This is a genomic window from Natronomonas marina (assembly GCF_024298905.1).
In the GTDB taxonomy this organism is placed as follows: Archaea; Halobacteriota; Halobacteria; order Halobacteriales; family Haloarculaceae; genus Natronomonas; species Natronomonas marina.
In genome coordinates this window covers 3,139,968-3,368,230 of record NZ_CP101154.1, presented here as the reverse complement: position 1 = coordinate 3,368,230, position 228,263 = coordinate 3,139,968, and the positions used below count along the sequence as shown (strand labels likewise).

The 228,263-nt window shown below is 67.7% G+C and carries 210 protein-coding genes and 3 pseudogenes (2 of these 213 cut by a window edge); 97 read left to right on the top strand and 116 right to left on the bottom strand.

The annotated features are described in order from the left end of the window. The 4 genes from NLF94_RS17530 to larB form a co-directional block, all read right to left on the bottom strand. Nucleotides 1-210 carry the 5' portion of a peroxiredoxin gene (locus NLF94_RS17530; protein ID WP_254838931.1) on the bottom strand. 246 nt of this gene lie to the left of the window's left edge, so the window shows 210 of its 456 coding nt (coding positions 1-210); the start codon lies at nucleotides 208-210; its stop codon lies off the left edge, out of view. 59 nt (nucleotides 211-269) lie between these two features. Then, nucleotides 270-524 carry a GIY-YIG nuclease family protein gene (locus NLF94_RS17525; protein ID WP_254838930.1) on the bottom strand — a complete coding sequence of 85 codons (255 nt, stop codon included), beginning with the start codon at nucleotides 522-524 and terminating at the stop codon, nucleotides 270-272. A gap of 59 nt (nucleotides 525-583) precedes the next feature. Beyond that, nucleotides 584-730, bottom strand: a complete 147-nt coding sequence (locus NLF94_RS21090; RefSeq protein ID WP_434085371.1) for a DUF7563 family protein — start codon at nucleotides 728-730, stop codon at nucleotides 584-586. Between the two features lie 75 nt (nucleotides 731-805). Further along, nucleotides 806-1,573 (bottom strand): nickel pincer cofactor biosynthesis protein LarB, encoded by a 768-nt coding sequence (gene larB / locus NLF94_RS17520; RefSeq protein WP_254838929.1) that lies wholly within the window; start codon nucleotides 1,571-1,573, stop codon nucleotides 806-808. 259 nt (nucleotides 1,574-1,832) lie between these two features. On the opposite strand from larB, the gene NLF94_RS17515 reads away from it, so the two are divergent. Continuing rightward, entirely contained in the window at nucleotides 1,833-2,000 is a 168-nt protein-coding gene (locus NLF94_RS17515; RefSeq protein WP_254838928.1) for a DUF1931 domain-containing protein, read from the top strand. 59 nt (nucleotides 2,001-2,059) lie between these two features. On the opposite strand, the gene NLF94_RS17510 is transcribed toward NLF94_RS17515, so the two are convergent. After that, complete coding sequence (locus NLF94_RS17510; RefSeq protein WP_254838927.1) at nucleotides 2,060-2,728, bottom strand: TMEM198/TM7SF3 family protein; 669 nt, start codon at nucleotides 2,726-2,728, stop codon at nucleotides 2,060-2,062. Between the two features lie 70 nt (nucleotides 2,729-2,798). On the opposite strand from NLF94_RS17510, the gene NLF94_RS17505 reads away from it, so the two are divergent. Then, nucleotides 2,799-3,842 (top strand): lysylphosphatidylglycerol synthase transmembrane domain-containing protein, encoded by a 1,044-nt coding sequence (locus NLF94_RS17505; RefSeq protein WP_254838926.1) that lies wholly within the window; start codon nucleotides 2,799-2,801, stop codon nucleotides 3,840-3,842. 39 nt (nucleotides 3,843-3,881) lie between these two features. Here the strand turns inward: NLF94_RS17505 and uvrA are convergent, their stop codons facing one another. The 5 genes from uvrA to NLF94_RS17480 all read right to left on the bottom strand — a co-directional run bounded on the left by uvrA (nucleotide 3,882) and on the right by NLF94_RS17480 (nucleotide 10,078). Continuing rightward, complete coding sequence (gene uvrA, locus NLF94_RS17500) at nucleotides 3,882-6,821, bottom strand: excinuclease ABC subunit UvrA (RefSeq protein ID WP_254838925.1); 2,940 nt, start codon at nucleotides 6,819-6,821, stop codon at nucleotides 3,882-3,884. A 66-nt stretch (nucleotides 6,822-6,887) separates the two neighbouring features. Next, nucleotides 6,888-7,730, bottom strand: a complete 843-nt coding sequence (locus NLF94_RS17495) for a hypothetical protein (RefSeq protein WP_254838924.1) — start codon at nucleotides 7,728-7,730, stop codon at nucleotides 6,888-6,890. A gap of 104 nt (nucleotides 7,731-7,834) precedes the next feature. Next, complete coding sequence (locus tag NLF94_RS17490; RefSeq protein WP_254838923.1) at nucleotides 7,835-8,803, bottom strand: hypothetical protein; 969 nt, start codon at nucleotides 8,801-8,803, stop codon at nucleotides 7,835-7,837. A gap of 99 nt (nucleotides 8,804-8,902) precedes the next feature. Then, entirely contained in the window at nucleotides 8,903-9,640 is a 738-nt protein-coding gene (locus NLF94_RS17485) for an SDR family NAD(P)-dependent oxidoreductase (RefSeq protein ID WP_254838922.1), read from the bottom strand. Between the two features lie 24 nt (nucleotides 9,641-9,664). Then, the gene (locus NLF94_RS17480; RefSeq protein WP_254838921.1) at nucleotides 9,665-10,078 is read right to left on the bottom strand and encodes an FUSC family protein; all 414 of its coding nucleotides are present in this window, start codon (nucleotides 10,076-10,078) and stop codon (nucleotides 9,665-9,667) included. A 79-nt stretch (nucleotides 10,079-10,157) separates the two neighbouring features. On the opposite strand from NLF94_RS17480, the gene NLF94_RS17475 reads away from it, so the two are divergent. Next, nucleotides 10,158-11,531: an LVIVD repeat-containing protein gene (locus NLF94_RS17475; protein ID WP_254838920.1), complete on the top strand. Its 1,374-nt coding sequence runs from the start codon at nucleotides 10,158-10,160 to the stop codon at nucleotides 11,529-11,531. Nucleotides 11,532-11,583: 52 nt separating this feature from the next. Here the strand turns inward: NLF94_RS17475 and NLF94_RS17470 are convergent, their stop codons facing one another. The 4 genes from NLF94_RS17470 to NLF94_RS17455 all read right to left on the bottom strand — a co-directional run bounded on the left by NLF94_RS17470 (nucleotide 11,584) and on the right by NLF94_RS17455 (nucleotide 14,175). Then, nucleotides 11,584-12,018: a type II toxin-antitoxin system VapC family toxin gene (locus NLF94_RS17470; RefSeq protein ID WP_254838919.1), complete on the bottom strand. Its 435-nt coding sequence runs from the start codon at nucleotides 12,016-12,018 to the stop codon at nucleotides 11,584-11,586. Next, nucleotides 12,019-12,264 carry an AbrB/MazE/SpoVT family DNA-binding domain-containing protein gene (locus NLF94_RS17465; RefSeq protein ID WP_254838918.1) on the bottom strand — a complete coding sequence of 82 codons (246 nt, stop codon included), beginning with the start codon at nucleotides 12,262-12,264 and terminating at the stop codon, nucleotides 12,019-12,021. Nucleotides 12,265-12,341: 77 nt separating this feature from the next. Beyond that, nucleotides 12,342-13,754, bottom strand: a complete 1,413-nt coding sequence (locus tag NLF94_RS17460; protein ID WP_254838917.1) for a ribonuclease FAU-1 family protein — start codon at nucleotides 13,752-13,754, stop codon at nucleotides 12,342-12,344. A 46-nt stretch (nucleotides 13,755-13,800) separates the two neighbouring features. Next, nucleotides 13,801-14,175, bottom strand: coding sequence for a DUF7532 family protein (locus NLF94_RS17455; protein ID WP_254838916.1), 375 nt, complete (start codon nucleotides 14,173-14,175; stop codon nucleotides 13,801-13,803). A gap of 111 nt (nucleotides 14,176-14,286) precedes the next feature. Between NLF94_RS17455 and NLF94_RS17450 the strand changes: the two genes are divergently transcribed. Beyond that, nucleotides 14,287-15,330, top strand: a complete 1,044-nt coding sequence (locus NLF94_RS17450; RefSeq protein WP_254838915.1) for a PrsW family intramembrane metalloprotease — start codon at nucleotides 14,287-14,289, stop codon at nucleotides 15,328-15,330. A gap of 109 nt (nucleotides 15,331-15,439) precedes the next feature. On the opposite strand, the gene NLF94_RS17445 is transcribed toward NLF94_RS17450, so the two are convergent. Next, nucleotides 15,440-16,042: a riboflavin synthase gene (locus NLF94_RS17445; protein ID WP_254838914.1), complete on the bottom strand. Its 603-nt coding sequence runs from the start codon at nucleotides 16,040-16,042 to the stop codon at nucleotides 15,440-15,442. A gap of 244 nt (nucleotides 16,043-16,286) precedes the next feature. On the opposite strand from NLF94_RS17445, the gene NLF94_RS17440 reads away from it, so the two are divergent. Then, on the top strand, nucleotides 16,287-16,523 hold the full coding sequence (locus NLF94_RS17440) for a DUF7533 family protein (RefSeq protein ID WP_254838913.1): 237 nt from the start codon (nucleotides 16,287-16,289) through the stop codon (nucleotides 16,521-16,523). A gap of 3 nt (nucleotides 16,524-16,526) precedes the next feature. Further along, nucleotides 16,527-16,748, top strand: coding sequence for a DUF7533 family protein (locus tag NLF94_RS17435; RefSeq protein ID WP_254838912.1), 222 nt, complete (start codon nucleotides 16,527-16,529; stop codon nucleotides 16,746-16,748). Nucleotides 16,749-16,819: 71 nt separating this feature from the next. On the opposite strand, the gene NLF94_RS17430 is transcribed toward NLF94_RS17435, so the two are convergent. From NLF94_RS17430 to NLF94_RS17420, 3 genes are all read right to left on the bottom strand, one after another. Then, on the bottom strand, nucleotides 16,820-18,667 hold the full coding sequence (locus NLF94_RS17430) for a UvrD-helicase domain-containing protein (protein WP_254838911.1): 1,848 nt from the start codon (nucleotides 18,665-18,667) through the stop codon (nucleotides 16,820-16,822). Nucleotides 18,668-18,775: 108 nt separating this feature from the next. After that, nucleotides 18,776-18,946, bottom strand: coding sequence for an HVO_0416 family zinc finger protein (locus NLF94_RS17425; protein ID WP_254838910.1), 171 nt, complete (start codon nucleotides 18,944-18,946; stop codon nucleotides 18,776-18,778). A gap of 444 nt (nucleotides 18,947-19,390) precedes the next feature. Further along, a complete protein-coding gene (locus NLF94_RS17420; protein WP_254838909.1) occupies nucleotides 19,391-20,791 on the bottom strand; it encodes a M14 family zinc carboxypeptidase in 1,401 nt (466 codons plus the stop codon). Nucleotides 20,792-21,100: 309 nt separating this feature from the next. Between NLF94_RS17420 and NLF94_RS17415 the strand changes: the two genes are divergently transcribed. Continuing rightward, a complete protein-coding gene (locus tag NLF94_RS17415; RefSeq protein WP_254838908.1) occupies nucleotides 21,101-21,760 on the top strand; it encodes an alpha/beta hydrolase in 660 nt (219 codons plus the stop codon). 18 nt (nucleotides 21,761-21,778) lie between these two features. Here NLF94_RS17415 and NLF94_RS20820 read toward each other — a convergent pair whose 3' ends face one another. After that, nucleotides 21,779-21,913 (bottom strand): hypothetical protein, encoded by a 135-nt coding sequence (locus NLF94_RS20820; RefSeq protein ID WP_256558650.1) that lies wholly within the window; start codon nucleotides 21,911-21,913, stop codon nucleotides 21,779-21,781. A gap of 172 nt (nucleotides 21,914-22,085) precedes the next feature. Here NLF94_RS20820 and NLF94_RS17410 point away from each other — a divergent pair, with 172 nt between their 5' ends. From NLF94_RS17410 to NLF94_RS17380, 7 genes are all read left to right on the top strand, one after another. Beyond that, on the top strand, nucleotides 22,086-22,613 hold the full coding sequence (locus NLF94_RS17410) for a gluconate 2-dehydrogenase subunit 3 family protein (protein ID WP_254838907.1): 528 nt from the start codon (nucleotides 22,086-22,088) through the stop codon (nucleotides 22,611-22,613). Continuing rightward, complete coding sequence (locus NLF94_RS17405) at nucleotides 22,610-24,181, top strand: GMC family oxidoreductase (protein WP_254838906.1); 1,572 nt, start codon at nucleotides 22,610-22,612, stop codon at nucleotides 24,179-24,181. Before NLF94_RS17410 ends, NLF94_RS17405 begins: the two co-directional genes overlap by 4 nt. A 44-nt stretch (nucleotides 24,182-24,225) precedes the next feature. Beyond that, complete coding sequence (locus tag NLF94_RS17400) at nucleotides 24,226-24,972, top strand: dolichyl-phosphate hexose transferase (RefSeq protein WP_256558649.1); 747 nt, start codon at nucleotides 24,226-24,228, stop codon at nucleotides 24,970-24,972. Nucleotides 24,973-25,068: 96 nt separating this feature from the next. Further along, on the top strand, nucleotides 25,069-25,581 hold the full coding sequence (locus NLF94_RS17395; protein WP_254838905.1) for a halocyanin domain-containing protein: 513 nt from the start codon (nucleotides 25,069-25,071) through the stop codon (nucleotides 25,579-25,581). A 374-nt stretch (nucleotides 25,582-25,955) separates the two neighbouring features. Next, complete coding sequence (locus NLF94_RS17390; RefSeq protein WP_254838904.1) at nucleotides 25,956-26,783, top strand: ABC transporter permease; 828 nt, start codon at nucleotides 25,956-25,958, stop codon at nucleotides 26,781-26,783. Nucleotides 26,784-26,966: 183 nt separating this feature from the next. Beyond that, the gene (locus NLF94_RS17385; protein WP_254838903.1) at nucleotides 26,967-27,776 is read left to right on the top strand and encodes a CPBP family intramembrane glutamic endopeptidase; all 810 of its coding nucleotides are present in this window, start codon (nucleotides 26,967-26,969) and stop codon (nucleotides 27,774-27,776) included. A gap of 121 nt (nucleotides 27,777-27,897) precedes the next feature. Continuing rightward, nucleotides 27,898-28,053, top strand: a complete 156-nt coding sequence (locus NLF94_RS17380) for a hypothetical protein (protein ID WP_254838902.1) — start codon at nucleotides 27,898-27,900, stop codon at nucleotides 28,051-28,053. Nucleotides 28,054-28,342: 289 nt separating this feature from the next. On the opposite strand, the gene NLF94_RS17375 is transcribed toward NLF94_RS17380, so the two are convergent. Continuing rightward, nucleotides 28,343-29,431 carry a DUF3891 family protein gene (locus NLF94_RS17375; protein ID WP_256558648.1) on the bottom strand — a complete coding sequence of 363 codons (1,089 nt, stop codon included), beginning with the start codon at nucleotides 29,429-29,431 and terminating at the stop codon, nucleotides 28,343-28,345. Then, nucleotides 29,313-30,713, bottom strand: coding sequence for a dihydroorotase (locus NLF94_RS17370; protein ID WP_254838900.1), 1,401 nt, complete (start codon nucleotides 30,711-30,713; stop codon nucleotides 29,313-29,315). Before NLF94_RS17370 ends, NLF94_RS17375 begins: the two co-directional genes overlap by 119 nt. 265 nt (nucleotides 30,714-30,978) lie before the next feature. On the opposite strand from NLF94_RS17370, the gene NLF94_RS17365 reads away from it, so the two are divergent. Beyond that, nucleotides 30,979-31,353 carry a nuclear transport factor 2 family protein gene (locus tag NLF94_RS17365; protein WP_254838899.1) on the top strand — a complete coding sequence of 125 codons (375 nt, stop codon included), beginning with the start codon at nucleotides 30,979-30,981 and terminating at the stop codon, nucleotides 31,351-31,353. Between the two features lie 102 nt (nucleotides 31,354-31,455). Here the strand turns inward: NLF94_RS17365 and NLF94_RS17360 are convergent, their stop codons facing one another. The 4 genes from NLF94_RS17360 to NLF94_RS17345 all read right to left on the bottom strand — a co-directional run bounded on the left by NLF94_RS17360 (nucleotide 31,456) and on the right by NLF94_RS17345 (nucleotide 36,317). Further along, nucleotides 31,456-32,823 (bottom strand): MmgE/PrpD family protein, encoded by a 1,368-nt coding sequence (locus NLF94_RS17360; RefSeq protein WP_254838898.1) that lies wholly within the window; start codon nucleotides 32,821-32,823, stop codon nucleotides 31,456-31,458. A 330-nt stretch (nucleotides 32,824-33,153) separates the two neighbouring features. Continuing rightward, on the bottom strand, nucleotides 33,154-34,443 hold the full coding sequence (locus NLF94_RS17355) for a TRAP transporter large permease (RefSeq protein ID WP_254838897.1): 1,290 nt from the start codon (nucleotides 34,441-34,443) through the stop codon (nucleotides 33,154-33,156). Beyond that, a complete protein-coding gene (locus tag NLF94_RS17350; RefSeq protein ID WP_254838896.1) occupies nucleotides 34,444-34,983 on the bottom strand; it encodes a TRAP transporter small permease in 540 nt (179 codons plus the stop codon). Nucleotides 34,984-35,051: 68 nt separating this feature from the next. Then, nucleotides 35,052-36,317, bottom strand: a complete 1,266-nt coding sequence (locus tag NLF94_RS17345; protein ID WP_254838895.1) for a TRAP transporter substrate-binding protein — start codon at nucleotides 36,315-36,317, stop codon at nucleotides 35,052-35,054. A gap of 206 nt (nucleotides 36,318-36,523) precedes the next feature. On the opposite strand from NLF94_RS17345, the gene NLF94_RS17340 reads away from it, so the two are divergent. The 3 genes from NLF94_RS17340 to NLF94_RS17330 all read left to right on the top strand — a co-directional run bounded on the left by NLF94_RS17340 (nucleotide 36,524) and on the right by NLF94_RS17330 (nucleotide 39,297). Continuing rightward, the gene (locus NLF94_RS17340) at nucleotides 36,524-37,780 is read left to right on the top strand and encodes a 3-isopropylmalate dehydratase large subunit (RefSeq protein WP_254838894.1); all 1,257 of its coding nucleotides are present in this window, start codon (nucleotides 36,524-36,526) and stop codon (nucleotides 37,778-37,780) included. A 2-nt stretch (nucleotides 37,781-37,782) separates the two neighbouring features. After that, nucleotides 37,783-38,280 (top strand): LeuD/DmdB family oxidoreductase small subunit, encoded by a 498-nt coding sequence (locus NLF94_RS17335; RefSeq protein ID WP_254838893.1) that lies wholly within the window; start codon nucleotides 37,783-37,785, stop codon nucleotides 38,278-38,280. An 81-nt stretch (nucleotides 38,281-38,361) separates the two neighbouring features. Then, nucleotides 38,362-39,297, top strand: a complete 936-nt coding sequence (locus NLF94_RS17330; protein WP_254838892.1) for an isocitrate lyase/PEP mutase family protein — start codon at nucleotides 38,362-38,364, stop codon at nucleotides 39,295-39,297. A 16-nt stretch (nucleotides 39,298-39,313) separates the two neighbouring features. Here the strand turns inward: NLF94_RS17330 and NLF94_RS17325 are convergent, their stop codons facing one another. Next, nucleotides 39,314-40,759, bottom strand: a complete 1,446-nt coding sequence (locus tag NLF94_RS17325) for an FAD-dependent oxidoreductase (RefSeq protein WP_254838891.1) — start codon at nucleotides 40,757-40,759, stop codon at nucleotides 39,314-39,316. A 266-nt stretch (nucleotides 40,760-41,025) separates the two neighbouring features. On the opposite strand from NLF94_RS17325, the gene NLF94_RS17320 reads away from it, so the two are divergent. The 6 genes from NLF94_RS17320 to NLF94_RS17295 all read left to right on the top strand — a co-directional run bounded on the left by NLF94_RS17320 (nucleotide 41,026) and on the right by NLF94_RS17295 (nucleotide 46,146). Continuing rightward, entirely contained in the window at nucleotides 41,026-41,412 is a 387-nt protein-coding gene (locus NLF94_RS17320) for a nuclear transport factor 2 family protein (protein WP_254838890.1), read from the top strand. A gap of 1 nt (nucleotide 41,413) precedes the next feature. Further along, entirely contained in the window at nucleotides 41,414-42,418 is a 1,005-nt protein-coding gene (locus NLF94_RS17315) for an LLM class flavin-dependent oxidoreductase (RefSeq protein ID WP_254838889.1), read from the top strand. A gap of 83 nt (nucleotides 42,419-42,501) precedes the next feature. Beyond that, nucleotides 42,502-43,167 carry an isochorismatase family protein gene (locus NLF94_RS17310; RefSeq protein ID WP_254838888.1) on the top strand — a complete coding sequence of 222 codons (666 nt, stop codon included), beginning with the start codon at nucleotides 42,502-42,504 and terminating at the stop codon, nucleotides 43,165-43,167. Next, nucleotides 43,164-44,528 (top strand): dihydroorotase, encoded by a 1,365-nt coding sequence (locus NLF94_RS17305; RefSeq protein ID WP_254838887.1) that lies wholly within the window; start codon nucleotides 43,164-43,166, stop codon nucleotides 44,526-44,528. The genes NLF94_RS17310 and NLF94_RS17305 overlap by 4 nt, the downstream gene beginning before the upstream one ends. Nucleotides 44,529-44,726: 198 nt before the next feature. Then, entirely contained in the window at nucleotides 44,727-45,818 is a 1,092-nt protein-coding gene (locus NLF94_RS17300; protein ID WP_254838886.1) for an amidohydrolase family protein, read from the top strand. Between the two features lies 1 nt (nucleotide 45,819). Next, a complete protein-coding gene (locus NLF94_RS17295) occupies nucleotides 45,820-46,146 on the top strand; it encodes a Rieske (2Fe-2S) protein (RefSeq protein ID WP_254838885.1) in 327 nt (108 codons plus the stop codon). A 17-nt stretch (nucleotides 46,147-46,163) separates the two neighbouring features. Here NLF94_RS17295 and NLF94_RS17290 read toward each other — a convergent pair whose 3' ends face one another. Then, entirely contained in the window at nucleotides 46,164-47,522 is a 1,359-nt protein-coding gene (locus tag NLF94_RS17290; protein WP_254838884.1) for an NAD-dependent succinate-semialdehyde dehydrogenase, read from the bottom strand. Nucleotides 47,523-47,683: 161 nt separating this feature from the next. Between NLF94_RS17290 and NLF94_RS17285 the strand changes: the two genes are divergently transcribed. Then, on the top strand, nucleotides 47,684-48,553 hold the full coding sequence (locus NLF94_RS17285; protein WP_254838883.1) for an NmrA/HSCARG family protein: 870 nt from the start codon (nucleotides 47,684-47,686) through the stop codon (nucleotides 48,551-48,553). A gap of 94 nt (nucleotides 48,554-48,647) precedes the next feature. Here the strand turns inward: NLF94_RS17285 and NLF94_RS17280 are convergent, their stop codons facing one another. Further along, nucleotides 48,648-49,415 carry an IclR family transcriptional regulator gene (locus NLF94_RS17280; RefSeq protein ID WP_254838882.1) on the bottom strand — a complete coding sequence of 256 codons (768 nt, stop codon included), beginning with the start codon at nucleotides 49,413-49,415 and terminating at the stop codon, nucleotides 48,648-48,650. 265 nt (nucleotides 49,416-49,680) lie between these two features. Here NLF94_RS17280 and NLF94_RS17275 point away from each other — a divergent pair, with 265 nt between their 5' ends. Further along, complete coding sequence (locus NLF94_RS17275; protein ID WP_254838881.1) at nucleotides 49,681-50,679, top strand: YeiH family protein; 999 nt, start codon at nucleotides 49,681-49,683, stop codon at nucleotides 50,677-50,679. Between the two features lie 140 nt (nucleotides 50,680-50,819). Beyond that, complete coding sequence (locus NLF94_RS17270) at nucleotides 50,820-52,001, top strand: CaiB/BaiF CoA transferase family protein (protein WP_254838880.1); 1,182 nt, start codon at nucleotides 50,820-50,822, stop codon at nucleotides 51,999-52,001. A 59-nt stretch (nucleotides 52,002-52,060) separates the two neighbouring features. On the opposite strand, the gene NLF94_RS17265 is transcribed toward NLF94_RS17270, so the two are convergent. Further along, complete coding sequence (locus tag NLF94_RS17265; protein ID WP_254838879.1) at nucleotides 52,061-52,999, bottom strand: EamA family transporter; 939 nt, start codon at nucleotides 52,997-52,999, stop codon at nucleotides 52,061-52,063. Nucleotides 53,000-54,205: 1,206 nt separating this feature from the next. Here NLF94_RS17265 and NLF94_RS17260 point away from each other — a divergent pair. Further along, nucleotides 54,206-54,475: a hypothetical protein gene (locus tag NLF94_RS17260; RefSeq protein WP_254841462.1), complete on the top strand. Its 270-nt coding sequence runs from the start codon at nucleotides 54,206-54,208 to the stop codon at nucleotides 54,473-54,475. Here the strand turns inward: NLF94_RS17260 and NLF94_RS17255 are convergent. The 9 genes from NLF94_RS17255 to NLF94_RS17215 form a co-directional block, all read right to left on the bottom strand. Next, the gene (locus NLF94_RS17255) at nucleotides 54,444-55,499 is read right to left on the bottom strand and encodes a hypothetical protein (RefSeq protein WP_254838878.1); all 1,056 of its coding nucleotides are present in this window, start codon (nucleotides 55,497-55,499) and stop codon (nucleotides 54,444-54,446) included. The genes NLF94_RS17260 and NLF94_RS17255 overlap by 32 nt on opposite strands. Before the next feature lie 164 nt (nucleotides 55,500-55,663). After that, on the bottom strand, nucleotides 55,664-58,570 hold the full coding sequence (locus tag NLF94_RS17250; protein ID WP_254838877.1) for a DUF7286 family protein: 2,907 nt from the start codon (nucleotides 58,568-58,570) through the stop codon (nucleotides 55,664-55,666). Beyond that, nucleotides 58,567-59,352: a DUF7284 family protein gene (locus NLF94_RS17245; RefSeq protein WP_254838876.1), complete on the bottom strand. Its 786-nt coding sequence runs from the start codon at nucleotides 59,350-59,352 to the stop codon at nucleotides 58,567-58,569. Before NLF94_RS17245 ends, NLF94_RS17250 begins: the two co-directional genes overlap by 4 nt. Further along, entirely contained in the window at nucleotides 59,337-59,735 is a 399-nt protein-coding gene (locus NLF94_RS17240) for a DUF7285 family protein (RefSeq protein ID WP_254838875.1), read from the bottom strand. The genes NLF94_RS17245 and NLF94_RS17240 overlap by 16 nt, the downstream gene beginning before the upstream one ends. Next, a complete protein-coding gene (locus NLF94_RS17235) occupies nucleotides 59,716-60,183 on the bottom strand; it encodes a DUF7283 family protein (protein ID WP_254838874.1) in 468 nt (155 codons plus the stop codon). Before NLF94_RS17235 ends, NLF94_RS17240 begins: the two co-directional genes overlap by 20 nt. Before the next feature lie 24 nt (nucleotides 60,184-60,207). Next, complete coding sequence (locus tag NLF94_RS17230; protein ID WP_254838873.1) at nucleotides 60,208-61,890, bottom strand: type II secretion system protein; 1,683 nt, start codon at nucleotides 61,888-61,890, stop codon at nucleotides 60,208-60,210. Continuing rightward, a complete protein-coding gene (locus tag NLF94_RS17225; RefSeq protein ID WP_254838871.1) occupies nucleotides 61,878-63,665 on the bottom strand; it encodes an ATPase, T2SS/T4P/T4SS family in 1,788 nt (595 codons plus the stop codon). The genes NLF94_RS17230 and NLF94_RS17225 overlap by 13 nt, the downstream gene beginning before the upstream one ends. Next, entirely contained in the window at nucleotides 63,622-64,113 is a 492-nt protein-coding gene (locus tag NLF94_RS17220) for a DUF7311 family protein (RefSeq protein ID WP_254838870.1), read from the bottom strand. The genes NLF94_RS17225 and NLF94_RS17220 overlap by 44 nt, the downstream gene beginning before the upstream one ends. Before the next feature lie 6 nt (nucleotides 64,114-64,119). Then, nucleotides 64,120-64,521: a biogenesis of lysosome-related organelles complex 1 subunit 2 gene (locus NLF94_RS17215; protein ID WP_254838868.1), complete on the bottom strand. Its 402-nt coding sequence runs from the start codon at nucleotides 64,519-64,521 to the stop codon at nucleotides 64,120-64,122. A gap of 107 nt (nucleotides 64,522-64,628) precedes the next feature. Between NLF94_RS17215 and NLF94_RS17210 the strand changes: the two genes are divergently transcribed. Next, on the top strand, nucleotides 64,629-65,741 hold the full coding sequence (locus NLF94_RS17210) for an ArsA family ATPase (protein ID WP_254838866.1): 1,113 nt from the start codon (nucleotides 64,629-64,631) through the stop codon (nucleotides 65,739-65,741). 11 nt (nucleotides 65,742-65,752) lie between these two features. Here NLF94_RS17210 and NLF94_RS17205 read toward each other — a convergent pair whose 3' ends face one another. From NLF94_RS17205 to NLF94_RS17185, 5 genes are all read right to left on the bottom strand, one after another. Further along, nucleotides 65,753-65,923 carry a hypothetical protein gene (locus NLF94_RS17205; RefSeq protein WP_254838865.1) on the bottom strand — a complete coding sequence of 57 codons (171 nt, stop codon included), beginning with the start codon at nucleotides 65,921-65,923 and terminating at the stop codon, nucleotides 65,753-65,755. A 40-nt stretch (nucleotides 65,924-65,963) separates the two neighbouring features. Continuing rightward, the gene (locus NLF94_RS17200) at nucleotides 65,964-67,253 is read right to left on the bottom strand and encodes a glycerate kinase type-2 family protein (RefSeq protein ID WP_254838864.1); all 1,290 of its coding nucleotides are present in this window, start codon (nucleotides 67,251-67,253) and stop codon (nucleotides 65,964-65,966) included. Between the two features lies 1 nt (nucleotide 67,254). Next, entirely contained in the window at nucleotides 67,255-68,082 is an 828-nt protein-coding gene (locus NLF94_RS17195) for an SDR family oxidoreductase (protein WP_254838863.1), read from the bottom strand. Between the two features lie 101 nt (nucleotides 68,083-68,183). After that, nucleotides 68,184-68,435, bottom strand: a complete 252-nt coding sequence (locus NLF94_RS17190; RefSeq protein WP_254838861.1) for a type II toxin-antitoxin system RelE family toxin — start codon at nucleotides 68,433-68,435, stop codon at nucleotides 68,184-68,186. Then, on the bottom strand, nucleotides 68,432-68,653 hold the full coding sequence (locus tag NLF94_RS17185) for a ribbon-helix-helix domain-containing protein (protein WP_254838860.1): 222 nt from the start codon (nucleotides 68,651-68,653) through the stop codon (nucleotides 68,432-68,434). Before NLF94_RS17185 ends, NLF94_RS17190 begins: the two co-directional genes overlap by 4 nt. 231 nt (nucleotides 68,654-68,884) lie before the next feature. Between NLF94_RS17185 and NLF94_RS17180 the strand changes: the two genes are divergently transcribed. Continuing rightward, nucleotides 68,885-69,736 (top strand): winged helix-turn-helix transcriptional regulator, encoded by an 852-nt coding sequence (locus tag NLF94_RS17180; protein ID WP_254838859.1) that lies wholly within the window; start codon nucleotides 68,885-68,887, stop codon nucleotides 69,734-69,736. A gap of 10 nt (nucleotides 69,737-69,746) precedes the next feature. Here the strand turns inward: NLF94_RS17180 and NLF94_RS17175 are convergent, their stop codons facing one another. After that, a complete protein-coding gene (locus NLF94_RS17175) occupies nucleotides 69,747-71,468 on the bottom strand; it encodes a sensor histidine kinase (protein ID WP_254838858.1) in 1,722 nt (573 codons plus the stop codon). Nucleotides 71,469-71,833: 365 nt separating this feature from the next. Between NLF94_RS17175 and NLF94_RS17170 the strand changes: the two genes are divergently transcribed. The 4 genes from NLF94_RS17170 to NLF94_RS17155 all read left to right on the top strand — a co-directional run bounded on the left by NLF94_RS17170 (nucleotide 71,834) and on the right by NLF94_RS17155 (nucleotide 98,014). Further along, complete coding sequence (locus NLF94_RS17170) at nucleotides 71,834-95,419, top strand: hypothetical protein (protein WP_254838857.1); 23,586 nt, start codon at nucleotides 71,834-71,836, stop codon at nucleotides 95,417-95,419. Continuing rightward, nucleotides 95,412-95,762, top strand: coding sequence for a hypothetical protein (locus tag NLF94_RS17165; protein ID WP_254838855.1), 351 nt, complete (start codon nucleotides 95,412-95,414; stop codon nucleotides 95,760-95,762). The genes NLF94_RS17170 and NLF94_RS17165 overlap by 8 nt, the downstream gene beginning before the upstream one ends. Before the next feature lie 273 nt (nucleotides 95,763-96,035). Then, the gene (locus NLF94_RS17160; protein ID WP_254838854.1) at nucleotides 96,036-97,304 is read left to right on the top strand and encodes an RNA-guided endonuclease InsQ/TnpB family protein; all 1,269 of its coding nucleotides are present in this window, start codon (nucleotides 96,036-96,038) and stop codon (nucleotides 97,302-97,304) included. Between the two features lie 47 nt (nucleotides 97,305-97,351). Continuing rightward, a complete protein-coding gene (locus NLF94_RS17155) occupies nucleotides 97,352-98,014 on the top strand; it encodes an HAD family hydrolase (RefSeq protein ID WP_254838853.1) in 663 nt (220 codons plus the stop codon). Between the two features lie 95 nt (nucleotides 98,015-98,109). Here NLF94_RS17155 and NLF94_RS17150 read toward each other — a convergent pair whose 3' ends face one another. The 7 genes from NLF94_RS17150 to NLF94_RS17120 form a co-directional block, all read right to left on the bottom strand. Continuing rightward, entirely contained in the window at nucleotides 98,110-98,901 is a 792-nt protein-coding gene (locus NLF94_RS17150; RefSeq protein WP_350355886.1) for an energy-coupling factor ABC transporter ATP-binding protein, read from the bottom strand. Nucleotides 98,902-98,969: 68 nt separating this feature from the next. Further along, on the bottom strand, nucleotides 98,970-99,782 hold the full coding sequence (locus tag NLF94_RS17145) for an energy-coupling factor transporter transmembrane component T family protein (protein WP_254838851.1): 813 nt from the start codon (nucleotides 99,780-99,782) through the stop codon (nucleotides 98,970-98,972). Between the two features lie 2 nt (nucleotides 99,783-99,784). Next, entirely contained in the window at nucleotides 99,785-100,108 is a 324-nt protein-coding gene (locus NLF94_RS17140) for a cobalamin transport operon protein (RefSeq protein ID WP_254838850.1), read from the bottom strand. Beyond that, entirely contained in the window at nucleotides 100,108-100,788 is a 681-nt protein-coding gene (locus tag NLF94_RS17135; protein WP_254838849.1) for an energy-coupling factor ABC transporter permease, read from the bottom strand. The genes NLF94_RS17140 and NLF94_RS17135 overlap by 1 nt, the downstream gene beginning before the upstream one ends. A gap of 139 nt (nucleotides 100,789-100,927) precedes the next feature. Next, nucleotides 100,928-101,146, bottom strand: coding sequence for a hypothetical protein (locus NLF94_RS17130; protein WP_254838848.1), 219 nt, complete (start codon nucleotides 101,144-101,146; stop codon nucleotides 100,928-100,930). Nucleotides 101,147-101,161: 15 nt separating this feature from the next. Next, nucleotides 101,162-101,902 (bottom strand): endonuclease V, encoded by a 741-nt coding sequence (locus NLF94_RS17125; protein ID WP_254838847.1) that lies wholly within the window; start codon nucleotides 101,900-101,902, stop codon nucleotides 101,162-101,164. Then, the gene (locus NLF94_RS17120; RefSeq protein ID WP_254838846.1) at nucleotides 101,902-102,831 is read right to left on the bottom strand and encodes a rhomboid family intramembrane serine protease; all 930 of its coding nucleotides are present in this window, start codon (nucleotides 102,829-102,831) and stop codon (nucleotides 101,902-101,904) included. Before NLF94_RS17120 ends, NLF94_RS17125 begins: the two co-directional genes overlap by 1 nt. Nucleotides 102,832-103,504: 673 nt before the next feature. Here NLF94_RS17120 and NLF94_RS17115 point away from each other — a divergent pair. Next, on the top strand, nucleotides 103,505-104,335 hold the full coding sequence (locus NLF94_RS17115) for an IS5 family transposase (RefSeq protein WP_254838845.1): 831 nt from the start codon (nucleotides 103,505-103,507) through the stop codon (nucleotides 104,333-104,335). A gap of 33 nt (nucleotides 104,336-104,368) precedes the next feature. Here the strand turns inward: NLF94_RS17115 and NLF94_RS17110 are convergent. Beyond that, a pseudogene (locus tag NLF94_RS17110) lies at nucleotides 104,369-104,488 on the bottom strand (IS5/IS1182 family transposase); the annotation flags it as partial. 189 nt (nucleotides 104,489-104,677) lie between these two features. Here NLF94_RS17110 and NLF94_RS17105 point away from each other — a divergent pair. Next, a complete protein-coding gene (locus NLF94_RS17105; RefSeq protein ID WP_254838844.1) occupies nucleotides 104,678-105,055 on the top strand; it encodes a hypothetical protein in 378 nt (125 codons plus the stop codon). Nucleotides 105,056-105,119: 64 nt separating this feature from the next. On the opposite strand, the gene NLF94_RS17100 is transcribed toward NLF94_RS17105, so the two are convergent. Beyond that, entirely contained in the window at nucleotides 105,120-106,205 is a 1,086-nt protein-coding gene (locus NLF94_RS17100; protein WP_254838843.1) for a hypothetical protein, read from the bottom strand. Between the two features lie 674 nt (nucleotides 106,206-106,879). Between NLF94_RS17100 and NLF94_RS17095 the strand changes: the two genes are divergently transcribed. Next, entirely contained in the window at nucleotides 106,880-107,320 is a 441-nt protein-coding gene (locus NLF94_RS17095; protein WP_254838842.1) for a DUF5788 family protein, read from the top strand. Continuing rightward, nucleotides 107,317-109,083 (top strand): DNA polymerase/3'-5' exonuclease PolX, encoded by a 1,767-nt coding sequence (polX, locus tag NLF94_RS17090; RefSeq protein WP_254838841.1) that lies wholly within the window; start codon nucleotides 107,317-107,319, stop codon nucleotides 109,081-109,083. The genes NLF94_RS17095 and polX overlap by 4 nt, the downstream gene beginning before the upstream one ends. A 148-nt stretch (nucleotides 109,084-109,231) precedes the next feature. Here polX and NLF94_RS17085 read toward each other — a convergent pair whose 3' ends face one another. Together NLF94_RS17085 and NLF94_RS17080 are read right to left on the bottom strand one after the other, a co-directional pair. Then, complete coding sequence (locus NLF94_RS17085; RefSeq protein WP_254838840.1) at nucleotides 109,232-109,495, bottom strand: type II toxin-antitoxin system RelE family toxin; 264 nt, start codon at nucleotides 109,493-109,495, stop codon at nucleotides 109,232-109,234. Beyond that, nucleotides 109,492-109,785, bottom strand: coding sequence for a ribbon-helix-helix protein, CopG family (locus tag NLF94_RS17080; protein WP_254838839.1), 294 nt, complete (start codon nucleotides 109,783-109,785; stop codon nucleotides 109,492-109,494). Before NLF94_RS17080 ends, NLF94_RS17085 begins: the two co-directional genes overlap by 4 nt. A gap of 174 nt (nucleotides 109,786-109,959) precedes the next feature. Between NLF94_RS17080 and NLF94_RS17075 the strand changes: the two genes are divergently transcribed. The 5 genes and pseudogenes from NLF94_RS17075 to NLF94_RS21020 form a co-directional block, all read left to right on the top strand. Continuing rightward, nucleotides 109,960-110,112, top strand: coding sequence for a Mut7-C RNAse domain-containing protein (locus NLF94_RS17075; RefSeq protein WP_254838838.1), 153 nt, complete (start codon nucleotides 109,960-109,962; stop codon nucleotides 110,110-110,112). 243 nt (nucleotides 110,113-110,355) lie between these two features. Further along, nucleotides 110,356-111,612, top strand: coding sequence for an RNA-guided endonuclease InsQ/TnpB family protein (locus NLF94_RS17070; RefSeq protein WP_254838837.1), 1,257 nt, complete (start codon nucleotides 110,356-110,358; stop codon nucleotides 111,610-111,612). Nucleotides 111,613-111,747: 135 nt separating this feature from the next. After that, nucleotides 111,748-111,954 (top strand): annotated as a pseudogene (locus NLF94_RS17065) (amphi-Trp domain-containing protein); the annotation flags it as partial. Nucleotides 111,955-112,032: 78 nt separating this feature from the next. Beyond that, nucleotides 112,033-112,866 carry an IS5 family transposase gene (locus NLF94_RS17060; RefSeq protein WP_254838836.1) on the top strand — a complete coding sequence of 278 codons (834 nt, stop codon included), beginning with the start codon at nucleotides 112,033-112,035 and terminating at the stop codon, nucleotides 112,864-112,866. A gap of 29 nt (nucleotides 112,867-112,895) precedes the next feature. After that, a pseudogene (locus NLF94_RS21020) lies at nucleotides 112,896-112,985 on the top strand (amphi-Trp domain-containing protein); the annotation flags it as partial. 29 nt (nucleotides 112,986-113,014) lie between these two features. Here NLF94_RS21020 and NLF94_RS17055 read toward each other — a convergent pair. The 3 genes from NLF94_RS17055 to NLF94_RS17045 all read right to left on the bottom strand — a co-directional run bounded on the left by NLF94_RS17055 (nucleotide 113,015) and on the right by NLF94_RS17045 (nucleotide 117,689). Continuing rightward, the gene (locus NLF94_RS17055) at nucleotides 113,015-114,220 is read right to left on the bottom strand and encodes a CBS domain-containing protein (protein ID WP_254838835.1); all 1,206 of its coding nucleotides are present in this window, start codon (nucleotides 114,218-114,220) and stop codon (nucleotides 113,015-113,017) included. A gap of 789 nt (nucleotides 114,221-115,009) precedes the next feature. Next, the gene (locus NLF94_RS17050; RefSeq protein WP_254838834.1) at nucleotides 115,010-116,707 is read right to left on the bottom strand and encodes a sensor histidine kinase; all 1,698 of its coding nucleotides are present in this window, start codon (nucleotides 116,705-116,707) and stop codon (nucleotides 115,010-115,012) included. A gap of 790 nt (nucleotides 116,708-117,497) precedes the next feature. Continuing rightward, nucleotides 117,498-117,689, bottom strand: coding sequence for a hypothetical protein (locus NLF94_RS17045; protein WP_254838833.1), 192 nt, complete (start codon nucleotides 117,687-117,689; stop codon nucleotides 117,498-117,500). Between the two features lie 423 nt (nucleotides 117,690-118,112). Here NLF94_RS17045 and NLF94_RS17040 point away from each other — a divergent pair, with 423 nt between their 5' ends. After that, nucleotides 118,113-118,652 carry a hypothetical protein gene (locus tag NLF94_RS17040; RefSeq protein WP_254838832.1) on the top strand — a complete coding sequence of 180 codons (540 nt, stop codon included), beginning with the start codon at nucleotides 118,113-118,115 and terminating at the stop codon, nucleotides 118,650-118,652. A gap of 548 nt (nucleotides 118,653-119,200) precedes the next feature. On the opposite strand, the gene NLF94_RS17035 is transcribed toward NLF94_RS17040, so the two are convergent. The 6 genes from NLF94_RS17035 to NLF94_RS17010 form a co-directional block, all read right to left on the bottom strand. After that, the gene (locus NLF94_RS17035) at nucleotides 119,201-120,538 is read right to left on the bottom strand and encodes an RNA-guided endonuclease InsQ/TnpB family protein (protein ID WP_254838831.1); all 1,338 of its coding nucleotides are present in this window, start codon (nucleotides 120,536-120,538) and stop codon (nucleotides 119,201-119,203) included. Between the two features lie 201 nt (nucleotides 120,539-120,739). After that, a complete protein-coding gene (locus NLF94_RS17030; protein ID WP_254838830.1) occupies nucleotides 120,740-121,618 on the bottom strand; it encodes a cell division protein CdpA domain-containing protein in 879 nt (292 codons plus the stop codon). A gap of 96 nt (nucleotides 121,619-121,714) precedes the next feature. Further along, complete coding sequence (locus NLF94_RS17025; RefSeq protein WP_254838829.1) at nucleotides 121,715-122,461, bottom strand: 4-phosphopantoate--beta-alanine ligase; 747 nt, start codon at nucleotides 122,459-122,461, stop codon at nucleotides 121,715-121,717. 58 nt (nucleotides 122,462-122,519) lie between these two features. After that, complete coding sequence (locus NLF94_RS17020; protein WP_254838828.1) at nucleotides 122,520-123,110, bottom strand: hypothetical protein; 591 nt, start codon at nucleotides 123,108-123,110, stop codon at nucleotides 122,520-122,522. A 64-nt stretch (nucleotides 123,111-123,174) separates the two neighbouring features. After that, on the bottom strand, nucleotides 123,175-124,482 hold the full coding sequence (locus NLF94_RS17015; protein ID WP_254838827.1) for a hypothetical protein: 1,308 nt from the start codon (nucleotides 124,480-124,482) through the stop codon (nucleotides 123,175-123,177). Then, nucleotides 124,479-125,306, bottom strand: coding sequence for a pantoate kinase (locus tag NLF94_RS17010; RefSeq protein ID WP_254838826.1), 828 nt, complete (start codon nucleotides 125,304-125,306; stop codon nucleotides 124,479-124,481). The genes NLF94_RS17015 and NLF94_RS17010 overlap by 4 nt, the downstream gene beginning before the upstream one ends. 119 nt (nucleotides 125,307-125,425) lie before the next feature. Between NLF94_RS17010 and NLF94_RS17005 the strand changes: the two genes are divergently transcribed. Genes NLF94_RS17005 through NLF94_RS16965 form a run of 9 tightly spaced genes read left to right on the top strand, consistent with a single transcriptional unit; the run spans nucleotide 125,426 to nucleotide 133,758 of the window. Beyond that, nucleotides 125,426-126,484, top strand: a complete 1,059-nt coding sequence (locus tag NLF94_RS17005) for a monovalent cation/H+ antiporter subunit E (RefSeq protein ID WP_254838825.1) — start codon at nucleotides 125,426-125,428, stop codon at nucleotides 126,482-126,484. After that, nucleotides 126,481-126,753, top strand: coding sequence for a cation:proton antiporter (locus NLF94_RS17000; RefSeq protein WP_254838824.1), 273 nt, complete (start codon nucleotides 126,481-126,483; stop codon nucleotides 126,751-126,753). Before NLF94_RS17005 ends, NLF94_RS17000 begins: the two co-directional genes overlap by 4 nt. A 1-nt stretch (nucleotide 126,754) precedes the next feature. Beyond that, nucleotides 126,755-127,060, top strand: coding sequence for a monovalent cation/H(+) antiporter subunit G (mnhG, locus tag NLF94_RS16995; protein ID WP_254838823.1), 306 nt, complete (start codon nucleotides 126,755-126,757; stop codon nucleotides 127,058-127,060). Beyond that, on the top strand, nucleotides 127,060-127,596 hold the full coding sequence (locus NLF94_RS16990; RefSeq protein WP_434085402.1) for a DUF4040 domain-containing protein: 537 nt from the start codon (nucleotides 127,060-127,062) through the stop codon (nucleotides 127,594-127,596). The genes mnhG and NLF94_RS16990 overlap by 1 nt, the downstream gene beginning before the upstream one ends. Next, nucleotides 127,593-128,057, top strand: coding sequence for an MnhB domain-containing protein (locus NLF94_RS16985; RefSeq protein ID WP_254838821.1), 465 nt, complete (start codon nucleotides 127,593-127,595; stop codon nucleotides 128,055-128,057). Before NLF94_RS16990 ends, NLF94_RS16985 begins: the two co-directional genes overlap by 4 nt. Then, the gene (locus NLF94_RS16980; RefSeq protein WP_254838820.1) at nucleotides 128,054-128,416 is read left to right on the top strand and encodes a cation:proton antiporter subunit C; all 363 of its coding nucleotides are present in this window, start codon (nucleotides 128,054-128,056) and stop codon (nucleotides 128,414-128,416) included. Before NLF94_RS16985 ends, NLF94_RS16980 begins: the two co-directional genes overlap by 4 nt. Next, entirely contained in the window at nucleotides 128,409-129,938 is a 1,530-nt protein-coding gene (locus NLF94_RS16975; protein ID WP_254838819.1) for a proton-conducting transporter transmembrane domain-containing protein, read from the top strand. The genes NLF94_RS16980 and NLF94_RS16975 overlap by 8 nt, the downstream gene beginning before the upstream one ends. After that, on the top strand, nucleotides 129,935-131,944 hold the full coding sequence (locus NLF94_RS16970) for a proton-conducting transporter transmembrane domain-containing protein (RefSeq protein WP_254838818.1): 2,010 nt from the start codon (nucleotides 129,935-129,937) through the stop codon (nucleotides 131,942-131,944). The genes NLF94_RS16975 and NLF94_RS16970 overlap by 4 nt, the downstream gene beginning before the upstream one ends. Further along, nucleotides 131,944-133,758 (top strand): Na(+)/H(+) antiporter subunit D, encoded by a 1,815-nt coding sequence (locus NLF94_RS16965; protein ID WP_254838817.1) that lies wholly within the window; start codon nucleotides 131,944-131,946, stop codon nucleotides 133,756-133,758. The genes NLF94_RS16970 and NLF94_RS16965 overlap by 1 nt, the downstream gene beginning before the upstream one ends. A gap of 196 nt (nucleotides 133,759-133,954) precedes the next feature. Here the strand turns inward: NLF94_RS16965 and NLF94_RS16960 are convergent, their stop codons facing one another. The 3 genes from NLF94_RS16960 to aspS all read right to left on the bottom strand — a co-directional run bounded on the left by NLF94_RS16960 (nucleotide 133,955) and on the right by aspS (nucleotide 136,229). Continuing rightward, a complete protein-coding gene (locus tag NLF94_RS16960) occupies nucleotides 133,955-134,287 on the bottom strand; it encodes a DUF5615 family PIN-like protein (RefSeq protein WP_254838816.1) in 333 nt (110 codons plus the stop codon). Beyond that, a complete protein-coding gene (locus tag NLF94_RS16955; protein WP_254838815.1) occupies nucleotides 134,277-134,582 on the bottom strand; it encodes a DUF433 domain-containing protein in 306 nt (101 codons plus the stop codon). The genes NLF94_RS16960 and NLF94_RS16955 overlap by 11 nt, the downstream gene beginning before the upstream one ends. 345 nt (nucleotides 134,583-134,927) lie before the next feature. Next, nucleotides 134,928-136,229, bottom strand: coding sequence for an aspartate--tRNA(Asn) ligase (gene aspS / locus NLF94_RS16950; protein WP_254838814.1), 1,302 nt, complete (start codon nucleotides 136,227-136,229; stop codon nucleotides 134,928-134,930). A gap of 157 nt (nucleotides 136,230-136,386) precedes the next feature. Here aspS and NLF94_RS16945 point away from each other — a divergent pair, with 157 nt between their 5' ends. Further along, the gene (locus tag NLF94_RS16945; protein WP_256558755.1) at nucleotides 136,387-136,833 is read left to right on the top strand and encodes a universal stress protein; all 447 of its coding nucleotides are present in this window, start codon (nucleotides 136,387-136,389) and stop codon (nucleotides 136,831-136,833) included. Between the two features lie 394 nt (nucleotides 136,834-137,227). Here the strand turns inward: NLF94_RS16945 and NLF94_RS16940 are convergent, their stop codons facing one another. The 3 genes from NLF94_RS16940 to NLF94_RS16930 form a co-directional block, all read right to left on the bottom strand. Then, the gene (locus NLF94_RS16940; RefSeq protein WP_254838813.1) at nucleotides 137,228-137,950 is read right to left on the bottom strand and encodes a phosphoglycerol geranylgeranyltransferase; all 723 of its coding nucleotides are present in this window, start codon (nucleotides 137,948-137,950) and stop codon (nucleotides 137,228-137,230) included. Between the two features lie 40 nt (nucleotides 137,951-137,990). After that, on the bottom strand, nucleotides 137,991-139,160 hold the full coding sequence (locus NLF94_RS16935; RefSeq protein ID WP_254838812.1) for a hypothetical protein: 1,170 nt from the start codon (nucleotides 139,158-139,160) through the stop codon (nucleotides 137,991-137,993). 87 nt (nucleotides 139,161-139,247) lie between these two features. Continuing rightward, nucleotides 139,248-141,746: a DNA topoisomerase I gene (locus NLF94_RS16930; RefSeq protein WP_254838811.1), complete on the bottom strand. Its 2,499-nt coding sequence runs from the start codon at nucleotides 141,744-141,746 to the stop codon at nucleotides 139,248-139,250. Nucleotides 141,747-141,952: 206 nt separating this feature from the next. Between NLF94_RS16930 and NLF94_RS16925 the strand changes: the two genes are divergently transcribed. Then, nucleotides 141,953-142,531 carry a hypothetical protein gene (locus tag NLF94_RS16925; protein ID WP_254838810.1) on the top strand — a complete coding sequence of 193 codons (579 nt, stop codon included), beginning with the start codon at nucleotides 141,953-141,955 and terminating at the stop codon, nucleotides 142,529-142,531. Nucleotides 142,532-142,646: 115 nt separating this feature from the next. On the opposite strand, the gene NLF94_RS16920 is transcribed toward NLF94_RS16925, so the two are convergent. The 5 genes from NLF94_RS16920 to gatB all read right to left on the bottom strand — a co-directional run bounded on the left by NLF94_RS16920 (nucleotide 142,647) and on the right by gatB (nucleotide 145,869). Next, nucleotides 142,647-143,159, bottom strand: a complete 513-nt coding sequence (locus tag NLF94_RS16920; RefSeq protein WP_254838809.1) for a PIN domain-containing protein — start codon at nucleotides 143,157-143,159, stop codon at nucleotides 142,647-142,649. Further along, nucleotides 143,160-143,462 (bottom strand): hypothetical protein, encoded by a 303-nt coding sequence (locus NLF94_RS16915; protein WP_254838808.1) that lies wholly within the window; start codon nucleotides 143,460-143,462, stop codon nucleotides 143,160-143,162. Between the two features lie 107 nt (nucleotides 143,463-143,569). Beyond that, the gene (locus tag NLF94_RS16910) at nucleotides 143,570-143,956 is read right to left on the bottom strand and encodes a PIN domain-containing protein (RefSeq protein ID WP_254838807.1); all 387 of its coding nucleotides are present in this window, start codon (nucleotides 143,954-143,956) and stop codon (nucleotides 143,570-143,572) included. Continuing rightward, complete coding sequence (locus tag NLF94_RS16905; RefSeq protein ID WP_254838806.1) at nucleotides 143,953-144,228, bottom strand: AbrB/MazE/SpoVT family DNA-binding domain-containing protein; 276 nt, start codon at nucleotides 144,226-144,228, stop codon at nucleotides 143,953-143,955. The genes NLF94_RS16910 and NLF94_RS16905 overlap by 4 nt, the downstream gene beginning before the upstream one ends. Nucleotides 144,229-144,378: 150 nt before the next feature. Beyond that, the gene (gene gatB, locus NLF94_RS16900) at nucleotides 144,379-145,869 is read right to left on the bottom strand and encodes an Asp-tRNA(Asn)/Glu-tRNA(Gln) amidotransferase subunit GatB (protein ID WP_254838805.1); all 1,491 of its coding nucleotides are present in this window, start codon (nucleotides 145,867-145,869) and stop codon (nucleotides 144,379-144,381) included. Between the two features lie 275 nt (nucleotides 145,870-146,144). On the opposite strand from gatB, the gene NLF94_RS16895 reads away from it, so the two are divergent. From NLF94_RS16895 to NLF94_RS16885, 3 genes are read left to right on the top strand one after another with little or no spacing between them, the layout of a single operon-like run. Continuing rightward, a complete protein-coding gene (locus NLF94_RS16895; RefSeq protein WP_254838804.1) occupies nucleotides 146,145-146,465 on the top strand; it encodes a DUF7518 family protein in 321 nt (106 codons plus the stop codon). Nucleotides 146,466-146,488: 23 nt separating this feature from the next. After that, nucleotides 146,489-150,070 carry a chromosome segregation protein SMC gene (gene smc / locus NLF94_RS16890; protein ID WP_254838803.1) on the top strand — a complete coding sequence of 1,194 codons (3,582 nt, stop codon included), beginning with the start codon at nucleotides 146,489-146,491 and terminating at the stop codon, nucleotides 150,068-150,070. Next, on the top strand, nucleotides 150,063-151,166 hold the full coding sequence (locus NLF94_RS16885; protein ID WP_254838802.1) for a segregation and condensation protein A: 1,104 nt from the start codon (nucleotides 150,063-150,065) through the stop codon (nucleotides 151,164-151,166). Before smc ends, NLF94_RS16885 begins: the two co-directional genes overlap by 8 nt. Nucleotides 151,167-151,347: 181 nt before the next feature. Here NLF94_RS16885 and mtnP read toward each other — a convergent pair whose 3' ends face one another. The 4 genes from mtnP to NLF94_RS16865 all read right to left on the bottom strand — a co-directional run bounded on the left by mtnP (nucleotide 151,348) and on the right by NLF94_RS16865 (nucleotide 154,977). Continuing rightward, nucleotides 151,348-152,190 carry an S-methyl-5'-thioadenosine phosphorylase gene (gene mtnP, locus NLF94_RS16880; RefSeq protein ID WP_254838801.1) on the bottom strand — a complete coding sequence of 281 codons (843 nt, stop codon included), beginning with the start codon at nucleotides 152,188-152,190 and terminating at the stop codon, nucleotides 151,348-151,350. Between the two features lie 70 nt (nucleotides 152,191-152,260). Beyond that, a complete protein-coding gene (locus NLF94_RS16875) occupies nucleotides 152,261-153,199 on the bottom strand; it encodes a prenyltransferase (protein WP_254838800.1) in 939 nt (312 codons plus the stop codon). Between the two features lies 1 nt (nucleotide 153,200). Further along, nucleotides 153,201-153,893 (bottom strand): phosphoribosyltransferase, encoded by a 693-nt coding sequence (locus tag NLF94_RS16870; RefSeq protein ID WP_254838799.1) that lies wholly within the window; start codon nucleotides 153,891-153,893, stop codon nucleotides 153,201-153,203. 157 nt (nucleotides 153,894-154,050) lie between these two features. Next, a complete protein-coding gene (locus NLF94_RS16865; protein WP_254838798.1) occupies nucleotides 154,051-154,977 on the bottom strand; it encodes a hypothetical protein in 927 nt (308 codons plus the stop codon). 143 nt (nucleotides 154,978-155,120) lie between these two features. On the opposite strand from NLF94_RS16865, the gene NLF94_RS16860 reads away from it, so the two are divergent. Then, nucleotides 155,121-155,330, top strand: coding sequence for a hypothetical protein (locus tag NLF94_RS16860; RefSeq protein ID WP_254838797.1), 210 nt, complete (start codon nucleotides 155,121-155,123; stop codon nucleotides 155,328-155,330). 44 nt (nucleotides 155,331-155,374) lie between these two features. Here NLF94_RS16860 and NLF94_RS16855 read toward each other — a convergent pair whose 3' ends face one another. Further along, the gene (locus NLF94_RS16855) at nucleotides 155,375-155,677 is read right to left on the bottom strand and encodes a hypothetical protein (RefSeq protein WP_254838796.1); all 303 of its coding nucleotides are present in this window, start codon (nucleotides 155,675-155,677) and stop codon (nucleotides 155,375-155,377) included. A 110-nt stretch (nucleotides 155,678-155,787) separates the two neighbouring features. Here NLF94_RS16855 and NLF94_RS16850 point away from each other — a divergent pair, with 110 nt between their 5' ends. Continuing rightward, complete coding sequence (locus tag NLF94_RS16850) at nucleotides 155,788-156,702, top strand: PhzF family phenazine biosynthesis protein (protein WP_254838795.1); 915 nt, start codon at nucleotides 155,788-155,790, stop codon at nucleotides 156,700-156,702. Nucleotides 156,703-156,708: 6 nt separating this feature from the next. Here NLF94_RS16850 and NLF94_RS16845 read toward each other — a convergent pair whose 3' ends face one another. Genes NLF94_RS16845 through NLF94_RS16835 form a run of 3 tightly spaced genes read right to left on the bottom strand, consistent with a single transcriptional unit; the run spans nucleotide 156,709 to nucleotide 159,441 of the window. Further along, nucleotides 156,709-157,008 (bottom strand): hypothetical protein, encoded by a 300-nt coding sequence (locus NLF94_RS16845; RefSeq protein ID WP_254838794.1) that lies wholly within the window; start codon nucleotides 157,006-157,008, stop codon nucleotides 156,709-156,711. Then, nucleotides 157,008-158,006, bottom strand: a complete 999-nt coding sequence (locus NLF94_RS16840; protein WP_254838793.1) for a cytochrome d ubiquinol oxidase subunit II — start codon at nucleotides 158,004-158,006, stop codon at nucleotides 157,008-157,010. Before NLF94_RS16840 ends, NLF94_RS16845 begins: the two co-directional genes overlap by 1 nt. Next, entirely contained in the window at nucleotides 157,999-159,441 is a 1,443-nt protein-coding gene (locus tag NLF94_RS16835; protein ID WP_254838792.1) for a cytochrome ubiquinol oxidase subunit I, read from the bottom strand. Before NLF94_RS16835 ends, NLF94_RS16840 begins: the two co-directional genes overlap by 8 nt. Before the next feature lie 261 nt (nucleotides 159,442-159,702). Between NLF94_RS16835 and NLF94_RS16830 the strand changes: the two genes are divergently transcribed. Both NLF94_RS16830 and NLF94_RS16825 read left to right on the top strand, forming a co-directional pair. Beyond that, nucleotides 159,703-160,017 (top strand): hypothetical protein, encoded by a 315-nt coding sequence (locus NLF94_RS16830; RefSeq protein WP_254838791.1) that lies wholly within the window; start codon nucleotides 159,703-159,705, stop codon nucleotides 160,015-160,017. A 21-nt stretch (nucleotides 160,018-160,038) separates the two neighbouring features. Further along, a complete protein-coding gene (locus NLF94_RS16825) occupies nucleotides 160,039-160,188 on the top strand; it encodes a DUF7837 family putative zinc-binding protein (protein ID WP_254838790.1) in 150 nt (49 codons plus the stop codon). 27 nt (nucleotides 160,189-160,215) lie between these two features. Here NLF94_RS16825 and NLF94_RS16820 read toward each other — a convergent pair whose 3' ends face one another. Beyond that, nucleotides 160,216-161,127 carry a sensor histidine kinase gene (locus NLF94_RS16820; protein WP_254838789.1) on the bottom strand — a complete coding sequence of 304 codons (912 nt, stop codon included), beginning with the start codon at nucleotides 161,125-161,127 and terminating at the stop codon, nucleotides 160,216-160,218. After that, nucleotides 161,114-161,968, bottom strand: coding sequence for a hypothetical protein (locus tag NLF94_RS16815; protein ID WP_254838788.1), 855 nt, complete (start codon nucleotides 161,966-161,968; stop codon nucleotides 161,114-161,116). Before NLF94_RS16815 ends, NLF94_RS16820 begins: the two co-directional genes overlap by 14 nt. Between NLF94_RS16815 and NLF94_RS16810 the strand changes: the two genes are divergently transcribed. Beyond that, complete coding sequence (locus NLF94_RS16810; RefSeq protein ID WP_254838787.1) at nucleotides 161,955-162,467, top strand: hypothetical protein; 513 nt, start codon at nucleotides 161,955-161,957, stop codon at nucleotides 162,465-162,467. The two genes, NLF94_RS16815 and NLF94_RS16810, sit on opposite strands and share 14 nt — an antisense overlap. On the opposite strand, the gene NLF94_RS16805 is transcribed toward NLF94_RS16810, so the two are convergent. Beyond that, nucleotides 162,464-162,709 carry a hypothetical protein gene (locus NLF94_RS16805; RefSeq protein ID WP_254838786.1) on the bottom strand — a complete coding sequence of 82 codons (246 nt, stop codon included), beginning with the start codon at nucleotides 162,707-162,709 and terminating at the stop codon, nucleotides 162,464-162,466. The two genes, NLF94_RS16810 and NLF94_RS16805, sit on opposite strands and share 4 nt — an antisense overlap. Then, nucleotides 162,706-163,647: an NAD-dependent epimerase/dehydratase family protein gene (locus NLF94_RS16800; protein WP_254838785.1), complete on the bottom strand. Its 942-nt coding sequence runs from the start codon at nucleotides 163,645-163,647 to the stop codon at nucleotides 162,706-162,708. Before NLF94_RS16800 ends, NLF94_RS16805 begins: the two co-directional genes overlap by 4 nt. A gap of 311 nt (nucleotides 163,648-163,958) precedes the next feature. On the opposite strand from NLF94_RS16800, the gene NLF94_RS16795 reads away from it, so the two are divergent. Next, nucleotides 163,959-164,315: a HalOD1 output domain-containing protein gene (locus NLF94_RS16795; protein WP_254838784.1), complete on the top strand. Its 357-nt coding sequence runs from the start codon at nucleotides 163,959-163,961 to the stop codon at nucleotides 164,313-164,315. A 12-nt stretch (nucleotides 164,316-164,327) separates the two neighbouring features. Here the strand turns inward: NLF94_RS16795 and NLF94_RS16790 are convergent, their stop codons facing one another. The 4 genes from NLF94_RS16790 to wecB form a co-directional block, all read right to left on the bottom strand. Further along, entirely contained in the window at nucleotides 164,328-164,615 is a 288-nt protein-coding gene (locus tag NLF94_RS16790; RefSeq protein ID WP_254838783.1) for a PadR family transcriptional regulator, read from the bottom strand. A gap of 74 nt (nucleotides 164,616-164,689) precedes the next feature. Next, nucleotides 164,690-165,376, bottom strand: a complete 687-nt coding sequence (locus NLF94_RS16785; RefSeq protein WP_254838782.1) for a DUF7344 domain-containing protein — start codon at nucleotides 165,374-165,376, stop codon at nucleotides 164,690-164,692. 188 nt (nucleotides 165,377-165,564) lie between these two features. Beyond that, complete coding sequence (locus tag NLF94_RS16780) at nucleotides 165,565-166,857, bottom strand: nucleotide sugar dehydrogenase (RefSeq protein ID WP_254838781.1); 1,293 nt, start codon at nucleotides 166,855-166,857, stop codon at nucleotides 165,565-165,567. Beyond that, nucleotides 166,854-167,954, bottom strand: a complete 1,101-nt coding sequence (wecB, locus tag NLF94_RS16775; RefSeq protein ID WP_254838780.1) for a non-hydrolyzing UDP-N-acetylglucosamine 2-epimerase — start codon at nucleotides 167,952-167,954, stop codon at nucleotides 166,854-166,856. Before wecB ends, NLF94_RS16780 begins: the two co-directional genes overlap by 4 nt. Before the next feature lie 424 nt (nucleotides 167,955-168,378). Between wecB and NLF94_RS16770 the strand changes: the two genes are divergently transcribed. From NLF94_RS16770 to NLF94_RS16740, 7 genes are all read left to right on the top strand, one after another. Then, complete coding sequence (locus tag NLF94_RS16770) at nucleotides 168,379-169,467, top strand: glycosyltransferase family 2 protein (RefSeq protein WP_254838779.1); 1,089 nt, start codon at nucleotides 168,379-168,381, stop codon at nucleotides 169,465-169,467. Nucleotides 169,468-169,527: 60 nt separating this feature from the next. Further along, complete coding sequence (locus NLF94_RS16765; RefSeq protein ID WP_254838778.1) at nucleotides 169,528-170,703, top strand: glycosyltransferase; 1,176 nt, start codon at nucleotides 169,528-169,530, stop codon at nucleotides 170,701-170,703. Next, nucleotides 170,700-171,866 carry a glycosyltransferase family 4 protein gene (locus tag NLF94_RS16760; RefSeq protein WP_254838777.1) on the top strand — a complete coding sequence of 389 codons (1,167 nt, stop codon included), beginning with the start codon at nucleotides 170,700-170,702 and terminating at the stop codon, nucleotides 171,864-171,866. Before NLF94_RS16765 ends, NLF94_RS16760 begins: the two co-directional genes overlap by 4 nt. 62 nt (nucleotides 171,867-171,928) lie before the next feature. Then, complete coding sequence (locus tag NLF94_RS16755; RefSeq protein WP_254838776.1) at nucleotides 171,929-173,314, top strand: sulfatase family protein; 1,386 nt, start codon at nucleotides 171,929-171,931, stop codon at nucleotides 173,312-173,314. Then, on the top strand, nucleotides 173,304-174,257 hold the full coding sequence (locus tag NLF94_RS16750; protein ID WP_254838775.1) for a polysaccharide deacetylase family protein: 954 nt from the start codon (nucleotides 173,304-173,306) through the stop codon (nucleotides 174,255-174,257). The genes NLF94_RS16755 and NLF94_RS16750 overlap by 11 nt, the downstream gene beginning before the upstream one ends. After that, nucleotides 174,254-175,342, top strand: coding sequence for a GNAT family N-acetyltransferase (locus tag NLF94_RS16745; protein ID WP_254838774.1), 1,089 nt, complete (start codon nucleotides 174,254-174,256; stop codon nucleotides 175,340-175,342). Before NLF94_RS16750 ends, NLF94_RS16745 begins: the two co-directional genes overlap by 4 nt. A 113-nt stretch (nucleotides 175,343-175,455) precedes the next feature. Beyond that, nucleotides 175,456-176,181: a hypothetical protein gene (locus NLF94_RS16740; RefSeq protein WP_254838773.1), complete on the top strand. Its 726-nt coding sequence runs from the start codon at nucleotides 175,456-175,458 to the stop codon at nucleotides 176,179-176,181. 10 nt (nucleotides 176,182-176,191) lie between these two features. On the opposite strand, the gene NLF94_RS16735 is transcribed toward NLF94_RS16740, so the two are convergent. The 4 genes from NLF94_RS16735 to NLF94_RS16715 all read right to left on the bottom strand — a co-directional run bounded on the left by NLF94_RS16735 (nucleotide 176,192) and on the right by NLF94_RS16715 (nucleotide 182,802). Beyond that, the gene (locus NLF94_RS16735; RefSeq protein ID WP_254838772.1) at nucleotides 176,192-177,535 is read right to left on the bottom strand and encodes a glycoside hydrolase family 55 protein; all 1,344 of its coding nucleotides are present in this window, start codon (nucleotides 177,533-177,535) and stop codon (nucleotides 176,192-176,194) included. Between the two features lie 162 nt (nucleotides 177,536-177,697). Continuing rightward, nucleotides 177,698-180,154: a glycosyl hydrolase family 28-related protein gene (locus NLF94_RS20860; RefSeq protein WP_286670323.1), complete on the bottom strand. Its 2,457-nt coding sequence runs from the start codon at nucleotides 180,152-180,154 to the stop codon at nucleotides 177,698-177,700. Continuing rightward, a complete protein-coding gene (locus NLF94_RS16720) occupies nucleotides 180,151-180,357 on the bottom strand; it encodes a hypothetical protein (RefSeq protein WP_254838771.1) in 207 nt (68 codons plus the stop codon). The genes NLF94_RS20860 and NLF94_RS16720 overlap by 4 nt, the downstream gene beginning before the upstream one ends. A 621-nt stretch (nucleotides 180,358-180,978) precedes the next feature. After that, nucleotides 180,979-182,802 (bottom strand): hypothetical protein, encoded by a 1,824-nt coding sequence (locus NLF94_RS16715; protein WP_254838770.1) that lies wholly within the window; start codon nucleotides 182,800-182,802, stop codon nucleotides 180,979-180,981. Between the two features lie 196 nt (nucleotides 182,803-182,998). On the opposite strand from NLF94_RS16715, the gene NLF94_RS16710 reads away from it, so the two are divergent. Continuing rightward, nucleotides 182,999-183,259 carry a DUF8044 family membrane protein gene (locus NLF94_RS16710; protein ID WP_254838769.1) on the top strand — a complete coding sequence of 87 codons (261 nt, stop codon included), beginning with the start codon at nucleotides 182,999-183,001 and terminating at the stop codon, nucleotides 183,257-183,259. A gap of 235 nt (nucleotides 183,260-183,494) precedes the next feature. Here the strand turns inward: NLF94_RS16710 and NLF94_RS16705 are convergent, their stop codons facing one another. The 7 genes from NLF94_RS16705 to NLF94_RS16675 form a co-directional block, all read right to left on the bottom strand. Beyond that, nucleotides 183,495-184,424 carry a hypothetical protein gene (locus NLF94_RS16705; RefSeq protein ID WP_254838768.1) on the bottom strand — a complete coding sequence of 310 codons (930 nt, stop codon included), beginning with the start codon at nucleotides 184,422-184,424 and terminating at the stop codon, nucleotides 183,495-183,497. A gap of 112 nt (nucleotides 184,425-184,536) precedes the next feature. Continuing rightward, nucleotides 184,537-185,520 (bottom strand): DUF1616 domain-containing protein, encoded by a 984-nt coding sequence (locus NLF94_RS16700; protein WP_254838767.1) that lies wholly within the window; start codon nucleotides 185,518-185,520, stop codon nucleotides 184,537-184,539. 80 nt (nucleotides 185,521-185,600) lie between these two features. Then, nucleotides 185,601-187,508: an alginate lyase family protein gene (locus tag NLF94_RS16695; protein ID WP_254838766.1), complete on the bottom strand. Its 1,908-nt coding sequence runs from the start codon at nucleotides 187,506-187,508 to the stop codon at nucleotides 185,601-185,603. Beyond that, nucleotides 187,505-188,803 (bottom strand): glycosyltransferase family 4 protein, encoded by a 1,299-nt coding sequence (locus NLF94_RS16690; RefSeq protein ID WP_254838765.1) that lies wholly within the window; start codon nucleotides 188,801-188,803, stop codon nucleotides 187,505-187,507. The genes NLF94_RS16695 and NLF94_RS16690 overlap by 4 nt, the downstream gene beginning before the upstream one ends. A 41-nt stretch (nucleotides 188,804-188,844) precedes the next feature. Beyond that, nucleotides 188,845-189,891, bottom strand: coding sequence for a glycosyltransferase family 2 protein (locus NLF94_RS16685; protein ID WP_254838764.1), 1,047 nt, complete (start codon nucleotides 189,889-189,891; stop codon nucleotides 188,845-188,847). Beyond that, nucleotides 189,888-191,069: an FG-GAP repeat domain-containing protein gene (locus NLF94_RS16680; RefSeq protein WP_254838763.1), complete on the bottom strand. Its 1,182-nt coding sequence runs from the start codon at nucleotides 191,067-191,069 to the stop codon at nucleotides 189,888-189,890. The genes NLF94_RS16685 and NLF94_RS16680 overlap by 4 nt, the downstream gene beginning before the upstream one ends. A gap of 81 nt (nucleotides 191,070-191,150) precedes the next feature. Further along, the gene (locus NLF94_RS16675) at nucleotides 191,151-192,653 is read right to left on the bottom strand and encodes a lipopolysaccharide biosynthesis protein (RefSeq protein ID WP_254838762.1); all 1,503 of its coding nucleotides are present in this window, start codon (nucleotides 192,651-192,653) and stop codon (nucleotides 191,151-191,153) included. 317 nt (nucleotides 192,654-192,970) lie between these two features. Here NLF94_RS16675 and NLF94_RS16670 point away from each other — a divergent pair, with 317 nt between their 5' ends. Together NLF94_RS16670 and NLF94_RS16665 are read left to right on the top strand one after the other, a co-directional pair. Further along, the gene (locus NLF94_RS16670; RefSeq protein WP_254838761.1) at nucleotides 192,971-194,125 is read left to right on the top strand and encodes a glycosyltransferase; all 1,155 of its coding nucleotides are present in this window, start codon (nucleotides 192,971-192,973) and stop codon (nucleotides 194,123-194,125) included. 98 nt (nucleotides 194,126-194,223) lie between these two features. Then, entirely contained in the window at nucleotides 194,224-195,141 is a 918-nt protein-coding gene (locus tag NLF94_RS16665; RefSeq protein ID WP_254838760.1) for a sugar phosphate isomerase/epimerase family protein, read from the top strand. On the opposite strand, the gene NLF94_RS16660 is transcribed toward NLF94_RS16665, so the two are convergent. The 3 genes from NLF94_RS16660 to NLF94_RS16650 form a co-directional block, all read right to left on the bottom strand. Continuing rightward, nucleotides 195,123-195,743, bottom strand: coding sequence for a metal-dependent hydrolase (locus NLF94_RS16660; RefSeq protein WP_254838759.1), 621 nt, complete (start codon nucleotides 195,741-195,743; stop codon nucleotides 195,123-195,125). The two genes, NLF94_RS16665 and NLF94_RS16660, sit on opposite strands and share 19 nt — an antisense overlap. Nucleotides 195,744-195,816: 73 nt before the next feature. Then, nucleotides 195,817-196,227, bottom strand: a complete 411-nt coding sequence (locus NLF94_RS16655; protein WP_254838758.1) for a hypothetical protein — start codon at nucleotides 196,225-196,227, stop codon at nucleotides 195,817-195,819. Between the two features lie 83 nt (nucleotides 196,228-196,310). Further along, nucleotides 196,311-197,477: a Gfo/Idh/MocA family protein gene (locus NLF94_RS16650; RefSeq protein ID WP_254838757.1), complete on the bottom strand. Its 1,167-nt coding sequence runs from the start codon at nucleotides 197,475-197,477 to the stop codon at nucleotides 196,311-196,313. 271 nt (nucleotides 197,478-197,748) lie between these two features. Between NLF94_RS16650 and NLF94_RS16645 the strand changes: the two genes are divergently transcribed. After that, nucleotides 197,749-198,033, top strand: coding sequence for a HalOD1 output domain-containing protein (locus tag NLF94_RS16645; protein WP_254838756.1), 285 nt, complete (start codon nucleotides 197,749-197,751; stop codon nucleotides 198,031-198,033). 7 nt (nucleotides 198,034-198,040) lie between these two features. Here NLF94_RS16645 and NLF94_RS16640 read toward each other — a convergent pair whose 3' ends face one another. Then, complete coding sequence (locus NLF94_RS16640; protein ID WP_254838755.1) at nucleotides 198,041-198,583, bottom strand: DUF7344 domain-containing protein; 543 nt, start codon at nucleotides 198,581-198,583, stop codon at nucleotides 198,041-198,043. Nucleotides 198,584-198,822: 239 nt separating this feature from the next. On the opposite strand from NLF94_RS16640, the gene NLF94_RS16635 reads away from it, so the two are divergent. Continuing rightward, nucleotides 198,823-199,158: a DUF5658 family protein gene (locus NLF94_RS16635; RefSeq protein WP_254838754.1), complete on the top strand. Its 336-nt coding sequence runs from the start codon at nucleotides 198,823-198,825 to the stop codon at nucleotides 199,156-199,158. Between the two features lie 13 nt (nucleotides 199,159-199,171). Here NLF94_RS16635 and NLF94_RS16630 read toward each other — a convergent pair whose 3' ends face one another. Continuing rightward, nucleotides 199,172-199,489, bottom strand: coding sequence for a HalOD1 output domain-containing protein (locus NLF94_RS16630; protein ID WP_254838753.1), 318 nt, complete (start codon nucleotides 199,487-199,489; stop codon nucleotides 199,172-199,174). 152 nt (nucleotides 199,490-199,641) lie between these two features. After that, the gene (locus tag NLF94_RS16625; protein ID WP_254838752.1) at nucleotides 199,642-199,872 is read right to left on the bottom strand and encodes a hypothetical protein; all 231 of its coding nucleotides are present in this window, start codon (nucleotides 199,870-199,872) and stop codon (nucleotides 199,642-199,644) included. A 225-nt stretch (nucleotides 199,873-200,097) separates the two neighbouring features. On the opposite strand from NLF94_RS16625, the gene NLF94_RS16620 reads away from it, so the two are divergent. From NLF94_RS16620 to NLF94_RS16565, 12 genes are all read left to right on the top strand, one after another. Further along, complete coding sequence (locus NLF94_RS16620) at nucleotides 200,098-200,658, top strand: DUF7344 domain-containing protein (RefSeq protein WP_254838751.1); 561 nt, start codon at nucleotides 200,098-200,100, stop codon at nucleotides 200,656-200,658. Nucleotides 200,659-200,957: 299 nt separating this feature from the next. Continuing rightward, nucleotides 200,958-203,219, top strand: coding sequence for a phosphoenolpyruvate synthase (gene ppsA, locus NLF94_RS16615; protein WP_254838750.1), 2,262 nt, complete (start codon nucleotides 200,958-200,960; stop codon nucleotides 203,217-203,219). A 66-nt stretch (nucleotides 203,220-203,285) separates the two neighbouring features. Further along, a complete protein-coding gene (locus tag NLF94_RS16610; protein ID WP_254838749.1) occupies nucleotides 203,286-204,044 on the top strand; it encodes a hypothetical protein in 759 nt (252 codons plus the stop codon). Between the two features lie 226 nt (nucleotides 204,045-204,270). Beyond that, nucleotides 204,271-205,323 carry a tyrosine decarboxylase MfnA gene (mfnA, locus tag NLF94_RS16605; protein ID WP_254838748.1) on the top strand — a complete coding sequence of 351 codons (1,053 nt, stop codon included), beginning with the start codon at nucleotides 204,271-204,273 and terminating at the stop codon, nucleotides 205,321-205,323. A gap of 171 nt (nucleotides 205,324-205,494) precedes the next feature. Next, a complete protein-coding gene (locus NLF94_RS16600) occupies nucleotides 205,495-206,040 on the top strand; it encodes a hypothetical protein (RefSeq protein ID WP_254838747.1) in 546 nt (181 codons plus the stop codon). A 214-nt stretch (nucleotides 206,041-206,254) separates the two neighbouring features. After that, nucleotides 206,255-207,172 (top strand): WD40/YVTN/BNR-like repeat-containing protein, encoded by a 918-nt coding sequence (locus NLF94_RS16595; RefSeq protein ID WP_254838746.1) that lies wholly within the window; start codon nucleotides 206,255-206,257, stop codon nucleotides 207,170-207,172. Between the two features lie 240 nt (nucleotides 207,173-207,412). Further along, nucleotides 207,413-209,548, top strand: coding sequence for a methionine--tRNA ligase (gene metG, locus NLF94_RS16590; protein ID WP_254838745.1), 2,136 nt, complete (start codon nucleotides 207,413-207,415; stop codon nucleotides 209,546-209,548). A gap of 70 nt (nucleotides 209,549-209,618) precedes the next feature. Beyond that, the gene (locus tag NLF94_RS16585; RefSeq protein ID WP_254838744.1) at nucleotides 209,619-209,864 is read left to right on the top strand and encodes a DUF7312 domain-containing protein; all 246 of its coding nucleotides are present in this window, start codon (nucleotides 209,619-209,621) and stop codon (nucleotides 209,862-209,864) included. A gap of 67 nt (nucleotides 209,865-209,931) precedes the next feature. After that, nucleotides 209,932-210,537, top strand: coding sequence for an NfeD family protein (locus NLF94_RS16580; protein WP_254838743.1), 606 nt, complete (start codon nucleotides 209,932-209,934; stop codon nucleotides 210,535-210,537). A gap of 129 nt (nucleotides 210,538-210,666) precedes the next feature. Next, on the top strand, nucleotides 210,667-211,932 hold the full coding sequence (locus NLF94_RS16575; RefSeq protein ID WP_254838742.1) for an SPFH domain-containing protein: 1,266 nt from the start codon (nucleotides 210,667-210,669) through the stop codon (nucleotides 211,930-211,932). Between the two features lie 56 nt (nucleotides 211,933-211,988). After that, nucleotides 211,989-212,591, top strand: coding sequence for a winged helix-turn-helix transcriptional regulator (locus NLF94_RS16570; RefSeq protein WP_254838741.1), 603 nt, complete (start codon nucleotides 211,989-211,991; stop codon nucleotides 212,589-212,591). Between the two features lie 128 nt (nucleotides 212,592-212,719). Further along, nucleotides 212,720-213,256: a GNAT family N-acetyltransferase gene (locus tag NLF94_RS16565; protein WP_254838740.1), complete on the top strand. Its 537-nt coding sequence runs from the start codon at nucleotides 212,720-212,722 to the stop codon at nucleotides 213,254-213,256. A gap of 36 nt (nucleotides 213,257-213,292) precedes the next feature. Here NLF94_RS16565 and NLF94_RS16560 read toward each other — a convergent pair whose 3' ends face one another. The 5 genes from NLF94_RS16560 to NLF94_RS16540 form a co-directional block, all read right to left on the bottom strand. Further along, on the bottom strand, nucleotides 213,293-213,535 hold the full coding sequence (locus NLF94_RS16560) for a DUF7123 family protein (protein WP_254838739.1): 243 nt from the start codon (nucleotides 213,533-213,535) through the stop codon (nucleotides 213,293-213,295). 341 nt (nucleotides 213,536-213,876) lie between these two features. Continuing rightward, complete coding sequence (locus tag NLF94_RS16555; RefSeq protein WP_254838738.1) at nucleotides 213,877-214,263, bottom strand: TRAM domain-containing protein; 387 nt, start codon at nucleotides 214,261-214,263, stop codon at nucleotides 213,877-213,879. A gap of 39 nt (nucleotides 214,264-214,302) precedes the next feature. Next, nucleotides 214,303-215,013: a YkgJ family cysteine cluster protein gene (locus NLF94_RS16550; protein ID WP_254838737.1), complete on the bottom strand. Its 711-nt coding sequence runs from the start codon at nucleotides 215,011-215,013 to the stop codon at nucleotides 214,303-214,305. Between the two features lie 59 nt (nucleotides 215,014-215,072). Beyond that, entirely contained in the window at nucleotides 215,073-215,843 is a 771-nt protein-coding gene (locus tag NLF94_RS16545; protein WP_254838736.1) for an MBL fold metallo-hydrolase, read from the bottom strand. 127 nt (nucleotides 215,844-215,970) lie between these two features. Continuing rightward, nucleotides 215,971-216,249, bottom strand: a complete 279-nt coding sequence (locus NLF94_RS16540; protein WP_254838735.1) for a MarR family transcriptional regulator — start codon at nucleotides 216,247-216,249, stop codon at nucleotides 215,971-215,973. Between the two features lie 422 nt (nucleotides 216,250-216,671). Between NLF94_RS16540 and NLF94_RS16535 the strand changes: the two genes are divergently transcribed. The 7 genes from NLF94_RS16535 (at nucleotide 216,672) to NLF94_RS16505 (ending at nucleotide 223,210) form a co-directional block, all read left to right on the top strand. Beyond that, nucleotides 216,672-217,079, top strand: coding sequence for a PPOX class F420-dependent oxidoreductase (locus NLF94_RS16535; protein ID WP_254838734.1), 408 nt, complete (start codon nucleotides 216,672-216,674; stop codon nucleotides 217,077-217,079). A gap of 70 nt (nucleotides 217,080-217,149) precedes the next feature. Further along, nucleotides 217,150-217,860 (top strand): class I SAM-dependent methyltransferase, encoded by a 711-nt coding sequence (locus tag NLF94_RS16530; RefSeq protein WP_254838733.1) that lies wholly within the window; start codon nucleotides 217,150-217,152, stop codon nucleotides 217,858-217,860. Between the two features lie 49 nt (nucleotides 217,861-217,909). Continuing rightward, the gene (locus NLF94_RS16525; protein WP_254838732.1) at nucleotides 217,910-218,809 is read left to right on the top strand and encodes a glycosyltransferase family 2 protein; all 900 of its coding nucleotides are present in this window, start codon (nucleotides 217,910-217,912) and stop codon (nucleotides 218,807-218,809) included. A 140-nt stretch (nucleotides 218,810-218,949) separates the two neighbouring features. Then, nucleotides 218,950-220,530, top strand: a complete 1,581-nt coding sequence (gene thsA / locus NLF94_RS16520) for a thermosome subunit alpha (protein WP_254838731.1) — start codon at nucleotides 218,950-218,952, stop codon at nucleotides 220,528-220,530. Nucleotides 220,531-220,785: 255 nt separating this feature from the next. After that, nucleotides 220,786-221,163 carry a DUF7522 family protein gene (locus NLF94_RS16515; RefSeq protein ID WP_254838730.1) on the top strand — a complete coding sequence of 126 codons (378 nt, stop codon included), beginning with the start codon at nucleotides 220,786-220,788 and terminating at the stop codon, nucleotides 221,161-221,163. A 254-nt stretch (nucleotides 221,164-221,417) separates the two neighbouring features. Further along, nucleotides 221,418-222,788, top strand: a complete 1,371-nt coding sequence (locus NLF94_RS16510; RefSeq protein WP_254838729.1) for an APC family permease — start codon at nucleotides 221,418-221,420, stop codon at nucleotides 222,786-222,788. Between the two features lie 5 nt (nucleotides 222,789-222,793). After that, a complete protein-coding gene (locus NLF94_RS16505) occupies nucleotides 222,794-223,210 on the top strand; it encodes a hypothetical protein (RefSeq protein ID WP_254838728.1) in 417 nt (138 codons plus the stop codon). Nucleotides 223,211-223,245: 35 nt separating this feature from the next. Here NLF94_RS16505 and NLF94_RS16500 read toward each other — a convergent pair whose 3' ends face one another. Continuing rightward, nucleotides 223,246-224,004, bottom strand: coding sequence for an SAM hydrolase/SAM-dependent halogenase family protein (locus tag NLF94_RS16500; RefSeq protein WP_254838727.1), 759 nt, complete (start codon nucleotides 224,002-224,004; stop codon nucleotides 223,246-223,248). Beyond that, complete coding sequence (locus NLF94_RS16495) at nucleotides 224,004-224,546, bottom strand: nicotinamide-nucleotide adenylyltransferase (protein WP_254838726.1); 543 nt, start codon at nucleotides 224,544-224,546, stop codon at nucleotides 224,004-224,006. Before NLF94_RS16495 ends, NLF94_RS16500 begins: the two co-directional genes overlap by 1 nt. A gap of 170 nt (nucleotides 224,547-224,716) precedes the next feature. On the opposite strand from NLF94_RS16495, the gene lonB reads away from it, so the two are divergent. Both lonB and NLF94_RS16485 read left to right on the top strand, forming a co-directional pair. Continuing rightward, a complete protein-coding gene (gene lonB / locus NLF94_RS16490) occupies nucleotides 224,717-226,825 on the top strand; it encodes an ATP-dependent protease LonB (RefSeq protein ID WP_254838725.1) in 2,109 nt (702 codons plus the stop codon). 4 nt (nucleotides 226,826-226,829) lie between these two features. Further along, nucleotides 226,830-227,648, top strand: coding sequence for a CPBP family intramembrane glutamic endopeptidase (locus NLF94_RS16485; protein WP_254838724.1), 819 nt, complete (start codon nucleotides 226,830-226,832; stop codon nucleotides 227,646-227,648). Nucleotides 227,649-227,657: 9 nt separating this feature from the next. Here the strand turns inward: NLF94_RS16485 and NLF94_RS16480 are convergent, their stop codons facing one another. Continuing rightward, nucleotides 227,658-228,263 carry the 3' portion of a response regulator gene (locus tag NLF94_RS16480; RefSeq protein ID WP_254838723.1) on the bottom strand. It continues 450 nt past the right edge of the window, so only the last 606 of its 1,056 coding nucleotides appear in the window; the start codon falls outside the window, past its right edge; the stop codon is at nucleotides 227,658-227,660.

Here is a 228,263-nt window from a genome sequence, read left to right as displayed (position 1 = left end):
GGTGGAGACGCCGTAGACGGCCACGCCGGCGTCCTCGTAGGCGTCGGCCTCGCGGGCGAACTGGTCGGCCTCCATCGAACAGCCGGGCGTGTCGTCCTCGGGGTAGAAGTAAAGCACCGTCGGGACCTCGAAGTCGGGACTGACGGATTCGCCGTGCTGGTTCGGCGCCTCGACGTCGGGTGCGGGGTCGCCGGGATCGAGCGGAGCCATACCGGGAGGTCGGCGGGAGCGGGGATAAAACGGCCGGGAGGCGGCACGAACCGCCCCCCTCAGGAGCCGTCGACGAGTCGTTCCTTCTCGCCCCGCGAGAGCTGTTTTATCTCGTACTCGCGCTGCATGGCGGCCGATTGTGACTCGAAGGACTCGGTGTGGACGAGTTCGACGGGCGTCCGCCCGCGGGTGTACTTCGCGCCCTCTCCGGCGTCGTGCTCGGCGACGCGGCGCTCGACGTCGGACGTGTAGCCGGTGTACAGCGTGCCGTCGGCACACTCTACGACGTAGACGTAGTGGTCACTACCAGACATTGGACAGCGGACCGAAGGGCACCCTGTGATTGGAACACAGTTCCACGGCCGCACGGCCGTTACTCGTGTGCGCGGTTTCTCGAGACCTCGGCGATGCCGGCGTTCGCAGAGCAGTTCGGACACGCGTGAACCTGCCCGCCCTCGTCCGCGAACACCCGGGCAAACCGGTCCGAGACGTGCGCGTCACAGTGGTCACACCTGGGCATTCTGGCCGCCGACTACTGTCGGCACTCGTTAACAGGGCCTCTACGCACATATACCCCTCGGCCGGGGCACTCCCGTCACCCGGAGCGGGCCGCGGAGACCGCCCGCGCAACCAGGCCCGCCTGGGCGCCCGCGGTGAAGCCGGCGTCGACGTTGACGACGGTGATAGGGGTGCAGGACTGCAACATCCCGGCGAGGGCGGCCTCGCCCGCGCCGCCGTGGCCGTAGCCGGTCGACACCGGCAGGCCGACCAGCGGCACGTCGACGAGGCCGGCGACGACCGTCGGCAGGGCACCCTCCCGGCCGGCGGCGACGATCAGCACGTCGGCGGCCCGCAGTTCCTCGAGACGGTCCAGCACGCGGGCGATGCCGGCGACGCCGACGTCGTCGACGAACTCGACGGTCGCGCCCATCTCCCCCGCGACGACGGCTGCCTCCCCGGCGGCCGCGGCGTCGGAGGTGCCGGCCGTCACGACGGTCACCGTCGCCGAAAGCTCCGGCGGCTCGTAGTCGGGACCGTGGACGACGAGGGTTCGCGCCCGGCCGTTCCGGGTCAGTTCCGCGTCGGGGAACTCGTCGGCGAGGCGGGTCCGACAGGCGTCGACGTCGTCGTCGTCGACGCGGGTGACCAGGGCGTGACCCGTCGTCTCGACGGCGCCGGCCGTCATCGCGGCCACCTCCCGGGGCGTCTTGCCGGCGGCGAGTACCGCCTCGGGAATCCCGGTACGCGCCTCGCGTGCGGCGTCGAACCGCCCCGCCTCCGTCCGGGCGTAACCGCGGAGTTCGGCCTCCGCCTCGGCGGGCGACAGCTTCCCTTCCGCGACCGAATCGAGTATCTCGCGCATACCTCCGAGTTCGCGCCCGCGACCACCAACCTGTCGAATCAGGTGCCCGTCTTCGCCCCGAGCGCGCGCGAGCGACAGCCGCGCGGCGCGAGGCGAGGGTGCGCGACCGAACGGCCGAAAAATGTAAGTATCCAGACTGTACCGCGGCGAATACTGTGCGTTTTCCTCCCGGTATGTCACGGCTAAACGGCCGGTAGAAGCGACGATACCGGGATAGAACGAGAAATTATATAAGGGCCCCGAATCAACCGCAGCCTGTATGGCAGACCTGATCGTCAAAGCCGCTGTGAAGGAAGCGCTCGATGACATGAACGTCGCCTCCGACTTCTACGACGCCCTCGACGACGAGGTCGAGGAGCTCCTCGAGGACGCCGCACGGCGTGCCGAGGCCAACGACCGAAAGACCGTCCAGCCGCGCGACCTGTAAGGTCGAGCGGTCCCCGTTTCTTTTCGCGTGCCGACCGGCCAGCGGCGGCGCCCTCGTCGCTAACTGCGCTCGCCCTCGCCGAAGACGTCGCCGATGCCGGGCAGCACCGTCGCCAGCCGGGCCACCCAGCCGAGGCGGAACAGTCCCAGTTGTGCGAGGAGACCGAGTCCGAACAGCGCGCCGAACAGCGGGAGTTCGGCGCCGAGAACCGGCGTCGTCGAAAGCGGGTCGAAGAGCAGCGGTTCGAGGGTGGGTCCCTCGCGGGCCGTCCGCAACGCCGCAGCCGAGAGCGACCCCGAGGCCAGCGCCGCACCGACGAAGGAGGTGACGAACATCAGGGCGAACTTCGTCAGCGTGAACCCGACCACTGCGCCCGCGATGCCGCCGAGAACCGCCACCAGATACCGGATCGGGCCGCCGCCGGTGAAAAGCGGCGTCACGACGTAGAGACCGAGGTAGGCGCCGACGACGAAGGCGGGCACGGACGTCGCAACGGAGAGTGCGACGTATGCGAGCGCCGCGCCGAGGAGGCCGCCGACGGCGACTGCGACGGCGAGACTGACGAATCCGCTCGACCCGACCGCCCCGAGTACCGTCGGCGCGACGACGTAGGCGCCGCCAGCGCCGATGAGAAAGCCGACGAGCGCGACCGCGTACACGGAGAGTGCGGCGCCGAAGAACACCAACACGATCCCGGCGAGCACGAGTCCGGCGTCTGCCAGTACCATGGACCGAGCGTCGTCGACGGACGACATAAATCCGGTGAGGTTTATCTTTCCCCTGCCCCTCGGTAGCGCCATGGCCCGCACCATCCTCGGACTCCTCGCGGCGGCGGTCGTCCTCGGGGCGTTCCTGCTTGCGGTCGACCCACAGGAGGTCGCCCGCCTCGTCGTCGGTGCGGACCCGCTTCTGTTCGCCGTCGGCTTCCCCTCGGTGCTGGTGGCGCTCGTCTGCCGGAGCGAGGCGTATCGCCGACTGTTCGGCGCGGCGGGCGCGGACCTGTCGGTCGGCGAGGGCCTCGGTACCTACGGCACGAGCACCTTCGTCAAGCAGGTCGTGCCGCTGGGCCACGTCGGCGGGCCGGCCGTCGTCGCCTACGCCTACGACCGCGCGACCGCGCTGGGCTACGACCGCGCCATCGCGGTCAGCACCGTCGGGGAGGCCGTCTCGCTTTTCACGTCGGTCGGCCTGACCGTCCTCGGCGTCGCGCTCGTCGCCTCCCGGGCCGGCGGCGCCGACGGCGGCCTGCTGGTGACGCTCGCCGCCATCCTGGTCGCCGGCACGGTCGCCGTCGCCGCGATCGTCCTCTACCGCCGGGCGTTCGTCGGGCGACTCGCCCGCGGGACGGCGCGCGTCGTCGCGGCGAGCGTCGGGCGGCTCTCGGACCGCGTCCGCCGTGCGACGACGCCCGAGACCGTCGACGCGGGCGTGGCGCGGTACTACCGCACGGTGGACCACGTCGGTGCCGACCGTACGGCCGTCGCCACGGCCGTCGCGCTGACGTCGACGGCCTGGGTCCTCTACGCCGCGCCGCTGTACCTGTGTGCGCTGGCCGTCGGCGTCGACATCGGTGTCGGCGTCGCGTTCGTGCTCGTCCCGGCCGGCGGTCTGGCGACCGTCGTCCCGCTGCCGGGCGGCCTCGGCGGCTACGAGGTCGGGATGACAGGCGGCATGGTCCTGCTGGCGGGCGTCGACCCCGCCGCGGCGGCCGCGGCCGTCCTCCTGTACCGGCTGGCCGGCTACTGGCTGCTGGTGCTGTTCGGCGGCGTCGCGGCGACGATGACCGCGACCGTGCCGCGGGGCCCGGCGGGCGAGCCCGTGGTCGAGGCCCTCGATGAGTAGTCGCAGGTCCTCCACCGCCGCGGAGCGTTCGAGCCCCAATCAGTCGTCGCCCGCGGCCGGCCGTCGCGCCCGTCCGCTCCGCGGTCCCTCGAGGTCGACGCCCGGCAACAGGTCGCGCAGGTAGCGGCCGGTGTGGGAGTCGTCGACCGCCGCAATCGCCTCGGGCGTGCCCGCGGCGACCACCTCGCCGCCCCCCTCGCCGCCCTCCGGCCCGAGGTCGACGATGTGGTCGGCGTTCTTCACCAGGTCGAGTTCGTGCTCGACGACGACGACCGTGTTACCGTCGTCGACCAGCCGGTGCAGTACGTCGATGAGCTTCCGCTCGTCCTCGCTGTGCAGGCCGGTCGTCGGCTCGTCCAGCAGATACAGCGCGTCCCCGGAGTCCTGCTTGCCGAGTTCCTCGGCCAGTTTCACGCGCTGGGCCTCCCCGCCGGACAGCGTCGTCGACGGCTGGCCCAGCCGCATGTAGCCCAGGCCGACGTCCTTCAGCAGTTTCAGGCGCCGCCGGATGCCCGAGTGGCCCTCGAAGAACTCGTGGGCCTCGTCGACCTCCATATCGAGGACGTCCGAGATGGTGGCGTCCTTGTAGGTCACTTCGAGCGTCTCGTCGTTGTAGCGGGCGCCGTCGCACTCCTCGCAGGGGACGTAGACGTCGCTGAGGAAGTTCATGTCGATCTTGACGGTCCCCTGGCCGCCGCAGGACTCACACCGGCCGCCCTTGACATTGAACGAGAAGCGGCCCTTCTCGTAGCCGCGCCGCTTGGCCAGTTTCGTCTCGGCGAACAGCTCCCGGATGTGGTCGAAGACGCCGGTGTAGGTCGCCGGGTTCGAGCGGGGCGTCCGGCCGATGGGCGACTGGTCGATGAGCCGGACCGTCTCGACGTCGTCGACACCCTCGATGTCGTCGTGCTCCCCGGGGTAGACGTCGGTGTCGTTCATCCGCCGCACCAGCCCCTTGTAGAGGATCTCGTGCAACAGCGTCGACTTCCCCGATCCCGAGACACCCGTAATCGCCGTAAAGCAGCCCAGCGGGAACTCGACGTCGACGTCCTTCAGGTTGTGCTGGCGGGCGCCCCGGACGGTGAGGTGGCCGTCGCCCTCCCGACGCCTTTCGGGCACCGGAATCGCCCGCCTGCCCGCGAGGTAGTCGCCCGTCACGGAGCCGTCGGCGGCCATCACGTCCTCGACGTCGCCGTTGACGACGACCTCGCCGCCGCGCTTGCCGGGACCGGGACCCATGTCGATGACGTTGTCGGCCCGCCACATCGTCTCCTCGTCGTGTTCGACCACGAGGAGGGTGTTGCCCAGGTCGCGCAGTCCCTCCAGGGTGTCCAGCAGCTTGTCGTTGTCCCGCTGGTGGAGGCCGATGGAGGGCTCGTCCAGCACGTACAGCACGCCGACCAGCCCGGAGCCGACCTGCGTGGCGAGGCGGATGCGCTGGCTCTCGCCGCCCGACAGCGTCGAGGCCTCCCGGTCCAGCGTCAGGTACTCCAGGCCGACCTCCTCCATGAAGCCGAGGCGGGCGCGTATCTCCTTCAGTATCTCCTCGGCGATGGTCCGCTCGCGGTCGTCGAGGTCGGCGTCCAGCCCCTCGAAGTGCTCGAGCGCGTCGCCGATGGACATCCGGTTGACCTCGGTGATGGCGGTGTCGGCGACCAGCACCGCCCGCGACTCGGGCTTGAGGCGCGTCCCGTCGCAGGCCGGACAGGTCGTCGTCGCCATGTAGTTCTCGATGTGGTCCCGCGTCCCTTCGGAGTCCGTCTCGACGTACCGCCGCTCGAGGTTCGGGATGACTCCCTCGAACCGCTTCTCCTTGCGCCGGGTACCGTTCTTGGTCTGCCGCTCGAAGACGACCTGTCCGTCGGTACCGTAGAGGAACGCCTCCTGTACGTCGGCGTCCAGTTCCTCGAAGGGCGTCTCGACGCTCACGCCGAAGTGTTCGGCCACCGAGTCGAGCCGCGTCCGATAGTACGACCGGTTGTAGCTCCAGGCCTCGAAGACGTCCTTGATGGGCTTCGAGCGGTCTCTGACGACGAGGTCCTCGTCGACCTCCTTGGTCTCGCCGATACCCTCACACTCCGGGCAGGCGCCGTGCGGGGAGTTGAACGAGAACGACCGGGTCTCGATCTCCGGCAGGTCGATGCCGCAGTGGGTGCAGGCCAGTTCCTCGGAGAACTCGACGACCCCGCGGTCGTCCTCGTCGCCAGCCAGGTCGCCCGTCGAGCGTGCCTCGGTGCCGACCTCGGCGTCCGCCGGCGGGTCGGGGAGGACGACCTTCAGCACGCCGTCGGCCTCCCCGAGGGCGGTCTCGACGGAGTCGGTGATGCGCGAGCGGTCCGACTCCCGCAGTTTCACCCGGTCGACGACCACGTCGATAGTGTGGTCGTAGTTCTCGTCGAGGTCCGGCGTCTCGGTCGCCAGGTCGAACTCCTCGCCGTCGACCTCGACGCGGGCGTAGCCCTCGCCGAGGAGTTCCTCGAAGAGGTCCTCGAAGGCGCCCTTCTGGTCGCGGACGACGGGCGCACACAGCTTCGCCCGCGTTCCTTCCGGTAGCTCCAGCAGCCGTCGAACCATCTGCTGGGCGCTCTGCTCGCCGACCTCGCGGCCGCACTCCGGGCAGTGGGGGGTGCCGACTCGCGCGTACAGCAGGCGGAGGTAGTCGTGGAGTTCGGTGACGGTACCGACCGTCGAGCGGGGGTTGTTGGCGGCGTTCTTCTGGTCGATGGAGATGGCGGGTGACAGTCCCTCGACGTTCTCGACCTGCGGTTTGTCCATCTGGCCGAGGAAGTTCCGCGCGTAGGCGCTGAGCGACTCGATGTAGCGGCGCTGACCCTCGGCGTAGACGGTCTCGAAGGCCAGCGAGGACTTGCCCGACCCCGAGAGGCCGGTGACGACGGTGAACTCCTCGCGGGGGATGGACACGTCGATGTCCTCGAGGTTGTGCTCGGAGGCACCACGGACGACGATGTCGTCGGTCATTGAATCCGGGAACGGACCGGCGGAGTGAAACCCTGTCGGTTGCGGCCGTCGTCCCCGGCGACGGGGTCAGCCGACGGGGTCGCCGGTCCGCCAGTAGTCGACGACGTCCCGCAGGACGGCCGTGGTCGTCTCGCCGGTCCGCCAGTCGTCGACCGCCGCCCGGAGGCCCGACGAGCCGACGGTCCCGTCGGATTCGGCGTAGTGGGCGGCGTCGTGGCCCTCGACGGTCAGCGTCCGTCCCGGCCCGAGGCCGAGTATCTCGTTTTCGCCGTTCCCGAAGGTGTCGGCCCCGAAGACGACCCCGCGGGCGTCGTAGCTCCCGGCCGGCAGCCCGTCCAGGGGGAGAGTCGCCTCGTAGGTCGTCTCGCCGGTCGGTTCGGCGGGGACCCGAACGGTCTGCTCGCCGGCGAGGACGACCTCGACGCGCTCGACGGTCCCGCCGGCCGTCCGGTTCAACTCGACGGTCGCCCCGATTGCGTCGCCGGTCTCGGCGGCGTCGGGGGTCTGGAGGTCGACCTCGTAGCCGGCGACGACCACCGCGGCGAGGGCCTCTATGTCGCCGTCGTAGACCACGACCGCGTAGGTCCCCGGGGCGACGCCGAGGTCGAACGTCGTCGTCGTGTCGCCGCCGCTCTTCCGCGAGGATCGGCGCACGTCGCCCGCCGAATCGTAGAGGTTGACGTCGTATCCTTCACCCGGCGGGCCGGTGGCCTCGACGGAGACCGTGCCGTTGCGCTCGCGCAGGGCCACCCGGTCGACGGCGTAGGTCTCTCCGCCGATGGATACCGACTGCGTCGGGATTTCGGTCGTCGCGCCGTCGACGGCGACGGCGTAGCCGCCCGCTGGAGCCGCTGCTGCCGTCGCTGCGAGGAGCGCGACCGCCGCGAGGGTGGCTGCTGTCCTGTACATCGGTGGGTGTCGATCCGGCGTCGACGTTGGCGGTCCTTCCGGGCGCGGGTATAAACTGCTTTCGAGGGGCGGACGGGGCGACCGACTGCCGGCTCTCGGCGGTTCTAGCGCGCCTCCTCCCGGGGCGCGTACCGGCCCTCGCGGTCGTAGACGATGTCGTCACGCTCGTAGTGGGTGTCGTACTCGACGGCGTAGACGATCGCGGTCGCCGTCGGGGGTACCTTGCCGGCGACGTTGAACCGCTCCGGGTAGTTCGAGCCGTTCGTCTCGATGGCGCCGGTGCCGTTGACGACGAGCGTGTAGGTGCCGACGACGCGCTCGTCGCCGGCCGAACTCTGGACGTTCCCGTATCCGATCTCGACGGGACCCTCGATAGTTCCCGGAATCTCGAGCGCGTCGCAGTTCGTCCCGTCGAAGGTGTGGTTACGGAGGTCGACGACCGCACGGGCGGTCGTCCGTGCGCACTGCTCGGAGGCGGTCGCGGGATCGCCCTGCGAGACGACGATGTCGGACCCCGACTGGTGGATGTACAGCTCCCAGTCCGTCGTTCCGTCGGAGACGTATACGTGGAAGGCTGCAGTGTCGGCGCCCTCGTAGAGGTCGTCCCGCGTCACGCTCAACTCGAACGCCGAGACGTTGTGCGCGTCGTCGGCGACGGTCCAGTCAGTCGCGTCGGCGTCGTCGTCCGGCGCGAACGAGCCGTCGGCGTCCTGCCGGAGCCGCCAGCCGTCGTGGGTGGTCCAGTCGGCCTCGAAGACGGCCCCCCGTTCTGCCGCCGCGTCGGCCTGCGAGTCGACCCACGTCCGGAGGCTCTCGTCGAAGGTCGCCGTCGCGTGGACCGCCTTCCGGGTCGCGTTGTCGTTCGTCCGGTCGTAGGCGCCCTCGATGGCGGCTTCCATCCCCGAGGTGTAGGCGGTGGATCGTTCGGAGTCGGTCACTTCTCTGGTGGCGAAGTTCTCGGTGAAGATGGCCGCGTTGAGAACGAGCGCGAGTGCGACGAACGCCAGTCCCAGCAGCAGTCCGATGATGACGAGCAGCTGTCCGCGGTCGGCGCCGTCGTTCGTCGGCAACATTCGGGTGTGGGGGTAGTTCGCCCCCGGACACATGAAACTACGTGCGGTTACCACCCCGGACTGTCGGTTCTCGGTGCCGGCCGGCGATCCGTGGCCGCCTCAGACTGACTCGGGGAGCCACCCGCCGTCGATTTCGACGTTCTCGCCGCTGACGTATGCGGAGTCCTCGTCGACGAAGAACAGCAGTGCCTGCAGGAGGTCGGACGGCTCGGCCCACCGGCCACGCGGCGCCTCCTCGGGGAACTCGTCGCTCGTCTCGACGACGTACGGCGAGACGGCGTTGACCGTCACGCCGTCGTCCTGCGTCTCGGCGGCGAGCATCCGGGTGAACATGACGACGCCCGTCTTGGCGACGAAGTACGGGAAGTTCTTCGCGGAGACGTAGGCCCGTCCAGCCGAGGCGTAGCCGACGTTGACGATGCGGCCCCACCCGGCCTCGCGCATCGGTCCCAGCGCGCGCTTCGAGCACAGCATCGTCGTCGTCAGGTTCGTCTCGATGACGCGGTGCCAGGTTTCGAGGTCGATATCGCTCCAGTACTCCGGCGCGAAGTCGCCGACGTTGTTGACGAGGACGTCGACGGACCCCAGTTCGGCCTCGATTTCCTCGAAGCACGCCTCGACGGCCCCGGGGTCGGTCAGGTCCGCGCCGACGGTGACGGCGTCGACGCCCCGCTCGCGGGCCGTCTCGGCGGTCGCCTCGGCGGCCGCGTCGCTGGTATTGTAGTGGACGGCCACGTCGGCGCCGGCGTCGGCCAGCCCCAGCAGGAACGCCCGCCCGATGCCGCCCGCGCTCCCGGTCACGAGCGCGACCCGGCCCTCACAGTCCGGCTCGATCATACGCCGACTCCGGACGGGCGGGCCTTACCAGTTGGCCTCGCCATCGGCGGCGCGGGCCCGCCACTCGGCCTGCTGGCGGCGCTCGGCGGCGTGCCGTCGCCCGTCGGTCACGGCGTCGCGGGCCGCCGCCTCGAACGTCCGCGCGTCGGCGTAGAGGTCCGCCTCGAAGGCCTCCAGCAGTTCGTAGGTCCACCGGCCGGGCCCCTCCTCGCGGGGGACGACGCCCCGCGGCAACAGGTCGTCCCGGAGCCGGTCGGCGAGGCCGTCGTGGCCGCTCTCCCGGAACAGTTCCTCCGCCGCAGCCAGGTGGTCCATCGCGTGACCCGTCTCGTGGTGGAAGGCAACGAGTTGCCCGTGGGCCCGGTGGAGCCACTCGATGCCGAGTTCGACCCGGTGGATGGCTGACAGTTCCGTCTCCGTGAGGCTCGATTCATCCATGTGTTATGGTAACATTTACCGATACTTAGCCTCTCCGGCAGCCGAAACGGATAGGCGTCGCGGTGCCGTAGGCGGGGCAATGCGACGACGGGACCTCCTCCGTGCCGGTGGTGCGACGGTGCTGGCGCTCTCGGCCGGGCGAGCGGGCGCACAGACGGCGACCGACGCCGACGACTCGTTCGAACCGCTCGGTCGACTCACCCTGCCCGGCGCGAAGGAACTCGTCGCCGACGGCGACATCTCCTACGTGGCGACGACCGACGGCTTCGCGGTGGTCGACACCGCCGACCCGGCCGACCCGACGCTCCTGGCCGAGCGCCGTGACCTCCTGGCGGAGCATCCCGACGGGCCGCTGGTCGACGTCTTCGACGGCAAACTCGGCGGCGACTACTACGCGCTCGGCGCCCCCGGTGAACCGCTGGATGGCGTCCCCTACGCCGCCGTCGTCTTCGACGTCAGCGACCCGGCCGACCCCCAGCGGGTCCTCGCCCACGAGACCGACTTCTTCCACCACAACCTCGACACCGACGGCGAGACGCTGTACCTCTGCGGCAACGACGGCGACCGGAACCCGCTGGTCTGCGTTGACGTCGAGAGCGGCGAGGAACTGAGCCGGTGGTCCGTCCTCGACGCCGACGAGCGGTGGGCGGAGGTACACCCGAGCCTCCGGCAGATTCACGACGTCACCGTCGCCGACGGCGTCGCCTACTGCTCCTACTGGGAGGCGGGGACGTGGCTCGTCGACGTCTCCGACCCGTCGAACCCGACGCCGCTGGTCCAGCTCCGGGGACGCGACATCGAGACGCTGGCCGACATCGACTCGCAGTCGGAACGGCGGGCGGCGCTATACTCCTTGCCCGGCAACGACCACTTCGCCGTCCCGCGGGGGGGCGCCGACGGCCCGCTTCTCGCACTCAACGAGGAGGCGTGGGCGACCGAGGCCGACGCCACCTCAGCGGCCCTCGGCGGCGTCGAACTGTGGGACCGGGAGGCCGAAGAACGGCTCTCGCGCATCGAGGCGCCGCCCACCCCCGACCCGACGTTCGGCGGCGTCTGGACCACCTCCCACAACTTCGACTACGTCGGCGACCGCCTCTACACGGCCTGGTACCGCGGCGGCGTGAAGGTACACGACGTCTCCGACCCCCGCAAGCCGCGCGAGTTGGCCCACTGGCGGGACACGCCGACGACGGACTTCTGGACGGCCCAGGGCGCGGGCGACCACGTCGTCGCCAGTAGCTGGCGGGACTTCTCGACGGGGGACCCCGAGGAGGGCGCGGCCATCTACACGTTCCCGACGGTGGCATCGTCGACGCCGACGCCGTCCGCGACCGATCCACCCGCGACCGACGGGGGGACCGACACCACCGACGGGTCGGGCGCCGGGTTCGGCGCGCTGGCGGCCGGCGCGGGCCTCGGAGCGGCGGCGCTGTGGCGACGCTTGCAGGACTGATTCCCGGAGCGTCGAGCGTGCCCGGCGGGGACCGAACGCCGGTGTCCGTTCCTCACTCCGGCTGGTAGGGGTTGGTGGGTGTGTCGAGACGGTAGACGTCCTCGGCGGCGTCGAAATCGTCGTCCAGCGAGTAGAGGTACCCGAGCCCCTCCGCCTGCATGTACGCGACGATACAGGCGTCGACGAACGAGAACCGTTCGTACCGCCGGAACAGCGCCTTGGCCGTGGCGAACGCGTCGCTCGTCAGGCCGTCGACGTGGAACCGGGCGTTCTCCTCCACCCGGTCGAGGAAGTCGGCCGTGGCCTCGTGGCCCGCGTGTGTCGTCAGGCCGTTCAGCGTCTCCGCGAGTACGTAATCGAGAACGACCGCTTCCGGGAGCGCCGCGGTGTCGATGCCCCGGAGGATGGGGAGGGCCCGGTCGTGGGCGCCGTCGCGGCGGTACGCCGCCGCGAAGAGCACCGTCGTATCGACGACCGCTCGCGGCATCTACTCGACGCCCCACCCATCGTGTTCGTCCTCGACCGCCGTCGTCCGGTCCCCGTCGTAGCCGCCGAACTCGTCGAACGTGCCGCTGCGCTGCTGGAGGACCCGCACGCGGATCGTCCCGTCGTCCTCGACGTGCCAGCGGAGTCGGTCGCCGTCGTCGATGTCGAGTTCCCGACGGATGTGTGCCGGGATGTTCGCCTGGTTCCCCGACACCTTGCTCTCGGCGTCGACGCCCTCGCTGCTCATGGACGGGCGTAGGAACTGGCGCCACATAAACCGTAGTGTGCGGCAACACTACTCGTGTCGACGGAACGAAAGAGCCGTCACTGGAGCGCGTTCTCGATGGAGACGGCCACCTCGCGGGCGCGCTCGGCGAGCGGTTCGGTCACCAGTCCCTCGTCGACGGCGGCGTCGAGTTCGTCGTCGTCGACCCGCCGAATCTCGCCGTCGGGCAGTTTCACCACGTCGACGTGCAGGTCGACGTACTTCACGCGGTCGGGGAACACCTCCACGGGCGTACAGACGTTGACGTAGGTGCCGCGCCGCTGGCCCTCCTCGCCCTCGTAGACCGTCGCGTACCACCACCGGCCCTCGACGAACGTCGTCCGTGCGACGTCGCCCTCGCGCCGCTCGATGTCGAGGGCGTCGTAGGTGCCGCCCGCCGACATCTCCCGCTCGACGGTGACGGAGCCGTCCTCGTCGTCCCGCTCCACCACCTCGCCGCGCCCGAGCGTGATGGTCCGGCCGCTCGGCTTGCCGTGAGCGATGGCGACGGACCCGCCCTCTCGGGGTCCGAACTGCCCGGCGACGGCCCCGAAGGGGAACCCGTCGTCGGTCCACTCGGCGTCGCCGTCGGTGGGTCCGCGGACCGCCTCGGCGAAGTCGACGGCGGTGCTGGCGCCGTCGGCGCCCGCCTTGACCCGGTGGTGACCGGGCATCGTGGTCGTGACCCGCTCGCGGACGGCGTCGAGTTCGAAGCGGGACTCGCGGCCGAACCAGACCCAGGCGCCGGCCTGCGGTGCGACGACCCGCCCCGGCTCCTCGCCGTCGGCGTTGGCGACCGCGGCCATCAGTTCCTCGGCGCGGTCGCCGGCCCGTTCCAGCGCCGCCGCCATCGCGTCGAGGGAGGCGTCGTCGGCTGCCCGCGCCCACCGCGGCGCCCACCCCTCCGGCGGGTCGACGGGCAGGAGATCGGCCATCCGGGCCGTCTCCCCGCCCGCGCGGCCGTCGCCGCGGCGGAGTTCGACCAGGCCGCCCGGCACCCGGAGGTCCGTCGCCAGCGACGGCCGGGCGTCGCTCCACGGCGGTTCCGGCGAGGCGACCTGGACGCGGTAGTCGTCGCCCTCCTCGACGTAGCCCTCGACGCGGTCGTAGGGGAGAAATCCCTCGACGGAGCGGTCGTCGACGCGCCCCAGGTCGACCAGCGCGCCGGAACCGAGCGTCTCGGTGACGGTGCCGTAGAACACCGCCCCGCGCGGTGCGGGGTTCGGCCAGGCGAAGGCGTCCCGGCCGACCGCCCGGAGGCGCTCCCGGAGGGTTCCGACGGCCTCGGGGTCGCCCGCGACGCCGACGCCCTGCCGGTCGTCGGTCGTCCGAACGGTCGCGTCCGCCGGCGCGACCTCGAAGGCGCGGTCGAACCGCTCGCGGATGGGCGGCGACGCCTGGACCACCTCGTGGTCGGCGCCGAGCAACTCCGTCAGGGCCGTGGTGTAGATGCCCCGGACGCGGACGTTCATCGGCGCTCCCCCGGCCAGCGGCCGGTCGCGCGCGGTCGCGGACGGGTCATAGGTGCTGGCGGTCGGCGGCGAAGCGGACGCGGTCCCCGACGGTCGGTCCCAGCGTCAACTCGACGATGTCCCCGTCGAGGACGCGGCCGTCCTCGACGTAGGCGCCCCAGCCGTCGAACTTGACGTACCCGCGGAGGTCGGCGCCGTGGGTGTAGAGGTCGACGTACTCCAGGTCGTGTTCGGGGAACTCGGCGGCCGAGTGGGCCTTCTCCATGTCGGAGTAGACGGTCTCGCGGCCCTCGAAGAACGCCTCCAGTTCGGCGGCGGCCTCGGCGGTCGCCTCGACGACGGCCGCCGAAATCTCGCGTATTTCGGGCGTCGAGAGGCCGAACTCACGGAGGGCCCGCTGTGTTCGCTGGTCGAAGTGCATACCCGCCGTTGGAGGCGAGGGACCGAAAGCGTCCCGACTTCCGGGCGTCGCGTCGGTTCCGGCCGGCGCCCCTGTCACAACTGTTAGGGCGTTGCCGCGTCTGGTGACGGTATGGAAGACCCGGTCGAGGCCCGCGCGAACGAGTCCGAGGACCTCTACGACGTCGCCTCGTGGGAGCCCCGGACGGCGCTGGACAGGCTGGCGGTGAACATCCATCGCGGCGGAGTTCGGCTCCTGCGGTGGACCGTCTACGTCCTCGGGGCCGTCATCTTCCTCGCGTTCCTCGTGGGCGGCGCCGGCGCCATCATCATCGACAACCCGTTCGTCCTCGGGTTGGTCGTGCTGTCGGTGGTCCCGGCGGGCCTGCTGGCGCTGTACGTCTACCGGACCGACATCACGACCGACGAACCGGCGACGCTGATGGCGGCGACGTTCGTGCTCTCGATACTGTTCGCCGGCTTCGCCGCCGTCGTCAACACGAGGCTCAGCGGCCTCCAGGGTGCAGGCCTCCTCGGCGTCGTCCTCTACTACTACCTCGTCGTCGGCCCCGGCGAGGAGTTCGTGAAGATGCTCGCCGTCCGGCTGTACGCCTACCGCGACGACCGCTTCGACTCGGTCATCGACGGCGCGGTCTACGGCGCCGTCGCCGGACTCGGCTTTGCGACAATCGAGAACGTCCTCTACATCACCCAGAACCTCCAGGGATCCGGCGCGGTCATCACCACGATGGCCGTGGACTTCCTCGCGCAGTTCTCCGAGGCCGTCGAGGCCGGCGGTCAGATCACCGCCGTCCGCAGCCTCGCGGGACCGGGCCACGTCATCTACTCCGCCTTCGCGGGCTACTACCTCGGGCTGGCGAAGTTCAACCGCGACAACGCGGTTCCAATCATCATCAAGGGGCTCATCATCGCCGCCTTCATCCACGCCACCTACAACACCCTGGTCGGCATCGTCCCGGGGCTGGTCAGTCTCGTCGTCCCCGGCGTCCCGACGCTCGTGCTGTTCTTCGGGTTCGTCGTCGTCTACGCCGGCCTGTTCCTCTACATCCTCTACCGGAAGCTGCAGCGCTACCGCCGGACCTACAAGCGGGTCCACGACGACGTCGAGAATCCCGAGGAGATGGCCCCCGACCGGACCGAGTTCGACGCCGACTGATACTGCCGGCTGTAATTACGTGACGGCCGTTTCGTGACGTTCGACAGTAGCCGTTCTGTTGGGGTCTCGCCACCACTGGTTTAGATAGTTACAGCCGGCAGTATGTCCCTCAGCGGTAGCCCTCGGTGAGGCTCTCGACGTACTTTGCGACCACGTCGACCTCCAGGTGGACCGGGTCGCCGACCGACTTCTCCGACAGCGTCGTCAACTCGTAGGTCGCGGGGATGATGGCGACGGTGAACTCGCCCTCGTCGAGGTCTGCGACGGTCAGCGAGATGCCGTCGACGCCGACCGAACCCTTCTCGACGACGTAGCGGGCGAGGTCGTCGGGCAGCGAGAAGCCGAACACCCAGTCGTCGCCGAGGCGCTCGATTCCGGTCACCTCGGCGACGCCGTCGACGTGGCCCTGTACGAAGTGGCCGTCGAAGCGGCCGTCGGCGGGCAGCGCACGCTCGAGGTTGACCGCGTCGCCGGCCGTCACGCCGTCGAGGTAGGTACGTTCCAGCGTCTCCTCCGAGCAGAACAGCTCGAAGGTGCCGCCCCCGTCGCCGGTCTCGACCGCCTCGACGGTCAGGCAGGCGCCGCTGACCGAGATGCTCTGTCCGTGTTCGAGGTCGGGAGCGAACGACGCGGCGACCCCGATGCGGCGCCCCTCGGGTCCGTCCTCGACGAACGTGACCTCGCCGGTCTCCTCGACGATGCCGGTGAACATACCGCGTCTACGGCCGGGGGGGTCGAAAGGGTGTCGTGACGCGAGTCGCGAGTCGCCGAGGGGAGCGAGGCGACTCGATGGACGAGCGGAGAGGTATCGAGCCGCGAGTCGCCGAGGGGAGTGAGGGGACTCGGATGGACGAGCGGCGACGAGTGGAGCCGCGAGTCGCCGGGCGGACAGTACCCGCGCGAAGACGGGGACGAGCGAACGGCGGGCTTTTGGGCTCCGACGACGATGTCCGGGTATGAACGTCCTCGACACGCTGGCGCTGTTCGGCGCGGCGGCGCTGGCCGCGCCCATCGGTCTGCTGGGCGTCGAGTTCCTCGTCGGCGGGCGGACGCTGGCTGGCGTGGGCTTTCTGGCCGTCGCCGCCGGCCTGCTCGTCGGCATGGTCTACCGGCCGGACCCGGTGGACATCGTCGGCGGAAAGGCGCTGGGCTGGCTCCAGTCGGGCGCCGACGACGACCCGGAGGGCGAGTGAGCGGTGGCGCTCGGCATCGTCCGGTCGCTGCAACTGCTCGGGACGCTCGTCGTCGCCGCGCCGGTCGGACTCGTCGGCCTGTTCAACGCCCTGGAGGGGCGCTTTCTGCTGGGAGCCTTCTTCCTCGCGACGGCGCTCGGACTCGTCGGCGTCAGCGAGTACGTCTACACGCGGCTGACCGACCGGACGATAGGGCGGCTACGGCGGCTGCGGACCCTGCGGTAGCCGGGTCGCGTGGAACATTCCGTAGGAGCGCGGGCGCGTGACGCTGCCGGGACGCGTCGCGGCGGCCCGCCTCAGTCCGCGGTGGTCAGTTCGGCGCCGGTCGTCTGGGCCTGTTCGAGCACCTGCTCCAGCGGGACGTCGACCGGTTCGTTGTGCAGGAGCACGTCGATGGGAAGCGTCGGCGCGCCGCCGACGAGGTTCTCCAGCATGACGAGCCGTTCGCGGGCCCGCGACATCCCGACGTAGAAGACCCGGCGCTCGTTGTCCGTCAGCGTCGGGACGGGGTCGGAGTGCTTCGTGAACTCGGTGACGCCCTCGACGGCCTCGGGGTCCTCGACGGAGGCGGCCATCTGCTCGACGACCTTCTCGGTGAGGTCGGTGGCGACGAAGACGTGGTCGGCCTCCCGGCCCTTCGCGGAGTGGATGGTGCCGAGGCGGAGCCGGGAGGGGTCCATCCCCCGGTAGTCGCCCGCGAAGTACGCCTCGACGGAACGCTCCTGGAAGTTCGACACCTTCGTGAGCATGTCGCCGGCCGAGGCCGGGCCGGGCGCGAAGGGGGCGTGCTCGTCGACGAACGCCGCGGGCAGTTCCATCTCGGTGAGGTCCTCGACGCCGGCGGCCTCCTGGCGCTCGTCCAGCGCCTCGAAGTAGTCGTCCCGTTCGCCGGTGCCGAAGGCGCTGTCGGCGAGCATCTCGCCGAGGCGCTGGGCCTGCAGGCCGTCGATGGGGTCGCCCTCGTCGACGGCCTCGATGGCGTCGACGTAGCCCTGCAAGCGGTCGGTCCACATCCGCTGGTCGGTCAGCGACTTGAACGGGATGCCCTCGTCGATGAACTCGTCCATGAACTGGAACATCTGGTAGCGGGCGCGGAACAGACACATCACGCTGCCCTCCCCGTCCTCCTCGAGGGTACCGCGGACGTTCCGCACGAGGTCCAGCATCGAGGGGTTGCGGACGGCTTCGACGGAACCGCCCTGCTTGCGGGGCTTGAGGTCCTTGTCCTGGCGCTTCTCGATGTGGTCGATCTGGGTGTTGACGACGTTGAGGATCTTCGACGGTAGCCGGTAGGAGTTCGGCAGCACGACATCGTCGTCGACCTCCTCGTCGAGAAGGAGGTTCGGGTCGGCGCCCTGCCAGGCGTAGACGACCTGGTCGTCGTCGCCCGCGATGAGGACGGTGTCGACGTGGGGTTTCCACTCGTCGTAGACGCCGTACTGCAGCGTCGTGATGTCCTGGAACTCGTCGATGACGAGGTGGTCGACGTTGGGGACCAGCGAGCGCTGCTTGACCCGCTCGAGCATGTCGGCGAAGCCGACGACGCCGTTCTCGCCCTTGTAGGAGCGCCACGCGCGGATGGCCTCGGGGATGTCGACCCGGTCGTCCGAGGAGGGCCACGTCGGCGTGTACTTGTTGCCCGTCTGGGCCTCGTCGTCGATTTCTGGGGGGAGGCGTACCTCCTCGTCGTCCCACTGGAAGGGAACGTCGTACCAGTCGGCGACGTCGCGTTCGGTCCGCTGGAGCCACTGCGAGGTGGCGATGATCTTGTTACCGAGCGTCGTCGACCGCGCCGAGCGCCGCCGGGCGGACTTGTACTCGTCCTCGAACTCGATGCCGTACTCCTCGCAGAATGCCTCCTTGTCGTCCTCGCCGACGACGTCGCCCCGCGAGAGGTTCAGCAGTTCGTAGGCCTTCGCGTGCATCGTACAGACGTTGCCACGGAGCGACTTCGGACTGCGGTCGAGTCGTTCCGAGAGGCGTTCGCGGACCTCGGTGGCGGCCGCCCGGGTGTAGGAGACGACCAGGATGTCGTCGACGTCGACCCCCTCGTCGAGCATCTCGTCGACCCGGTCGAGCAGCGCGGTCGTCTTCCCGCTGCCCGGGCCGCCGAACAGTCGTGTCACATGGGTGGAATGGGTCATTACTCGTCTAACGCCACGCGGCCGTATAAAACGAGTGCTTGCGACCGACGGCGCCAGCGACCCACAGCGGCCGCTTTCGGGTGTCGCACGCCGAAAACGCGGGTCGGGTCAGTTGGGCTGCCAGCCGCAGACCGTACACGACGACGCCTCGAGCCCGTGGAGCCCGCCGCAGTCCGGGCACCGTTTCTTGTTGTAGTCGCGCTCCCAGGAGAGAGACTCGGTTTCGTGCCCTCGCTCGTCGAGGAACTCGTCGAAGATGTCGTCGTTTGCGGTCGCCATACAGGCCCCCGTTGGCGTACCACGGGCATAAACTCTGTGGTAGCTGTTCGCACGGTAGGTGGTGTCGTGGGGTGCGGGGGCGGTGTTCAAATAAGCGTGCGAACGTACCGCCGTAGATTCTGCCAGATTTCGTTGATGTCCACTGAGTGCTGCTGCATACAGGGCGCGTATCTTGCAGAGTGATGCGCCCTGAACCACCTGGGAAGTAGATATGCTTATTGACCGACGGGAATCCTATCAGTTCCAAGTGATGTTCTGAGTGGCGTGCAAGATACAGGGCGCGAGTCTTGCACGGGTTGAAGCTCGATGTTGAAGGCCAGTGATCGGTCGGTACAGTTGATGTATGAGTGAACCATACAGCCCAGTGGCCAGTCAATCATAGGGATTGTTGCAATTCCCTGCTTCCCGAGTCGTTCTTTTCCCTCAGGGATGATCGAAACAGTGTTAGCCTGAGTCCCCGTCCAGTTCGCGTTGCCGATAGTCCAGACAGAACAGGCCTGCTCTGGCCTGAATGGCGACGAGTTTCCAGATCGGGAGCGTCTCGTAATCGAGTTCGCCCCGAAGTTCTCCAATCCACTTGTGAAATACGTTTTCAAGTGCCTCTTTTGCGTCGAGCAGCCGGTTGCGTGCCTCATCCTCGGCACCCATTACCGCATGATCGATGGCACGGAGCAACATACCGACGTACGGAAGCAACTGGTAGTCCCTGACGTACCGAGCGTCCACCGCCTGAGCGGCCGTCGCCGGTTTGTCGGTCTCCGGAGACGCCGCCGCCCACTCGACTTTGTCGTCGTACTGGTCCTCGAAAAAGAAGGCCGTTCCCGTCGCTTCCTGGGCCATCGGCGTGTCGGGTAGAAACTTCTCGACCGCCATCGCCGCGGCCTGCCATTCCCGGAGCAGTTGACGTCGCCGTTCGGTCCCCTCGCGGATGACCGCCTCGCGGCTCAGATCCAGTTCGGTTTCGTCGCTAATCCGTGGCTCGTAGAAGTACGGCAGTTCGACGATTATCTCGACGACGTCCTCGTTGAACTGGTGGGCGTGGTCGTATGCATTCCCTCCGAGCAGCACCTCCTCCGGATCGGTGTGTTCGTCGCCGACTGCGTCCTTGTACTGGTCCTCGAACGTTTGCAAGCAGTAAAACGGCTCCTCGAACGCCTTCGAATCATACACCTCAGGTTCGCCGAGATCTAGTGGGATACCGTACTCATCGGGGAGGTCCCGTAACGGTTCCCACAGTGGCTCAAGCGGTTCGGTGAACAAGTAGTAACAGCCTCCGAAGCCGGTGTTGTGAAAGCTGTAGATCAGGTCGGGATGATGGGTTTCGATCAAGTCGGCTAACCCCTGCGTCGCCGGGATTGGGTCGTCGAAGACGTATTGTTCGTGCTCGACGGGGAAGGTCGCTTCGACCTGCCTGTGGGGTGGTGGTCGGTAGAAGTTCGTCGCGTAGTTGGCGAGCGTGAACGGTCCATCGAACCACCCCTCGTTCTTTTGTACACCGTCGGGATCAGCGACCGGCAGACAAACGAACTCGTAGTCCAAAGACGCCCGCAGTTCATCGTTGTCAGCGAGTTCGTGCAGCAAGAAGTCGATCGTCATCGAGCCGATCGGTTCGTTGGGGTGTGGCGCGCCGAACAGCAGCGCGGTCCGTGACCCATCGCCGACGGTTACCGCCCATAGCGGGTTTCCACCAGAGGAATCTCCAAGATCTTGGTAGGTGACGTGGTCGTGCTTGTCTGCAAGCGCCCGGTTGCGCTCACGGTGCTCTCTGACTGTAAAGAATGAGTCGTACCGAGGGATCGCATCGTCGAGCTCTGCGAACGAGCGCGGAGGGCCAGAGACGGGCATATTCGGCACTTCGGTCGCCGTGATTAAAAAATAACTATCCCCCCGGTCTGACAGTCAATTCACCACAGAACAGTCGAAACAAACAGAGTCAGTCTGCTGAACTCAGCCTCTGTATCTTGCACGGGTATCTTACCACCTGACGGATATATCGATATGTCTCGCGTTGGATTCCCCGCCTATATTCAGCAGCCGGACCCTGACAGATCTTAGGTAGCTACCGGGTCGGTCTGATATAATATTCCACTCATCTGAACACTACCGGACGCGGGTTACCGGCGGCTTTTGGTCGCCGGCGCCGTACGGCGAGGTATGACCGACCCCGAGGAGTTGTCGCTGGTACACGAGAGCCGCCCGGGCACCGTCTCGACGGACGCGCCCGCGGTCGTGTTGATCCACGGCCGCGGCACCAACGAGCGGGACCTCCTGCCGCTCGGCGCACAGTTGCCCGAGGAACTGCACGTCCTCAGCGTCCGCGCTCCCCAGGCGATGGGCGGGCCGAACAGTTACACCTGGTACGACCTGGACCTCTCGGCGGGCGGTCTCCACGAGAGCCAGCCGGACCCCGAGGGGTTCCGCCGGAGCCTCGAGTTGGTCCACGAGTTCGTCGACGGCGCCGTCGACGCCTACGACCTCGACCCCGACCGGGTGGGTTTGCTCGGCTTCAGCCAGGGGGCCATCACGAGCCTCTCGGCGCTCGTCGAGCGGCCCGACGCCTACCGGTGGGTGGTGGCGCTGAACGGCTACCTCGCCGCCGAACACGAGGACGCGGTCGACCACGCCGCCGGCAAGCCGGTGTTCGTCGGGTGCGGGACGATGGATCAGGTCATCCCGCCCGAGCGGGCCGAACGCGCCGCCGACCTGCTCGCCGAGGGGGGCGCCGAGGTCCGGTTCGAGCGCTACGGCGTCGGCCACGGCACGACACCCGAGGAGGTCACCGACGTCGTCGAGTGGCTCGAGGGCCGAATCTGACCGGGGCCTTCCGCCCGTTCAAATCCCGTCCATCACGCCGACGGAGACCCCGTGGTCGGTGTCCGCCTCGTGGCGCTCCGCCCGCGATTGGGCCGCGACGCGCGAAGGGTGAAAGCCGATCCGTCCGCACTCGGTGCAGCTTATCTCGTACATGCGACCGAGGGGTAGCAGTGTATATCATTAATTATAATCGTAATAACGCCCCGGCGCCGGCCGTCACCGCCGCCGCCCCCGACGTAAGCGGTGACTACTCGGGCCCGGTGTCTGCCCGCTTCGGACGACGCCGATCCACAACCCATTTGTTTAGGCTAACCTAGACCCGGGCATGGAGCTGTCCCGTCGGGACGCGCTCGGCGCGCTCGCGGCCATCGGTGTGGGGACGGGAACGGCCGCCTATGCCGTCCACGAGTCGCGCGAGTCGCCGGACGCCTCCGGTGGCCCCGCGCCGGACGTCGAGACGCTGGTCGCGGTCGCGGAGGTGGTGTACCCCAGCGAGGTGTCGGGCATCGAGGCGTTCGTCGGGGCCTACGCCGAGCGCCGCGCGGCGGCCGACGACGATCACGCCCGCGGGGTTCGCGCGGCCACCGAGGAGGTCGACGCCCACGCCAGCGAGTGGTACGACGCGCCGTTCGCCGACCTTCCGCCGGCCGACCGCGACTCGCTGCTGCGGGAGATGGGACTGGAGACCGCCGAGGAGGACCCGGAGGGGTCGACCGCCGAGCGGGTTCGCTACTATCTCGTCAACGACCTGCTGCTCGCGCTGTACGCCTCCCCGACCGGGGGCGAGTTGGTCGGCATCGAGAACCCCCAGGGCCACCCCGGGGGCACCGAGAGCTACCGGAGGGGACCGTGAGCGCCGACGTCTGCGTGATCGGCGCCGGGCCGGCCGGCGGCATCGTCGCCGCCGAACTCGCCGCCGACCACGACGTCGTGGTGCTCGAGGCCGGCCTCCGGTTCCCGGAGGACGACCGCGTGCGCCGGATGGAGCGGTCGATTCGACCGGCCTACGGACCACAGGATGTCTGGAACATGGGCGGTCCCCGCGACGCCTACACCACCGGGGGCCGCTTCTACCCGCTCAACGCCACCCGTGTGAAGGGCGTCGGCGGGTCGTCGCTGCACTGGCAGGGGATGGTGATGCGCCTCCACGAGGACGATTTCAATTCCGAGTCCCGCCACGGCGTCGGGCGGGACTGGCCCATCGACTACGAGGACCTGCGGCCCTACTACGCCCGCGCGGAGTCGGAACTGGGCGTGGCGGGCGCCTCGGACAACCCCTTCGCGCCGCCCCGCGAGCAGCCGCACCCGATGCCCGCGTTCCCGCCGTCGTACAGCGACTCGCTGTTCGCGGAGGCCTGCGAGGAACTCGAAATCACGACCCACTCGGTGCCGAACGCGCGCAACTCCGAACCGTACGACGGCGACGGCGCCTGCGTCGGCTACGGTAGCTGCCAGCCCGTCTGTCCGTCGGGCGCGAAGTACACCGCCGAACGCCACGTCGACCGCGCGGAGCGGGCGGGCGCCCGCGTCGTCGCCGAGGCCCCGGTCCAGCGGCTCGAACACGACGCCGCCGGCGAGCGCGTCACGGCCGCCGTCTACCGGAAGGACGGCGAGGAGCGCCGACAGGAGGCGCGGGCGTTCGTCGTCGCCTGTGGTGGCGTCGAGACGCCGCGACTCCTCCTGCTGTCCCGGAGCGAGGAGCACCCGGACGGTCTCGCCAACTCCAGCGGCGCCGTCGGCCGGTACTTCATGGACCACTGCTTCGCCGGGATGGGTGGCCGGTACGACGGCCCGACCCGCCAGAAGCACGTCGGCTTCAACACCACCGAGTCCCACCAGTTCTACGACGTGAGCGAGGCGGGCGGCCGGTTCAAACTGGAGTTCCTCAACTACGCCGGTCCGTCGCCGGTCGAGCAGGCGCTGACCGCAGAGGAGTGGGGCGACGACCTGCTGGCGCAACTCCGGGACGCCTACGGTACCTATCTCGGGCTGGGCGCGCTGGCCGAACAGCTCCCCCGCCCGGAGAACCGGGTCACGCTGGACCCCGAACGGACCGACGACCACGGCCGGCCCGTCCCCCGCATCGAGTGGCACGTCGACGACCACACCCGCCGGACGCTCGAACGCGCAAACGAGGTCCAGCGGTCCATCCTCGAGGAACTGGGCGTCGACCCCGAGTACGTCGTCGGTCCCGACAACACCGGTCCCGCCGCCCACCACATGGGCACCACCCGGATGGGCACGGACCCGACGGCCAGCGTCGTCGACCCCCGGCTCCGAACCCACGACCTCTCGAACTGCTGGATCGCCTCCTCGAGCGTCTTCGTCACCGGGGGCGCGATGAACCCGACGCTGACCATCGCCGCCCTGGCGCTTTTGGCCGCCGACCACCTCGACGAGGCGCTCTCGCAGTCGATTTAGGCAAACCTAAAAGTTCAAGTGCCGCCGTCGGATAGCTCTCCCCAATGAGTTCCCTCGAGACGGACGCGACGGACGAAAACGGGGCGGCCGCCGGAGACGAGCGCGACGACGAGTACACCTTCGACGACCTCAGCGTCGTGATGGGCACCTACAACGAGGAGGCGGCCATCGGGACGGTGCTCGAGGACATCGACGGGGTGACGGACGGCCGGGCCGAGGTGGTCTGCGTCGACGGCTCCGACGACCGGACGCCCGAGATCGCCGAGGAGCACGGCGCCCGCGTCATCCGCCAGGAGCCGCAGGGCTACGGCGTCGCCGTCGAGGCCGCACTCGATGCCGCCACCCGCGACGTGATCGTCACGACCGATTGCGACGACACCTACCCGATGGAGGCACTGCCCGAGTTCCTCGACGACATCAACGACGGCTACGACGTCGTCAGCGGCGACCGCCTCTACCACGGCGCCGAGGCGATGCCGGCGTTCAACCGGTTCGGCAACCACGCCTTCGCCGTCGTCGCCAGCGCCCTGCTCGGCGAGCGCGTCCACGACACCACCACGGGGATGCGCGCCTACAGAAGTGATGTGATCGAGGACATCGAGTGGACCGAGAACACCGGGCTCTCCGCGGAACTCCTCATGCGGCCGCTGGCCCGCGGCTACGATATCCGCGAGCGACCCATCACCTACGCCGAGCGCGCCGGCGAGACGAAACTCGACCCGCTGACCGGCGGCGCCGAGATAGCCAAGTCCATCCTCAAGGTCGGCGTCGAGGAGCGACTCGACGGCTGACCGCGGGCGGGCGAATCGCACGGAAGCGAGCGTATGTCCAGCATCTGAGAATCGGCGGGGCGGTTAAGCCCGGATGTCGCGTAGTTTCCCGAACCGATGGACATCAGTCGCCGGAACTTCGTTCGAATCGCGGGCGTTTCGACCGCCGTCGGGGTGGCCGGCTGTACCGGCAACGGGGGAAACGGCGGCGACGACACCGTCCCCGGCGAGGACTACCCGGCGATCGACGAGTGGCTCACCGAAACCGAGGTCGGCGACGCCGACGACACCTACGAGGGGACGCTTCTGGACCGCCGCGACAGCGACACCCTGACCATCGAGACGGGAGCGGCGGGCAACGGCGGCAACTTCGCGTACGCCCCCTCTGCCGTACTCGTCTCGACGGGCACCGAAATCGAGTGGTCCTGGACCGGGGAAGGCAACCCGCACAACGTCGAGGCCGAACCCGACGACCAGCTCGGGGAGTCCGATTACGAGTTCAGTTCGGGCGAGGCGGTCGGCGGCTCCGGCGTCCAGTTTACCTACACCATGGACACCGCGGGCATCGCTCTGTATCACTGCGAACCGCACCTCTCGCTCGGTATGAAGGGCGGTATCGCGGTCGAGTAGCCACCGCTGAGTGACCTGCCCCTGATCCGGGTACCACCCACCTCCTGCGTCGAAGCGCGTCCGTGCCTCGTCGAGCGACGCGACGAGGTTCGTCTCCGGCTTTTCGGTGTAGAGCGTCCGAAAGCGGTCCCCCGTCGTGGACGAGAACCCGGACGGTCAGGGGAGCGGATACAGCCGGACGGAGCCGTCGTCGACCGTATCCGGGAGGACGGCGCCGCCGTCCTCGATCTCTCCATCGAGGAGTCCTCGCTTGAGGACCTCTTCGCCGCCTACACGGGAGCGGCGCCGCCGGCCCTCGCCCCGGAGGCTGCCGGGGACCGGACCGACGCCGGGTCCGGGAAACCCGCGACCGACGACTCAGGAGAGGTAGCGCGATGACCTGGCCGACCATCGCACGCAAGGAGTTCGCCGACGCACTCGGGTCGCGGATGCTCTGGGGAATCGTCGCCGTCATCGCCGTGATGACGTCGCTGTCGGCGGGATTCTCGTTGCTGATCCCGGAGTTGGAGGGCAGCGCGGTGGCGGCCATCGGCGGCGCCTCGCAGTTCGCCGGCCTGCTCGTGCCGATCATGGCGCTGATCGCGGCGTATCTCGCCATCGCCGGCGAGCGCGAGTCGGGTAGCCTGAAGGTGCTGCTCGGACTGCCGCCGTCCCGTGGGGAGGTCCTGATGGGCAAGTTCCTCGGACGCGCCGGTGTCGTCACCATCGGACTCGTGCTCGGGTTCGCCGTCTCGGGGGTCGTCACCGCGGCCATCTACGGGACCCTCCCGCTGGTGGCGTTCGTCGGCACGACCGCCCTGACCGCGCTGCTCGGGGTCTCCTTCGTCGGCATCGCCATCGGCATCTCGGCGCTCACCGCGACCCGTGCCCGGGCGATGACGCTTGCGATCACCGCGTATCTGGGGCTGACGCTCCTGTGGGACCTCGTCCCGAACGCCGCCCACCTGCTGGTGACCGGCGAGATGCCCGGCGGGGTCGTCCCGGCGTGGCTCCTGCTCCTCCAGGGACTGAGTCCGACCGGCGCGTACAACGCGCTCACGCAGGCGCTGTTGCTCGGCGGGGGGACCGCAATCGAGGCGCGGATCGGCGGCCCGGCGCCCGTCTACCTCCATCCGGCCGTCTTTCTCGCCGTCCTCCTGGCCTGGACGCTCCTGCCGCTGGCCGTCGGCTATCTCGGCTTCCGGCGGGCCGACCTGAGCTAGCCGGTCCGACCCGTCGCTGCCCGGAGGCGTCGGCCGACCCGACCGGGACGAATCCGGCCCGCTAGGTCCCCGTCTGGAGTCACGCGGTCGGACGACCGTCGAACATCGAGGAAAGCGGCATCGTGGAGGCCGCGTGGCGTCGCTGCGGGAGTACTAATACCGGGGGCGTCGTACTCGACGGCGATGGCGACAGCGTCCTCGGGTTCCCGCTGGCGTGGCGGTGGACTCCTGTTCGGTCTCGGGATGGTCGGCGTCCTCGCCGTCGCCGTGAACGTCGCGCCGACGCTCCGGTCGACGCCGGGCCTGGAGTCGCTTTCCTTCCCTGCTCTCGTCGCCGTCGCCGCCGTGAACTCGACCCTCCTGCTCGTGGTGTTCGTCCTGCTGGGGACGCTCACCGCGCCGCGGGTGGGCCTCCGCTCGCACGTCTACGCCTGGGGGAGCGGCGGGACCCCCGACTGGGGCGAGCTACGCGAGGCGCTCCCCCTCGCTCTCGCCGTCGGCGCTGGGCTGTTCGTCGCCGCACTGCTGCTCGAACTCGCGTTCGCGCCCTTCGTGACGCTGCCGGCCGGCCCGCCGCTGACGGACGCCGAGACCCTGCAGGCGCTGGCCGCCTCGGCTCCGACGCGGCTCCTCTACGGCGGCATCACCGAGGAGTTGCTCCTCCGGTGGGGGCTGATGGCGCCGCTGGCCTGGCTGGGCTGGCGGGTGCGGTCGGCGCTGGGCGGCGCCGGCGACGAGCCGTCGCGGGCGACGATGTGGACCGCAATCGTCGTGTCGGCGGTCGCCTTCGGGGTCGGCCACCTGCCGGCGCTGGCGGCGACGCTCGAGTTGACGCCCGGTCTCGTCGTCCGGACCGTCACGATCAACGCCGTCGTCGGGGTCGGGTTCGGGTGGCTGTTCTGGCGTCGCTCCCTGGAGGCGGCGATGGTCGCACACGCCGGGTTCCACGTCACCCTCCTGGCCGTCTCGACCGGCATCGTCCTCGGGACCTGACTCCCCGAGGGGAACTCGACCGTCGGTCACACGGCGCTGCGACGCCGGCGGCACGGACGTCTCGTTCTCCATTTCCGGGAGTCAGGATAACGCATTCATCCGGGCGAGACCGATCTTCGATATGCACCGACGAACGGTCCTCGGTCTCGCCGGAACGACGGCAACCGCCTCGGTCGCCGGCCACTCGTCGTTCGACGGCTACGGTTCGAGGCCGACGGCCTCCCTGCCGGGAATCTCCCGGTCGGCGAGCCGACGACGTCGGCCGGTTCGGTTGTAACGATTCGTCCCCCACCGCATCCGTCTCCCTTCGACAGTCTCTCGAAAAGTGTCTTTAGCAGGATACACACAACGTAAAACGCCTGGAAACATAAGTGTATTCGAATACGAAACTATGGTATTCACGACGGTCCTGTTATCTACAGGCGGAGCAGGCCGAGTGCCTCGGGGTCGTACGGAAGACGAAGTCTTCCGGGATGACGAGAGAGCGAAGCTCTCTCGAACCACTTGACCCCGAGGCGGTTCACAGGAAACGCCGAAGTCAGGGACACTGAACGCGAACGGCGAGTTTACTCTTGTAGTGTGAAGTCGGTCGTCTGGAGGTCGGCCTCGTAGTAGGCGGTGCGGAGTTCGGCCGCGGTGGCGTACTCGCGGGCCGGGATCACTCGCTTTCGGACGGGGACAACGAGAGGGTCGACCGAGAACGGATACGGATCCAGCGTGACCGTCGTGTCGTCGACCGGTGTAACGCTGATGTCCACCTGATCGCCGTCAGTAGCTGGAACGGGTCCAAGCGTCGTCGATTCCAGTGCCGGATACAGACAGAACCGAAGGGAGAGCTGATCCCACGCCTGGAGCAGACAGTAGCTCCGCCACAGCGGGTTGTCTCCGTCGTAGGTCCCGGTACGGTGAAGCGTGTCGAGCATGTCGAGCGCTTCGTCCGTGACGTACGGGCCGTACCGGTCCGAACGACGGAGCTCCTTCCCGAGACGTAGCTGCCGGTTCTCCTCGCGGGTGACGAACTCCGCATACTGCTGCTGTCGGTCGGTCATTCCCGGAGCGGTCCCGTAGCGCTGGCGACGGATGCCGGCGCCGTGCATCGAAACCAACAGACCGACGTACGGATCCATCTCGACCGCGTTCTCGATGCCCCGTTCGTAGAACTGTATCCAGTTCTCGGTCGGGACCTCGAATAGGTCGACCGGTGCACCGTCCTCCCGGAGGTGCGGGTACAGATCCCAGGGCCACCAGCCGTTGTCGTGGGCGTACCCGGCCGCGCACATTGCCGCGTTCGGCTTCGGCGCTTCGACGCGGTCGGTGCCCCAGTTATCGGCGAACCGACCGGCCATGACTGCGTGTTCGTTCTGTGCGACGATATGGTATCCGTCCGCACGCTCCGGTGCTAACACTGTCGGGCCCTCTCGTTCGCTAACATGGTCACAGTTGCTCGGGGAGGTGCTTTGCTCTTGTGCCTCCGTCGCCAAAGGACGCGAACGACAACGGGCCTGGTATCCGAGCGTCGCGGCCGTTGGGGTCCGATCAGATCGGCCGGTCGATGTGGGTCCCGTGCCCCTTTTCACCGACGATTTCGCCGTCTTCGTAGACGACCTCGCCGCGGACGATCGTATGCGTCGGCCACCCTGTGACTTCGCGCCCATCGTAGATGGAGTAGTCGGCTGCACCCTGCAGCAGTTCCGGTGTGACGGTCTTGGTCTCGTCGAGGTCGACGACCGCGAGGTCGGCGTCGCTCCCGACGCGTATCGTCCCCTTCTTCGGGAAGAGGTTCCAGGCCTTCGCCGTGTTCGTGCTCGTCACTTCGACGGCGCGCTCCAGCGAGATGCGACCCTCGTTGACGCCCTCCGACAGGATCAACGGCAGCATCGTCGAACTCGACGGGAACCCGAGGGCACTATCCCGGATTCCCGACCCGATTTTGTCCGCCGAGACGTTTGCACAGTGATCCGTCCCTATACAGCTGATGGTGCCGTCGGCCACCCGGTCCCACAACGTTTCCCGGTCCGACTGCCCCCGAACCGGAGGGTTCACTTTCATCCGCTCGTCGCACTCTTCGGTCGTCAGTGTGAGGTAGTGTGTACAGGTCTCGCCTCGGAGATCGTATCCCGCCGTCTTGAGTGCCGCGAGTTCGTCGGCAGTTCGACCGGCGGAGATGTGGACCGCATAGAAGCTGTCGTCGTAGTCGTGGGCCTTCGCCAGCGCCGCACCCGCGACCATACTCTGCATCTCGGCGTAGTCGGGGAACTCCTCGACCATCACCTCGTACCCCTCGCCAGAGTCGCTCTCGTCGTCTTCGGTTTCCGACGTGATGTAGACGTTGCCACCCGAAAGCGCGTTCGTTATTTCGACGTTCTCCGAGTGGTAGCCGAGCGTCGTCGGGGCGTCCTGTGCAGCCAGTGTCTTGACGAGTGCGTCACCGAAGTCGTCGCGCATCTCGCAGTCGACGCCGAACTTCTCCGCCGCCGCATACTTGTAGTTCATATACCACTTGAACGAGGTGATACCGAGGTCGTCGATTATCAGCGGGATCTCGTCGATGTGCTCGAACGAGAGGAGTCCGAGCGAGAAGAAGTAGTCGTGATAGTAATTCGACTCGGCCTCGGCGAAGTAGCTCTCCATAATGTCCTCGTACGATCCAGCGCGCCGGAAAAAGTTCCCGATGGTGGTGACGCCGCCCACGAGGTCGGAACGGGACTCGCTTTCGGCATCCGCTTCGAGGCCCCGATAGATGCCGTGGTGCGTGTGGGGATCGATCGCACCCGGCAGGACGTACTTGTCGGATGCGTCGACGATCCTGGCACCCGACAGCGTGTTCGGTCGCGCGATGGCCGAGATGGTGCCATCATCGGCCGCAACGTCAGCACGTATCGTCCCGTCACCCGGGATGACGACAGTACCGTCGGCGATAACTAGATCGTGCCTCATCGCTCGCCCCCGTACGTTCGAACGGGAGAAACCCCACCCAACCCCGCGACGGATCGGTCGCTATCGATACGCCACCGCACCGTTCGGCGGACATCGTCGCTCGTGTCGGCACAGCGGTTCGGCGGCAGTTGTCGAGTCATGGGTTCGATCGAACAGTACTGGCGGGTGTAGCAACATAAAATTTCGTTCGCAGGCCCCGCTTCGGCATCGCCGGTGTCTCCTCCGCACAAAGTATTTGTTCTAACTCCCCGGAGACGTTCACCACATGGTATTCGAGCCGACGCCAAGAGAGATTGCCGAGGAGTTTCTGAACCGTCTGGAGGACGAACGACGGGACACCGTCGACGAACTGGTCGGAGACGACGCGGTGATAACGGTCCCCGGTGCGCGGTTCGAGGGGCCGGGCGCAACCGAGGCGTTTCTCGCACACTACGACCCACGATACGATTGGGCCGCGAAGGACTTCGACCGGTGGATCGAGACGGACCAGGCGGCGATAAGCATCGGAACCCTCTACGGGGAGGACAATGACGGCGAAGGCTTCTCCGGCGTCCGGTACGTCGACGTCTACGAGGTCGATGACGGGCTCATACGGCGGCTCGACATCTGGAACGATCTCATCGTCGATGGCGTCACCTGATCGACCCTGCCCCCGCCGTCGAATCGGTCGTTCCTGTCGGAGCGGTAGCGTCCATCACCCCGCTCGACCCGAACCCGGCCGCCGATACGATGCGTTCGGCGTCTACGCGGTTCGTAGCGCCGCCCCGACGTCCCGTACACTCCGGTGACGAACGTCGAGGAGTACTTCGAGGGCGTCCGTCGCTCCGGCGTCGAGACGGGTCTCGAGTAGGCGCTCGAACTTCCCCTCGAGCGCGTCGTTCCCCGGGAAGTTGCGGTGATCCCCGGGCGCGTCGACGCACTCCGCCTCGAGCGTGGTCCCGTCGGTGTGTGTCACCTCGACCCGTGCGCTCCGGTGGTCCGGGAACCGGTCTTCGTACTCGGGGTCCCGATGAAGGCCGACGCGGTCGGCGAGCGCTCGCGTTGCGGGGTCGGAGAGTGACGACTCGTCGAAGTCGTCCAACCAGAGGTCCGCACCGTCACCGATGAGCTTTCGGGCGAGAACGTACGGCGTCGAGAACTTCCCGCTCGTCGGTGTCGCACAGTCGGTGTGGTCGAGGGCACTGGCCCTGTTGTAGGTGAAGACGTCGATCGACTCGACCTCGTCGACTCGAACGTCGTCCACGACGGTATCGAGTGCCGCCAGCGGGGCGTGCGTGTACCAGCAGGACGGCGTGAATTTGTAGTAGTTCTCGGTGATCGACCAGGCCTCGCCCAACTCTCCGAACGACCGGTCGAACGACGTTTCGTCCATCTCGCGGAGCGGGTCGTACACCTCCCGAATCGCGGCCCGTGAGCCGGCGAGTCCGGCGTCGGCGAGAAGCGCAGCGTTCACCCCGACCTGCGTCGAGAGCCCCGACGTGACGTTCCTGGCTGGCGAGCCTTCCCGATAGGGGTCGTGCATCGAGAGCACCGCCAGGTTCGCACCCAGTCGGAACGCCTCGACGACTGTCTCGTCGTCACATCCCATCGCGATCGCCCCCGCGACCGCCGGCCCGACCGTCGTCCATGTGCCGTGGGGGTCGCGGAGATGCCAGGGCGTCACGTCGTCGAGACGGTCTTTCATCGACCAGATGGCGTGTTCGATGCGGGTACACAGTTCGTAGGCTTTCACGATCCCTTCGAGCAGTGACTCCCCGTCGGCGTCCGCAGCCTCACCGAGCGCGAAGCCACCGGCGACGATGCCCGCACCGACGTGTCCGCCTCTGTTGTGGCCCTCCTCGATCTCGGCCGAGATGGCCGTCGTCCCGTTCACCAGCGCAGCGTTCCCAGGTGACGCCGTCCGTCCGGTTCCGACAATCGACGCGTTCCCGGCCGCAACCTGCATCCCGGTCGCAACCCGCTCGTTTGCTGCGGTATCCGCGCCGGCGACTGCTGCCGATAGTACGTCCGCAAGCACGAGAACGCCCTCGTCGAGGACCGGTTCCGGGACTGGCGAGGAGAGAAACTCGATCGCCTGTGCCATCCACTCTCTTTCCGCTGAACTAGCCATGCACGAGCATCCGTGCCGGCGGACATAATGGTTGTGTCGGCAGCAGTGTCTATACGCCTCTCCATTACCGGCCGGGGAGTGACCGATATACGTCAGGTTCTGTCGGCCGCAGGCCGACGTGCGGTCGTACCGTGAAACGGTTCCGATCGACTTCGGGACGCCCTGCTACCCGACCACAGTTCCTTCGGCCGGCTCGTCGATGGGATTTCCCCGGAAACCGGTGCTGGGCAAACGAAATCGATTTTCCCGGACGGAGCGACCACCGGCTTCGAGACCGGGTGGACGAACAGCAAAGCGACCGGACCGCCACGGACGGTGGCGGTCACGTCCTCACACGGGCGAGAGGACGTTCAACTCCGGGAAGGCGAAGAAGAGGATCCAGACGATACACAGCGCGACCAGGTACGGAAGCGCCGCGTAGGCGACGTCGATGTAGTCCAGATCGACCATCCCGCTGATAATGTAGAGGTTCAGTCCGTAGGGCGGGGTGATGAAGCCGATCGCGTCGCTGATCATGAACACGACCGCCCAGGTCAGCGGATCCAGACCCAGCGAAAACGCCGCCGGCGCGAGCAGCGGTGCAGTGAGGATCATGTTCGGGACGGAGTCGAGTATGGAGCCGCTGATCAGCATCACGACGATCATACCGACGAATATCAGGGCAGGGTGGCCGAGCGACATGATCAGATCGGCGACGACCGTCTGGAGGTTGAAGAACGAGAGCCCCTGCTGGATCATCACCGAGGACACGAAGATCGGGATGATCATCCCCATGACCTGGATCGACGTGAGGAACGGCTCGACGAGTTCACGGAGGTTCTGAATCGAGCTACCGAAGAGCCCGACCCCCAGGATGTACGTGAACGCCACCGCCGCGGACTCGGACGGCGTGAACACGCCGAGGAATATTCCGCCGATCAACAACCCGATCGTGATGAACGCGTTCCTGGCGCCCCACGTACTCTGCAGGATGTTTCGGACACTGAACGAAAACTCGGACGTGCCGTAGCCCCGCCGGTACGCGATGATACTCGCGGTCGCCGACAGGCTGATCATCATCATGATCCCCGGGATCGTCCCGACGATGAACAGCTGTGAGACGGACACGCCGAACGTGATCCCGTAGATGATGAACAGGACGCTCGGTGGGATGATGATCCCGAGCGTGCCGCCCGAGGCGATCGTCGCCGCTGCGAAGTCCTCGTCGTATCCCTCGTCGACGAGATCGTCGTACAGCGCTTCACCGACGGAGGCGGTCGTCGCGGCGTTCGATCCCGTAATGGCGGAGAATACGCCCGCCGTGTAGATACAGGTGTTCCCGGTGCTTCCGGGGAGCCACCCGCCTATAGAGCGAGTGAAATCGATGATTCGAGTGGCCATCCCGACCTTGTTGATCAACGAGCCGACGACGATGAAGATCGGAATCGCCACGAACGGGAACGTGTTCAGTTCGTTGAACGCGACCAGCGACATATTGACGAACGGGAAGATCGGGGAGAAGTAAGTGAAACCGACGGCCCAGATGCCGAACACCAGTGCGATGGAGACGCCCGACACGAAAAGGATGACACTCAGTATCGTCAGCAGGATCATCACCTGCCCGATGGTTAACTCGAGCATCTATACGTCCTGAGCCTCGGGGTTTTCCGCGATTCCTATTTCTTTGCCCCTTCGGAACTGGTTCGTGACGATCACGGCCTGCTGTAGAACGCGGAGTAGGATCATCCCGAAACCGACCGGCACGGAGAGATACAGCAGATACGACGGGACGTCCGTCCCTGTAATCCTCCCGCCGGAATCGATACGCGTCTGAAGCACGTCGAGAGCGAACCAGAAGATGATCCCTGCAAACACCAGCCAGCAGATCCACTCGACGACGTAGACGACGTACGTTTTCCGTGCCGAGTAGTCCTTGCTGAAGTAGGTGAAACGCAGGTGACCGTCGGTCCGAATGACGTACGACACCGACAGCCACCCGAGCCAGATGAAACCCCCGATGACGACTTCCTGGATGTACAGCTGCTGTATCTGGATGCCCAGTGTCCGAAGGACTACCGTGTACAGGATGATCGCCGTGTACGATAGCATCAGCACCGTGCTTACGTACCCCTCGAGATTGCGTTCGACGTCGCGTGCGATGCGAGACACGTTCAGTTCCATGATTCACTCAGATTCATGTTGTACTCTCACTTATAACTTATAATCTGTACGACGAACGTTGAAAACGCTTACAGGATTTCGTCGAGGTAGTCGTGCCACCAGACGTCGTACGTGAAGTCGTCCGTCGTCGTCGGGGTGCTGCTGGAGCGGGCCTTCTCGTAGACCATGTTGATGAACGCCTGTCCATCGTCGATGGCGTCGAGTCGCTCCGTCTCCTCGTACACCTGCGAGTACTGGTCGGGGTTGTCCTTGAGATCGAGTTCGCCCTGCCAGGCCTGTAGCTCGTCGTCGTCGAGTATGTTGACCGTGACGTCGTTCTCGGCGTACTTCGAGCCGGACGGCGGCGGGTCCGAGACGCCGGCGCGCTGCTCGTTGAACTCGTCGGTTCCCCGCACCCACTCCTCGGAGAGCGCCTTGGTTTCCTCGCCCAGCATCTGGAGGTCTTCCTCCGAAAACTGCTGGAGGAAGTCCACTCGAATCCAGTTCGGCTCGATACCCATCGCCCAGTTGTTGATGACCGCCTGGGCGGTCGCCTCGGGGAATCCGAACGCGGCGTGCGCCGTCGGCCATATTTCCATCCCGTCGACGACACCGGTCTGCATTCCCTGCAGCGTGTCGGCGAAGGCGATTTCGACCGGGTTGGCACCCCACGAACTGATGGCCTGGGCGGACATCCGACTGAACGTTCTTCGGATGTCCATGTCCTCGATCTGTTCCGGAAGACGGATGCGCCCATCCACGCCCGATGCTGCGTCGGTCCCGATAAATACACAGCGGAACTGCCCCTCCTCGGGCAGAAACGGCAGGACGCCGTACTGCTGTGCGAACGGGACCCAGTACTCCTCCCAGAGCTGTTCGGAGAACATGGTCGCGTTTATCGATGCGATGTTGTCCCCCGGGAACAGGTACGGCATCACCCAGAAGTGCAGCGGCGGCCACTGCTTGTGGGAGTTAGCCGGCGACGAGGACGCCGAGTTTACGACGCCAGCCTGGAGTTTCTCCCCACAGTCCGCGAACCCACAGATCTCGCCCTGACCGATCACCTGCATACTGATTCGCCCGTCGGTCGACTCCTCGAGCCGGCGGCTCAGCTCCCAGAGATGCGATGGGTCGGTGGCGTCCTTGTTGTTCCCGGCCTCCGAGAACCCGGTTCCGTGGCGCCACTCGATGGATTGACCCCCGTTGCCGTTGCCATTGCCGTTGCCGTTCCCGTTGCCGTTGCCGTTTCCATTGCCGTTGCCGTTCCCGGTCCCGTTTCCATTGCCGTTGCCGGTACACCCCGCCATACCGATCAACGCGCCCGTGGTCAGTCCGGTACCGAGTCGCTTCAACATTACACGCCGGTTTGTAGTATCCTTAGGCATGGTCAAATGCTATGTGCAGACAATTGAGGGGGACATAATAAAACTATTGACGGGATACGGCTCGATGATCTCCGGGAAATCAATTTGTTGACGAAAATGGGTCATTCTTGTCGAACGGACGATCCGACGTCCCTCACAGTAACTATCTTTATGTGAGTCGACGTGCCCTATCCGCTATGGGATCGACAATAGCGGAAAAAATTCTGGCCGACGCGGCCGGGGTGGAAACTGCCGAACCGGGCGATCACCTCGTCTGCGATGTGGATATGGCGATGTCTCACGACCTCGGGACCGAGGGGGTCATCGGCCACCTCGAGGAGATGGGCGTCGAGGAGGTGTGGGACCCCTCCCGGATCGTCTGTCCGATGGACCACGTCGCCCCGTCGCACACCATCGAGGACGCAAACCAGAAATCCCGCATCCGGGAGTTCGTCGAGGAGCAGGGCATCGAGAACTTCTACGAGGTCGGGACGGGGATCTGTCACGAGGTGCTCGTCGAGAACGGCCATGTACGCCCGGGTGAACTCCTCGTGGGGACGGACTCACACACTACGAGTCACGGTGCGTTCGGCGCCGCCGGGACCGGTATCGGCCACACTGATATGGCGTACGTGTACGCGACCGGACAGACCTGGTTCCGGGTTCCCGAGACGATCAGGTTCGATGTGGACGGGGAGTTCGGCGACGCCGTCGACGCGAAAGACCTCATCCTCCACATCGCCGGCACGTACGGGACCGACGTGGCACGCTACAAGGCCATCGAGTACACCGGCCCGGCCATCGAGCGGCTGTCGCTCGACGACCGGTTCGTCCTCTCGAACATGTCCATCGAACTGGGCGCGAAGTTCGGGTTCACACCGATCGACGAGAAAGTGACCGAGTACGTCGACTCGCGCACCGACGAGCCGTACACACCCCGGCACGCGGATCCTGATGCCGAGTACCTGGAGACGTATCGTCTCGACGCGAGTGACCTCCAGCCGAAGGTCGCAACCCCCCATAAGGTCGCCAACGTCGTCGATGTCGACGACGTCGAGGGGACGGAACTCGATCAGGTGTTCGTCGGCTCCTGTACGAACGGCAAGTACGAGGACCTCCTCGCTGCTGCAGAGGTACTCGAAGGCAACGAGGTCGCCGACGGGACTCGGTTCATCATCACGCCCGCGTCTCGAGAGATCTACTCGCGCGCCGACGAGGCGGGACTCGTTCGCGTATTCAACGAGGCCGGGGCCGTGGTGACGAACTCGACGTGCGGTGCCTGTATCGGCATGGGGATGGGCGTTCTCGGTGACGACGAGGTGTGTCTGGCTGCACAGAACCGGAACTTCCAGGGCCGCATGGGGAGTGACTCCTCCGACATCTACCTCTCGAGTCCCCGAACCGCCGCGGCCTCGGCCATCACGGGTCGTATCACCGACCCGAGGGAGGTGTGAGCATGCGAGGCCGTGCCTTCGTCTTCGGTGACGAGATCAACACTGACCTCATCACGCCGAGCGACTACTTCGGGGAGTCGTTCGACGTGATGGCCGAACACGTCTTCGAGCCGATCCGTCCGGAGTTCACCGACGAGTTCGAACCCGGTGACATCGTCGTCGCCGGGAGCCACTTCGGCTCCGGCAGCAGCCGGGAGAGCGCTGCCGCTGCACTGCAGGCCGCAGGTGTCGGTGTCGTCGTCGCCGAGTCGTTCTCCCGCATCTTCTACCGGAACAGCATCGCCTGGGGACTGCCCGTCGTCTCCTGCCCTGGCGTCACCGACTTCGTCGCTGACGGCGACGAGATAGAGGTCGACCTCGACGAGGGTCGGGTCAGGAACTGCGACACCGGCGAAGAGGGCTCCTGTGAGTCCATCCCCGAGGAGATCCAGGAAGTGTTCGAGGTCGGTGGGCTGCGCGAACACTACCGGAGACATCCGGAGGGGCTCAAAACCGACTGAGTTCCACCCCACCCGAGGTGGTACCGAGCGGGGCGTCCAGTGGCGACATATTTATCATCGCCGTTTGCCACCTACGAGGCGATGGCTGATTCAACGAACCTGCGAGAACTGGTAGAGCGCGAGGAGATACTGGTCTGTCCCGGTGCCCACGACCCACTCACGGCCGCCGTCGAGGACCGCCTGGACTTCGAGGCGATCTACATGACCGGCTACGGGACGTCCCTGTCCCGGACGGGCTATCCCGACGCCGGGTTCATCACGATGCCGGAGATGGTGGACAACGCGGCCGCGATACAGGAACGCGTCGATGTCCCCGTCATCGCGGACGCCGACAACGGGTTCGGCAACGCGACGAACGTCATCCGCACGATGCGGGAGTTCATCAAAGCGGGTGTCGGTGCCGTACAGATAGAGGACCAAAGCTTTCCCAAGCGGTGTGGCCACGTCAAGGGGCGCCAGCTAGTTCCGACCGAGGAGGCCGCCGGGAAGTTCGCCGCCGCTGCGGACGTCCGCGACGAACGCGACGAGTCGGTGCTCGTCATCGGTCGAACCGACGCGCGCGGCGCGACCGACGGGTCCCTCGACGAGGCTATCGAGCGTGTCAATGCCTACTGTGAGGCCGGTGCCGACGTCGCGTTCGTCGAAGGACCGGTCGACGAAGCGGAGGTCCGGGAAATCGGCGAACGGGTCGACGCCCCGTTGCTGTACAACTGTACCGGCATCTCGCCCATGCTCGACGCCGAGACGCTGGAGGACTACGGGTTCGACGTCGTCATCTATCCCGGTGTCTCGACCCGGGCGACGATCCTCGGTCTCCACCAGTGGGTCGAACGGGTTCTGACGGAGGGCTCCAGCGCGGTCGAGGAACTGTACGCCGAGTTCGAGGAGCTCCCGATCGGTTCGTTCCACCAGTTCGCCGGGTTCCCGGAGGTCGTCGAGTGGGAGGAGCGGTACCTGCCCGCCGAAGAGGAGGAAAAGTACGACGATTCACTCGGCGAAGCACCGGGCGACCAGTAGCGAGCCTCCCGCTCGTTTACTCGTTCGACAACGCTTCGCGGGCGTGGTCGCCCGCTAACTTCCCGAACCCGAGGGCGGTCGTCAGACCGTTCCCGCTGAGATAGCCACCGGCGCCGTGGCCGCTGATCCCCACGGCCGTTCCACCCCCGGCGTAGAGGTTCTCGACCACACTGTCGTCCTCTCGAAGTACCTGTCCGTGTTCGTCCACGACCAGGCCGCCCTGCGTGTGAAAGAGCGCGCCGGTGACCTCCGCTCCGTAGAGTGGCGGTGACAGCGGCTTGAGGCCGTCCGTCCGTCCCGTCGTGTCGGGGCCGCCGCTGGCTGCCGCCTCGTTGTATGTCTCCAGGGTCTCCCTCGCCGTCTCCGCGTCGAACTCGAAGCGGTCCGCGAGCGCCTCGACGCTCTCACCTCGCTCGTAGCCGTCCAGTTCAACTGCCTCGTCGAAGTCGTCGAACTGCCCCGCCAGTTCGTCGAAGATCTCCTGATCGAACAGTTTGTACGCCACGCCGTTCGGCTGTCTGAGCACGTCGACGGCGAACGCCGAGTAGCCGCGTGATTCGTCACCGAACCGCTCGCCGTCGGCGTTGATCATTATTCCGCCCTTCATGATCGCGGCGTACGTCGAGTGGATACCGACCCCCTGGATTACGCTGGCGAACCCCTGGTAAGCGTCCATGCAGGCGAGGTCACCGCCGAGTTCGGCCCCCATCCTGATCCCGTCACCCGTGTTCCCGTCCGCGCCGAAGTACAGCGCGTCCTCGATTTCGGGACACCACTCGTCGATCATCCGCTTGTTCCCGGCGAAGCCGTTGGTCGCCAGGACGACCTTTCGAGCCTTGATCGCCTCTCTGTGACGCTTGCCGGCGATGACGCCAGTCACCGCTCCGTCCTCGGCCACGAGCTGTCTGATCGGCGTGTTGGTGAGCAGTTCCGCGTTCGGTTGTGCATCGACGCGGTCGACGAGTTCTCCGACCAGGTTGGCACCTTTTCGTCCCGGCGGTGCGTGCATGCGGAACTCGGACTGTTTCGGGTAGCGGAAGTCGTCCACGAAGTGGAGGGAGACGTCCCACTCGTCGACCAGCCAGTGGACGAGCGCGCGGCTCTCCTCACAGAGGTGCTGGACGATATCCTCGTCGGCCTCGTAGTCGTTCTTCTCGAGAATGTCCTGCGCCATGTCGTTCGGCGCTTCCGCTATCCCGGCCGCTCGCTGGAACCGTGTTCCGGCCGCTGGGATCATGCCGGTCGAAAGTTCGGTGTTGCCGCCGGGCTCGCCGGTCTTTTCCAGCAGCGTCACCCGGAGGTCCGGGTTCTCGGACGCTGCCAGCGTCGCGACGAGCCCACAACCGCCGGCCCCGGCGACCAGTACGTCGGTCTCTACGTCCCAGGATACCTCCGAGGCAGGAACGACCTCCGTCGTCTCGTCCTCCAGTGTCCGCTGGTCTACTCGTGTATCGGCACTCATGCGGTCGGCTATGGAACCGACTCGCATAAAATTACTGCGGCCACTCGGTGTACCCCCGAGACCGCCGCCGCGTGCAACGGAGTTGCCAGGATTCCTGCCGCGGATACCGGGTCGTCCCGATCACGTCGGGGACGTTGAACGTGAGCGACACGTCCAGTGTCCACTCCAGTTTGGAGTTTGAACGGGAGTCCACCGACAAGCCCACCGCTTCAGCGGTGGGTAGCTGACACAAACGCTTATGCCGTTTCCATCTCGAATCGATACCCATGACGGAGTCAGATCCGAGAGCCGTCGTCGAGGAGTTCTTCGAGCGGATGAGCGACCCCGAAACGCAGGCGACCGTCGGCGAACTGTTCGCGGACCGGGCGGTAATAACACGGCCGGGGCGGACGTTCGTCGGCGACACTGCGGCCGAAGAGTTCGTCGAGGCGGTCGGTCAGCGGCTCGAGTGGGTCGACAAGGAGTTCGACCGATGGATCCAGTCGGGGTCGGAGGTAGCAAGTATCGGGCGTCTTTACGGGGTAAATAACGACGGTGATGCGTTCTCCGACGTCCGCTACATCGACGTCTACTCGGTCAGCGATGGCGAGATAACGCGTCTCGACATCTGGAACGACCTCGCCTCCGAGGGAATCGTCGAACCGGGTGCCTGAGATGGTCGACGAATCCGACACCGGGGACGGCGAGGAGCGTTTGGGCGTTTCCATCGCGCTCGACGACGACATGAACCTGGTCCAGCGCGTCGAGGAGTTGGGCTACCACAGCGTCTGGGCGGCAGAGGGACAGGGAAAGACCGCGTTCGGCAAACTGGAACGGTGGGCGACCGTCACGGACCGGATCCGACTGGCGACGGGTATCGTCAACGTGTTCTCCCGCAGCCCCGCGGCGATCGCGCAGGGCATAGCGACGCTGGACGAGCATTCCGACGGCCGCGCCATCCTCGGCCTCGGCGTGGCCCATCCCGGCGTCGTCGAGGAGTTCCACGGAATGGAGTTCGACAGGCCGCTCCCACGCATGGTCGAATACATCACGCTGATACGAAAGTACCTCGCGGGGTCCGGCGAGGAGTTCGACGGGGAGTTCTACTCGCCCGGTCGAGCCAGCTTCTGGGAGTCCTTCGAGCCGACGCGCGGCGAGATACCGATCTACAATGCGGCTCTCGGTCCGGGTAACGTCCGTCTGACGGGAGAGTACGCGGACGGCTGGCTTCCGAACCTCTATCCCCGCGAGAAACTCGACGAAGCGCAGTCGTGGCTCGCGGAGGGAGCCGAACGTGCCGGTCGGGATATCGGTGATATCGACGTGGCGATGTACGTGCTCGGGGCGGTCTCCGAGGATCCGGCGCACGCCCGCCAGGTTGCCGCAAAGCACGTCGCTCGTTACTTCCGGTCCATTCCGGGCTACTACGATCGGGTGGCGGTGGAATCGGGGTTCGAAGACGACGTCGAGGCCGCCAGGAACGCCTCGAGTCTCGACGCCGCTGCGACCGCCATCTCCGAGGAGTATCTCGACATCGTCGCGGTCGTCGGCACGCCTCGGGAGGCGGCCGACAAACTCCAGACGCTCCGCGATGCCGGGGTGAACATGCCGATTATTCGGCCCGCCGGTGGTGATCCGGCGCTCGTCGAGGAAACGTACGAGGCACTCGCTCCCGAATAGGTCGGTTCAGGACCGGGGGAAACGTCCCGCACGCCAAGATTTAATATCCGACTGCGTGTCCGTACCGTTGGACCCGAACTACAATGACTACACGAATCTGGGAGGATCTGCTCACCGAGCGCGACCAACAGGTCATCACGAAGGGCGGCTACGACGAGGAAGGCGCGAAGGTCTGGGAGTCGCGGGGACTCGGCGACAACCCGATGGTGTTCGTCATCGACATGCAGCGATTCATCGTCGGTGACGACGTACCGATACTCGAGTCGATCCAGGAGTTCAACAGCTCCTCGATGGGTTCGGTCGCCCACGACGCTCTCGACGACATCGCCCCGTTCCTCGACAGTGCCCGCGAGAGCGACGTGCCGATCACCTACACGCGAGTCATCCCGGAGAGTTACGACGATCCGGACCACGACGACCTCCGTATCGTCGATCCCATCGCACCCGAGGAGGACGACCTCGTACTCGACAAGTCCTACGCGAGTGCGTTCTTCGGGACCGATCTGGTGTCGCGGCTCGTCCGGGACGGGATCGACACGATCATCGTCGTGGGTAACTCGACGAGCGGCTGTGTTCGGGCGACGGCGATCGACGGAAAACAGTACGGCTTCGACGTCGTCGTTCCGACCGAGTGCGTCTTCGACCGCATCGAGGCCTCTCACAAGATCGCGCTGCTGGACCTCTGGATGAAGTACGCCGAGGTCGTCGATCGAAGCGAGGCCGAAACGTACCTCGAGGAGGTCGCATGAGTCACGACCTCGTCGTCAGTAACGGGACCGTCGTCACCCCGGAACAGGGACGGTTCGAGGCCGACATCGCGGCCGACGACGGCGTCGTTTCGAACGTAGCCGCTCCCGGAACCCTCGGCGGTGACACCGAAGTCGACGCGACTGGAAAGTACGTCCTCCCGGGGGCGATCGATCCGCACACCCACCACGGCATCTACAGGGAGTTCACGACGGACGCTATCGCCGAGTCTCGCTCCGACCTCGTCGGTGGCGTCACGACTGTCGGGGTCATGCTCTCGTTCCAGCGCGGACTCTGGGACGAGTTCGTGCCCACGTACCTCGAGGAGGCCGAGGGCCGCTACTACCACGACTACTTCCTGACGCTCGACCCCACCTCGATACCCGATGTCTCGATGGTCGACCGCGCCATCGAGGAGTGGGGCGTCACGACCTTCAAGTGGTTCCCGGTCCGGAAGGACGGCGAGGGCCCGGAGGACGGCTCCATATTCGACGGCCGTATCGACGATTTCGTCGCCCGATTGGCGGCCAGAGAGGAATCGACGACCCTCGCGTACCACTCCGAGAACGCCGAGATCACGACCCCACTGAAAGAACACGAGAAGGCGTCGGGCCGCGACGAGTACGCGTCACTGGTCGATGCGTTCCCGGGGCGAGCGGAGGCCCAGAGCATGGTCGCCGGCAGCGCACTTACGCGCCAACACGACTACGACGACAGCTTCTATGCGGTCCACATTAGCTCGAAGGAGACGGCAAACGAGATCGCGGCGCTCCGGGAGGCCGGCTATCGCACGACCGGCGAGACGTGTCCGCACTACCTGGCGCTGACGACGAGCGAAGCCGACGACCGCGCGAAGGTCAACCCGCCGGTGCGGGACGAGCGCCACCAGGAGGTGCTCTGGGAACGGGTGGCCGACGGGACGATAAGCTGCATCGGGACCGACCACTGTCCGAACGACACCGACGAGAAGATCGGGGACGACATCTGGGACTCGCTGTGGGGGTTCCCCGGAACGACCACGATGCTGCCGTTGATCCTGTCGGAGGGCGTCAACGAGGGCCGCATCTCGCTGGAGCGCGCCGTCGAAGTGACGAGCACGAACACGGCAAAAGCCTGGAACGTGTTCCCCAAGAAGGGAACGATACGCGTCGGGAGCGACGCCGACCTCGCGGTCGTCGACCTCGACGAAACCAAGACCGTCACGACCGAACTGTTGCAGAGCGGCTGTGACTACACGCCCTACGAGGGGATGTCGGTCACGGGCTGGCCGACCCAGACGATCGTCCGCGGCGAGGTCGCCTACGAGGACGGCGAGGTCGTGGGCGAGGCGGGGCACGGAGAGTACATCCGCCGTCCGGTCTGAACGTGGCAGGTCGGTCGGGTTCTGCCGACCGCCCGGTCGGGTTCGAACTGGCGTCGCGGGAACTGCAGCTTCGCTCTCGTGTATGCTCGAGGAGGCGGCACCTCGGCGGTGACCGGGGGAGTCGACCACACCGCGTCGGGGTCCCAGCTTACACCGATACACAGAAATAAATACGGTCGCTACAAACGGAGTCACCGTATGGCCGACAGAGCAAGCAACGACGCCAGTAGTCAGGCGATCCTGAAGGGTGGCCCGGAAACGAAGATCGACATCGACGAGGAGGTGATCGACTGCGACGCACACATCCGTGAAACGGTCGACGATATGCTTCCGTACGTCGAAGACGGGGAAGCGAAAAGCTACATCGAAAGCGAGTACTTCGACTATCCGTGGGACGGCTGGGACCGGTCGGCCGGCGGCCGCGCGGGCTACGCGACGGTTCGCGGCCCCGAGGACGAGGCACAGGTCATGGAGGATCTCAGCCTCGACATGGCGATCCTCTCTCCGACCAAGAACCTCTATCACGGCCTGTTCGGTAACCGTGACGTCGCCAACGCCCTCGCCCGTGCCTACAACGAGTACATCATCGACGTCTGGCTCGACGAATCGGACGTGTTCAAGAGCGGGATCTTCGTCCCCGTCCAGGACCCACAGGTCGGTGCGGACCTGATCGACGATCACGCACACGAGGACGACATGGCGTGCGTGTTCCTCAATCCGGTCGGGCCGGAGAAGGCGCTCGGCGACGAACGCTACGACCCGATATACGAGGCCGCAGAACGGCACGACCTCCCGGTCGCGTTGCACGGTGCGGCGACGACGCACTCGAAGTTCCCGCTCCAGACGGACTATTTCCACAAGTTCCTCGAGGTGCACGCACTGAGCCACCCGTTCCAGCAGATGACCCAGATCACGAGCATCATCTGTCGGGGCGTCCCGGCGAAGTTCCCGGATCTCGACTTCATCACGATGGAAGCCGGACTGGGCTGGCTGCCGTACATCTACCGGCTCGACAAGGAGTTCCTGGCACGCCGTAACGAGGCACCACTGCTCGAGAAGCTCCCGTCCGAGTACTTCCAGGACCAGTTCTACGCCGTTTCCCAGCCCATCGAGGAGACGGCGAACGTCGAGTATCTCGCCGAACTGGCCGGCGGCTGGGATCGGCTCCTGTTCGCCACGGACTGGCCACACTGGGACTTCGACTCACCGACCATCGTTCAGGAGCTGTTCCCGAAAGAGCACTGGTCGAAGGTCTATCACGAGAACGCACGTCGCGCATTCAGACTGTGACATGGCCCGGGAAAAACACCTCGCCACCTCCGTCCGAGACCTCGCGGAGGGCCCACAGCGCGTGACGGTCGACGACAAGAAACTACTCCTGTACCGATCGGAGGACGACGAGACGGTGTACGCCTTTCGCAACGTCTGTCCACACCAGCTCGGTCCGGTTGTCGAGGGGAAACTCGACGTCGAGAACAAGAAGGTGATCTGTCCGTGGCACGGGTGGGAGTTCGACCTCGAGGGCGGGACGAACCCGTTCGGTGGCGACCTCGCAAAGCGGCTGCCGCAGGTCGAAACCGTCGTCGAGGACGAGGACGTTTACGTCCTGATGCAGTAATCAGTCGCGGTCAGTCATCACTCGATCCAGACGGTTTTGCGATTGACGAACTCCAGAATACCGTCCCTGGAGAGCTCTCGTCCGAACCCGGAGTCCTTGACGCCGCCGAACGGCAACCGGGGATCGGACTTGACCATCTCGTTGACGAATACGCAGCCGGCGTCGATGCGTCGCGCGAGTCTCTCGCCCCGCTCACGATCCGCCGTCCACACGCTCGCCCCGAGACCGAACCTCGTGTCGTTCGCCAGCTCGACGGCCGCCTCCGCGTCGGCGACTTCGAAGACGGCAGCGACGGGTCCGAACAGCTCCTCGTTCCGCGCAGGACACGCCTCCGGAACGTCCGCGAGTATCGTCGGCGGGTAGAACGCGCCCTCGCCTTCGAGCGGTTCGCCGCCGGTCACGACGGTCGCTCCCGCGTCCACGCTCGCCTCGACCTGCTGGTGGAGCTCCTGCAGTAACGCCTCGCTCGCCTGCGGCCCGACGTCGGTCGCCTCGTCGGTCGGGTCCCCGACCTGGAGTGACTCCACCTCCGCCGCGAGCGCGTCCAGGAATTCGTCGTACACCTCTTCGACGACGATGAACCGCTTCGCGGCGATACACGACTGCCCGGAGTTCTGGTTGCGAGCCATCGCACCGGTCGCCGCCGCGTCGGCTACGTCCGCGTCGTCGAGGACGACGTACGGATCGCTCCCCCCGAGTTCGAGCACACACTTTTTGAGGTTCCGGCCGGCCGTCTCGGCGACGGACCGCCCGGCGTACTCGCTGCCGGTGAGCGTGACTGCCGGGACACGGTCGTTCTCGACGATTTCCGACACGCTGGCCGAGTCTACGAGCAGCGTCGAGAAGCATCCCTCCGGGAACCCGGCCTCTTCGAACACCTCCTCGATAGCGAGCGCACACCCCGGCACGTTCGACGAGTGTTTCAGCAACGCGGTGTTGCCGGCCGCAAGGGCAGGCGCCGCGAAGCGAAACACCTGCCAGAACGGGAAGTTCCACGGCATTACCGCGAGGACCGGGCCGAGCGGTTCGTGGGCGACGTAGGTCTTCGCGTCGGGGACCGTCCCGACGTGGCGGTCCTGCAGGAACTCGCCGGCCCGTTCGGCGTAGAACTCACACCCCCACGCGCACTTCTGCACCTCCGCTCGCGCCTGCGTGATCGGCTTGCCCATCTCGGCCGTCATCAACTCCGCGTAGCGGGTCTCGTTGTCCCGCAGGATGTCGGCGAGCGACCCGACCAACCGCCGTCGGTCGCTGATGTCCCTGTTGCGCCACTCGAGAAAGCGGTCCTCTGCACCTTTCAGGATTTCCGCGACAGTGTCCTCGTGGGTGTCGTACTCCTCCAGGAGTTCTCCTGTCGCTGGGTTCCGGCTTTTCATACGTATCGGCCGTTTCCGACGAGGTAGCCTCACGACTTATACTATTTGATGTTCGCAGTACACGATCACCGAATCGACACTCGTACGCCTTCCCGCGGGCTGGTCGGGGCCCCCCGGTCAAACCCGTGCAGTTATACATCGCCACCACGCACAGCAAGCCGATGAGTGTTGAACGCGTACTCGTCGTTGGCGCCACCGGCAAGCAGGGCGGGGCGACCGCCCGCCACCTGCTCGCGGGGACGGGTGGCCGGACGTTCGAGGTCGACGCATTGACCCGGTCGCCGGAGTCGGACGCCGCAACCGCCCTCGCCGAGGCGGGTGCCAACGTCGTCGAGGGCGACCTACTGCGTCGGTCGTCGCTTCGAGCGGCGCTCGAACCCGTCGATGCCGTCTTCTGTGTCACGGTGTTCCGGGCCGGGGGCCACGACGTCGAGGTCGAACAGGGTGTAAACGTCGCCGAAGTCGCAGCCGAGGTGGGCGTCGAGCAGTTCGTGTATAGCTCGGTCGCGAGCGTGGAGACCGACACCGGGCTGGCCAACTTCGAGTCCAAGCGGGCCGTCGAGGACCGCATCCGGGACCTCGGCCTTCCGGCGACGTTCCTCCGGCCGACCTACTTCATGCAGAACTTCGAGGGACTGCGACCGGAGATAGAGAACGGACGGCTCCCGTTACCTATCCAGCCGGACGTCCGACTACAGCTGATCGACGTGGCGGACATCGGTGCGTTCGCGGCGACCGCGTTCGCCGACCCGGACCGCTACGTGGACACCGCAATCGAACTCGCCGGTGACGAGCGGACGCTCGAGAGCGCCGCCCGGGTCTTCGGGTCGGTCCTCGGGCACCGCGTCGAACCGGTGAGCCTCCCGATCGAGGCGGCACGAACCGAGGTCGACGACGTCCACGCCGACATGCACGTCTGGTTCAACGAACACGGCTACGACGTGGATATTGCGGCACTCGAGCGGGAACACCCCGTCTCACTCACCGATCTCGAGGGGTGTCTCCGGCGACGGGGATGGGGAGAGCGCTGAATCCGGCGCGCCGAACGCCGAGTACCAGCGCGGTGGGGTTCCGGCAGGGGGCCGTCGGCAAGTCGCCGTCACGGCCCGATGGCCGGTGGTGCGCTCAGGCGTAGGTGACGTTCATCCCGAGTTCCTTTGCGACACCGTTCAGCAGTCTGGGTAGCTCCTCCCTGTAGTAGTCGCCCTGGATACGATGTTCCGGGCCAGCCACACTGATCGATCCGAGGAGCGTCCGGTCCTGGTCGAATACCGGGACGCCGACGGCTCGCAGGCCATTGATACGCTCGCTTTCGTTGAAGGCGAATCCGCGTTCTCGTATCCGGGACAGTTCCTCGAATAGCGACGCGCGGTCCGTGGTGGTCGACCCGGTGAGCTGCGGGAGCCCGGTCTCCTCGATGATCGACTCGACGTCCTCGCGGGGCATGAACGAGAGGAGGCACTTGCCGGCCGCCGTCGCGTGCAGGAAGACCCGATGACTGTCGTCGGCGTCCGTCGCAACGGCCTGGTCGCCCGCGCTGCGGTGGATGTACACGGCTCGTCCGTGCTCTGCGATGGCGAACTGCACGAGTTCGCCCGTTTGCTCGGCCAGTGATTCGACCTGGGGGCCAGCGAGTTCGTACACCCGTTTTCGGCCCTGCACGTAGCGGCCCAGGTCGATGAACCGGGAGCTGAGATAGTAGATGTCGCCCTCCTGCACCAGATACCCGAGCGACTTCATCGTCGCGAGGTGGCTGTGAACGGTGCTTCTGGCGACTCCGAGCCGCTCGGCTATCTCCGAGACGCGACCGCCGTCGAGTTCGTGGAGACATTCGACGATCTCGAAGGATTTCACCGTCGATTGGACGGTTTTCGATGAGGTTTTCGAGTCCATACCGACAAAATACGGCGATTACATATAAAGTTCACGCAGAGTGAATCGGGCTCGGGTGGCGGTCGGTGCGGGGAGCGGTGGGGAAGCCACACGGCAGAAACGAGCAACAAGCACCGATATCGAAGACGTATTTACCGCACTGGATGAACGCTACTCCGATGGAGGTAGCTGCTCTATATGAGGTGATCGAGGAGTTGGACCGGGGCTGGAAAGCGTGTCTGCTGGCGGCATTTATTGCGAGCTGTATTCTGACTCTCTCAGCCGTATGAAGCGATCGATCATCGGTCGCTTCGGAGGGATCCTCGTTCTCGTGATCGTCGCAGGCGCGGCCCTGGTCGTCGGATCGAAACTCCCGGTTTTGACACCGCTCGTCCTCGCCATCGCTGGTGGGGCGGTCGTCTCGAACACCGTCTCGATTCCCGAGGGAATCGAACGCGGAATCGCCGTACACCCGTTGTTTCTGGAGACGGCGATCGTCCTGCTCGGTGCGAGTCTCCCGCTGAGTGCGCTCGTCGCGGCGGGTCCGCTCCTCATCGGTCTCGTCGTCGGGACCGTCGCGCTCGGGGTCGTCGTCGTCACGGGCCTCTCCCGGTTCGCCCACCTGAACGACCGACTGGAGTCCCTCCTGGCCGCCGGGTCGAGCATCTGCGGCGTCTCCGCGATCGCCGCCGTCGCACCGGTCGTCGAGGCTGACGACACCCAGATCGCCCACGCCGCTGCAACGATCCTCCTGTTCGACGTGTTGACGCTCGTGCTCTTCCCCCCGATCGGCCGACTCCTCGGGGTCGAGGCCAAACTGTACGGCATCTGGATCGGCCTCGCGATGTTCTCTACTGGCCCCGTCGCCGCCGCGGGGTTTGCCCATTCGACGGTTGCGGGTCAGTGGGCAATGCTGACGAAACTCTCGCGGAACGCCCTGATCGGCATCCTGGTAGTTCTCTACTCGCTACTGTACGCGAACCGCGAGCGAACGCAGTCCCGATCCGTCGGGACGACCGGACGACTGTGGGCCGAATTCCCGAAGTTCCTGGTCGGGTTCGTGTTGCTCGCGGTGCTGGCCAACAGCGGATTGCTGTCCGATCGCGTGATCGATACGATCGGGCTGGCGTCCGACGCACTGTTTCTGTTGGCCTTTGCGGGCCTCGGATTCGAAATCCGACTCCGGAAGATACGGCAGTCCGGCGTTGCACCGATCGCGGTCGTCGGGCTCTATCTCGTCTTCGTCAGTTCGGTCACGTATCTCGCGGTCGGTCTGTTCTTCTGACGAGGGTCCGTCGCCCGGCGATCCAGTCCGACGTCGAACCCACCTCACCGCCGAACGACGCGAGAATTCCGGGGTCGGTACCGCGACAGCCACCCGCATCCACCAAAGCAGTTATCTCCCAGAGGTCTGTGCTCTTCTCCATGACTGATCCCGGCTCACGACCCCTCGATGGCGTTCGCGTTATCGACTGTACACAGATGCTCTCGGGTCCGTTCGCCACCCAGATGCTCGCCGACATGGGTGCGACGGTGATCAAGATCGAACGCCCGGAAACCGGGGACATCACGCGCGCGATCGAGCCGACGGTTGGCGATTCGGGGATGACCAGCTACTTCGCGTCCCTGAACCGTGGAAAACGCAGCGTCGTCCTCGACCTCTCGTCCCCTCAGGGTGCCGACGCCCTCGCGCGACTCGCGGCGGATGCGGACGTGATCGTCGAAAACTATCGAGCGGGCCTGATGGAGGAGTGGGGACTCGGCTACGATTCGCTCTCGGAACTGTCGGACGACCTGATCTACTGTTCCATCTCCGGGTTCGGACCGGGACCGTACGAGGACGTTCCGGCATTCGACATGGTCGTCCAGGCCCTCGGCGGGAGCATGAGTATCACGGGCGAGTCGGACGGTCAGCCGCTCCGCTCCGGGCTCCCGATAGGTGACATATGCGCGGGAATGTACGCCGTCATCGGAATCGTCACGGCCCTGCACTCGGTAGACCGACACGGTGGCCAGCGGATCGACGTCCCGATGTTCGAGGGACTCGTCTCGTGGTTGTCCGAGCGCGCCGGGTGGACGTTCGCCACCGGGGAGCCGTACCAGCGCAGGGGGAACGTCCACCCGTCGCTCGCCCCGTACCGTGTTTTCGACACCGAGGACGGCTGGCTGGCGCTCGCCATCGGTAGCCAGGGTACCTGGCTGTCGCTGTGTGAGGCACTGGACAGGCCGGATCTCGCTGCGGATCCACGGTTCGAAACGAATTCGGATCGAGTCGCCAACCGGGCGGCCCTCGCGTCGGAACTGGCCGACGTGTTCGTGCAGGACGATGCCGAGTCGTGGTTCGAACGCCTCCGCGAGGCGTCGGTCCCTGCCGCGCCCGTCAACGATACGGCAGAGGTTTTCGAAACACCCCAAATCCGGGCGAGCGAGGCGACGAGCGACCTCACCCTCGGCGGTGTCGATATGCCGTTCGTCGAGTTTCCGGTCGGGTTCTCGGAGCTACGATCCGGTGACGTGAGCGAACCGCCGGTCCACGGTGAGCACACCCGGACCGTGCTGTCCGAGGTCATGGACGAGGCCGCGGTCGACGATTTGATGGGCGAGTGAAGCACCCGTTCGGGCCGGCACCGATCTATTTTCGAGTGAATCCCGAATCGAGAGACGGGTCAGAACCCCTGCAGGAGTGCTGCGCCGGCGACGATGGTCCCGACGGCGACCAACAGTCGCGGCGAGCGAGGAACCTGACGGGCAGCGACGTAGGTGACTGCCAGGACCAGAACGGGGTAGACGTTCACCAGCGGTGCGACCACGGCGACCGTCCCGAACTGCAACGCCACGAACTGGCCGACCCAGGCCATCGCGGCGAACCCCCCCGAGACCATCAGCAGGGCCATGATACGCCAGCCGTCGATCATCGAGCTTTTGCGGGCACGGGGCGAAACCACCAGCCCCAGGCCGAGCAGGGTCACCGCTACCGTCTGGCTGATCGCGCTCGCGGTGACGGCGTCGGGAAAGTCCCGGAGGCCGAAGTCGATGAGAACGTATGCGGCACCGACTATGGCTGCGGCCAGCGCCGGAAACAGTACGTCTCGCCAGGTCGCGCCGGCCACAGCCTCGACGATCGGATCCGTCTTCGATGGGCTGGGTTGCGCCGTTCCACCCACCGACTGGAGGAGGGCACACCCGCCGACGATGGCAACGAGCCCTGCGCCACCGACCACCGAAACGTCGTCGCCCAGTATCGGGACTGCAAGCACTGCGGCTACGGCTGGGGCCGTGGCCAGGATCGCGGTTGCGAGGCTCGATCCGACGCGGTCGATACCCTCGTAGTACAGCAGACGGGAGCCGGCCGGAAACGCGGCACCGGCGACGGCGAACGGGGCGACGTTCCACACTGTCAGCGCTTCGACCGGGATTCCCCGGAGGAGAGCGATGCTCCAGAGGATGGGAACCGTGACGAGAAAGCTCACCAGTGTTGCGCCGAAGACCGGACTGACGCCGTCTCGGTCGGCGGATTTCGTTATTGCCCGTTCGACCGTCAACGCTTGCCCGGCTATCGCGGCCGCGGACAGTATCGCCACGACCGCTGCGAAATCAGAATTCACCATACGATACCTGTGATCGGATCCAAAACGGGTCGGTCGGCGTCCGTCGGTACGGTAGGCGTCCTGTCATGTTATTCGGGGTCTGTGAACCGTTCGGTCGTACTGGTAGTCCTGCCACTACCATATAGTGCCACCGGGTACGGCGTTCGCCACGACCCGGCCCGCTGGTACAGGACGATACAGCAGTTCCGAGCGTAGCACTCCCCGACGACCCAGGTGGCTAGTGACGCCTACACCTTCGACACCCGCCGAGTAAGGCTCTGTGTAATAGAACCGCCGGGCGGCCCAGTACTGCAATCGGTCACGGCGAAGGGTGATGGAAACTGAAAGCCGTCGAGACGCCGGCCCCCGTGGATGGGCCGGTCGCCCTCGGTGGGAGTGCCCAGCTATTCGGAAACGGCCCTCCGATTCGGAAACACCGAACACGTCCGGGCGACCGACCTCACCCCCACCTCTTGATTCCGGTTGAAGAAGCATCTCCATCGACAGGACGGTATAAAATCCCCTCCTGCAGAACGGACCGGCGACATCGAGCGACCGACCCCCGGAACGTTCGCTCGACCGATCCCGGAATTCGGATACGAGAGATCGTGGAAACGAACCCCAAACACCTGGGGTCGCCCATCCGTCGTGGATCTTTGATTCCCCTCCGGTGGTTGTGAGTGGCTCCCCCCGAATAGTAGACGCAGTGCTGGTTTGATTTGTCGATACTGCCCGACACGTTCTGCCGTTCAGTGCGTAGGGGCGTTCACTCCTCGGAAACGAACGGTACGAGATTAACTCCGACACCGTATCCAAATAACAAATATAATGTTGTTATATCCGTGTGTCGCGTCCTATCATATTCTTCTCGAATCACAGGTTTGTTCGGCATCATTGAATCGATAGCTCCGCGTAACGGTATCCTCGGCGTTCCGTCTCGTCACACATCACCCCGGTTGGACCGCTACGACGGACTGCCGGGTGTCGATATTGACGAGCTGCCGCTTTCACGACCCACCGGAAAATATCTAAGGGGCTACAGCTAACTGTTACCGCTTGTGTACGCATGCAGTATTGGCTGTTAATCTCTTATAATATTGATAGGGGATACTATACGGCGAATCGTACTCGTGCCGCCGGTTCGAGGATGGCCGTCGTCACTCCTCATCGTGCCCGACCGCCCGAGATCGGGGCCGAACAGCGGCCCGGCGAGACAAAAGAGTCGTGGCTGCGGAGGACGCCATCGACCACCTCGGGGAGAGCGAACGGGCGGTGACGGCCCTCGTCTTCGCCTTCGTGGGTTCTCTCGCTCACGAGGTCTACGAGACGGTCCCGTTCGTGTTACTCGACTCCGGCGAGGCTATCGACGACGAAATCGAGCCGGCGGTGGCGCCCGTGAACGGGGAGCGACCGTCGAAGACAGGGGTGGTGCGAACGGCGCCGAGATTGGCCCCGCCGTCGGTCAGCAGCGACTGTAGTCGGTGGAGGTGTTGATACCGAGGTCGTCGGAGGTGGGTTCCCGTCCGTCCGTCGGCACCGCCACGGTCCCGGTCCCGAGGGTGTCGACCTCGTCGCAGGGGGCCGTGTAGTCGGCTTCCGCAGAGAGCGACAGCGACCCACTCTCGTCGTCGTCGACGGTCACCTCGATGGGCACGGCGAAGTTGACGTAGGAGGCCCTACCGTTCCACTCGAACTGGTACTTGTCACGGGTCGCGTTGTCCTTTTGCTGGACGAGTTCCTGTCCGCTCTCTTGATTGATGAGGTCGTAGACGAGTGGAACCCCACCCACGGCCTGGCCTGCAACCGTGTACGCTAGCGTGGGGCCACTTCCGATGACTCCACCAGCAACCGCGCACACACCGGCAGCCCACAGGGGAAACGTGTCGGGATCGTAGTCGCCCTTGTCGAACTCGTCTTGGAGGTCGCAGATGTCCTGGCTGGTATCCCCCCAGTTGTCCCGAATCGCCTGCGTTACCTCGCCACCCTCCAGCAGTCCGGCGTGGATGGCGTCCCTGTAGGCGTCGACCTGCGTGGCCGGCTCGGTCTTGCCGAGGATGCTCACGTCGATCGTCAGATCCTGAATCCGGTTCCGACCCACGATGTCGCCTTCGTTCCGGTAGTCGCTGTTGCAGAACGTGTCGTAGTCGGCGTACTCGTAGTAGAGTGCGGACCCCGAGAGGGCGAACTTGTAGACGGTGTCGTCGCCACCTTCCCTCCCGAGATAGGAGATTCCGAACCGGGAATCCGATATCGATGCGGTCTGGAGGGACTCGTTGTTGTTCCCGCAGTCGGTGAAACAGTCGTTGTCCGTCTTGTAGATGATCGAGTCGAGGTCGCTCTGGCCGCAGGACGCGTCCGGATCGACGTTGGTACACGGCGAGGCCGCGGTCGCGGGCGCGGTACCTAGGATCGCCGCTCCCCCGCTGACGGCAGCAGTCTTCTTCAGGACGCTCCGACGGCTGATGCTGTCGACAATGTCGCTACTCGGAGTTCCGTGTCGGTCTTTTTCTCTCGACATAGTAGGCATAATATTACTTTCTATATATGTTCTTTTTGCTTTAACGCGCAAAATAAATACAGTGATAGACTCTTACAGTTCGTCGCGGTCGAGTGGCAGGACGGTCCATCCGCCGCGTGTCCCGGGTCGGACTGGACCCGACAGCCGCGGTCGTCGCCTCCAGTTCAACCGCCGCCTTCGCCGGGCGGCCACCCGGGCGAGCGCTCGTCCATCGTGCCGTCGGTGTCGCCGACGCCTCTCGGGCCGGACGGGACGACGACCACTACCACCGTCTCGGTACTGACGGTGATTTTGGGCCCCCGACCGAGTTCGAGACGCCGGCCGTCGTGGGAGAGACGTGCCGTCCGTCCCTCCCGCACGTAGGCGGTCGATGCCCGGCTGTCGCCGCGGTTCGCCCGGACGACGAACCGCTCGTAGGTACCCTCGACCTCGACGTACCAGACGTTGCCGGTGGCGTACCAGTAGCCGGGGACGAGCGGCATCCCGGCCGGTAGCGAGCCCATCTTCTTGCCGAGCTTCTGCCGTCGCTTCTTCTCCATGGCGTCCTCGAGTCGCTTTTCTGCCTTCGCCTGCAGTTCGCGTCGGAACTCCCGCTTCACCGTTTCGACTGCCTCGTTGGTCGACGAACGGGAGGGGCGGGCGGCGTCGTCCCGCAGGGCGTCCGCGAGGGTGACCCGGAGGCGAACCCGGAGCCGGTCGCGGTCGACGCCGTTACCACCGGCCGAAGATGCGGCCCGTTCGGCCGTCGAACCGTTGGCGAGCGCCTTCGCCGCCTCGGCCGTCGAGGCGTTCGTCGTCACGGCGCCCCGGGCCTCGGAAGCGGGGACGCCTTCGGCGGTCATCGCCGCGACCAACTCGTCACGAACGTAGCGACTCGCGGCCGTCACCTCGGACCGCAGCGAGTCGTATCCCTCGTCGGTACCGTTCATGGCGTCCAACGCCTGGGCGGCGGTCGAAAGCGAGACGCTGTCGTCGCCGATTATCGGGAGCCGCCCGAGTATCCCTTCGACGACCTGCCCGTGCGGAGAGGTGAAGACGTTCAGGTTCCGCGTCGCAAGCGGGTGGACCGTCCCGTTCTCACCGGCGTGGATCCGTTCCCGGCTGACCGGCCCGGTCGGGAGGTAGGACGGGCCGGTCTCGACGGCGAGAGACAGGTTCCCGACCGGATCCTCGTAGGTCCTGGTCGGCGGCCGGACTGCCCGACGGTGAGCGGCGAGGGCGCCGTCGAGTCGACTCGGGTCGAGGTGTTCGGTAATCTCGTCTTTCAGGCCGTCGTTGACCGTCCCGTGGTGCTCCGAGCGGGTCCGGAGGTCGCGTTCGAGCGCGGCCAGGTACGCCTCGCGCGCCGCGACCCGGGTCCGCTCGGCGACCGACCGGTCGGCTCGGCCGCGCAGCCGGCCGTGTCGCGCCGAGAGGTTCTCCGAGAGCCGTCGGGCCGGGTTGACCCGACCCGTGGCGAGGTCGGTCCCCGGCACGGTGGTCGAGACGTTCCGGGTCCGGTCCCGGAGGGTCCGCACGTCGGCGAGGACGGTCTCCCGGTCGACGGTGGAATCGGCGGTCGCGTTCGCCCTCGTCGGGCCGGTGTCGCCGTCGACCGCGGCCCTGGCGACGGCCTCGAACCCACCGGCCTCGTCGATGGCTGCGGCGACGGCCCGGTCGGTCGCCGAAGCCAGCGGGCCGTCGAGCGATCCTGGCGGCGCGCCCGGTACCGGTGCGGTACGGGCCTGGACCGCGATTCGGACGCGGTACTCCCGCTCGACGACGGTGCTGGTCGTCTTCCGCCGGCTTCCGCGTCGCCAGGTCCGAGACCGAACCCGCGTCTCGTGGACTCGAAACGCCGCGCCGTCCCGTGTCTCCCAGCCGTCCGCACTCGGCGGCGTCCCGTCGATCCGCTCCAGGCTGACCGAGTCGTCGGTGTGTTCCTCGACCAGATTCCACGACCCGGAGACGGAGCCGGTCCGTTCCCGGTCGACGACGCGGCCCGAGGCCTCGGCCCGGACGCGGGCCTGGACCGTGTGGGCCCGCTCTATGGCCTTCCGGAGGGCGTCGTCGCCCTCGATACCGACGGTCTCCGCGAACGCACGGTCCGCGGAGCCGTTGACCCCGACGGTCACCGAGGTGTCGTCGGGTGGCTCCTCGTCGGTCCCGACCGGCGGAGACCGCGAGGAGTCCGACCCGTGTGTCTCCGCCGCGGTGAGGACGGCGTCGCTCCAGCGACCGTCGACGCCGGTCGCAGCCAGGAGGTCACGGCCCCCGATCTGGCGGCCGGCGGCGACGACGCCGCGGTCGCCCCCGGGGTCCGAGGCGCCGAAGACTGCTCGTTGTTCGGTCAATAGCGCGTCGTTGGTCGCCAACTCGACGTGTCTCGTCCCGACGACGTTCGCTATCGGTGCGCCACTGTACTGGGCGTAGCCCCTGGCCCAGGCGATGGGATACAGCCGGGCCGTGAGACGCCGTCCGAGGCCCGGGCGGGTGACGGGCGCGTTCACCCGGCGCTCGTACCGCTCGGTCCTGTCGTGCAGGAACAGCGCCGGGTTCGGGACGACGAAGGTCGGCGACAGTTCCTCGGTGGCGACTCGGCGGTCCCGGTGGGTACCCGCTATCCGGACATCCCGTATCTCGACCCGCAACGCGGTACCGTTCTCGCCGGCCCGCTCCACCCGGACGCGCTCTATCGCTTCGCGGTACCCGGCGGTCGTCGGTTCGACGGGCGGCAACGACGCGTTTGCGACGACGCCACCGCGACGGACCCGGACCGATTCGAGGCGCTCGCGCGCCAGCAGGTAGATTCGGAGGCGCAATGCGTCGCGGAACGGCCGGTCGGCGTCGAGCGCTCGGCCGGCGGTCGTGTTCGCCGGTTCGGTGACCGGCCGAGCGGCGGTCTCGGTCGCCGCCTCGTCCGCGACAACGCGGAGCGTCGTCACCGTCTCCGCCTCGGCGCCGGCCATGGCCCGGTCGACCGTCGGCGTCGATGCCGGGTCGTTCGTCACGACCGTCGCCGCGAGCGTCGTGCTCGACACCAGGACGAGCACGCCGACGAGCGCGAACGGCACGCGGGCACGGTCGTTCACGGATCCCACCGCCTGACGACGACCGTGACCTCGCCGGCCGATGTCTCCGCGGCGGCCGCATCCGCCGTGGCGTACCGACCCCGTAGCTCCGTCTCGAAGCGGTCGGCGAGAGCGGCGGTCAGCGTCTCGTTTGCGGCCGCGACGTCGACGTCAGCCTCGACGGAGTCGAGGGGGGCGTCGAGCGCATCGCCCACGGTCCGATACCGGTCGACGGTCCGGGGAGCGGTCCGGGGGTCGGCCAGCGCCGCCCGGGTCCGCGTCGACGGGAAGAGCCACTCGACGACAGCCTCGGCGAGCGCCCCACCGAGGGTACGGAACGTCGTCGAATCGTCGACCGGCGCCCGGTCGATACCGCTCTCGACGGTCATCACCGTCGCGGCGACGTCGGCGCTCGCGGGGGGTTTCGGTCCGGCCGTCACGCGCCCGTCAACGGTGGCGTTCGGGTACGGTTCCCAGGTCGCCGTGACGTAGACCCGGTCGCCGGTCGCCTCCCCGGTCGCCTCGACGACTGCGGCCGGGTACGAACTCCCCACGAGTCGCTGTCCGTCGACCGTCGCGGCGTGCACGGCGGCGCTCCCCAGGTGGGCAGCGAGCGTCGTGTGGCGCGTGCTGTTCCCGCCCGGGACGCCCGTCGTCGCCGTCGCGACGGTTCGTGCGGCGGCGTCGGCGTCGGGGGCCTCCGGCGTCGGCGTCGGGGGCGCCGCCGCAAGCGTGGCGAGAGCGGTCCCGACGAGCAGCAGACAGACCGCGACGTCCAGAACGGTGCTCACGCCGCGGGCCACACGCACACCTCCAGGAGACCGGGGATGACGCGAGCGGGCGCCACGCGGACGGCGACCCGGCGGTCGACGCACTCCGGGTCCGGTGCCCGCGGACGACCCTCCGTCCACGTCCCCTCGTCGGTTCGCAGCGAGGCGTTCAGGCGATACCCACGGGGGCTCGCCGCGTCGGTGTGCTCCGCCAGCGGCGGGACCACTGCGCCGAAGGTAGTGGTCTCGGCCACGAGACGGTCGGCCGCGTGCGGTGCCATCTCCCGGTCGGTCACCAGTTCGGCCGCCGTCGCGTCGAAGGCGCCCGCGTACAGCGACAGGCCGACGCCGAGCGCGAACACCGCCGCCAGCGCTGCGATGGGTTCCGTCTGTGCCCTACCCCACGAGGACGACATCGGTCCCCTCCCAGGTGACGCGCCGGACGACGAGGCGGTCGGTGTCGGTCCACTGCGGTCGGTCTCGCCGCGCCGCCGACGCCGCGCGCTCGAACGCTTTCGGCGACGCGAAGACGCGCTCCGGGGGCGTCCCGAGGAGGACGGCCTCGAGTCGCTCGTCGGCGGTGGCTGGCGTCACCGGCCCGTACCCGAACCGTGCGTGTGCGGTGCCACCCGGCCCCCGGAGGGACAGCGAATCCGCGCCGACCCGGACTGCTTCGGCGTTCGGCAGGGGCCGTTCGTCGATGGTAGCGTGCTCGCTGACGGCGACGGCGTCGACCGTCTCGGCGGCGCCCGTCGCGTCCGGCGGCGGTGCGGCGGGTATCGCGGTCACGACGCCCGCGGCCGTGGCGCTGACGGCCGCGAGACCGAGCCAGACGTACCACGCGTCGAGCGGAGCCTCGAACATGGGGGGGCCTGGTCCCGTTCTCCATTATAAACCTCCGGCCACGGTGGCGGTGGCGCGGAAGGCGACGACGTAGGTCACGGTGGCGGCCACGAGCGCCGCCCCGGCGCGGTAGCCGACGGTCGCGCGGTCGAGACCGCGAGACAACCCCGTCGAGAGAGCCGTCAGAATCACGGCGAGCAGGAGGACGTAGGCGCCGACGGCCAGGCCGAGACCGGCCGTCTCCGGGGCGCCGCCCTCGAGAGCCGCGGTGGTGCCAACGCTGTCGGCGAGGGCGACCGTCGCGCCGCCGACGAGCGGCCCGAAGAATGCCGCCGTGTTCCCGAGCGTCGACGTGACGCGGGCCAGGTCGCGGCGGGCGTCCCGCTCGACGCGGCGGAGGTCGTCGAGGTGGTCGGCCGTCTCGACGAGTGCCCGGCCAGCGGGCGGCCCCTCTCGCGTCGCCGCTCCGAGCAGGCGGGCGGCACCGCGGGCCCGCTGGCTCGGGACTGCCTCGAGGGCGCCGTACTCGCCGTCGAAGGCGGTCTCGACGCCGACGCGGAGCTGTGACTGTCGTCTCGCGGCGGCCCCGAAGACATCTCGGGCGACCCCGTCGAGTTCGTCGGCTGCGTCGGCGACGGCGCGCTCGACGGCGATGCCGTCCGCGACGCGTCGGCCGACGAGGTACAGCGCGTCCGGCAGCGCCTCGTCGAGGCGGTCGGCGCGCTCCCTGACCCGAACGACGGGTCGGTAGAGGGCGATAAGCGCCGTCCCCGTACCGAGACCGACGGTCGCAAGCGGCGCACTCCAGGGCGTCAGAACGCGACCGGCGAACACCCAGGCGGCGACGCCGACGGCGCCTCCGGCCGCGAGTGCGGGCCACCGCCGGGTCGGAACGTCGCGGTGGTCCCGACCGACGGCCGCCGGCGGGAAGGCGACGGGTCGGCCGGCGAGCAGCCAGGCGCTGGCACAAATCAAGACGACGGGCAAGGCCAGGTCGTACAGGACGACGACGGCCGGGAGCGTCGCCTCGAGGCCCGCCGCACCGGCCGCCGGCAGGACGCCGACGAGCGCCAGCGGCAGGAGGACGCCGAAGGCGTACAGCGCCGTCGCCGGGCCACGGATGGCGTCGGCGGCGTCGGACGCCCGGTCCCGGGTCCCGTCGAGGATCGCAGCCATCGCCCGGTCGAGCGCGCGGTCGCGTTCCTCGTCCGGAGCGCCGGCCGCGGCATCGACGAGCGTCAGCGACCGGTGGAGCGCCGGGAACGAGTCCCGCCAGGCGTCGGCGAAGCTCCCGAGTCCCGACCGTGGGGTCCCCCTCGCCCGGCGGACGTGCTCGGCGAGGCGGTCCCCGAGACGGCCCTCCGTCTCGGCGGCGAAGGCCGCCGCCCCCTCCGCGGTCGGCGCGACGCGGGTCTGTAGCACGGCACGGCTGACCAGTTCCGGCGCCGAACCCAGCGTCCGGCTCCGGCGGGCGTTCGCGGCGGCGATTGCCCCGCCACGGACGAGCGCGACGGTGCCGTAGGCGCCGCCGAGTGCGACCAACAGGAGCAGCGGCTGCCCGACGACGAGCGCCGCGACGAGGAGCAACGCTCCGACGAACAGCCCCGCCGCGTCCGCGGCCACCGCGTACTCGAGCGGTTCGCGGCCAAGGAACGGCGCCACCTCTCCGAGTTCCGACGGGGCCGTCTCGCGCGGCGAGCGCGAGGCGAGACGGCTCAGCAGCGACATGTCCCCGACAGTTCCTCGGCCGCTCGGTCGATTTCGCTCCGGACATCGGCCGCCGTCTCCGTCGGGTCCGCGAGCGCCGACAGCGTCCGGCAGTCCTCGAGGGCGAGCGACCCCTCGGTTGCGACCGTTGCGAAGCCGACGCCGTCGCCCGTGCGTCGCACCTCCTCGACGGCACGGAGCCGTCGCCGACGGCCACCCCCGTCGTCGTAGGCCTCCATCGTCACGACGAGGTCGGTGTCGGCGAAGGCCGTCTCGGGGACCCCGAGGTCGGTGACGACCCGTTCGCGGACGGACTCGCCGCCACCGCCGTGGATGGTCCCGAGCACCGCGCCGTCGGCGGCTCCGACCCGCATCGCCTCGTAGAGGACCTTCGCCTCCTCGCCGCGAACCTCGCCGACGACGATGGCGCCGTCGCCGAGCCTGAGTGCGGTCCGGAGCGCCTCGGTCGGCTCGATTGACGCCCCGTCCCCCGTGGCGACCCGGAGCGGCTGGACGTCCCGGCCCTCGGCCTGGAGTTCGCCGACGGGAAGCTCGGGCGTGTCCTCGATGAGGACCGTCCGGACGTCGACCGGGAGCTCCCACAGCAGCGCGCCGAGCAGCGTCGTCTTGCCGGCTCCGCGGGCGCCGGCGAGCAGCGTCGCGGCCCCTCGGCGGACCGCGACCGAAAGGAACGCGGCGGTTTCGGGCGCTAGCGTCCCGTTCTCGACGAGGTCGGAGACACGAAACGCCGACTCGTCGTGGGCACGGAACGTGAACCCAACGCCGTCGCTGACCGGCGCGGTGACGCCGGCGACGCGGACGCGCCGGTCGCCGGCGTCGGTCGTCGCTGCGAGCGTCGGGCTGGCCCGGGAGAACGCGCGACCGCTGGAGCGGCGGAACCGGGAGGCCAGCGCGTCGGCGCCCTCGGTCGTCAGCCGGACGTTCGTGCGGAGCGTCTCGCCGTCGTGGCGGACGCGAATCCGGTTCTCGTCGACGGGTGCCGAGAGGAACGCGTCCGTGACCGACGGGTCGGCGAAGCAGTCCTCGACGACGCCGAGCCCGAGCGTGTGTTTCTCCAGGGCGGCCACGAGCGTCTCGACTGGCTGGTCACCCTCGGCGACCGATCGGACGGCGCGTGCGGGGGCACGCTCGCCGCCCGTGACGGTGCCGCGAGCGAGCCGCTCGTAGGCCCGGGCCAGCGTCGCGGTCGCTTCGGCGTCCAGCCGGTGTTCGGCGGGCGTCAGGTGGTATGTGTCCAGGCCGTCGCCCTCGTACCGGCGGACGACGGCCCCGGTGTCGAGTTCGTAGCGGTCCCGGAGCGTCGCGGTCGGTGGCGGCTGCGTCGCCACTCGGGATCGGGCGATCGTCGGACCGACGCTCGGGCGGAGCACGGTGCCGTAGTCGGCCTCCAGAAAGGCCGCGAGACCGGTCTCGGCGGCCGCCCGGGCGAGCGTCTCGCCGCGACCGCTGGCGACGCGGGCCGCACCCAGCGGGTCCTCGCGGGCGCGTTCGGCTAGCGCCTCGTCGTGGAACGCGACGGCGTCGGCGAACCGGCCCGCGGCAACGAGCATCGCCGCGGCGTCGTCCTCGTAGGCCCGTTCGAACCCGGCGGCACGGGTGCAGACGGACTCGACGTCGCGCGCCTCGAGGGCCTCGACGACCGTCGCCCGACACGCCGCCGACTCGGCGAGACGGCCGTCGCCCGGGCAGTCGTCGCTGTCGACCCGCAGACAGTCTCCCTCGAAGCCGACCTCACACAGGCAGTCGTCTTCCGATGACAGCAGGCGTCCGAGCACGGGGCGTCTGGTCGCGGCTTCGCCCTTCAACCCTCGCCCGCTCGACGACGACGACCGGCCCGCCGGCGTCGCGGACCAGCGAGAGCCGAAGCCGGGTGTCGTCGGCGAGCACGAGCGTTCCTTCTACCCGGAGGTCGGCGCTGGCCTCGACGGTCCGGTTGTCGCCAGTCGCCGGCGCCCAGACTAGCCGGTCGTCGCCGACGACGATTCGCCCGCCGTCGGTGACCGTCGGGGTCGGCGGCGCGACGACGACGACGGTCTCGGCGGGCGGCCGCGAGGGAACGACGGGGTCGTTGTCGGCGACGAGACGGTCGGCGGCCCGGGTGAGTTCCTGGAGTTCGGTCGTCGCCAGCGCGGCGTTGCGGTCCCGTTCGACCCGCTCGGCGACCGGGAGGCTCGCCCCGAGCAGCGCGGCCGCCAGCGCGACGGCCAGCACGACCCGAATCACGCCGACTCACCCCCACCGGAGGATGCCGTCGGTGTCGTCGTCGTCCTTCGGTGCCGCGGCGTCGTCGTCACGCGTCGCCGCGTCGTCTCGCCGCGCCGCCCCCCCGTCCCGCGGCGGCGTCCCGTCGTCTCGCGGTGATGTCCCCCTGTCCCCGGGACCGACGGTGCGCTCGACGGCCTCGGCCTTCCGGAGCGCACGGTCGGCGCGGCGCTCGACGTCCTCGTTGATGGCGCGAATCTCGCCGACGTAGCCGCGAATCGCCTGGACGGCCGCCTCGAGTTCGGCCACGCGGTCTTCGAGGTCGTCGAGGCGGTCGGTCCGTTCGAGTGGTTCCTCGGCCGACAGCGCGCGCTCGACGGCCTCGAGTCGGCGCTCGACGGAGTCGCGGTCGGGGTTGCTGGGGGACACGCACCGGGATGGTCCCGGCCTGGTATATAGGTCCTCGCGTCGACGGCCGCTCGTACCCGCGTCCGCCCATCGACGGGTACACAAGCGCGGAACGCCCAGCGGTGCGTATGAGCGACCTCACCGTCGAGCCGGTCGAATCCGTCGAGGACGCCGAGGTGCCGGCGGGCGTCGACGCTCCGGAGTACGTCCTCTACGGCGGGAAGGGCGGCGTCGGCAAGACGACGTGTGCGGCGGCGACGGCGCTGGCCAGCGCCCGCGACGGCACCACGACGCTGGTGCTCTCGACGGACCCGGCCCACTCGCTGTCGGACACCCTGGAGACGGAGATACCGGCCGAACCGAGCCGAATCCGCGAGGACGTCCCGCTGTGGGCCGCCGAAATCGACCCCGAGGCGGCCACCGGCGGGCCGTTCGCCGCGGAGGAGGGCGGGCCGGCCGGGGCCGATGCCGGCGGTGCTGACGGCGCCGGCGGGTCGGGCGGTACTGGCGGCCCGGGCGACGCCGCCGGCATGGGAATGGGCGGGATGGGCGAGTTGCTCGGCGGCGGCGACCACCCGCTCGCTGGCGGCGCGATGCCCGGCGCCGACGAGGCGGCGGCCGTCCAGTTGCTGCTGGAGTACCTCGACGACCCACGCTTCGACCGGGTGGTCGTCGACACGGCGCCGACCGGCCACACGCTGCGGTTGCTGGAGTTGCCGGACGTGATGGACTCGATGGTGGGCCGCATGCTCGCCTTCCGCGAGAAACTCTCCGGGATGGCCGGCAGCCTCGCCGGTCTCTTCGGGGGCGGCGACGACGACGTCGAGGAGGGTGTCGACGACCTGCGCGAACTGTCGACGAAGATAGAGCGGTTGCGGGACGCCCTGCAGGACCCGACCCGGACCGACTTCCGGGTCGTGATGGTGCCCGAGGAGATGAGCGTCGTCGAGAGTGAGCGCCTCCTCGACCGTCTCGAGGAGTTCTCGATTCCGGTCGACACGCTGGTGGTCAACCGCGTCAGCGAGGACCTCGCGGACGTCGCGGGCTTCGACGAGGCGTGGTTCGTCGCGCCGGACACCGAACACTGCGAGTTCTGCCGGCGGCGCTGGGAGGTCCAGCGGACCGCGCTGGCGCGGGCCCAGGACCTCTTCCGGGGCCGCGACGTCAAGCGCGTTCCGCTGTTCGCCGAACCGGTCCACGGGGAGGCGATGCTGGGCGTCGTCGCGGCCTGTCTCGACTAGGAGACCACGTGTCAGGCGGCGCGCGCAAGGCCGATGCCGAGCATGAGGATGAGGACCCCGATGACGCTCTGCATGACGGCGTTGACGGTGTCGCCCCGGTGGAGGTTGTAGGCCGCCACGCCGACGAACAGCAGGGCGACGACCAGATGGAACCCGACGATGGCGAGGGTTCGGGGCCTCACGACCGTAGCCCCGTCCCCCGGGGTCAAAACGGTTTGCCTGTTAGGCGTCCGAAACGACGAGGACGCGGAGGTCGTTGACGTTCGTGCCCGTCGCGCCCGACCGCAAGAGTGCGTCGCGGTCGTCGAGGAACCGGTAGCTGTCGTTGTCGGCCAGCGCCGCCCGCGCGGCCGCGGCGTCGTCGATACGGTCGACCAGCGCGCCGGCGGCGTCGGTACCGCCGTCGCTGCCGTCCGTGTCGACCGCGGCCAGCACCGCCGACGGCGGGAGGTCGAGACCGCCGGCGACGGCGAACTCAAGGTTCGGGCCGCCGACGCCGTCGCCCTCGACGGAGACCGTCGTCTCGCCGCCCGAAAGCAGCACTGCCGGCGGTTCGACCGGCGAACCCGTCTCGGCGACCTCGGCCGCGACGGCGGCGTGGAACCGCCCCACTTCGCGGGCCTCTCCCTCGAATCGGGTCGAGAGACGACAGGGCTCGTAGCCCCGCTCGGCCGCCACCTCGCCCGCGGCCGCGAGGGCGTCGTGAGCCGACGCGAGGACGTGCGTGTCGACCGCGACGTCGGGCGCCGGCGTCGGGGCTGCGTCCTCGAGGAACGCCCGTACTGCGGCGGCCTCGACGCCGTAGCGGTCCAGCACGGCAAGGGCGGCCGCCGGGTCGCTCACCTGCGGCACAGTCGGCCCGCTGCCGACCACCGCGGGGTCGTCGCCGACCACGTCGCTGACGACGAGTCCGACGACGGTCGCCGGCCGGGCGGCCGCCGCGAGGCCGCCACCCTTGACCTCCGAACAGGCCCGCCGGACGACGTTCAACGCGTCGACGGGCGCGCCGGCCGCGAGCAGGTCCCCGGTGACCGCGGCGATGTCGGCCGCCGAGAGGTCGCCCGCTGGCGCACAGAGGAGCGCGCTCGCGCCGCCGGTGACCGCCGCGAGGACGAGCGTCCCGTCGTCGGCCGCGCTCGCCCGCTTGAGGACGGCGGCGGCACCGGCGACGCTTCCCTCGCCGGGCGTCGGGTGCTCGCCGACCCGGACCGTCACCCCATCGGGGTCGGCGGTCCGTTCGTCCGTGACGACGACGCCGCTCGCCCGTCCGTCGAGTAACTCGGCGAGGCCCGCCGCGAGTTCGTCGGCACCCTTCCCGCCGCCGAGAACGAGCACGTCGTCGTAGGCCGCGAGGTCGTAGGCGGCGTCTCGGATCCGGAGCGTCCCGTCCTCGACCGAGCAGTGCCGGTCGACGGCCCGCCTCGGGCGGGCCGCCTCGATGCCGGCCGCCAGGCAGTCGACGGCGAGTTCGCCGGGGGGCGAGTCCGCGAGGGCGGCGCGGTCGACGAACACGCTACGTCGTGAACTTTCGGACCAGTCCGAAGACCTGGTCGCGGATGGGGTCCGGCAGGTAGCGGGCGTACAGCATCACCTGTGCGACCCGGCCGACGACGTAGCGGGGCTCGGGGTCCGGCGTGACCGACGCCTCGACGATGGCCTCGGCGACCTCGGCGGGGTGGACGGCGACGGGGCTGTCGGCGCCGAACAGCGAGGCGTCCTCCTGGAACTGGTAGAGGTCCTCGTAGGCCTCGGTCCGGCCGAGGCGACCGATTTCGTCGTCGACGCGCTCGCGGAAGCTCGTCTCGACGGGACCGGGCTGGACGACGCTGACGTCGACGCCGAACGGCTCGACCTCCAGGCGGAGCGCGTCGCTGTACCCCTCGATGGCGTGCTTCGAGGCCGAGTAGGCGCCCATCCCCGGCGCCGCCAGCCGCCCGGCGACCGAGGAGACGTTGACGATGGTCCCGTCCTCCCGTTCCCGCATGTGGGGCAGCACCGCCCGGACGAGCCGGTGGGGGCCGAAGACGTTGACGTCGAACTGCCGCTCGAAGAGGTCCTGCCGGACGTCCTCCAGCGGGCCGTGCTGGCCGTAGCCGGCGTTGTTGACCAGCGCGTCGATGCGGCCCTCCTCTTCGATGATGCGGTCGACGACGCGCTCGACGTCGTCGGGGTCGGTCACGTCCAGCGTCCCGATGTCGCAGCCGGCCTCGCCGAGTTGCTGGATGTCGGCGGGGTTGCGGGCCGTCGCGTAGACGCGCCACTCCTCGTCGAGGAAGGCGTACGCCGTCGCCCGGCCGATGCCGGACGAACAGCCGGTAATCAGCACCGTCCGATTGCTCATACGCTCCCGGTCGCGGGGCCGACAGTTAGGGGTATCGACCTGTCCGTTCGGGCGGGCGACAGCGAGGCGAACGCACGCCATTGCCGTGTGGCGGCGTCGAGCTACAAGTCCCGGTCGTAGATGTTCCGCCGGTGCCCCAGCGTCAACACGTACACCGTGTCGTCGTCGCGGACCCAATCGGTTATCACCCGGTAGTCACCGACCCGGAGCTTGTACGCGTCTTCGCCGGGGAGTCGCGAGAGGTCTCGATTCGGGTCGATATCTCGGAGGGCGTCCTTGATGCGGTCTCGAACGTCGGGGTCGAGCCCCGAGAGACGTTCTCGTGCCCGTTCGGACAGGAGCTCCTCCGTCATTCGAGGTCTTCGAGCGCGACCGTCTCACCCGCGGCGATCTGGTCGCGACTCACGCGAACGTCCGCACGGGCCCAGTCGGCGAGCTGCTGGGAGTCGATCAGATGCCGGAGTGCGTCCCGGACCAGTTCGCTCTTGTTCAGGTAGTGGGGGTGTTCCTCCAGGTACGCCTGCAGGTCGTCGTCCATCTCGTCCGGGATCTTCACGTTGAGTGTGCTCATTGTGTTACAGAGGTAGTACGCTCGAATGATTAAGTCTTCTCCCGTCCGTGGGGCACTCACCGGGTGTCAGGGACCGGAAGTCCACACTACGTCGGCTACGGCGCCCCCGACTTGCCACTATCGTCCCGGTCGAATACCGCAACTGCGGCGGGTACGGGACGAACAGCGGAGCTTTTACCACCCGTGCGTAACGTCGTGCCGCATGGTTTCGGCAATGGGGGGCGACGGAACGTGAAACGGATTCGCGCCGCGACGGAGATACTGACGTACAAGTGGCACCCGGCAATCCTCTACACGGTCCACGAACTGGACGGCGCGGGGTACTCCGAACTCGAAGCTGCTATCGACGACATCTCGTCGAAGATGCTGTCGGACGGCCTGTCCGACCTCTGTGAGCGGGACATTCTGGCGACGGCCGAACCAGTCGAGGACAGCGGCAGGACGATATACGTGCTGACGGACAAGGGCCGCGGCCTCGTTCCGGCCATCGAGGTGCTGGACGCGTGGAACCAGCGGTACGAGACACCCCGGTCGTCGGTGCTGATACTCGAGGACGAACGGATGGTCGCGGACATGCTCGCGGACTACTTTTCCGGTCGCTACGACGCACAGTACGTCCGATACGGCGAGGACGCACTCGATGCGTACGGCGACGACATCGACATCGTCATCATCGACCGGAATCTCGAGCGGATGTCCGGCGACGAGGTGGCAGCCCGAATCAGGGACGAGGACGGGCAGGCGCTGCTCCTCTGTGTCAGCGGCGTCGAACCCGCCGACGACATATACGAACTGGCGTACGACGACTACATCTACAAACCGGCCGGTGAGGACCAGATGAGGGCCCGCATCGAATTGCTTCTCAACCGGGCGGAACTGGAGGGGCCGGTCCGGGAGTACCTGGCCCTGCGGTCGAAACAGGCCGCACTGCGAGACGCCTACGGGGAGGCTGCCACGAGGATGGGCGGCTACCGGGACTGTGCGGACCGAATCGAGGCCCTCGACCTCTCGACGGACCGGAGACGGACGCTCGATCCACTCCTGCCGCCGGGGGCGAGCGAGCCGCTTCTGTCCGACGACTGACGGGCGTTCTCTACCGACGGCGTACCGGCCCGGCGTCGACGCCGGTGATTTCGAACCGGGCGCCACCGTCGGCTCCATCGGTGACGCCAATCGTCCAGCCGTGGGCGTCGACGATGTGTCTCACGATAGAGAGCCCGTACCCGTTGCCGCCCCGGCCCCTGGTGTACCCGTGGTCGAATACCTCATCCCGTTCGGGTTCGGGAATCCCCTTTCCGTCGTCCTCGACGTAAAACCCTGCGCATTCACCGGAATCGGGGTCGCCATCGATGAGGCCGACTCGGACGGTCAGTGGCGAGTCGTTGTGCACGATTGCGTTCCGGAGAAGGTTCTCGAGGACCTGGAACAGCCGAACCGGGTCCGCGTCGACGGCCGCGTCGCCGACGTGACACTCCAGTTCCGCGCCGTCGGTTCGCACGCTTGCCCAGACACCCTTGAGGAGTGGCTCCAGGGAACACGTCTCGGTCTCCTCGATGTCCGCCTGACTATGGGCGAGCGTCAGCATATTGTCGATTACCGACTCCATCCGGTCCAGCGCGGCCTCTACGGACTCGGTGCGCTCGTCGGGATACTCTCGAGCGAGGCGGTCCGTCCGAACCATCGCCTCGTTCAACGGCGTCCGCAACTCGTGAGACACCGTCGACGTGAACTGGTCGAGTCGCCGGTTCGTCCGCTCCAGTTTCGTGACGTCCCTGAGAGCGACGATGTGGCCACTGACATTCCCGTCGGGAGTCCGGACCGACGTCCGCTTCACGTCGAAGTACCGGTCCGACCCCTCGATTTCGAGCGTGCCGTCCTCTGTGGACTCGTCGGGATAGAACGGCTGGATGGCCCCGGCATGTGGCCCGAAGAACTCGGTCGCGTCCATACCACGCCAGTCGGTCTCGACGTCGAACACCTGCCGTGCCGTCGGGTTCGTGTAGACGACTTCGTCGTCGTCGTCGACGAACACGAACGGATCGTCAAACCCGCGAATCAACTGGTGACGACTGACGGGAGGCAGTTCGAACAGCTGATACCTGAAGATGGCGACCGCGAAGGCGGCCGCAGTCACCCCGAATCCGACGTCGGTGATGTTCGGTGACGGGGGAAGGACCCTGAGGAACACCAGTACGTTCACCACCATTGGGGTACCGATGCCGATGGCGATGAGGGCCGACTGTTCCGTGCGGAGTTCGTCCGCCTTCGTGAGCACGTATCGCAGGATGATGCCCCCGCTGGCGAGCGTGACGGCGTAGGCGTACAACGCGTACAGCCTGAACGACAGGTTGAGTTTCCGGTCGTGGAGCACGAACTCCTCGAAGGTGACGCCCAGAACCGTGACTGGCCCCCGGGTCACCAGTCCGCGGGATTCGTACAGGAACTCGGGGCGAACGAGGAGCAGGGCGCTGAGTCCAACCAGAACGGCAGCGGACACGGTCACGGCCCACTTTATCCACCGCTGCCTTTCGGCAAACGCCAGCGCGAAGAACAGGAGCGAAAACAGGTAGACGGGAATCGCGATGGCGTTCGTGATGTTGTAAGCGATCAGTTTGAACTCCCGAGAGACAACCATCTCTATGACGAAGCTCATGAGTTCCCAGAAGGAGAGCGAGAACATCAACACCGCAAAGGCGAGCACCGGTAAGCGGCGGTCTTCCCGTAGATACCGGCGCGTCGCGTACAGCCCCAGCACGACCGTCATGCCGAACACGGCGGCGTGCATGGGCATGAACGGCGTTAACTGATAACCCATCCCTCTGAGACCCCCTGGCGTCGTGAATATAGAGCACTGGAGTAAAATAAACACCGAATACACGTCGGTCTGGACCAGGAAGCGTTGTCCGGTTCACGCCCGCGCCGAACGGCGTGATCCCCTCACGGAGTGACGGCCGACACCGCCCTGAACGTGACTCGATTTCCCGAATGTAAGCCGAAGCTTTCGTCTAATTTACTGCCGGACTTTTACCACTGTGGTTTGAATGTGGTGGTACAGTAGTGAGCTCCCTCGAAATTCGTCGGATATTTGCCATTGTAATTACAATCCTGGTTGCTTTCACCTTATTTTCTTTTATCTTTACAGGTTCTGCGGTCGCCGCAACCGATTCCGACGGTGATGGGTTGACGGACTCGACCGAGAACAACCTTGGAACCGATCCGAACGACCCCGACTCCGACGGCGACGGCATCTCCGACGACGTGGAGACGACCCTGCCGGATGGGACAGGTCCGGGCGAGGGAGTCGACACGGACGGTGACGGCACCATCGACGCCCTCGACACCGATTCGGACGGCGACGGCATCGACGACAGCACAGAGGGTGCGGGGGACGTCGACGGCGACGGGACGGCGAACTACCGCGACACCGACTCCGACGGGGACGGAATCAGCGACGCGGACGAGGTAGCTCTCGGGACGGAGCCGCGTGACGCCGACTCGGACGACGACGGCATCGACGACGATGTCGAGACGACGCGGCCGGACGGAACGGGGCCGGGCGAGGCTGTCGATACCGATGGCGACGACACCATCGACGCCCTCGACACGGACAGCGACGGCGACGGGACGGACGACACGACCGAGGGGGCCGGCGACAACGACGGCGACGGCACGCCCGACTACCGCGACCCGAAGGATGAGGATGGTCCGGACGGCGACCTCGACGGTGACGGCATCACCAACAGTGAGGAACGGTCGCTGGGCACCTCCCCGGAAAAGAGCGACAGCGACGGCGACGGCATCGCCGACGACGTCGAGACGACGCGGTCGGACGGGACGGGACCGGGCGAATCGGTCGACACCGACGGCGACGGAACCATCGACGCGAAGGATACCGACAGTGACGGGGACAGTATCCCCGACAGCGAGGAGGGAACGGGCGACGCCGACGGCGATGAGGTTGCGAACTACCGAGACGACGATTCGGACGGCGACGGCATCCTCGACAGAACGGAGGGCACCGGCGACACGGACGGCGACGGGACCGCGAACTACCTGAGCACGGATTCTGACGGCGACGGCATCGCAGACAGCACCGAGGGCTCCGGGGATGCCGACAACGACGGCACGCCGAACTACGCCGACGTCGATAGCGACGGCGACTTCCGGAACGATAGCGAGGAGGGCACCGGGGACGCCGACGGTGACGGCACGCCGAACTACCTCGACACCGACAGCGATGGGAACGGCGTTCCGGACAGTAGGGACAGCGACTGGGATAACGACGGCGACGGTATTTTGGACTATCTCGACACCGACGACGAGGACGGTCCCGACGGGGACCTCGACGATGACGGCCTGACGAACAGCCAGGAGGACTCGCTGGGAACGGACAAGCAGGATAGCGACTCCGACGGCGATGGTGTCGACGACGGGACGGAGGCACCGGGAGGGTCCGCCGTCGACACGGACGGCGACGGGTCCATCGACGCCCTCGACACCGATTCGGACGGTGACAACCTGACGGACAGCCAGGAGAAATCGCTGGGAACGGACCGAACCGCGTCGGACTCGGACGGCGACGGTCTCGACGACGAGGTCGAAACCGACGGCGGCAACGCCGTCGACACGGACGGGGACGGCACCATCGACGCCCTCGACACCGACTCCGACGACGACGGCATCGCCGATAGCACCGAGGGGACGGGGGACCAGGACGGAGACGGCACGGCGAATTACCGGGATACTGACAGCGACGACGATGGCATATCGGACCGGCTCGAGGGAACGTTCGACACCGACGGCGACGGGGACCCGAACTACCTCGATGCCGATAGCGATGGTGACAGCATCGACGACGTCGACGAGTACACGAACGACGTCGGTCCGTCGAAGGGTGACCGCGACGAGGACGACGACGGGGAGCTAAATTACCTCGACACGGACAGCGACGGTGACGGCATCTCGGACGGGATGGAGGGAAGAGGCGATTTCGACGGCGACGGAATCCCGAACTACCTCGACACGGACGCGGACGATGACGGCGTTTCCGACAGCGTCGAGGGGACGGGTGATGCGGATAACGACGGTGACCCGAACTACCTCGATACGGACAGCCAGGTGACCGACGGCGGTGGAGGCGACGGAAACAACCCGGACCCGAACGGCGACGTGGACGGGGACGGTATACCGAACGGTGTCGAAGGGTTCGGTGACGCCGACGGTGACGGGACGCCGAACTACAAGGACACCGACAGCGACGGAAACGGCATCAGTGACTCCGTTGAGGGCATGGACGATACCGACGGCGATGGAACGGAGGACTTCGCCGACGCGGACAACGACGGTGACGGCATCGACGACGATGTCGAGACGACGGCGGACGAGGACGGCGACGGGACGCCGAACTATCTGGACACCGATTCGGACGGCGACGGCATCGTCGACGAGACCGAAGGGTCCGGTGACGCCGACGGTGACGGCACGCCGAACTACCTCGATACAGACGCGGACGGTGACGGTATCGACGACAGTACCGAAACCGCAAGCGACGCTGACGGCGACGGGACGGGCAACTTCCTGGACACCGACTCCGACGGCGGTGGCATCCCGGACAGTACCGAAGGGACGGGTGATCAGGACGGGGACGGTACCGCCGACTATCTCGACGCCGACACGGACGGTGACGGACTGTCCGACGGAACGGAGACCGACACCGATACGGACGGCGACGGCACGCCGAACTACCGGGATACGGACTCCGACGGCGACGGGGTGTCGGACAGCACGGAAGACTCGCTGGGGACGGACCCGGTGGATACGGACTCGGACGGTGACGGCATCGACGATGACGTCGAAACGGACGGCGGTAGCGCGGTCGACACGGACGGCGACGGGACCATCGACGCCATCGACACCGACTCCGACGACGACCAGATAGCGGATACCGACGAAGGGGCCGGTGATACGGACGGGGACGGAACCGCTGACTACCGGGATACTGACGCCGACGGCGACGGCATTTCGGACCTGATCGAGTCGGACGGCGGGCAGTCAATCGATACGGACGGTGACGGAACACCCGATTTCAAAGATACCGACAGCGACAACGACGGTATCTCAGACCGGAAGGAAAGTGACACCGACCTGTCCGCCTCTGGCGCCCCCGCGTATCTGGACAAGGACGCCGACAACGACGGCATCCCGAACTACCGTGACAGCGACTCGGACGGCGATGGGATTCCCGACAGTAGCGAGACGGACACCGACGCCGACACGGATAGTTTGCCGAACTATCTGGACCGGGATTCCGACGGCGATGGCATTATCGACCGTGAGGAGACGGCGACCGACACCGACGGCGACGGGACCGGTAACTATCTGGACACCGATTCCGACGGCGACGGCGTCGACGACGCGACCGAACAGACGCTCGGCACCGACTACCTGGACACCGACACGGACGGCGACGGCATCGACGACGGGACCGAGACGTCGAACAACGACGGGACGAACCCCGGACAGGCCATCGACACGGACGGCGACGGCACCATCGACGCCCTCGACACGGACAGCGACTCGGCTGGCCTGCCCGAGCTGACGCCGGACAGCGAGGAGAGCAGCAACGACGAGGACGGCGACGGCATTCCGAACTACCGGGACACCGACACCGATGGTGACGGCATCCCCGATTCGGAGGAGGGCAACGACGACGTCGACGGCGACGGCACACCGAACTACCTCGACGAGGATTCGGACGGCGACGGTATCAGCGACGCCGACGAGGACACGATAGGAACCGACCCGAACGACGCCGACTCCGACGGTGACGGTATCACCGACGATACCGAGGGCGCCGGCAGCGAGACGGACACGGACGGCGACGGCACTATCGACGCGCTCGACAGCGATTCGGACGACGACGGCATCCCCGATTCTGAAGAAGGCACCGGCGATGCCGACGGTGACGGCACCGCGAACTTCAGGGACGACGATTCGGACGGGGACGGCGTGCCGGATAGCACCGAGGGGGCAGTCGACACGGACGGTGACGGAACTGCCGACTACCGCGACACTGACTCCGACGGCGACGGCGTGACCGACAGCACCGAATCGTCGCTCGGCACCGACCGAACCGACACCGACACGGACGGCGACGGCATCGACGACGGGACCGAGACGACCCGGACAGATGGGACCGGCCCCGGGGAATCGGTCGACACGGACGGTGACGGCACCATCGACGCGCTCGATACGGATTCAGATGGGGACGGCATCGACGACAGTATCGAGGGAGCTGGCGACGCCGACAGCGATGGGACGGGGAACTACCGTGACGGCGACAGCGACGACCCGACCGATCAGGCTGGCGACGGCTCGCTCGACGACGGCTCGGCGACGGAGGGGACGACCGACACGGACGGGGACGGCACGGCGAACTACCTCGACGAGGACAACGATGGCGACGGCATCGACGACACCGACGAGGACGAGAACGGTGACGGCTCACTCGACAGCGGCGAGACGGACCCGAACGACGCCGACACCGACGGTGATGGCATCTCGGATAGCACCGAGGGGGCCGACAGCGAGACCGATACCGACAACGACGGCACCATCGACGCCCGTGACGACGACGCCGACGACGACGGCATCCTCGACAGCACCGAGAGCGCCGGCGATGCGGACGGCGACGGCACCGCGAACTACCGTGACCGGGACAGCGACGACCCCAACGACCAAGCGGGTGACGGCCAACTGGACGACGGGTCGGCGACGGAGGGGACGACCGACACGGACGGCGACGGGACCGCGAACTACCTCGACGACGACAACGACGGCGACGGCATCACCGACGGCAACGAGGACGAGGACGGCGATGGCTCACTCGACGGCGGCGAGACGGACCCGAACGACGCCGACACCGACGGCGACGGTATCTCCGACAGCACGGAGGACGCCGACAGCGAGACCGACACGGACGGCGACGGCACCATCGACGCCCGCGATACCGATTCGGACGACGACGGTATCCCGGACAGTATCGAGGGGGCCGACGACTCGGACATGGACGGAATCCCGGACTTCCGGGACACCGACTCGGACGGCGACGGCATCCTCGACGAGAACGAGGACGACGACGGCGATGGGTCACTCGACGCGGGAGAGACCGACCCGTACGACAAAGACACCGATGGCGACGGAATCGGCGACAACGTCGAGACGGCGAACAACGACGGGTCGAATCCAGGACAGGATATCGACACGGACGGTGACGGCACCATCGACGCGCAGGACACCGACTCGGACGGTGACGGCATCGAGGACAGCGTCGAGGACCTGACCGCAGACGACGGAACGGCAACCGACACCGACGGCGACGGAACCCCCGACTACCGCGACGCCGATTCGGACAACGACGGCATCGACGACAGTATCGAGGGGGACGACGACCCGGACGGTGACGGCGTCCCGAACTTCCAGGATACCGACTCGGACGATGACGGTATCCTCGACACCGACGAGGACGAGGACGGCGACGGCTCACTCGACACCGGCGAGACGGACCCGTACGACAAAGACACCGACGGCGACGGCCTCTCGGACAGCACAGAGGGCGCTGCCAGCGACACGAACACCGACGGTGATGGTGAGATCGACGCACGCGACGACGACTCCGACAACGACGGCATCGACGACAGTGTCGAGGGAGACGGTGACCCCGATGGCGATGGCGTCCCGAACTACCGTGACGGCGACAGCGACGATGCCGGTGACAGTACCTTCGACGGCGACGGCAAGCTGGACGACGGGTCGGCGACGGAGGGGACGACGGATACCGACGGCGACGGGACCGCGAACTTCATCGACGACGACAATGATGGCGACGGCATCACCGACGGCAACGAGGACGAGGACGGCGACGGCTCACTCGACACCGGCGAGACGGACCCGAACGACGCCGACACCGACGGCGACGGCCTCTCGGACAGTCTCGAGGGTGCTGCCAGCGAGACGAACACCGACGGTGATGGTGAGATCGATGCGCGTGACACCGACTCGGACGGTGACGGCATCGAGGACAGCGTCGAGGACCTGACCGCAGACGACGGAACGGCAACCGACACCGACGGCGACGGGACCCCCGACTACCGCGACGAGGATTCGGACGGCGACGGTATCGACGACAGCATCGAGGACCAGACCGCAGACGACGGTCAGGCCACCAGCAGCGACAACGACGGCGTCCCCGACTTCCAGGATACCGACTCGGACGACGACGGCATCCTCGACCAGAACGAAGACGACGACGGCGATGGGTCACTCGACGCGGGAGAGACCGACCCGTACGACGAAGACACCGACGACGACGGAGTCGGCGACAACGTCGAGACGGCGAACGACGACGGGACGAACCCCGGACAGGATATCGACACCGACGGGGACGGCACCATCGACGCCCGTGATACCGACTCCGACGACGACGGCATCGCCGACAGTATCGAAGGGACGACCGACACGGACGGCGATGGCATCTCGAACTATCGGGATACGGATTCGGACGGTGACGGCATCGACGACACCAACGAGGACACGAACGGGGACGGTGTGCTCCAAGCCAGCGAGACCGACCCGTACGCCGTCGACACGGACGGCGACGGAATCGGCGACGATATCGAGACGGCGAACGACGACGGGACGAACCCCGGACAGGATATCGACACGGACGGTGACGGCACCATCGACGCGCGTGACACCGACTCGGACGGTGACGGCATCGAGGACAGCGTCGAGGACCTGACCGCAGACGACGGAACGGCAACCGACACCGACGGCGACGGGACCCCCGACTACCGCGACGAGGATTCGGACGGCGACGGTATCGACGACAGCATCGAGGACCAGACCGCAGACGACGGTCAGGCCACCAGCAGCGACAACGACGGCATCCCCGACTTCCAGGATACCGACTCGGACGACGACGGCATCCTCGACCAGAACGAAGACGACGACGGCGACGGCGTGCTCGATGCGGGAGAGACCGACCCGTACGACGAAGACACCGACAGCGATGGGATCGGCGACAACGTCGAGACGGCGGACGACGACGGGACGAACCCCGGACAGGATACCGACACCGACGGGGACGGCACAATCGACGCACAGGATTCAGACTCGGACGGTGACGGCATTCCCGACAGCACGGAGGGTGCGGGCGACGCCGACGGCGACGACACCGCGAACTACCGGGACAGCGACAGCGACGACCCCAACGACCAGGCCGGCGACGGGGAGCTGGACGACGGCTCGGCGGTAGAGGGGACGACCGACACGGACGGCGACGGCACCGACAACTATCTCGATTCCGACAACGACGACGACGGCATCACCGACGGCAACGAGGACAAGGACGGCGACAGCAGCCTCGATTCGGGCGAAACCGACCCGAACGACGCCGACACGGACGGCGACGACATCACCGACGACGTCGAGACGACCCGGCCGGACGGGACCGGTCCCGGCGAACCGGTCGACACCGACGGCGACGGCATCATCGACGCGCGCGACGACGATTCGGACGGGGACGGCATCCCCGACAGCATCGAAGGGACGACGGACACCGACGGCGACGGGACAGCGAACTACCGGGACACGGATTCAGATGGCGATGGCATCGCTGACGGCGACGAGGACAGGAACGGGAATGGCGCCACCGACGCCGGCGAGACCGACCCGTACGCCGTCGACACGGATGGCGACGGCATCGACGACGACATCGAGACGACCCGCGTCGGCGGGGCGGGCCCGGGCGAAGCAGTCGACACGGACGGCGACGGGACCATCGACGCCCGCGATACCGATTCAGACGACGACGGCATCCTCGACAGCACCGAGGGCGCCGGCGATGCGGACGGCGACGGCACCGCGAACTACCGCGACGTCGACAGCGACGACCCGACCGACCGGAGCGGTGACGGCTCACTCGACGACGGGACGGCGACGGAGGGGACGACGGATACCGACGGCGACGGGACCGCGAACTACCTCGACGACGACAACGACGGCGACGGCATCACCGACGGCAACGAGGACGAGGACGGCGATGGCTCACTCGACGGCGGCGAGACCGATCCCAACGACGCCGACACCGACGGCGACGGTATCTCCGACAGCACGGAGGACGCCGACAGCGAGACCGACACGGACGGCGACGGGGCCATCGACGCCCGCGATACCGATTCGGACGACGACGGTATCGACGACGCCACCGAGGGCGCAGGCGACACCGACGGTGACGGCACGCCCAATTATCGAGATACCGACTCCGACGGCGACGGCATCACCGATTCGACAGAGGGAACGACGGACACCGACGGTGATGGAACGCCGAACTACCTCGACGAGGACAGCGACGGCGACGGCCTCCCCGATTCGACGGAAGGGACGGGCGACGCCGACGGCGATGGGACGCCGAACTACCTCGATCAGGACGCCGACGGCGACGGCCTCCCCGATTCGACGGAAGGGACCGGCGACGCCGACGGTGATGGAACGCCGAACTACCTCGATACCGACAGTGATGGTGACGGCATCGACGACAGCACCGAAGGGACGAGTGACTCGGACGGCGACGGGACCGCGAACTACCTTGACGACGACAGCGATGGCGACGGCGCGTCCGACAGCACCGAAGGGACGGGCGACGCCGACGGCGACGGCACGCCCAATTATCTGGACGCCAACGACGACGACGGGCCGGACGGCGACCTCGACGACGACGGCCTGACGAACGGCGAAGAGAACAGCCTCGGCACCGACCCGACAAGCGCTGACTCGGACGGCGACGGCATCGACGACCTCGCCGAGACCGACGGTGGAACCGCCATCGATACCGACGGCGACGGCACCATCGACGCCCTCGACGACGATGCCGACGGCGACGGCATCGACGACGCCACCGAGGGAACGACGGACACCGACGGCGACGGTGTTGCGGATTACCGCGACACCGACACGGACGGTGACGGCATCACCGATTCGACGGAAGGGACGGGCGACGCCGACGGCGACGGGACCGCCAACTACCGTGACCGTGACAGCGACGACCCGACCGACCAGGCTGGCGACGGCAATCTGGACGACGGGTCGGCCACCGAGGGCACGACCGACACGGACGGCGACGGCACGGCCAACTACCTTGATACCGACAACGACGGCGACGGCATCCCGGATGACGAGGAGGAGGAGGACGGCGACGGCTCACTCGATGTCGGCGAGACCGACCCGAACGCCGCGGATACGGACGGCGACGGCATCGACGACGATGTCGAAGGCGCCGACAGCGACACCGACACGGACGGCGACGGTACTATCGACGCGCGCGACCCCGACTCGGACGATGACGGCATCGACGACAGTACGGAGGGGACCGGCGATGCCGACGGCGACGCCGTCGCGAACTTCCGGGACGACGACGCCGACGGCGACGGCATCCCCGATTCGACGGAAGGAACCGGCGACGCCGACGGCGACGGGACACCGAACTACCTCGATACCGACAGCGACGGCGACGGGAAGTCCGACGCGACCGAGGGCACGGGCGACGCCGACGGCGACGGGACACCGAACTACCTGGACGCGAACGACGACGACGGGCCGGACGGCGACCCCGACGACGACGGCCTGACCAACGGCGAGGAGAACACCCTCGGGACCGACCCGAACGACGCCGACTCGGACGGTGACGGTATCGACGACAACGTCGAGACGGATGGCGGAAGCTCGGTCGACACCGACGGTGACGGCACCATCGACGCCCTCGACACCGATTCGGACGACGACAGTATCACCGATTCGACGGAGGGCACCACCGACACGGACGGCGACGGCACGCCGAACTACCGTGATTCCGACTCAGATGGCGACGGCATCCCCGACTCGACCGAGAGAACGACCGATACCGACGGCGACGGGACGCCGAACTACCTTGACGAGGACAGTGACGGCGACGGCATCGCCGACAGCACAGAGGGCACGGACGATGCGGACGGCGATGGGGACGGGAACTACCTGGATACGGACAGCGACGACGACGGCATCCCCGACAGCACGGAGGGGACCACCGATCTCGATGGAGACGAGACACCCGACTACCTGGACAGCGATACCGACGGTGACGGCATCCCCGATTCGACAGAAGGGACTGGCGACGCCGACGGCGACGGGACGCCGAACTATCGAGATACAGACTCGGACGGCGACGGCACGCCCGACAGCACGGAGGGGACGGGCGACGCCGACGGCGACGGCACGCCGAACTACCTCGACGGGAACGACAACGACGGTCCTGACGGCGATACCGACGGTGACGGCCTGACCAACAGCGAGGAGAACACGCTGGGCACCGACCCCAACGACCCCGACTCCGACGGCGACGGCATCGACGACCTCGCCGAGACCGACGGTGGAACCGCCATTGATACCGACGGCGACGGGACAATCGACGCCCGCGACACCGATTCGGACGACGACGGTATCCCCGACTCCGAAGAAGGGGCAGGTGATACCGACGGCGACGGCACGCCGGACTACCGCGACACCGACTCCGACGACGACGGCATCCCGGACAGCACGGAAGGAACGAATGACGCCGACGGTGACGGGACGCCGAACTACCTCGATCAGGACAGCGATGGCGACGGCGTGACCGACAGCACTGAGGGGTTGGACGACGCGGATGGCGACGGCACGCCGAACTACCTCGACCAGGACGCCGACGGCGACGGCATCGCCGACAGCACCGAGGGGGCGAGTGACTCCGACGGCGATGGGACGGCGAACTACCTCGACGAGGACAGCGACGGGGACGGCATCCCCGATTCGACAGAAGGGACGGGCGACGCCGACGGCGACGGGACGCCGAACTACCTCGACCAGGACGCCGACGGCGACGGGAGTCCCGATTCGACGGAAGGGACCGGCGATGCCGACGGCGACGGGACACCGAACTACCTGGACGCGAACGACAACGACGGTCCTGACGGCGATACCGACGGTGACGGCCTGACCAACAGCGAGGAGAACGCCCTCGGGACCGACCCGAACGACGCCGACTCGGACGGTGACGGTATCGACGACAACGTCGAGACGGATGGCGGAAGCTCGGTCGACACTGACGGCGACGGCACTATCGACGCTCGCGACGACGACGCGGACGGCGACGGCATCGGCGATAGCACCGAGGGAACCACGGACACCGACGGGGATGGTGTCGCTGACTACCGGGATACCGACGCGGATGGGGACGGCATCACCGACAGCATCGAGGGCACCGGGGACGTCGATGGGGACGGCACCTCGAACTACCGGGACACCGACTCGGATGGCGACGGGAAGCTGGATGCCGACGAGGGGACGGGTGACGCCGACGGTGACGGCACGCCGAACTACCTCGACGCGACCGACGACGACGGGCCGGATGGGGACCTCGACGGCGATGGCCTGACCAACAGCGAGGAGAACACGCTGGGCACCGACCCGACCAGCGCTGACTCGGACGGCGACGGCATCGATGACCTCGCCGAGACCGACGGTGGCAGTGCAGTCGACACGGACGGTGACGGCACCATCGATGCGCAGGACACCGACGCGGACGGTGACGGAATCTCCGATAGCACCGAGGGGACCACCGACACCGACGGCGACGGCACGCCCGACTACCGCGACACGGACGCGGATGGGGACGGCATCCCCGACTCAACCGAGGGAACAGACGACACGGACGGTGACGGCACCCCGGACTACCGCGACACGGACAGTGACGGCGACGGCATCCCCGATGGCACGGAGGGCGCCGGCGACGCTGACGGCGACGGGACACCGAACTACCTCGACCAGGACGCCGATGGCGACGGCATCCCGGACGCAACCGAGGGAACCGGTGACGCCGACGGCGACGGCACGCCGGACTACCAGGACGACGACAGCGACGGTGACGGCATCCCCGACAGTACCGAGGGGACCACCGACTCCGACGGGGACGGCATCCCAAACTACCGGGACACCGACAGCGACGGGGACGGAACCCCTGACAGCACGGAAGGGACGGGCGACGCCGACGGCGACGGCACACCGAACTACCTCGACGGGAACGACGACGATGGGCCGGACGGCGACCTCGACGACGATGGCCTGACCAACGGTGAAGAGAACAGCCTCGGCACCGACCCCAACGACGCCGACACCGACGGCGACGGCATCGACGACGAGGTCGAAACCGACGGCGGCAGCTCGGTCGACACTGACGGCGACGGCACCATCGACGCCCTCGACACGGACGCGGACGGTGACGGCATCGCCGACAGCACCGAGGGAACGACCGACACCGACGGGGATGGCGTCGCGGACTACCGGGACACCGATTCCGACGGGGACGGCATCGACGACAGCACCGAGGGCTCGGGCGATTCGGACGGTGATGGTGTCCCCGACTACCGGGACACCGATTCCGACGGGGACGGCATCGACGACAGCACCGAGGGCTCGGGCGATGCTGACGGCGACGGCACCCCGAACTACCTCGACACCGACAGTGACGGCGATGGGATTCCCGACAGCACAGAAGGGGCGAGCGACTCCGACGGCGACGGAACGCCCAACTACCTCGACGAGGACGCCGACGGCGACGGCATCCCGGACAGCGACGAGGGGACTGGCGATGCGGACGGCGACGGCACGCCCAACTACCTCGACGCCGACAGCGACGGTGATGGGAGTCCCGACAGCACCGAGGGGACTGGCGATGCGGACGGCGACGGCACGCCCAACTACCTCGACGGGAACGACGACGATGGGCCGGACGGCGACCTCGACGACGATGGCCTGACCAACGGTGAAGAGAACACCCTCGGAACCGACCCGACAAGCGCTGACTCGGACGGCGACGGCATCGACGACCTCGCCGAGACCGACGGCGGGAGCGCGGTCGATACCGACGGTGACAGCACCATCGATGCCCTGGACACCGACTCGGACGGCGATGGCATCCCCGACAGTACCGAGGGAACCGGTGACGCCGACGGCGACGGAACGCCGGACTACCGGGACGACGACAGCGACGGTGACGGCATCCCCGACAGCACCGAGGGAACGACCGATACCGACGGTGATGGCGTCGCGGACTACCGCGATACCGACAGCGACGGGGACGGAACCCCTGACAGCACGGAAGGGACGGGCGACGCCGACGGTGACGGCACACCGAACTACCTGGACGCGACCGACGACGATGGCCCGGACGGTGATCTCGACGACGACGGTCTGACCAACAGCGAGGAGAACACGCTGGGCACCGACCCGACAAGCGCTGACTCGGACGGCGACGGTATCGACGACCTCACGGAGACGGACGGCGGGAGTGCCGTCGACACGGACGGTGACGGCACCATCGACGCACTCGATACGGACGCCGACGACGACGGCATCCCCGACAGCACCGAGGGAACGACGGACACCGACGGCGACGGGGTCGCGGACTACCGGGACGAGGACAGCGACGACGACGGCATCACCGACAGCACGGAGGGCACCGGGGACGCCGACGGCGACGGGACCGCCAACTACCGTGACCGTGACAGCGACGACCCGACCGACCAGGCCGGTGACGGCCAGCTAGACGACGGGTCGACCACCGAGGGAACCACCGATACGGATGGCGACGGGACGCCCAATTTCCTCGATTCCGACAACGACGGGGACGGCATCCCCGACAGCGACGAGGATGCGGACGGCGACGGGACCCTCGACACCGGTGAGACCGACCCGAACGACGCCGACACCGACGGCGATGGGATCGACGACGATGTCGAGGGCGCCGACAGCGACACCGACACGGACGGTGACGGCACCATCGACGCTCGCGACGACGACGCGGACGGCGATGGCATCGACGACAGTACCGAGGGGACCACCGACACCGACGGCGACGGCACGCCCGACTACCGCGATACCGACAGCGACGACGATGGCATCCCCGATTCAACGGAAGGGATGGGTGATGCGGATGGCGATGGCACCCCGAACTACCTGGATACGGACAGTGATGGGGATGGCTCACCCGACTCGGAGGAGGGCACCGGTGACACCGACGGCGACGGAACACCCAACTATCTGGACGCGACCGACGACGACGGGCCGGACGGCGACCTCGACGACGATGGCCTGACCAACGCCGAGGAGAGCACGCTGGGCACCGACCCGAACGACGCCGACTCGGACGGGGACGGCATCGACGACGATGTCGAGACGGACGGCGGCAGCTCGGTCGACACTGACGCCGACGGCACCATCGACGCCCTCGACACGGACTCGGACGACGATGGCATCCCCGACACTACCGAGGGGACCACCGATACCGACGGCGACGGCACGCCCGACTACCGCGACACGGACGCGGACGACGACGGTATCTCGGATGCCACTGAGGGAGCGACCGACAGCGATGGCGACGGCACGCCCAACTACCTCGACGAGGATGCCGACGGCGACGGCATCCCTGACAGCACGGAGAGCGCCGGCGACACCGACGGCGACGGCACGCCGGACTTCCTCGACGAGGATGCCGACGGCGACGGGATCCCGGATGCAACCGAGGGATCGACCGACACGGATGGTGACGGCACCGCGGATTACCTGGACACCGACGCGGACGGCGACGGCATCAGCGACAGCACCGAGGGGACCGACGATCCGGACGGAGACAACATCCCGAACTTCCAGGACACGGATTCCGACGACGACGGGCTCGACGACGGGAACGAGGACGAGAACGGTGACGGCGTCCTCGACAGCGCCGAGACCGATCCCTACGACTCCGATACGGACAGCGACGGGCTCGACGACGACAGCGAGGCCGCTGCCAGCGACCGCGATACGGACGGCGACGGCTCGATCGACGCCCGCGACACCGACGCGGACGGCGACGGCATCCCGGACGGGACCGAGAGTGACAGCGACGCCGACGGGGACGGGACGCCCAACTACATCGACACCGACGCGGACGGCGACGGCGTCCCCGACAGCACCGAGGGCATCGGTGACGCCGACGGTGACGGCACATCCAACTACCTCGATACAGACAGCGACGGGGACGGGAGCCCGGACAGTACTGAGGGGACTGGGGACGCTGACGGAGATGGGACACCGAACTATCTGGACGCGACCGACGACGACGGGCCGGATGGGGACCTCGACGGCGACGGCCTGACCAACAGCGAGGAGCAGACGCTGGGCACCGACCCCGACGACCCCGACTCCGACGGTGACGGTATCGACGACAACGTTGAGACGGATGGCGGAAGCTCGGTCGACACCGACGGCGACGGCACCATCGACGCCCTCGACACCGATTCGGACGACGACAGCATCACCGATTCGACGGAGGGGACGACCGACACCGACGGAGATGGTGTCGCGGACTACCGCGATACCGACAGCGACGGCGACGGCATCACCGATAGCACGGAGGGCGCTGGCGACGCCGACGGTGACGGGACCGCCAACTACCGGGACGCCGACAGCGACGACCCGGCCGACCAGACCGGCGATGGTTCACTCGACGACGGTTCGGCCACCGACGGAACCACCGATACGGATGGCGACGGGACGCCGAACTACCTCGATTCCGACAACGACGGGGACGGCATCCCCGACAGCGACGAGGACACGGACGGCGACGGGACCCTCGACACCGGTGAGACCGACCCGAACGACGCCGACACCGACGACGATGGGATCGCCGACGATGTCGAAGGCGCCGACAGTGGGACCGACACGGACGGGGACGGCACCATCGACGCGCGTGACCCCGACTCCGACGACGATGGCATCCCGGACAGCACGGAAGGAACGACCGACACCGACGGCGACGGGGTCGCGGACTACCTAGATACGGACAGCGACGGGGATGGTATCGTGGACACCACCGAGGGTGCCGATGATGCGGATGGCGACGGGATGCCGAACTTCCAGGACACGGACAGTGACGGCGATGGGATCCCCGACAGCACCGAGGGGACCACCGACGCCGACGGCGACGGCACGCCCGACTACCTAGATACCGATAGCGACGGAGACGGCATCCCCGACAGCACCGAGGGGACCACCGACACCGATGGCGACGGCACGCCCGACTACCTTGACGAGGATGCCGACGGCGACGACATCCCCGACAGCACCGAAGGGACCGTCGACACGGATGCTGATGGCACGCCGGACTACCGCGACGAGGACGCCGACGGCGACGGCATTCCCGATAGCACCGAAGGGGCGACCGACACCGACGGCGATGGCGTCGCGGACTACCTGGACACCGATAGCGACGACGACGGGATTCCCGACAGCACCGAGGGTGCTGGCGACACCGACGGCGACGGGGTCGCGGACTACCGCGACACGGACGCCGACGACGACGGCATCGAGGACGGAACCGAAGGAGCGACTGACGCCGACGGTGACGGCACACCCAACTACCTCGATACGGACGCGGACGACGACGGCATCCCTGACAGCACCGAGGGCGCCGGCGATACGGACGGCGACGGCACGCTCGACTATCTCGACGAGGACACCGACGGCGACGGGATCTCCGACGCAGCGGAGGGGACCGGCGACGCCGATAGCGACGGGACCCCCAACTATCGCGACGAGGACAGTGACGGTGACGGCATCCCGGACAGCGAGGAGGGTTCCGGCGATGCCGATGGGGACGGCACGCCCAACTACCTCGATCAGGACGCCGATGGCGACGGCACGCCCGACGCGACCGAGGGAACGGGCGACGCTGACGGCGACGGCACACCGGACTACCTCGACCCGAACGACGAGGATGGCCCGGACGGCGACTCCGACGGCGACGGCCTGACCAACAGTGAGGAGAACACCCTGGGCACGGATCCGACCAGTGCTGACTCGGACGGCGACGGTATCGACGACTTCGCCGAGACGGACGGCGGGAGCGCGGTCGACACGGACGGTGACGGCACCATCGACGCGCGCGACACCGATTCGGACGGTGACGGCATCCCCGACGCCACCGAGGGGACGACCGACACCGACGGTGATGGCGTCGCGGACTACCGGGATGCCGACGCGGACGACGACGGAATCCCGGACAGCACCGAAGGGACCGCCGACACCGACGGCGATGGGTTCGCCGACTACCGTGATACGGACAGCGATGGCGACGGTATCGACGACAGCACGGAGGGCGCCGGCGACACCGACGGTGACGGCACCCCCAACTACCTGGACACGGACGCCGACGACGACGGCATCCCCGACGCTATCGAGGGGACCGGCGACGCCGACGGCGACGGGACGCCCAACTACCTCGACCAGGACGCCGACGGCGACGGCATCCCCGACGCAGCGGAGGGGGCCGACGACCCGGACGGCGACGGCACACCGAACTACCTCGATTCAGATGCGGATGGTGACGGAATCGAGGATGCGACCGAAGGGACCGATGACACGGACAGCGACGGCACGCCCAACTACCTCGACACGGATGCCGACGGTGACGGTGCCGCCGACGCGACCGAGGGGACGGGCGACGCCGACAGCGACGGCACCCCCAACTACCTCGACCCCGACGACGCCGATGGTCCGGATGGCGACCTCGACGACGATGGGCTAACGAACAGCGAGGAGAACGCCCTCGGCACCGACCCCAGCGATGCCGATTCGGACGGCGACGGCATCGACGACGACATCGAGACGAACGACGGGAACAGCGTCGATACCGATGGCGACGGCACCATCGACGCCCTCGACACCGACGCGGACGACGACGGCATCCCGGACAGCACCGAGGGAACCACCGATACCGACGGCGACGGGGTCGCGGACTACCGGGACGAGGACAGCGACGACGACGGCATCACCGACGCAGCGGAGGGGGCAGCTGACACCGATGGCGACGGCGTCGCGGACTACCGCGACACGGACAGCGACGGGGACGGCATCACCGACAGCACGGAAGGGACCACCGACACCGACGGTGATGGTGCCCCGAACTTCCAGGATACGGACAGCGACGACGACGGCATCGCCGACAGCACCGAGGGAACCACCGACACCGACGGGGATGGAACCGCCGACTACCTCGATACCGACAGCGACGGGGACGGCATCCCCGACGGCACCGAGGGGACGGCCGACATCGACGGGGACAGCACCTCGAACTACCGCGACACCGATTCGGACGGCGACGGGAAGCCGGATACTGACGAGGGAACGGGTGACAGCGACGGCGACGGCACGCCCAACTACCTCGACCCCGACGATGATGACGGCCCTGCCGGCGACCTCGACGACGACGGCCTGACCAACGGCGAGGAGCAGACGCTGGGCACCGACCCCGACGACCCCGACTCCGACGGTGACGGTATCGACGACAACGTTGAGACGGATGGCGGAAGCTCGGTCGACACCGACGGCGACGGCACCATCGACGCCCGCGACACCGATTCGGACGACGACAGCATCACCGATTCGACGGAGGGCACCACCGACACGGACGGCGACGGCACGCCGAACTACCGTGATTCCGACTCAGATGGCGACGGCATCCCTGACACCACGGAAGGGACGGGCGACACCGACGGCGATGGGGTCGCGAACTACCGCGACACCGACTCCGACGGCGACGGAATCACCGATTCGACGGAGGGGACGACTGACACTGACGGGGACGGCACGCCGAACTTCAAGGATACCGACTCGGACGACGACGGAATCACCGATTCGACGGAAGGAATGACTGACCTTGATGGCGACGGGACGCCCGATTACCTGGACAGCGATACGGACGGCGACGGCATCCCCGATTCGACAGAAGGGACTGGCGACGCCGACGGCGACGGGACGCCGAACTACCGCGACGAGGACAGTGACGGCGATGGTATCGACGACAGCACAGAGGGTGCCGGCGACGCCGACGGCGACGGCACGCCGAACTACCTCGACCAGGACGCCGACGGCGACGGCATCCTCGACGGCACTGAGGGGACCGACGACCCGGACGGCGACAACGTCCCGAACTTCCAGGATACCGACTCGGACGACGACGGTCTCGCCGACGGCGACGAGGACGAGGACGGCGACGGCGTCCTCGACGGTGGTGAGACCGATCCCTACGACTCCGATACCGACAGTGATGGCATCGACGACAACAGCGAAGACGCTGCCAGCGACCGGGATACCGACGGCGACGGCTCGATCGACGCCCGCGACACGGACGCCGACGGCGACGGCATCCCCGACGGCACCGAGGGAACAGGCGATGCCGACGGCGACGGCACACCCAACTACATCGACACCGACGCCGACGGCGACGGTATCACCGATTCCACCGAGGGGACCGGTGATGCCGACGGCGATGGCATCCCGAACTACCTCGACGAGGACAGCGACGGTGACGGCAAGCCAGATGCCGACGAGGGCACCGGCGACGCCGACGGCGATGGGACGCCGAACTACCTAGACGTCAACGACGACGACGGACCGGACGGCGACCTTGACGACGACGGCCTGACCAACGGCGAAGAGAACAGCCTCGGCACCGACCCCAACGACGCCGACACCGACGGCGACGGCATCGACGACGAGGTCGAAACCGACGGCGGCAACGCCGTCGACACGGACGGGGACGGCACCATCGACGCCCGCGATACCGATTCGGACGACGACGGAATCCCCGATTCGACGGAAGGGACGGGCGACGCCGATGGCGACGGCACGCCCGACTACCAGGACACGGACAGCGACGATGACGGTATCCCCGACAGTACCGAGGGAACAGCCGACACCGACGGCGATGGGACGGCGGACTACCTCGATACCGACTCCGATGGCGATGGAATCGACGACAGTACAGAGGACGCCGGTGACGCGGATGGCGACGGCACGCCGAACTTCCAGGACACCGATTCGGACGGCGACGGTATCTCCGATAGCACCGAGGGCACCGGCGACACCGACGGCGATGGCACGCCCGACTACCTCGACGATGACAGTGACGACGACGGCATCCCCGATTCGACGGAGGGGACGGCCGACACCGACGGTGACAGCACCGCGAACTACCGCGACGCCGACTCCGACGGTGACGGGAAGCTGGATAGCACCGAGGGCACCGGCGACGCCGACGGCGATGGGACGCCGAACTACCTGGACCCCGACGACGACGATGGGCCTGCCGGCGACCTCGACGATGACGGTCTGACAAACGGCGAAGAGCAGAACCTCGGCACCGACCCGAACGACGCCGACTCGGACGACGACGGCATCGACGACGACGTCGAGACCGACGAGGGAAGTCCCGTCGACACGGACGGCGACGGCACCATCGACGCCCTCGACGACGATTCGGACGACGACAGCATCCCCGATTCGACGGAGGGGACGGCCGACACCGACGGCGACGGGGTTGCGGACTACCGCGACACCGACTCGGATGGCGATGGTATCGCAGACAGCACGGAGGGAACGGCCGATACGGACGGCGACGGTGTTGCGGATTACCGCGATACCGACTCGGATGGCGACGGTATCGACGATAGCACCGAGAGCGCAGGCGATACCGACGGTGACGGCACGCCGAACTTCCAGGATACCGATTCGGACGGTGATGGCATCGACGACAGTACGGAGGGCACCACCGATACCGACGGCGATGGAACGCCCGACTACCTCGACGATGACAGTGACGGCGACGGGATCGACGACGCCACCGAGGGGACGGGGGACACGGACGGTGACGGCACGCCGGACTACCGTGATAGCGACTCCGACGACGACGGAATCCCCGATTCGACGGAAGGGACGGGCGACACCGACGGTGACGGCACGCCGGATTACCGCGACACCGATTCGGACGGTGACGGCATTGACGACGCTACCGAAGGAACGACGGACACGGACACCGACGGAACGCCGAACTACCTCGATAGCGACTCCGATGGGGACGGCATCTCAGATTCGGCGGAGGGCACCGGTGATGCCGACGGTGACGGGACGCCGAACTACCTCGACGAGGACGCGGACGACGACGGCATCCCGGACAGCACGGAAGGAACGACAGACACCGACGGTGACGGCACGCCGGACTACTTAGACGAGGACAGTGACGGCGATGGTATCGACGACAGTACAGAGGGTGCCGGCGACGCGGACGACGACGGCACACCGAACTACCTCGACGAGGACAGCGACGGCGACGGCATCGACGACACGACGGAAGGAACGACGGACACCGACGGCGACGGCACGCCTGACTACTTAGACGAGGATTCGGACGGCGACGGCAAGCCCGACAGCACGGAAGGAACGGGTGACGCCGACGGTGACGGGACGCCGAACTACCTGGACCCCGATGACGACGACGGACCGGACGGCGACCTCGACGACGACGGTCTGACCAATGGCGAGGAGCAGAACCTCGGCACCGACCCGACCGACCCCGACTCCGACGACGACGGCATCGACGACGACATCGAGACCGACGAGGGAAGTCCCATCGACACGGACGGCGACGGCACCATCGACGCCCTCGATTCGGACAGCGACGATGACGGTATCCCCGACTCCGAAGAAGGGGCAGGTGATACCGACGGCGACGGCACGCCGAACTACCGCGATACCGATTCGGATGGCGATGGTATCCCTGACACCACGGAAGGAACGAATGACGCCGACGGTGACGGGACGCCGAACTACCTCGACGACGACAGCGACGACGACGGTCTCGCCGACGGCGAGGAGGACGAAGACGGCGACGGCTCACTCGACGGCGGTGAGACCGACCCCTACGACTCCGACACGGATGGCGACGGCATCGACGACAGCACGGAAGGTGCAGACACCGACACCGACACGGACGGTGACGGCACCATCGACGCCCGCGATACCGACTCCGACGACGACGGTATTCCCGATTCGACGGAAGGAACGACCGACACGGACGGCGACGGCACGCCGAACTACCTCGACGAGGACGCCGACGGCGACGGCAAGCCAGATGCCGACGAGGGCACCGGCGACGCCGACGGCGATGGGACGCCGAACTACCTCGACGAGGACGACGACGACGGACCGGACGGCGACCTTGACGACGACGGTCTGACCAATGGCGAGGAGCAGAACCTGGGGACCGACCCGACCGACGCCGACTCGGACGACGACGGCATCGACGACGACGTCGAGACCGACGGCGGTAGCGCCGTCGACACGGACGGCGACGGCACCATCGACGCCCTCGACGACGATTCGGACGACGACGACATCCCGGACAGCACGGAGGGCACGGGCGACACCGATGGCGACGGCACACCGGATTACCGCGACACCGACTCCGACGACGACGGCATCCCGGACAGCACGGAAGGCTCCGGCGATGCGGACGGCGACGGCACCGCGAACTACCGCGACGTCGACAGCGACGACCCGACCGACCGGAGCGGTGACGGCTCACTCGACGACGGGTCGGCGACGGAGGGGACGACCGACACGGACGGCGACGGGACCGCGAACTACCTCGACGACGACAACGACGGCGACGGCATCACCGACGGCAACGAGGACGAGGACGGCGATGGCTCACTCGACGGCGGCGAGACCGACCCCAACGACGCCGACACCGACGGCGACGGTATCTCCGACAGCACGGAGGACGCCGACAGCGAGACCGACACGGACGGCGACGGGACCATCAACGCCCGCGATACCGATTCGGACGACGACGGTATCGACGACGCCACCGAGGGCGCAGGCGACACCGACGGTGACGGCACGCCGGACTACCGCGATACCGACAGCGATGGTGATGGCGTTACGGACGCCACCGAGGGTGCTGGTGACACGGATGGTGACGGAAGTTCGGACTTCGTCGATACCGACTCGGACGGTGACGGCATCCCTGACGAGGTGGAGGGGACGACGGACACGGATGGCGACGGCATCCCCAACTACAAGGACGCCGACTCGGACGGTGACGGCATCCCTGACGAGGTGGAGGGGACGACGGACACGGATGGCGACGGCGTTCCGGACTACATCGACGCAGTGAGCGATACCGATGACGGCGGTGATTCCGACGGCTCGGGGAGTGATTCGACGCCTCAGCCACCGACGCAAACGCCGACGCTTGAACCGTCCGACGAGGGTGACCTGCGCGTCCAATCGCTGACGGTCAACCGGACGCGTGTTCGGAAATCCGGGGGCGTGGAGTTCACAGTCACTGTCCGGAACCCGCCAGGAAACGCAACCAGCACAGCGACAACTGGCGGGACGAGTGGGGAACCCGAGACTGGCCTTGTCCGCCTCCGCGTCCGCGGTGATGTCGTTGCCGAGCGCAACACGACCGTTCCGGACGGCGAGACCCGAGAAGTTACCTTCGTGAGGCGGTTCGAGCGACTGGGTCGGTACAACGTCACTGCGTCGCTCGTTGACCGTCAGGGAGTGGACACGACCGAACGGGAATCGTTCACCAGAGAGGTCAGTGTCGATGTCGTCAGTGGGTCCGTGGAGCCGGAGTGTGCGGCGTACGGGGTTTCGCTCGGGGAGTTCCTCCTCTGCTGGTACTGGTGGTTCCTCGCTGCTGGCCTGGGGCTGGCATTGGTGGGGTACCGACTTCGTCGAGCGGACTCCCAGCACGGCCGTCTTATCCCGACCGTCGGGGACGGCGGAAACGGAGGTGATGGTGATGAGTGAGCTTACAGAGGGTGAAATCGCGACCATCCGCGCCGGGGCGCTCGGCGTCGGAATCGCCGTCCTCGGTATCATCGTCGTACTCGTCACCTCGATTACACTGCTGTACTGGATAGGGGTCTCCGTAGCGTTGCTGGGAGTCGTAGCCTCGGCGGTGCTCGGCGCACGCTCGCTGGAATGGACGTACGGATTCGGCATCATAGCCGCCGTCCTCGGTGTCCTGATTGCCGGTTACGCTGTCGAGACCGCCGGTCTAGCCGTCGCGCTCGTGGGCGTGCTGGTCACGATCGTGGGCGTGACGCTCGTTGTCTTCTCTGTTCGAGGGACTGGGCCCCAGCAGGAGTGACCGGCCCCCGAGACAGGAGCCCCCGGGACGCGTACAGGGCCTCGGGGTCGATGACGAGCAACAGACCGACCCCGGTAAGCACGCGCCGCTCGGCGAACCGAAACGCCCACCATCGACGGCCCGGTACCGTCTTACAGAATTTCAAGGCGAAAGCCCACGGCTTCAGCCGTGGGATGAAGCCGACACGATGGGAGACAACCCACGCTCGCACGCTCGGCTGGATATTCCACGCTGACACCAACCTTTATGTAAGTAAAGATACTATACTTACATATGGCGAATCGGGTCGTCACTCGGACACTCAAAGCGAGTATCCACAACCACTCGCAAGTCAGTGATGACCTCGATTCGCATGGCTTTGCCGCCAGTAAACTGTGGAACGTCGGCCGGTGGACAATCCAGCGCGTCTGGGACGCTATCGGCCACATTCCAGACACCGACGACCTCTGTTCGTACCTCAAAACACACGAACGGTATGCAGACTTGCACAGCCAATCTAGTCAGCGAGTTCTTCAGGAACTCGGTGAGGCGTTCGTCTCGTGGTACGAACAGGACGACCCGGACGCGAACCCGCCCGGCTACCGCAAACACGGCGACGACCACCCACGCTCGACGGTGACGTGGAAAAATCAGGGCTTCAAACTCGACACCCAGTACAACCGTGTCCGGCTCTCGAAAGGAACGAACCACAAAAAGTCGCGGTACGCCGCTGACTACATCCTCTGTGAATACACGCTCCAGACAGCCGAGCAGACACTCGACGCTGTTGAAAACGTCCAGACGGTGCGGGCTGTCTGGACTGGCGAGCAGTGGGACCTCCACTTCGTCTGCAAGATGCGAGTTGAGACAGCCGATGCTACCGGTGAGAACACGGCAGGAGTTGACCTCGGTATCTGCAATACGGCAGCTGTCTCTGTCGGTGACGAGACACTGCTGTATCCGGGTAACGCCCTGAAAGAGGACGCCCACTACTTCCGCCACGAAGAATACGGCACGGAAGGTGAAAACGGGCCGAGCAACCACGCAGCGTGGGCGCGGCGGAAGAAAGCACGCCGACAAAACCACTTCCTGCACGCCCTCTCCAAAGACATCGTGCAGCAGTGTGCCGACCGTGGCGTAGAGACAATCGCTGTCGGCCATCCGAAGAACATCCGTGACGATGAAGACTGGGGGCGGCACGGGAACAAACGCCTGCACGACTGGGCGTTCGAGACGCTCCTCAGTCACATTGAGTACAAGGCGGAAGAACGTGGCATCGACGTGGAGCGTGTTGACGAAGCAGGGGTGAAAACGTCGAAAACGTGCTGTGAGTGCGGCACTGAAGCCACCTCGAATCGTGTTGAGCGTGGGTTGTACGTCTGCGAGAACTGCGAACTGGTCGCCAATAGCGATTTGAACGCGGCGGAGAACATGCGAGCGACGGTAACTCCGAATCCTTCACAGGATAGGAGTAACGGCTGTTTGGCTCAGCCAGCAGTGCGCTTGTTCGACAAATCCACGGGCAGAGTACGCCCACAAGAACAAGTCGCCTGCAAACCTTAATATCCCAATGCGGGAATCCCACGGCTTCAGCCGTGGGAGGAAGTCAAGTGCCCTCCTACGACGCGGTACTGTTCGACAACGACGGCGTGCTCGTCGAACCGCCGGCGGCGGAGACCCAGCGGGCGGCCATCCGCGAGGCCTTCCGGTCGGTCGGCGTCGCCGACCCCGCCGACCGCCACGTCGACGACCTCACGTCGGGCGTGACCGTCGACGTCCTCGAAGAGATCGGCGCCGCCTACGGGGTCGACCCCGAACGACTGTGGCTGGCGCGCGAACGCCACGACGACCGGTCCCAGCGCGAGGCGTTCAGGGCGGGCAACCGCGAGTGCTACGACGACGTCGAGGCCGTCCTCGACGGCGCGCTCCCCAGCGGCGTCGTGAGCAACAACCACCACACGACAATCGAGTTCCTCCTCGATCACTTCGGGTGGGACGGGACCTTCGACACCTACTACGGCCGCGAGATGTCCGTCGAGAGCCTCGAACGCAAGAAACCGAACACCCACTACGTCGACCGGGCGCTCTCGGACCTCGACGCGGCCTCGGCGCTGTACGTCGGCGACAGCGCGACCGACGTCGTCGCCGCCGACCGCGCCGGACTGGACTCGGCGTTCGTCCGCCGGCCCCACACCCGCGAGGTCGACCTCCCGGTCGACGCGACCCACGAGGTCGAGTCGCTGCACGACGTGGCGGCGCTGCTCGACGGCTGACGGTTCGACGCTCGGGTCGATGCCTCCCCTTCGTCGCTCACCGCCAGCTATCGACGAAGACGATACCACGGAGCGAATCGCGGTCGGGGACCGTATCAACTACCCCGAGAGAGGGTCTGTTCGGTTTCCAGATCGTCGGCCTCCGTGAGGAGCGACACTAGGTCCGCTTCCGTCACCGGCCGTGCGGTCGCCCCCACCCCTGCATCGCGGGCCACACGAACCGCACTGGGAGGGTGAAGGTTCGCGTCCGCCAACAGCGCGTCGTCGTAGAACACCTCTCGGGGCGTCCCACTCCCGACGACGTTGCCGTCGGCCATCACGCAGACACGGTCCGCGATTTCGGCGGCAAATTCGAGGTCGTGCGTCGAGAGGACGACGCTGATACCGTCCTCGTGAATCTCCTCGATTCGCTCGGTGACCAGTTGGGATCGCTCGGGGTCGAGTCCCGCGAGCGGTTCGTCCAGCACGATCACACTCGGGTCGAGCACCAGCACGCCAGCGAGGCCGACGAGGCGTTTCTCGCCACCGCTCAGATAGTGGGGGATTCGGTCGTCGAGGTGGCTCGCGTCGACAGTTGCGAGCGCCTCACGAGCGCGCGTTCTCGCTTCGTCACCGGACACGCCGTAGTTCTGGAGACCGAACATCACGTCATCGAGGACCGTGGGCGCGACGAGTTGCGTATCGGCGTCCTGGAAGACGAACCCGACTTCGGTCCGTGCGTGGGCCTCGTTGTCTTCGGTGATCGGCGTGCCGTCGACGACGAGTTCGCCGTCGTCGGGGACGAGCGTCGCGTTCAGATGTTCGAGGAGCGTCGACTTCCCGGCACCGTTGCCACCGACGAGTGCGACGACCTCGTCGGGGTACACCGAGAGGTCGACGTCGTGCATGCCGACCGTCCCGTCGGGGTAGGTGTGAGCCTCACACTGGAGGTCGACCAGCGGTGAATCGTCTCGACTCACAGCCCCACCCCGTAGACCGCGACCGCTGCGTAGCCGACGACAGCAACGTACGAACCCACCACGATGAATAGTTCGTGGATCGGTGGCCGCGAGACGTCGCCGTACAGCGTGATGTCGCCAGTGTAGCCACGGGCTTCCATCGACTTGACGAGTCGTTCGGACTGCTCGATTGCCGACAGCATCGTCATCCCGAGGATTCTCGCGTACAGCCGTTTGTTCGACCAGAACTCCGAGAAGTTCGCACCCCGGGAGAGTGCGGCTTTCACCAGGTCCTCGAGCGTCTCGATCATGACGAACGTGAACCGGTAGGTGAGCAACGCTATCTGGTCGATGGGCCGCGGGAGTAGTCGTCCGAGCATGTACGCAACGTCGGTGTATTTGGTTGTCATCGACGCCGTCAAGGTGAACGTGACCACCGTGAGTGACCGACAGGTGAGTTCCCCGAAGAGCACGAGACCGGCCCGCGTGACCGAAATCTCGCCGAGTGGCGTCGAGAGCGCGCCGCCCATCGGCGTCCCCGGTTCGAGAAACGCCAGCGGCACGGCGACCGAGACGATGAACAGCATCGGGAGCGTGTACCAGCCGGCCAACCGTCGGAAGGGCAGCCCCGCGAGTCCGTAGACCGCCAGCACGGCTCCGTACAGTCCGGCCAGGAGCGCGAGGCGGTCGAACACCGTGACGGAGAGGACGAGTGCGCCGACGACGCCGACCTTCGTCCAGGGATTGACGCGGTGCAGCGGCCCGTCCCGCTGCTCGGCGAACGACGTGATGAGCCGCGGGTCGGGAACGTGGTTCGAGAGCGTCGTCACGGTTACTGTGCCGGGCGCTCTCCGTCCTCGAAGCCGCCGTAGCGGTCGACGTAGACGTACAGCCCGATACCGATAGCGGCCAGCAGGACGACGAGGCCGAGAAATTCGAGCATCAGCCCGCTCTTGCGGATGGGTCCGGCCACCACGATGCCCCGGCCGAAGTCGACGAGCGAACCGCCTCCCTCCTGCACACCGCGCTGGAGCGCTTTCGCGGAGCGTTTGGCCCACGGCAGTGCGCCGCCGGTTGCGGTGAAGCCCCCGTACCCAGCGGCGAGAAAGGCAGCGAAGAGGGCGGCCAGGCCACCATACTGCTTCCAGCGCTGCATCAGGCGGTCACCCCGGTCGTTTCGTCGCGGCTGTTACGGTCGGTGAGACCGACGAGGTCGGGGCGGACGGACGCGAGGAACTGCACGATGAAGCCCGTCAGGATGCCCTCGATGACGGCGACGCCGAGGTTGAGCCCGACGAGACCAGCGACGGCAATCGTCAGGTCACCGCGCGGCAGCGCGCTCCCGTTGACGCCACTGATGACGATGATCGCTCCCATCAGGAAGGCCCCCGCCGAGAGACCGAGCGTGGCGGCACTCGCGCTTGCGGGGAAGACGTCCCAGTCCATCCCTATCAGCGTCTTGAACGCGTAGTAGGCGACGATAGCTTCGCTCGCGTTGACGAGCGTATTTGCGCCCAGCAGGCCGACCGCACCATGTCCGAGCGCTGCCGAGAAGATATTGACGACCAGTGCAATGAGCGCTCCGAGCAGCGGCCCGGCGAGGATGCCGACGAGACCGGTGAGGTTCATGTGGATACCACCCCACACGGGGATGTTCAGCTGGAAGATCGCGAAGCTCGCGGCCGCACCGATGCCGGCGAGTGCGATCTGGTGTGTCCTGATACCCCCTTTCCGGACTCGGTAGACGACGGCACCGATCAGTCCGACGCCGAGCAGCGTCCAGAGTACCAGTGCCCACAGCGGGAACGAGCCTTCTCCGAGGTGAATGTGTGCCATCTCTGGTTTAACAATTTCTGCTACTATTATAATAAACTTGCCTTACTAGAACGTATAAGATAATAACTACTGGCTTATTCTCGGCAAGAATTAATATAGACTGATCGTGTTCTTGCCGAACCCGCCAGTGACGACGTACTCAGTGCTCGCCACCCTCCGGTTGCATCGTACCGATGGGGACAACCGTGTACTCGACCGAAAGTGACTCGGCCGCGCCTCGAACTATCCCGATAAACCGGAGGAAGTCGCTGTACTCGGCTTCGAGGGCGAACGTCTCGACGCACCCTGCGTTGTCCTCGAGGCAGTTGTGCGAATTCGAGCGAATCGACGCCCCGAACTCGCGGGGGATCTCCCCCATCTGTCCCTCTAGCTTTCAAAGGTCCGTCTTCAACTCGTCGGCGTAGGCGTCGGCCAGTCGCGTCGGCCGCGGCAGTTTGTACTCGCCGCCCGTCGCCGCGACGAACTCGACGGCCGTCGCCGCCGACAGGCGGTGCCCCGGCGAGACGTACAGCGGGTTCACCGTCGTCGAGTTCGGGTACTGGCGGCTCTGGTAGGCGTGGCCGACCACCTCGCCGTCGGGGGCGGTCATCGAGTCGTCGGCCTCGATTGGGACGCGGGCGCCCTCCTTGAGGGCGTCGACCGGCGCCCGGGGCGTCCCACAGAGGAGGTTCTTGGCGACGCCGACGGCCGGGACGTCGAAACAGACGCCGACGTGGGTGGCGAGGCCGGCCTCCCGGAAGTGGATTCGACCGCTGCCGTCGACGACGAGCAGGTCCGGGTCGACGTCGAGGCTCTCCAGGGCCGCCAGAATCGGCTCGCCCTCCCGGAAGGCGAGCAGGCCCGGCACGTACGGAATCGACAGCGGCGTCACCGCGCTGGCGCGGGCGACCACCTCGCCACGCCGGAGGACGACGACGGCGGAGACGGCCCGCTCGCCGTCGAGGAAGGCCTGGTCGACGCCGGCCACGAGCGCGTCGCCCGAGCGAACGTCGTCGGGAGTGACGTCGGCGTCGTCGGCGAAGACCGCGGTCTCGGCGATGTCGTGCTGCATCGTCTCCATCGCCTCGCGGGACAGGGAGCCGTCGGGGCGGAACCGCTCGCGGACGAGGTCCATCAGGGCCGGCGACCGGGGCCGCCCGGGCCGCCGGGACCGCCGCGGCCGGGACCGAGGTTCAACTGCTGTGGGCCGCGGCCGACGCGGCCCTTGATGCGGTTGCCGTACCAGAGGCCGATGAAGAGGCCGACCAGGTGCGCGAAGTGGGCGACGCCGCTGAGGAGGCCGCTGCCGGTGGTGTTAGCCGCCACCATGAAGATGGAGAAGCCCGCAAAGAGGATGGTCAGGGTCCGCACCGACATCGGGATGACGAAGAACAGCAGCACCTTCAGGTCCGGCGCTGTCATCGAGAGGACGCCCATGATGGCCATGATGGCGCCGGAGGCACCGAGGACGCGGGCGGCCTCGCCGGTGAACAGCGCGAGGCCGACCTGGCCGAGGCCGGCGGCGATGCCGCTGACGAGAAAGAGGGCGGCGAACTTCCTCGAGCCGACCTGTCGCTCGACGATGGGGCCGAAGAAGTACAGCGCGATGGCGTTGAACAGCAGGTGCGTGATCCCGCCGTGGGCGAAGATGGAGACGAACCACGTCCAGACGAACTCGGGGTTGGCCGTCGAGAGGGTGAAGATATCGTACCACGCCGGCGAGCCGGGCGGTGCGCCGAACAGCGGCGCGACGAGGAACTGCAGGCCGAAGACGACGACCGAGAGCCCGAGGAACAGGTACGCGAAGTTGCCCCGGAAGTACGCCAGCGGGCCGCCGGGGCCGGTGTCGAGGCCGACCTTCGAGCGGAGGCCGCCCGAGGAGCCGCCGGCGTCGACCGAGTCGTCGAAGCCGCTGTCGAAGACGGCGTCGGGGTCGTTCCACTGCTCCAGGCCGGGACAGCTGTGGTTCTCCGGCAGCCGGTGGGCGCTGCAGTAGGTCCCGCCGCAGCTCCCGCAGTTGTACGGCATGTTGACCTCCTCGCCGCACACGTCGCAGGTCGCCATTACCGTTCCTTGCCGGCCAGCGTGCAAAGTCGTTGGGATGTTCCGCACGACAGATTTTGTGCATTGGTTATATACATTTCGGCCCTTACAGAATATAGTGGAACCGGACCTGTCGGAGAATTGGTGGGTGGGCCAGTGCAAGATTCAGGACGCGAGTCTTGCACTTGTCACCAACCACTGTTCCTAGATTGCTGAGATTTCTTTTGAGCACTTGCCAAGCGATCTGTGTATTGTGCGGAAAGCTCATTGAGCAATGGACATCAAGGAATGCGCCGGTATCACAATCGACGAGTGCGGTGGTTTTCACCGATTCGTGCGTATCACCGATTCGCTTGGCGTAGTTGCGACTGACGACTCGATAGGCCAGACTCGTTGAACCGATCGCCTGTATTTTTCCAGTTTCAAACAGGTCATTAGACGCCCGCAACAGCTTCCGCAGATCAGCATTTCCAGCTCCTGCTTTCGCGTACAAACCGTGATAAAATAAGGAATTCATCCACTGCTAACCCGAGTTTTCTCGTAATATTGGGCATCTCGGATAACACGTCGAGAAGCCGCCGATACGGAAGGTTGAGATACTCGCGGAGTCCGTGAATGGCTCCATTGAATCACTAGATGGCAGCGGGATCGGTCGGTAAATCAAAGGAGTTGAAGCGGGTGAGTGGCAGTTTGGATGAACATCACCACCCGCTTCACCGAGGAAATGGTGTCGCTGGCCAAAAGTTATTGCGACGATCCCGACGAAGCTGCCGCCCCGGAAGGCGGCGGCAGCTTCGCGGAATACGCGATGATTTCCCTCCATGGGCTGCGGATTTTCCTCGACGAAACCTACGAGATGATCATCGACCGATTAGAGGTGATGCCGCCAATTCTGGAGGTCGTCGGCCTTGAGGCCGACGATCTCCCGGACCCATCGACGTTGAATAAGTGGCTTGATAAGATCGTGATGCAGGTTTGGCGAGTGCTGCTGCGCCACTCGGCGCAGCTGCACGACCCGTCGCCACACGTCGCCGTTGACGCAACCTACTACGAGCGGTCACCGGCGAGCAAACACTACTGCGACCGTACTGATTACCGCGTCCAGACGGTCGAAGCGACGAAACTCGTCGATACAGAGACGCAAGCGATCTTAGACGTGCATTGCACGACCACACGAGAAGGAAGTGACGCAGAGGTCTGTGCGCAACTCGCCCGCCGATACGCGGGCGAGTTGCAGACCCTTGCCGCGGACAAAGGCTACGACAGCCAGCCATTGCGTGAGACCCTCCGAGACATGGGAATACGCCCGCTCGTGAAACATCGCGTCTTCGCACCCTACGACCACGCGCACAACGCACGAATCGAGGATGATCTCTACAATCAGCGCTCAATGACAGAGACAGTGAACTCCTCGGTCAAGCGCTCGTACGGCTCCGCCGTCCGAGCGCGTGAATGGTACCGTGAGTTCCGTGAGATCGTCCTGATGTGTCTCGTCTACAACATCAAACAGTACGTGACCCGCTGATTCCAACTCCCTATGGCGATTCAATGGAGCCCCGTGAATCGTTACAATCACCCAGTCGGCATAGCCACCTTCTCCTTTCTTGAGAGGTTCCTCAGTGGTGCTCCCGACAGCTTCTTGATATAACGCGACACATCGGTCGGTGAAGCGAGCCAGTTCGAGGACACATCGAACTGGCTCGCTTCATTTCCTCGAAATCACTCTGTAGAGGCAATATTCCTATCTTTTAAACACGGCCGCCATGGAGTATGTAGATTAGATGCACTCCCCTAAGGCGGTGAACCCACAGAGGACGAAGTGTCGGCAGACCCAAACTATTTTAGCACCTGGAATACAATAATAAATATGGTCTCAAACTTTAAAGTAAATAATATAGAAATAAGGAAAATAGGTACACGATTCTTAGTTTCCGTGTTTGTAACAGCGATTGTTTATTTCGATTTCTTAGGTGGGTCTGTCCAATCGTTTCCTGGGATCGTTGCGATCGTCGTATCTCTTGTAGTCGGAATACTCGGGGCCGTCCTATCGCAGTACGCCAAGTCCTGGGCCAAAAGTCAACAATATGTTGATAACAATGTCCTTTTCTTAGTAGTCATGGTGATATCCGTTTTATTCCTCCTAGTTATATTCCCTCGAGGAATCCCTGAGACCGCAGCGATTGGTTTCATCTTCCTCATCTGGGCGATGTTCTTCTCGGAACTCGTCCTCTCGTCTATTGAGTGACCAGGTCCGAATTATCGGGGCAGAAATCGGGATAATTCAGGTTCGTCACGATCAAGCGGAAGATCTAATATGTGTCACACGGGCAGCACAGGTGCTCATAATCGCCGCCGAGAATATATTCCACGGCGTAACCCGCACAGGCGACACAGGGGGTTTTGTTTCTGGTTGCCGTACAAGTCCCACAGATAGCGATTTCTGCGGCAAATTCCTCCGCAATCTGGTATAAGCACCCGAGGTCCCATGTACCACATGGCGTACATTGATACTTTGGGATTACAAATAGGAAGCAGGCACAATCATAGATATTTTGGGATGTGACATTAGAGGTTTCCACGGACTCGTTAGTCGCCTGTTCTATCAGGGCCTCTTTATTTTGAGCGATGGGCACCACTTCGGAGAAGCTGTTACTGGTGGTAGCGCCGTCGTTTGCTTCGATCGTGGTGACTGAGTGCTCCATTGCTTGAACATCGGCCGCCTCGTAATCAATGCTGTTCTTCTTCGGTAACTCCTGAAGGAGAGAAGATACCGAATGATCTGGTCGTTTCTCAAGCGTGGAGACGTAGCCGTATGGTTGCCGCCCTTCTCGATTTGTCCAGACGAGTCCCGCATCGACACTGGGCACCGGGGTGCTGTAAGGGATATGGATGAACTTCCATTCGGCTTCCTCGTAGATAACACGGCGGGCGGTCGCACGGTCCACATTGAGTTCGAATGAATCATGTGAATGGGACCTAAGTGCTTTATCGAGCCGTTCCTCGATTCTTCCAATGACTTGGGGAACCTCGGGCTGCTCCTGGATTTTGGTGAAGAGCTTCTCGGTTGCCCGATCGCTGAGCCCCTCCGATTCGGTTTTCAGTTCCATTTGCTCGGGGTTGACCTCGGCATGAGACGTTGTTTCCTCTGCCGCAGCCCCCTGGGCCGCAGTAGCACCGAAGACCACGCTTGCGACGATCCCGCCGATGAACGAACGCCGACTGCTGACGATCGGTTCCGGAGCCGATTCCCGGAGGCGGCGGGCTGCGGCCCAGGCCTCCGTACAACCACCCCCATCATCCATGTTTTCCTCTATCCTTCTCGCGACCGCATCTGACCGCTGGTCCTCAGTTTGTTGGCTGTCCGTCTCGTCGATGTCCTGGTTGGGTTCTGACATAACTCCAACTGATTCAACACTGAGTATTGTAATAAAATTAACCCATAACATAAATAAAGTATTCATTAATAACAATCAATTAGATTATAGTCAGCGGGTAGCTCAGGATTACTTATTTATCGTGACCGTCATGGTCGGCGTCGCCGACCAAGCAGTCCTGACCGACACCCAAACTCCGATGCAAGTCGCCGCCAGTACGGCATTCCCGCGCTCGGGGTCATCGCTGTCGTTATTGCGGCGCTCCTCGCACTGATTAGCACCGCCAACGCGGGCATTCTCTCCTCGTCGCGGTACCCATTTGCGATGAGTCGGGACAGGCCCGCCCCGACATCTTCGAGAACCTCAGCGATCGGTTCGAGACACCGGTCAACGCGGTCACGATTACCGGCGGGGGGCTTTGTTTAGAGGTCTAGAATCATAGAGTTCAGGTGGTGAGTGAGAGCTTTAGGTTTCTGATAGCTGCCTTTAGAAGCGTTGGAGACTCAAGACCAGCAGTAAGTGGCGGTATTTCACCGGAGTTTACGCGATTCACGCCCGCCGTGAACGGCGGGATTCTCTCGCTGAATCAAGATAGTCACTCAGCACGCGTATCTGAACACCGCCTTTCACACCGGGGCGTCTGTTGGCCGCCCTGCCCCGGTCCTTATTTGCCGCTCGACGCCCTACGGACCCGCGTGCAGGAGTACGAGCGAAAACAGCTCCTCGAGCGCATCGGCCGCGAGAGCGCGACGCTCGGCGTCGACATCCCCGAGCGCATCGACGTCCAGGGGACGGAGGCCGACCTCCAGGCGTTCGTCTTCGAGATCAAGCGCCGCGACACGGTGCCGCCCGGCGAGCGCGAGCGGGTCGAGGAGGCGAAGCGGAACCTCCGGCGCGAGCGGCTCGAACGGAAGGAGCGCATCGAGGCCGGCGAGATCCCCTTCGAGGCGGGCGAACGGGAGGCCGACGCCATCATCGGCATCGACCGGGCGCTGGAGGCCCTCGAGAACCTCGGCCGCGAGTCCGTCGAGGCCGAGGCGGAGCGCCAGGAGGCCGCCGACAAGAAGCGCTGGATGAACTTCCTCAAGCAGGCGCTGGGTCACGACGACGACGGCCCGCAGGTGAGGGGGCCGTGAGCCGCAACGCCGAGGTCGCCGCCCGCCTCGAGGAGATGGCCGACCACCTCGAGGCCCGCGACGTCGACTACAAGCCCAACAGCTACCGCCGGGCGGCCGACAGCATCCGCGCCCACACCGTCGCCGTCGAGACGCTCTACGAGGAGGGCGGCGAGGACGCGCTGCAGGAAATCGAGGACGTCGGCGACGCCATCGCCGCGAAGACCGCCGAGTACCTCGAAACCGGCTCCATCGGCGAACTCGAGGACCTCCGCGAGGAACTGCCCGTCGACATGGACGCGCTGACGGCCGTCGAGGGCGTCGGTCCCAAGACCGTCGCCGCGCTGTACGAGGCGCTCGGTGTCACCGACATCGACGACCTGGAGGCCGCCGCCGAGGCCGGCGACATCCGGGAGGTCAGCGGGTTCGGCGCCAAGACCGAGTCGAACATCCTCGAGAACATCCCCTTCGCCCGCGAGTCGCGCAAGCGGAGCCTGCTCGGGGAGGCCAGACCGGTCGCCGACCGCGTGCTGGCGTTCCTCGCGTCGGTCGACGCCGTCGAGCGCGCCGACGTCGCCGGCTCCATCCGGCGGTGGCGCCCCACCATCGGCGACGTGGACGTCCTGGCGGCCAGCGCCGACCCCGAGGCGGTCGTCGACGCCTTCGAGGCGTGGGAGGCCGCCGACGACGTCATCGAGGCCGGCACCAACAAGGCCAGCGTCCGCGCCGAGGACCTCCGGGTCGACCTCCGGGTCGTCGTCCCCGCGGAGTTCGGCGCCGCCCTCCAGTACTTCACCGGCAGCAAGGACCACAACGTCGCCGTCCGGAACCGGGCCATCGAGCGCGGCCTGAAGGTCAACGAGTACGGCGTCTTCGACGTCTCCGAACTGGAGACGGGCGACGACGGCGCCGACGCCGGAGAATCGGACCAGCGCGCCGGCGAGCGCGTCGCCGGCGAGACCGAGGAGGGCGTCTACGAGGCCCTCGGCATGGCGTGGATGCCCCCGGAACTGCGGGAGAACCGCGGGGAGGTCGGGGCGGCCGCAAACGACGACCTCCCCGACCTGCTCACGACGGCCGACGTTGGCGGTGATCTCCACTGTCACACCGAGTGGTCCGACGGCGACCCGACCGTCGCCGAGATGGTGGCGGGCGCCGCCGAGTTCGGTCACGACTACGTCGCCATCACGGACCACGCCACCGGCCCCGGCATGGTGGGCGGCGTCGGCCTGAGCGACGCGGACCTCCGCGAGCAACTCGAGGCGGTCCGGGCCGTCGACGAGGAGACCGACGTCGACGTCTTCGCCGGCGTCGAGGCCAACGTCGGCGCCGACGGCTCGGTCTCCGTCGGCGACGACGTGCTGGCGGCCCTCGACCTGGTCGTCGCCTCGCCGCACAGCGACCTCGACGGCGACGGCACCGACCGCCTCCTCGCGGCCATCGAACACCCCGAGGTCGACGTCGTCGGCCATCCGACCGGCCGAATGCTGAACCAGCGGCCGGGCATCGACCTCGACGTCGAGCAGGTCGCGGCGGCGGCCGCCGACCACGGCGTCGCCCTCGAGATAAACGCCAACCCCCACCGGCTGGACCTCCGTTCCAGTCACGCGAAGGTCGCCGTCGAGGCCGGCGCGACGATCAGCGTCAACACCGACGCCCACCGCCCTGCCGAGTACGAGTACATGCGGTACGGCGTCCACACCGCCCGCCGGGGGTGGTGTGAACCGGGCGACATCCTCAACTGCCGGGACGCGGACGGCGTCCGCGAGTTCCTCGGACTGTGACCCGTCGGTTTCCGGTGCGACGTAACCGCCGTCGCACTGCCTGCCGGATTGGAAGGGCGAACGCAGCACGCGAGAACTTCCCGACTCCGGAGGTGACGGCGTCGGCGTGACGAACTGGCGGGCTGTATCTTCGACGTCCCCTCTGGAATCAGGGCGGTAGGTGTCGGTCGTACACGTTCCGCCGATGGCCGACCGCCTCGACTACGAGGACGTCCTCCTCGCGGTCCCAGGTGATTATTGCCCGATAGTCGCCGGCGCGTAATTTGTAGTAGGGATACCCCGAGAGGCGTTCCAAGCGGTGTTCGGTCCACTCGGTCGCCTCGTCGACCTTGTTCAGCACCCGGTCGGCGACGTGGTTCTCCAGGCTCTCAAGGTGCTCGAGGGCCTGTTCGGTGTATTCGACATCCGTCATTCCTCGGCGTCGTCGTCGAGGCCGAGCCGTTCGCGGGCCTCGGCGGCCGACACCGTCTCGCCCCGCTCCCGCTGCTCCCGGCTCTCCGCGAGGTCGTCGAGAATCCCGTCGGACAGTTCGGGCGACGGATTCAACCAGTCACGGAGGGCGTCGCGGATCGCTTCCGACCGCGAGGCGTATCCGCGCCGGCCGTACTCCTCGTCGATAGCCTCGAGGACGGCGGCCGGAACGCGGACGTCGATCTTTTCCATCCGGTCCCCGTCGCCGGCGCCGTCGGTGTCCGTGCTCATATCGTGTGCGACGTGTGTCGCACAGATAAGTTCTCGGGCGTACGGTACCCGTCTCTCGGTTCTCTTGGTCGTCAGTGTCCCTTTCGAGCGACGGATACCGGCCGTCTCGAAGGCGTCCTCGAGGGAGTCCCCCCCGACCTCGCCCTGCAACTCTTCCGATGGGTCTGCGGTGCCGTGTTCGAAGCGGTCGCACCCGGAGCGGCGACCCCCGACTACGCCCCCGCGCCGGCCGAGACGGACTGCTGGCGCTGTCGGGACTGCGGACGCGTCTTCTGGAAGGGAAGCCACTACGAGCGGATGGTGGCGAAAATCGAGTCGGTGACGTAGGCGGCCGGCACCGCCCGTTCAGCGGTTTCGAGGCGGAGCCTCCGGCCTCAAGGAGCGAGGACTTCCGACGCCAGTCGGAAGGACGACGCGAGTAGGCCGGGGAGGACAGCGAGGCGCGGAGCGCCTCGGGCCGTGCGAGCGGGCAGAGCCCGCGCGCAGAAGCCGACACTCCGTGACACAAATGACGGGACTGTGGCTGTCTGACTCCCGAATTTTAAGTACCGTCGGAACAACATCTGAAGTATGGAGGTCAGGCGTACCGCGCCGGTCAAACTCGTTGTTCCCGATGAGTACCACGATGACCTCCACGAAACGGCCGATCAATTCCTGTACTGCGCGAACGAGGCGAGTGACTACTGCTGGGACAACACCAACTACGAAAATTGCATCACCTCGAACGTGACAGCCAGAGATGCGTTGTACGACCGACTCCGCGAGGAAACCGACCTTACGGCAAACCTCGTCCAGGAAGCCATTCGGCGTGCTGTCCACGCCGTCGATAGCGGCGTTGACCGCTGGAAGAAAGGCAAACGGACGAACAAGCCAGCGTTCACCTCGTGGAGCATGGTCTACGACAAGCGCAGTGCCACATTTTATCGGAACAAAATCTCACTCTCCACAGTGAACGGACGCATCGAGTGTGGCTTCGAGTTGCCAGCAGACAGTCCAACACCATACGAGGAGTACGTCCTTTCGGACGACTACGAGTTTCGGACGAGTACACTCCAGTACGAGCAAGCCACCGACGAGTTCTACTTCCACGTCAAAACACGGAAAGTAGACACAGACGGTAACGCTGTTGAAATCGAGGGTTCGGACGATACCGAGCACCAAACAGTCCTCGGGATCGACCTCGGCGTGAACAGCCTTGCCGTCAGTAGTACGGGCACGTTCTGGAGTGGTGACGAGTACGACCACTGGTGTCGAGAGTTCGAGAAGCGTCGGGTGGAGATGCAACAACGCGGGACACAAGCTGCTCACAACGCCTTGCTGCGGCTTGGAAAGCGAGAGCGAGCATGGCGGAAACAGTACATCCACACGGTCGCCAACGAGATCGTTGACGAAGCGAACGACCAGAACTGCGACGTAATCGTCTTTGAGGATTTAACCGATATACGGGAGCGACTGCCACACGCTGACTGGCATCATGTGTGGGCGTTCCGCCGTCTTGTCGAGTACGTTGAGTACAAAGCGCCAGAAAGCGGTGTTGCGGTTGAACAGGTCGAACCAGATCACACGAGCCAGCGGTGTTCACACACCGACTGTGGGTTTACCCACGAAGACAACCGCGACGGCGAGCAGTTCAAATGTCTGAAATGCGGGTACGAGATCAACGCTGACTACAACGGCGCGAAAAACGTCGGGCTACGGTACATGCGGAAACGAAAGCACAGCCTGCGTTCCTCGCCCACGTCGGGGGGCGCAGACGCACCAGTAGACGTGCGTGTAAATGGTGGGATGTTGAACGGCGACGGCTATCGGCCACCCGCCGACAGCTGATCGCCGGGAGTCCACATCAAAGCCCCACCCTCAACGAGCGAACCGCCTATGCGGTGAGCGAAGTAGGGTGGGGTAGTTTACATCGGTCAGTTGGGCGGGCGCATTTATGCGTGTAGGCTGTGTAATATCTCCGGTATGCCTGAAGAAGTCCTGTTCAAATCAGAGAGCGACCAGAGTCGAGAAGAGATTGCATCGTACCTCCGGAAAGTTGCGGACAATCTCGACAGCGGTAACGCTATCAGCCTGAAAGCAGGCTCCGAGTCTGTAACGCTGAATCCCCCTGCCCGACCGACCTTCGAGGTCAAAGCCGAACGCGAAGGCCCAGCTGACAATATGACTGAATGGCTCCATTGAATCACTAGATGGCAGCGGGATCGGTCGGTAAATCAAAGGAGTTGAAGCGGGTGAGTGGCAGTTTGGATGAACATCACCACCCGCTTCACCGAGGAAATGGTGTCGCTGGCCAAAAGTTATTGCGACGATCCCGACGAAGCTGCCGCCCCGGAAGGCGGCGGCAGCTTCGCGGAATACGCGATGATTTCCCTCCATGGGCTGCGGATTTTCCTCGACGAAACCTACGAGATGATCATCGACCGATTAGAGGTGATGCCGCCAATTCTGGAGGTCGTCGGCCTTGAGGCCGACGATCTCCCGGACCCATCGACGTTGAATAAGTGGCTTGATAAGATCGTGATGCAGGTTTGGCGAGTGCTGCTGCGCCACTCGGCGCAGCTGCACGACCCGTCGCCACACGTCGCCGTTGACGCAACCTACTACGAGCGGTCACCGGCGAGCAAACACTACTGCGACCGTACTGATTACCGCGTCCAGACGGTCGTCGAAGCGACGAAACTCGTCGATACAGAGACGCAAGCGATCTTAGACGTGCATTGCACGACCACACGAGAAGGAAGTGACGCAGAGGTCTGTGCGCAACTCGCCCGCCGATACGCGGGCGAGTTGCAGACCCTTGCCGCGGACAAAGGCTACGACAGCCAGCCATTGCGTGAGACCCTCCGAGACATGGGAATACGCCCGCTCGTGAAACATCGCGTCTTCGCACCCTACGACCACGCGCACAACGCACGAATCGAGGATGATCTCTACAATCAGCGCTCAATGACAGAGACAGTGAACTCCTCGGTCAAGCGCTCGTACGGCTCCGCCGTCCGAGCGCGTGAATGGTACCGTGAGTTCCGTGAGATCGTCCTGATGTGTCTCGTCTACAACATCAAACAGTACGTGACCCGCTGATTCCAACTCCCTATGGCGATTCAATGGAGCCGACTGAATTGAGTGTTGAGTTTGAACTCGAATGGGACGAGAACGCCGGTGAGGAGAGCAGCGGAAATGGCCAGTTAGAAATTGAGTAGTCACTCCGCACGTTCACCGAACGGGTAATTCACCCACCGAGCCACCAGCCGTAGAGTTGTTCCTGCTCGTCAGTGTCGGGATGCTTCTTCGACTGGCCGTAGGTCTTCCCCTTGAGAAGTTGGCGTTCGACAGCGTTCGCTGCGAGACGAAGGGCGTGGGAGGCACCGTACCCCTCCCCATCGGCAGTGAAGTAGCCACGATCGGTTACCAGCCGGATCCGTGCGAGCACCAGCGGCACGCCCCGGCTCTGTTCCTTGTGCTCCTGCAGTTCGATGCTGGCCTTGATCACGCTCATCTCACCGTATTTCGAGGCCATGCTCTCGATCAACGCCGAGACGTCGTCGTAGTCCATCCCCTCGAGCAGGTCGAGCCCGAACACCTGCACGGCGTTCCGGTCGTCGCGCTCCCAGGTGAGTGCCTCGATGACGTCCGTTTTCGTGACGATACCGACCGGCTCGTCGGTGTCATCGGCCGTGACGACGAGCGATGAAATCTCCCGGTCGAACATCGTCTCGACAACCTCGTCGAGCGGTGTGCTCCGCTCGACAGTCGCGACCGCATCGGACATCAAGTTCCGTACCGGCAGGTCAAGCATCCGGTCGGCATCGCCCTCGCGCGCGCCGAACCCACCACGGTTCTGCCCCCCACCACGGCTACCAAAGCCATTCGACGACCCGCCCTGGCTCTTGCTGCCGCCCCGCGTCGTGAACTCGATAACGTCGTACAGGCTCACCATCCCCACGAGGTCGTCCTCGTCGACGACCGGGAGATGGGCAATTCCGGCTTCCCGAAACAGATTGAGCGCTTTCCCGATGGTTGTTTCAGGGGTCGCACTGATCAGCTCTGTCGTGTAGGCGTCATCAACGGTCGCTGCGTCGAGAAACGGACGCACAGCTTCGAGGACGGCATCGCCGGTCACGACACCGACGACACGGCCATCATTGAGCACGGGGAGCGTCTTGGCGTCGCTCCCGATCATGAGTCGCGCGACCTCGCGGACGTCCTCGGTGCGGTCAACCGTCGGGACGTGCTGTACCTGTGAACCGACTTTCGCAGACGGTTGGTTGGACGAGGACGCCAGCTGTCGGCGACTGACGACGCCGCGATACTCGTCGCCGTCCGTGACGACGACAGCATCGAGTTCCTGATTCTCGAATGCCCCAGAGACCTTCGAGAGCGGGGTTCCGATGTCGAACTCGGTGAATTTCGGTGAGAGGATTTCGGAAATATCCATGGTAACTCTCTAGTGTGAGGGGCGCAGGCCGGTTATGCCTGTCCCACCACTGATTGTAGAGGGAGGGAAGTGTGAAATGATGGCTATATGATATATTATACGAAACCAAGGAGAATACCTGCGGCTTTAGCCGCAGGATGAATCCGACAACTCGGAATCAAACCACGTCCGACGCCCCGGTTCGAGTTTCCAATCCGCTCTTTGAAGTACCGGGAACCACTATACGGTAGTAAGGTCAGGTCGGAACGGAGCGGATTCCGAACGGCCTTCGGAGGCGGCCAGCCCGCCACTCAATGAGAGAGTATCCGAAACGCCGACGCGGTGAACACGAATCCTAGAAGGGTTCGCCGTGTGCCCGTCGGCCTGAGCAAGCTCAACGATAACTCCGACTCCATCGACGTGTCAGTGACTCCCTGCTGGCAAAAACAACAGATGGGAGCCACTGGCGCTGAGGATAGGAGTAACAGCCGCTTGGCACGGCTAGACAGCCACCGACCACGACGACTGGGTTAGACGGGCTCCCGTAAAGTGGCGGCGTCCGTGGTTGCAAACCTGAAACTCCCACCGCTCGGGATTCCTCCGCGTTCACGCGGAGGAGGATGTCAAATTGTGTCGGCCGTATGCATTGAGACCATTAGTCTCACTACTGCCTAGTAAATACGATGAATCGGCCTTGTTGAAACCCTCACTTGGTGATAGGTTTCAGCAGTCCTGCTGAATAGAAAGCGCGTATCTCTCACGGAATCCCGACGTTAAAGTGACAAAACGATGGTGGCGGAGAATCTATATTCAACGCTGGCCAGTCGTGTGAAGTTCAAACCGAGCACCGCCTGTGTCACTCTCAGTGACTGAGATCGTCCACCCGTGGGCCGCAACGATTTCCTCGACAATTGAAAGGCCGAACCCTGTTCCATCCTCGTTCGTGGTATAGCCGTGCTCGAACACCGCATCGCGGTCCGATTCCGGAATACCGGTCCCGTCGTCCGCGACGAAAAAACCCGTTATCGACCCCATCTCATCTGAGAGCGTGCCGACACGAATCCTGACTGGTCGGTCGTTGTGTTCGCCGGCGTTCCGAAAGAGGTTCTCGAAAACGTGTCGAAGACGGTCAACGTCGGCCTCAACTTCCACGTCATCCGGAACATCGACGTCGAGTTCGACGTCGTCACTACTGACGGCCGCCCAGCTGTCTTCGACGACCCCCGCCAGCAAAACGGGTTCGGCCTCCGCGACGCTTTCGCCCGCTCGTGACAGCGTCAGCAGGTCCTCGATCATCGTCTCCATCCGTTCGGCGCTCTTCTCGATGGGCTCGACGTCGTCCGCAGGGGCCTGTCCTCGAAGGAGTTCCGCCCGACCCTTGATCACGGTCAGTGGGTTCCGCAGATCGTGGCTCACCATACTGGCAAACCGGTCGAGTTTCTCGTTCGACCGTTCGAGATCGCGCTTCGTCGCTTCCAGTTCCCGCTCACGCTCTTTGCGCTCGGTGATGTCGCTGAAACGGACGACGTGCGCATCGACCCCGCCTCCAATGCCAGCCACTGGAGAGATCTGGACGTCGAAGACTCTGTCCCGGTCGCCAATGTGGCGCTGGTATTCGCGCCTTGCGTGGCCGTTTTGTTGACCTCGAATCTCACCTTCGTACGCTGGATAGACCGCCTCGACTGGCTTATCGATAACTGGTTCACCGCCGAATATCTCCCGGGCCTGCTGGTTTGCGTCGATGATCTGGCCCTCCTGATCGACCACGAGAAACCCATCTGCCATGGTTTCCAGGATGGTCCGTCTGGCGACGGGCACTGAGGTGAACAGTCCGAACCTGAACACCGCGACGTAAACGATGATTCCGGTCACGGCGAAGCCGAGCGACGCGAATGACACCTGAAACCCGAAACTGTTCTGGAGGGCGTTGCTTCCGATGGTGGCCGTGTAGCCGACGACGAGTAACAGTGCTTGGCCGCGAAACTGCCCGACGCGAATCGAGCGGAGGAATCGAAGACTGATGAGTGCCGTTCCGAGTAGTACGACCCCGTATCCGTATGCGAGAATGAGCCACCAGCCGGTCCGTTTGTCGGCGGCCATAATCACCAGTGAGAGCTCCTCACGCATCCGTACGTTCGCAAAGAACAGCTCCGGCTGCAGCACAAAGAGAACGGTCGCTATGGCAGGGGGCATGAAGAGCGCGGCAACGCGGGCGGGACTGAGCCATGTTTCTCGGTTCGTGTACTCGATCGCGAAGAGGAGTCCAAAAACGGCAGCCGAACTCCACATTGGCAGCTGCAATTGCGCCCACAAGAGGCTTCCTCCGGGCGTCGTGTCCCACAGTTGCAGCGCGTAGAAAACGTTGTACAGGCCCGTCGTGACGAGGTATCCTCCCAGCGGCGTCGCGCCGCGTGTGTCACGGTTATTGAACGCAAGGACAGCCAGACCGAACAGAATCCCTGCACCCCCAAAGAGCGGGATAAAAAAGAGAGTCCACTGTCCAACCATCAGTCAGTCATGTGGGCATACTGCTGTGAGTGTTATTGAAGTATCGGCCCGTGAGTCGAGCAACGTATCCAGACCGGTTGCCCCGAACCGACTCTGAGTATACCCTCTATATTCAGCAATCGGGATCTGACAGACTCTGAGTAAGTATCACGGGCCCTGCTGAATACAGAGCGCGAATGCAGCATTGTTCTTGGCGAGAGAAGCAAAGAAGTGAATCGGCCAGTACAGGGGGTTATAGCTATCGGTATTTGTAGAGGATGAATACAGCAGTGGCGGTCTGGACCTGCCGTTCTTGAAGTACAGCCTCTGCAACGATAGGTTTTTACAGCCATCCGTTTAGACGCTCTACCGTATGGATAACCCTGCTCTCCTCCGGCAAACGGTTCGCCGGTGTACAGCTATCCTTGTCGCAGCCATCGCGCTCACCGGTTTCATTCTCCACCCATCCGGTAACGGAGGTCTCTTACGCCTGATAGTACTGGGTGCCCTTCTGTACCTCGGCTTCGATTACTTCCCAATAATTGAAAGCTCTCAAAAGACAGTTGAAAACTCCGCAGAGTCGTCGACTGCAGATGAAACTCAAAAATAGCTAATTCAATACATCTGCAGACTCGTCCTCACGGCTGATTCATCGCAGGCACGTTGAAACGAACAGGGGCAATCTGCTGCATCCACGCTCTATATCGGCCAGACCGTTTCTGACAGCAGCTGAGTAGGTCTGCAGCGGCCTTCTGAATAGAGGGCGCGAATGCAGCATGAGATGAGTACGGTCACATCGGAGAATTCGTGATCAGTTCTCTTTCTCCCGGTAGGCGGCCGCATAGAGCGCAAGTGCGGAGAGAATCGTCACAACCGCTGCACCGAACATCACACCTGAAAACAGTCCATCGGTCGTTGCTGCAGCAGCGAACATAACTGCAGCACTGCCAGCGACGACGCCTGCCTGCTGTGTCCTGTTCCCACTCTCTGTCTGGAGGACCATACTCTCCACTAGCGGGGCCCGATAATAAATTCAGCAACCGAATTTCTGCTACCTGCAAACGCACAATGGGTACAAGTGACTGAGACAATGGATAACATCAACCGTCCCTACCAGTGCCGTATATGCTCTTTATCGGTCAGGCTGTTTCTGCCATCAGGTGAATAGGGTTGCAGAGGTCTGCTGCATAGAGGGCGCGAATGTGGCATGCCAAGAGAGCGGACACCGGAGAAGATCGGATCGGTCGATGTAGACTAGAAATATATCGATTGGATTGTATTCGATTATTCAGTGAGTGGACTGTTCTACCTGTGTATCTGGTCTATCCTGTAGCCTATGCTGCCCCAGATCGGGAGATGGACAGCGAGATGCAGTCCAGCCGGCGGAGAAAAGTTTTTCAAGTACAAATTACGAGTGCAGAGCGTCATGGTAGCCAGGCTGGACCGAGTGGTGCGGCTGTACGGTCGATACGGACCGACACGGTTGCCGCTCGGGGACCGACAGGACGTCGGGGCCGGCTACAGTATGGCCGCCGGTGTCCTCGCCGGTGGAATCGTGTTTGCTCCGGTGAGTACGCTGGTTTCGGGTACGGTGGGTTCCGCAGGGGTGATTCTGTCTGCGACCCCGGTGTACATCGCCACGGGATTCGTGGTCGGGGCGCTCACATGGCGCTCCCTGCCGGCGAGTGTCCCATACTACAGTGCCGTCGCAGCGTTGGTCACGGTCGCCGGAAACTACCTTGCCGGAACTGCCGTGTGGTTGCTACTGGCTCCGGTGTACGGCTACCAGTTTTTGAACCCATACGGGGGAGTTGACCCGCCGACCTCGCTCACCGAGTTCCTCGGAGCGTTCTTTGAGCTGTACCCCCTTACCATCTTGGTAGTGGTCGTGTGGACGATCTGGATAGCCGTCCCACTCAGCCTCGTTTTCAGCTACGTCTACGAGCACAGTCGTAGCGGAGCATAGCCGATACATTCGCAAGCGCGTTCTCACAGCTGATTCACCGCAGAGTGGTTGGAATGAACAGAGCCCGTCTGCTGAACTCAGCCTCTATATTCAGCAATCGGGATCTGACAGACTCTGAGTAAGTATCACGGGCCCTGCTGAATACAGAGCGCGTATCTCGCATAGGGTCATTTTCTAATTCGATCAGAGGCGACCGGTCAAGACAGTACATCAAAATATTAGTCAAATCGGATATGACGATCTTGTTGGGATGGATTATCAAAAGGCCGCGGAATATTCCGCATCTCTATTTGTTCTGGTAGCCGGTGTAATAATCCTCACTAACCCAGTATTAGGCTACTCACAATCGCTTCCGGGTAGTGCATTTGAATGGACGTTTGGGGGGCTTCTCTTAGCTAGCGGCCTGTTGCTATACCAGCTCGGGGCAAGTACCGAATAAATCTGCGCACATTCGTCCAACGCCTGTTTTGCTACTAGCGAGGCGAAATAGACTGCGGCCAACTGCTGCATCCACCCTCTATATTCAGCACGCCGTTCCTATCAGTTGGTCAGCTACCCACCGCTAAAGCGGTGGGCTTGTCAGTGGACATCCACTCCTTGGAAACGTGACTTACGTCACGCTCTGTAACGGAGAGGACCCCTGAAATAAAGGCCAGTTGACAAGTGGTCTTCCCAGACGAACACGTTTGGCTCGCTGGGAGCAACGAATCGAAAATATGCCGTAGCCCGATGTTCCGCGCCGCGTTATAATCAGCGTTCCACGACCGACCACACCCAACGCACTCGAACTGCTTTTCACCCCGATTCGAATCGCTCACCGTTCGACACTCGGTATGACTACACCCCTTGCTCGTATTCTTCGGGTTCACGTACACAACGCTAATCCCGTGTTCAGTCGCTTTGTACTCCGTGTACTCCTGCACACGCCCGAACAGCCACTGCTGGTACTTCGGCAGGTTGCTCATCCGCTTGCGAATCCCTTTCAGTTTCTCGAAGGCGATATGCGTCGAACGAGTGTCCAGTGCGTCTTCTATGATAGCATTCGAGACGAGGTGGGCGTACTCGTCAAACCACGCTGACTCAGTACCAGCTCGCTCGTGGAACCGAAGATACGCGCTCCGCGTTCCCGTTTGCTGTAGCTCGCCACGCAGTGCTTCGTACTGATCGCGTCGGTGGTTGAGGTAGTCAGCGTTGCCGTGGAAGCCGCCAGCACTCGTTACAGCCGTCCAGCCTTTGACATTAAGGTCCACGCCGAGGACACGACTCGTATCCTCATTGGGCGCGTTCGAAACCTCTCTGTTGACTCGTGCTGTCCAGTGCTGGTCGGAAAGCGCTCGTTTAACGCCGAGATGGAGCCAGTACTGCCCGTCCCGATAGGCAAGTTTGCTCGTCGTTAGCTCCCACTTCGTGGAGAGGACGTACTTGTCGTACAGCGTCCCGTCGAGATGTGACGGTGTTTGATACGCAAGCTCGACGGTTGCTTCCGCGGTTGCAAACCTCGCGTTGTGCTTGGAGAACGTACCAGCTCGGGTATCGTAGGTCATCACCCATGCCTCGCTGGTATCCCACGTTGGTTTGCTGATGCGCTCATCACGCTTCCATGCTTTCTTCGCTGCGCTCATCGCGTTGGTTACATCTTTGATGGCTTTCTGTACGAGATTTGCATGGAGCTCGTCGGTTTCTTCGCGGAGGTCGTGGTACAGAGCGTCTTCGACCTCGCTTTTCGAGGTTACGATGTCGTCAGGTTGCTTGGGATTCTGCCAGCAGTACTCGCGGGCTCGCTTGCGGCAGTGCTGGTATTTCTCGACGGTTCGGTGGAAGCGTTCGTGCTCATCGCTCGTCGGTGTTTCAAGCGGGAGGATGAGCGTTCTGTTCGCGTCCACCACTAGTTAGTTGTTAGACATCCGGAAATTTAAATTACTCGGATGTCAGGCTGCTGTACCACGGCTTCTCTGTGTCAATTGTGTCGGCTTCCTCCCACGGCTAAAGCCGTGGGCTTCCGCCTTGTACCGCTGTGAGGGTTTCAACGGGGCGGAAGAGTCGAAAGCGGTGTCGGCGCCCTCGGTTCGGGCGTTCGAGTGTCGTCGTCAGGCGTTCGTGTTCGGCGTCCACTCCTCGCAGGCGTCCATGTCGTCCATCAACTCGCCGTGGTAGCCGCAGTACGGCGCCATGCCGTCGTCGGTGCGGACGTACTGGAAGTGCTGGCAGTTGCCGCAGTAGGTGTCCCCGAGGGGCCGGGAGGGTTCGTCGGTGAGGAACTCCGCGTCGTCGGTCGTTGCGCCGCCGTCGGTGACGCCGGGCGAGGCATCGGGCGAACGGGTCGACGCCGACCGCGAGCGGTCCGACGACCGGCGGGAGGAGTCGCCGCGGTTCGTCTGCGTCTCGACGTCGCCGTCGGGCGTTCCCCCGAGCAGGCCGATGCCGCCGAGCCGTCCGCGGAGGTCGTCGTTGGACACCTCGACAATGCGGGTCTCGCCCTCCTTCGTGATTTCGAGTTTGACGGTGCCGCCGGGGTCGTTGCGCGCCTTGAAGTTGGCGACGGCGACGAACAGACACCACGACGTGACGAGCGTCCCCAGGAAGTACACCGACGCGACGACGAGCGTCATCGAACTGTTGCCGGAGCCGGTGACCCAGTCGGTCGGATAGGCGCCGTGGAACAGGACGACGCCGACGACGCAGATGGCGCCGCCGACGAACGCGGCGACGCGGATCTTCCGCGAGGTGCGCGGAATCGCGGTCATGGTCCCCAAAAGTACCGCCGGGAACCCGACCCCGCCGAGGACGCCCGCGACCCGGCGGGCCTCGAACACGTCGAGGCCGAACCGACTCCCGACGCCGGTGGCCGCCGTGACGATACCTGCAACGAGTAGGACCGCGCCGACCCCGAACAGCGCGACACCGGCGTACAGCCGCCGGAGGCCGGCCCCGTTGCCTCCCTCGTAGACCTCCGTGAGGCTAGCCATACGGGCGTGTTCCGTCCCTATACATAAAACACTACGTCAGACGGACGCAAGACGCTGGACAAAAACGGGTCGTCACCGTACTCACGCCGGCGACGCTCACTCCTCGGGCGAGCGAATCGCGGCCTCGGCCGCCTCGAGCGCCGCCTCGCGGTCGAATGCCTCGACGACGGCGTCCAGTTCCGCCTCGTCGGCGCCGGCCAGCGAGCGGGCGTGCTCGGTCATGTTCGGCAGCGCGCGGATGAGGTTGTCCACGACGGGCACCGTCGCGGTCCGTGCCGACCGGCTCAGCGGATTGAGGTCGATTACGATTTCGGTCGTGTCCATCTCGGCCAGCGCCTCGGCACGGTCGCCGTCCTCCAGCGGGACGAGCACCACGTCGGCGCTGCCGATGCCGTCGGCGTCGACCTTCGCACGCTCGTGGTCCAGCCCCGGGATGCGGCCGTCGGCGGCCAGCCCCAGCACCTCCTCGGCGCCGTGCTCGCGGAGGTGGTCGGCGATGCGCTCCATCCGCGCCTCGGTCCGGTTGAAGAGGTTGACCTCCAGCGCCGCGCCGGTGGCCGCGGCCAGTTCGACGGTCTCCTCGGGCGCCAGCGCGGCCACGTTGCCGTTGACCGACAGCACCGGGTGGTCCGCACGGAGGAGGTGGGCGGCGGCGGCCCGCTCGGCGGCGTCGGCGCTCGGAATCGTCCGCTCGCCGAGCAGGTAGTCGTAGGCCTCGCCGCGGCCCTGGGCGATGAGGCCCTGTTTCGAGGTGATGCCCGCCTCGACGCCCTCCTCGATGCGGTGTCGCAGGAGTAGCGACTCGTAGCGGGGGTGCGACTCCGGCACGTCGACGTCGCTCATACCGGTCGGTGGGCGACGGGCGATGAAAAGCGTCCCGTTCTCGGCAGGGCCGCGGCGCTCACAGCGGGCCGGCGTCGCCGAACACCCACAGCGCCACCCGTGCTGCCGGCACCAGGAGGAGTCCGAGCGCGACCGTCCCGGCGACGGCCCGGGCTTCGAGACGTCCGACCGGGCCCTCGTAGCGCCACAACTGGAGTCCGACGAACGCGGCGGCGACGACGCCGCTGCCGACGATCATGAACGACGGCCGCAGAGCGGCCGGTAGAGCGGATTGCCCGCTCGGGGCCGCGAACTCCGCACCGAGGCCGATGGCACCGACGGCGGCCGCTGCCAGCACGTAGGCGACGCCGGCCCCGACGTGCCGGAGGGCCGTCGACGCCGACGGCGCCCCCCGAGTCGCTTGCGGGGACGCGTAGCTCCCGGCGCCCGCGTACAGCAGCGGGAGTGTCCCGACCCCGACGGCGACGGCGTACGGGAAGGCCGACGTGACCGCGAGCACGAGCACGGCCGCGGTGATGGCGTACGTTCTCGGCGACAGATCGAGTATCAGCGGCGGGACGAACAGTGCGGCGGCCGCCACGAGGGTGAACAGACAGACAGGAACCGAGTACGGACGGAACCGTTGGAGACGGGCGGATGGATTCGACACGAGCGCCGTGTTTTCGGGGGGCTGCCAAGTGTCTTTCCGATGATTTCGGGACCGAAGCGGTGTATCAGACCATCCCCTCGAGGCGCTCGCGGTAGCGGTCGGCGAAGGCCTCGGCGTCGCCGGCGTCGAAGACCGACCGCTCGAAGCGGAAGCCGAGGTGGAGTCGGTCGCCGACCGTGAGGACGCCGACCGACAGCGGCGTCGGCGGCCAGCAGGGCGGCGTCAGCCACGGCCGCAGGAGGTCCCCGTCCGGCAGCCCGCCCGGTTCGGGCACCCGCCCGAGGTTCGACAGCACCGCCGTGTCGAGCAGCGGTTCGCCCGGCCCGAACACCTGCGGCGCGACGCGTCGCCGGACCGCCGGCGGCGCCACCGCCGAAAAGAGGTGCCACCACTCCAGGTAGCCGAACTGTCGGTCGGCGGCCTTGATCCGGTCGGTGCGGTCGGCGACCCGTTCGAGCGCCGTCGCCTGATCCCGACGGTGTCGCGGTCCCGTGTCCACGCTGTCGAACAGCGTGTACATCCCCACGCCGTCGTAGAACCGTCCCTCGGGCCGAACGTTCGTCGGCATCAGCAGGCTGATTCGGTCGGCCGGGGCGCCGCGGGCGGCGTTCCAGCGGTCGACCGTCAGATGCAGCGCCGCCAGCAGGACGTCGTTGACGGTGACGCCCGCCGGCCGGTCGGCGACCAGTCGCGCCGTAGCGTCGGCGTCGAGGTGGCGGTCGGCGAACCACCAGCCGGTCCACGCCGACCCGGACGGGCCGCTGCCGACCGGCCTCGCGGGCGAATCGAGGAAGTACCCGAGCCGTCGCGCCGTCGACCCGAGCAGGCGGAGCCGCCGGGCCGCCCCCCGCGGACGGACGCCGTCGAGCACCTCGCGGGGGGTCCCCTCGAGGGTCGCGGCCGTCGGCTCCTCGCCACGGTAGGCGGCCAGCAGTGCCTGGAACACCCGGAAGACGCCGATGCCGTCCATCGAGACGTGGCTGGCGCACGCACAGAGCCGGTCGCCGCCGGCCTCGCCGTCGCCGCGGATCACGAGCAGCGACAGCGGTGGCTCGACGGCCAGGTCGAACCGCTTGCCGTAGAAGCGGCGCCGGACCGCAGCGAGGTCGGCGTCGTCGCCGTCGACGACCTCGACCGGAATTTCGGGAGGCGCGTCCGGGAGGACCCACTCGTAGGGCGGGTCGCCGTCGACCGGGCGGAGGCGCGCCTTCGCCGCCGGGTACGTCCCGCAGGCGGTCCGGGCGGCCGCCGCGAGGCGCTCGGCGTCGAGCGTCGCCGTCGTCGCGGCCTCGAACTGGACGTTCCACGGCGTGTGGCTCCGCTCGACCTCGATGACGGCCTCCTGGAGGCGCGTGACCGGGTAGCGTCTCACGGCCGTCGGGTCAGGTGGGCGCCGGCCACCGACACCTCGCAGCGTTCGGCGTCGTAGCCGGCGTCGGAGAGACCGGTGTCGAGCGCGAAGACCGTCTCGCCGAGCATCGCCATCGAGGCCTCGCCGCCCGCCTCGGAGACGTCCTCGACGACCTCGCGGATCTCGGGCGTCAGCAGGTCGGCCTCGCGGGCGAACGTCCGGGAGACCTGCATGAACGTCTCCAGGGTGGGCTCGGCGACCAGGGCCGACAGCGCCTGGCGGCCGGCCTCGGTCAGCGCCGCCGTCTCGCCGTCGAGAACCGCCTCGGTCGACAGTTCCCCAAGCGGGAGGTACTCGACGTCGCAGGTCGCGGGGATGCCGTCCAAGGCGCCGTGGGCGGGCGCGCCGGGTTCGAGCCGGACCGGGAAGCCGCCGCGGGCCTGTGCGACCACGTCGCCGAGGCCGGTCCCGGCCTGGACCTCCGCGCCGTGGGCGATGGTGACCAGTTCGTTCTCCGAGAGCCCGCGGCCGAACACCTCGTTTGCGGCCAGCGCCGTCCCGAGGGCGGCGGCGCCGGAGATGCCGAACCCCGACGCCACCGGTAGGTCGGTCTCGACGACGACGTGGGCGGTCGACCGCAGCGCGCCGAGCACCCGGTCGACGGACTCGATGTCGCACTCCTCGCCGTTCAACTCGACCCCGTCGCCGGGTTCGAGCCGGACCGTCACCCCCTCCGAGAGCGCGACGCCGGCGCCACGCGACCCCGCCTTCGTCGGGTCGTCGTCCGCGTGGGCGGTGAAGAAGCCGGTCACATGCCCCGGAACGAACGCTACCGCCTCTGTCATGCACCGGCCTCCGGGACCCGGCCGGTTAAGCGTTGCTCGACGGTCGCCGGTCGCTGTCGTTCGGCCGGAAGAACAACCGTTTTGTTCCGCCTGCCGAAACACCCGGACAGTGACCAGCCGTGCCCGAGGACCCACCAGACCGTCGTGACGACGCGGGACCGCTTCTCGTCCCCGTCGGCGAGTCGGTCACGCTGCGACAGACCGTCGCCTACGCGGTCCGCGAGGCGCTCGCGGGCGCCGGCGAGATACACTTCGTCGCCCCCGTCGCCTGGCACGACATCGGCGACGTCGGCGCGGACGTCCGCGAGGAGACCGAGGCGCTCCTCGAACGGGTCGCCGTCTGGGCCGACGAGGACGCCGACGACGCCCTCGACGTCGAGACGGCCATCGTCGGCGCCGACGAGTACCTCTTCGGCCCCGACGACTACGCGCGCGTCCTCGCGGCCTACGCCGACGACCACGGCATCGACCGGGTCGTCGTCGACCCCGAGTACAGCCCCGGCGGGAACGTGCCGATACTCCAGCCGATGGAGGCGTCGCTGGAAGAGGCCGGTCTGACCGTCGAGGAGGCGCCCGTCGGGCGGGCGACCCGCCGCGAGCGACTCCTCCGCCGCGGCGGCGCGCTCCAGTTCGTGACGCTTTTCGGCATCTCCTATCTCTTCTATCACCTCCTGAGCGGCTTCACGCTGACGAACTTCGACCTCGTGACCGGCGTTGCGACCGCGACGCTCGTTGCGACGATGCTGCACCGAATCACGTTCAGCGACCGCGTCCGGCTCCCGTCGCTCGCCCGGCAACTGCTCCGCCTCGGGATTTACACGCCGTACCTCCTCTACGAGATCGTCAAGTCGAACCTGCTGGTATCGTACGCCATCCTCCACCCCGAGTTGCCCATCGAACCGCGGATGACCGAAGTCGAGTGTGCGCTGTGGGGCGCGATGCCGGTGACGACGCTGGCCAACAGCATCACCCTCACGCCGGGCACGCTCACCGTCCGCGTTCGCGGCCGCGGGATGAAGATTCACACGCTCCTGCCGGCGGCCCGCGAGGGGCTGTTCGACGGCGCCCTCGAACGCGGCGTCCGGTTCGTCTTCTACGGCCGGCGTGCGCTCGCCATCGCAACCCCACGAGAGCGCGGCGACTGCCGGATACTCGACGAGGAGGGTGACGGTGAATGATCGTCGAGGACGCCCTGCTTTTGGCGGCGGCCGCACTGGTCGTCCTCGCCGTCGTCGTGCTGTACCGGGCGGTCCGCGGCCCGACGATGCAGGACCGCGTCGTCGCGGTCAACGTCCTCGGGACCAAGACCGTCGTCATCCTCGCGCTGCTGTCGGCCGCGCTGGACGTGCCCTACTTCCTCGACATCGCGCTGGTGTACGCCCTGTTGAACTTCGTGATGGCCGTCGCCATATCGAAGTTCACCGTCGACCGCGGGGGGGTGATGTAGCGTGACGCCGCTGGAGGTGGCCATCGTCGCGCTGCTCGTCGGTGGGGTCTTCTTCACGTTCGTCACCGCCGTCGGCGTCATCCGGTTGCCGGACGTCTACGCCCGCGCCCACACGGCGAGTCAGACCGACACCCTCGGTGCCGGCCTGCTGCTCGTGGGGGTCGCCCTGGCGATCGGCCTCGAGACGACGACCATCAAGACGGCCCTCCTTTTGGCGTTCGTCTTCATCACGAACCCGACGGCGGCCCACGCCATCGCCCGGGCCGCCGACGAGGAGGGCATCGAACCCTGGAGGGAGGACCAATGATCGAGTACGTCGCCTTCGCGCTGGCGGCCTTCGTCGTCACGGCCGCCCTCGCCACCGCCTTCCTCCGGGACGTGCTGGCGGCCATCATCGTCTTCGCCGCCTACAGCCTCGGGATGGCGCTGCTGTACACGCTCCTTCTGGCGCCCGACGTCGGCCTGACGGAGGCGGTCATCGGCGCCGGCGTGACGACGGTGCTGTTGCTCCTGACCATCGCCAAAACCGTCCGGCCACCCGACGACCGGACGCTGGAGCGGCCCGACCCGCGGGCGCTGCTGGCCTGCGGCGCGCTGGCCGTCGTCTTCGGACTGACGCTGCCCGGCCTGCCGGCGGTCGGCGACCCCTCGGCGCCCATCATCTCCTACGAACCCGTCACTGGCCACTACCTCGAGAACGCCTACCCGGAGACGGGCGTCAAGAACGCCGTCACGGCGGTGCTGGCGGCCTACCGTGGCTTCGACACCTTCGGCGAGGCGACCGTCGTCTTCGCCGCCGGCGTCGCCGTGCTGGTCGTCCTCCGGCGGGAGGTGTTCACATGAGCGACGAGGAGGCGCCGCGGCCGAACCGCGGCACGTACACCGAAAGCGAGGTCATCATGAGCACCGTCCGGGTCGTCACGCCGTTCGTGCTCACGTTCGGTCTCTGGGTCACCTTCCACGGCGCTGACTCGCCCGGCGGTGGCTTCCAGGGCGGCGCCCTCGTCGGGACCGTCGTGCTAATGCTGGCCTTCGCGTTCGGCATCGACGCCACCCGGCGGTGGCTCGGCCGTCAGGCCGTCACCCTCGTCGCCTGTCTCGGCCTGGTCGTCTTCGCCGCCATCGGCTTCGGCAGTGTCCTCCTCGGCGGCGAGTTCCTCCAGTACACCGTCTACCCGCTGACGAAGTCGACCAAGTACGGCATCGAGGCCGTCGAGATCGGCGGCATCGCGCTGATCGTCGGCGGCGTCATCGTGGGGCTGTTCTTCCTGACGGCCGCCGGCCCGGGAGGTGAGGAGGCGTGATCGAGGTGCTTGCGACCCGGTGGGCCTACGCCACGTTCGTCGTCGTGATGGTCGCCGGTCTCTACATGATGATAGCCAACGCCAACCTCGTCAAGAAGGTCATCGGCCTGAACCTCTTCCAGAGCGCTATCTTCCTGTTCTTCATCGCCTCGGCGTACGTCGACGGCGCGAAACCGGCCATCGTGAGCCCGGACGGCGGCGGCGGGCCCTACGTCAGCCCGCTGCCGCACGTCATCGTGCTGACCGCCATCGTCGTCGGCGTCAGCCTCACCGCGGTGGCGCTGGCGCTCATCGTCCGCATCCACGAGGAGTACGGCACCGTCGACGAGTCCGTCCTCCGGGAGGTGTCCGATGACTGACGTCGTGTTGCCGCTGCTCATCGCCGTGCCCATCCTGGCGGCCGTGCTGCCGCTGCTCTTGAGCCTCAAGACCACCGAAACGGGGTGGTACGTCGCCGCGGCGACCTGTCTCGTCGAGGCGGGGCTGGCGGCCGTCCTCGTCCGGGCCGTCTACGCCGACGGCCGCCTCAGCCACTACGTCGGCGACTACGCCCCGCCCCACGGCATCGAACTCGTCGGCGACGGCCTCTCGGCGCCCGTGGTCGGCCTGATCGCCGTCGTCGCACTCGGCGTCGTCGCCTACGCGTACACCGCCGGCCCTCGCCGGAACAGTTTCTACAGCGCCTACCTCCTGCTCGTCGGCGGCCTGATGGGCGTCTCCGTCACCGGCGACCTGTTCAACATGTTCGTCTTCCTCGAGATAACCGGTCTGGCGACGTACGCGCTGGTCGCGGCCGACCGCTCCGGCGAGTCGGCCGTCGCGGCGCTGAAGTACCTCATCCTCGGGACCACCGGCGCCTCGCTGTTCCTCATCGGCGTCGGCTACGCCTTCATCGCGACCGGGACGCTCAACATGGTCGACCTCTCCCGGCAACTGGCCGGGGCCGGCGGCGGGGCGGCGCTGTACAGCTCCCGCGTCGTGCTCGCCTCGTTCGGCTTCATCGTCGTCGGCCTGGGGCTGAAGGCGGCGGTCTTCCCGCTGCACACCTGGCAACCGGACGCCTACACCTACTCGCCGGACACCGTGACGGCGTTCATCTCGGCACTGGCCTCGACGGTGGCCGCCTACGCCATCGGTCGGGTCGTGCTGACGGTCTACACCCTCTCGTTCTTCGAGGCGGCGCCGCTGGCGCGGGCGGCCGTGCTCGCCTTCGCGTCCGTCAGCGTGCTGGCCGGCAGCGCGCTGGCGGTCGTCCAGACCGAAATCAAGCGCATGCTGGCGTACTCGTCGGTGTCGCAGTTCGGCCTCGTGATCGCCGGCTTCGCGCTGGCGACGCCGGACGCGGTGCTGGGCGCCGTCGTCCACCTCGTCGGCCACGGCCTGATGAAGGGTGGTCTCTTCGCCGCGACGGCCATCCTCGCCGCCAGACACGGCGCCCGCACCGTCGACGACTACGCCCGCCTGGGCTACCGCTCGCCGGTCGTCGCCGGCGTCGTCGGCGTCCTCGGCGTCGCGCTGGTGGGGGTGCCGCCCTCCATCGGCTTCCTCGGCAAGTGGTACATCGCGGTCGGCGCCGTCCGCGCCGAGGCCTGGCCCGTCGCTGTCGTCGTCTTCCTCTCGACGATGCTGACGCTGGCCTACGTCGCCCGCCTGCTAGAGCGGCTCTACTTCGCGCCGCCTGAAGCCGCCTCGTCGGCGCCGTCCGGCGCCGACGCCGTCGCCGACGGTGGCGAGGCCCCCGACTCGCGGGCACCCGAGGCCGTCTCGGCGGGGATGGTCGCCGTCGTCGTCCTGGCGGCGCTCGTCGTCGTCGCGCTGGGCTTCTCGACGGGCGTCTTCGAGACGTTCCTCGACCCCGTCCTCGGAGGTGTCTTCCAGTGACCGAAATCGCAGACCCACGACCCATCGCGGCCGTCCTGGTATCGGTGTTCGGAACGCTCGCCATATTGGCGGCCCACCGCCGGCCGAACCTCCGGGAGGCAACCACGCTGACCGTCGCGCTCGTCAAGTTCGGCCTCGTCGCCAGCATGGTACCCGGCGTGCTGGACGGCGACGTCTACGTCTGGTCGCTCGGCACGTTCGTCGAGGGGTTCGGCGACGGCATCGCCTTCGCGCTCCGGGCGGACCCGCTCGGCATCCTCTTTGCGATGCTGGCCAGCCTGCTGTGGATCATCACGTCGCTGTACAGCATCGGCTACATGCGCGGCCTCGAGGAACACGGCCAGACGCGGTACTTCGCCTCGTTTGCGATGAGCCTCAGCGCCGCCGTCGGCGTCGCCTTCGCCTCGAACCTGGTCGTCCTGTTCGTCTTCTACGAGGTACTGACCGTCGCCACCTACCCGCTCGTCGCCCACGACGAGACCGAGGAGGCCCGCACCGCCGGCCGGAAGTACATCGCCTACACCTTCGGCGGCGGCGTCGCGGTGCTGGCCGGCACCGTCTTCGTCTACTGGCTGACCGGCACCGTCGCGTTCACGCCGGGCGGCATCGAGGCGCTGGCGACGGCCGACCCCGCCGCGGCGCGGGCCGCCTTCGCCCTCCTGATCGCGGGCTTCGGCGTCAAGGCCGGCCTGATGCCGCTGCACTCGTGGCTCCCGGACGCGATGGTCGCACCCACCCCGGTCTCCGGGTTGCTGCACGCCGTCGCCGTCGTCAAGTCGGGTGTCTTCGGCGTCTCGCGGGTCGTCCTGGACGTCTACGGTCCCGAGACGGTCGGCGCGCTCGGTCTCGGCCTGCCGCTCGCGGTCGTCGCCACCGTCACGCTGCTCGCCGCCAGCGTCATCGCCCTGCGGAAGGACCACCTCAAACAGCGCCTCGCCTACTCGACGGTGAGCCAGCTCTCCTACATCGTCCTCGGCCTCGCCATCCTCAGCCCCGACTCCATCACCGGCGGCCTCCTGCACATCCCTGCCCACGCGTTCATGAAGCTCACGCTGTTCTTCTGTGCTGGCATCATCCACGTCGAGACCCACACCGACCACATCAGCGAGATGGCCGGCATCGGCAAGCGGATGCCGGTGACGATGGCGGCCTTCGCCGTCGCCGCGGCCGGCATGGCCGGCATCCCGCTGGTGGCCGGCTTCGTCTCGAAGTTCTACCTGCTGGTCGGCACCGTCGAGACGGGCGAGTACGTCTTCGCCGTCGCCCTGCTCGTCTCGGGCGTCCTCAACATCGCGTACTTCTGGCCCGTCGTCTACCAGGCGTTCTTCGAGAGCGAGGACGCCCACGACGCCAAGCCGCTCGTGGCGGCGCCCATCGGCGGCCAGCGCCGCTCCATCCTCCCGAAGACGGACGGTGGCGTCCCCGACGACGAGGACGGAGACGAGGGAGCCGGGGAAGCGGACGCGACCGACGACGCGCCGGTCGAGGACGCCGAGAGCGACGGCGAGACCGACGACGGGAGCGACGAAGACGGCGACCTCGACGTCGACCCCGAGGAGGTCGGCCGCCCCGACTTCAGCGGCGAGAGCGTCGAGCGGGACTACAGCGAGCCGGCACCGCTCGTCGACGGCGAGTACGCGGTCGACGAGCATCCGAGCGACCACACCGTCCCCGAGGATGAGGTCGACGAGGACGGCGAGGGCGGCGCCGAGAGCGTCGACGCCGACGAGACGCCGACCGCGGCCGACGAGCACGGCGTCGCACACGACCAGCCCGCCCACGTCCGCGACGCACACGTCCACGACGACCACCACGAGGGACCGCCGCCGGGCGGCTGGGAGCGCCGCGGCTGGCTCGGCGGTGAGAGCACCTGGTTCATGCTCGGACCCATCCTGGCGGCGATGGTCGGGTCGGTCGTCCTCGGGCTGGTGCCGTCGGCGGCGGTGTTCCTCAGGCTCGTCGACGCCATCGTCCGGGCGGCGCTGACCGTGGGGGTGGTGGCCTGATGGTCCTGGAGTCGATTCCGCCGTTCGTGCCCGTCCTCGTGGCGGCCGCCGTCGCGGCCGTCGCGCCCCGGAAGGTCGGTCACGCCGTCGGCTTCCTGGCGACGGTCGGCGTCGCCGTCGGCTCGCTGCTCGTCGCGTCGGGCACCCACCTCCCGATGCGGCTGTTCGGCTTCGAGACGGTGCTGTACCAGGTCGACGACTTCTCGCGGATGATGGGCGTCATCTTCGGGCTCATCGGTGCCGCGGCGGTCGCCTACGCCCACGCCAGCGAGGCCGACGGCCGCATGACGGCGGCGGCGCTGGGCTACGTCGGCACGAGCCTCGGCGCCGTCTTCGCCGGCGACTGGCTGACGCTGGTGTTCTTCTGGGAACTGATGGCCGTCACCAGCACGCTGCTCGTGTGGCACTACGGGGGGCGTGCGGTCCGGACGGGCTTCCGGTACGCGATGGCCCACGGCATCGGCGGCAGTCTCGTGCTGGCGGCGGTCGTCTGGCAGTACGCCGCCGAGGGGTCGTTCCTCTTCGGCGCCAACGGCACCGCGGGCGTGGCCGGTCCCGTCGCGCCCGCGCTGATGGCGGTCGGCATCGGCGTCAACGTCGGGTTCATCGGCCTGCACACCTGGCTGCCGGACACCTACCCGAGCCCCCACGTCGCCGCCAGCGTCTTCCTCTGCGTCTACACCACGAAGACCGGCGTCTACGCGATGTTCCGGGCGTTCCCGGACGGCCACCTCTGGATCGCCTACATGGGCGGCGCGATGGCCGTCTTCGGCGCCGGGATGGCGCTGCTCCAGGAGGACATGCGCCGCCTCCTCTCCTATCACATCATCTCGCAGGTCGGCTACATGGTCGCCGGCGTCGGCATCCCGACGACGCTTGCGACCGCCGGCGCCTTCGGCCACGTCTTCAACCACATCCTCTACAAGGCGCTGCTCTTCATGTCCATCGGCGTCGTCATCTACAGGACCGGCGTCGAGGACATCACCGAGGTCGGGGGCCTCTGGCGCGTGATGCCGGTCACCTTCGTCTCGTACCTGCTCGGCGCCGCGGCCATCTCGGGTGTGCCCGGCTTCAACGGCTTCGTCAGCAAGGGCATCGTCATCGCCGAGGCCCACAAGAGCATGAGCACGTTCGTCATCGGCTCGAAGTCGATGCCGCTCGGCGGCGAGGACCTGCTGTGGTGGCTCCTCATCGTCGGTGGCGTCGGCACCTTCATGTCGTTCATCAAACTCGGTTACTACGTGTTCTTCCACGGCCCGGCCACCATCGACCCCGACGACGCGAGGGTCGGCCAGGCCGTCCCGATGCTCGTCGTCGGCGGCCTCTGTCTCGCGCTGGGCCTCCTGCCCGGCACCCTCTTCGAGGTGCTGCCGAACACCGCCACCATCGTCGAGAAGTACACCACCTACACCGTCCCGCACGTCGTCGAGGGCGTCGTGCTCGGCGTCGCCGGCTTCGTCGGCTTCTTCGCGCTGAAGACGCCACTCTCGAAGGCCACCTGGATTCCGGACGTCGACCGACTCATCAACCCCGCGTTCTTCTACGGCGGGAAGGCTCTCGTCGTCGCCGTCACGGAGACGTGGGCCGCCGTCGACCGCGCCGTCGTCGCCGTCGCCTCGGGGGCGACGCGGGCCGGCGCCGACCCCGGCCGGTTCGCCTACCGGGCCGCCGACCGCATCCCCGGCGTCGAGGCCGACGCGAGAGCGAACGGCGGCCGCCCCGGGACGCTGGACCTCCGCATCTCGATGGGCACGAGCGTGTTTCTCATCGTGGCGTCGTTGACCGCGGCGCTGGTCGTGCTGCTCGTGCTCTGACAGTCACTCGTCGACGACGGTGGCCGACAGGTCCTCGTCGAGTTCGACCGCGATTGAGTCGCCGTTCATCTCCATCCGTGCCCGCCCCCGGCCAGTGAAGCGGACCCGGCCGGTGTACTCCGACGGCAGCGGCGCCGGAGACGAGCCTGCAGACGGCCTGCCGGTCCCCGTTTCACGGACGACACCCGGCGGTTCCTCACCACTCGCCGAGGTTCACGACCGGAGGCAGGTCCGTCGGGTCCGGGACCCACTCCGAGAGTGAATCTACCCGGTCGGCGATTTCGTGGGTGGCCATCGTGTCGTCGCCGTAGTACAGTATCGAGACGTCTGGTCCCGTTTCGAGGGCGAGGAAGTCCGAATCGTGGCTCAGAACCAGGTACCCGTTCCGCCGTGCGAACGCAAGTATCGTCCGGTCGTCGACGCCCTCCTCGAGGACCGCGTGTACGTGCGCTGCGGAGTGACCGTTTTCGCGGAGGGTCGCCGCGACCCGTGGACTCGTGTTCTCGTCGACGAGAACGCTATAGCCCATCCGCGTCCTCGTCGGCCTCGAGTTCCCGGACCGACTTCGCCCCGGCCTCCCTCGCACGCCGCTCGCGCTCCCGTCGCCGGCGCTCTGCGGCTTCCATCTCGTCGGGATGGGTGTGATAGTACTGGAGCGCCGCGTACACGGACGCGATGTCGAGGTCGAACCGTTCGGCGACCTCCTCGGCCGGCTTGCCGGCTTCCTCGACGAGCCCCTGAATCCGCCGGACGGTCACCCGCCGCCCCTCGATGTGCGGCTCGTCGTGAAGCTCGGTGGTGATGGTGACGGCCGACTGCGCCATGGACGCTCTACGTCGTGAACGTACAAAAACCCGGTCCCGGGAGACGCTCCCTTCTCGAACGCCACGAGCACCCGTGCGGGGGCCCGCGTCGCCTACGGCGACAGCCAGCGGTTTCGCCTACGGGCTCAACCGCTGCCTGTCCTGCGAGACTCGCCTGCTCGCGGCTCCCGTCGGTCGCCGCTCGCCGGTTCCGAGGCGTTCGCTCCGCTCACGCCTCGCCCCGCTCGTCTCGCTGGCTCCCAACGTCTTCGCCCTACGGGCTCAGACGTTGGCGATCCCGCGGGAACGCCGTGAGACTCACTCCGTTCGTCTCACGAGCACCCGCTCGACAGCCAGCGGTTTCGCCTACGGGCTCAACCGCTGCCTGTCTCGCGGGAACAGCACCGCCTCCCGGATGTTGTCGAGGTCCAGCATCGTCATGATGAGGCGCTCGGCGCCCAGTCCCCAGCCGGCGTGCGGCGGCATGCCGTACTTGAACATCTTGGTGTAGTACTCGAAGGCCTCGGGGTCCAGCCCCTGCTGTTCGAAGCCCTCGATGAGGTGCTCGCGGCGGTGCTCACGCTGGCCACCCGAGACCAGTTCCATCCGGGGGTGCATCATGTCGAAGCCGGTCGAGCGCTCGCCGTCGTCGTGATCCATGATGTAGAAGGGCTTGATCTCGGCGGGCCAGTCGGTGATGAAGTAGTGGCCGCCGACGTCGTCGCCCAGCGCGCGCTCGGCCTCCGTCGGCAGGTCGTCGCCCCACACGAGCTGTTCGTCCAGTTCGCCCGTAGCGTTGATGCGCTCGATGGCCTCCTCGTAGGAGATGCGGGGGAACGGCGTCTCCGGCGGCTCGAACTCCTCGGCGATGCCGAGTGCCTCGAGCTGGTCGGCGCAGTTGTCGGCGACGGCCTCGTAGGCGGAGACGACCACCGACTCGCAGACGTCCATCGCCTCGGTGTGGTCGCAGAAGGCGCCCTCGAAGTCGATGGAAGTGGCCTCGTTGAGGTGGCGCGGAGTGTTGTGCTCCTCGGCCCGGAAGATGGGACCGATCTCGAAGACCCGCTCGATGTTCGAGCCCGCCACGAGCTGCTTGAACAGCTGCGGGCTCTGGTTCATGAATGCCTCCTGACCGAAGTAGGTGATGGGGAAGAGTTCGGTGCCGCCCTCCGTCCCCGTCGCGACGATTTTCGGCGTGTTGATTTCGGTGGCGTCGGCGTCGCGGAACGCCTCCCGGACCGCGCGCAGCACCTCGGCGCGAATCTCGAAGACGGCCTGGCCCTCCTCGCGGCGGAGGTCCAGCGTCCGGTTGTCCAGCCGGGTCGACAGTTCGGCCTCGACCTTCCCGCTGGGGTCCAGCGGCAACTCGGTGTCGGCCGCCGCGATGACCTCGACGGACTCGGGAACGACCTCGACGCCGGTCGGAGCGCGCTCCTCCTCCTCGACGGTGCCGGTCACCGAGACGACCGACTCGCGGGCGGCGTTCAGGCCCGTCTCGACCAGTTCGTCGTCCATCTCCTCTTTCTCGAACTTCACCTGAATCCGGCCGGTCGTGTCCCGGAGGATGAGGAAGGCGATGCCACCGAGGTCACGGACCTCGTGGACCCACCCGGCGACCGTTACGTCGTCGCCCGGGGCGGCGTCCGCCGTGTACGTGCGGTTCTCCATACCTCGGATTCAGGGGGCCGACCCTTAAGCCCCACTTTTCGGGGTCGCTGGCGGGCGTCGGTCGTCGCCGGCGTTCCCGAACGGACTCGGAAGCCCCGTTCGAACCCGGCTCGGCCGGGTACTCGCCCACCCCCACCGTTTATTCTCGTCCGGCGCACTGGGGGCTGCATGTACGAACGCATCCTCGTCCCGACCGACGGGAGCGACCACAGCGACCTGGCCGCCGAACAGGCGATGGACCTCGCCAGAGGGGTTCGGCGCGACGGTCCACGCGCTGTTCGTCGTCGACCAGGCGGGGCCGAGCGGCCACTGGGACTTCCCGGTCGAGAACCAGGAAGCAATCGGCGAGGCGGCCCTGGATGCCGTGGTCGAACTGGGCGACGAGCGCGGCGTCGACGTCGAGCGCCACCTCCGGCGCGGGACGCCCAGCGAGGAGATCGTCGACGCCGCCGCCGACTACGCGGTCGACCTCATCGTCATGGGGACGCAGGGCCGGACCGGCTTTTCCCGCATCGCCACCGCCGGAAGCACGACGGAACGCGTGGTCAGACTGACGGCGATCCCGACGCTCGTGGTCGGCGGTGCGGGCGTCGGGGATGCGTGAGACCGGACCCCGAGTCTGACGGGCTGGCATCCTCCCTTCGACCGATTTCCACGGCCTGCATCGACCGGTTCGGCCGAGGGGAACCGAAGTCATCCGGATACGTTCTGGACTAAGAGGGTGAGTCGGCCGTCAGGACGAGCCTGTGTATCGAGCGGCCGATTCACCCCTTGGAAACTGAAACGAGCCCGCCACGTACACGGCGACGAGCATCCGCCGAGCGGGGCCTTCGAAGAAGGCCCCCGAGGCGGTTCCCGGCGCCGACCGCAGGGAGGCGCCGTAGCGCGCCCGGACTGGAGGCGAGCCGAAGGCTCGCCGAAAGGAGTACGCGCGCATATTTTCCCCACGTTTTTGCCGACCCGGCGGCTCTGCCGCCGGGTCGTGTAAAAAGTGGGCTTTATCCGTCGACGGGCTCGGCCTTCGCGTCCCGTGCGCCCTCGACGGTCTCGCGGACGGCGTCGACCCCCTCGTCGTGGACCAGGTCGCCGACGATGACCGTGTCGGCGTGCTTGCCCATCTCGAAGGCGGACTCGTAGTCGCCGATGCCGCCGCCGTAGAAGACGGCGGCCTCCTCGACGGCGTCGGCCGCGGCCTGCACGATTTCGGGGTCGCCGTAGGTGCCCGAGTACTCGACGTAGATGATCTCCTGGCCGAACATCTGCTCTGCGACCTCGGCGTAGGCGGCCACCTCGTCGGCCTCGAGGTCGCAGTCCGCCTGGGTGTACTCGGCGACCGACGAGTCGGGATTGAGGACGATGTACGCCTCGGTGAAGGTGTGGTCCCAGCTGATGTCGTCGTCGAGGCGGGCCCACTCCTTGTGGGCGCCGGTGGTCCAGAAGACGTCGCCGGCGTTCAGCACGACCGGGATGAGGTAGCCGTCCAGCCCCTCGCGGTGGACGACCGATGCGACGTTCGACGGCTCGATGTAGACGGGGACGTCGTGGGCCGTCGTCGCCTCGACGACCCGGGCCATCTTCGCCTCGGTCATGCCGGTCGTGCCGCCGATCTCGAGGGCGTCGGTCCCCGTCGCACAGACGTCCTCGAACGTCTCGCCCTCCCGAAGCGTCTTGTCGGGGTCGATTTTGACGATGTGGTCCCAGTCGGACCAGGGCGCGCTCATACCCGCCTCAAGCCCGCCGGTGGCTAAAACGGCTTCGGCTTCACGATTCGGCGGGTACCGTCACGTTCCGGCTGTAACGCACCCGCTCGTCCTCGTAGCTCAACTCGACGGTCGTGTTGTAGATGGCCGTCGTCGTGTAGGGGTGGCCGTCGGAGGGGCTCTCGTGGTAGATGTCGTCGTCCTCGAGGCTCCCGCCGATCAGCGCGAGCAGCAGGTCCACGAGCGCGTCGACCACGCTGTCGAGGAAGGTCCCGTACCGGTCCGCCAGCTCGCTCCGGAACGTCGATTCCTCTTTGTCGACGATGAACCCGTAGGTGCCCTCGACCTCGTCGGCGCCCGCGTAGTACAGGTCCCGGGAGGGCTGCCCCGAGAGGTTCCGGGTCGCCGGACAGGCAACCGGACCGTCCTCGCCGACCAGTTTCCCCTCGGAGACGAGGACATCGACGTGCTCGCCGCGGGCCGAGCACTCCGCCCGGACCGTCCCCGCCCCGCCGTCGAACTCGACGACGAAGGCGGTCACGTTGGTGCCGTCCTCGAGGAGGTAGAGCCGCCAGAAATCCCCGTCCCCGTCGGTGACGTCGCTCTCGGCCCAGAAGACCGTGCTCCCGGTGAGGGTCGTGTCCACGACGTCGACCAGCACCGTGACCAGCCCCGGATTCCGCTCTTCGAGCGACGACCGCGTGACGTTCATGCGGAAGTCCCTGACTGCGGTCCCGTTGGCGATGACCCAGTTCTTCTTGTCGCCGAGACCGAGCGGGTCGATCCGGAACGTCGGGAGAACCAGGGTCGTCACCTCGTCCAGCAGCGAGGATTTCGCGGGCATGAAGGTCCCCTCCTGGTCCTGTGAGACCCGGGTACCGTTCGTCGTGGCGGCGACCGCCGACCCCCACAGCACCCCGTTCTGGACGGCCTGGCCCTGCATCTCGCTGCTCCACCCCGAGACGTTCCCCCCGACGACCGCGTGCCGTTCGTCGTAGTCGTCGGTGTCGCTGTGGAAGTTGGCGACGTGGAGGGCCTGGCCGAGACGGTCCGCAGTCACCGGGTGGTCGGCCAGCGGTTGCGAGGACCGCGTTACCTCCCGGGTGGCGCGGTTCTCGGTATAAATGGCGCTGTTGACCACGACCGCTAGCCCGACGAACAGGGCGGCGAGTAGCAGCGCGGATATGAGGAGTATCTGGCCGCGCTCTCCGCTCGCCTTCGATTCGTGCACGGAGACCAGCTCGCCCGGAATATCAGAACGCGTGATATTTAAATCACCGGACAGATCACGGGCTGAGTCGGCTTTTCAGTCGGCTCGTCAGTCGGCGCTGGCGTCGACGTTGACCTGCGCCTGCCACTCGCGGATGCGGTCGGCGGAGACGCCCTGCACCTCGCTGGCGACGGCGTCGGCGTCGGCCCCGCGGAGGTCTTCCAGCGACTCGACGCCGGCGGCGGCGAGTTTGTCGGCGGTCTTCTCGCCGACGCCGTCGAGGTCCTCGACCTCGGAGGCGGCCTGCCGCTCGCGGAACTCCGAGTAGTTGCAGATGGGACAGCCGAGTTCCCAGGGGTCGTCGTCGTCCTCGCCGTCGACGATGTGGAGGTGCGGCAGGCCGTGCTCGTCGCAGGTCTCCTCCGTCACCACGATGTCGCCGCGGCGCGGCAGCGGCAGCGAGTACTCGCAGTCGGGGTACCGCGTACAGCCGACGAGCCGGGAGCCGTTGCGGAGCCGCTTGATGGCGAGTTCGCCGCCGTGGTCGCGGCCACAGTCCGGACAGGCCCCGATGACGCGGTCGGCCTCTTCGTCGGCGGCCTCGGCCTCACAGCGGGGACAGCCGTGGACGAACGTGCTCCGGCCGGCCAGCATCTTCACGTACCGCAGGTCGTGGTCCTCGCAGCGCTCGTCCAGCACGGTCGGCTCACCCTTGTTCGGCAGCGGGAGCGTGAACCGGCAGTCGGGGAAGCCGTCGCAACCGACGAAGTAGGACCCCTGCCGGGACTGCCGGACGAGCAGGTCCTCGCCGCACTCCGGGCACGGTCCCAGCGTCCGGTCGGCCTTCATCGACTCCCGGAGGTGCTCGCCGACGGCCTCCCTCGAGTCGTGCAGTTCCGCGAAGATGGCCTCCAGCATCTCGCGGGACTCGTCGGTCACGTCCTCGAGGTCGGCCTCGCCGTCGGCGATGGCCCGCATGTCGGCCTCGAGTTGGGCGGTCATCTCCTCGTCGACGATGCGGTCGGCGAACTTCTCTGCGGCCTCGACGACGGCCATCGCCAGTTTCGTCGGCCGGGGCGGGTCGCTCTCGATGTAGCCGCGGTCGTAGAGCTTCTGGAGGGTATTGTGTCTGGTCGACTTCGTGCCCAACCCCCGTGTGGACATCTCCTCGATGAGCCGCGACTGGCCGCGGCGGCGCGGCGGCTGGGTCTGCTTTTCCTCGATGCGGGCGTCCGTGACGGCCAGCACGTCGCCCGTCTCGACGGCCGGGACGTAGTTCTCGGTGGCCGACGAGTACGGGTAGACCTCGTGATACCCCGGTTCGACCAGCCGCTTGCCGTTGGCCTTCAGCGCACAGCCGTCGGCGTCGGCGACGACCTTGAGGTGTTCCCACTCGGCGGCGTCGGCGACCGTCGCAAAGAACCGCCGGACGACGAGTTCGTACACGGTCCACTCGTCGTCGGAGAGGTCCTGTCTGCCGGGCACCTCGCCGGTCGGGTGGATGGGCGGGTGGTCGGTCGTCTCCTCGTCGCCGGCGGTCGGTTCGACATCGCCCTCGGCGAGCGCCTCGGCGTCCTCGGCGAAGGGCGGGTGGCCGAGGAACTCCTCGAGCAGCGCCTCGGGGTCGAGGTCGTCGGGGTAGACCGTGTTGTCCGTCCGCGGGTAGGTGATGTAGCCGGCGGTGTACAGTTCCTCGGCGACGCTCATGGCCTTCTGGGCGGACAGCCCCAGCGAACCGGCGGCGCTGATGTAGGCCGTGGTGTCGAACGGCGCCGGCGGGTCATCGGTCCGGCGGCGGCGGTCGACCGACTCGACGACGGCCTCTCCCGCCGCCGACAGTCGCTCGAAGGCGGCCTCGGCGTCGGTCTCGTTCCAGACCCGTTCGTTTTCGGTGCCGTCCTCGCGGTAGAAGTACTGCGCCTCGAAGGTCTCGTCTTTGGTCAGGTCCGCGAACAGTTCCCAGTAGTCCTCGGGGTCGAAGGCCTCGATTTCGCGTTCGCGGTCGACGATGAGCTTCAGCGTCGGCGACTGCACCCGGCCGACGGAGATGAAGTCCTCGCCCAGTTGCCCGGCCGACAGCGACAGAAACCGCGTCAGCGCCGCCCCCCACAGCAGGTCGATGATCTGCCGTGCCTCGCCGGCGGCCGCGAGTTCGAAGTCCAACTCGTCGGGGTTGGCGAAGGCGTTCTTCACCTCGGTCTGGGTGATCGACGAAAAACGGACCCGCTGGATGGGTACGTCGGTCACCTCGTCGATGAGTTCGTAGGCTTCCTTGCCGATGAGTTCGCCCTCGCGGTCGTAGTCAGTGGCGATGACCGCCTCGTCGGCCGTCTCGGCCAGCTCCTGCAGCGTCCGGACGATGTTCTCCTGGGTCGGCCGCTTGACGACGTCGGCCTCGACCAACTCGACGGGCTGGACGTCCCGCCAGTCGGAGTACTCCGGCGGGAAGTCGACGCCGACGACGTGCCCCGAGAGACCGACACAGCGCTTGTCGCCCCAGCGATACACGTTGACGCCGTTGCGCCGCTCGACGGACGCGCCCCCCTCGGAGAGGATGTCCGCGATGCGGCGGGCGGCGTTGTCCTTCTCGGTGACGATGAGTTCCACGTTGTGGGTGGATACGCCGACTCCGGCTTTCAACCTTTCGTCGTCCGCCCGGAAAACCGCCGTACGGGGCGCCTGCGCAGGCGTGAGCGTGGCCGCCCCGGCGCCCGGCCGCGCGCGGCGGAGGATACCCGAAGCCCCGGTCGGAAGCGGCTCGTCCGTCGGCCGGCTTCCGGCATCCTCTTTGGCCCGCGCCCCCGAGTGCGGACATGGACGAGACCGCCGTCAGGAAGCTCCGGTTCCTCGCGCTGCAGGTCGTCGGCGCCGTCGCGGTCGTCCACCTCGTCGTCGGTGTCGCGGAGTTGCTCCGGTTCGCAAGCGGCGGGCTGCTCGTCGAGTACTTCACGACCCAGGCGCTCGCACAGCCGGAACCGTGGCTGTTCACGCTGTCGGCGCTGGCCATCCTCGGAGGCGTCCTCGCGGTCGGGTTCGGCCACCTCGGCTACCGCCGGGCGTACCTGCTCGGCGCGGCCGCGATGGCGACGTTCGTCGTCGGCTGGCTGGCCTGGCACTCCGTGCTCGGGCACGGCGTCGGCGAGGCCACGGCCGCCGACGCCTCCCACCGGGGGCTCCTCGACGTCGTCGGCTCCCACTACGTCGACCCGCTGGTCGGTATCTTCACGGGCGCCGACCAACCCGGCCGGACGACGCTCGCGGTCGTCTCGAAGACGCTCGAGGTCGTCGCGCTGGCGCTGCTCGGGACGCTGCTGTTCGTCGACCCGCGCGTCGAGAGCGAGGAACCCGACAACCCCGTCGCCGCGATGGGCGAGGAGGCGGCCGAGGAGTAGCGCGCCCGGCGAGGTCGTCGGTTCGAACTGTCCGTCCGTTCGACAGTGGTAGGTCTCACCGGGAGAGTTGGTTTAGATGGCATCGCTCGTCGACGCCGATACCGGGAGCGTCGTGTCAGGAGTCTTTCAACACCGAGCGGGCCCGTCGTACGTAACTGTTCGCGTCCCAGCTCCGGGCATCGCTGATTCGGTCGAGGAGCGTGCGAGCGTCGGTCGGCGACAGCTGCTCGGCTCGGACGAACACCGAGAGCAGCGTCGGCGTCGTCACGAGTCGGGTGTCGGCGAGCGAGGCGTGAATCAGACCGAGGTGGTTGAACTCGTCACAGAGAAACAGGGCGGCGTCGAGGTCGTTCGCGAGGGTGACGGCGGCGTTCTCGCCGTCGTCGAGCGGGAACTCCGCGTCGAGGTCGGCCGGCCGTGTTTCCAGAGCGCCGGTCCGGTCGAGCACTGCGGACGCGGCTCGGCCGTGTACGTCCTCGTACGACGCAATTTCCTGCAGTTCCGCGACGACGGCTTTCGGGACGACGACCTCGTGGCGGGCCAGACAGAGCGCGAGCGGGTCGGGCGCCTCGTCGGCCACGACGCCGAGACTGACGAGCGCGGAGGCGTCGGCGACCAGCGTCGACATCTACGCGTCGCCGACCTCGTCGATGAAGTCCTCGTTCAGTTGCCGCTTCAACACCCGGAGGTTCGCCGCCTCTTCGGCGCCGACGAGTGCCTTGAGCTGCTCGAAAGCGATCTCGTCGTCGTAGTAGGCGGCCGCGATTTCCTGGGTCAGCGCGTCGTCGTGGGCGGCCTCACGGAGGTACTCCCGCAGGGCAGTCACGAGGACGTCAGTCCGGTCGTCCCCGAGGACGTCCGCGAGCGCGTCGGCCCGGTCGATGAGCCGGTTCGGCGCACGGAACTGGACGCGCTTCTTGTCGCTGCTCATCGTGTGTACGTTGTGAGCCAGCTCACTTAGCCGTTGTCGTGTGTACGCTGTGAGCCACGAACGGCGCGTGCCGACGGGTATCGTCGCGGTTTGGCCGCGAGAGACGTTCAGCCGTCGTCGTCGAGTTCCAGCGGGAGGCGTTCCGGGTCCGCCTCGTCGTACGCCCTGTCGGACGCGAGGATGGAGAGCCCGCGCGTCTCGGCGGTGGCCGCGTGGAACGAGTCGAACGGCGTCATCCCGTCCTCGAAGTAGGCGACCGCCTTCAGGACGACCTGCTGCTCGCTCTCGTCGCCGACCGGGACGACCTCGAGGAGGTTGGCGAACAGGCGGAGGTAGTCGAACTGGTAGCGCTCCAGGACGAGGAGCAACTCGAGATACGCGAACGGCGAGGTGACGACCTCGTGGTCGTCGAGGAACGACTCGGCGCGGCCCTGGAGCCAGTCGTCGTCCTTGGCGATGGCGAGGAGGAAATCGGTCTCGACGAACACCGTCATCTGGCGGCGTCCTCCGCGTCTCGCTCCGCCGCTTCGAGGTCCTCCTCGGCCTGCCGTTTCGCCCGCCGGAGGGCTTCCGCTCGCAGTTCCCCGGCCGAGTCGCCGTCGAGGGCGTCCCCGACCTCGTCGCGGACTGCCTGGAGGGGATCCTCGTCGATGGGGACGAGTTCGAGCCGGTCCTCGTACTCGACGACGTGGAACTTCTCGCCGTACTTCCGTCGCAGGTCCGAGGACAGGTACAGCCGGCCGTTGGCGTCCGTCTCGATTGACACGGAAGCGGTACGTGTGGAACGGATAAGTATTCTTCCCAAATTCCACCATTTTGAGGCATATACGAGTTCGAGGTGACAAGCGAGAGGAACCGCGAAGTTCGAAGGTCGAGAAGAAACTGTCCCCTCGCACGCGGGGTTTCGCCCGCTACGTCAGCCGTCCAGTTCCGCCCGGAGCAACTGGTTGACGGTGCCCGGGTCGGCCGACCCGCCCGTCTCCTGCATGACCTGCCCGACGAGGAAGTTCAGGGCGCCGTCCTCGCCGGCGTGGTAGTCCTCGACGGCTTCGGGGTTCTCGTCGATGGCGGTCTCGACGGCGGCGGCCACCTCGTCGTCGTCGGTCTTCCCGAGACCCGCTTCCTCGACGACCTCGTCGGGCGAGAGGCCGTCGTCGAGCATCCGCCGGAGGACGGTCTCCTCGGCGTTCTTCGTCGTTATCTCCTCGTCGTCGACCAGTTCGACGAGGCGGGCGAACTCCTCGAGACGGTCGTCGACGTCGGTGATGGCCATGTCGCGGTAGTTGAGTTCGCCGAGGAGGTTGTCGGCGACCCACGTCGCCGCGAGGTCGGGGTCGAACTCGGCGGCGATCCGCTCGTAGAAGTCCGCGACCTGCTTCGTGGAGGTGAGTTTCGAGGCCGACTCGGCGTCGAGACCGTACTCCTCGCGGAACCGCTCGCGGCGGGCGTCCGGCAGTTCCGGGATCGAGATGCGCTCCTTCCAGTCGGCGACGCGGAGCGGCGGCAGGTCCGCCTCCCGGAAGTAGCGGTAGTCCTTCTCCTCCTCCTTCGAGCGCATCGAGACGGTGATGCCCCGCGATTCGTCCCAGTGGCGGGTCTCCTGTTCGACCTCGCGGCCGCGCTCGATGGCGTTCTTCTGGCGGGTCTCCTCGTAGGCCAGCGCCTTCTCGGCGGCCCTGTGGCTGGAGATGTTCTTGACCTCGGTCCGGTTGGCCGATTCCAGCACCGCCTCGCCGACGGTACCGTCCTCGTCGACGTCGTCGGCGTCGACGATAGAGAGGTTGGCGTCGACCCGCAGCGAGCCGTCCCGCTGGGCGTCGAAGACGCCGAGGTACTCCAGCACCTCCGTCAGTTTCGCCAGGAAGGCGCGGGCCTCCTCGGCGCTCCGGAAGTCCGGCGCGGTGACGATCTCCATCAGCGGCGTGCCGGCGCGGTTGTAGTCGACGAGCGTGTAGTCGGCGGTGTCGATGGAGCCGCCGGCGTGGGCGAGGCTGCCGGGGTCCTCCTCGAGGTGGGCCCGCTCGATGCCGACGGCCGTGCGCTGGCCGCCGACGGAGAACTCGAGTTCGCCGCCGTCACAGACGGGCGCGTCGTACTGTGTGATCTGGAAGTTCTTCGGCAGGTCGGGGTAGTAGTAGTTCTTCCGGTGAAAGCGGGTCTCCTCGGGGATGGTCGAGCCGAGCGCCTTGCCGACCTTGACCGCCGCCTCGACGGCGCCCTCGTTGAGGACGGGTAGCGCACCCGGCAGGCCGAGACAGACGGGACAGGTCCGCGTGTTCGGCGCCTCGTCGTCGGCGGGGTCGGTCGAACAGCCACAGAAAATCTTCGTCTCCGTCTCCAGCTGGACGTGGACCTCCAGCCCGATGACGGCCGCGAGTTCGCGCGCCTCCGCGGTCTGTGCAGTCATTGCCGGGTAGTTGACGCGGGAACGCTTTAGCCTAACGAAGGGACCGGTCCGGGCGACCTGACGCGAGGGGGCCAGCGCCCCGGCCCGCCGGCACGGTTCGCCGGAACGCTGCCGACGCCCGGGGGCGATCGGTATGACAGCCACCGGAAATCGGCGGCCGGACGGTCGAGACGAAACCGACCGACGACGAACGCGAGCGGCCGTCGTGGGGACGTATCAGAAGTATTGTCAATGTCTGACGCAGATTTATACGTACGGGGGCGCCACACGGAGGTATGGCTGGGAACCGAGTCGACGAACTCGAGACCAAAGTGCGGGAACTCGAAGCGACCATCGACGGACTGACGGACGAACTCGTCGAGACCAAAGAGCGGTTGCAGGCCCTCGAGAGCGACGCCGACGGGAGTCACGACATCCTCGAGGGTCGCCCGACGCGCACGGAGGCACAGCAGGACGTCGAGAGCGAGACAGATGAGACGGAGACCGAATCGCCGGCCGACGACGGGGAGGCGTCGGCCGACGACGTTAACACCGACGAGGCCGACGAGGAGGACAACGCGGACTCCGAGTCCGGCGACGACATCATCGTCGCCTGATTCGGGGCCCCACGAGCGCCCCCATGCACATCAAAGAGCTCGTACTGGACGACTTCAAGAGCTTCGGCCGGAAGACGCGAATCCCGTTCTACGAGGACTTCACGACCATCAGCGGCCCGAACGGCTCCGGGAAGTCGAACATCATCGACTCCATTCTCTTCGCTCTGGGACTTGCGCGCACCTCGGGCATCCGCGCCGAGAAACTGACCGACCTCATCTACAACCCCGGTCACGAGGACGACGACAGCTTCGACGGCGAGCGGGAGGCCAGCGTCGAGGTGGTGCTGGACAACGACGACCGGACGCTCACCCGCGAGCAGGTGGTCTCGGCGGCCGGCTCCGAGAAGGTCGGCGACGTCGACGAAATCTCCATCCGCCGGCGCGTCAAGCAGACCGACCCCGACACCTACTACTCCTACTACTACCTCAACGGCCGGTCGGTGAACCTCTCGGACATCCGGGACCTGCTGGCGCAGGCCGGCGTCACGCCCGAGGGGTACAACGTCGTGATGCAGGGCGACGTGACCGAGATCATCACGATGACCGCCGGCTCTCGCCGCGAGATCATCGACGAGATAGCCGGCGTCGCCGAGTTCGACGCGAAGAAGGCCGACGCCTTCGAGGAACTGGAGACCGTCCAGGAGCGCGTCGACGAGGCGGAACTCCGCATCGAGGAGAAGGAAGAGCGCCTCGAGCAACTCTCCGAGGAGCGGGAGACGGCCCTGGAGTACCAGGAACTCCGCGACGAGAAGGAGGAGTACGAGGGCCACCTGAAGGCCGCCGAACTCGAGGACAAACGTGAGGAACTCGAAGAGACCCGCGAAGAACTCGAGGAGACGGAGACCGAACTCGAAGAACTGCAGCGCGAACTCGACGAGCGGCGGGGGCGGGTCACCCGCCTCGAGGAGGACCTCGCCGACCTCAACGCCGAAATCGAGCGGAAGGGCGAGGACGAACAGATAGAGATAAAGCGCGAAATCGAGGCCGTCAAGGGCGAAATCTCCCGCCTCGAGGACAAGATAGAGAGCCAGAAAGAACGCATCGAAGAGGCGGAAAACGAGCGGAGCCAGGCGTTCGTCCAGGTCGACCGCAAGCAGGAGAAGGTCGATGAACTCGAGAGCGAAATCCGCAACAAGAAGGTCGAGAAGTCCTCGTTGAAGGCCGACGTCCAGGAGAAGGAGGCCGAACTGGAAGAGGTCGAGGCCGAAATCGAGGCCGTCGACACCGAGTACGAGGCGGTCCGCGACGAACTCGAGGAGAAACGCGAGGCGGTCCAGGCGGCCCGCGACGAGCGCAACGAACTCCAGCGCGAGCAGGACCGCCTGCTCGACGAGTCACGGCGGCGCTCGAAGCAGGAACGCGAGAAGAAGGAGGAGATCGAGGCCGCCGAAGCCGAGTTGCCGGAACTGGACGCCGAACTGGAGGACCTCGAGCGCGAACTGCGGAAGGCGGAAAAGAACCGCGAGAACATCACGGAGGTGGTCGAGGACCTCCGCGAGGAGAAGCGCGCCCTGAAGGACGACCTCGAGTCCGTCGAGGACGACCTCTCGGCGAAACAGCAGGAGTACGCCGAACTCGAGGCGCGGGCCGGCGAGAGCGGCGACGACTCCTACGGCCGGGCGGTGACGACGGTGCTGAACGGGGGCTTCGACGGCGTCCACGGCACGGTCGGGCAACTGGGCGGCGTCGACCCCGAGTACGCGACGGCGTGTGAGACGGCCGCCGGCGGCCGACTGGCGAACGTCGTCGTCGACGACGACGGCGTCGGCCAGCGCTGCATCGAACACCTCAAGTCCCGCAACGCCGGCCGGGCGACGTTCCTGCCGATGACCGAGATGAGCAATCGGTCGCTGCCGTCGGCGCCGGACCTGCCGGGCGTCGTCGACTTCGCGTACAACCTCATCGACTTCGACCCCGCCTACGCCGACGTGTTCTCGTACGTCGTCGGCGACACGCTCGTCGTCGAGGACATGGACACCGCCCGCGATTTGATGGGCGAGTTCCGCCTGGTGACGCTGGAGGGCGACCTCGTCGAGAAGTCCGGCGCGATGACCGGGGGCTCGAAGTCCGGCTCGCGGTACTCGTTCACCAAGAGCGGCAAGGGACAACTCGAGCGGGTCGCCGAGCGCATCACCGAACTGGAGGCCGAAAAGAAGTCCATCCGCGAGGACGTCCGGGACGTCGAGGAACGGCTCGACGACGCCCGCGACCGCCAGTCCGACGCCGCCGAGCAGGTCCGCGAGATCGAGACCGACGTCGAGTCCGTCGAGGAGAAACGCGAGGCCGTCGAGGAGCGCATCGAGCGCCTCGAGGACGAACTGGCCGACATCGAGGCCGAACGGGAGGACGTGGCCGACGAGATGGAGGCCCTGGAGGCCGACATCGACGACAAGACTGCCGAAATCGACGGTCTCGAGGCCGAAATCGACGAGCTGGAGCAGGAACTGCAGGACTCGGACATCCCCGAGCTGACCGGCAGGGCCGAGTCCATCCGCGAGGAGATAGCCGACCTCGAGGACCGGATGGACGACCTCGACGGCGACCTCAACGAACTGGAACTGGAGAAGGGGTACGCCGAGGAGGCCATCGAGGAGCTACACGACGACATCGAGGCCGCCCAGAACCGGAAGGCCGAGGCCGAGGAGACCATCGTCGACCTCGAGGAGTCCGTCGCCGACGAGGAGGCGAAACTCGAGGAGAAGGAAGAGGCCGTCGAGGAACTGGAGGCGGAACTCGCGGACCTCAAGGGCGAACGCGAGGAGCTACGCGGCGAACTGGAGGACGCGAAGTCGGCCCGCGACGAGCAGGCGGAAGCGGTCGCAAGCGTCGAGTCCGACCGCGACGACCTGCGTGACGCGGCCAACCGCCTGGAGTGGGAGATCGACGAACTCGAATCGCAGGTGGGCGACTACGACCCCGAGGAGATCCCGGACCACGACACCGTCGAGTCCGAGATAACGCGGCTGGAGGCCGAGATGTCGGCCCTGGAGCCGGTCAACATGCTCGCCATCGACGAGTACGACCGGGTCGAGGCGGAACTCGACGAACTCGAGGAGAAACGCGAGACGCTGGTCGAGGAGGCCGACGGCATCCGCGAGCGCATCGACGCCTACGAGGCCCGCAAGAAGGAGACGTTCATGGACGCCTACGAGGCCATCAACGAGCAGTTCGAGGACATCTTCGCGCGTCTGTCGGGCGGGACGGGCGAACTCGTCCTGGAGGACCCCGAGGACCCCTTCGAGGGCGGGCTGACGATGAAGGCCCAGCCGGAGGACAAGCCGGTCCAGCGGCTCGACGCCATGTCGGGCGGCGAGAAGTCGCTGACGGCGCTGGCGTTCATCTTCGCCATCCAGCGGCACAACCCGGCGCCGTTCTACGCCCTCGACGAGGTGGACGCCTTCCTCGACGCCGCCAACGCCGAGATGGTCGGCGAGATGGTCGAGGAACTGGCCGGCGACGCCCAGTTCGTCGTCGTCTCCCATCGCTCGGCGCTCCTGGAGCGCTCCGAGCGGGCCATCGGCGTGATGATGCAGGAGGACAACGTCTCCGCCGTGACCGGCATCGACCTGTCGGCGGAGGGTGGGGAGGTGCCGGCGGATGACTAGCGAGGATAGCGAGTCTTCGAAGAAGTCGAGCGGTGAGCGGAGTGAGCCGCGAGACAGCGACTCCCCGGAGCCTCCGACGGACGAGAGCGAGACGTCAGGTGGCTCGAAGCACCGCGCCGACGGCGGGACCACGGACGAGATACCGCTGAACATCGCGGGCCACGACGCGGAGAAGGAGCGCCGCGAGAACGGCGAGGGGGCGGACGCGGATGAGGATGCCGAGACGAACGGCACCGACCCGAACGCCGAGTCGGACGGCGACGGCGCGGTCCTCTCGGGGTTCGACGTCTCGGCGACCGAGGCCGACGACGAGGAGGTCGAACCGGTCGAGTTGCTGGTCCAGCTGGCCGACGAGGGCGAAATCGACCCCTGGGACATCGACGTGGTGACGGTGACGGACAAGTTCCTCGACCGGCTGGACGAGGCGGACCTGCGGACCGGCGGCCGGGCGCTGTTCTACGCGTCGGTGCTGTTGCGGATGAAGAGCGACGCGATGTGGCACGACGACGAACCGGAGGAGGCCTTTGAGGAGGAGCCCTGGGAGACGGAGCCGATGGACGGCGAGGGGGCGCCGGCGGTCGACCCCTTCGACCAGCTGGAGGCCGAGATGGACCGCCGCATCGAGCGCAAGCGGGCCCGCGGCACGCCGGAGACGCTGGACGAACTGGTGCGCGACCTCCGGGAGCGCGAGCGGGACACCTGGTGGAAGGAGTCCAGGACGTACGACACCTCCGAGTCGCCGTCGGGCTACGGCCGGGGGACCCAGACGCTGGACTACCACGCCGGCGACGACTTCCGGATGGACGACGAGCCGACGGCCGACGACGTGACCGGGACGGCCCACGACGAGCACATGGAGGACATCATCAACGACGTCTACGTCGCCGTCCAGCGCCACTACGACGGCGGGCGCGACGAGGTGCTGTTCGCCGAGGTGCGGGAGGCGGGCGGCTCCCGCGTCGACACGTTCCTGGGGCTGCTCTTCCTCGCCCACCGCGGGCAGGTCCGCCTCGAACAGGACGAGCCCTTCGGCGACCTCTGGATTCAGGACCCCTCTGCCGTCGGCGGCGAGCAGGCGGCCCCGGCCGACGACTGACGGCGCCGTCGCGCGAACGTTCTTCCGCGTCAATACTTGCCGACAAACTTATTTCGCTTCTCGTGGTATGTCATAGCATGACACCCACGAGCGTCCGCGAGCGGTTCGAGGCGGCGCGGCGCGACGGCGTCGACCCGGAGGAGGTTCTGACCGCGCTGACGTACGTCCGCGAGGACGGCCGTCAGCGGTAGTCGCCGACAAGCAGCGAGACCTGCGTGCGCGTCTCCCGGCCGATAGCCTCGGGTGGGGTGTTGATGGCGTCCTCGAGGGCGTGGTGGCACTCGCAGTCCGCCTCGGGCAGCGTCTCGACCAGTTCCTCGATGATGGCGGACATCGACGCCTCGTTCGCTGCGGCGTGGCCCAGCACCGTCTCCAGGGACACCTCCTCCTCGTCGTGCCAGACGTCGTAGTCGGTGACTCCGGCCAGCGGGACGTAGCACATCTCGGCCTCGCGGGCCAGTTGTGCCTCCGGGACGGTGGTCATGCCGATGGTGTCGAAGCCGCGGTCCCGGTAGAACTCGCTTTCGGCCCTCGTGGAGAACTGCGGGCCCTCGATGGTGACGTGGGTGCCGCCGTCGACGACGTCGGCGTCGGTCGCGTCCGCACAGTCGAGGACGTGCCCGGAGAGCCGTTCGCAGAACGGGTCGGCCATCGAGACGTGGACGACGATGCCGTCGCCGAAGAAGGAGCGCTCGCGGTCCCGCGTGCGGTCGAAGGACTGGTCGGGGACGACGAGCGTCCGCGGCGACAGCGCCTCCCGGAGGCTGCCGACGGCGTTGGTGGCGACCACCTGGTCGACGCCGGCCTGCTTCAGCGCGTAGACGTTGGCCCGGTAGGGGACGTTGGTGGGGTCGTACTGGTGGTCGCGGCCGTGCCGCGGCAGGAAGGCCACTTCGCGGCCGGCCACCTCGCCGACCTCCAGCGGCGCGCTCGGCGAACCGAACGGCGTCTCCACGCGGTCCTCGTAACTGTTCTCGAACCCGAGCGCCTCGTAGATGCCGCTGCCGCCGATGATGCCGAGCATGGGGGACGTTCACGGCCGGGGCACTTCTGTTTGGGTGTCGGGGCGGCGGGGCGGCGGCCGTCCGGGGGCGTCAGCCGACAGCCACGAAGGTCCACGCGAGCAACTGCAGGACGGCGGCGACGACCATCCCGACGACGGCGGGGTACGGCGTCTCGCGTCTGGTGTAACGGACGGCCCCCCACGCGAACAGCGGCATCGCAGGCAGCGTCGAGAGCGTGACGGCCCACGGGACGACATCGGGCGTGGCCGCCGCGATGTCTCGGGTGAGCGCCAGAAGCACCGCGAACGCCGCCACCGTGACCAGCGCGTAGGCGGCCCGCAGGCGTCGTGGCGGCCACCGCACCGCGAGGGTGTCCTTGCCGACGTCGGCGTCGGCGTGGCGGTCAGGCCACTGCGTCTCCAGGAGGTTGACGAAGACGAGGAGCGCGAACGGCAGCACGGCGAGCGCGACGGCGCGGTCCAGTCCGCCGACGACCGCCGCGCCGTAGCAGGGCAACGCGAGGCCGCCGAGCAGCGCGTTGACGAGTTCGCCGAGACCCCGCCGGGCGAACGACAGCGGCGGCAGCGAGTACTCGATGCCGACGAGCGCGGAGACGGCCAGCAGGCCGCCCGCCGTCGTCGACAGCAGGCCGACCGAGACGAACAGCGCCGCGGCCGCGAGACCGACCGTCAGGGCGACCGCCGCGGCCCTCCCCACCAGTTCGCGGGGGAGGCCGGTCGCTTGCAGCGCGCCGCTGCCGCCGGAGAAGGGCGTCCGCTCGGTGAGGGCGTCGGTGTCGTGGTCGGCGTACTCGTTGGCGTAGTGGATCGCGGCGGCGACGAACAGCAGCGAGAGCAGGCCGGCGGCGACCGACGATTCGGCGGGGGAGGCGCCGCGAGCGGCGGCGATTGCGACCCCGAGGGCGTAGACGGCGACGACGAGGAGCAACTGGGCGGGTCGGCTGGCCGTCCAGAGGGTCCAGACCCGCGGCGCGCGCTCGCGGACGGCGTCGGCGGGGCTGTCGGGCACGCTACGCCAGCGTCCAGCGGTTCTCGGCGGCCCGCTCGACGACGTCGCGGCGCTCCATCTCGGCGAGCACCTCGTCGAGGCGGCCCGGCTGAGCTATCTCCATCTCGATGCGGTCGATGCGGTGGTACTCCGCGAGGTAGTGGCGGAGATCCGCCCGGGTGAACGAGTCCTGGTCGGCCTTCTCCATGACGCCGCTCGTGAGGTCGATCATGTCCTCGATGAAGTTCCAGGGGTAGACGACCCAGGTCCACTCCTCGAGGCGCTCGCCGACGAACTCGGGTTCGAACTCGCTGGTCTGGAGCAACTGCAGCGTCGCCGTCCGGACCTCCGCGCAGTCGCGGTCGGTGACGTACTCGTGGGCCCGGCGGATGGAGCCGCCGGTGTCGGCGATGTCGTCGATGACCAGCACGTCCTTGCCCTCGACGCTGCCCTCCGGCATGGGGTAGCGGACCTGCGGTTCGTCGGCCTTCTTGCCCGTACCGACGTAGTGTTCCATCTTCAGGCTCGTCAGGTCGTCCAGGCCGAGGAAGTCACAGATACAGCGGCCGGCGAACCAGCCGCCGCGGGCCAGCGCCACGACGACGTCCGGCTCGAACTCGGCGGCCTTCACCCCGTCGGCCACGTCCCGGCAGAGCCCGTAGATGTACTCCCAGTTCGTGACGGTGCACTTGAACTCGTCCGGGAGGTCGCTCATGGGGGACTCAAGGCGGCCCCGTGTCGTTAATCTGTCCGTTGCCCCGAGGCGCGGTCCCTTCCGGTCGTGGCGTCCGACGGCCGCCGGACCCGGTTGCGACGGTCGGGATACCCGGTGGTCGTCGGCCCGGAATCGAGTCGACGACGGGGCGGGTCCGCTACCAGCTTTGCATCCCGGCTTCGAGGCCGACCACGACGAGGCGGTTCGCCACCAGCAGGCTCAGGTACGCGGCCGCGGGGACGAGGAGTGACTCGGTCCGGTCGTAGGTGTATGCAGCGACGGCGAAGACGGCCAGCTGGGTGACGACGAAGAGCCCGCCGGCGACCGACCCGATCTCGGCGACCACGGAGAACACGACGAGCGCCGCGACGACGGCGGTGGGCACGTAGGCGAGATAGCGGAACCGATCCCGTTCGAGCCGCTCGTGGCCGTACACGGCGACGCCGAGACCGGCCGCGAGCAGTATCGTCGCAAACAGCTTCCCCCGGTCGGGGACGGCGTCGAGGCCGCCGGTAGCGCCAAGCAATGCGACGCCGGCGACGAGCGTCGTGAGGCCGACGCCGGCGTTCCGGCCGACGACGCGGTCGAAGCTCCCCTGTACGAGGACCTGACAGACCACGACGAGGACGGGGACGGAGACGGCCAGACCGAGGCCGGTCACGACGAGGATGGGTCGGAGGGCGGGGTCGGCGGCGACCGCGGTCCTGGTCAGGGCGTTGTAGTGGACGCCGGTGAGCGTGCCGACGAGTTTCGTCAGCCCGACGAGGGCGGCGGGGACCAGCACGGCTGCGGCGACGAGCGGGAGGTCCGCCCGCGAGGGCAGCGAGCGGCCGACCTCGACGTCACGGGCGCTGACGTAGGCGGCCGCGAAGCCGACGAGGCCGGCGACGAGGAGGCCGCCGGTGACCAGGCCGTTGACGAGGAACCCGCCGGCGGAGGCGTCGCCGAGGAGAGCCGTCGTGGTTTCCCTGACGATTCGGTTCCACATGTAGAGCCCGGCGAGGATGGCGGCGACGACGCCGAACTCGACCGCGATCGGGGTGGGGTTCTTGGGAGGGGTCCCCTCCGAGGTGGAGGTCGACATGCGGACACCGACCCCATCGAGCCACGTAATAGTTCGGCGCACATCGGGAAGCGAGTCGAGGGCCACTGTGTCGACCGATCGAGACGGGTCGACCTCGCCCTCCCGGGGCCAGACTGTTGGTAGTCGCCCGAGAAAACGAGCGTATGACCGACACGAGTCCGCGGTCCGGGGGCGGGTCCCCGGTCGCTACGGCCGCGATACCGATCGCTGTCGCACCGTTCGGCTACCTGCTCGGAGCCCTGTTCGTCGTCCACCTCGGGCTCTCGGAGGCGAGAGCTGTCTGGCTGACGACCGTCCTCCTGACCTCGCTGGCGCTGGCGGGCTACGCGTGGCGCTCCGACGACGGTCCCTGAGGCGTCCCGCCCGCCCCGGCGGGCGGGAACCGGCGACCCGGCGCTCACCCGTGGGTCACGTCGCGCGTCGTCCACCACCGGTAGCCCGCCGCGACCCCGGCCAGAAAGCAGCCCGCGGCCACCCCGACCACGACCAGTTCGGCCGCGCCCTCGACTGCGGTCGAGACCTGCAGGAGGCCGAACCCGAGCCAGAACGCGGCCGACGCCGCCATCAGCGCTGCCTTCGGTCCGGCCAGCGTGCCTCGTCGGTACCGGTCGGCCGTGGCGCCGAGGATCAGGAGCCAGGCGACGGTCAGCACCGCGCCGAACGTCGCGTCCGAGACGCCGAGAATCCCGACGAGCGCCATACCTGCCCCACTCGAGCCGGTCGGATAGGTGTTCGGCCCGCCACCGGCCGTCGGCGTCGATGGTGACCTGGTGCGCCACGCCTATGGCCCCCCTCGCCGTTGCTGCGGACATGACCGACGACGTCGAGACCCGACGCGCGCTGCTCGTCGACGCGTTCACCAGTGAGCCCCTCGCCGGCAACGCCGCCGGCCTCGTCCCCGAGGCGGCGGGACTGGCGGACGACCAGATGCAGGCCATCGCCCGCGAACTCAACGCCTCCGAGACGGCCTTCCTCGCGCCGAGCGACGAGGCCGACCGCCGGATCCGCTATTTCACGCCGACCCAGGAGGTCGACCTCTGCGGGCACGCGACGGTAGCGAGTCACGCCTGGCTGGCCGAATCGGGCGAGATCGACGACGGCACCCACACCCTGGAGACCGAGGTCGGCGTCATCGAGGTCACGGTCGACGACGGGACGGTCTGGATGACCCAGGACGACGCCGTCGTCGAGGAGGTCGACGTCGACTACGAGCGGGTCGCAGAGGCGCTCGGCGCCGACCCCGCGACGCTGCGGGACGTGGGTGCCGACCTGCCGCTTGCGACGGCCTCGACCGGACTCGGGTTCCTCGTCGTTCCGGTGAACTTCCTGGAGGCGGTGTCGGGGCTGTCGCCGGACTCGAAGGCGATAGCGGAACTGACCGAGGAACTCGGCGTGACGGGCGTCTACGCGTTCACCTTCGACGCCCTGGGCGCCGACTCGACGCTGCACGGCCGGATGTTCGCGCCGGGGGCGGGCGTCGACGAGGACCCCGTCACCGGGACCGCGTCGGGCGCCGTCGGCGCGTACCTCCGGGAGCTAGAGGTGTTCGACGGCGAACTACCCGAGGAGATGACCTTCGAGCAGGGCCACTTCGTCGACCGGCCGGGGCTGGTCCGGGTTCGCGCCAGCGCCGACCCCGTCGAGGTCGGCGGCCGGGCCGTCACCGCCCTGGACGGGTCGGTCGTCGTTCCCGCGCCGGACGACGACGACATCGTCGAGGCCTGAGACGGCTCACTCGGGGACTCCGGCGGCCCGCAGTCGGCGCTCGAGGAGTTCGTTCACGTTGTAGAACAGCACGCCGACGGCGAGGAGCGTCGCCGCGAGGTAGACGACGAACCCGGGCGGGCCGCCGACGGCGTCGGCGGCCAGGCCACCGACCAGGCCGACGAGGGTCAGCTCTATCCAGGTCACGAACACGCGGGAGGCGAGTCGGGGGGCGGGCGGGGCGTCGGGACCGTCCGGTCGGGTCGGCGACTCCGAGACGGTCGATTCGGCCGTCGACGCACCTTCCTCGCCTTCCTCGTCCGCCATCAGTAGCCCTCCCCGGCCTCGACGGGGCCGGAAAAGGAGTCGTACAGCACCGCAAAGTACGCGAAGATGAGCGGGAACAGCAGGGCGGCCCCGACGGTCATCATGTTCAGCGGCAGCGTCGAGACGATGGCAGTCTCGACGGTCAGGCCGGCGGCGGGGTCGATTTGCGGGTACAGCAGGACGGCGACGACGCCGACGAGGGCATACACGAGGCCGCCGGCGCTTCCGAACGCGAGGTAGCGGCGGTCGCGGACGGTCGCGGCCGCGTGGAGCGCCGCCAGCGTGAGCGTCGCGGCGACGAGGGCGGCGACCGACGGCGACGCCATCGCGCTGCCGAGCGGGGTGGTGACGGCGATGGCGGCGAGCGTCACGACGAGCGACACCAGATACGCCGCCAGCGCCCGGTAACCGGTCGCCCGGAGGTCGGCGCGGAGGTCCCCGCGGGTCTTCACCCGGAGGAAGGCGACCCCGTCGACGACGACGAGGGCGACGAGCGTCAGGCCGACGAGGACGCCGGGCAGGGTGACGGCGGTGGTCGCGCCGACGAGCCAGTTGCCGACGAACAGTCCGAGAAAGAACGGGGCGGCGACGCTGCCGCCGACGAAGGCGCGGCCCCACCACCGCTGCCAGCGGTCGTCCTCGCGCTGTTCGTACATCTCCGGGGCGAGGCCGCGGGCGATGAGCGCCGCGAGAATCCCGAAGGTGAGCAGGTAGTGGCGGCCGAACAGGTTGGCGTACACGGCGGGAAAGGCGGCGAACAGCGTCCCGCCAAAGACGACGAGCCAGACCTCGTTGCCGTCCCAGAAGGGGCCGATGGCGGCGAGCAGCGTCTCGCGTTCGGCCTCGTCGTCGCGGGTCCCGAACAGCGCGCCGACGCCGAAGTCGAAGCCGTCCAGAAAGAGGAACGTGGCGAGGACGAAAAAGAGGAGTCCGAACCACACCTCCGCCAGCGGGAGTCCGAACAGCGGGCCGCCGGTCAGCGGGCCGCCCTCAGTCATCGGTGGCCACCTCGCTTTCGGCGGCCGCGTCGGGCGGGGTACCGTCCGCGTCGTCGGTCGCCGCCAGGTCCGCGGGCGCCGGCGGGCCGGCCCGGACGATGCGACCGACGACGTAGAGGTACAGCGACAGCAGGCCGAGGTAGACGACGGCGAAGCCGACGAGCGTGAGCGTGGCCTCGAATCCCGTGAGGTCCTGCGTGACCGCCTCGTCGCGCTTCATCACGCCCTGGATGACCCACGGCTGGCGGCCCACCTCGGTGACGACCCAGCCGAGTTCGACGGCGAGGACGCCCAGCGGCGTCGACGCCATCAGCGCCTTGTGCAGCAGGCCGTCCTCGAGCAGTTGGCCCCTCCACCAGCGGTAGCCGCCCCAGAACGCCAGCAGGACGAACCAGAAGCCGAGCGCGACCATGAGCCGGAACGACCAGAAGACGACGGCGACGGGCGGCTGTGGCCCCTCGAAGGACTCGAGGCCGCGTATCGTCGCCTGGGGGTCACCGTGGCTGGCCAGCCAGGAGGCCCCGCCCGGGATGCCGATGCCGAAGATGTCCTTCGCGCGGGGGTCCAGCAGGTCGTCGACGCTGGTGGGGACGGCGACGATGTACTCGGGGACGTAGGAGTCGGTCTCCCAGACGGCCTCCATGGCGGCGAACTTCTGGGGCTGGGTCTCGTAGACGTGCTGGGCGTAGAGGTCGCCGTGGACGACCTGCAGCGGCGCGGTTATCAGGAGCGCGACGAGACCGAACTTCAGCGTCGCCTCCCAGAAGTCGATCCGCTCGATGGGGTAGCCCCAGACGTGGTGGCGGAAGACGAAGTACGCGCCGAGGCCGGCCATGATGAGCGCGACGGACTCGACGGCGGCGTTCTGCATGTGGACGAACATCCAGGGAAAGCGTGGGTTGAGGTAGGCCGCCGAGGGGTCGACGATGGTGACGACCTCGTGACCGTTCCGCCGGACCATCTCGTAGCCGCGCGGCGTCTGCATCCAGGAGTTGGCGATCAGTATCCAGACCGCCGACAGCCACGTCCCGAGGCCGACGGCGACGGCCGACAGCATGTAGCGGGCGTCGCTGACGCGGTCGCGGCCGAAGACGAATATCCCGAGGAAGGTGGCCTCGAGCATGAACGCCATCATCCCCTCGAGGGCGAGCGGGCCGCCGAACAGTTCGCCCGCGGTCCGGGAGAAGGCCGCGAAGTTGGTCCCGAACTCGAACTCGAGGACGAGCCCCGTCACCGTCCCGACGACGAAGCTAACCGCGAAGATTCGCGTCCAGAACCGCCGGAGCTGCTCGTAGATGGCCTCGCCCGTCCGTATCTCCTTGTAGGTGAAGTAGACGAGGAATGGCGCCAGGCCCATGCTCACGACGGGGAAGACGATGTGGACGATGGTTGTCAGTGCGAACTGGAGCCGGCTCGCGAGGACTGGATCGACCATGGTGGGGACCTGCCGGCCGTGCGGCCGGCGAACTAGTGTGTGAGTTGATACGACGGACGTGTAACGGTTTTGGTCCGAACGCCGTACGGGATCGACTCCGGGCGGCGCGGCGTCCGACGCCGTTAGGGACCGCCTATCAGCCGCTCCGGTGCGGTATCTGACTGGTAACTAAGGCCGTTTCGGTGTACCGTCGGGACACTCATGTGTAGTCCCGATATCGACCGGCCGCGTCCCGCCCGGCGGGGAGGGCGGTGACGAATATTGCCGGATTCCGACGGCAGCCGCGAGGAAGCGGAATCACCGGGCGTGCCGGCGACCGCACCGGGGGCGGTTCGCACCGAGGACGGCACTCCGGCCGGAAGCGAGCCCCGCGACCGGCAGCGGCGACTTCAGTCGCTGTTCGTTGACGTGACCGGTACCGACGAACTGATCGAGCGGCGCTCGGACTCGGGATCCTCGCGGCGAATCGACGACGGCGACGAGTCCGACCTCTCGGAGTACGTGACCGCGGTGGCGAGAAACGACGGGCTGTCGGACGCGATTTCCGTTCCCGACGTGGAGGGCGGGTTCGACTGACCACCTGGAGCGAAATCGAAGATGAGCAACTCGAAACGACTCGGACGCTGCCCGAACTGCACGACGGCCATCCCCGAGGGCAGGATGCTGATCCGGTACCGGAAGGGCACCGAAACCCGGCTGTTCGCGGAGTGTCCCGAGTGCCGAGACGTCGTCCACCCCGAGCGGTGAGGCGCCCCCGTCAGGTCCGGCACCCTGCTACGGTTCGGGCCGCGTCCCGACGCCGGTGATCTCGAACCGGGCACCGCCGTTTTCGGCTCTGGTGAGGTGTATCGTCCAGCCGTGTTCGCGGACGACGTCACGAACGATGGCCAGCCCCAGCCCGGTCCCGTTCTCGTCGGTCGTGTACCCCTCCTCGAACACCAGTTCGCGCTCCGGCCCCGGTATCCCCGCCCCGTCGTCGGCCACGTAGAACCCGCCGTCGAGCGCCCCGACCGTCACGGTCACGTCGACGCCGGCGCCGCCACGACGTTCGCCGCTGTCGTCGGGAGCGTCAGCGACCGAGGGCTCGGAAGCGTCCTCGCTTCCGGTGTCCTCCCGAGCCTGCGAGGGAGGGTCCGTCGAACCGTGTTCGACGCTGTTCCGAAACAGGTTCTCGAACAGCCGCAGCAGGCGGCGGCGGTCGGCCGGAACGGTCGCGTCGGTGTCGACGACCAGTTCGGCGTCGGGGGCGTCGACGGCGGCCCAGCACTCCTCGGCGACCGCGGAAACCGAGACGGGTCGGCGCTCGCCGTCGGTGCCCGTTCCCTCCGCGGTGGCCCGAAGCTCCTCGACGAGCGCCGAAAGCCGGTCGTGGGCCCGCTCGATGGCGTCGAAGTGGGTCGGTTCGGGCTCTTCGCGTGCGAACTCGAGGTGGTTGCCCGCGACCACGAGCGGTCCCCGGATGTCGTGGTCGAGCGCCCCGACGAACGACTCGAGACGCTCGTTTCGCCGCTGCAGTTCACGAACCCGGTTCCGGAGTCGCCGTACGTCGGCGTCGTCGCCGCCCGTCGTGGATTCGCCCGGCCGTCCGTCGGCCGCCGGTGCGGTCGTTTCCTCGTCGGCCGGTCGGAGGCGGTCGCCCATCCGGTCGGCGGGCGGGCGAGGTCCGGAGTTCTCACGCTGACGCATCGCCGAGGGCTATCCTGTCGCCGGGTATTGTTAGCCGGGACGTACGATCACGGCGGAATCCCGACGGTCGCGGTCCCGCGATTCGACCGCTGCGACGCACCACGGCCGACGGAGCGCCGTCTCGGACCTCGACGCCGCCGGTATCTCGAAGTAATCCGGAATTACCTCGGACTCCAGGACGAATAACGAACCGTGTCGCCCCGCTACCGGTCGTCATGCGAACGGTGACGAACGTGGCTCTCGCGGTGCTCGTCCTGCTGGCGTTTGCTCTCGGTGCGGGGGCCAGCGACGGACGATCGTCTTCCACCGAGAACGATACCGCTCCGCTGATCTCCATTTCGCTCGATCTGAACACCGCCAGCGCAGCCCCGACGACCGCCCCGACGCCGACATCGACGGAGACAGACGCTCCGACGGCCGTCCAGACGACAACACCGATGGAGACAGACGCTCCGACGGCGACACCGACGGGAACCGACCCTCCGACGGCGACACCGACGGGAACCGACCCTCCGACGGCCGTCCAGACGAAGGCGGCGCCAACGCCGACCCCGACGCAAGGGGACCCGCTCGTTCCGCTACCGACGCCGACACCGACGGGAACCGATGCCCCGACGCCGACACCAACGCCGGAGCCGACGTTGACACCGACGCCGACGCCGGAACCGACTCCAACCGCGACTCCCGAACCGACACCGACACCGGAACCGACACCGACTCCAACGGCCACTCCCGAACCGACGCCGACGGTGACACCCACGCCGGAACCGACACCGACACCAACGGCCACTCCCGAACCGACGCCGACGGCGTCGGCCGTACCGACGGTGCCGGACCCCATCGGTCCGCCGGCGACCCCGACGCGCGTTCCCCCGTCACCGTCGCCCCGACCGACGGTATCCTCGACGGCGACGGCTACCCCGACAGGGACCGCGATCCAGACCGACGACCGACGTATCGAGGTACTCGAGGCGTCGGTTCCGGCCGACTGGGTTCGGGCCGGGCGCCCGACGACGGTCCGGGCGACCGTCCGGAACGTCGGCGAGGGCGGGGACGTCGAGATCCCGGTGACCCACGGCGGCAGCGTCGTCTCGACGCACGTCGTGACCGTGGCAGCGGGTGAGACCGCCGACATCGACGTCCGGGTCGTCTTCGGGTCGCCCAGAACCGGCGTCGTCGAAGTGGCCGGCGTTTCGGCCGGCGAGCTGACCGTCGCACCGGCGTACGAACCGAGCCCGACCGATCCGGTCGTGACGGACGCCGATGGCGGGGGTAGCGGGGCCGGCCTTCTCGTCGTCGCCCTCCTGGTGGGGCTGTGGCGTCGTCTCTCGGCCACCTAGGGGTCGTCCCGCTCGTCCGACGGATCGTCGGCGTCGACGAACGCAGCGGGGTCGGGAAGCTCCGCGACGGCCTCGTGGATACCCGCGTCGGTTGCCGTCGCCACCGCGTCCTCGAAGGCCTCCCGGGTCGGGTACTCCCGGACGGTGAGCACGCGCCCCTCCTCGACCTCGAAGACGACCTCGAAGATGCCGTCGTCGTGTCTGTACTGCCTGCCCGTCGTGGGTTCCGTGTCGTCGGTCATCGCCGGTCCCTGTGGGCAGCTCTCGCCTGCCGCGGTTCGGGCGCGTCGCCACCGTCCGTCCGCATCGATTCGAGGTACGGTTCACAGACCCGCCGGATGCCCTCCTCGAAGTCGGTCGCCGGCTCCCAGCCGGTATCCCGGCGTAGCGGCCCGCAGTCCGCAGTACTCCCGACTGACGCCGCCCCGGGGATCGGGTTATCGGCGTACTCCGGGGTGACCTCGCGGTCGAATACTGCCGCCAGCGCCCGGACGACCGCCTCGAAGCTGTGGGCCGTGCCGGTGCCGACGTCGTAGATGCCGTCGGCCCCCTCGAGCCCGAGGAGCTCCAGCGCACGGACGGTGTCGTCGACGTGGACGAAGTCACGGGTCCGGGTCCCGTCGCCGTAAATCTTCGGCGGCCGTCCCCTGGCGACGTCGTCGGCGAACTTCGAGACGACGCTCCCGGCGGCTTCGTAGGTTCCTGCGGCCCCGTAGACGGAGAAGAGCCGGGCGCTCGCTACCGACATCCCGTAGTGGGTGCGGAAGTACTCGGCGTACTGCTGACTGGCCAGTTTCGCCGCCTCGTGGCCCGCCCGCGCCGTGACCGACACTGACCCGGTCGTCGGGTCGGTCCGGTCGCCGTGGCCGGCGGCGGTCGAGGCGTAGACCACCGCCTCACAGTCCTCCAGTCGGGCTTGCTCGACCACGTCGCGGAACCGCTCGGCGCTGTCCTGCGTCCCGTCGCGGCCTCCCACCGGGTACGACGGACGCGGCGCGAGGTAGTAGACGAGGTCGACGTCGGTCGGTGGGCCCGCCACCGAGCGGTTCGACGGCTGCCCGAGTATCCCGTCGTCGACGATCACCTCGTTTCGCTCCGCGAGGTGATCGACGAGGGCCGACCCGAGGAACTCCCAGCAACCGGTGACGAGGACGCGGCGACCGCTCAGTTCTCTCGACATACGCCGGGCGATGCGGAGAGGCGGTTTTGGTATAGACCGCCTACAAGGCCTCATCGGACGGCGTCCCCGGAGCCCCGGACCGTCGTCCGCGGGACTGACGGCGGGTCCCGTTCGCCGGAACGGCCCTCGGGCGTCGCTCCGGGTGGGGGAACCGGGGGCGGCGCGACGCCCGTCCGTGGCCGCCGGTGTCGGCTTCCGTGACCGTCACGGTAAATTCCGTATTATTTACCCTATGTCGGGTTTTCGAAAGAAGTCGGCGGCTGTTAACAAAGCACGGAGGAAACGTACGTTATTTCGAGGATAGGTATAGCATGAGGCGTACACGAAACGGCCGCCGGCGGGACTATTCCGGCTACGAGCCGCTCACGGGGGCGTACCACCGTCAGCACGACTGGGACGGCCCCGAACGGCTGAGCCAGACGGTCTCCGAGGTGATCCTGGCGCTTTCCGGTCTGGAGCCGAACGCCGGGCCGCCGCTGTCGGACGCCATCGATCCCGACGCGCTGAACCGGCTGTTCGGCCCCTCGGGTGGCGACGGCACCCGTGATCACCTGACGTTCACTCACCAGAACTGCACGGTCGTCGTCTACCGGGACGGCCACGTCGTCGCCTATCCGCCGGAGCTTACGAGCCCGACGCTGGACGAACCTCCCCGTCACCCCCGGTGACGTGCTCGCCGGTCACTCCGACACCACACCGTCGGCGACGTAGCTGTTCTCCCACTGACGGCGCTCTCGGATCGCCTCCTTTCCGAACTCCGTCACCTCGTAGTAGTTCGTCCGCCGATCTATCTTTCCCTGGGCGAGGTAGCCGTCCTCGACCAGCGTGTCGAGGTTCGGGTAGAGCCGGCCGTGGGTGATCCGGTCGATCTCCGTCTGGAGCTCCGATTTGAGCTCCTGGCCCGACGGCCGGTCGAGCCCCGCCGCGACGTACAGCAGGTCGCGCTGGAAGCCGGTGAGTTCGAACACGTCCCTATAGCCGTGATACCGGTACTTCGTTAGTAGTCGATGAACGGGAGACAACGTCGTGGCCGCAACGCGGCTCAACTCGTAGCCGAGAACAGCAGCGCGGCGGCACAGAGGAGCGTCCAGAAGACGCCCGGAACGACCGCAAGCGGGCCGATACCCGTCGCCCCGACGAGGGCGACGACCGCCACACCGGCCGCCGCCGCCAGTTTCGCCCGTCCGGTGTCCGCTTCGGCGTCGTCGGCTTCCTCCTCGTCGGACTCGAGGTCGGGCAGGTAGGGGTCCAGCAGGGTGGTGTCCCGGAGGTGGATGATGCCGCGGTTCTTCCGGAACTCGACGACGCCGAAGTCGTCCATCTTCGGGAGGTGACACTGGTAGAGCCCGATGTAGACGCGCTTGCGCTGGCTCGAGGACAGCTGTGAAACGTCGATGTCGTTCTCGAGGGCCGCGATGTGCTCCGCGAGTACGTCCAGCGTCGTGGTGCCGTCCTCCTGTTCTTTCAGGAACCGTATCACCCGCCGTCGCCGCTCGTTCTTTAGCAGTTCGAACACCTCCCCGATGTCGAGTTCTTCACCGTCCTTTCGCTTGGTTCCGGGCAGGTCATCGAGCGCGTCGGCGTCGATGGACGACGCCTCGCTGCCGCCCCGGCCGTCCTCGGACGACGCCTCGCCCGCGCTCCGCGTCGACGGGCGCTCGGCTCCCGACGAGTCCGAACTATTGCCTGATGACGCCTCCGCCGACGATGAACTGCTGGACGTGGTCATACGCATAGCCTACATCCGTCAGACACACCTTGTTAGTTGGTTTCTAGCGAACGTTTGAGTGACCCTGAACGGCAGCAAACCTCGGAAGGCTGTTTCTGCGGGTCTCAGGATTTCTGCAGACGAAACCGACGACGGCACTGCCGGGATAACGGAAGGAGCCGATTAATGTCTGAAAACTGTCGGTTTCGCTATACTCGCCGGAGGTCGAAGCCGGCGCGTCGCCACGCCTCGGGCCGGAGGATTGCCTTGGTGTCGACGACGGTCGAACCGCACATGCGCTCCCGGAGAGTAGCCGGATTCAATCGCTCGAACTCGTCGTGGTCCGTCGTGACGACGACGGCGTCGGCGTCGGTCGTCGCCGCCTCGAGGTCGTCGAGGTTCAGCGTCGGGTCCGTCACATGCGGGTCGTGAACCGAGACGGTCGGCGGGTCGATGGCGCCGCCGTCGGCCGTCACCGGCGTCGGTTTCTCGTCGGCGTACTGGAGTTCCCGCGCCAGCTTCAGCCCGGGACTGGAGCGCGTGTCCCCGACGTTGCCCTTGTAGGCGGCCCCGAGGATCGCTATCTTCCGGTCGGCGAGGCTGCCGAGCTCCTCGACGAGGATGCCGATGATGAACTCGGACATTCCGTCGTTTACCCGGCGTGCGGTCTCGATCAGGTCGAGTTCCTCGGAGTCGTGGCCCAGGAACCACGGGTCGACGGGGAGACAGTGCCCGCCGACGCCGGGACCGGGCTGGAGGATGTCGACGCGCGGGTGGCCGTTCGCAAGCGCGATGGCGTCCCGGGAGTCGACGCCGTAGTCGGCCGCCAGTCTGGCAATCTCGTTTGCGAGCGCGATGTTCGTGTCCCGGAAGGTGTTCTGGATCAGCTTGACGAACTCCGCGAGGGTCGGACTCGAGACGGTCCGTATCCGGCCGTCGACGAACGACTCGTAGAGCCGGACGGCCGACTGGCTCGAGTAGCTGTCGACGCCGCCGACGATGCGGTCGTTGTTCCGCAACTCCGCGATGATGTCGCCGGGCAGCACCGTCTCGGGGCAGTGCGCGAGCGCGACCTCCTCGCCGACGGCCAGCCCCGACTCCTCGAGGATGGGCGCGAGGACCTCCTCCGTCGTTCCCGGCGGCACCGTCGACTCGAGGACGACCGTGTCCTGAACCCGGAGGTGGTCGGCGACCGCCCGCCCGACCGACTCGACGTAGCCGAGATCGGCCGTTCTCGAGGCCTCGTCGAACGGCGTCGGCACGCAGACGACGTGGTAGTCGGCCGGCCGCACCTCGTCGACCACCTCCAGTTGCCCGGATTCGAGCCCCTGGGTGACGAACGCCCGGAGCCCGGGCTCCTCGAGGTGGACGTCGCCCGCCCGGAGCAGCGACCGCACCTCCGGGTCGGCGTCGTAGCCGTAGACCCGGTGGCCGTAGTTGGCCATCATCGTCGCCGCCGGGAGACCGACGTAGCCGAGTCCGTGGACGCAGACTTCGCTCATGGCGAGGCCGGCTCGAGGTCCGCGAGCAGTTCCTCGACGATGCGCTCGCCGGCGGTGCCGTCGCCGAAGGGGTTCTCCCAGTCGCCGGTCGTCCCCCGGGCCTCCCGGACGGCCCGGCGTATCGCCGCCGGGTCCGTCCCCGCCAGCCGGTTGGCGCCGACCGCGGTCGTCTCCGGCCGCTCGGTGCTGTCCCGCATCGTCACGCACGGAACCCCGAGCACGCAGGCCTCCTCCTGGACGCCGCCGGAGTCGGTGAGTATCACGTCGGCGGCCGTCTCCAGGCGGAGGAAGTCCAGGTAGTCGACCGGCTCGACGGTCCGAATCCGGTCGGTGACGTCGATGTCGAACGCCGAGAGCCGTTCCGACGCGCGGGGGTGGACCGGATAGACGACCTCGACGTCGGCCGCGGCCGCCGCCCGGTCGACGCCGCGCAACATCCCCCGGAAGCGGGACTCGTCGTCGACGTTCTCGGCCCGGTGGGCCGTCATCAAAAAGAAGTCGCCGTCCTCGACGCCCAGTTTCCCGAGGACGTCGCTCTTCTCCCGGGCGAGTTCCCGGTTCCGTTCGAGGGCGTCGACCACGGTGTTCCCCGTCACGACGATCCGCGAGGGCGGGATGCCCTCCGCTTCGAGGTGGTGGCGGCTCGCCTCGGTCGGCGCGAAGAGGTGGTCGGCGACGTGGTCGGCGACGACCCGGTTGGTCTCCTCGGGCATCTCGCGGTCGAAGCTCCGCAGGCCCGCCTCGACGTGGCCCAACTCGACGTCCATCTTGCTGGCGGCGATGGCCCCCGCGAGGACGCTGTTGGTGTCGCCCTGGACGAGCACCGTCCCCGGGTCGACCTCGCGGAGGGCCTCCTCGATGCGAATCAGCATCCGCCCGGTCTGCTCGCCGTGCGAGCCCGAGCCGACGCCGAGTTCGTACGCCGGGCGCGGCAGCTCCAGTTGCTCGAAGAACACCGAGTCCAGCATCTCCGAGTAGTGCTGCCCGGTGTGCAGGATCGTGTGAGAGACGCCCCGCTCGCGGCAGGCGCGTATCACGGGTGCGAGCTTGATGATCTCCGGTCGGGTGCCGAGAACGAAGGCGACGGGGCCGCTCATCCGGATCGCCTCCGGACGGCGCCCCGGCGCCGGGCGAACCTCAGGACGGGATGGGCGAGGCGTCGAGCGGTCGACGTGCCGGTCCCGTCACCGAATCGAGGGGCGGGTAGTTGGTGTTGCATGGCTGTCGGTATCCGTTTGCGGAAACCGGACGAACGCCGGACTCCGTACGTCTCACCGATGGCCGTTTCGGGGCTTTGTTATGCGTCGGTTCACCCCGGAGTACCGCCAGCGAACTTCGGATAGAGGGCGGCTAAACCGGTCTCGGATTCGACCGGCAGGGGCGGCGTCGGCCGCCTCGTCGACCTCGCGGCCTGCGGCGGTCCGTGTCGTCACGACCCCCAGCGAGCGGCCGTCGGTCGCGCTCGGATTACTCGGGTGCTAACAATGACCGAACCTGCCCTCGTTCGGAGTAGACCGCCGAATGCGACCGCCGAAGGCACCCGACCCGCGGCGGAGACCCTCCAGTTCCGGGATCAAAGCCGTGACACAGAACTTCACTCCCGACGACCGGCCCGCGAGGGCCGCCAGAGCCGAAGAGACAGTGGAGAGACGCGAGTACGGCAGCCGCATCGGTGCCGTCGAGCCGCCCGTGCCCGCGACGGCGGTCGGTCCCGACGCCGGGGGCGCCCCGGTCGTCGCCGGCGTCCCCGCCTACGACGAGGCCGACACGATAGCGGCCGTCGTGCGGGCGGTGGCGCCCCACGTCGACGAGGTGGTCGTCGTCGACGACGGCAGCACGGACGGGACCGCCAAGCGGGCACGGGCGGCCGGCGCGACGGTCCTCGAACACGACCGGAACCGCGGCTACGGGGCGACCCTGGGCACCATCTTCGAGCACGCCGACGCCGTCGACGCCGCCCACCTGGTCGTCCTCGACGGCGACGGGCAACACGACGCCGGCGACGTGCCGAAACTGGTCGCCGCCCAGCGGGAGACCGGCGCCGACATCGTCGTCGGGAGCCGGTTTCTCGAGGGGGCCGACACCGACGCGCCCGCCTACCGGCGGGTCGGGCTGGCCGTCGTGAACGCACTGACCAACGCCGGCCTGCGGCTCCGGTACTCGGCGTCGGGGGTCTCGGACACCCAGAGCGGCTTCCGGGCGTACAACCGCGAGTCGATACGGACGGTCGCCCGGCGCGGCGAGATCGGCGAGGGGATGGAGGCCAGCCTCGATCTCCTCTTTCACGCCGCCCGCGAGGGGCTGACCGTCGCCGAGGTGCCGACCACCATCGACTACGACATCGACGACCCGAGCACGCAGAACCCGCTCACCCACGGGCTCGTCCTCGTCGGCGCCATCCTCCGGGAGATAGTCCCGACGCCGGACCCGCGGGCGACCGCCGGCGGCGTCGTCGCCGTCGCGGCGCTCGGATCGGCGGTCGGTCTCATCGGTCTGTTCGGCGGGACGGTCGTCCGCGCACTCGTCTTCCTGGTGCTCGGGGTCGTCGCCGGACTCGGGCTGGCCGCCTCGAACGTCGGCAGGGCGCTGTCGGCGCTCTCGGGCCGCTGACAGCGGTAGCCGGTGCATACTCTTCCCAACGGGACCGCCAGATCGACCGACTGCCAGCCAATGTACTCGCTCATCGCCAGCGCGATCAACCACCCGGACGCGATCAACCCCTACCAGGGGCTGTTCAACCACCGCATCATCAGGGCGCTCTCGGAGACGGGGGTCGACCTGTCGGCCGTCTCCCCGCGCCCGTTCGCGCCGCCGGTCGGCCCCTACTCCGCGTACGCGTCGCTGCCGGAGGCCGAGCGGTGGGACGGCTACACGGTGCACCACCCCCGGTTCTGGTACCTCCTGCCGAAGCGCCTCCTCTATGCGGTCTCGGGCGACTCCTACGCTAAACGGGTGCCGCCCTACCTCGAGCGGACCTTCGACCCGCCCGACGTCGTCCACGCCTGTCACATCTACCCCGACGGCTACGGGACGCTGCCGTACGCCCGCGAGCACGACCTCCCGCTGTTCGTCGTCGCCCACGGCGCGCTCCTCAACGGGTTCGAGGACCTCCCGCCGGGCGTCGCCGGCCGGGTCCGGGAGACGCTCGCGGCCGCCGAGGGCGTCCTCTGTGTCAGCGACGCCCTCGCCGAGCGGGCCCGGTCGCTCGTCGACGCCTCGAAGGTGGCGACCGTCCCCATCGGCGCCGACCCCGGGAAGTTCCCCCTCGGCGAGCGGGCACGCCTCCGGAGCGAGCGCGGTCTCGACCCCGAGGAGACGCTCGTGCTCTTCGTCGGCCAGTTCAGCGACCGGAAGGGCGTCCCGGAACTTCTGGAACTGCTCTCGACGCGGACGTTTCCCGGGGTGACCTTCGCCTTCGCCGGCCACGGCGGCGACCGGGAGACCGACCTGCGGCGGGCGGTCGCCGACCGGGAGGACGCGACGGTCCACGCCGGTCTCCCCTCCGAACGGCTCCGGGAGTGGTTCGCCGCGGCCGACCTGCTGGTGCTGCCGAGCCACGCCGAGGGCCGGCCGACGGTCGTCTACGAGGCGATGGCGAGCGAGACCGCAGTGCTGGCCTCGGCCGTCGGCGGCGTCCCCGAGCAGGTGGCCGACAGCGAGGCCGGACGCCTCCTCGAACCGGGCGACGTGACGGCGCTGGGCGACGCGCTCGCCGACCTGTCGGCCGACCCCGACCGACTGCGCAAGATGGGCGCCGCGGGCCGGCGACGGCTGGAGGCCAACGACTGGACGTGGAGCGGCCACGCCCGGCGCGTCAGCGAGATTCACCGGGAGGCGCTCCGATGACGGCCGGCGAGTCACCCCGGCTGGCGGGCCGGGAGAGCCGGCCGCCGTCGTCGGTGTCGGTGCTGGCGGTCACGTCCTACCGGCCCGCGGAACTGCTCGACCCGCTGGCCGCCACGGACCTGGACGTGTCGGTGCTGGAACTCGACGACTCCGCCGGCCCGCTCGCCAGGGCGCTGTCGGCCGCCCGGCGCACCCGGCGGGCCCTCGGCCGCCACGACCCGGACCTCCTCCTGCTGGACTGCTTCGAGACGCTCGGCGCGCCGGCGGCCCTGGTAGCCGACCGCCACGACGTGCCGGTTGTGGCCCGCCTCGTCGGCGACCCCTGGCGGAAGCTCGAAGAGGAGCGGCTCGCTCCCGCCCGGGCCGACCGGGATATCCCGCGGTACCTGCGACACCGCCTGAGCCACGGGCTGAACGGGGTCGTCTTCGAGCGAGCGAGCGGCTTCGTGACGGTCTCGACGGACCTCGCCCGCGTCGCCGCCCGGCGGACCGGCTGTCCGCCCGAGCGGATCGGCGTCGTCCCCGTCCCCGTCACGACCGACACGACGAGCGGGTCGGCGGCCGCGGCGCGGGCCGCCCTCGCTATCGACGCCGAGCGGGTGCTGCTCACGGTGACGAACCTGAAGTTCCGGGCGAAACTGGCCGGCGTCGAGCGGGTGCTGGAGGCGGTCGAGCCGTTGCTCTCGGCCGACCCCGACCTCGCCTACGTCGTCGCTGGCGGCGGCGAGTACCACGCCGACCTCCGGGACGCGATAGCGGCCATCGACGACCCGGCCGTCCGGCGACGAGTTCACGCCCCCGGCCACGTCGACTCGGTGGCGGACCTGTACGCGCTTGCGGACGTCTTCGTCTACGTCTCCGACCTCGACGGCTACCCGAACGTCGTCCTGGAGGCCCAGACGGCCGGCGTCCCCGTCGTCGCCAGCGACGCCTGCGGCATGCGCGACCAGATAACCGACGGCGAGACGGGATTCCTGGTCGCCCCCGACGCTCCCGGCGAACTCGCGGCGCGCCTCGACCGCCTGCTGTCGACCCCCGACGAGCGCCGGCGACTCGGCGAGGCCGGCCGACGGCGCGCCCGCCGGGAGAACGACCCCGAGGCGGTCGGCGACCGGCTCTCGGCGTTCCTCGCGGGGCTGGCGGCCGACCTCGACGGCGAGTGACCGCCGCCACGTCCGCCGATATTCGGTCCATAACCTTGTGAGCGCCGCGGCTGGTGACGGCCATGAGCCACGACGGGACACCGACCCGCGACATCGTCCTGATAACGGTCGACTCGCTGCAGTACGACTACGTCGCAGCGGACGACGCCCCGGCGCCGGGGCTGGCCGGGCTGTCGGCGCTGGCCGACGGCGGGACGTTCTTCACCAACGCCTTCTCGAACGCGACCATCACGAAGGGGTCGTTCCTCTCCATCTTCAGCGGGACCTACCCGTGGATGTTCGGCTCCATCGACGGCGGCTTCGACACCGGACGACCCCACCTCGCCGAACGCCTCTCGGCGGCCGGCTACGCGACGGCCGGCTTCAACACGAACCCCTACCTCAGCAGCACCTACGGCTACGACAGGGGGTTCGACTACTACATGGGCCGCGACACCGGCGAGAACCTCGACCGGACGACCCTCTCGTCGAAGTACTGGCCGGTGCTGAAGGAGTCACTGCTCCCGAAACGGGCCGCCCGTGCCGTCCGGTCGGCCTACGGGACGGCCGGCCGGAAGCTCGGACTCCAGCTCGGCGGCGACCCCTACGTCCCCGCCGAAGAGGTCAACGAGGCCGTCTTCGAGTACCTCGAGGACAGCACCGGCCCACGCTTCCTGTGGATCCACTACATGGACGTCCACACGCCCTACTACCCGCGGGAGGGGACCGAGAGCGAAGACGAGCGGAAGCGACACGCGGTGAAGCTGTTCCACCGGGCCAACGAGCGCCGCGCCGACGCGTCGGACGCGGACCTCGACCGGCTCGAACGGCTCTACGAGGGCGAGGTCGAGCACTTCGATCGCCGGCTCGCGGAACTGCTGGACGGGCTGGACGCCCGCCTGGACCTCTCGGAGTCGCTGGTCGTGTTCGGCTCCGACCACGGCGAGGCCTTCGGCGACCACGACGCCGTCTTCCACCCCGACGGCGTCCTCTACGACGACCTCGTTCACGTCCCGCTGGTGGTCAACGGCCCCGGCTTCGACGCCGGGGCGGTGTCGACGCCTGTCTCGAACGCCGACATCGTGCCGACGCTGCTGGAGTTCGCCGGCGCGGAAACCCCGTCCGTCTGCGTCGGCGACTCCCTGGCCGGCATCGTCGCCGACCCGCCGGACGGCCGGGCGGTGTTCGCCGGCGGCCACGACAGCGACACCGGCGTCGCCATGGTCGCCACCGAGCGGTACAAGCTGATCCGCGACCTCCGGAGCGGGACCGAAGAGCTGTACGACCGGGCGGCCGACCCCGAGGAGACGACCGACGTCCTCGACGCGCGGCCGGACGCGGCCCGCCGCCTGCGGGCGGCACTGGACGAACGCCTCGAGGTCGCCCGGAGCAACGAGGCCGAACCGTCGGCCGTCGAGGTCGACGACGGCGTGAAGACCCGGCTCCGGATGCTCGGCTATGACGAGTAGCGGTCCCGGCAGCGTCGTCATCTCGCTGGACGCGGAACTGGCCTGGGGGGTCCACGACCGCCAGCCGTCGGCCGCCGAGGAGCGCCGTATCGAGACTGCCCGCCGCTCGTGGTCGTGGCTCGTCGACCTGTTCGACGAGCACGGGGTGCCGGCGACCTGGGCGGTCGTCGGGGCGCTGCTCGCCGAGAGCGCCGACGACGCCGCCCCCGAACACCCGCTGTCGGACGCGTGGTTCGAGACCGCCCGGCGGGGAATCGCCCGGCGGCCCGACGAGTGGCTCGGCCGCGACCTCGTGGCGGCGGTCGCCGACGCCGACGCCGACCACGAACTCGCCAGCCACAGTTTCTCGCACCCGGTCTTCGCCGACGTGTCCCGGTCGGTCGCCGACGCCGAGTGTCGGCTCTCGCGGGTCTACGGCCGGCGGCTCGGCCTGGAGTTCTCCTCGTTCGTCTTTCCGCGCAACCGGATCGGACACAGGGACGTCCTCGCCGAACACGGCTACCGCTGCTATCGCGGGCGGCGGCCCTACCGCCTGCCGGCGGTTCCGGGGGTTCGGGGCGCGGCCACGCTCGCCGGCACCCTGACCGGGACCGGGTCGCCGCCGGTCGTCTCGCCGCGCGTCGACGAGTACGGTCTCGTCGAACTGCCGGCGTCGCTGTTCCTCGGCGGCTTCAGGGACCGGCCCTGGCGGACCGTCGCGTCCGTCGGCACCGACCCGGCGGTCGGCCTCGCGAAACGCGGCGTCGAGCGCGCCCGACGCGAGGGCGGCGTCTTCCACCTGTGGCTCCATCCCAACGACCTCACCGACGACGCCTACGCGCGCCGGGTGGCGGCGGTCGTGTCCCACGTCGCCGACAGACGCGAGGAGACGGACCTCCGCGTCGAGACGATGGACGGACTCGCCCGGCGGGCACTGGCCGACCGGGAGGTGCCCGTCCCGTGAGCGAGCAGACGGCCGCCGGCCGGGCGACCTACGACGTCCGACCGTTCCGGCCGTCGGACCGGGAGGCGTATCTCGACCTCTACGGCGAGGTGTTCGGGAGCAGACCGACGGACGCGTGGTTCGACTGGAAGTACGCCTCGAACCCCTACGCCGACGGCGTCCCCATCGTCGTCGCGGTCCACGAAGGGAATCTGGTCGGCGCGCGGTCCTTCCTGGCGCTGGAACTCCGGACGCCGACCGGCCGCGTCGGGGCGTTCCAGGCCTGCGACACGATGGTCGATCCGGGCCACAGACGGCAGGGGCTGTTCACGCGGATGACGCGGGACGCGCTGACCCGCTACGCCGACGGGCCGGCGCTGTCGTTCAACTTCCCCAACGAGCGGACGCTCTCCGGCAACCGGAAACTCGGCTGGGAACTCGTCGAGCACCTCCCGGTCCACCACCGGTTTCAGGACCCCGCACGGCTCGTCGATCGGCTCCCGTCGGCGCTTCGTCGGCCGCTGGCCGCGGGCGTCTCCGGATGCTACCGGCTCGGCGAACGGCTCCGGGCGCCGACCGCCCCCGGCGTCGCCGTCGAGCGCCGCCCGACGGTTCCGGTCGAGTTGCTCGCCGACCTGACCCGACGTCGGCCGCCCGACGCGTTTCACGTCCCGCGAGACGAGCGGTTCTACGGGTGGCGGTACGCCCGTCCCGACCGCGACTACGACACCTACGTCGCCCGGCGGGACGGTCGCCCGGTCGGGGCGACCGTGGTCGGGTCCGGCCCGGCGGACGCGCGGTTCATGGAGTTCCTGCCGCGAACGGGCCGCGAGGACGGCGTCTCGGCGGCGCTCGTGCGGGCGGCGCTGGCCGACCACGCCGACGCGCCGCTGGTGTCGGCGGTGGCGGACGACGTCGACCCGGAACTGCTCGCGGCCTTCGGCTTTCTCGGCGGCGACGCGCCGCTCGTCGGGCGCCTCGTCGGGACGCGCCCGTTCGTCGTCCGGCCGTTCGGCGACGAACCGCGGGGCTGGCGGCTCGACGGCGCCGACGTCCGCGACCCCGACAACTGGCTGGTAGGGTTCGGCGAACTCGACGTGGGGTGATGGAGCGCGGTTACGATGTCACTAACCAACTCGTTCGGCGGAGTACGAAGGCCCATGCAGGCGACTCGGACTGACGGACGGAACCGGCGTTCCCGTTCCTCGGGCATCCGGGCATGACCGGGCCGGGCGCGCCCCGTGATACGTGGACGGAGGTGACCGACGGTACCCGTCGGTCAGCCGACGGTCGGTCCGCGACGACCGCAGTCCTCCTCCACGGCCGAAACGCCCTCTTCGGGGCCAGATGCAGGTACCACCGTCTACGGAACGGTCTCGTCGACGGACGAAGCCATCGGTACGGTATCCGGCGGGTCGACCCCGACCGCATCGAGTACGTGACGTCCGAATCGGCTCGACTCGACGCGGGCCACGGCTACCTCGATGTCGGCGCGTTCGACAAGTTCAGACGGACCGGCGCCGTGATGAGCGGCGACTGGGACGACTTGGACGTCCGGTTCGCCGACCTCCGGATATACCGGGGAATCCGGGAGTACGCCGAACACGGGACGCCGCTCACCGATACCGAGTTCTTCAGCCGCACCGCCGAGGAGATCGACGACGGGAACCGGCCGTGGGGGTGCGCCTCCGTCGAGGCGCTCGAGGAGCGGTGCCGGTACGTCGAATCCCTGTACGAGCGGGTTCGACACGAGGGATACAGGTCACAGCGCGAACTCGGGAAACACCCCGTCGACGAGGTCAACGTCAACGTCGGGCGGCGCGGTGACCTCCTGTTCAACGACGGCCGGCACCGACTCGCGATAGCGAAGGTGCTCGACGTCGACCGGATTCCGGTCCGGATACTCGTCGTCCACGAGGGGTTCGTCGAGGGAACGGTCGCGTAGCCTGCCCGCCCTACTCCGGCGGCGGGTGTACCGCGCCGACGTCCGCGGCGGTCGGAACGCCCTCGATCACCCCGGGGCACCCGGGGTCGGTCGCCGTCGCCAACCGCTCTGGCATCTCGGCGACGTCTATTATCTTTTCTATCTTCGTGTTATTGAGGTCGCCGAGCGGACCGGCAGCGTTGTCGAAGTGGTAGTACGTCCCGACGCGGGAAGAGCCCCGGGTGGGCGAGTTCAGGCCGTAACCGCTCTGGGCACACGTCGACCAGACGGTCGAAGCGTCGAACGCTGCGTCCTGTGTCACCAGGATGTTGTCACCTTGCCTGGCGTTCGCCCGGGCGACGATTGCCGACCCCTCGGGAACGACGTAGTCGGTGTACGCACCGAGGCGGAACCCCCGGGAGCCGTTCCCCTCGGAGACGACGTCCTCGAAGCGAACGACGCCGCGCTCGTCGGTGTTCCCCTCCGACCCCGGGCGGAGATACCCGTTGATTTCGTTGTCAGTGAGCCGGACCCGGCGGTACGTCGCCTCGATGACGTCCGGGGTGGTCTTCGTGCCCTGGGCGTTGCCCTCACAGACGCAGTCCTCGACGAGCACCTTCCCACCGGAGACGTCGATTCCGTACGTCGGTGCCCGGCTGTCCGTCCCGTTCCGGTAGCAGTAGCAGTTCCTGACCTCGATTGGCGGCTCGTACTTGTGGACGTCGTACCACGAGTCGGGAGAGATGCCGTGCTTGGAGCACTCCCGAACCGTACACTGGTTGACGACGAACCCGCCGTGGTGGGGCGTGATGCCCGACTGGTTCCACCGTTCGACCCAGACGTTCTCTATCAGGACGCTGACCGGGACGTCGTCGCTGTCCGCCGAATCAGAGATGATGGCGTGGCCGCCCGACCCCGGCTCGCCCGGCTGCTCGTCTCTGTTGCCGTCGAGCCGGAGGTCACGAATCTCCAGCCCCTCGATGCCGCCCGCCACCTCGATGAAGAACAGCTGGTGGTGGCCCGAGTGGCCGCCGTCCATCCGGAGGACGGCGTCCTTTCCCGTGCCCGCCAGCGTCAGGTTCTCGGGCAGGTCGTCGCCGTGGAGGCGGACCGCGGCGGTGTCTTCGGAATCCAGCGAGGAGACGAGCGTCGTCCCGCTCGGAAAGAAGACCGTCTCCCCGGGTCCCGCGTGTGCGATTGCGGACCGGACCGCCTCGGTGTCGTCCGTCTCGCCGTCGACCGCGGCCCCGAAGTCCCGGACGTCGTGGGGCGGGTCGGAGTCGACCGTCGGCGTCTCGGGCGTCGGTTCCGTGGGTTCCGGCTCCGGTTCCTCCGGTTCGTCCCGAAACAAGCTACAGCCTGCGAGGCCCGCCATCGACGCGGCCGATAGAGCCAGTAGCTCCCGTCGTGATACCATCGTGCGCCCTTTCGCCCCACCACGAATAGTTATCGGCCACCAAATGCCGGTCGCGGGCCGGTAGCGTGTTCCTATCCACGGGAACGTCCGGGGAGTCGAAACCGGACGGCGTCGGTCGCGTTACACGCCCTCCGAGTCGCTGACGACATCGTTGTCGGTGTTGTTGACGCCCAGCCAGACCTCGTCGACCGGGCCCTTGACCCGCATGTCGTGGGAGTGACTCGCCGTCTCCCCGGTGACGTTCGTGCTCTTGGCGGCGACGGTGACGCCGCCGTACCGCAGTTCCGTCACGACGGTGTTGAGGGCGCCGTCGGCGTCGGAGACGGCCCAATCGACGTCGTACCGGCTCCAGGCCGGATTGCTCTCGTCGGTCACGGCGAAGCGGTCGACGGCGAGGCTCGATCCGTCGGTCGTCCCGTCGCCCGTGTCGTCGGTGGCGTTGTCGACGGTCACGTCGACGGTCGCGCCGGTGGTGTTGCCGGCGCCGTCGGTCGCCCGTGCCGACAGCGTGTGCCCGCCATCGTCGACGCCCGTCGAGTCCCACGCCGCGGTGTAGTTGCCGGACTCCGAGTCGTAACTCGTCGCCGTCCAGGTCCCGTCGTCGACGCGGTACTCGACGGTCAGCGAATCGTCCTCGGCGTCGGTGGCGTCGACGGCGACGGCGACGTCGCCGGACACCGTCGCGCCGTCGGTCGGGTCGGCCCAGGCGACCGACGGGGCGCCGTCCGAGGGCGACAGCGTCGCCGACTGGCCGCCGGTGGCGACGCCGAAGACGTCCGTCTCGACCCGCTCGACGTCGTAGGAGCCGGGACCGACCCAGCCGTCGGCGTGGTCGGCGTCGGTCACCTCGATGTCCCAGTCGGTCGGCTCCGCCTCGCCGGCGGGCCACACCTTCGCCCGGAGCGTCTCGCCCTCCGCGCGGAAGCGACGGTGATAGAAGGTCCCCTCGGCGGGGGAGCCGAAACGACCCAGAACCGCCACCGCGCCGTCGGTGTACTTTCCGAGGCGGAACGCGTCGTTGGGCGACTCGACCTCCAGCCAGTAGCCGTTCTCGGCGCCGCCGCTCGTCGACGAGCGGAGGTGGAGACGGGCGTGGAACCCGAGACCGTCCTCGGCGGTGAAGGCGGGAACCCGGAATCGATCCAGCACCTCGACGTCGGCCGGCGTGCCGGCCTGGTCCCACGAGAGGGCGTAGCGCGTCCGGCCGGTGCCGTCGTGTTCGAACGCCAGGGCGTGGCCGCCCTCGAAGCCCGACCCGGAGACGACGCTCCAGTCGTCGGTCGTGGACGCCCACCGGGGCGTCCAGTCGTCGAACCCCGAGTCCGTCGTCGAGTCGCCGTCGCTCGTCGAGTCGTCCGTCGTCGAGTCGTCGGTGGAGTCGCCGCTCCAGGCGCCGACCTCCGAGGCGGTGGGAACCGAATCGAGGTCGGCGATGCGGTCGGTCGTGTCAGTCGAGACGTCGAGATTGCCGTTGTTCCCGATGTCGTTCGTGGCGTTGCCGTCGTGGGCGTAGGTGTCGAGCGCCCCCGACCCCGTCGAGTTCCAGTCCAGCGCGTCGTTGGAGGACAGCGAGTCGACGACGTACAGCGTGCCGCCGGTGGCGTCGAGCGTGGCACCGGCGTCGAACAGGACGTCGTTCGTCGTGTCGGCGCCGTTGCCGAGACAGAGGACCGTCGCGCCGTCCTCGATGGTGTGGTCGTCGGGACCGTCGGCACGGATGCCCTGCCCGGGGTTGTTCTCGAAGACGCAGTCGCCCCAGTACACCTGTGCGCCGTTGCGGTCGCTGGGCCGCTGGAAGCCGGCGGCCTCCCGGGAGTCCGTCCCCCGGAACCGGCGGTACTCGGCGCGGGTGACGTCGTCGGTGACCTTCGTCGCCTGCTGGCAGTTGTACGCCACCGAGTCCTCGACGATGCCCCATCCGCCGGACTGGTCGAAGCCGTACCGACCGACCTCGGTCTGGCCGTTGTTCTTCGCCAGACAGTTCGTGATCGTGACGGGCTTGCCGTCGTGGTGCTCGCCACTTATCTGGAAGCCGTGGCTGCCGGTGTCGTCGGTCGTCACGCGGTTGGCCCGGGTGTTGCCGTACCAGAAGTAGATGCCGGTGCCGTGCGTCGAGCGGATTTCGACGTCCTCGACGAGGACGTCCACGTCGTCGACACTGGCGGTGGAGTCCTTCTGTGAGATGTTGATACCGCTGTGGCTGCCGGTGGTGCCGACGTTCTGGCGGTTGCCGTCGACGGTGAGATTCCGGATTTCCAGCCCCAGGATGCCGGTGGAGTTCGGCATCACGCGCAGCACGAAGAGGTTGATGTCGTCGTGGTCGCCGTCGTCGGCGAGTCGTATCGTCGAGTCCGGGCCGTCGCCCGTGATGGTGAGGTCGTCCGGGTGGCTGTCGCCGTCGACGGTGACACAGCCGGTGCCGGGCGTCGACGTCGAGACCACGTAGGCGTCCGCCGTCGCCGGGAGGTACACCGTGTCACCGGCGGCGGCGTCGTCGATGGCGGCCTGTATCGCGGCCCGGTCGTCGGTACTCCCGTCGCCCGCCGCGCCGTAGTCGGTGACGTCCAGCGTCGTCATAGCTGTCCCTCGCTGAAGTCCGTCCAGTAGGTCGTGCCGCCGGACTGGGCGGTGCCGCCCCAGCTGCCCGTTGCGACGACGCCCACCGCCGCGGCGCCGAGTTTGACGTATCGCCGTCTGTCGAGGAGCAACCCGCCCTTCCCGCCGGTGTCGGTGGCTTCTCCGCTCTCGCCGTCGTCTTCGTGTGCCAGCTTGCGTGCCATGCGGCCGGTAGTGGTACCCTACGGCCCATAAGTGTTTCTTAACTTATATATTCATTACTCCCTGAATTCCACGTTGGAATACCGGAATATCGATGACTATCGTCGAAACTGTCACGTTCCGTATCGCCTCTCGAACCGGGGTCTCGGCCCCGATACCGGGGGACTGCCGGACAGTTAACGACCCATTACGGGACGGAAGAACGGTTGACCTCCTCCCACGGCTGACGCCGTGGGATTCCCACGTTGGGAGTTTCAGGTTTGCAGTCTCGTCGGCATGACGGGACTGCTGGCGGGGCCAAGCCGCCGTTACTCCTATCCCGGCATGGGATTCAGAGGTACCGTGTGTCGGAATCCACAGCCAGCGGCCCCGAAGGGGATTCCTTCAGATTCAGACGTGGTGTGGCCCGAATCCCGATATTATCCGTTTATTCGGGCGGCTCGACCGCCTCGGTACGGCCTTTTTACGCCCTACTCAACTATAAAACTCCGGGGCTGCGCACCCTCGTGGATAGATTCCCAGTTGTCGGCTTCATCCCTACCCGTGAACGGGTGGGCTTTCGCTTCGCTACCGCTGTAATTGCATCATACCACACTACAGCCGTTCCGATGGTCGCCGAGCGGTCACTGGGCCCGTGGAACCCGGCCGGCCGTCGTCGCTCGCTCGGCGTCCGTCGATCGACGCGTGCCGTTGACGAGGTAGGTGTCGAACTCGCCGTTGTCGTACACCTGCCCGACCGAGGAGTCGTACTCGAGGCGGTCGAAGTCGGCGGGGGTGTACTGCCACTGGTCGCGGTAGCCGGGGAACTTCGCGGGGTAGGTGATCCGGCCGAGCCGCGTCAGGACGAAGTAGCGATCCGACTCGTAACTCCGGCCGAGCGTCTCGTAGGTGGTGTAATTGAAGTGGGCGGGGGGATTCGTGTCGCTCCGGCGGACGGTCTCCGAGGACGTCTCCAGGCCGTTTCGCATGTCGTAGAACCGGTACTGGTCGATGCCGAACTCGTCGATGAGGAGCTCCTCGTTTCGGTTCTCGAAGGTCCACTCCATCCCGTCCAGTTCCATCTGTGTCACCTGCTGGTTGGTCTTTGCGACCAGCGGCGAACTGAACATGCTGGCGACCGACAGGAGCACGACCACCACGAGCAGCGCGCCGAGGGCGACGGCTACCGCCGCCCGTCCAGCGGTCCGGTCGGTTCGCTGCCAGACCGCGTACCAGGCCCCGCCGGCCAGCACCGCCGCGAAGATCTTCCCGAACGCCAGGGGTCGCCCGAACCCGACGATGAGGTCGTTCGTCAGGAAGACGACCGACAGCCCGGCGAACAGGACGGTCGTCGCGCCGAACACGGCGACGAATCGCCTCGGCTGCACTCGGCCCATCAGCCACCACAGGACCACGGCCGCGAGAAACGTCGTTGCGAGGCCGTAGAAGACCCCGGTAGCGCCGTACTCGAGGACCGCTATCTTGAGTACGTCGCTCATCTCCGCGGAGGTCCGCTCGACGGTGTCGACGGTCCCTTGCAGTTGCGATTCGCCTCCGCCCCGGCTCAGGAGGCCGGTGACGACGTTTCGGAACCGGATGAGGATGCCGACGAAGCTCAGGTACCACGCGCTGAAGACGACGACAGTGAGCGAGGCCACGTTCGTCGGCGACGGCGACGGTCCGTCCGCCGCCAGTACCCGCTCGCTGGCGGCGTACACCACGAGCGCGGCCAGGAAGAAAAGCGCCGTCAGCGGGTGGAAAAGCACCACGCCGACGACGGCGAGGACGAGCATCGCCCGAACCGGGACGGCGGCCGTCCGTCGTTCGGAGACGAGGAGGTACAGCGCGAAGGGCGTCAAAAGCAGGCTCAACACGAACGGCACCGCCGTTACGTGCGAGGAGCCGAGCACCGGAAGCAGCACGAACGGGAGGGCGAAGGCCGCCCGCTTTCGGTCGACGAACTGCGCCTCGACGAGGAGGTACATCGACCCCAGGAACACGACGGTGAAGGCGACGGGCAGGACGTTGATGAGTGTCATCGGCTCCAGTCCCGTGGCTCCCGACAGCGCCCCCACGAGCAGGTGCGTCGGCGGGTAGATGTTCCCCGCGATCCCGAACTCCCCGATGTCGTGGACCATCCCGAGGTGCGTCAGCACGTCCGCGCGCCCGTACACGGGATACCCCCGGACGTACGGCAGCAGCGTCAGCGTGACGACCGAGCCGATGGCGAGCATCGCCCCGAACGTCCCGAGGTCGTCGTTGTCGGCGCTCGAGAGCACGACCAGCTGTCCGGCGACGATGGCACCGACGATGGACACCCAGAAGTACCACGGGTAGGCGGTGTAGATGTAAATCTCGTAGCCGGACGCCGGTGGGACGGACAGAAGCACCGACACCGCCACGACCAGCAGGAACACTCCCAGGACCGCGAACAGCTTCGGTATCGGTTTCGATTCGTTGACTGACATGGTGTCCCCTGTCGACGGCGGTGGAAGCCGGTCGTCCGACGCTCCGTTCGCTCGGTCTAGCGGTCAATACCGCGTAGTAATGGGGCTGCTAATCCGTCTCCATCCGCGGGCCGTCGGGGGACGAACCGCTACCCTCCGGTCTACGCCGCGGGTAGGTGAGGAATAACGAGGTGGCTCGCCTCCCCCGGTATGGACGATGCCGAACGCCAACCGGGACAGGGTCGTGGTGACACAGGCGGCGTGGATGGTGGTCGCACTCGCGGCCCTCGTCGCGCTCGGGCGGTTCCTCGTCGAGACCTACTTCGTCGTCTCGTTCATCGGCCTGCTCGTGGCGATACAGCTTTTCGCCCCGCCAGAGGAACGGCCGGCCTGCTGGCGCCCGATTCGACTGCTCGTCGTCGTCTGCTTTCTGGTGTTCGGCTACCTCGTCTACCTCCGGTTCGCCGCGATAGTGTGATCGGTGATACAGCTAGTGACGTTGTTGTTCACCATGGGGTTCGAGATCATCCGAGAGAAAGACGCTGTCTTGGTCAGGGTCAAAGTATACTTCCAAGGCACGAAGCGTGCCGGCATAGGCAGCAGTCATCACGAACACGAATCCCATCAGAGCGGGGAGGATGTATTGGAGGGGCATTCTCAGAGTCCTACCGTGGCGGACTGGTAAAGACATACCGGTCACTACACACGGATAATTAGCAGTCCCGATTCAACGCCTCACGGGCCTCCACGAACTTCTCGTCGGCCGCGTCGAACGCTCCCTCGTCGTAGAGTTTTGCGCCGTCGAAGGCTAACTCCGCGGCGGTCCGATACCCCTCGATTCGACAGCGGCGCTGGATCAACTGCTGCTTGTAGCTGTCCGTGGCCCGCTGTTCGGCGGTGTCGTAATCCTCGAGTGCCCGGCCGAAAGACTGGAAGGCTTCCTCAAAGGCTGCAACCGCCTCTTCGTAGTCTTCGGAATCCACGCGACCGACGCCGTCGTCGTACCGCAACCGTCCGGTGGTTTCGTGCTCGTAGCCAGCGATGGCGGCCTTGACGGCGTCGAGTGTGTCGACGGACTGGACGAGGCGCTGACGCCACTCGACGAGCGTCAGATCCGTCTCCAGTGCCACGTCCATCTCTCGGGCGGACCGGACGTCACCGATCCCTGTATCGAGGCGCGTCCGGGCCGTGTCGAGGTCATCCGTCGCGGCGTCCAGTTCGGCCACGGCGTCCTCGCGGCGGCTGGCGTCGACGTACGACTCGGCCAACCCGAGGTGATCGCTGAGCGAGACGAGCGCGCCGTACCCCTTGGCGGTCGCCTCGATTGCATCGGCGACCGTTGCGAGATACTCGATTTGAGCTTGCTGGCGGTCGGTCGGATTGCTGTCCCGTGCCGTCTCGAGTGCCGCCCGACCTTCCTCGAGAGCGATCGTAACCGTCTCACTCGAGTAGTCTAGCCTGGTCTGCTGAAGGCTCCCTGTGTACCGGTCGAACTCGTCGATCGCCGTCTGGAAGCGCGCGGCCGCAGTCTGAACCGGATCGCCAGCAGTAGATGTCGGTGTCCTCTCGTCTCCCGGACCGGCGCAACCAGCTATGCCGGCCACCCCCACTGCAGCGCTCGAAAGCAGGGCTCGCCGTTTCATATCTTCGCGTACACGTCCGCTGATATAACAGTCCTCGGTAAGATCACTTCAGTTGGCCAGTCGGACGCTACTCTTCGCGGGGCGAGATTCGTCGTTCGCGCCAGTGCTTCGATTATCCGCCGCCCGCCGGCGTCACGTCGACCCACAGGTGAACCGAGCGGTAGGCGTTCGACGTCGAGGGGTCCGACGGCGCCGCACCGGCGTACAGCAGGTAGGTCAGTCGGAAGCCCTCGCCCGCGACGGTCGGTTCGACGGCGTGGCGGCGCTGGACCGTCTCGCCGGCCCCGGCGCGGACGCGGAAGCTGTCGACGCCGAACCGCTCGGTGACCGTCCGGCCCGCCTCGGTCCGCTCGACCCGCTGTAGCTGCACCACGACGGTGTAGGTGACGGGTTCGGCCTCCCGGTTGGCGACCCCGACGTGGAGCTCGGTCGGCTTCCCGACCGAGAGCTCGGTCGGGTAGCCGTCGGCGACCAACTCGCCGGAGTCGTTCTCGGCGAGGAGGTAGAACTCGGTGTAGCGCTCGCCGTTGTCCGTCGTCGCCACCGCGAGGCCGACGCCGGCGACGGCGACGGCCAGCCCGGCGACCAGCACGACGTTGACGACCGTCTCCCGGTTCGTGTCGGCGGCGAGACGGCTCCCGACCCGCTTCGGCAGCCCGGCGATGCCCGGCCGGAACCGACGGGGGGCGTCGGCTGCGAGCCGCCGCCAGATGGCGAGTTCCGCGAGCAGGAAGGTCACGATACCGACGGCGGCGACGGTGCTCTCGGGGTCGGGTCCCCACTGGGTGTAGTTCAGGAGGATGCCGACCAGCGGGACGGTGACGATGCTGAACCCGACCGCCAGGAGGAGTCGTTCGCCCATCGGAACCCGGCGCTCGTCGCCGTCGACGCCGACGACCGTCTCCCGGGGTATCAAAAGCGACACGAGCGCGTACCCCGGCGCGAACAGTATTAGCCCGATCCCGATGCCGACGCGTACCGGCGTCGGGAGCGTCCCCTCGACCAGCAGGGGGAACGTCCCCGCGACGGCCAGCAGTGCGACCCCCAGCAGGTCCAGCGAGTCCGCGACACTGCTCCAGGAACGCGTTCCGGACATATCCTCCGTACGGAACCGCGCCCCCAAAGGTAGGCCGTCGCTAACCCGCCTCGAGGCGGGTCTCGTCGCTCGGGGCCGCCTCACCGGGGTGCGAGCCGACGGCCCGGAAGCTCGTAGGTCCGGCCGTCGATCCGGAAGCGCTGTCGGCCGTCGGCGCCCCCCGCGAGCGCCGTCTCCTCGCCGGCGTCGACGGCGAGCGCCAGTCGAACCCTCCCGGAACCGGAGCCGTCCGACCGTGTCTCCACGACGGCGCGGTCGATTGCCTCGCCGAACCGGGGGTAGTACCGGCCGTCGGTTATCCGCAGCGTCGCCCCGCCGAGCGGCCGGACGCGGACCGGCCGGTCGCCGGTTTCCAGCCGGAGCCCCTCGCCGTCGGCGACCGGTTCGACGTCGGGATGGAGGTGGAGCCGGCTCCGGACCCGGCCGTCGACGTCGCCGGCCACCGCGTCGTCGAGGAGCCACCAGTCGTCGGCGGCGTAGACGGCGCGGTGGTGGGTGTAGGGCGCCTCCGCCAGCGGTCGCGCCTCGTAGCGGCCCTCGAACAGCGACACGTCGCCGGGTTCGAACCGTGTCTCGGGGGCGGGTCGCGGGCCGAGCAGGTACTGTCCGCCGAGCGGAATCGGCTCTACGTCCCCGACCTGAACGGTGTTGTGGGCGCGGACGCCTCGGGCGTAGTTCCGTCGGGGACCGCCGGTGTAGTCGAAGGTGCCAGTGTCGGTGATCACCTGCCGGCCGTCGACCCACAGCAGGACGGAGAGCGTGTCGCTGTGGGAGTGACCGGGGAGGTGTGACGGGCCGACCGGCCCGCCGTCGACGAGCATCGCGCCGGCGTCGGTCCGCAGCCACCGGTAGCCCGACGTCCCGGCGTCGACCTCCATCGAGAGCAGGCCGCTGTCGGTGTCGGGTCGGTGAGCGTCGACGCCGACGGCGGTCGCGTACCGGCGACAGGCCTCGAGCGAGAGCGACTCCCCGTGGACGGAATCGTTCAAAAGCGGGAGTTCGCCGTCCGGTGGCCGGAGGTACCGGAGGAACGCCGTCGCCTCGGCCGCTGCGTCGTTGAGAGCGTCGGGCACGGTGTGGTCCGTCCGTGCCAGCAGGTCGCGGGCCGTCAGCAGCCGCGTGAGGACGACGACGTGGTACATGGGGCTCCGCTCGTAGTGACAGCCGTCCGTGAGGAACTGCTCGCGGGCGGCGGTCTCCAGCACCGACGTCCCCGCGTCCGTCCAGTCGGACTCGTCGAACACCAGGCCGGCCGCCAGCAGCGCGACCCCGTTCTCGACGAGGTGGTTCCCGTCGACGTCGAACTCGACGTGGTTCCGGAGGAAGCAGGCGTTCTTGTAGGTCTCTCGCCGCAGCGTGCGCTCGAAGTCGGCGTCCGGGGCGTGTCGCTCGTGGAAGGCGAGATATCGGAGCCAGCGCTGGATTCGCAGCGACACCGCCCACGGCGTCCACCGCCGTCTGAGGTACCGCCGGCCGCCGACCGCCACCTCGTCCGCCCATCCCCGTATCCACCCGTCGAATCGCTCCCGGACCGATCCGGGGAGCCGGTCGGGATCGAACCCGTACAGCGCGTCCGAGAGCGGTTCGAAGCCGTAGAGCTTCAGCCGCCACTGCAGCGGGAGATCCTCGAGGCGGTCGCCTGCCCAGTCGACCGACCCGCCGTCGGCGATTCGGACGGACCGGTTCAGGAACTGCGGTTCCCCGTCGGCCGCCGCGCGGGCACGGTCCCGGCGGTGGCGGCGGTCCGCGCCGTCGAGACATCGCCGGATTGTCGCGGTGTTGTCGGCCACGGCGTCGGTCCGGGCCGGGGGATCGGCGGGGACGCGCCGCTCGTAGCGGCGGTCGAAGTCGACCGGCAGCGCGGGCACGAGGCGTTCCCTGGCGTGCCGCTCGAGGATGCCCGCGACCTGCCGCGGGCGCATCCGGGCCAGGGTGTGACCCCCGAGGTACAGCGTCCTGGCCGGCTCCGTACGGAGCAGCGACCTCACGGTACCGCCCCGTCCGCGTCGCGGTCGGCGGCCGGCGCGCCGTCGACGAGCGCCGAGAGTTCCTCGCCCAGTCGCTCGGCGAGCGCCCGGCGGTCGTGGTGTTCGACGACGTACGCGCGGCCCCGGCGGGCCATCCGCTCGCGGCGCCGGCGGTCCGAAAGCAGGTTGTCGAAGACGGCGGCGACTGCCGCCGGGTCGTTGTCGACGTGGACGGCGCCGCCCGACCGGTCGGCGAATCGCTCGATTTCGCCCCGGCCGGTCACCACCGTCGGGAGGCCACAGGCGAGGTACTCGTAGCTCTTGGTCGGCATCGCGTACGAGAGGGCCGCCGAATCGTCGAGCGGCGCGACGCCGACCGTCGCGTCGCTGAGGATACCGGGCACCTCGTCGCGGGGGACGGGATCGTCGAACCGGACGCGGTCGGCGACGCCGATGTCGGCGGCAAGCCGGCGCAGCGCCGAGGCCACGTCGCCGCCGCCCACCAACCGAAGGACGGCGTCCGAATCGAGGTGTGCCATCGCGCGAACGCAGGTCTCGAGGTCCTGGGCGCTCCCGAGGTTGCCGGTGTAGACGATGGTCCGGCCGCTGCCGTCGGTGGCGGCGCCCGCGCTCGCGGCCTCGTCGCCGGCCGTGTAGGGGTCGGTTCCCGTCCGGGGCCGGAAGCGGTCGGTGTCGACGCCGTTCGGGAGCGGGACCGTCTTCGCGGCGAGGTCGGCGCCGTACTCGGCGGCGACGGCCTCGCCGAGCGTCCCGGTCGTGACGGTGATGCGGTCGGCGGTCGCCAGGACGAACCGCTGGAACCGGCGGCTGACCCGCTCTATCGGGCTGCCGGCCTCGAGGTAGCCGAGCGAGATCGAGGCGTCTATCCAGAGATCCCGGACGTCGACCACCCAGGGGGTCCCGAGCGCGGCGGCCACGAGGCCGGCCGCCCCGGTCGATATCGGCGGCGTCGACGTGACGACGGCGTCGTAGCGGCGGCGGTGCCACAGCAGCCACAGGATGGCGTGGAGACCGAACAGGAGGTAGTAGGGGAGCCGGCGTGCCATGCCCGGGTCCTCGTCGGTCGGTTGCCAGGTCCACAGCCGGTGGACGGTGACGCCGTCGACGTGCTCGGTCCGGGCCCGGCGTCGGCTTCGGTCGAACTCGCCGGGCGGCAGCGTCGGCGGCGGCGCGAGCACGGTCACGTCCCACTCGTCGCCGAGGTTCGTCGCCGTGTCGTGGATTCGGGAGGCGTTGCCGCCGGTCTCGGGCGGGAACATCTGGGTGACGAATACCACTCGGGCGTCCTCGGTCATCGGACTCGTGTTGCCCGGTTCGGCACTTACCTATGGAGTCGCTAACGGGAGGTGACGCCGGCGAAGACGCGCCCGAGTTCCCTGGCCCGCCGGGCGAGACCGTGGGTGGGGCGGCCGCCGGCGGCGGCCAGCAGGTACAGCCCGAACTTCGGTTCGACGGGGTAGGCGGCGACGGCGGCCGCGAGGAACCGGCGCGCCTCCGCGTAGTCGCCGGTCACGAGCGCCGTCCGTCCGACCCGGTAGGCCGCCCAGCCGCGCATCTTCCGGTGGAAGCGCCGGCCGTACTCGGCGGCCAGCGGGCCGAACCGCTCGAGGAACCGCTCGTAGCCCCGGCGCTTCTTCTCGAGGTCATCGCTCAGCCGGCCGTGAGAGGTAAACTCGTAGACGGCCAGCGGTTCGGGCAGCCGTTTGAAGCCGGCCCGCCGAGAGAGGCTGACGTACCACGCCAGGTCTGCCCACGCCGGGAACGACTCGTCGAGCGGGACCGCCCTGGCGAGGTCGGCCCGGACCATCACGACCGACATGGTTCCGACGACGTTCCGGCAGAGCAGCGCCTTCGTCATGTCGCCCTCGACGGCGGGCGGGATTCGCTCGCCGGTGCCTTCCGGTTCGACGGTTCGCTTGCCGGTGTAGACGACGCCGACGTCGTCGCCGGCAGTCTCGAATGCGGCGACCTGGCGTTCGGTCTTCTCGGGGACCCATCGGTCGTCGTCGTCGAGGAAGGCGACGTACTCGCCGCTGGCGGCCTCGATGCCGGTGTTCCGGGCGGCGTTGACGCCGCGGTTCTCCTCGTGGCGACGACACCGGACCGCCGCGAGGTCACCGAGGTCCATCCCCGAGAGGGTCTCGGCGGCCGGCCGCTCGGAGTGGTCGTCGACGACGACGAGTTCGATCGGCTCGTAGGTCTGTGCGAGCACGCTCTCGACCGCCTTCCGGAGGTAAGACGGTCGGTCGTAGGTCGGCAGGACGACGCTGACCAGCGGCGCGTCCCCGTCGCGGTCGGCAGCGTCGGCACGGTCGGCCGTCGAGCGGTGCGGTCGGTCGGTGGCGGTGTCGGGCATCGGTTTCTCCATGAGGGCGGTCGTCACGGGCGGTTGTACCAGACGTCGACGTGGGCGTCGGCGCCGTAGGACTTGCCGACGAGGTCGATCCGTCCGTCGCCGTCGACGTCGACGGCCTTCGCCTCGTGGGTCGGGACGCCGCGTTCGACGACCGTCTCCTCGAAGCGGCCGTCGCCGCGGTTGCGGAACAGCAGGTGCCGGGCCTGGCCGTCCTCGCGGCCGTGGCCCATCTCGGCGACGTAGACGTCGGGGCTGCCGTCGCCGTCGAAGTCGGCGACCTGGAGGGTGTGGGGACAGTAGAGGTCCTCGGCGAGGCGGTGCGGCGTCCACTCGGGCGGGTCGAACCAGGCGACGCGGCCGGCGTCGCCGCCGAGCAGCGGCGAGTCGCCTTCCGAGAGCACCACCTCCGGGTCGCCGTCGCCGTCGAGGTCGGCGACGGCGACGCGGGTCCACTTCCAGCCGTCGACGATGGACTCGCGCTCCCAGCCGTCGGCGGTCACCCCGCCGTCGGTCTCGACGGCGGCGCCGGATCGTGGCTGCTCGACGGCCGCGGCCCGCCGGTAGACGTCGGTGCCTGCGAGGAGTTCCTCGCGGCCGTCGCCGTCGAGGTCGGCGATGGCCAGTCCCTCGGCGTGCGTGTCGCGGGCGAGGACGTGCCGGCAGTCGGCGGGCCACGGCGACCGGGTCGGGTCGTCCGGGACGTCGTAGTAGAAGACGGTCTCGCTCCGCTGTGAGGCGCCGACCAGTTCCGGTTCGCCGTCGCCGTCCACGTCGCCGAACGCGAGGTCGTGGTACTTCTCGAACGGGGAGCCGAGGTGGTGTTCGGTCCAGGGCTCGCGGGGGTCGGGAGGCTGTTCGAACCAGTAGAGGTCGCGGCCGCCGAGGCCCTGGCCGACGAAGAGGTCGAGCCGGCCGTTCCCCGTGACGTCGCCCATCGTCGTCCCGAGGGCCCGCAGGTCCGACCGCGGGGAGATGACGTGCCGCTCCCAGCCGGGGTTCTCGTACCAGAAGAGGTCCTTTTCGAGGCGGCGGAACAGCCGGCCGACCAGCGGCGCGCCGCTGCGTCCCAGTATCGGGAGCTTCTCGGCGCCCGTCCCGCCGACGACGACGTCGGGGCGGCCGTTCCCGGTGAGGTCGGTCGCGTGGCACCCAAAGAGCCGTCCGCAGGGTGGCGAGTCGTCGATGACCCGGTGTTCGAAGTTCATGTCGGTGTCGGACGAAGGAGACGGTTCCGGGTTAGTATGGAGTCGGTAACGCCGCCGGGCGAGAGGGAGACGGTGCCGTCCTCATCCGCGCACGCCGTCGGTTATCATCCGGAGGTTCCGCTCGATGCCCCAGTCGAAGCGGCGCTCCAGCAGGGCGGCGACGACGAAGTAGACGACGGCGCCGGACGGGACGAGGACGAGGAGTTCGACGAGGGGCGACACCTCGAGGACGCCGCGCGCGTAGTAGAGGCTCCCGAACATGATCGTGGCGGCGACGAAGGGGTAGACGTACTCCCGGTACAGCATCGCCGAACGGCCCTCGACCATCCGGGCGGCGAGGTAGACGTCGATGGGGAGCATCGGGAAGACGTAGACGCCGACGACGGTGAGGGCGGTGCCCTCGATGCCGAACCGGGCGGTCAGCGGCCAGATGAGGACGGCGAGACAGCAGACCCGCAGGGTGCCGAGCTTGGCGATGAGGTCGGGGCGACCCTGCGCCTTCCAGAGCGCGCCGAAGTTCCGGGTGATGGCGTGCAGGAGTCCGTAGAGCGCCAGCAGTTGCATCGTCGTGATCATCGGCGTCCACTCGCTGCCCAGCACCGCCGGGACGAAACTCGGTGCGACCAAGGCGATGCCGAACGCCATCGGGAACGCGACGAAGGCGGTCAACCGCGTCGACTGGACGAGCGCGCCGCGTAGCTCGTCGATGTCGTCCTGGAGCTGGGAGTACGCGGGGAAGGTGACCTTCGAAATGACGCTGGAGAACTCCCTGGCCGGCATGTCCGCGATGCGGTAGGCGTACTGGTAGAAGCCGAGGGCGGTCGCCGAGAGGAACCACCCGACGAAGGCGTCGTCACCCTGGCTGTAGACGTACCCGATGATGGACGAGCCGGTTATCCACTTGCCGTACTGGATGAGTTCCCGCGCCATTTCCAGGTCGAACGACGGCCACGGCCGGTAGTCGTGGAGGACGTACGACAGGAGGAACTTGGTCGCGGGACGGCTGACGGACGCGAACACCAGCGCCCACACGGTCGGGGAGTACAGCGCGTAGCCGACGCCGACGGCGAATTGCATCACGGCGCCGCTGGACTGGTAGACGAAGTCCCGGTGAAAGGAGAGGTCCTTCTGGAAGTAGACGACGCCGGGGTTCCGGAGACCGTAGAACACCGGCGAGAGTCCGAGCACCCGGATCAGCGGCGTCGCCCGGGGTTCGCCGAAGAACGTACCGACGTACGGCGCCGCCAGAAAGACGACGGCGAAGACCAGCAGGCCGCGCCCGATTTCCAGACACCAGGTGGTGTTGAGGTACTCGTCGACGTTCTCCTCTTTCTGCTGGACGAGGGCGGCGTTGAGGCCGATGTTCGTAAAGCGGCGCGTGGCCGCGAGCGTCAGAAGCGCCACGCCCATCAGCCCGAAGTCCCGCGGCGACAGCAGCCTCGCCAGCACGATCAGCATCAGTACCTGCGAGAGCCGCAGTGACATCTTGGTCGCCGACACCCAGACGCCGCTCTTGACCGACCGCTGGAGGACCGACCCCGTGGGAACCAGTCGCTCCAGCAACTCCCGGATGCGATCCTTCATGCCGGACCCTCCGCCCGACGAGGCGGGCGGCGCGTGCCGACGACTCCGTGTCTCATCGACCGAACACCCGGCGAGACGGAGGTTTGTTATACCCCGATTACCGCGGCGGGGCGAACCGTGGTAGCCGCACCCGTCGCCGTCGGTGCCGTCGCGCGGTTCGTACCGCCCTCCGAACCGGTAGCCCGTCCATACTTAACCCCGGAGGCGCCGTCGGTGCCGCCCATGTCAGTCAGGACCTGCCGACGGCCGTGCCGTCCGGGAGCGGCCGCCGTGACCACCGACAGCCGCGAGGGGCGGCCCGACCCCCGTCGGTCCGGATGACCGACGAGGACCTCACCGCGGTCCTCGTCGACGCCGACCGGTACCCGGAGAACCCCTACATGTCGCTCGTGGCGGGGGCCCTGGAGTCCCGCGGCGTGACGGTGCTTTCGCCGTCGCTGCCGCTTTTCTTCCCGCTGACGCGGAACGCGCTCCGGTACCCGGAGGCGGACGTCCTCTGTATCGACTGGGTGTACGACTACTACAACGTCAGCGACACCGGGAGCGACGCCCTCGACAGGGCCGCGACGTGGGTTCGCGCGGCGACGCTTCTCGTCGACCTGCTCGCCGTCTCGCTGCTGTCGGTCGCGGTCGTCCGGACGGTCCACAACGAGCGACACCACGAGGGGAAGTACCCCCGGACAGAGCGGGTCGTCAACGAGACGGTGTTCGCGGTCGCCGACGCGGTGACGGTGAAGTGCCGTGCCGCCGCCGAACGGATCGCGGCCGCCTACACGGTCCCCTCGGCGGCGGAACTTCACGTCGTCCCCGACGGCAGCTACGTGTCGGCCTACGAGAACGACGTCTCGCCGGCGACGGCCCGCGAGGAACTGTCGATTTCCGAGGGGGCGTTCGTCTACCTCTTCTTCGGTCTCGTCCGGGAGTACAAGGGCATCCCCGAACTCCTCGCGGCGTTCGGGGAACTCGACGTGCCGGACGCCGAACTGTGGGTGGTCGGCAGCCCCAAGAGCGACGCCCTGGGCGGGGAGATAGACGCCCTGGCCGCGGGGACGGGGAACGTCCGGACGGTCCTCGAGTTCGTCCCCGACGAGCGGATCCAGTACTACCTGAACGCGGCCGATGTCCTGGTGTTGCCGTACCGGGACGTTCTCAACTCGGGGTCGGCCCATCTGGGCTGTACGTTCGGCCTGCCGGTCGTGGCGCCGGCGATGGGCTGTCTGCCGGCGGCGCTGTCGGCGGCCAACGACGACCTCCTGTACGATCCCGGCGCGCCGGACGGACTCCGGCGGGCGCTCCGGCGCGCACACGAACACCCCGACCTGGAGGGCGTCGGCCGGGCGAACTACCGGCACGCGGTCGCAAACGACTGGCCGGAGACGGCAGAGCGGCTAGTCGCGGTCTACCGGCAGGCACTGGAGCGGTCGTCCGCGGTCGGCGCCGCCGAGCCCGATCCGTTCCGGGAGGACGCCTGAGCCGGGGCGCGTCTTCCAGCCCGCCCAGCGAGCCGGTCCGTGGACGAACTAGCGTAGCCGTCGGGTAACGAAACCCAATGCCCACCCGGGAATTGCCGATGACAGCCGAGTCGACATCGACGGCGGACGGTCCCGGACCCCCACGAACAGCGATCCAGCTACACACGCTCGCGTCGATGTCGGCTCCGCTGGAGACGGTCGTCCGCCGGGTCGCGGCGGCGGGCTACGACGGCGTCGAGTTCGCCGGGCGGTTCCTCGAGACAGACCCCGAGCCGGTTCGGACGGCGCTCGCGGAGACGGGCATTGAACCGGTCGCGGCCCACGTAGGGCTCTCGCGGCTCGAGACCGACCCGAAGTGGGTAATCGACCGGTGTCTGTCGGTCGGGTGCCGGCGCGTCGTCGTCCCACACGTCGGCGCGGGCCACTTCCGGACGACGGCCCGGGTCGACGTGCTCGCGGGTCGGCTGGCCGAGCTGTCGGACCTGCTCGCCCCCGCCGGCATCGAACTCACGTACCACAACACTCTGGCGACGCTGTCGCCGCCGCTGGACCGGTTCGGTCTCGGGCGGGTGTCGGCGGTCCCGCTGCCCGGTGGCTGGCGCCGGGTCGCCGCCGGCCTGGAGCGCGCCACGGGGGGCGTCGAGGCGGGGGCCGACCGAACCGCGCTCGGCAGGCTCATCGAGCGGACGCCCGAGGCGGTCACCTTCGAGATCGACGTCGGATGGGTCGCGGCCGCGGGGTACGACCCGGTCGCGGTCATGGAGCTACTCGGCGAGCGGCTGGCGGTGGTCCACGTCGCCGACGTCGAGGCGACGGGCCGGTTCCTGCGGTCGTTCGCCCCGGTCACGCCGGGCGAGGGGCTGGTCGATCTCGAGCGGGTGCTGCCGGCCGCCAGGTCGAGCGGCGCCGACTGGCTCGTCTTCGAGAACGACGACCCCGCCGATCCCGAACAATCGATCCGGCAGGGCGTTCGAGTCCTGTCACAGCACGCGGGAGGTCAGGAGAGTCGGAGGTAGCCGGCGATGTACCGGATGGGGACGGCCAGGAGCCGCAGGCCGGGGAGCCCGTCGTAGAGCCACAGCAGCCCGCCGACCGCGACCGTCCCGACCTGCAGCGCCACGCCCGTCGTCACCTCGAGGGCGAGCAGCTGGACGGCGTATTCGGTCAGGAGGCTGTAGACGCCGTCCAGAAAGGAGCCGTGGTCGGCGTCGACCGCGGGATCACTTCGCGGCCACAGGACCGGCGCGAGGTAGAGCCGCCCCCGCGACAGCGAGGCCGGGACGACGTCGCCGGGGAGGTGCAACAGGTAGCCGAAGCCGAAGGCGACGCCGACCGCGCCGACGCCGCGGTGCCGTGCGACCGCGTACACGAACAGCGCGACCGGGACGGCGAGGAAGACCGAGTGGGCGGGACCCCACCCGGTCTCGACGAGGCCGAACTGCCAGGCCAGCGGCTTGTCGACGAGGTCCGGAAAGAGGGTGCCGACTGCCAGCGCGGCCGCCGGCCAGCCGGTCGGCGCCGACCGGTAGGCGAGGTGGACGTACGGGGAGTAGAAGACGTACGCAAAGAGGACGTGTTCCCAGGGCCACATCGACTCGGAGGAGGCGTGTTCGCTCATTAGTTATACGACCGCTACGGCCGGGACGGACGCGCCGCTGGCCGTACCGGGCCTCGTGGTGCCGGCGCCCTCGTTACCGCTCGGTCCCGACCCGGACCTCGGCGTCGCCGTCGACGGCCAGGTCGCGTATCTCGCCGTCGAACCGGTAGCGCCTGTTGCCGTCGCTGACGACGCCCTCGGCGCTGCTGCCGGAGATGCGGGCGTCGTCGCTGCCGTCGGCGGCGGCGAGCGTCCCGGCGACGGTGAGTTCGTACCGCGAGACGCCGTCGCCACCGCGTATCAGTAGCCAGCTGTCGGTCTCGTCGTCCTCGTGGCTCGTCGTCGCCGACGCCGCCGTCCGGCCGGCGGCGACCAGTGCCGTCAGCGCCGCCGCGGCGAGCCGGAGGTAGGGTCGTCGTTCGAGCACTGTGCGGGCCGCGTCGTCTTCGTGGTCCGGGGTCGTGGCTCTCTCGGAGTCACGCTCCCGCCTCAGCCTGTGTGCCATGCGAGCGGTACTGCGGGGGAGGGGAGAATAAGTATTATGCCCGGCTTACGTTCTCTACGACGTGATTGTCGCGGACGCGGACACTACTCGGCGGACGATTCCGCGACCGGTGGCCGCTCTCCGGCGGCCAGTTCGCCGGCCTCGTACATCGCCTCCAGCGGGTTGCCGTCGATCTCCAGCGGCAGGTGGACGCGCCCGCGCCGACGGCTGGACTCCCAGCTTGCGAAGGCGAGTTCGGTCCCGCGGAGGACCCGCCGGCCCGAGACGAGCGGCTCCTCGCCGGCGTCCAGCGTCTCCACGAGGTGATCGATGGCGCGCTCGTAGTGGGTCGGCGGGGGCGCAAAGCGGTCGCCGCCGACCCCGAGGACGCTGGTCAGCTTCCGGGCGACGATGTCGAGACGGCTGCTGCCGGGGCTGAACACCGTCTCGTTGTGCGTGTCGACGGCACGCCAGCCGCCGCCGGTCCGCATCCGCAGCGGCGGGCCGTCGTCGGGCTGGATCTCGATCTCGCCGTCGGTGCCGACGAGCCGGAGGTAGGCGTCGACGAGCGTCTCGCCGTCCTCGGCGGTCGAGGCGAAGCCGACGGTCCCGTCGGCGTAGCGCCACTGCGCGACGGCGCGGGTCTCGTTGAGCGTGCCGAACCAGCGGTTCTCGTGGGCCAGGTCGACGCCGGCCAGCACCCACTCGACCCGCTCACCGTCGGTGAGGAAGTCACAGAGGTCGAAACAGTGGGTGCCGGCGTCGAAGAGGTTCACCTCCGACCACTCGATCCGGCGGAGGTCGCCGATGGCACCCTCCGCGAGCAGTTCCTTCGCCCGCCGGACCGGTTCGGCGAAGCGGCGCTGGTGGTCGATGGTCAACTGGACGCCGGCCGTCTCGCAGGCGTCGACCATCCGGCGGCAGTCCCCCCAGGTGGTCGCCATCGGCTTCTCGCAGTGGACGGCCTCGACGGACGGCGCCGACGCACAGTCGACGACGAGGTCGGCGTGGGCGGCCGGCGGGACGCAGACGCTGACGATGTCCGGTTCGGCCGCCTCCAGCATCGTCTCGTGGTCCTCGTAGACGCCGTCGACGTCGAAGCGGTCGGCGAACGCCTCGGCGTTCTCGGGGACGATGTCGGCGCAGGCGACGAGCGCACACGATTCGAGCCGCCGGTATCCGTCGGCGTGGCGGTACGCCATCGCGTAGCCCTCGCGGCTCCGTTCCTCGGGGTCGGGACCCGTCCCGATCACCGCGACTCGGTAGGTCATGGGTGGCGGTAGCCGGAGTCGAACAATGAGTATACGCGCGCTAACCGCCGGCGGCAGGCCGTCCGTCGTCCGGCGCCTCGGCTCTCCGGTCGAGATGGCCCCCCCAAAAGCACGGCCCACAGGTGCTGGCACACAAGCTGACGGGCGAGTGCGGAGGGGCCACCAGAACGTAGGGACCCCGCGAGTATAAACCCCGAGCCTCGACCGAGAAACTGCCGAGTTCGTGACGGAACCGAGCGTTTTTAGGAAAGTTGGCTCGAACGGAGCGTAAATGACGCATCCGACCGAGCAGAAAACGGAGCAGGGAGACGGGAACGCCGCACGGTTCGATTTCGACCCCTCGACCGACGACGTGGTCGTCCGGATCGTCGAGGCGATCGACGAAGTCGGGGCCACCGACGGAGTCGGTCAGGACCGCGTCCTGCACGACGCCATCGATCCGGACGCGCTCAGGCAGTGTCTCGACACGGGCGGGGCGGACGCCGAGGTTTCGTTCCGGTTCGGGCCGTACTCGGTGACGGCGGCGGGCGAAGGGGAGATCGTCGTCGCCCGCTGACGGGAGTTCACTCCCGCTCGAGGGGTATCCTCACCGTGTCCTTCCGGTACCACCGCGCGTGGGCGTAGTGGACGAGACTCAAAGCCGCGACAGCGACGAGCACGCCGAGGCCGACCTGTGCGGGCCCTACGACCCGGAAGTCGACAGCGAACGCGATGGCGTAGAGGATCAGCCCGCCGCCACCGAAGACGAGATACAACCACCGCCAGGGGATCCGGTTCGGCTCCGAGTCGAAGTACGCCGCGAGTTCGCCGAGTCTGTCCGTCGGGCGCACGACGCCGGAATCGCCGTCGTACGTGATGATACCGGACTCCTCGAGCTTCGGAATGTGGGTCTGGTACAGCGAGACGTAGGTCCGCTTCCGCTGCTTGTCGGAGAGTTCCTCCGCCGGGATACCGTTCTCGACTGCGGACAGTTCGGTTGCCAGGTCCCCGAGCTTGATGCCGTCGTCGGCCTCCTGGAGGCGCCGGAGTACGAACCGACGACGGGCGTTGCTCAGCAGGTCGAACGCTGTGTCGTGGGAGATCGGTCCCGTCGAATCTTCGCTCATTTGGCGTTCCCGGAGAGGGCGGTTCCGGCGATGGCTTCCTTTTACCCGGCATACCTTTTGTTAGATGTACGCTAGCGACCGTTCGATCGGCCGGAAACCGGGCGTTACGCCCCGAATTCGGGCGTTCGAGGGCATCGACTGGCGTTCGCTGGTGGAACGCTCCCTTCGATCCACCTCTCGGTCGCGGCCGCCGGTTTGGGACTCGATAACGAAGCGGGCCGCCATCCTACCGCGACCCGATGGATTTCGGCCGTCTCCCGTTCCAGTCCCGCGGCGTCCAGCCGTGGCTGTGGCTCCTCGCCGTCCTCCTGTTCGGGGTCGGAGACGTCGTTTCGACGGCCGCCGGACTGTTCGCGGGCGGCGTCGAGGCGAACCCGGTCGTCGTCGGCGCCGTCGACCGGTACGGGATCGTCGCGGTCGTGTTGCTGAAGGGTGTGGTGTTCGGTCTGTGTTACGCCGTCTGGCGGCACGCACCGGAGCTGTACCGTGCCGGAATCCCGGCGGCGCTGGCGACGGTCGGAGCGGCCGTGACGGGGTGGAACCTCGCGGTGCTGTCGGTCCTGCTCCGGGCCTGATGCGGGGCGGCGATCAGCCGTCGATCCGGTCGGTTTCGTACGCCGGACGGGCGACGACCTCGCCCGTCCCGTGGAGGGTCACCAGCTCCCCCGCGAAGGTGAACGAGACGGTGATGTCGGATCGGTCGTCGGTCGAACCGGCGATGAGAGAATCGAGGGCGTCGGGATCGAGCGTCCCGTAGAGCGGCTCGATGTCGGTGGCGTCGGCGTCGGCGGCGCTGGCGACGGTCTCGACGACCGCGGTCGAGGGCGTCGTCCGTTCCCAGTCGTACTGGGTGCGAACCTCGTTTTCGTCATCGGGTAGTTCCGACCGTTCCGCTCCGTTTTCCATGCAGTGTGGGGCGGCGGCACATGGTATAAATCCGTTGTTATTATTTGAGTTACGATCACACTCCCTCGTCCTCTGACGGCCCTTCCGACTGTCCCGATCAGGGCGGCGGCGTCCCGGGGGTCGCCCGACAGTGTCGACGTTCCACCGGGGGCTCACTCTGCCTCCCGCAGTAGCACGTCGAGTTCGTAGATGGTGATGGGAACCAGACAGAACCCGACGAACATCAGGCCGAGTTCCACGTCCCGTTCGCCGAGGGCGTTCATGTGAACCGTCACCTGGTCGGACCCGACGAGCCACGCGAGAACGAAGAGGTGGAGAACCAGCGTCACCGACACCAGCATGAAGCAGAACCCGACGACTGCGGCCAGGCGACGGAGCGTCATACCGGATACTGGACCGACACGCCTATCGTTAGTTGCGCGATACACCTCTCGCGGCGCCGCCGCCCGCCGAATACGGGCGAGTTACGGTCCGGGACGGCGTTAAATTCGACGTATCGTCGTCGTAGATGGGGGGGGGGCGGGCACACGTACACGAATAATCTGATTTTATCTCGAAATATGGCCATTATATTTATAACTCTCGGGGGAGTGTCGAGACAAGACAGCATGGTTGCTGCAGCACCATCCGACCGCGATGCCGAAGGGACCACGCAGCCCACGTCAGAAACGGACTCGGACGGTGATGCGGCAGCCACCAGGCCAGTCCCCTCTCTCGACGTCGTCTTCGACGTCCTTCAGAACCGCCGCCGTCGACTCGTCCTCGAGGCCCTCGCGGAACGGGACGGCGCCACGACGCTCGGCGAACTGGCCGAACACATCGCCGGCATCGAGAACGACAAGCCGCCCGAGGCGCTGGACTCCCAGGAGCGAAAGCGCGTCTACGTGGGGCTGTACCAGTCCCACCTCCCGAAGATGGACGACGCCGGGGCGATCCGGTTCGACGGCGACCGCGGCTCGGTCGAACGCGGCCCCCACATCGAGGAGTTCCGGCAGTACCTCGATGGAAACGCCGACGACGACGCGCTCTACACCTACTACTTCGGAGTGGCCGCAGCGAGCGGCCTGGGCCTCGCCGTCGCGCTGTTCGCCAGCGGGATGGTCGCCGCGGTGTCCATCGCGTTGCTCGTCGTCCTGGTTGGCGTCGCCGGGGCGCGGGTGACCCTCTGATCCGACCGTCCGATCCGAGGCGGAGGGACCCGGTATCCGGCAGCTACCACCGATAGAACGCGACTAACCAAGACCCCTGCCGACGTAGCGTCGAGCACCCACCGCGTCGGGAGCAACGACCCCCCACCACGGAGGCGGTGTCCCCACCACTGCTCTCTCCCCCCACGCTTCCGACGTCGGTGGGGTTTTTCACGCCCCCACCGGCGGCACCGGGCGGGCCACAGGCACCGAATCGGGCGGCCGCGCGGCGGGAACGAAGCATCTATCACCGAGGCTGGCGACACCTCGGACAAACAGACATGGCTGGACCTGACACCGTGCGCTGGCTGGACGACATCCGGTCCGACGACATCGGGTCGGTCGGCGGAAAGGGGGCCTCGCTCGGCGAGATGACCGCCGCGGGGCTGCCCGTCCCGCCCGGGTTCGTCGTCACCGCCGAGACCTACCGGACCTTCATCGAGGAGACGGGAATCGACGAGGAACTCTTCGAGGCCGTCGACGTCGATTCCGAGGACTCGACGGCGCTGGCGGAGGCCGAGGCGAAGGCCAAGGAACTCGTCCTCGAGACCGAGTTGCCCGAGGAGGTCCGCGAGCGGATCCTGTCGACCTACGACGATCTGGACGACGGCGAGGCGTTCGTCGCCGTCCGGTCGTCTGCGACGCTGGAGGATCTGGAAGGTCATTCCTTCGCCGGTCAGCAGGAAACGTTCTTGAACGTCTCCCGGGAGGATCTCATCGACCGCGTAAAACGGTGCTGGGCGTCGCTTTTTACCCAGCGGGCCATCTACTACCGCAACGAGCGTGGGTTCGGTCACAACGTCGTCGACATCGCCGTCGTCGTCCAGAAGATGGTCGACGCCGACAAGTCCGGCGTCATGTTCACCTCCCACCCCTCGACGGGGGAGCCGAAGCTCATCATCGAGGCCGCCTGGGGCCTCGGCGAGGCCGTCGTCTCCGGCTCCGTCTCGCCGGACAACTACGTCGTCGACCGGGAGACGGGCGAGACGCTCGAGACCACCGTCGCCGACAAGAAGGTGATGATGGTCAAAGACGAGTCGACCGGCGAGACCGTCGAGCGCGAGGTCCCCGAGGACCGCCGCAACGCCCAGGTGCTCGACGGCGACGAGATAGACCGGCTCGTCGAACTCGGCGAGCGTGCCGAGGACCACTACGACGAACCCCAGGACGTCGAGTGGGCCATCGTCGGGGACGAGGTCTTCATGCTGCAGTCGAGACCCATCACGACCATCTCCGAGGAGGCCGCCGAGGAGGCCGCCGCGGACGGCAACGGCGACGTGCTGGTCTCGGGGCTGGGCGCCTCGCCCGGCATCGCCTCCGGCCCGGCACGGGTCGTCGAAAAACTCGACCAGCTCGACAAGGTCGGCGAGGGCGACATCATCGTCACCGAGATGACGACGCCGGACATGGTGCCGGCGATGAAGCGAGCCAGCGGCATCATCACCGACGAGGGCGGCATGACCAGCCACGCCGCCATCGTCTCGCGGGAACTCGGCGTTCCCGCCATCGTCGGTTGCGGCACGGGCACCGACGCCCTCGGCGACGGCCAGGTCGTCACCATCGACGGCGACAAGGGCAGCGTCACCGAGGGCGCGACCGACGCCGAGGAGGAGGCCGAACCCCTGGAGGACGTCCGGCCGCAGAACCCGGTCAAGCCGATGACCGCCACCGAGGTGAAGGTCAACGTCTCCATCCCGGAGGCCGCCGAGCGCGCGGCCGCGACGGGCGCCGACGGTGTCGGCCTGCTCCGGACCGAGCACATGATCCTGTCGACGAACAAGACGCCCGAGCGGTACATCGACGACCACGGCGCCGAGGCCTACGTCGACGAGATAGTCGGGGGTATCCGGGGCGTCGCCGACGAGTTCTACCCGCGACCCGTCCGGGTGCGGACGCTGGACGCGCCCACCGACGAGTTCCGGCAACTGGAGGGCGGCGAGGACGAACCCCACGAGCACAACCCGATGCTGGGCTACCGGGGGATTCGCCGGAGCCTCGACCGGCCCGACGTCTTCAGACACGAACTGGAGGCGTTCCGTCGGCTCTACGAGATGGGGTACGACAACGTCGAGATCATGTTCCCGCTGGTCAACGACGCCGAGGACGTCGTGCGGGCGCGGAACCTCATGGAGGAGGCGGGCATCGACCCCGGCAAGCGGACCTGGGGCGTGATGATAGAGACGCCCGCCTCGGCGCTCGGAGTCGAGGGGATGGCCGAGGCCGGCATCGACTTCGCCTCCTTCGGCACCAACGACCTCACCCAGTACACGCTCGCCGTGGACCGGAACAACGGCAACGTCGCCGACCGGTTCGACGAACTCCACCCGGCCGTACTGGACCTCATCTCGACGACTATCGAGACGTGCCGCGAGCACGACGTCGCCACGAGCATCTGCGGGCAGGCGGGGTCGAAACCCGAGATGGTCCGGTTCCTCGTCAACGAGGGTGTCTCCTCCATCTCGGCGAACATCGACGCGGTCCGGGACGTCCAACACGAGGTCAAGCGGGTCGAGCAGAAACTCCTGCTCGATTCGGTCCGCTGACGCGGCCCCCCGTTTCGGGTCGGCCCGTATCGCGCCCCTTTTATTCGGCCGGTCCGAGGTGGACCCATGCGACAGGGCCTTGCGGCAGTGCTGTTGTGCGTGCTCGCGGTCTCGGCCGGCTGTTCGGCGCTTCCGGGGTCGGGCGGCGGCGGCACCCCGGCCGCCGAGGAGGTGCCGGGCATCGAGGACGGCCAACTCGAAAACGAGACGGCGCTGCTGGACGCCCACGTCGAGGCGGTCACCGAGACGGGCTTCGCCCAGGAGATACGGACGAACGCCACCACCGTCCGGCAGGGCGAGGCCATCGAGGTGTCCCAGCGACAGCGGACCCGCGTGACCGCCGGCGCGACCGAGTACCGCTACCAGACGGTCACGAGCGGCGGCGTCGCCACGCGCTTTATCGCCTGGGGCAACGAGACGATAGAGGTACGGCGCGCCGAGGCCGGCGGCGGCGAGCCGCAGTACCAGTCCACCGACCCGGAAGACGCCGCCACGCTCGCCGGGCGGACGCTGCTGGAGACGCGCCTCACCTCGGCGTTCGAGGTCGTCGACGTCGAGGAGCGCGAGAACGGCCCGGACGTCGTGACCCTGGAGGTCGACGGCCTGCCGGAGAACAACAGCGTGTTCGCCGGGCAGGACCGGATAGGGAACGTCAGCGGGTTCGAGGCCGAACTCGTCGTCGACACCGAGGGTCGCGTCCACAGTTACGCCGCCGCGGCGGTCTACGACGTCGAGGGCCAGACCGGTAACTACGAGTTCACGTTCCAGATGACGAGCTTCGAGGACCCCGGCGTCGAGCGGCCCGAGTGGGCCGACTCGGCCTGAAACGCCCGCCGTCACTCGACGAACGTCGGCGAACGTCGTCCCCGACGGCGTCGGGAGGCGCCGACGGGCGCCGTTCTCGCGCCGCAGCGGAACAGCGACGAACACGGCCACGCCGGAGGGACGCGGACGAACGGACCACCACGGCGTCGAAGAACGTCGACGAACGTCGTCTCTGACGGGGGCGAATAACACAATCGATAAAGGCACGGCCGCGTATGACCGAGGTATGCAGCGGGCCGAACCGCAGGACTTCAGCCGTGTACTGTCGTCGATGTGCACCGAGCCACATCCGGCGGCCCGCGAGGCGGCCGAGCGGTTCCTGGCGACGAACCCCGGCGATCCGGGGACCTACGAGACGGTCGCCAAACTCGAACGCGAGGCGGTCGACCTGCTCGGACGGGTGGCCGGCCTCGAGAACGCGGCCGGCTACGTCTCCTCGGGCGGGACCGAGGCGAACATCCAGGCGGTCCGCATCGCGCGCAACCGGGCGACGACGCGGGACCCGAACTTCGTCGCGCCCGCCTCGGCGCACTTCTCGTTCCGCAAGGCCGCCGACATCCTCGGCGTCGAGTTGCGGACGGCGCCGCTGGAGGACTACCGTGCCAACCTCGACGGCGTCGCCGAACTGATCGACGACGACACCGTGCTGGTGGTCGGCGTCGCCGGCTCCACCGAGTACGGCCGCGTCGACCCGATTCCCGCGATGGCCGAGATGGCCGACGAGGTGGACGCGCTGTGTCACGTCGACGCCGCCTGGGGCGGGTTCGTCCTGCCGTTCACCGAGCACGCCTGGGACTTCTCGGACGCCGACATCGACACGATGACCATCGACCCCCACAAGATGGGGCAGGCCGCGGTGCCGGCCGGCGGACTGCTGGCTCGCGGCCCGGAACTGCTGGACGAACTCGCCATCGACACGCCGTACCTGGAGTCGACCTCGCAGGTGACGCTGACGGGGACCCGAAGCGGCGCCGGCGTCGCCTCCGCGGTCGCCGCCATGGAGGAGCTGTGGCCGGAGGGCTACGAGGCGCAGTACCGCCGCTCGCAGACCAACGCCGACTGGCTGGCCGCGGAGGTCCGCTCGCGGGGCTTCGGCGTCGTCTCGCCGGTGTTGCCCATCGTCACCATCGATCTGCCGCACGGCCTCATCGCGGACCTCCGGGAGCGGGGCTGGCGGCTCTCCCGGACCGAGAACGACGAGGCCCGCGTCGTCTGTATGCCCCACGTCACCCGACCGATGCTGCAGGAGTTCGTCGCCGACATCGACCGGCTAGCCTGACGGTAGTGTTCGGTTGACTCTCTCTCATCTCCCAAGGGGTTGGTTTTCGCTCTGCACTGTCTCCAATCTCGGGAACCGAACCGCAACGCTCTCCGTCCGTATCCGAACACCACGTGTCAGTAGTTATAAAAAAATTTTACCGTGATAACATAAAATGGACGAATACCACTCGTGCATCTCCCTGATTCGAAACGATTCAAAATCGCGGCGGTGGTTGTCCTGCTCGTTACTGCCGGCATCCCGACGGCCCTGGTCTTCCACGAGCAGCGCGAGGAGTGCAAGGGGACTGCGGCGAACGTTCCGGCCGTGGAAAACGAGTTCGACGTGGCCGAGACCGACGAGCGGATTCGGCTCACACACGAGGGGGAGACCAGGCTGGGAATCAGCGAGGAGTTCGATTTCAAGAACGTGACGGTGACCATCTCGCAGGAGCCGGTCGGGCAAACCTTCAGCGCCGAGTGGACCACCCTGGAGGGCGGGTCCTACCCGATTCGCGTGGGCGATACGGCGACCCTCCGGACCGCCCGCATCCCGTTCGACCCGGCGCCGGGCGACCTCCTGAGCATCGATTGGCACGGCTACCTGGGTATCCCGAAGTACTGTGACTGGGTGCCGGTACTCCCCGACCGGTACGTCGGGCAGTCCAACGTGCACAGACAGGAACTCAACGGGACCGGCCCGACGGCGGCGTCCTCCAGCGCTCGGTCCGCCGGATAGGCCCGTATCTTCCGACCCGATGCGTCCTCGTCCGGACGGACTGGTCGCCACGCTTCCGGGCAGGTCGATCGCTCGGACAGGACTCGCGCTCTGTCTCTTGCATACCAGTACGAACATCGTTCCGATCTGGTAGTGTCTTCATCGGTCGGTTCGCGTGGACATCGGGAGCCTGATGGACCACGACGCTTAACACGCCCCGCGGGGACCCCCACGCATGGAACTTCTCGCAGGGACCCGGAACGGGGTCTACCGCGGCCCACCGACGGCCTTCGAGGAGGCGGTTCGCGTCCTCGATTCCGACCGCGTCATGCGGGTCCGGACGTTCGGGTCGCGGGCCTACGCGGCGACGCGGAGCGGCCTCTACCGCTCGCTGGACGGCGGCGACGCCTGGACGCGCCTGGCGACGCCACGGACGGGGGTGTACTCCGTCCTCGAACACCCCCCCGAGGAGCGGCTGTACGCCGGCACCCACCCCGCCCACCTGTACGTCTCGACGGACGGTGGCGTGACCTGGGCCGAACTCGAGGGCCTCCAGGACCTGCCCTCCCGGGGGTCGTGGCACACGCCGCGGCACCGCGACGAGGCCCACGTCAGGGCGCTACGGGCCGACGGCGACCGCCTGATCGCCGGCATCGAGGTCGGCGGCGTCCACGTCAGCGAGGACGGCGGCGAGACCTGGACCGAGCGCCGCGAGGGGCTCCACGACGACGTCCACCACGTCCTCGTCGCGGACGGCTACTGGGTCGTCTCGACGGGCGACGGCCTCTACCGGACCGACGACGCCGGCCGGACGTGGACGCGGCTGGACGGCGATGTCGAGGGGCGGTACTTCCGGGAGGCCGCCGTCCACGACGACAGGCTGTACGCGGCGGCGACGGTCGGGCCGCCGCCGACCTGGGACGGCCCCCGCGGCACCGACGCCGCGCTGTACGAGTCCATCGACGGCGGCGAGACGCTGGAACCGGTCGAGTACCCCGGCGCCCCCGGCGAGTTCGTCCTCTCGTGGGCGGCCGCCGGCGGGGAGATGTACGCGGGCACGACCGCCGGGCAACTGCTGCGGCGGGTCGACGGGGCGTGGCGCGGTGCCGGGGGCGTCGCCTCGGGCGTGGCGTCGCTGGCCGCCGTGGAGTAAGGCTTTTTTCGGCGCGTGGCCTCGCGTCGGGTAGATGGCTCGCCTGCGCCGTCGCCGCGGTATGCGCACCTCGTGAGCCGCGCGTGGAGCGTCCGTCAGCCCCGTCATACGGTCGCACCGGACGCCGAAACCGCGATTCTGTCGACCGTACCGCCGACGAGCACCCACGACGCCGACACCAACCATCGATGACGCGAGGAAACCAGCGGGGTTTTGCCCCTCGAAGGAGCCACGAATAGTATGCACGAGGAGTTCCCCACCGACGAGCCCGCGGTGGTCACCTGCGGGCTGCCGTACGCCAACGGCGACCTGCACGTCGGCCACCTGCGGACCTACGTCAGCGGCGACGCCCTCTCGCGGGCCTTAGAACGGGTCGGCCAGGACGTCGCCTTCGTTTGCGGGTCGGACATGCACGGCACGCCCATCGCCGTCAACGCCGCCGAGGAGGGCGTCGACCCCGAGACGTACGCCTTCGAGTACCACGAACAGTACGAGGAGACGTTCCCGAAGTTCAACGTCGAGTTCGACAACTACGGTCACACCCACGACGAGACGAACACCGAGTTGACACGGGAGTTCGTCCGGTCGTGGATCGACGGCGACCACGTCGTCGAGAAGGAGATCGAGGTCGCCTGGGACGCCGAGGCCGACCAGCCGCTACCGGACCGCTTCGTCGAGGGTACCTGCCCCTATTGCGGCGAGTACGCCCGCGGCGACGAGTGCGACGAGGGCTGCCAGCGCCACCTCGAACCCGGCGAGATAGAGGACCCCGTCTCGACCATCACCGGCAACCCCGCCGAGTACCGCACCCGGCCACACAAGTTCCTCCGCCTCGCCGACTTTCAGGAGTACCTCGCGGGCTTCATCGACCGGCTGGAGGGCACCGAGAACGCCAAGAACCAGCCACGGGAGTGGATCGAGGGCGAACTGCAGGACCTCTGTATCACCCGGGACATGGACTGGGGTATCGACTACCCCGGCGGCGAGGCGTCGGAGACGCCTCGGGAAGGCGGCGAAGCCGCCGAGAGCGAGGAGGACCTCGTGCTGTACGTGTGGGTCGACGCGCCCATCGAGTACGTCTCCTCGACGAAGCAGTACTCCGAGCGGGTCGGCGCCGACCAGTTCGACTGGGAGGCCGTCTGGAAGAACCGCGGGACGGACGAGGAGCCGGACGGTGGCGAGATAATCCACATCATCGGCCACGACATCATCCAGCACCACACCGTCTTCTGGCCGGCGATGCTGCGGGGTGCAGGCTACAACGAGCCGCGGGCGGTGATGGCCTGCGGGTTCGTCAACCTCGACGGCGACGCCTTCTCGACGTCGCGGAACCGCGCGGTGTGGGCCGACGACTACGTCGCGTCCGGCCTGCACCCGGACCTGTACCGTTACCACATCGTCACCGGCAGCGAGTTCGTCGCCGACGTGGACTTCTCGTGGGACGGGCTGGCCGAGCGGGTCAACAGCGAACTCGTCGGAACGCTGGGCAACTTCTGTTACCGGTCGCTGCTGTTCGCCGAGCGCAACTACGGCGGCACGCCCGACGCCGCGGTCAGCGACGAGGTCCGCGAGGAAATCGAGGCGGCGATGGACGACTTCCGGGCGGCAATCAACGACTACCGCGTCCGCGGACTGGGCCAGGTACCCGTCGAACTGGCGCGGTTCGGCAACGAGTACATCCAGCGGCACGAACCCTGGAAGCTCACCGACGACGACCCCGAGGCGGCCGCGCAGGTCATCCGCGACTGCGTCCAGATTTCGAAGGCGCTCGCAGTGCTGATGGAGCCGGTGCTGCCCGGCAAGGCCGAAGAGCTGTGGGACCAGATCGGGGAGGCCGGCAGCGTCCACGACGCGTCCCTCGAAGAGGCTCTGGCGGCGCCGCCCGCCGAGTTCGACGAGCCCGAGGAGCTGTTCGACAAGCTCGAAGACGAGACGGTTGCCGAGCTAAACGAGCAGCTCCAGACCCGCATCGAGGCGGCCGGCGGGGACGAGGAATCCGAAAGCGACGAGGACGAGGCCGACGACGGGGAGGACGTGGACGTAGCACCCATCGCCGACGAGCGCGTGTCGTTCGAGCAGTTCAAGCAACTCGACCTCCGGGTCGCGGAGGTGCTGGAGGCCGAGCCCATCGAGGGCGCCGACGACCTGGCGCGGCTGGTCGTCGACGTCGGCGTCGAGACCCGCCAGATAGTCGCCGGCATCAAGCAGCTACACGACCTCGAGGAGCTTCCGGGCACCCGCATCGTCGTCGTGGCCAACCTCGAGAAGAGCGAACTGTTCGGCGTCGAGTCCGACGGAATGTTGCTCGCGGCCGGCGAGGAGGCCGACCTCCTGACGACGGTCGGCGACGCCGACCCCGGCACGAAGGTTCAGTAGTCGGCCGGCGGCGGCGTCACCGCGCCCCCGAACCCAACACGCCTTTGCGGACCCGCCCCGTACGGCCGGTATGGCCGACCACGACGCTGGCGAGGGCGCCACCGAGGAGGAGTGGCGCTTCCCGCTGTCGGACTTCGAGGAGGACGGCGAGGGCGACGAGGTCGTCGACTCGACCACCGGGGACGCCGCCGGGGGGGACGCCCCCCGAGAGAACACGAAAATAGAGCCCGGCGAGCCAACCCTCGAGGGGGCCGTCTTCGTGCTGCTCGGCGTCGGGTTCGCGCTGTTCGTCCTCTCGCGGTTGTTCGTCGCTTGAATCGTCCTACAGCCGGTGACACCGGTCTGGGCGAACCATTAACGGGCGTGAGCCCCTACCCAGCAGCATGATCGATGTCCTCGCACAGACCGGCCCCGAACTGTTCGGGCTCTCGGTGCCGTTCCTGCTCGTCCTGATCGGAGCGGGGCTGATGATAATGGAGGCGTTCGCCCCCGGCGCCCACTTCATCGTCATCGGCATCGCGCTGCTGGCGGCGGGGCTGGTCGGCCTGTTCGTGGGGCCGGTCCTCCCGGCGGTCGCGCTGCCGCTCGTCCTGGCGGCGGTGGTCATCGCTGCCGGCGGCGGGGCGCTGTACGCCTACCGGCAGTTCGATTTCTACGGCGGGAAGGGCAGCGGCCAGACCTCCGACTCGAAGTCCCTGCGGGGCAAGACCGGCCGCGTCACCGAGCGAGTCACCGAAAGCAGCGGCGAGGTGAAACTCGACGGCGGCGGCTTCAACCCCTACTACCAGGCGCGGGCCCTCGACGGCGAGATTCCGGAAGGAGAGGAGGTGATGGTGGTCGATCCCGGCGGTGGCAACGTCGTCACCGTCGAGTCGACGTCGGTCTTCGAGGACGACATCGACCGCCGGCTGGCGGCCGACCGCGAGCGGGGGGAGGCCGACGAGCCGGAACCGGAACGGGAACGAGAGGGCGACGGCGAACCGGCCTGAAGGGAGCGTCCCCGCCGCCGGGGGTCCCGGAGTCCGGGACGAACCCCTCTCGAACATCTGCCGTGGGGTGTACGCAGCCGATACCGCTCGCAGCCGAACCCTTATGGAGGGTTCGACCGAAGACGGAGTATGTTCACGCCCCTCCAGCTGGGTGGGACGATTCTGCCCATCGTCGCGTTGCTGTTGCTCGCCATCGCCGTTGTGGCCGTGTACCAGGCGGTCGAGATCGTCAACGCCTACGAGAAACGGGCGCTGACGGTGTTCGGGGAGTACCGCAAACTCCTCGAACCGGGTATCAACTTCGTCCCGCCATTCGTCTCGAAAACCTACCCCTTCGACATGCGGACCCAGACGCTCGACGTGCCGCGCCAGGAGGCCATCACCCGCGACAACTCGCCGGTGACGGCCGACGCCGTCGTCTACATCAAGGTCATGGACGCCCGGAAGGCCTTCCTCGAGGTCGAGAACTACAAGAAGGCCGTCTCGAACCTCGCACAGACCACCCTGCGGGCGGTGCTGGGCGACATGGAACTCGACGACACGCTGAACAAGCGCCAGGAGATCAACGCCCACATCCGCCGAGAACTGGACGAACCGACCGACGAGTGGGGCATCCGCGTCGAGTCCGTCGAGGTCCGCGAGGTCAACCCCAGCAAGGACGTCCAGCAGGCGATGGAACAGCAGACCTCCGCCGAGCGCAAGCGGCGGGCGATGATTCTCGAGGCGCAGGGTGAACGCCGCAGCGCCATCGAGACCGCCGAGGGTGACAAGCAGTCCAACATCATCCGCGCACAGGGTGAAAAGCAGAGCCAGATCCTCGAGGCGCAGGGTGACGCCATCTCGACGGTGCTGCGCGCCAAGTCCGCCGAGTCGATGGGCGAACGGGCCGTCATCGAACGCGGCATGGAGACGCTGGAGGAAATCGGCAAGGGCGAGTCGACCACCTTCGTCCTCCCGCAGGAACTCACCTCGCTGCTCAGCCGGTACGGACAGCACCTCACCGGCAGCGACGTCGCCACCGACGGCGAACTGCTCGAGAGTCTGGAGTTCGACGCCGAGACCCGCGAGATGCTCGGACTGGACGACATCGAGGAGATCCTCGGCCAGATCGAGGAGGAGACGGAGATGGACGTCGAGCAGATGGAGCAGGAGGCCCAGGCCATCAAGGAAGGCGCCGACCCCGCCGACATCCGCGACCCCGACGAGGTCATCGCCGAGATGGACGAGGAGATGTCCGGCAGCGGGTCCGGCAGCGAGGTCGGCACCGGGAGCACGACGACGGAGGGCAGCGAGGTCGGCACCGGGAGCACCACGCCGGACTCCGGCGACGACGGGGGAGAGAGCGGCGACGATAGTGATTCCACCGACGCCGAAACCGAGACCGAGAAGAACTGACAGCTCACGGACAACGTGGCGAAGAGGTTATACCCCGGTGTTTCCAATCACCGGTGATGAGAGACGAGGGGGTCGACGAGAGCAAGCGGGCGACCCTGAAGCGCTTCGCGGCACTCGGAGCGACGACCCCGCTCGTCGGGATTTCGGCGGCCGACGACGGAAGCGACGTCCGGGAGGCCATCGTCGGCTACCTCGCGGCGACGCCGGGCGCGCACTTCTCGAAGCTCCGCGACGACCTCCAGCTCGGCACCGGCGAGACCCAGCACCACCTCCGGCGCCTCGAAAACGACGGCGCCGTCGTCGGCCGCAAGGACGGCGACTACAAGCGGTACTTCCCGGCGGGACGGTTCTCGGACTTCGAGCAGCGCGCGCTGGGCTACCTCCGCCGGGAGACGCCGCGGCGGATGCTCGTCGCGCTGCTGCGGGACCCCTCGGCGACGGGCGCCGACCTCGCGGCGGCCGCCGACGTCTCCCGCTCGACGGTCTCGAAGTACGCCACCCAACTCGACGCCGCGGGCCTGCTGTCGCGGGCCGACGGCTACGTCGTCGAGCGACCGGAGACGCTCTTGACGCTCGTCGTCCGGTATGCCGACTCCTTCGGGGCCGAGGCGGTCGCCCTCGCCGGCGAGGCGGACGAACTCGTTGCGTACGACCCCTGAGACGGAGTGCCGTGAGTCGTTTCCGGCGCGACCGGTAACCGCCCCCCGGAAACGGGTACGGCAGTCCGTACGAGACGGATTCACACGCCGGCGGAAGACACTTCCCGACGACCACCGACGGGCCGAGTATGCCCGGACCTCCCTTCCTGCACGGCGAGGAGGTTGATCTGCACGCCGTTGCCGAGGAGGACGCCGAGTTCGTCGCCCGCGGCCGGAACGACCCCGAAGTCCGGCCGTGGCTCCCCCGCTCGCGGCCGCACGCGGTCGCCGAGGCGAGCGAGGACATCGAGGGGTACATGAACGACGACAGCGACGGCCTCGGCCTGCTGGCCTGCGTCGACGGCGAGCCCATCGGTCTGCTGTCGATGTTCATGTTCGAACCCGACTCCGGGCACGCGTTTATCGGGGCGTGGTTCGTCCCGGAGGAACAGGGGCAGGGGTACGGCACCGACGCCGTCGGTCGGTTCGTCGAGTACGGCTTCGACGAGCGGCGACTCCACCGCATCGGCGCGGCCGCCCGCGCCGACAACGACGCCTCGCGGGCGACGCTGGAGAAACTCGGGTTCGTTCAGGAGGGTCGCCACCGCGAGCACTACTACGTCGACGGGGAGTACGTCGACCAGATAACGTACGGCCTGCTGGAATCGGAGTGGCAAGCCGACTGACCGCCGGACCGGGCGGCCACCGCCGACGGCCCAAAATCAGACCGTGACCTTCCAGGTCGTCCCCGAGGAGTAGCCCCACTTCTCGACGTCGACGTCGAAGTCGCCCTCGCAGATGGCGGTCATATTGGTGCCGACCTCCTTGGCCGACATGCCGAGTTCGTCGCCGATGAGCCGCGACTTGAAGTAGGTCTTCATCCGGCCCTTCTCGCGGAGGTACGCGAGGATGCGGCGCTGCTTGTCGCTGAGGTCGGTCGTCGGCGTCGTTGCGGTCGCGCTCATGTGCGTCGAGTGGGGCTACCACACAAAAGGCGGTTTGGTACGGTCGGTCAACACGGCGCAGTCGTGTGGTTTCGACGCCACCGAACGGAAAAACTCGCGGACGAACGTGGTCGAATGGTACAGGGACGAAACGCCGTTGCGTGGTGTTCGGCAAGCAGGAGGCAGCATCCGCCAGCGCCCGCAGGGCGCGAGCGGTTCACCGCGCTTCCTTCGGTCGCGCGGTAGCGGCGAGCGACTAACGCGCGGCCCGACGGCCGCGCGGCTGGAGCGAGCCGCTATTTTTCATGAAAGTTTTTGCCGCGAGCGAGCGCCAGAGGCGCTCGCGAGCGTGCAAAAAGTTTCTATTCGATAATCTCGCCGACCGCGAAGTTCGACTTCACTTCGGAGATCTCGACCTTGACGCGCTCGCCGACCTCGCCGCCGGGGACGATGATGACGTAGCCGCGCTCGACGCGGGCGATGCCGTCGCCCTGCTTGCCGAGGTCCTCGATCTCGACGTAGCGTATCTCGCCCTCCTCGACGGGGGGTTGCGGTTCGTCGCTGGGTTCGGACTCCGAGGACGTCGATCCGGTTTCGGTCCCGCCGGCGACCAGGGCGACGCGGTACGTCTCGCCGGGATCGACGGAGCCGGTCTCGACCTCTCTGCGCGGGATCTCGACGACAAAACGGTCCTCGGTCTCCTCGACCTCGGCACTGAACAGACACAGGAGTTTATCGGAGATTTCCATAGACCTTCGCCCACAACATACGGGGCGCCCGTATAGAAGCTACCGACTGTTCAGGGGGGTCCCGTCGGGACGCTTCGGGCCCTCCGAATCGTGGACGACCACGCCGTCGGCGTCGGGTCGCGGCTCGTAGTTCTCCCGGACAGCGATGGCCTCCTCGAGTTCACGGACCGCCCGTTGCTTGAGCGCGGCGGCGAGTTCCTCGGCGTCGGCCCGGGAGATGTCCCGGCCGAGGCCCTCGCACTCGTGGGCGCGGACCGGCCCCTCGCGGTCGACGGCCTCGCCCATCGGCTGTGCGACGGCGGCGTCCTCGTCGTCCGCCTCGCCGAGCACGACGCTGAACGGGTAGGTGCGGCAGATGAGCGGGCGCTCGCCGTGGACGGTGCAGGCGCCGGTCCCGTCGTCGGCCTCCCGGTAGAAGGTGCAGTCCCCGCAGGCGTCGGTCTGCAGCGCCCACTCGAAGGTCTCGCCCTCGGGGCCGTCCTCGCCCTCGGAGAGTCCGTAGGGCATCGGCCGGGCGACGTCCCGCCAGTCGTACTCGCGGTCGAACCCCTCGTCGGTGGCGTCCAGCAACTCGCGCGCCTCGTCGGGAAAGAGGGTGGCGGTGTGCTCCTGTGTCTCGCCGTCGTCGGGTTCGACGGCCTTGCAGCAACCCCCACACCGGGTGCACTCGAAGCCGATTGATTCGACGGCGTCGGCGAGGTCGGCCACCGAGAGGTCGCGGGCACGGTCGAGGTCGGCCTCGAGACTCATGTCGGTGGGTTCGGCCGAGCGCGGATAAGCGGTGCGCTCGCGGGCAGCGGCGCCCCGGTCTAGGCGGGGTCGGCGTGGGCGCCGTCCCAGCGGACGCGGCCCTCGACGGCCAGTTTCTCGAGGTGGCCGCGGACCGTGCCGGCGGCCATGTCCCGGACGCCGGTGAGGTCCTTGTCGTAGGCGGCATCGAGGAGGTCCTCGACAGTGCGGTTGCCGGCCTCGACGGCGGCGAGGACGCGCCGCTCGCGGTCGAGGCGGTGGTCGATGAGCCGCTCGCAGGTCGCTCTCGGGTCGTCGATGACGGGGCCGTGGGCGGGCAGGATGCGGTCGGGCGCGAGGCCGAGCACTCGTCGCAGGGAGGCGAGGTAGGCTCGTACGTCGCCCTCCGGCGGTGCGACGACGACGCTGCCTTCGGCGACAGCGAGGTCGCCGGCGACGAGCGCGTCGGGCGTCTCGAAGGCGACGTGCTCGGGGGCGTGTCCCGGTGTGTCCCGCACCACGACGGGGCCGTCGCCCGTCTCGATCGTGGTTCCCTCGGCGAACGTCCGGTCGGGGGCGGCGCCGGTCGCCTCGACGAACTCGTCCTCGCGGCCCAGCCGACACCAGACGGTCGCGTCGGCGGCGTCTGCGTACTCGGCGACCGCGCCGACGTGGTCGGGGTGGTGGTGGGTGACGGCGACGGCGCCGACGCGGTCCAGTTCGGCCTCGATGCGGTCGTCGGGAGCGGGCGGGTCGACGAGCAGGGCGTCCGCGGACCCGAGGACGTAGCAGGCGGTGGTGCCGGTCGGCGCCCGGGTGGACACCTCGACGGGAACGCGCTCGACGTGCATACCGGCGGCAGGGGCGGCGGTGGCTTAACGAGTGGGGTGGATAGCGTCCGCGAGGCCGCCTCGGCTGTCGAGTGGTTCTCCGCAGCGCGACCGGTGTGGCGTGCGAAAACTCGACGAAAAGAGTCGTTCAGTTGACGAGGAAGTAGACCTGCTTCCGGGCGTCGTGGAAGGAGTACCGGGAGTCGACGAGGTCCTCCTCCTCGAGGCGGTTCAGCGCGTAGCGGACGGTCCGGTCGGGCAGCAGCGACTCCTCGGCCAGCTGTCCCTGCGACAGCGGCGAGGCGCCCTCCAGCACCTTGGCGACGAGTTTCGCGCTCGGGGGCAGTTCGCGGAGGCGGTCCCGGAACTCGGGGTCCGCCAACGGTGAGTCGGCTGGGCGTGAGCGTTCCTCCGTGGTCGTGCTCATACTGGCCCTCTGTGGAACCCACTGGTAAACCTTCGCTATATGGGTGTCAAAACAATACCTACACTCAATTGTGTATAATGACCCCTTATACTCCGAATCGTTATACGTTATAGGCTCGCAACGTTTGTGCGAAACCGGGACCGTACTGCCGGCTTTTCATGGACGTTTGATGTGGAGTGGCACGCGACGCGTTCGCGTCCCCCCGTGGTTCGGCAATTCTTCTCAACGTGTGGAGGGTTCTCCCGTCGCTACCGTCCGACATCGTCTCGACCGGGGCGCGCCCGGACGACGCGCGTTCACCCCCGGTTTCTGCCCGTCCTATCGCTCGCGCGCGCCGCTCCCTGGACATCGACCGGGCGTCACGACGGCGACCGGGTGGGGGGCACCGAACACCATTGTAGGAGGCGACCGTCGTCGGTCCCATGGGTTCGATCCCGGACGGATACCACGACCTCTTCGAGAAGCGAACGTTCGCCCACCTCTCGACGGTGATGCCGGACGAGACGCCGCAGTCGACGCCGGTGTGGGTCGACTACGACGCCGACGCTGATCGCGTCCTGGTGAACACCGCCCGCGGGCGCCTGAAGGAGCGAAACGTCCGACGCGACCCCTCGGTCGGGGTCAGCATGTGCGACCCCGAGGACCCCTACCGGTACGTCTCGGTGCGCGGCGAGGTGGCGGCGCTGACCGAGGACGGCGCCGTCGAGCACATCGACGAACTGGCCCGGCGGTACATGGACGTCTCCGAGTACCCGAACCACGGCGAGGAGTCGGGCGCGCGAGTGATTCTCGAGATTCGACCGGACCACGTCGTCGCGCGGGGCGACTGAGGGGGCGCACTCGGGCGGTTCCGGCGTATCCAGCATTCTTTTATGCCGCCGGCGGGTCGGTTGAGGTAGCGTGAAGGGACAGGAGTGGTACCAGGAGCACGACATCGCGGAAGCGTACGACGACAAGCGCTTCTCGCGGGGGGGACGGTTCATCGACCGTCGGGAGAAGGAGGCCGTACTCGACGCCCTGTCGCCCGTCGACGAAAAGCGGATCCTCGAGGTGGCCTGCGGGACGGGGCGGTTCACCGTCACCCTCGCCGACCGGGGCGCCGACATCGTCGGCGTGGACATCTCCGAGGCGATGCTCGAGCAGGGCCGGATGAAGGCCCGGGCCGCGGGCGTCGACGGGGCCATCGAGTTCATGCAGGCCGACGCCGGTCGGCTTCCGTTTCCCGACGACTGCTTCGATTCGGTGTTTGCGATGCGGTTTTTCCACCTCGCCCCCGACCCGGAGGGGTTCATGGCGGAACTCCGGCGCGTCTCGAAGGGACAGGTGTTCTTCGACACGTTCAAGCGGTACTCCACCCGCTCGATATACAACTGGGCGCTCCCGATGGGGTCGCGGCTCTACTCCGAGCGGGAGGTCCGGGAACTGCTCGTCGGCGCCGACCTCGAACTTGTCGACGCCAGCCACGACTTCGTCGTCCCGTACGGCTTCTACCGGCAGGTCCCGGGCTGGATCGCCAGCCCGTTCCGGGCGCTCGACACCGCGGTCGGACGGTCGCCCATCGGCGACCACCTCGCGTCGGTCTCCTACTGGGAGGCCCACGTCCCCGGGTGAGCCGCCCGCAGACGCGGAGCTTTTAGTACTCGAGGGCGCTACTCGGCGTATGGACGTCTCGGTGGTCGTGCCGACGCTCAACGAGCGCGACCGGCTGGAGGGCTGTCTCGACGCCCTGTCAGCGGACGCCCCCGACGAGGTCATCGTCGTCAACGGCCCGTCCACCGACGGCACCAGCGGAATGGTGCGGGACCGCGACGACGTGGACGTACTCGTCGAAATCGACGGCCGGAACGTCAACACCAGCCGGAACGCTGGCCTCGACCGGGCGCGCGGCGACGCCATCGCCTACCTCGTCCCGACGGTCCGCGTCGAGGACGGCTGGGCCGACGCCATCAGGGGAACGCTCGCCGACGCCGGCGTCGTGACGGGGCCGACCCACGAGGAGTTGCGGGCCGGCGTCGCCACCGACAGCGTCGAGACCCGGGCCATCCGGGGGCGGTCGGTGACCTACTTCAACGGCGGCAACGCGGCCTTCTCCCGGGAGGTGCTGGAGGACCTGGACGGCTTCGACGAGAACCTCGAGACCGGCGGCGCCCGCGACGCCGCCCACCGGGTCGCCGGTCTCGGCTACGGGGTCGCGTGGGCCTCCGAGATGTGCGTCTCGCGAGAGACCGCGACGGACGGCGGGCGGACCGAACGGGACTGGCGGAAGCGGTACCACTCGCTCGCCTATCGACTGGCGAAGAACTACGGGCTCCACCCGACCGTCCCGTTCCGGACCGGCCGCCACGCGGTCGCCGACGCCGCCGCCACGCTCCGGGACGTCGCCGGCGGCGAGGCCCGCCCGACGACGTGGCTCGGCAACGGCCGCGACGTCCTTCTGGGGGCCACGAGGGGCTACGCCGACGGCATCCGGGCCCGCTACGCCGACCGCTCGCCCCGGCGGAACCCCCGCGGGTGGAGCAACCGAACCGACCGCGCGGTCGCGGTCTACGACAAGCGGTGAACCGCCTCGGGGCCAGGCCCCGGGGCATTCGTCTCGGCAATCTGTAAAAACCACCCCGACCTCGGGAGCGTAACTCCCGTCCCGTGACGGGACGGTTGCGGAAACCTTATATAGAACCGCTGACGACATATCGAACGAACATGTCACAGCAGATGCGCCAGCGGCGCGGTCAGCCGCTCTTCATTCTCGACGAGGACACCGAACGGACGCGAGGGAAGGACGCCCAGTCGTCCAACATCCAGGCCGGCAAGGCCGTAAGCGAGTCCGTCCGGACCACGCTCGGCCCGCGAGGGATGGACAAGATGCTCGTCTCCGACTCCGGGGACGTCGTCATCACCAACGACGGCGCCACCATCCTCCAGGAGATGGACATCGAGCACCCGGCGGCCCAGATGATCGTCGAGGTCGCCGAGACACAGGAGGAGGAGGTCGGCGACGGCACGACCACCGCCTCCGTCCTGGCCGGCCAGCTCCTCGCGCAGGCCGAGGACCTGCTCGACGACGACGTCCACCCGACGACCATCGTCGAGGGCTACCAGCAGGCCGCACAGTTCGCACTCGAGGCCATCGACGAGCAGACGCTCGCCGACGACGTCGACGACGACGAACTGGCCGCCGTCGCCGAGTCCTCGATGACCGGCAAGGGCACCGGCGACATCGACGCCCAGGCGCTGGCCGAGACCATCGTCTCGGCCGTCCGGCAGGTCCAGACCGGCGCCGGCGTCGACCGCGACGCCATCACCATCCGCACACAGACGGGCGCGGGCGCCTCCGCGACCGAACTGGTCCAGGGCGTCATCAGCGAGGAGGAGCCCCTCCACGAGGACATGCCCCGCGACCTCACCGACGCGAGCATCGCCGTCCTCGACCTCGATCTGGAGGTCCGGGAGGCCGAAATCGACGCCGAGTACGACATCTCCAACGTCGACCAGCTCAACGCCGCCATCGAGGCCGAGGAGGGCGAACTCCGCGGCTACGCCGAGCAGGTAGCCGACGCCGGCGTCGACGTCGCCTTCGTCACCGGCGACGTCGAGGACATCGTCGGCTCCTACCTCGCCAAGGACGGCGTGCTGGCCTTCGACTCCGTCGACGACGACGAGGCCCGCTCCATCGCGCGGGCGACCGGCGCCCGCACCGTCGGCACGCTGAGCGACCTCTCGAGTGACGCGCTCGGGCGGGCCGACAGCGTCTCCGTCCAGCGGTTCGGCGACGACGAACTCGCCTTCATCGAGGGTGGCGCGGCCGCCGAGACCGTCACCGTCTTCGCCCGCGGCGGCACCGAACACGTCGCCGACGAACTCGAGCGCGCGCTGAACGACGCCCTGGATGTCGCCACCGTCGCGCTCGACGCCGGCGGCGTCGTCCCCGGCGCCGGCGCGACCGAAATCGCCATCGCCGACCACATCCGCTCGTCGTCCGCCAGCGTCGAGGGCCGCAAGCAACTGGCCATCGACGCCTTCGCCGACGCCGTCGACGTGCTGCCGCGCACGCTCGCGGAGAACACCGGCATGGACCCCATCGACGCGCTGGTGGACCTCCGAACGACGCACGACGCCGAGGGCCGCGCCGGCCTCATCAGCGAGGGCCAGACCGGCCACGTCGGCGACCCCGTCGAGTACGGCATCCTCGACCCCGCCGCCGTCAAGCGCGAGGCCGTCGAGTCCGCCACCGAGGCGGCGACGATGATCGCCCGCATCGACGACGTGATTAGCGCGCAGTAACACCCGTCCGCTGCGTCCCGTACCCGCCCGTTTCCCTTCGAAATAGAGCTTTCGTCTGTCGGTTTCCCGGTCGGAATCTCCACTTCCACTTCGGTCTGTCCTCCTGATCGCAGACGCGGTCGGGGAGGTATCCGTTCGATGCGTTTACCGATGAGACGCCGGTCACCGTGTGCTATCGGGTCGTGCGAATCGGGTCGATCCAAGCGAATAGGATTTATCCAAATTGGTTTGTGGGCGCGGATCGAACGATCCACTATGAGTAACGGTAACGTACCTGAAGAACAGCGAACGGAACTGATCAGCGCTGCTCGCACCGTGGTTGGCGACGAACTCCGCAGTCTCACGTACTTCACCGAGGAAGAGTTCGAGCAACTGTACCTCCGGGACGATCTCGATCGAACCGCTGATCTCGTCGGCTTCGCGGAGAACGAACGCCTCGGGTTCCGTTCTCAACAGGCGTACAAGGGGTCCGAACTCGGCCGGTACCAGTTCACGATCCGCGTGTTCGAAACCGGTTACCTGACCCGGGTGATCGGTGGCGAGCACGGAGTCTGGGTCACGACGGACCCGATGAAGATAGATCGGTTCGAGGAACTCGCGAGTTCGCTCGCGTCCGTCCTGCGGGAGTTCTGATCGCGTTCTCCCGGGAGTTCACGCATCCGGTACTCTCGTTTGGAACTGTTCGCCCGGCTCTCGGTGGAGTGGCGACGCAGGCATTGACCGAGCGAAGCGAGGAAGGGGTGCGGCGAACCGCGAGAGTCCACCCCGGTCGAGGGCCTCGGCGGGACCTGTTCCGGGAGGGTCAGCGACTGTTATCTTCATTTTCGGTTGAAATGTCTATCGAAACGACACATCCAAAGTCATTCCGTTCGAACGAATGCTAACGGATGAGCGAACGACTCGGCCTCGCGGGAAGCGTCTCCATCGCCCTCGGGGGTATGATCGGCGGCGGCATCTTCGCCGTCCTCGGCGTGGTCGCCCAGATAACGGGCCCGGCGACCTGGCTGGCGTTCGTGCTGGCCGGCGTCGTCGCGCTGTGTGCCGGCTACTCCTACACGGTTCTGAACGGCCTCGTCGACGACGACGGCGGGTCGGTCACCTTCGTCCGGTGCTTCCTCGACGACACGACGGCGGCGGGCATGGTCGGGTGGACGTTGCTCGTGGGGTACGTGGGTTCGATGGGGATGTACGCGGTCGCCTTCGCGGAGTTCGCGGTCGGACTCGGCGGCGTCCCGGAGGCCGTCGCCGGCGTCCCGCTTCGGCCCGTCGTCTCGGTGGCCGTCGTCGCCGCGTTCGTGGGATTGAACCTGCTCGGCGCCCGCGCGACGGGGTCGGCCGAGAACCTCCTCGTCGGGGCGAAAGTCGCGGTGCTGGTCGCGCTCGGCGTCGGCGGCCTCGTGTTCGCCACCGTCGTCGAACCGCGCCCCATCTCGCTCGGGGTCGGACAGCTACCGTCGTTCGGCCCCGTCATGGCCGCCGCCGTCTCCTTCGTGGCCTTCCAGGGCTGGCAGCTACTGTTCTACGACCAGGAGAGCATCGTCGACCCCACCGAGACGATTCGCCGGGCGGTCTACGTCTCGATTCCGGTCGCGGTGGCCATCTACGTCGTCGTCGGCGTGGTGACGACGAACCTGGCGCGGGAGGCGCTCCGCACCCACCCCCACACCGCGCTGGCCAGCGCCGCGGAGCCGATGCTCGGCGCCGTCGGCTACGCCGGCGTCGGCTACACCGTCGTGTCGCTGGCGGCGCTGTTCTCGACGGGGTCGGCCATCAACGCGACGCTGTTCTCCTCGGGGCACCTGGCGAAGGGGATGGTCTCGGAGGACCTGCTGCCCGACCGGGTGAGCGAGACGGGAGCCGACGGCGTTCCCGCCCGAACCTTTCTCGCCCTCGGCGGTATCACGGCGGCGCTGACCGTCGTCGGGAGTCTGGAGGCCATCACCGCCTTCGCGTCGCTTTCGTTCATCGTCGTCTTCGGGACCGTGAGCTACCTCGCTCTCCGGCACCGGGACCGCGAGGCGGTCAATCCGCTGCCGCCCGCGGTCGGCGTCGTCGGGACGGCCGCCTTCGCGCCGCTGATGCTGTATCACCTCTACCGGCGCGAACCGGGGACGCTCGTCACCGTCCTCGTCATCGCGGCGGCCGTCGTCGCGGCCGAACTGCTGTACTTCGAGCGGGCCGCCCTCCGCCGAGAACTGAACGCCTTCGAGGACGACATCGAGGCAGCCGTCGACGACGCCCTCACCGGCGAGGACTGAGACCGATGAATCTCCGACGTACGCTTGCGGCCAACCTCGCGAGCGAGGCCGAAGCCTACGGCTACACGCTCTCGGTGTGGGGCGCCGGCGCGTTGCTCATCGACGCCTACGGCGTGCCGGCCCTGACGGGGGCCATGGCGTACGTCTTCGGCGCGCTCGTCGGATTCGCGGCGCTGGCTGCCGTCGCCTTCCGCGGCTTCTTCGAGCCGGCCGACGTCGAGACGGCCGACTCGGCGCTCGTGGCGTCGATGGTCCACGTCGTCTCGACGGCCGGCAGCCTGACCGCGGCCGCCGCCGTCGTCCACCTCCTCGAGCCGCCGGTCTCGCTGGCGTTCGCGCTCGTCGGCTTCTCGGTCACCGTCGCGTACAACCTCCTCTTGCTCGCGGAGGAGCTGTTCGCCCGGCGGCTGAAGCGGACGTAGGTGGTGGCCGCCGACCGGCGGTCGGCCCCATCCCGTCACCACTCGAGGTCGACGCCGTCGCCGGCTTCGACGCCGAAGGCCTCGTCGCCGCGGCCGCGGGTGACCGCCAGTTCGACGTTGCCGTGGCTGCCGACGGTGACGACCCGGTCGCCGGCGTCGGCGTGGGCGTACGAACGGACGACCGCAACCGATTCACCGTTCACCGTGATCGTCTCCAGGCCCGCCAGCACCTCGCCGTCGACGTTGGTGACGGCGTTGCCGAAGTCGTCGACGACGAGCACCTCGCCCGTGGCGCCGTCCTCGCGGCGCTCGGCGGTCGGGAACGTCAGGTCGACGACGTCCTCGGCGGGCGAGAGGCCCTCCAGTTCCGGGAGGCGGTCGATGCCGGCCTCGTGGACGGCCGCCGCGCCGGGCGCGAAAACGTCCCGGCCGTGGAACGTCGAACTCCGGGGGTTCTCGACGGCGAGTTCGTAGGCGTCGACGTCCCGGTCGCCGTTGGCCAGCGTGCGGGCGGCCGGCAGCAGGACGCCGTTGTCGGGACCGACCAGGGCGTGGTCGCCGGCCCGGACGGCCAGCGCCGCCCGGTCGGTCCCGACGCCGGGGTCGACGACGACGAGGTGGACCGCGGGCGGGAACTCCGGTAGCACCTCCCGCAGCCAGAAGGCCGCCGTCCTGACGTCCTGTCTTGGGAAATCGTGGCCGACGTCGACCAGCCGGGCGTCACACCGTTGCAGGATGGTCCCCTTCATCGCGGCGGGGTACGGCGTACCGAAGTCGGAGGCGAGCGTTATCATCAGTCGGCGGAGGGGTCGCCGTTCCCTTCTCCGTTGGCGTCGCTGGCGCTTATCTGCCGGAGGCGGTCGACGCCGTCTATCTCGTCGATGACCTCGACGACGGCGGTCGGGACCAGCGACTCCCAGTCGCCCTCGGCGGCCATGCGCTCGCGGACTTCGGCGCCCTCGAACTCCTCGCGGTGGTACATCGGCGACTGGCGCACCTCGATGCCGGCCTCCTCGAAGAGACGGACGACCAGCGGGTTGTTGGAGAACGCCACGTCGAACCGGGGACTCATCGACTGGACGTGACTCACCCACACCGAGTTGCGGTTGAGGTCCTCGATGGGGACGGCGTAGGTCACGACGTCCAGGTCGACGAGCGCCTTCGTTATCATCATGATGCGCTCGCCGGCCGTGAAGGGGTTACGGACGGTGTGGGACTGGTCGGCGCTGCCGATGCCGACGACGAGTTCGTCGACCTCCTGGCTTATCCGCTCGACCATCGCGTAGTGGCCCTGATGGAAGGGCTGGAAGCGGCCGATGTAGAAGCCGCGGGTCATACCGGGCGGTCGGCGCGCGATTTTATAAACCCGACGAGTCGGGCAATCGCGGGACCGGCGCCGAAGACGAAGCCGGTGCTCTCCTGCGTTTTTTACCGGTGTCGAACCTTGCTTTGGGGAGAAAGTATATCAATCGACATCCCTTCATCTTCGAGTATAGCAACGGTTCTATGAGCAACGAAAAGGAATCAGACGCCGACGCCGACGGGCGTCGAGACCCGACGGAGGAGCCACGGCCGGACTCCGGGGAGTCCGACCCCGACGAGCGGCCGACTCCAACCGAGAGGGGAGCCGACGAGCAGTTGGGCGACGACGAGGAGTTGCTGGACGGCTCCGACCTCGGAAGCGACGTACACGTCGACGCCGAGGTAGAGATAGACGAAGACGAGGAGGACGGCCTCCTCGGCGGGCTCCAGATCGGCTCCAGCGAGGAGATCAAGGTTCCCGACCGGCTGGTCGACCAGGTCATCGGGCAGGATCACGCCCGCGACATCGTGCTGAAGGCGGCAAAGCAGCGCCGCCACGTCATGATGATCGGCTCCCCGGGGACCGGGAAGTCGATGCTTGCGAAGGCGATGAGCCAGCTGCTCCCCAAGGAGGAGCTGCAGGACGTGCTCGTCTACCACAACCCGGACGACGGCAACGAGCCGAAGGTCCGGACCGTGCCGGCGGGCAAGGGCGAACAGATCGTCGAGGCCCACAAGGAGGAGGCCCGCAAGCGGAACCAGATGAAGTCGTTCCTGATGTGGATCATCATCCTCGTCGTGTTCGGCTACGCCATCATCATCGCCGAAGCCCTTCTTCTGGGCCTCATCGCGGCCGGCGTCATCTACGTGGCGTTCAAGTACATGAGCCGGGGCAGCGATGCGATGGTGCCGAACCTGCTGGTCAACAACGCCGACCAGCAGGTCGCACCGTTCGAGGACGCCACTGGCGCCCACGCCGGCGCACTGCTGGGCGACGTCCGCCACGACCCCTTCCAGTCCGGGGGCATGGAGACGCCCAGCCACGACCGCGTCGAGGCCGGGGGCATCCACAAGGCCAACAAGGGCGTGCTGTTCGTCGACGAGATCAACACGCTCGACATCCGCAGCCAGCAGAAGCTGATGACGGCCATCCAGGAGGGCGAGTTCGCCATCACCGGCCAGAGCGAGCGCTCCTCGGGGGCGATGGTCCAGACCGAACCCGTCCCGACGGACTTCATCATGGTCGCAGCGGGGAACCTCGACGCCATGGAGAACATGCACCCCGCGCTGCGGTCGCGCATCAAGGGGTACGGCTACGAGGTGTACATGGACGACACCATCGAGGACAGCCCCGAGATGCGTCGCAAGTACGCCCGCTTCGTCGCGCAAGAGGTCTCCAACGACGGCCGCCTGCCGCCGTTCACCGACGAGGCCATCGAGGAGATCATCCTCGAGGCGCGCCGTCGCGCCGGCCGCAAGCAGCACCTCTCGCTGAAGTTCCGCGACCTCGGCGGGCTCATCCGCGTGGCGGGCGACATCGCTCGCGCCGAGGACCGCGACTACACGACGCGGGACGACGTCCTGCAGGCGAAGGCCCGCTCGCGCTCCATCGAGCAGCAGCTGGCCGACGACTACATCGAGCGCCGCAAGGACTACGAGCTGACCGTCAACGAGGGCGACGTCGTCGGCCGCGTCAACGGCCTGGCCGTCATGGGCGAGGACTCCGGTATCGTCCTGCCCGTCATGGCCGAGGTGACCCCGAGCCAGGGTCCCGGCGAGGTCATCGCCACCGGCCAGCTCAAGGAGATGGCACAGGAGGCCGTCCAGAACGTCTCCGCCATCATCAAGAAGTTCTCCGACGAGGACATCTCCCAGAAGGACGTTCACATCCAGTTCGTCCAGGCCGGCGAGGGCGGCGTCGACGGCGACTCCGCGTCGATTACGGTCGCCGCCGCCGTCATCTCGGCGCTGGAGGACGTCCCCGTCCGGCAGGACCTGGCGATGACCGGTTCGCTGTCGGTCCGCGGCGACGTCCTGCCCGTCGGCGGCGTCACCCACAAGATCGAGGCCGCCGCCAAGGCCGGTCTCGAGACGGTCATCATCCCGAAGGCCAACGAACAGGACGTGATGATAGAGGACGAGTACGAAGAGCAGATCGAGATCGTCCCGGTCTCGCACATCTCCGAGGTGCTCGACGTGGCGCTGGCCGGCGAGCCCGAGAAGGACTCGCTGATCGACCGCCTGAAGAACATCACCGGCTCCGCGCTCGAACAGCGCGAGGTCGGCGGCACCGGCAGCCCCTCGCCGCAGTAGCGCGGTGACCCGGTGGGCCGCCTTCGCCGGCATCACCCTCGCCGTGCTGTCGTTGCTTCTCGTTCTCGCCCGCGCCTCACAGTCGCTCGTCGGTCCCCACCACGGGGAGCGCCGGCGACTGGACCGCCTCGACGACGGCGCCGATCACCTCGACGCCACGACGGCGACCGCGCCGGACCACGACTCGCCGGCGGCGGCCACGCTGGAGTCGTCGCCGCCGGCACCGACGACGGCGGCGTTGCTCGCCAACGTCGCCGTCTCCCACGGACTCTTCGCCGTACTCCTGGTCGGCGGCATCTGGCTGACCGGGGTCCCGGCGTCGGCGCTCGGCGTCACGGACGCCCCGGCGAGCACCGGCCTGCTCGCGGTCGCCGTCGGCCTCGGCGTCGGGGTCGCCATCTCGCTCGCCAACGCCGTCGCCGCGGGGCTGGCCGACGCCCTCGGGACCGACCCGAGCCGCGAACTCCGGGAACTGCTCGCGCCCGAGTCGGCCGGCGGCTGGGTCGTCCTGCTGGGCGTCGTGTTGCCCGTCATCGCCGGCTTCGAGGAACTGCTCTTCCGGGCGGCGCTCGTCGGCGGGTTCGCCGCCGGCTTCGACGTCTCGCCGTGGCCGCTGGCGGTCCTGTCGTCGGTCGCCTTCGCGGCCGGCCACGGCGCACAGGGACGGCTGGGCGTCCTCGTCACCGGCCTGCTGGGGCTGGCGCTGGCCGTCGCGTTCGTCGTCACGAACAGCCTGCTCGTCGTCGTCGTCGCCCACTACGTCGTCAACGCCGCCGAGTTCGTCGCCGTCGAGGGGCTGGACTGGCGGCCCTTCGGGAGGTGAGCGGCGGGGCTACGCCCCGTCGTCGTGCGGGGCGGCCATCGACTGCAGCGAGCCGATGCCGCCGAGCAGTTTCCGCACGCCGGCGACGAGTTCCTCGTCGGCCTCGTCGTCGCCGTCGTACGCCTCGCCGACCTCCTCGGCCAGCTCCAGCAGCATCTCGGAGTGTTCGCCCATCTCCTCTAGGGCGTCGACGACGTCCTCGAGGTCGCTTTCGCGGGCCTCGACGGCCTCTTCGAGCCGTTTCCGCTCGGTGACGTCCCGGAAGTACACCGAGAGGCCGCCGTCGGCGGGGAACGCCCGGACGTCGAACCACGCCTCGAACGGCTCGTAGTAGGTCTCCAACTCGACGCTGGTGTCGGCGGTCAGCGCCCGCTCGAACTCGGTCTGCAGCGGGGAGTCGACCGCCCCCGGGAGGACGTCCCAGAGCCGCTCGCCGAGCAGTTGCTCGCGGCCGTCCTGCAGCAGCACCGCGGCGTCCTCGTCGAGGTAGGTGATGTGGAAGGAGTCGTCGAGGCCGAGGTAGGCGTCCGAGACCCGGTCGTGGATGCGCTGGAGGTGCTGGAGGGCGTCCTCGACGGCCTCGCGGGCCCGCCGCTCTGTGACCGCGTTCTCGAT

Coding starts and splice junctions, on each gene's coding strand:
- NLF94_RS16635 (WP_254838754.1), top strand. CDS start 198,823: ATGGATTTCGGCCGTCTCCCGTTCCAGTCCCGCGGCGTCCAGCCGTGG.
- NLF94_RS17380 (WP_254838902.1), top strand. CDS start 27,898: ATGCACCGACGAACGGTCCTCGGTCTCGCCGGAACGACGGCAACCGCC.
- larB (WP_254838929.1), bottom strand. CDS start 1,573: ATGCGCGAGATACTCGATTCGGTCGCGGAAGGGAAGCTGTCGCCCGCC.
- NLF94_RS17050 (WP_254838834.1), bottom strand. CDS start 116,707: ATGGTTGGACAGTGGACTCTCTTTTTTATCCCGCTCTTTGGGGGTGCA.
- gatB (WP_254838805.1), bottom strand. CDS start 145,869: ATGACTGCACAGACCGCGGAGGCGCGCGAACTCGCGGCCGTCATCGGG.
- NLF94_RS16895 (WP_254838804.1), top strand. CDS start 146,145: ATGGCTGGGAACCGAGTCGACGAACTCGAGACCAAAGTGCGGGAACTC.
- NLF94_RS17255 (WP_254838878.1), bottom strand. CDS start 55,499: ATGTCGAGAGAAAAAGACCGACACGGAACTCCGAGTAGCGACATTGTC.
- NLF94_RS16780 (WP_254838781.1), bottom strand. CDS start 166,857: ATGAGCGAAGTCTGCGTCCACGGACTCGGCTACGTCGGTCTCCCGGCG.
- NLF94_RS16640 (WP_254838755.1), bottom strand. CDS start 198,583: ATGAGCGAAGATTCGACGGGACCGATCTCCCACGACACAGCGTTCGAC.
- NLF94_RS16715 (WP_254838770.1), bottom strand. CDS start 182,802: ATGTCAGTCAACGAATCGAAACCGATACCGAAGCTGTTCGCGGTCCTG.
- NLF94_RS17425 (WP_254838910.1), bottom strand. CDS start 18,946: ATGGCGACCGCAAACGACGACATCTTCGACGAGTTCCTCGACGAGCGA.
- NLF94_RS17270 (WP_254838880.1), top strand. CDS start 50,820: ATGACTGATCCCGGCTCACGACCCCTCGATGGCGTTCGCGTTATCGAC.
- NLF94_RS17240 (WP_254838875.1), bottom strand. CDS start 59,735: ATGTCGTCCTCGTGGGGTAGGGCACAGACGGAACCCATCGCAGCGCTG.
- NLF94_RS17450 (WP_254838915.1), top strand. CDS start 14,287: ATGGAAGACCCGGTCGAGGCCCGCGCGAACGAGTCCGAGGACCTCTAC.
- NLF94_RS16975 (WP_254838819.1), top strand. CDS start 128,409: ATGACTGACGTCGTGTTGCCGCTGCTCATCGCCGTGCCCATCCTGGCG.
- NLF94_RS17510 (WP_254838927.1), bottom strand. CDS start 2,728: ATGGTACTGGCAGACGCCGGACTCGTGCTCGCCGGGATCGTGTTGGTG.
- NLF94_RS16540 (WP_254838735.1), bottom strand. CDS start 216,249: ATGAGCACGACCACGGAGGAACGCTCACGCCCAGCCGACTCACCGTTG.
- NLF94_RS16535 (WP_254838734.1), top strand. CDS start 216,672: ATGGGTTCGATCCCGGACGGATACCACGACCTCTTCGAGAAGCGAACG.
- NLF94_RS16495 (WP_254838726.1), bottom strand. CDS start 224,546: ATGACCCGCGGCTTCTACATCGGCCGCTTCCAGCCCTTCCATCAGGGC.
- NLF94_RS17340 (WP_254838894.1), top strand. CDS start 36,524: ATGGGATCGACAATAGCGGAAAAAATTCTGGCCGACGCGGCCGGGGTG.
- NLF94_RS17375 (WP_256558648.1), bottom strand. CDS start 29,431: ATGGGCGCGAAGTCACAGGGTGGCCGACGCATACGATCGTCCGCGGCG.
- NLF94_RS16770 (WP_254838779.1), top strand. CDS start 168,379: ATGCGACCGCCGAAGGCACCCGACCCGCGGCGGAGACCCTCCAGTTCC.
- NLF94_RS16675 (WP_254838762.1), bottom strand. CDS start 192,653: ATGAAGGATCGCATCCGGGAGTTGCTGGAGCGACTGGTTCCCACGGGG.
- NLF94_RS17115 (WP_254838845.1), top strand. CDS start 103,505: ATGAACATCACCACCCGCTTCACCGAGGAAATGGTGTCGCTGGCCAAA.
- NLF94_RS17030 (WP_254838830.1), bottom strand. CDS start 121,618: ATGGCTAGCCTCACGGAGGTCTACGAGGGAGGCAACGGGGCCGGCCTC.
- NLF94_RS16505 (WP_254838728.1), top strand. CDS start 222,794: ATGAATCTCCGACGTACGCTTGCGGCCAACCTCGCGAGCGAGGCCGAA.
- NLF94_RS16785 (WP_254838782.1), bottom strand. CDS start 165,376: ATGACCACGTCCAGCAGTTCATCGTCGGCGGAGGCGTCATCAGGCAAT.
- NLF94_RS17130 (WP_254838848.1), bottom strand. CDS start 101,146: ATGGGGGAGATCCCCCGCGAGTTCGGGGCGTCGATTCGCTCGAATTCG.
- NLF94_RS17390 (WP_254838904.1), top strand. CDS start 25,956: ATGACCTGGCCGACCATCGCACGCAAGGAGTTCGCCGACGCACTCGGG.
- NLF94_RS16755 (WP_254838776.1), top strand. CDS start 171,929: ATGAGCCACGACGGGACACCGACCCGCGACATCGTCCTGATAACGGTC.
- NLF94_RS16965 (WP_254838817.1), top strand. CDS start 131,944: ATGGTCCTGGAGTCGATTCCGCCGTTCGTGCCCGTCCTCGTGGCGGCC.
- NLF94_RS17160 (WP_254838854.1), top strand. CDS start 96,036: ATGGCGAATCGGGTCGTCACTCGGACACTCAAAGCGAGTATCCACAAC.
- NLF94_RS17360 (WP_254838898.1), bottom strand. CDS start 32,823: ATGGCTAGTTCAGCGGAAAGAGAGTGGATGGCACAGGCGATCGAGTTT.
- NLF94_RS17140 (WP_254838850.1), bottom strand. CDS start 100,108: ATGCAGCGCTGGAAGCAGTATGGTGGCCTGGCCGCCCTCTTCGCTGCC.
- NLF94_RS17000 (WP_254838824.1), top strand. CDS start 126,481: ATGATCGTCGAGGACGCCCTGCTTTTGGCGGCGGCCGCACTGGTCGTC.
- NLF94_RS17325 (WP_254838891.1), bottom strand. CDS start 40,759: ATGAGTGCCGATACACGAGTAGACCAGCGGACACTGGAGGACGAGACG.
- NLF94_RS17365 (WP_254838899.1), top strand. CDS start 30,979: ATGGTATTCGAGCCGACGCCAAGAGAGATTGCCGAGGAGTTTCTGAAC.
- NLF94_RS17275 (WP_254838881.1), top strand. CDS start 49,681: ATGAAGCGATCGATCATCGGTCGCTTCGGAGGGATCCTCGTTCTCGTG.
- NLF94_RS16720 (WP_254838771.1), bottom strand. CDS start 180,357: ATGGCACGCAAGCTGGCACACGAAGACGACGGCGAGAGCGGAGAAGCC.
- NLF94_RS16625 (WP_254838752.1), bottom strand. CDS start 199,872: ATGACGCTCCGTCGCCTGGCCGCAGTCGTCGGGTTCTGCTTCATGCTG.
- NLF94_RS16555 (WP_254838738.1), bottom strand. CDS start 214,263: ATGGAAATCTCCGATAAACTCCTGTGTCTGTTCAGTGCCGAGGTCGAG.
- NLF94_RS16630 (WP_254838753.1), bottom strand. CDS start 199,489: ATGGAAAACGGAGCGGAACGGTCGGAACTACCCGATGACGAAAACGAG.
- NLF94_RS17045 (WP_254838833.1), bottom strand. CDS start 117,689: ATGGTCCTCCAGACAGAGAGTGGGAACAGGACACAGCAGGCAGGCGTC.
- NLF94_RS17100 (WP_254838843.1), bottom strand. CDS start 106,205: ATGTCAGAACCCAACCAGGACATCGACGAGACGGACAGCCAACAAACT.
- NLF94_RS16550 (WP_254838737.1), bottom strand. CDS start 215,013: ATGAGTCTCGAGGCCGACCTCGACCGTGCCCGCGACCTCTCGGTGGCC.
- NLF94_RS17355 (WP_254838897.1), bottom strand. CDS start 34,443: ATGCTCGAGTTAACCATCGGGCAGGTGATGATCCTGCTGACGATACTG.
- NLF94_RS17040 (WP_254838832.1), top strand. CDS start 118,113: ATGGTAGCCAGGCTGGACCGAGTGGTGCGGCTGTACGGTCGATACGGA.
- NLF94_RS17410 (WP_254838907.1), top strand. CDS start 22,086: ATGGAGCTGTCCCGTCGGGACGCGCTCGGCGCGCTCGCGGCCATCGGT.
- NLF94_RS17125 (WP_254838847.1), bottom strand. CDS start 101,902: ATGGACCTCGTCCGCGAGCGGTTCCGCCCCGACGGCTCCCTGTCCCGC.
- NLF94_RS17330 (WP_254838892.1), top strand. CDS start 38,362: ATGGCTGATTCAACGAACCTGCGAGAACTGGTAGAGCGCGAGGAGATA.
- NLF94_RS16820 (WP_254838789.1), bottom strand. CDS start 161,127: ATGCGTCAGCGTGAGAACTCCGGACCTCGCCCGCCCGCCGACCGGATG.
- NLF94_RS16840 (WP_254838793.1), bottom strand. CDS start 158,006: ATGACTGAGGGCGGCCCGCTGACCGGCGGCCCGCTGTTCGGACTCCCG.
- NLF94_RS16595 (WP_254838746.1), top strand. CDS start 206,255: ATGGAACTTCTCGCAGGGACCCGGAACGGGGTCTACCGCGGCCCACCG.
- NLF94_RS17490 (WP_254838923.1), bottom strand. CDS start 8,803: ATGTTGCCGACGAACGACGGCGCCGACCGCGGACAGCTGCTCGTCATC.
- NLF94_RS16885 (WP_254838802.1), top strand. CDS start 150,063: ATGACTAGCGAGGATAGCGAGTCTTCGAAGAAGTCGAGCGGTGAGCGG.
- NLF94_RS16765 (WP_254838778.1), top strand. CDS start 169,528: ATGTACTCGCTCATCGCCAGCGCGATCAACCACCCGGACGCGATCAAC.
- thsA (WP_254838731.1), top strand. CDS start 218,950: ATGTCACAGCAGATGCGCCAGCGGCGCGGTCAGCCGCTCTTCATTCTC.
- NLF94_RS17470 (WP_254838919.1), bottom strand. CDS start 12,018: ATGCCGCGAGCGGTCGTCGATACGACGGTGCTCTTCGCGGCGGCGTAC.
- NLF94_RS16645 (WP_254838756.1), top strand. CDS start 197,749: ATGACGCATCCGACCGAGCAGAAAACGGAGCAGGGAGACGGGAACGCC.
- NLF94_RS16525 (WP_254838732.1), top strand. CDS start 217,910: ATGGACGTCTCGGTGGTCGTGCCGACGCTCAACGAGCGCGACCGGCTG.
- NLF94_RS17295 (WP_254838885.1), top strand. CDS start 45,820: ATGGCCCGGGAAAAACACCTCGCCACCTCCGTCCGAGACCTCGCGGAG.
- NLF94_RS17465 (WP_254838918.1), bottom strand. CDS start 12,264: ATGAGCAGCGAGGGCGTCGACGCCGAGAGCAAGGTGTCGGGGAACCAG.
- NLF94_RS16985 (WP_254838821.1), top strand. CDS start 127,593: ATGAGCGACGAGGAGGCGCCGCGGCCGAACCGCGGCACGTACACCGAA.
- NLF94_RS17335 (WP_254838893.1), top strand. CDS start 37,783: ATGCGAGGCCGTGCCTTCGTCTTCGGTGACGAGATCAACACTGACCTC.
- NLF94_RS17430 (WP_254838911.1), bottom strand. CDS start 18,667: ATGACCCATTCCACCCATGTGACACGACTGTTCGGCGGCCCGGGCAGC.
- NLF94_RS17080 (WP_254838839.1), bottom strand. CDS start 109,785: ATGAGCACGGACACCGACGGCGCCGGCGACGGGGACCGGATGGAAAAG.
- NLF94_RS17105 (WP_254838844.1), top strand. CDS start 104,678: ATGGTCTCAAACTTTAAAGTAAATAATATAGAAATAAGGAAAATAGGT.
- NLF94_RS16835 (WP_254838792.1), bottom strand. CDS start 159,441: ATGGTCGATCCAGTCCTCGCGAGCCGGCTCCAGTTCGCACTGACAACC.
- NLF94_RS17480 (WP_254838921.1), bottom strand. CDS start 10,078: ATGGATGAATCGAGCCTCACGGAGACGGAACTGTCAGCCATCCACCGG.
- ppsA (WP_254838750.1), top strand. CDS start 200,958: ATGGCTGGACCTGACACCGTGCGCTGGCTGGACGACATCCGGTCCGAC.
- aspS (WP_254838814.1), bottom strand. CDS start 136,229: ATGGAGAACCGCACGTACACGGCGGACGCCGCCCCGGGCGACGACGTA.
- NLF94_RS16705 (WP_254838768.1), bottom strand. CDS start 184,424: ATGAAACGGCGAGCCCTGCTTTCGAGCGCTGCAGTGGGGGTGGCCGGC.
- NLF94_RS16805 (WP_254838786.1), bottom strand. CDS start 162,709: ATGACCGACGACACGGAACCCACGACGGGCAGGCAGTACAGACACGAC.
- NLF94_RS16585 (WP_254838744.1), top strand. CDS start 209,619: ATGGCCGACCACGACGCTGGCGAGGGCGCCACCGAGGAGGAGTGGCGC.
- NLF94_RS17300 (WP_254838886.1), top strand. CDS start 44,727: ATGGCCGACAGAGCAAGCAACGACGCCAGTAGTCAGGCGATCCTGAAG.
- NLF94_RS17440 (WP_254838913.1), top strand. CDS start 16,287: ATGAACGTCCTCGACACGCTGGCGCTGTTCGGCGCGGCGGCGCTGGCC.
- NLF94_RS17495 (WP_254838924.1), bottom strand. CDS start 7,730: ATGTACAGGACAGCAGCCACCCTCGCGGCGGTCGCGCTCCTCGCAGCG.
- NLF94_RS16960 (WP_254838816.1), bottom strand. CDS start 134,287: ATGGGCTATAGCGTTCTCGTCGACGAGAACACGAGTCCACGGGTCGCG.
- NLF94_RS17420 (WP_254838909.1), bottom strand. CDS start 20,791: ATGCCCGTCTCTGGCCCTCCGCGCTCGTTCGCAGAGCTCGACGATGCG.
- NLF94_RS16865 (WP_254838798.1), bottom strand. CDS start 154,977: ATGTCGACCTCCACCTCGGAGGGGACCCCTCCCAAGAACCCCACCCCG.
- NLF94_RS17010 (WP_254838826.1), bottom strand. CDS start 125,306: ATGACAGAGGCGGTAGCGTTCGTTCCGGGGCATGTGACCGGCTTCTTC.
- NLF94_RS17345 (WP_254838895.1), bottom strand. CDS start 36,317: ATGTTGAAGCGACTCGGTACCGGACTGACCACGGGCGCGTTGATCGGT.
- NLF94_RS16610 (WP_254838749.1), top strand. CDS start 203,286: ATGCGACAGGGCCTTGCGGCAGTGCTGTTGTGCGTGCTCGCGGTCTCG.
- NLF94_RS16915 (WP_254838808.1), bottom strand. CDS start 143,462: ATGAGCAGCGACAAGAAGCGCGTCCAGTTCCGTGCGCCGAACCGGCTC.
- lonB (WP_254838725.1), top strand. CDS start 224,717: ATGAGCAACGAAAAGGAATCAGACGCCGACGCCGACGGGCGTCGAGAC.
- NLF94_RS17515 (WP_254838928.1), top strand. CDS start 1,833: ATGGCAGACCTGATCGTCAAAGCCGCTGTGAAGGAAGCGCTCGATGAC.
- NLF94_RS17280 (WP_254838882.1), bottom strand. CDS start 49,415: ATGGACTCGAAAACCTCATCGAAAACCGTCCAATCGACGGTGAAATCC.
- NLF94_RS16510 (WP_254838729.1), top strand. CDS start 221,418: ATGAGCGAACGACTCGGCCTCGCGGGAAGCGTCTCCATCGCCCTCGGG.
- NLF94_RS17210 (WP_254838866.1), top strand. CDS start 64,629: ATGAGCGACCTCACCGTCGAGCCGGTCGAATCCGTCGAGGACGCCGAG.
- NLF94_RS16800 (WP_254838785.1), bottom strand. CDS start 163,647: ATGTCGAGAGAACTGAGCGGTCGCCGCGTCCTCGTCACCGGTTGCTGG.
- NLF94_RS17285 (WP_254838883.1), top strand. CDS start 47,684: ATGAGTGTTGAACGCGTACTCGTCGTTGGCGCCACCGGCAAGCAGGGC.
- NLF94_RS16670 (WP_254838761.1), top strand. CDS start 192,971: ATGACCGACGAGGACCTCACCGCGGTCCTCGTCGACGCCGACCGGTAC.
- NLF94_RS16920 (WP_254838809.1), bottom strand. CDS start 143,159: ATGTCGACGCTGGTCGCCGACGCCTCCGCGCTCGTCAGTCTCGGCGTC.
- NLF94_RS16560 (WP_254838739.1), bottom strand. CDS start 213,535: ATGAGCGCGACCGCAACGACGCCGACGACCGACCTCAGCGACAAGCAG.
- NLF94_RS17135 (WP_254838849.1), bottom strand. CDS start 100,788: ATGGCACACATTCACCTCGGAGAAGGCTCGTTCCCGCTGTGGGCACTG.
- NLF94_RS16545 (WP_254838736.1), bottom strand. CDS start 215,843: ATGCACGTCGAGCGCGTTCCCGTCGAGGTGTCCACCCGGGCGCCGACC.
- NLF94_RS16515 (WP_254838730.1), top strand. CDS start 220,786: ATGAGTAACGGTAACGTACCTGAAGAACAGCGAACGGAACTGATCAGC.
- NLF94_RS17415 (WP_254838908.1), top strand. CDS start 21,101: ATGACCGACCCCGAGGAGTTGTCGCTGGTACACGAGAGCCGCCCGGGC.
- mtnP (WP_254838801.1), bottom strand. CDS start 152,190: ATGCTCGGCATCATCGGCGGCAGCGGCATCTACGAGGCGCTCGGGTTC.
- NLF94_RS17475 (WP_254838920.1), top strand. CDS start 10,158: ATGCGACGACGGGACCTCCTCCGTGCCGGTGGTGCGACGGTGCTGGCG.
- NLF94_RS16925 (WP_254838810.1), top strand. CDS start 141,953: ATGGACGAGACCGCCGTCAGGAAGCTCCGGTTCCTCGCGCTGCAGGTC.
- NLF94_RS17310 (WP_254838888.1), top strand. CDS start 42,502: ATGACTACACGAATCTGGGAGGATCTGCTCACCGAGCGCGACCAACAG.
- NLF94_RS17445 (WP_254838914.1), bottom strand. CDS start 16,042: ATGTTCACCGGCATCGTCGAGGAGACCGGCGAGGTCACGTTCGTCGAG.
- NLF94_RS16680 (WP_254838763.1), bottom strand. CDS start 191,069: ATGAACTTCGAACACCGGGTCATCGACGACTCGCCACCCTGCGGACGG.
- NLF94_RS16860 (WP_254838797.1), top strand. CDS start 155,121: ATGACCGACACGAGTCCGCGGTCCGGGGGCGGGTCCCCGGTCGCTACG.
- NLF94_RS16815 (WP_254838788.1), bottom strand. CDS start 161,968: ATGGGGTCCGGCACCGTCGGTACGGCCGACGCCGTCGGCGTCGGTTCG.
- NLF94_RS16850 (WP_254838795.1), top strand. CDS start 155,788: ATGACCGACGACGTCGAGACCCGACGCGCGCTGCTCGTCGACGCGTTC.
- NLF94_RS17070 (WP_254838837.1), top strand. CDS start 110,356: ATGGAGGTCAGGCGTACCGCGCCGGTCAAACTCGTTGTTCCCGATGAG.
- NLF94_RS16740 (WP_254838773.1), top strand. CDS start 175,456: ATGACCGGGCCGGGCGCGCCCCGTGATACGTGGACGGAGGTGACCGAC.
- NLF94_RS16750 (WP_254838775.1), top strand. CDS start 173,304: ATGACGAGTAGCGGTCCCGGCAGCGTCGTCATCTCGCTGGACGCGGAA.
- NLF94_RS16500 (WP_254838727.1), bottom strand. CDS start 224,004: ATGATAACGCTCGCCTCCGACTTCGGTACGCCGTACCCCGCCGCGATG.
- metG (WP_254838745.1), top strand. CDS start 207,413: ATGCACGAGGAGTTCCCCACCGACGAGCCCGCGGTGGTCACCTGCGGG.
- NLF94_RS16735 (WP_254838772.1), bottom strand. CDS start 177,535: ATGGCGGGCCTCGCAGGCTGTAGCTTGTTTCGGGACGAACCGGAGGAA.
- NLF94_RS16825 (WP_254838790.1), top strand. CDS start 160,039: ATGAGCAACTCGAAACGACTCGGACGCTGCCCGAACTGCACGACGGCC.
- NLF94_RS17395 (WP_254838905.1), top strand. CDS start 25,069: ATGGACATCAGTCGCCGGAACTTCGTTCGAATCGCGGGCGTTTCGACC.
- NLF94_RS17175 (WP_254838858.1), bottom strand. CDS start 71,468: ATGGGTTATCAGTTAACGCCGTTCATGCCCATGCACGCCGCCGTGTTC.
- NLF94_RS17055 (WP_254838835.1), bottom strand. CDS start 114,220: ATGGATATTTCCGAAATCCTCTCACCGAAATTCACCGAGTTCGACATC.
- NLF94_RS16665 (WP_254838760.1), top strand. CDS start 194,224: ATGACAGCCGAGTCGACATCGACGGCGGACGGTCCCGGACCCCCACGA.
- NLF94_RS16655 (WP_254838758.1), bottom strand. CDS start 196,227: ATGGCACACAGGCTGAGGCGGGAGCGTGACTCCGAGAGAGCCACGACC.
- NLF94_RS17120 (WP_254838846.1), bottom strand. CDS start 102,831: ATGGCGACCTGCGACGTGTGCGGCGAGGAGGTCAACATGCCGTACAAC.
- NLF94_RS17370 (WP_254838900.1), bottom strand. CDS start 30,713: ATGAGGCACGATCTAGTTATCGCCGACGGTACTGTCGTCATCCCGGGT.
- NLF94_RS16575 (WP_254838742.1), top strand. CDS start 210,667: ATGTTCACGCCCCTCCAGCTGGGTGGGACGATTCTGCCCATCGTCGCG.
- NLF94_RS16845 (WP_254838794.1), bottom strand. CDS start 157,008: ATGGCGGACGAGGAAGGCGAGGAAGGTGCGTCGACGGCCGAATCGACC.
- NLF94_RS20860 (WP_286670323.1), bottom strand. CDS start 180,154: ATGACGACGCTGGACGTCACCGACTACGGCGCGGCGGGCGACGGGAGT.
- NLF94_RS17190 (WP_254838861.1), bottom strand. CDS start 68,435: ATGACGGAGGAGCTCCTGTCCGAACGGGCACGAGAACGTCTCTCGGGG.
- NLF94_RS16660 (WP_254838759.1), bottom strand. CDS start 195,743: ATGAGCGAACACGCCTCCTCCGAGTCGATGTGGCCCTGGGAACACGTC.
- uvrA (WP_254838925.1), bottom strand. CDS start 6,821: ATGACCGACGACATCGTCGTCCGTGGTGCCTCCGAGCACAACCTCGAG.
- NLF94_RS16710 (WP_254838769.1), top strand. CDS start 182,999: ATGCCGAACGCCAACCGGGACAGGGTCGTGGTGACACAGGCGGCGTGG.
- wecB (WP_254838780.1), bottom strand. CDS start 167,954: ATGAGCGGCCCCGTCGCCTTCGTTCTCGGCACCCGACCGGAGATCATC.
- NLF94_RS16690 (WP_254838765.1), bottom strand. CDS start 188,803: ATGACCGAGGACGCCCGAGTGGTATTCGTCACCCAGATGTTCCCGCCC.
- NLF94_RS16955 (WP_254838815.1), bottom strand. CDS start 134,582: ATGGCGCAGTCGGCCGTCACCATCACCACCGAGCTTCACGACGAGCCG.
- NLF94_RS16795 (WP_254838784.1), top strand. CDS start 163,959: ATGAGGCGTACACGAAACGGCCGCCGGCGGGACTATTCCGGCTACGAG.
- NLF94_RS17060 (WP_254838836.1), top strand. CDS start 112,033: ATGAACATCACCACCCGCTTCACCGAGGAAATGGTGTCGCTGGCCAAA.
- mfnA (WP_254838748.1), top strand. CDS start 204,271: ATGCAGCGGGCCGAACCGCAGGACTTCAGCCGTGTACTGTCGTCGATG.
- NLF94_RS17185 (WP_254838860.1), bottom strand. CDS start 68,653: ATGAGCACACTCAACGTGAAGATCCCGGACGAGATGGACGACGACCTG.
- NLF94_RS16650 (WP_254838757.1), bottom strand. CDS start 197,477: ATGACCTACCGAGTCGCGGTGATCGGGACGGGTCCCGACCCCGAGGAA.
- NLF94_RS21090 (WP_434085371.1), bottom strand. CDS start 730: ATGCCCAGGTGTGACCACTGTGACGCGCACGTCTCGGACCGGTTTGCC.
- NLF94_RS17485 (WP_254838922.1), bottom strand. CDS start 9,640: ATGATCGAGCCGGACTGTGAGGGCCGGGTCGCGCTCGTGACCGGGAGC.
- NLF94_RS17290 (WP_254838884.1), bottom strand. CDS start 47,522: ATGAAAAGCCGGAACCCAGCGACAGGAGAACTCCTGGAGGAGTACGAC.
- NLF94_RS16580 (WP_254838743.1), top strand. CDS start 209,932: ATGATCGATGTCCTCGCACAGACCGGCCCCGAACTGTTCGGGCTCTCG.
- NLF94_RS17195 (WP_254838863.1), bottom strand. CDS start 68,082: ATGAGCAATCGGACGGTGCTGATTACCGGCTGTTCGTCCGGCATCGGC.
- NLF94_RS16855 (WP_254838796.1), bottom strand. CDS start 155,677: ATGGCGCTCGTCGGGATTCTCGGCGTCTCGGACGCGACGTTCGGCGCG.
- NLF94_RS17525 (WP_254838930.1), bottom strand. CDS start 524: ATGTCTGGTAGTGACCACTACGTCTACGTCGTAGAGTGTGCCGACGGC.
- NLF94_RS17235 (WP_254838874.1), bottom strand. CDS start 60,183: ATGTTCGAGGCTCCGCTCGACGCGTGGTACGTCTGGCTCGGTCTCGCG.
- NLF94_RS17230 (WP_254838873.1), bottom strand. CDS start 61,890: ATGTCGCTGCTGAGCCGTCTCGCCTCGCGCTCGCCGCGCGAGACGGCC.
- NLF94_RS17025 (WP_254838829.1), bottom strand. CDS start 122,461: ATGAGCGACGTCGACGTGCCGGAGTCGCACCCCCGCTACGAGTCGCTA.
- NLF94_RS16565 (WP_254838740.1), top strand. CDS start 212,720: ATGCCCGGACCTCCCTTCCTGCACGGCGAGGAGGTTGATCTGCACGCC.
- NLF94_RS17305 (WP_254838887.1), top strand. CDS start 43,164: ATGAGTCACGACCTCGTCGTCAGTAACGGGACCGTCGTCACCCCGGAA.
- NLF94_RS17165 (WP_254838855.1), top strand. CDS start 95,412: ATGAGTGAGCTTACAGAGGGTGAAATCGCGACCATCCGCGCCGGGGCG.
- NLF94_RS17460 (WP_254838917.1), bottom strand. CDS start 13,754: ATGAACGTCCGCGTCCGGGGCATCTACACCACGGCCCTGACGGAGTTG.
- NLF94_RS17505 (WP_254838926.1), top strand. CDS start 2,799: ATGGCCCGCACCATCCTCGGACTCCTCGCGGCGGCGGTCGTCCTCGGG.
- NLF94_RS16570 (WP_254838741.1), top strand. CDS start 211,989: ATGAGAGACGAGGGGGTCGACGAGAGCAAGCGGGCGACCCTGAAGCGC.
- NLF94_RS16910 (WP_254838807.1), bottom strand. CDS start 143,956: ATGACGGTGTTCGTCGAGACCGATTTCCTCCTCGCCATCGCCAAGGAC.
- NLF94_RS20820 (WP_256558650.1), bottom strand. CDS start 21,913: ATGTACGAGATAAGCTGCACCGAGTGCGGACGGATCGGCTTTCACCCT.
- smc (WP_254838803.1), top strand. CDS start 146,489: ATGCACATCAAAGAGCTCGTACTGGACGACTTCAAGAGCTTCGGCCGG.
- NLF94_RS16620 (WP_254838751.1), top strand. CDS start 200,098: ATGGTTGCTGCAGCACCATCCGACCGCGATGCCGAAGGGACCACGCAG.
- NLF94_RS17455 (WP_254838916.1), bottom strand. CDS start 14,175: ATGCACTTCGACCAGCGAACACAGCGGGCCCTCCGTGAGTTCGGCCTC.
- NLF94_RS17320 (WP_254838890.1), top strand. CDS start 41,026: ATGACGGAGTCAGATCCGAGAGCCGTCGTCGAGGAGTTCTTCGAGCGG.
- NLF94_RS17150 (WP_350355886.1), bottom strand. CDS start 98,901: ATGCACGACGTCGACCTCTCGGTGTACCCCGACGAGGTCGTCGCACTC.
- NLF94_RS17350 (WP_254838896.1), bottom strand. CDS start 34,983: ATGGAACTGAACGTGTCTCGCATCGCACGCGACGTCGAACGCAATCTC.
- NLF94_RS16870 (WP_254838799.1), bottom strand. CDS start 153,893: ATGAGCGACCTCCCGGACGAGTTCAAGTGCACCGTCACGAACTGGGAG.
- NLF94_RS17400 (WP_256558649.1), top strand. CDS start 24,226: ATGAGTTCCCTCGAGACGGACGCGACGGACGAAAACGGGGCGGCCGCC.
- NLF94_RS16940 (WP_254838813.1), bottom strand. CDS start 137,950: ATGAGCGCGCCCTGGTCCGACTGGGACCACATCGTCAAAATCGACCCC.
- NLF94_RS17315 (WP_254838889.1), top strand. CDS start 41,414: ATGGTCGACGAATCCGACACCGGGGACGGCGAGGAGCGTTTGGGCGTT.
- NLF94_RS16760 (WP_254838777.1), top strand. CDS start 170,700: ATGACGGCCGGCGAGTCACCCCGGCTGGCGGGCCGGGAGAGCCGGCCG.
- NLF94_RS16700 (WP_254838767.1), bottom strand. CDS start 185,520: ATGTCCGGAACGCGTTCCTGGAGCAGTGTCGCGGACTCGCTGGACCTG.
- NLF94_RS17085 (WP_254838840.1), bottom strand. CDS start 109,495: ATGACGGATGTCGAATACACCGAACAGGCCCTCGAGCACCTTGAGAGC.
- NLF94_RS17385 (WP_254838903.1), top strand. CDS start 26,967: ATGGCGACAGCGTCCTCGGGTTCCCGCTGGCGTGGCGGTGGACTCCTG.